The organism is Micromonospora sp. WMMD1082, from assembly GCF_029626175.1.
Lineage (GTDB): Bacteria > Actinomycetota > Actinomycetes > Mycobacteriales > Micromonosporaceae > Micromonospora.
The window spans coordinates 4,103,289-4,330,095 of the sequence record NZ_JARUBM010000002.1 but is presented as its reverse complement, the minus strand read 5'-3'; the positions used below and the strand labels follow the sequence as shown (position 1 = coordinate 4,330,095).

General features: G+C 71.1%; 219 protein-coding genes, 3 tRNA genes, 3 rRNA genes and 3 pseudogenes (2 of these 228 only partly in view). 84 read left to right on the top strand and 144 right to left on the bottom strand.

Annotated features, from left to right (window positions below):
• On the bottom strand, positions 1-587 hold the beginning of the coding sequence (gene lepA / locus O7615_RS19935) for a translation elongation factor 4 (protein ID WP_278179239.1). 1,291 nt of this gene lie to the left of the window's left edge; the window shows 587 of its 1,878 coding nt (coding positions 1-587); its start codon is at positions 585-587; its stop codon lies beyond the left edge, outside the window.
• Positions 588-694: 107 nt separating this feature from the next.
• A complete protein-coding gene (locus O7615_RS19930) occupies positions 695-1,228 on the bottom strand; it encodes a DUF4240 domain-containing protein (RefSeq protein ID WP_278179238.1) in 534 nt (177 codons plus the stop codon).
• An 87-nt stretch (positions 1,229-1,315) separates the two neighbouring features.
• On the opposite strand from O7615_RS19930, the gene O7615_RS19925 reads away from it, so the two are divergent.
• Together O7615_RS19925 and rpsT are read left to right on the top strand one after the other, a co-directional pair.
• Positions 1,316-2,302, top strand: a complete 987-nt coding sequence (locus O7615_RS19925; RefSeq protein WP_278179236.1) for a phosphotransferase — start codon at positions 1,316-1,318, stop codon at positions 2,300-2,302.
• Positions 2,303-2,427: 125 nt separating this feature from the next.
• A complete protein-coding gene (gene rpsT / locus O7615_RS19920; protein WP_278179234.1) occupies positions 2,428-2,694 on the top strand; it encodes a 30S ribosomal protein S20 in 267 nt (88 codons plus the stop codon).
• A gap of 143 nt (positions 2,695-2,837) precedes the next feature.
• Here the strand turns inward: rpsT and O7615_RS19915 are convergent, their stop codons facing one another.
• The 10 genes from O7615_RS19915 to pepN (O7615_RS19870) form a co-directional block, all read right to left on the bottom strand.
• Complete coding sequence (locus tag O7615_RS19915) at positions 2,838-3,362, bottom strand: hypothetical protein (RefSeq protein ID WP_278179233.1); 525 nt, start codon at positions 3,360-3,362, stop codon at positions 2,838-2,840.
• Positions 3,359-4,339, bottom strand: a complete 981-nt coding sequence (gene holA, locus O7615_RS19910; RefSeq protein WP_278179232.1) for a DNA polymerase III subunit delta — start codon at positions 4,337-4,339, stop codon at positions 3,359-3,361. The genes O7615_RS19915 and holA overlap by 4 nt, the downstream gene beginning before the upstream one ends.
• Positions 4,340-4,460: 121 nt before the next feature.
• The gene (locus O7615_RS19905; protein WP_278182156.1) at positions 4,461-6,869 is read right to left on the bottom strand and encodes a ComEC/Rec2 family competence protein; all 2,409 of its coding nucleotides are present in this window, start codon (positions 6,867-6,869) and stop codon (positions 4,461-4,463) included.
• Positions 6,870-6,958: 89 nt separating this feature from the next.
• On the bottom strand, positions 6,959-8,074 hold the full coding sequence (locus O7615_RS19900; RefSeq protein ID WP_278179231.1) for a helix-hairpin-helix domain-containing protein: 1,116 nt from the start codon (positions 8,072-8,074) through the stop codon (positions 6,959-6,961).
• A 320-nt stretch (positions 8,075-8,394) separates the two neighbouring features.
• On the bottom strand, positions 8,395-9,156 hold the full coding sequence (locus tag O7615_RS19895) for an SDR family oxidoreductase (protein ID WP_278179229.1): 762 nt from the start codon (positions 9,154-9,156) through the stop codon (positions 8,395-8,397).
• Between the two features lie 157 nt (positions 9,157-9,313).
• The gene (locus tag O7615_RS19890) at positions 9,314-10,159 is read right to left on the bottom strand and encodes a DegV family protein (RefSeq protein WP_278179227.1); all 846 of its coding nucleotides are present in this window, start codon (positions 10,157-10,159) and stop codon (positions 9,314-9,316) included.
• Positions 10,160-10,219: 60 nt separating this feature from the next.
• Positions 10,220-10,921 carry a histidine phosphatase family protein gene (locus tag O7615_RS19885; RefSeq protein ID WP_278179226.1) on the bottom strand — a complete coding sequence of 234 codons (702 nt, stop codon included), beginning with the start codon at positions 10,919-10,921 and terminating at the stop codon, positions 10,220-10,222.
• Positions 10,918-11,322: a ribosome silencing factor gene (gene rsfS, locus O7615_RS19880; protein WP_278179225.1), complete on the bottom strand. Its 405-nt coding sequence runs from the start codon at positions 11,320-11,322 to the stop codon at positions 10,918-10,920. Before rsfS ends, O7615_RS19885 begins: the two co-directional genes overlap by 4 nt.
• 109 nt (positions 11,323-11,431) lie before the next feature.
• Entirely contained in the window at positions 11,432-12,028 is a 597-nt protein-coding gene (nadD, locus tag O7615_RS19875; RefSeq protein ID WP_278179224.1) for a nicotinate-nucleotide adenylyltransferase, read from the bottom strand.
• A 74-nt stretch (positions 12,029-12,102) separates the two neighbouring features.
• Positions 12,103-14,616 (bottom strand): aminopeptidase N, encoded by a 2,514-nt coding sequence (gene pepN / locus O7615_RS19870; protein WP_278179222.1) that lies wholly within the window; start codon positions 14,614-14,616, stop codon positions 12,103-12,105.
• A gap of 67 nt (positions 14,617-14,683) precedes the next feature.
• Between pepN (O7615_RS19870) and O7615_RS19865 the strand changes: the two genes are divergently transcribed.
• From O7615_RS19865 to O7615_RS19855, 3 genes are all read left to right on the top strand, one after another.
• On the top strand, positions 14,684-14,902 hold the full coding sequence (locus tag O7615_RS19865; RefSeq protein WP_093407559.1) for a DUF397 domain-containing protein: 219 nt from the start codon (positions 14,684-14,686) through the stop codon (positions 14,900-14,902).
• Positions 14,903-15,095: 193 nt separating this feature from the next.
• Positions 15,096-16,340: a cytochrome P450 gene (locus O7615_RS19860; protein ID WP_278179221.1), complete on the top strand. Its 1,245-nt coding sequence runs from the start codon at positions 15,096-15,098 to the stop codon at positions 16,338-16,340.
• A 160-nt stretch (positions 16,341-16,500) separates the two neighbouring features.
• Positions 16,501-16,974 carry a DUF4383 domain-containing protein gene (locus O7615_RS19855; RefSeq protein ID WP_278179220.1) on the top strand — a complete coding sequence of 158 codons (474 nt, stop codon included), beginning with the start codon at positions 16,501-16,503 and terminating at the stop codon, positions 16,972-16,974.
• Positions 16,975-17,049: 75 nt separating this feature from the next.
• Here the strand turns inward: O7615_RS19855 and O7615_RS19850 are convergent, their stop codons facing one another.
• From O7615_RS19850 to O7615_RS19805, 10 genes are all read right to left on the bottom strand, one after another.
• Positions 17,050-17,490 carry a GNAT family N-acetyltransferase gene (locus tag O7615_RS19850; protein WP_278179219.1) on the bottom strand — a complete coding sequence of 147 codons (441 nt, stop codon included), beginning with the start codon at positions 17,488-17,490 and terminating at the stop codon, positions 17,050-17,052.
• A gap of 70 nt (positions 17,491-17,560) precedes the next feature.
• Positions 17,561-19,009 (bottom strand): GTPase ObgE, encoded by a 1,449-nt coding sequence (gene obgE / locus O7615_RS19845; protein ID WP_278179218.1) that lies wholly within the window; start codon positions 19,007-19,009, stop codon positions 17,561-17,563.
• A 95-nt stretch (positions 19,010-19,104) separates the two neighbouring features.
• Positions 19,105-19,359 (bottom strand): 50S ribosomal protein L27, encoded by a 255-nt coding sequence (gene rpmA / locus O7615_RS19840; RefSeq protein ID WP_119578971.1) that lies wholly within the window; start codon positions 19,357-19,359, stop codon positions 19,105-19,107.
• Positions 19,360-19,369: 10 nt separating this feature from the next.
• A complete protein-coding gene (rplU, locus tag O7615_RS19835; protein WP_131304423.1) occupies positions 19,370-19,684 on the bottom strand; it encodes a 50S ribosomal protein L21 in 315 nt (104 codons plus the stop codon).
• A 165-nt stretch (positions 19,685-19,849) separates the two neighbouring features.
• Positions 19,850-20,365, bottom strand: a complete 516-nt coding sequence (locus O7615_RS19830; RefSeq protein WP_278179217.1) for a hypothetical protein — start codon at positions 20,363-20,365, stop codon at positions 19,850-19,852.
• Positions 20,366-20,567: 202 nt separating this feature from the next.
• The gene (locus tag O7615_RS19825; protein WP_278179216.1) at positions 20,568-23,588 is read right to left on the bottom strand and encodes an Rne/Rng family ribonuclease; all 3,021 of its coding nucleotides are present in this window, start codon (positions 23,586-23,588) and stop codon (positions 20,568-20,570) included.
• 131 nt (positions 23,589-23,719) lie between these two features.
• On the bottom strand, positions 23,720-24,502 hold the full coding sequence (locus O7615_RS19820) for a TIGR03936 family radical SAM-associated protein (protein WP_278179214.1): 783 nt from the start codon (positions 24,500-24,502) through the stop codon (positions 23,720-23,722).
• Positions 24,503-24,538: 36 nt separating this feature from the next.
• Entirely contained in the window at positions 24,539-26,524 is a 1,986-nt protein-coding gene (locus O7615_RS19815) for a TIGR03960 family B12-binding radical SAM protein (protein ID WP_278179213.1), read from the bottom strand.
• A 45-nt stretch (positions 26,525-26,569) separates the two neighbouring features.
• Positions 26,570-27,865, bottom strand: a complete 1,296-nt coding sequence (locus O7615_RS19810; RefSeq protein ID WP_278179212.1) for an FAD-binding oxidoreductase — start codon at positions 27,863-27,865, stop codon at positions 26,570-26,572.
• A complete protein-coding gene (locus O7615_RS19805; RefSeq protein WP_278179211.1) occupies positions 27,862-28,761 on the bottom strand; it encodes an LLM class flavin-dependent oxidoreductase in 900 nt (299 codons plus the stop codon). Before O7615_RS19805 ends, O7615_RS19810 begins: the two co-directional genes overlap by 4 nt.
• Before the next feature lie 65 nt (positions 28,762-28,826).
• Between O7615_RS19805 and O7615_RS19800 the strand changes: the two genes are divergently transcribed.
• Positions 28,827-29,186: a helix-turn-helix domain-containing protein gene (locus tag O7615_RS19800; protein ID WP_278179210.1), complete on the top strand. Its 360-nt coding sequence runs from the start codon at positions 28,827-28,829 to the stop codon at positions 29,184-29,186.
• A 151-nt stretch (positions 29,187-29,337) separates the two neighbouring features.
• On the top strand, positions 29,338-30,435 hold the full coding sequence (locus O7615_RS19795) for a hypothetical protein (protein ID WP_278179209.1): 1,098 nt from the start codon (positions 29,338-29,340) through the stop codon (positions 30,433-30,435).
• 56 nt (positions 30,436-30,491) lie between these two features.
• Here the strand turns inward: O7615_RS19795 and O7615_RS19790 are convergent, their stop codons facing one another.
• The 3 genes from O7615_RS19790 to O7615_RS19780 form a co-directional block, all read right to left on the bottom strand.
• Positions 30,492-31,190: a lysophospholipid acyltransferase family protein gene (locus O7615_RS19790; RefSeq protein ID WP_278179208.1), complete on the bottom strand. Its 699-nt coding sequence runs from the start codon at positions 31,188-31,190 to the stop codon at positions 30,492-30,494.
• A 94-nt stretch (positions 31,191-31,284) separates the two neighbouring features.
• On the bottom strand, positions 31,285-34,461 hold the full coding sequence (gene ileS / locus O7615_RS19785) for an isoleucine--tRNA ligase (RefSeq protein ID WP_278179207.1): 3,177 nt from the start codon (positions 34,459-34,461) through the stop codon (positions 31,285-31,287).
• Positions 34,462-34,784: 323 nt separating this feature from the next.
• Complete coding sequence (locus O7615_RS19780) at positions 34,785-36,335, bottom strand: alkaline phosphatase D family protein (RefSeq protein WP_278179206.1); 1,551 nt, start codon at positions 36,333-36,335, stop codon at positions 34,785-34,787.
• A gap of 178 nt (positions 36,336-36,513) precedes the next feature.
• On the opposite strand from O7615_RS19780, the gene O7615_RS19775 reads away from it, so the two are divergent.
• Both O7615_RS19775 and sigJ read left to right on the top strand, forming a co-directional pair.
• Positions 36,514-36,954 (top strand): carboxymuconolactone decarboxylase family protein, encoded by a 441-nt coding sequence (locus O7615_RS19775; protein ID WP_278179205.1) that lies wholly within the window; start codon positions 36,514-36,516, stop codon positions 36,952-36,954.
• The gene (gene sigJ / locus O7615_RS19770) at positions 36,903-37,829 is read left to right on the top strand and encodes an RNA polymerase sigma factor SigJ (protein ID WP_278179204.1); all 927 of its coding nucleotides are present in this window, start codon (positions 36,903-36,905) and stop codon (positions 37,827-37,829) included. The genes O7615_RS19775 and sigJ overlap by 52 nt, the downstream gene beginning before the upstream one ends.
• Before the next feature lie 14 nt (positions 37,830-37,843).
• On the opposite strand, the gene ndk is transcribed toward sigJ, so the two are convergent.
• Complete coding sequence (gene ndk, locus O7615_RS19765) at positions 37,844-38,269, bottom strand: nucleoside-diphosphate kinase (protein WP_278179203.1); 426 nt, start codon at positions 38,267-38,269, stop codon at positions 37,844-37,846.
• Between the two features lie 143 nt (positions 38,270-38,412).
• Between ndk and O7615_RS19760 the strand changes: the two genes are divergently transcribed.
• Positions 38,413-39,984 carry a VOC family protein gene (locus O7615_RS19760; protein WP_278179202.1) on the top strand — a complete coding sequence of 524 codons (1,572 nt, stop codon included), beginning with the start codon at positions 38,413-38,415 and terminating at the stop codon, positions 39,982-39,984.
• Positions 39,985-40,478: 494 nt separating this feature from the next.
• On the opposite strand, the gene O7615_RS19755 is transcribed toward O7615_RS19760, so the two are convergent.
• From O7615_RS19755 to O7615_RS19745, 3 genes are all read right to left on the bottom strand, one after another.
• Positions 40,479-40,871: a DUF4233 domain-containing protein gene (locus O7615_RS19755; protein WP_278179201.1), complete on the bottom strand. Its 393-nt coding sequence runs from the start codon at positions 40,869-40,871 to the stop codon at positions 40,479-40,481.
• On the bottom strand, positions 40,868-42,139 hold the full coding sequence (locus O7615_RS19750; RefSeq protein WP_278182155.1) for a folylpolyglutamate synthase/dihydrofolate synthase family protein: 1,272 nt from the start codon (positions 42,137-42,139) through the stop codon (positions 40,868-40,870). The genes O7615_RS19755 and O7615_RS19750 overlap by 4 nt, the downstream gene beginning before the upstream one ends.
• An 86-nt stretch (positions 42,140-42,225) precedes the next feature.
• Positions 42,226-44,844, bottom strand: coding sequence for a valine--tRNA ligase (locus O7615_RS19745; RefSeq protein ID WP_278179200.1), 2,619 nt, complete (start codon positions 44,842-44,844; stop codon positions 42,226-42,228).
• A gap of 69 nt (positions 44,845-44,913) precedes the next feature.
• On the opposite strand from O7615_RS19745, the gene O7615_RS19740 reads away from it, so the two are divergent.
• Positions 44,914-45,597 (top strand): hypothetical protein, encoded by a 684-nt coding sequence (locus tag O7615_RS19740; RefSeq protein ID WP_278179199.1) that lies wholly within the window; start codon positions 44,914-44,916, stop codon positions 45,595-45,597.
• Between the two features lie 66 nt (positions 45,598-45,663).
• On the opposite strand, the gene rrf is transcribed toward O7615_RS19740, so the two are convergent.
• The 3 genes from rrf to O7615_RS19725 all read right to left on the bottom strand — a co-directional run bounded on the left by rrf (position 45,664) and on the right by O7615_RS19725 (position 50,960).
• Positions 45,664-45,781 (bottom strand): 5S ribosomal RNA (gene rrf / locus O7615_RS19735).
• Positions 45,782-45,893: 112 nt separating this feature from the next.
• Positions 45,894-49,009 (bottom strand): 23S ribosomal RNA (locus O7615_RS19730).
• A gap of 430 nt (positions 49,010-49,439) precedes the next feature.
• Positions 49,440-50,960 (bottom strand): 16S ribosomal RNA (locus O7615_RS19725).
• Together the 16S, 23S and 5S rRNA genes form the textbook arrangement of a ribosomal RNA operon.
• A 627-nt stretch (positions 50,961-51,587) precedes the next feature.
• On the opposite strand from O7615_RS19725, the gene O7615_RS19720 reads away from it, so the two are divergent.
• On the top strand, positions 51,588-51,815 hold the full coding sequence (locus O7615_RS19720; RefSeq protein WP_278179198.1) for a hypothetical protein: 228 nt from the start codon (positions 51,588-51,590) through the stop codon (positions 51,813-51,815).
• A gap of 2 nt (positions 51,816-51,817) precedes the next feature.
• Here O7615_RS19720 and O7615_RS19715 read toward each other — a convergent pair whose 3' ends face one another.
• The 6 genes from O7615_RS19715 to O7615_RS19690 all read right to left on the bottom strand — a co-directional run bounded on the left by O7615_RS19715 (position 51,818) and on the right by O7615_RS19690 (position 57,244).
• Entirely contained in the window at positions 51,818-52,615 is a 798-nt protein-coding gene (locus O7615_RS19715) for a carbon-nitrogen hydrolase family protein (protein WP_278179197.1), read from the bottom strand.
• A gap of 61 nt (positions 52,616-52,676) precedes the next feature.
• On the bottom strand, positions 52,677-53,972 hold the full coding sequence (clpX, locus tag O7615_RS19710; RefSeq protein WP_278179195.1) for an ATP-dependent Clp protease ATP-binding subunit ClpX: 1,296 nt from the start codon (positions 53,970-53,972) through the stop codon (positions 52,677-52,679).
• A 207-nt stretch (positions 53,973-54,179) separates the two neighbouring features.
• On the bottom strand, positions 54,180-54,842 hold the full coding sequence (locus tag O7615_RS19705) for an ATP-dependent Clp protease proteolytic subunit (RefSeq protein ID WP_278179194.1): 663 nt from the start codon (positions 54,840-54,842) through the stop codon (positions 54,180-54,182).
• Positions 54,843-54,856: 14 nt separating this feature from the next.
• On the bottom strand, positions 54,857-55,498 hold the full coding sequence (locus O7615_RS19700) for an ATP-dependent Clp protease proteolytic subunit (RefSeq protein WP_278179193.1): 642 nt from the start codon (positions 55,496-55,498) through the stop codon (positions 54,857-54,859).
• Between the two features lie 168 nt (positions 55,499-55,666).
• Positions 55,667-57,013 carry a trigger factor gene (gene tig / locus O7615_RS19695; RefSeq protein WP_278179192.1) on the bottom strand — a complete coding sequence of 449 codons (1,347 nt, stop codon included), beginning with the start codon at positions 57,011-57,013 and terminating at the stop codon, positions 55,667-55,669.
• A 157-nt stretch (positions 57,014-57,170) separates the two neighbouring features.
• A tRNA-Pro gene (locus O7615_RS19690) sits at positions 57,171-57,244 on the bottom strand.
• Between the two features lie 239 nt (positions 57,245-57,483).
• On the opposite strand from O7615_RS19690, the gene O7615_RS19685 reads away from it, so the two are divergent.
• Positions 57,484-57,557 (top strand) — tRNA-Gly (locus O7615_RS19685).
• Between the two features lie 384 nt (positions 57,558-57,941).
• Here the strand turns inward: O7615_RS19685 and O7615_RS19680 are convergent.
• Both O7615_RS19680 and O7615_RS19675 read right to left on the bottom strand, forming a co-directional pair.
• Positions 57,942-58,886: a CPBP family intramembrane glutamic endopeptidase gene (locus O7615_RS19680; protein ID WP_278179191.1), complete on the bottom strand. Its 945-nt coding sequence runs from the start codon at positions 58,884-58,886 to the stop codon at positions 57,942-57,944.
• Between the two features lie 122 nt (positions 58,887-59,008).
• Positions 59,009-59,209 (bottom strand): hypothetical protein, encoded by a 201-nt coding sequence (locus O7615_RS19675; RefSeq protein ID WP_278179190.1) that lies wholly within the window; start codon positions 59,207-59,209, stop codon positions 59,009-59,011.
• Positions 59,210-59,456: 247 nt separating this feature from the next.
• On the opposite strand from O7615_RS19675, the gene O7615_RS19670 reads away from it, so the two are divergent.
• Positions 59,457-59,837: a PPOX class F420-dependent oxidoreductase gene (locus O7615_RS19670; RefSeq protein ID WP_278179189.1), complete on the top strand. Its 381-nt coding sequence runs from the start codon at positions 59,457-59,459 to the stop codon at positions 59,835-59,837.
• 153 nt (positions 59,838-59,990) lie between these two features.
• On the opposite strand, the gene O7615_RS19665 is transcribed toward O7615_RS19670, so the two are convergent.
• The 7 genes from O7615_RS19665 to O7615_RS19635 form a co-directional block, all read right to left on the bottom strand.
• Positions 59,991-62,630 carry an IPT/TIG domain-containing protein gene (locus O7615_RS19665; protein ID WP_278179188.1) on the bottom strand — a complete coding sequence of 880 codons (2,640 nt, stop codon included), beginning with the start codon at positions 62,628-62,630 and terminating at the stop codon, positions 59,991-59,993.
• Between the two features lie 459 nt (positions 62,631-63,089).
• Positions 63,090-63,455: a hypothetical protein gene (locus O7615_RS19660; protein ID WP_278179187.1), complete on the bottom strand. Its 366-nt coding sequence runs from the start codon at positions 63,453-63,455 to the stop codon at positions 63,090-63,092.
• Positions 63,456-63,464: 9 nt separating this feature from the next.
• Positions 63,465-64,094 (bottom strand): maleylpyruvate isomerase family mycothiol-dependent enzyme, encoded by a 630-nt coding sequence (locus O7615_RS19655; protein ID WP_278179186.1) that lies wholly within the window; start codon positions 64,092-64,094, stop codon positions 63,465-63,467.
• Positions 64,095-64,096: 2 nt separating this feature from the next.
• On the bottom strand, positions 64,097-64,531 hold the full coding sequence (locus tag O7615_RS19650) for an SRPBCC domain-containing protein (RefSeq protein ID WP_278179185.1): 435 nt from the start codon (positions 64,529-64,531) through the stop codon (positions 64,097-64,099).
• Positions 64,528-64,875 carry a metalloregulator ArsR/SmtB family transcription factor gene (locus O7615_RS19645; RefSeq protein ID WP_278179184.1) on the bottom strand — a complete coding sequence of 116 codons (348 nt, stop codon included), beginning with the start codon at positions 64,873-64,875 and terminating at the stop codon, positions 64,528-64,530. Before O7615_RS19645 ends, O7615_RS19650 begins: the two co-directional genes overlap by 4 nt.
• Positions 64,876-64,930: 55 nt before the next feature.
• Entirely contained in the window at positions 64,931-65,542 is a 612-nt protein-coding gene (locus O7615_RS19640; RefSeq protein ID WP_278179183.1) for a disulfide bond formation protein DsbA, read from the bottom strand.
• A gap of 52 nt (positions 65,543-65,594) precedes the next feature.
• Positions 65,595-66,287, bottom strand: coding sequence for a fibronectin type III domain-containing protein (locus O7615_RS19635; protein ID WP_278179182.1), 693 nt, complete (start codon positions 66,285-66,287; stop codon positions 65,595-65,597).
• A 124-nt stretch (positions 66,288-66,411) separates the two neighbouring features.
• On the opposite strand from O7615_RS19635, the gene O7615_RS19630 reads away from it, so the two are divergent.
• Entirely contained in the window at positions 66,412-69,267 is a 2,856-nt protein-coding gene (locus O7615_RS19630; protein WP_347405091.1) for a tetratricopeptide repeat protein, read from the top strand.
• Positions 69,268-69,298: 31 nt separating this feature from the next.
• Here O7615_RS19630 and O7615_RS19625 read toward each other — a convergent pair whose 3' ends face one another.
• A complete protein-coding gene (locus tag O7615_RS19625) occupies positions 69,299-70,330 on the bottom strand; it encodes an acyl-CoA desaturase (protein WP_278179181.1) in 1,032 nt (343 codons plus the stop codon).
• Positions 70,331-70,445: 115 nt separating this feature from the next.
• Between O7615_RS19625 and O7615_RS19620 the strand changes: the two genes are divergently transcribed.
• Both O7615_RS19620 and O7615_RS19615 read left to right on the top strand, forming a co-directional pair.
• Entirely contained in the window at positions 70,446-71,747 is a 1,302-nt protein-coding gene (locus O7615_RS19620; RefSeq protein WP_278182153.1) for a sensor histidine kinase, read from the top strand.
• Positions 71,699-72,334, top strand: coding sequence for a response regulator transcription factor (locus O7615_RS19615; RefSeq protein ID WP_278179180.1), 636 nt, complete (start codon positions 71,699-71,701; stop codon positions 72,332-72,334). The genes O7615_RS19620 and O7615_RS19615 overlap by 49 nt, the downstream gene beginning before the upstream one ends.
• 18 nt (positions 72,335-72,352) lie before the next feature.
• On the opposite strand, the gene O7615_RS19610 is transcribed toward O7615_RS19615, so the two are convergent.
• Positions 72,353-72,994, bottom strand: coding sequence for a TetR/AcrR family transcriptional regulator (locus O7615_RS19610; protein ID WP_278179179.1), 642 nt, complete (start codon positions 72,992-72,994; stop codon positions 72,353-72,355).
• A 54-nt stretch (positions 72,995-73,048) separates the two neighbouring features.
• Here O7615_RS19610 and O7615_RS19605 point away from each other — a divergent pair, with 54 nt between their 5' ends.
• The 3 genes from O7615_RS19605 to O7615_RS19595 all read left to right on the top strand — a co-directional run bounded on the left by O7615_RS19605 (position 73,049) and on the right by O7615_RS19595 (position 75,661).
• A complete protein-coding gene (locus tag O7615_RS19605; protein WP_278179178.1) occupies positions 73,049-73,783 on the top strand; it encodes an SGNH/GDSL hydrolase family protein in 735 nt (244 codons plus the stop codon).
• A 196-nt stretch (positions 73,784-73,979) separates the two neighbouring features.
• Positions 73,980-75,233, top strand: coding sequence for a S8 family peptidase (locus O7615_RS19600; protein WP_278179177.1), 1,254 nt, complete (start codon positions 73,980-73,982; stop codon positions 75,231-75,233).
• 200 nt (positions 75,234-75,433) lie between these two features.
• Entirely contained in the window at positions 75,434-75,661 is a 228-nt protein-coding gene (locus O7615_RS19595) for a hypothetical protein (RefSeq protein WP_278179176.1), read from the top strand.
• A 37-nt stretch (positions 75,662-75,698) separates the two neighbouring features.
• Here O7615_RS19595 and O7615_RS19590 read toward each other — a convergent pair whose 3' ends face one another.
• The 6 genes from O7615_RS19590 to O7615_RS19565 form a co-directional block, all read right to left on the bottom strand.
• Positions 75,699-77,516, bottom strand: a complete 1,818-nt coding sequence (locus tag O7615_RS19590) for an ABC transporter ATP-binding protein (protein ID WP_278179175.1) — start codon at positions 77,514-77,516, stop codon at positions 75,699-75,701.
• Positions 77,513-78,535: a MauE/DoxX family redox-associated membrane protein gene (locus O7615_RS19585; RefSeq protein ID WP_278179174.1), complete on the bottom strand. Its 1,023-nt coding sequence runs from the start codon at positions 78,533-78,535 to the stop codon at positions 77,513-77,515. Before O7615_RS19585 ends, O7615_RS19590 begins: the two co-directional genes overlap by 4 nt.
• 1 nt (position 78,536) lies before the next feature.
• Complete coding sequence (locus O7615_RS19580; RefSeq protein ID WP_278179173.1) at positions 78,537-79,553, bottom strand: MvdC/MvdD family ATP grasp protein; 1,017 nt, start codon at positions 79,551-79,553, stop codon at positions 78,537-78,539.
• Positions 79,554-79,562: 9 nt separating this feature from the next.
• Complete coding sequence (locus O7615_RS19575) at positions 79,563-79,853, bottom strand: hypothetical protein (protein WP_278179171.1); 291 nt, start codon at positions 79,851-79,853, stop codon at positions 79,563-79,565.
• Positions 79,850-80,155 (bottom strand): hypothetical protein, encoded by a 306-nt coding sequence (locus tag O7615_RS19570; RefSeq protein WP_278179169.1) that lies wholly within the window; start codon positions 80,153-80,155, stop codon positions 79,850-79,852. Before O7615_RS19570 ends, O7615_RS19575 begins: the two co-directional genes overlap by 4 nt.
• Before the next feature lie 417 nt (positions 80,156-80,572).
• Complete coding sequence (locus O7615_RS19565) at positions 80,573-81,112, bottom strand: hypothetical protein (RefSeq protein ID WP_278179168.1); 540 nt, start codon at positions 81,110-81,112, stop codon at positions 80,573-80,575.
• Between the two features lie 113 nt (positions 81,113-81,225).
• Here O7615_RS19565 and O7615_RS19560 point away from each other — a divergent pair, with 113 nt between their 5' ends.
• Both O7615_RS19560 and O7615_RS19555 read left to right on the top strand, forming a co-directional pair.
• A complete protein-coding gene (locus O7615_RS19560) occupies positions 81,226-82,473 on the top strand; it encodes a GNAT family N-acetyltransferase (RefSeq protein ID WP_278179167.1) in 1,248 nt (415 codons plus the stop codon).
• Positions 82,474-82,597: 124 nt separating this feature from the next.
• Complete coding sequence (locus tag O7615_RS19555) at positions 82,598-82,918, top strand: hypothetical protein (protein WP_278179166.1); 321 nt, start codon at positions 82,598-82,600, stop codon at positions 82,916-82,918.
• A gap of 8 nt (positions 82,919-82,926) precedes the next feature.
• On the opposite strand, the gene O7615_RS19550 is transcribed toward O7615_RS19555, so the two are convergent.
• From O7615_RS19550 to O7615_RS19535, 4 genes are all read right to left on the bottom strand, one after another.
• On the bottom strand, positions 82,927-83,394 hold the full coding sequence (locus O7615_RS19550; protein ID WP_278179165.1) for a ribose-5-phosphate isomerase: 468 nt from the start codon (positions 83,392-83,394) through the stop codon (positions 82,927-82,929).
• A gap of 101 nt (positions 83,395-83,495) precedes the next feature.
• A complete protein-coding gene (locus O7615_RS19545) occupies positions 83,496-84,692 on the bottom strand; it encodes a DUF1015 family protein (protein ID WP_278179164.1) in 1,197 nt (398 codons plus the stop codon).
• An 83-nt stretch (positions 84,693-84,775) separates the two neighbouring features.
• Positions 84,776-85,084, bottom strand: coding sequence for a hypothetical protein (locus O7615_RS19540; RefSeq protein WP_278179163.1), 309 nt, complete (start codon positions 85,082-85,084; stop codon positions 84,776-84,778).
• A gap of 178 nt (positions 85,085-85,262) precedes the next feature.
• Positions 85,263-85,886 (bottom strand): disulfide bond formation protein DsbA, encoded by a 624-nt coding sequence (locus O7615_RS19535; protein WP_278179162.1) that lies wholly within the window; start codon positions 85,884-85,886, stop codon positions 85,263-85,265.
• A 216-nt stretch (positions 85,887-86,102) separates the two neighbouring features.
• Here O7615_RS19535 and pepN (O7615_RS19530) point away from each other — a divergent pair, with 216 nt between their 5' ends.
• Together pepN (O7615_RS19530) and O7615_RS19525 are read left to right on the top strand one after the other, a co-directional pair.
• Positions 86,103-88,652: an aminopeptidase N gene (pepN, locus tag O7615_RS19530; RefSeq protein ID WP_278179161.1), complete on the top strand. Its 2,550-nt coding sequence runs from the start codon at positions 86,103-86,105 to the stop codon at positions 88,650-88,652.
• 81 nt (positions 88,653-88,733) lie between these two features.
• Positions 88,734-89,297 (top strand): Uma2 family endonuclease, encoded by a 564-nt coding sequence (locus tag O7615_RS19525; RefSeq protein ID WP_278179160.1) that lies wholly within the window; start codon positions 88,734-88,736, stop codon positions 89,295-89,297.
• 64 nt (positions 89,298-89,361) lie between these two features.
• Here O7615_RS19525 and O7615_RS19520 read toward each other — a convergent pair whose 3' ends face one another.
• The 16 genes from O7615_RS19520 to O7615_RS19445 all read right to left on the bottom strand — a co-directional run bounded on the left by O7615_RS19520 (position 89,362) and on the right by O7615_RS19445 (position 102,914).
• Positions 89,362-89,769 (bottom strand): DUF5130 family protein, encoded by a 408-nt coding sequence (locus O7615_RS19520; RefSeq protein WP_278179159.1) that lies wholly within the window; start codon positions 89,767-89,769, stop codon positions 89,362-89,364.
• On the bottom strand, positions 89,756-90,040 hold the full coding sequence (locus O7615_RS19515) for a hypothetical protein (RefSeq protein WP_278182152.1): 285 nt from the start codon (positions 90,038-90,040) through the stop codon (positions 89,756-89,758). The genes O7615_RS19520 and O7615_RS19515 overlap by 14 nt, the downstream gene beginning before the upstream one ends.
• Positions 90,041-90,110: 70 nt before the next feature.
• Positions 90,111-91,574 carry an amidase gene (locus tag O7615_RS19510; RefSeq protein ID WP_278179158.1) on the bottom strand — a complete coding sequence of 488 codons (1,464 nt, stop codon included), beginning with the start codon at positions 91,572-91,574 and terminating at the stop codon, positions 90,111-90,113.
• Between the two features lie 55 nt (positions 91,575-91,629).
• Entirely contained in the window at positions 91,630-92,058 is a 429-nt protein-coding gene (locus O7615_RS19505) for a hypothetical protein (RefSeq protein WP_278179157.1), read from the bottom strand.
• Positions 92,055-92,273 (bottom strand): type II toxin-antitoxin system VapB family antitoxin, encoded by a 219-nt coding sequence (locus O7615_RS19500; protein WP_278179156.1) that lies wholly within the window; start codon positions 92,271-92,273, stop codon positions 92,055-92,057. Before O7615_RS19500 ends, O7615_RS19505 begins: the two co-directional genes overlap by 4 nt.
• A 28-nt stretch (positions 92,274-92,301) precedes the next feature.
• Entirely contained in the window at positions 92,302-93,333 is a 1,032-nt protein-coding gene (locus O7615_RS19495) for an amidohydrolase family protein (RefSeq protein WP_278179154.1), read from the bottom strand.
• The gene (locus O7615_RS19490; RefSeq protein ID WP_278179153.1) at positions 93,333-93,857 is read right to left on the bottom strand and encodes a 3-hydroxyanthranilate 3,4-dioxygenase; all 525 of its coding nucleotides are present in this window, start codon (positions 93,855-93,857) and stop codon (positions 93,333-93,335) included. Before O7615_RS19490 ends, O7615_RS19495 begins: the two co-directional genes overlap by 1 nt.
• A complete protein-coding gene (locus O7615_RS19485; RefSeq protein ID WP_278179152.1) occupies positions 93,854-94,285 on the bottom strand; it encodes a RidA family protein in 432 nt (143 codons plus the stop codon). Before O7615_RS19485 ends, O7615_RS19490 begins: the two co-directional genes overlap by 4 nt.
• Entirely contained in the window at positions 94,282-95,055 is a 774-nt protein-coding gene (locus tag O7615_RS19480; protein ID WP_278179151.1) for a fumarylacetoacetate hydrolase family protein, read from the bottom strand. The genes O7615_RS19485 and O7615_RS19480 overlap by 4 nt, the downstream gene beginning before the upstream one ends.
• Entirely contained in the window at positions 95,052-96,107 is a 1,056-nt protein-coding gene (gene dmpG, locus O7615_RS19475; RefSeq protein ID WP_278179150.1) for a 4-hydroxy-2-oxovalerate aldolase, read from the bottom strand. The genes O7615_RS19480 and dmpG overlap by 4 nt, the downstream gene beginning before the upstream one ends.
• Positions 96,104-97,090 carry an acetaldehyde dehydrogenase (acetylating) gene (locus tag O7615_RS19470; protein ID WP_278179149.1) on the bottom strand — a complete coding sequence of 329 codons (987 nt, stop codon included), beginning with the start codon at positions 97,088-97,090 and terminating at the stop codon, positions 96,104-96,106. The genes dmpG and O7615_RS19470 overlap by 4 nt, the downstream gene beginning before the upstream one ends.
• The gene (locus O7615_RS19465; RefSeq protein ID WP_278179148.1) at positions 97,087-97,881 is read right to left on the bottom strand and encodes a fumarylacetoacetate hydrolase family protein; all 795 of its coding nucleotides are present in this window, start codon (positions 97,879-97,881) and stop codon (positions 97,087-97,089) included. Before O7615_RS19465 ends, O7615_RS19470 begins: the two co-directional genes overlap by 4 nt.
• The gene (locus O7615_RS19460) at positions 97,878-99,359 is read right to left on the bottom strand and encodes a 2-hydroxymuconic semialdehyde dehydrogenase (RefSeq protein ID WP_278182151.1); all 1,482 of its coding nucleotides are present in this window, start codon (positions 99,357-99,359) and stop codon (positions 97,878-97,880) included. The genes O7615_RS19465 and O7615_RS19460 overlap by 4 nt, the downstream gene beginning before the upstream one ends.
• A gap of 20 nt (positions 99,360-99,379) precedes the next feature.
• Positions 99,380-100,714 (bottom strand): NAD(P)/FAD-dependent oxidoreductase, encoded by a 1,335-nt coding sequence (locus tag O7615_RS19455; protein ID WP_278179147.1) that lies wholly within the window; start codon positions 100,712-100,714, stop codon positions 99,380-99,382.
• Positions 100,711-102,003 carry a kynureninase gene (gene kynU, locus O7615_RS19450; protein WP_278179146.1) on the bottom strand — a complete coding sequence of 431 codons (1,293 nt, stop codon included), beginning with the start codon at positions 102,001-102,003 and terminating at the stop codon, positions 100,711-100,713. The genes O7615_RS19455 and kynU overlap by 4 nt, the downstream gene beginning before the upstream one ends.
• An 11-nt stretch (positions 102,004-102,014) precedes the next feature.
• Entirely contained in the window at positions 102,015-102,914 is a 900-nt protein-coding gene (locus tag O7615_RS19445) for a tryptophan 2,3-dioxygenase family protein (RefSeq protein WP_278179145.1), read from the bottom strand.
• 151 nt (positions 102,915-103,065) lie between these two features.
• Between O7615_RS19445 and O7615_RS19440 the strand changes: the two genes are divergently transcribed.
• From O7615_RS19440 to O7615_RS19430, 3 genes are all read left to right on the top strand, one after another.
• The gene (locus tag O7615_RS19440; RefSeq protein WP_278179144.1) at positions 103,066-103,506 is read left to right on the top strand and encodes an Lrp/AsnC family transcriptional regulator; all 441 of its coding nucleotides are present in this window, start codon (positions 103,066-103,068) and stop codon (positions 103,504-103,506) included.
• A gap of 72 nt (positions 103,507-103,578) precedes the next feature.
• A complete protein-coding gene (locus tag O7615_RS19435; protein WP_278179143.1) occupies positions 103,579-104,109 on the top strand; it encodes a hypothetical protein in 531 nt (176 codons plus the stop codon).
• Positions 104,110-104,121: 12 nt separating this feature from the next.
• The gene (locus tag O7615_RS19430) at positions 104,122-104,952 is read left to right on the top strand and encodes a class F sortase (protein ID WP_278179142.1); all 831 of its coding nucleotides are present in this window, start codon (positions 104,122-104,124) and stop codon (positions 104,950-104,952) included.
• A gap of 28 nt (positions 104,953-104,980) precedes the next feature.
• Here the strand turns inward: O7615_RS19430 and O7615_RS19425 are convergent, their stop codons facing one another.
• Positions 104,981-105,514, bottom strand: coding sequence for an HNH endonuclease (locus tag O7615_RS19425; RefSeq protein WP_278179141.1), 534 nt, complete (start codon positions 105,512-105,514; stop codon positions 104,981-104,983).
• A 251-nt stretch (positions 105,515-105,765) separates the two neighbouring features.
• Here O7615_RS19425 and O7615_RS19420 point away from each other — a divergent pair, with 251 nt between their 5' ends.
• From O7615_RS19420 to O7615_RS19410, 3 genes are all read left to right on the top strand, one after another.
• On the top strand, positions 105,766-106,821 hold the full coding sequence (locus tag O7615_RS19420; RefSeq protein ID WP_278182150.1) for a mechanosensitive ion channel domain-containing protein: 1,056 nt from the start codon (positions 105,766-105,768) through the stop codon (positions 106,819-106,821).
• A gap of 219 nt (positions 106,822-107,040) precedes the next feature.
• Entirely contained in the window at positions 107,041-108,387 is a 1,347-nt protein-coding gene (locus O7615_RS19415) for an MFS transporter (RefSeq protein WP_278179140.1), read from the top strand.
• An 80-nt stretch (positions 108,388-108,467) separates the two neighbouring features.
• Positions 108,468-108,896 (top strand): globin, encoded by a 429-nt coding sequence (locus O7615_RS19410; protein ID WP_278179139.1) that lies wholly within the window; start codon positions 108,468-108,470, stop codon positions 108,894-108,896.
• Positions 108,897-108,930: 34 nt separating this feature from the next.
• On the opposite strand, the gene O7615_RS19405 is transcribed toward O7615_RS19410, so the two are convergent.
• From O7615_RS19405 to ettA, 4 genes are all read right to left on the bottom strand, one after another.
• Positions 108,931-109,515: a YbjN domain-containing protein gene (locus tag O7615_RS19405; protein ID WP_278179138.1), complete on the bottom strand. Its 585-nt coding sequence runs from the start codon at positions 109,513-109,515 to the stop codon at positions 108,931-108,933.
• A 167-nt stretch (positions 109,516-109,682) separates the two neighbouring features.
• Positions 109,683-110,363 carry a hypothetical protein gene (locus O7615_RS19400; protein ID WP_278179137.1) on the bottom strand — a complete coding sequence of 227 codons (681 nt, stop codon included), beginning with the start codon at positions 110,361-110,363 and terminating at the stop codon, positions 109,683-109,685.
• Positions 110,360-110,806 carry a thioesterase family protein gene (locus tag O7615_RS19395; RefSeq protein ID WP_278179136.1) on the bottom strand — a complete coding sequence of 149 codons (447 nt, stop codon included), beginning with the start codon at positions 110,804-110,806 and terminating at the stop codon, positions 110,360-110,362. Before O7615_RS19395 ends, O7615_RS19400 begins: the two co-directional genes overlap by 4 nt.
• A 15-nt stretch (positions 110,807-110,821) precedes the next feature.
• The gene (gene ettA / locus O7615_RS19390; RefSeq protein WP_278179135.1) at positions 110,822-112,498 is read right to left on the bottom strand and encodes an energy-dependent translational throttle protein EttA; all 1,677 of its coding nucleotides are present in this window, start codon (positions 112,496-112,498) and stop codon (positions 110,822-110,824) included.
• Between the two features lie 358 nt (positions 112,499-112,856).
• Here ettA and O7615_RS19385 point away from each other — a divergent pair, with 358 nt between their 5' ends.
• The 3 genes from O7615_RS19385 (at position 112,857) to O7615_RS19375 (ending at position 117,855) form a co-directional block, all read left to right on the top strand.
• Complete coding sequence (locus tag O7615_RS19385; protein WP_278179134.1) at positions 112,857-114,257, top strand: trehalose-6-phosphate synthase; 1,401 nt, start codon at positions 112,857-112,859, stop codon at positions 114,255-114,257.
• 41 nt (positions 114,258-114,298) lie between these two features.
• Complete coding sequence (gene otsB / locus O7615_RS19380; RefSeq protein WP_278182149.1) at positions 114,299-116,860, top strand: trehalose-phosphatase; 2,562 nt, start codon at positions 114,299-114,301, stop codon at positions 116,858-116,860.
• Between the two features lie 410 nt (positions 116,861-117,270).
• Positions 117,271-117,855, top strand: a complete 585-nt coding sequence (locus O7615_RS19375; protein ID WP_278179133.1) for a hypothetical protein — start codon at positions 117,271-117,273, stop codon at positions 117,853-117,855.
• 55 nt (positions 117,856-117,910) lie between these two features.
• Here the strand turns inward: O7615_RS19375 and cobA are convergent, their stop codons facing one another.
• Genes cobA through cobC form a run of 3 tightly spaced genes read right to left on the bottom strand, consistent with a single transcriptional unit; the run spans position 117,911 to position 121,370 of the window.
• Positions 117,911-119,149, bottom strand: a complete 1,239-nt coding sequence (gene cobA / locus O7615_RS19370; protein WP_278179131.1) for a uroporphyrinogen-III C-methyltransferase — start codon at positions 119,147-119,149, stop codon at positions 117,911-117,913.
• The gene (locus O7615_RS19365) at positions 119,146-120,285 is read right to left on the bottom strand and encodes a nicotinate-nucleotide--dimethylbenzimidazole phosphoribosyltransferase (RefSeq protein WP_278182148.1); all 1,140 of its coding nucleotides are present in this window, start codon (positions 120,283-120,285) and stop codon (positions 119,146-119,148) included. Before O7615_RS19365 ends, cobA begins: the two co-directional genes overlap by 4 nt.
• Positions 120,285-121,370 carry an Rv2231c family pyridoxal phosphate-dependent protein CobC gene (cobC, locus tag O7615_RS19360; protein ID WP_278179130.1) on the bottom strand — a complete coding sequence of 362 codons (1,086 nt, stop codon included), beginning with the start codon at positions 121,368-121,370 and terminating at the stop codon, positions 120,285-120,287. The genes O7615_RS19365 and cobC overlap by 1 nt, the downstream gene beginning before the upstream one ends.
• A 121-nt stretch (positions 121,371-121,491) precedes the next feature.
• On the opposite strand from cobC, the gene O7615_RS19355 reads away from it, so the two are divergent.
• Positions 121,492-123,624, top strand: a complete 2,133-nt coding sequence (locus O7615_RS19355) for a transglycosylase domain-containing protein (protein WP_278179129.1) — start codon at positions 121,492-121,494, stop codon at positions 123,622-123,624.
• Between the two features lie 3 nt (positions 123,625-123,627).
• On the opposite strand, the gene O7615_RS19350 is transcribed toward O7615_RS19355, so the two are convergent.
• Positions 123,628-125,100, bottom strand: coding sequence for a cobyrinate a,c-diamide synthase (locus O7615_RS19350; RefSeq protein WP_278179128.1), 1,473 nt, complete (start codon positions 125,098-125,100; stop codon positions 123,628-123,630).
• A 279-nt stretch (positions 125,101-125,379) separates the two neighbouring features.
• On the opposite strand from O7615_RS19350, the gene O7615_RS19345 reads away from it, so the two are divergent.
• The gene (locus tag O7615_RS19345; RefSeq protein ID WP_278179127.1) at positions 125,380-126,204 is read left to right on the top strand and encodes an SURF1 family protein; all 825 of its coding nucleotides are present in this window, start codon (positions 125,380-125,382) and stop codon (positions 126,202-126,204) included.
• A gap of 50 nt (positions 126,205-126,254) precedes the next feature.
• Here the strand turns inward: O7615_RS19345 and O7615_RS19340 are convergent, their stop codons facing one another.
• The 4 genes from O7615_RS19340 to O7615_RS19325 all read right to left on the bottom strand — a co-directional run bounded on the left by O7615_RS19340 (position 126,255) and on the right by O7615_RS19325 (position 130,448).
• Positions 126,255-127,838: an ATP-dependent DNA ligase gene (locus O7615_RS19340; protein WP_278179126.1), complete on the bottom strand. Its 1,584-nt coding sequence runs from the start codon at positions 127,836-127,838 to the stop codon at positions 126,255-126,257.
• A gap of 64 nt (positions 127,839-127,902) precedes the next feature.
• Positions 127,903-128,109, bottom strand: coding sequence for a hypothetical protein (locus O7615_RS19335; protein ID WP_093410448.1), 207 nt, complete (start codon positions 128,107-128,109; stop codon positions 127,903-127,905).
• 62 nt (positions 128,110-128,171) lie between these two features.
• Entirely contained in the window at positions 128,172-129,527 is a 1,356-nt protein-coding gene (locus O7615_RS19330; RefSeq protein WP_278182147.1) for a dipeptidase, read from the bottom strand.
• 36 nt (positions 129,528-129,563) lie between these two features.
• Positions 129,564-130,448 carry a hypothetical protein gene (locus tag O7615_RS19325; protein ID WP_347405128.1) on the bottom strand — a complete coding sequence of 295 codons (885 nt, stop codon included), beginning with the start codon at positions 130,446-130,448 and terminating at the stop codon, positions 129,564-129,566.
• Between O7615_RS19325 and O7615_RS19320 the strand changes: the two genes are divergently transcribed.
• Entirely contained in the window at positions 130,383-130,784 is a 402-nt protein-coding gene (locus O7615_RS19320; RefSeq protein WP_278182146.1) for a rhodanese-like domain-containing protein, read from the top strand. The genes O7615_RS19325 and O7615_RS19320 overlap by 66 nt on opposite strands.
• A gap of 49 nt (positions 130,785-130,833) precedes the next feature.
• Here the strand turns inward: O7615_RS19320 and O7615_RS19315 are convergent, their stop codons facing one another.
• The 3 genes and pseudogenes from O7615_RS19315 to O7615_RS19305 form a co-directional block, all read right to left on the bottom strand.
• On the bottom strand, positions 130,834-132,375 hold the full coding sequence (locus O7615_RS19315; protein ID WP_278179124.1) for a cobyric acid synthase: 1,542 nt from the start codon (positions 132,373-132,375) through the stop codon (positions 130,834-130,836).
• Between the two features lie 116 nt (positions 132,376-132,491).
• Positions 132,492-133,463, bottom strand: a pseudogene (locus O7615_RS19310) (cobalamin biosynthesis protein); the annotation flags it as partial.
• 269 nt (positions 133,464-133,732) lie between these two features.
• Positions 133,733-134,536, bottom strand: coding sequence for a single-stranded DNA-binding protein (locus O7615_RS19305; protein ID WP_278179123.1), 804 nt, complete (start codon positions 134,534-134,536; stop codon positions 133,733-133,735).
• Positions 134,537-134,881: 345 nt separating this feature from the next.
• Here O7615_RS19305 and O7615_RS19300 point away from each other — a divergent pair, with 345 nt between their 5' ends.
• From O7615_RS19300 to O7615_RS19280, 5 genes are all read left to right on the top strand, one after another.
• Positions 134,882-135,331 (top strand): HPF/RaiA family ribosome-associated protein, encoded by a 450-nt coding sequence (locus O7615_RS19300; protein WP_278179122.1) that lies wholly within the window; start codon positions 134,882-134,884, stop codon positions 135,329-135,331.
• Between the two features lie 172 nt (positions 135,332-135,503).
• On the top strand, positions 135,504-136,547 hold the full coding sequence (locus O7615_RS19295) for an alpha/beta hydrolase (RefSeq protein ID WP_278179121.1): 1,044 nt from the start codon (positions 135,504-135,506) through the stop codon (positions 136,545-136,547).
• A gap of 123 nt (positions 136,548-136,670) precedes the next feature.
• Positions 136,671-136,746 (top strand) — tRNA-Arg (locus O7615_RS19290).
• Between the two features lie 133 nt (positions 136,747-136,879).
• Positions 136,880-137,569: a hypothetical protein gene (locus O7615_RS19285; protein WP_278179120.1), complete on the top strand. Its 690-nt coding sequence runs from the start codon at positions 136,880-136,882 to the stop codon at positions 137,567-137,569.
• A 348-nt stretch (positions 137,570-137,917) separates the two neighbouring features.
• Positions 137,918-138,256, top strand: a complete 339-nt coding sequence (locus O7615_RS19280; RefSeq protein ID WP_278179119.1) for a hypothetical protein — start codon at positions 137,918-137,920, stop codon at positions 138,254-138,256.
• Positions 138,257-138,911: 655 nt separating this feature from the next.
• Here O7615_RS19280 and O7615_RS19275 read toward each other — a convergent pair.
• The 10 genes from O7615_RS19275 to O7615_RS19230 form a co-directional block, all read right to left on the bottom strand.
• Positions 138,912-139,238 (bottom strand): hypothetical protein, encoded by a 327-nt coding sequence (locus O7615_RS19275; RefSeq protein WP_278179118.1) that lies wholly within the window; start codon positions 139,236-139,238, stop codon positions 138,912-138,914.
• A gap of 101 nt (positions 139,239-139,339) precedes the next feature.
• The gene (locus tag O7615_RS19270) at positions 139,340-140,365 is read right to left on the bottom strand and encodes a site-specific DNA-methyltransferase (RefSeq protein WP_278179117.1); all 1,026 of its coding nucleotides are present in this window, start codon (positions 140,363-140,365) and stop codon (positions 139,340-139,342) included.
• Positions 140,362-141,297, bottom strand: a complete 936-nt coding sequence (locus tag O7615_RS19265) for a replication-relaxation family protein (protein WP_278179116.1) — start codon at positions 141,295-141,297, stop codon at positions 140,362-140,364. Before O7615_RS19265 ends, O7615_RS19270 begins: the two co-directional genes overlap by 4 nt.
• Entirely contained in the window at positions 141,294-143,495 is a 2,202-nt protein-coding gene (locus O7615_RS19260) for a hypothetical protein (RefSeq protein WP_278179115.1), read from the bottom strand. The genes O7615_RS19265 and O7615_RS19260 overlap by 4 nt, the downstream gene beginning before the upstream one ends.
• Positions 143,492-143,665, bottom strand: coding sequence for a hypothetical protein (locus O7615_RS19255; RefSeq protein ID WP_278179114.1), 174 nt, complete (start codon positions 143,663-143,665; stop codon positions 143,492-143,494). Before O7615_RS19255 ends, O7615_RS19260 begins: the two co-directional genes overlap by 4 nt.
• Before the next feature lie 372 nt (positions 143,666-144,037).
• A complete protein-coding gene (locus O7615_RS19250; protein ID WP_278179113.1) occupies positions 144,038-144,181 on the bottom strand; it encodes a hypothetical protein in 144 nt (47 codons plus the stop codon).
• Positions 144,182-144,257: 76 nt separating this feature from the next.
• Positions 144,258-144,389: a hypothetical protein gene (locus O7615_RS19245; protein WP_278179112.1), complete on the bottom strand. Its 132-nt coding sequence runs from the start codon at positions 144,387-144,389 to the stop codon at positions 144,258-144,260.
• A gap of 44 nt (positions 144,390-144,433) precedes the next feature.
• Entirely contained in the window at positions 144,434-144,733 is a 300-nt protein-coding gene (locus O7615_RS19240) for a hypothetical protein (RefSeq protein WP_278179111.1), read from the bottom strand.
• Positions 144,730-145,032, bottom strand: a complete 303-nt coding sequence (locus tag O7615_RS19235; protein WP_278179110.1) for a hypothetical protein — start codon at positions 145,030-145,032, stop codon at positions 144,730-144,732. Before O7615_RS19235 ends, O7615_RS19240 begins: the two co-directional genes overlap by 4 nt.
• A gap of 278 nt (positions 145,033-145,310) precedes the next feature.
• The gene (locus tag O7615_RS19230) at positions 145,311-145,793 is read right to left on the bottom strand and encodes a hypothetical protein (RefSeq protein WP_278179109.1); all 483 of its coding nucleotides are present in this window, start codon (positions 145,791-145,793) and stop codon (positions 145,311-145,313) included.
• 92 nt (positions 145,794-145,885) lie between these two features.
• Here O7615_RS19230 and O7615_RS19225 point away from each other — a divergent pair, with 92 nt between their 5' ends.
• Complete coding sequence (locus tag O7615_RS19225; protein ID WP_278179108.1) at positions 145,886-147,130, top strand: hypothetical protein; 1,245 nt, start codon at positions 145,886-145,888, stop codon at positions 147,128-147,130.
• A gap of 89 nt (positions 147,131-147,219) precedes the next feature.
• Here the strand turns inward: O7615_RS19225 and O7615_RS19220 are convergent, their stop codons facing one another.
• From O7615_RS19220 to O7615_RS19205, 4 genes are all read right to left on the bottom strand, one after another.
• Positions 147,220-147,510: a hypothetical protein gene (locus O7615_RS19220; RefSeq protein ID WP_278179107.1), complete on the bottom strand. Its 291-nt coding sequence runs from the start codon at positions 147,508-147,510 to the stop codon at positions 147,220-147,222.
• 457 nt (positions 147,511-147,967) lie between these two features.
• Positions 147,968-148,822, bottom strand: coding sequence for a helix-turn-helix transcriptional regulator (locus tag O7615_RS19215; RefSeq protein ID WP_278179106.1), 855 nt, complete (start codon positions 148,820-148,822; stop codon positions 147,968-147,970).
• Positions 148,803-149,321, bottom strand: coding sequence for a DUF6879 family protein (locus O7615_RS19210; RefSeq protein WP_278179105.1), 519 nt, complete (start codon positions 149,319-149,321; stop codon positions 148,803-148,805). The genes O7615_RS19215 and O7615_RS19210 overlap by 20 nt, the downstream gene beginning before the upstream one ends.
• Positions 149,305-149,523: a hypothetical protein gene (locus tag O7615_RS19205; RefSeq protein WP_278179104.1), complete on the bottom strand. Its 219-nt coding sequence runs from the start codon at positions 149,521-149,523 to the stop codon at positions 149,305-149,307. Before O7615_RS19205 ends, O7615_RS19210 begins: the two co-directional genes overlap by 17 nt.
• A 404-nt stretch (positions 149,524-149,927) precedes the next feature.
• On the opposite strand from O7615_RS19205, the gene O7615_RS19200 reads away from it, so the two are divergent.
• Positions 149,928-154,385, top strand: a complete 4,458-nt coding sequence (locus O7615_RS19200) for a hypothetical protein (protein ID WP_278179103.1) — start codon at positions 149,928-149,930, stop codon at positions 154,383-154,385.
• A 174-nt stretch (positions 154,386-154,559) separates the two neighbouring features.
• Here the strand turns inward: O7615_RS19200 and O7615_RS19195 are convergent, their stop codons facing one another.
• Entirely contained in the window at positions 154,560-154,685 is a 126-nt protein-coding gene (locus O7615_RS19195) for a hypothetical protein (RefSeq protein WP_278179102.1), read from the bottom strand.
• Between the two features lie 293 nt (positions 154,686-154,978).
• Between O7615_RS19195 and O7615_RS19190 the strand changes: the two genes are divergently transcribed.
• From O7615_RS19190 to O7615_RS19180, 3 genes are all read left to right on the top strand, one after another.
• A complete protein-coding gene (locus O7615_RS19190) occupies positions 154,979-155,863 on the top strand; it encodes a helix-turn-helix transcriptional regulator (RefSeq protein WP_278179101.1) in 885 nt (294 codons plus the stop codon).
• Between the two features lie 9 nt (positions 155,864-155,872).
• Entirely contained in the window at positions 155,873-156,112 is a 240-nt protein-coding gene (locus tag O7615_RS19185; RefSeq protein WP_278179100.1) for a DUF397 domain-containing protein, read from the top strand.
• A 547-nt stretch (positions 156,113-156,659) separates the two neighbouring features.
• Positions 156,660-156,905 (top strand): hypothetical protein, encoded by a 246-nt coding sequence (locus O7615_RS19180; RefSeq protein ID WP_278179098.1) that lies wholly within the window; start codon positions 156,660-156,662, stop codon positions 156,903-156,905.
• A 115-nt stretch (positions 156,906-157,020) separates the two neighbouring features.
• Here the strand turns inward: O7615_RS19180 and O7615_RS19175 are convergent, their stop codons facing one another.
• A complete protein-coding gene (locus O7615_RS19175; RefSeq protein WP_278179097.1) occupies positions 157,021-158,136 on the bottom strand; it encodes a MerR family transcriptional regulator in 1,116 nt (371 codons plus the stop codon).
• Positions 158,137-158,299: 163 nt separating this feature from the next.
• On the opposite strand from O7615_RS19175, the gene O7615_RS19170 reads away from it, so the two are divergent.
• Positions 158,300-158,491, top strand: coding sequence for a hypothetical protein (locus tag O7615_RS19170; protein ID WP_278179096.1), 192 nt, complete (start codon positions 158,300-158,302; stop codon positions 158,489-158,491).
• A 75-nt stretch (positions 158,492-158,566) separates the two neighbouring features.
• On the opposite strand, the gene O7615_RS19165 is transcribed toward O7615_RS19170, so the two are convergent.
• Positions 158,567-158,950: a helix-turn-helix domain-containing protein gene (locus O7615_RS19165; protein ID WP_278179095.1), complete on the bottom strand. Its 384-nt coding sequence runs from the start codon at positions 158,948-158,950 to the stop codon at positions 158,567-158,569.
• Positions 158,951-159,052: 102 nt separating this feature from the next.
• Here O7615_RS19165 and O7615_RS19160 point away from each other — a divergent pair, with 102 nt between their 5' ends.
• A complete protein-coding gene (locus O7615_RS19160) occupies positions 159,053-160,030 on the top strand; it encodes a zinc-dependent alcohol dehydrogenase family protein (RefSeq protein ID WP_278179094.1) in 978 nt (325 codons plus the stop codon).
• On the opposite strand, the gene O7615_RS19155 is transcribed toward O7615_RS19160, so the two are convergent.
• On the bottom strand, positions 160,011-161,009 hold the full coding sequence (locus tag O7615_RS19155) for an alpha/beta hydrolase (RefSeq protein WP_278179093.1): 999 nt from the start codon (positions 161,007-161,009) through the stop codon (positions 160,011-160,013). The two genes, O7615_RS19160 and O7615_RS19155, sit on opposite strands and share 20 nt — an antisense overlap.
• Before the next feature lie 54 nt (positions 161,010-161,063).
• Here O7615_RS19155 and O7615_RS19150 point away from each other — a divergent pair, with 54 nt between their 5' ends.
• Positions 161,064-161,657 carry a TetR/AcrR family transcriptional regulator gene (locus O7615_RS19150; protein WP_278179092.1) on the top strand — a complete coding sequence of 198 codons (594 nt, stop codon included), beginning with the start codon at positions 161,064-161,066 and terminating at the stop codon, positions 161,655-161,657.
• Positions 161,658-161,709: 52 nt separating this feature from the next.
• Here the strand turns inward: O7615_RS19150 and O7615_RS19145 are convergent, their stop codons facing one another.
• Positions 161,710-162,294 carry a TetR/AcrR family transcriptional regulator gene (locus O7615_RS19145; protein WP_278179091.1) on the bottom strand — a complete coding sequence of 195 codons (585 nt, stop codon included), beginning with the start codon at positions 162,292-162,294 and terminating at the stop codon, positions 161,710-161,712.
• A 136-nt stretch (positions 162,295-162,430) separates the two neighbouring features.
• Between O7615_RS19145 and O7615_RS19140 the strand changes: the two genes are divergently transcribed.
• The 3 genes from O7615_RS19140 (at position 162,431) to O7615_RS19130 (ending at position 164,348) form a co-directional block, all read left to right on the top strand.
• Complete coding sequence (locus O7615_RS19140; RefSeq protein ID WP_278179089.1) at positions 162,431-162,886, top strand: GNAT family N-acetyltransferase; 456 nt, start codon at positions 162,431-162,433, stop codon at positions 162,884-162,886.
• A 46-nt stretch (positions 162,887-162,932) separates the two neighbouring features.
• Entirely contained in the window at positions 162,933-163,325 is a 393-nt protein-coding gene (locus O7615_RS19135) for a nuclear transport factor 2 family protein (RefSeq protein ID WP_278179088.1), read from the top strand.
• Positions 163,326-163,514: 189 nt separating this feature from the next.
• The gene (locus tag O7615_RS19130) at positions 163,515-164,348 is read left to right on the top strand and encodes an SAM-dependent methyltransferase (protein ID WP_278179087.1); all 834 of its coding nucleotides are present in this window, start codon (positions 163,515-163,517) and stop codon (positions 164,346-164,348) included.
• A gap of 124 nt (positions 164,349-164,472) precedes the next feature.
• Here O7615_RS19130 and O7615_RS19125 read toward each other — a convergent pair whose 3' ends face one another.
• Positions 164,473-166,011 (bottom strand): PQQ-dependent sugar dehydrogenase, encoded by a 1,539-nt coding sequence (locus tag O7615_RS19125; protein WP_278179085.1) that lies wholly within the window; start codon positions 166,009-166,011, stop codon positions 164,473-164,475.
• A gap of 148 nt (positions 166,012-166,159) precedes the next feature.
• Here O7615_RS19125 and O7615_RS19120 point away from each other — a divergent pair, with 148 nt between their 5' ends.
• The 6 genes from O7615_RS19120 (at position 166,160) to O7615_RS19095 (ending at position 171,186) form a co-directional block, all read left to right on the top strand.
• Positions 166,160-166,567 (top strand): hypothetical protein, encoded by a 408-nt coding sequence (locus O7615_RS19120; RefSeq protein ID WP_278179084.1) that lies wholly within the window; start codon positions 166,160-166,162, stop codon positions 166,565-166,567.
• A gap of 115 nt (positions 166,568-166,682) precedes the next feature.
• On the top strand, positions 166,683-167,228 hold the full coding sequence (locus O7615_RS19115; RefSeq protein ID WP_278179082.1) for an N-acetyltransferase: 546 nt from the start codon (positions 166,683-166,685) through the stop codon (positions 167,226-167,228).
• Positions 167,229-167,349: 121 nt separating this feature from the next.
• Complete coding sequence (locus tag O7615_RS19110) at positions 167,350-168,528, top strand: ATP-binding protein (protein WP_278179081.1); 1,179 nt, start codon at positions 167,350-167,352, stop codon at positions 168,526-168,528.
• The gene (locus O7615_RS19105; protein WP_278179079.1) at positions 168,518-169,723 is read left to right on the top strand and encodes a hypothetical protein; all 1,206 of its coding nucleotides are present in this window, start codon (positions 168,518-168,520) and stop codon (positions 169,721-169,723) included. Before O7615_RS19110 ends, O7615_RS19105 begins: the two co-directional genes overlap by 11 nt.
• Positions 169,696-170,409 (top strand): response regulator transcription factor, encoded by a 714-nt coding sequence (locus O7615_RS19100; protein WP_278179078.1) that lies wholly within the window; start codon positions 169,696-169,698, stop codon positions 170,407-170,409. The genes O7615_RS19105 and O7615_RS19100 overlap by 28 nt, the downstream gene beginning before the upstream one ends.
• 75 nt (positions 170,410-170,484) lie before the next feature.
• On the top strand, positions 170,485-171,186 hold the full coding sequence (locus O7615_RS19095) for a hypothetical protein (protein ID WP_278179077.1): 702 nt from the start codon (positions 170,485-170,487) through the stop codon (positions 171,184-171,186).
• A 19-nt stretch (positions 171,187-171,205) separates the two neighbouring features.
• On the opposite strand, the gene O7615_RS19090 is transcribed toward O7615_RS19095, so the two are convergent.
• Positions 171,206-171,394, bottom strand: coding sequence for a DUF397 domain-containing protein (locus O7615_RS19090; RefSeq protein WP_278179076.1), 189 nt, complete (start codon positions 171,392-171,394; stop codon positions 171,206-171,208).
• Positions 171,387-171,646 (bottom strand): annotated as a pseudogene (locus O7615_RS19085) (Scr1 family TA system antitoxin-like transcriptional regulator); the annotation flags it as partial. The gene O7615_RS19090 and the pseudogene O7615_RS19085, both read right to left, overlap by 8 nt.
• Positions 171,647-172,003: 357 nt before the next feature.
• Between O7615_RS19085 and O7615_RS34340 the strand changes: the two are divergent.
• Positions 172,004-172,084, top strand: a pseudogene (locus O7615_RS34340) (exodeoxyribonuclease III); the annotation flags it as partial.
• Between the two features lie 117 nt (positions 172,085-172,201).
• Here O7615_RS34340 and O7615_RS19080 read toward each other — a convergent pair.
• The 5 genes from O7615_RS19080 to O7615_RS19060 all read right to left on the bottom strand — a co-directional run bounded on the left by O7615_RS19080 (position 172,202) and on the right by O7615_RS19060 (position 177,127).
• Complete coding sequence (locus O7615_RS19080) at positions 172,202-172,951, bottom strand: lysophospholipid acyltransferase family protein (protein WP_278179075.1); 750 nt, start codon at positions 172,949-172,951, stop codon at positions 172,202-172,204.
• 56 nt (positions 172,952-173,007) lie between these two features.
• Positions 173,008-175,068, bottom strand: a complete 2,061-nt coding sequence (locus tag O7615_RS19075; protein WP_278179074.1) for a glycogen debranching N-terminal domain-containing protein — start codon at positions 175,066-175,068, stop codon at positions 173,008-173,010.
• Positions 175,068-175,436 carry an SCP2 sterol-binding domain-containing protein gene (locus O7615_RS19070; RefSeq protein WP_278179073.1) on the bottom strand — a complete coding sequence of 123 codons (369 nt, stop codon included), beginning with the start codon at positions 175,434-175,436 and terminating at the stop codon, positions 175,068-175,070. The genes O7615_RS19075 and O7615_RS19070 overlap by 1 nt, the downstream gene beginning before the upstream one ends.
• 157 nt (positions 175,437-175,593) lie before the next feature.
• On the bottom strand, positions 175,594-176,010 hold the full coding sequence (locus O7615_RS19065) for a CBS domain-containing protein (protein WP_278179072.1): 417 nt from the start codon (positions 176,008-176,010) through the stop codon (positions 175,594-175,596).
• Between the two features lie 79 nt (positions 176,011-176,089).
• Positions 176,090-177,127, bottom strand: a complete 1,038-nt coding sequence (locus O7615_RS19060) for an aspartate-semialdehyde dehydrogenase (RefSeq protein ID WP_278179071.1) — start codon at positions 177,125-177,127, stop codon at positions 176,090-176,092.
• Between the two features lie 321 nt (positions 177,128-177,448).
• Between O7615_RS19060 and O7615_RS19055 the strand changes: the two genes are divergently transcribed.
• On the top strand, positions 177,449-177,907 hold the full coding sequence (locus O7615_RS19055; RefSeq protein ID WP_278179070.1) for a hypothetical protein: 459 nt from the start codon (positions 177,449-177,451) through the stop codon (positions 177,905-177,907).
• 110 nt (positions 177,908-178,017) lie between these two features.
• Here the strand turns inward: O7615_RS19055 and O7615_RS19050 are convergent, their stop codons facing one another.
• The 4 genes from O7615_RS19050 to O7615_RS19035 form a co-directional block, all read right to left on the bottom strand.
• Complete coding sequence (locus tag O7615_RS19050; RefSeq protein ID WP_278179069.1) at positions 178,018-179,370, bottom strand: pitrilysin family protein; 1,353 nt, start codon at positions 179,368-179,370, stop codon at positions 178,018-178,020.
• Positions 179,367-180,659 (bottom strand): pitrilysin family protein, encoded by a 1,293-nt coding sequence (locus O7615_RS19045; RefSeq protein ID WP_278179067.1) that lies wholly within the window; start codon positions 180,657-180,659, stop codon positions 179,367-179,369. The genes O7615_RS19050 and O7615_RS19045 overlap by 4 nt, the downstream gene beginning before the upstream one ends.
• 51 nt (positions 180,660-180,710) lie before the next feature.
• Positions 180,711-180,926, bottom strand: coding sequence for a hypothetical protein (locus tag O7615_RS19040; RefSeq protein WP_278179066.1), 216 nt, complete (start codon positions 180,924-180,926; stop codon positions 180,711-180,713).
• A gap of 87 nt (positions 180,927-181,013) precedes the next feature.
• Positions 181,014-182,168: an alkaline phosphatase PhoX gene (locus O7615_RS19035; RefSeq protein WP_278179065.1), complete on the bottom strand. Its 1,155-nt coding sequence runs from the start codon at positions 182,166-182,168 to the stop codon at positions 181,014-181,016.
• Positions 182,169-182,469: 301 nt separating this feature from the next.
• Between O7615_RS19035 and O7615_RS19030 the strand changes: the two genes are divergently transcribed.
• The 3 genes from O7615_RS19030 to O7615_RS19020 all read left to right on the top strand — a co-directional run bounded on the left by O7615_RS19030 (position 182,470) and on the right by O7615_RS19020 (position 184,332).
• Complete coding sequence (locus O7615_RS19030; RefSeq protein ID WP_278179064.1) at positions 182,470-183,576, top strand: 3-deoxy-7-phosphoheptulonate synthase; 1,107 nt, start codon at positions 182,470-182,472, stop codon at positions 183,574-183,576.
• 295 nt (positions 183,577-183,871) lie between these two features.
• The gene (locus tag O7615_RS19025) at positions 183,872-184,093 is read left to right on the top strand and encodes a hypothetical protein (RefSeq protein WP_278182145.1); all 222 of its coding nucleotides are present in this window, start codon (positions 183,872-183,874) and stop codon (positions 184,091-184,093) included.
• Between the two features lie 41 nt (positions 184,094-184,134).
• The gene (locus tag O7615_RS19020; RefSeq protein ID WP_278179062.1) at positions 184,135-184,332 is read left to right on the top strand and encodes a hypothetical protein; all 198 of its coding nucleotides are present in this window, start codon (positions 184,135-184,137) and stop codon (positions 184,330-184,332) included.
• Positions 184,333-184,407: 75 nt separating this feature from the next.
• On the opposite strand, the gene O7615_RS19015 is transcribed toward O7615_RS19020, so the two are convergent.
• The 3 genes from O7615_RS19015 to O7615_RS19005 form a co-directional block, all read right to left on the bottom strand.
• On the bottom strand, positions 184,408-184,944 hold the full coding sequence (locus tag O7615_RS19015; RefSeq protein ID WP_278179061.1) for a DUF1360 domain-containing protein: 537 nt from the start codon (positions 184,942-184,944) through the stop codon (positions 184,408-184,410).
• A gap of 62 nt (positions 184,945-185,006) precedes the next feature.
• A complete protein-coding gene (locus O7615_RS19010; RefSeq protein ID WP_278179060.1) occupies positions 185,007-185,330 on the bottom strand; it encodes a hypothetical protein in 324 nt (107 codons plus the stop codon).
• Positions 185,330-185,653: a DUF6158 family protein gene (locus O7615_RS19005; RefSeq protein ID WP_278179059.1), complete on the bottom strand. Its 324-nt coding sequence runs from the start codon at positions 185,651-185,653 to the stop codon at positions 185,330-185,332. Before O7615_RS19005 ends, O7615_RS19010 begins: the two co-directional genes overlap by 1 nt.
• Positions 185,654-185,773: 120 nt before the next feature.
• On the opposite strand from O7615_RS19005, the gene O7615_RS19000 reads away from it, so the two are divergent.
• Together O7615_RS19000 and O7615_RS18995 are read left to right on the top strand one after the other, a co-directional pair.
• Positions 185,774-186,319, top strand: a complete 546-nt coding sequence (locus O7615_RS19000; protein WP_278179057.1) for a hypothetical protein — start codon at positions 185,774-185,776, stop codon at positions 186,317-186,319.
• A 26-nt stretch (positions 186,320-186,345) separates the two neighbouring features.
• Complete coding sequence (locus tag O7615_RS18995; RefSeq protein WP_278179056.1) at positions 186,346-186,681, top strand: DUF3817 domain-containing protein; 336 nt, start codon at positions 186,346-186,348, stop codon at positions 186,679-186,681.
• Between the two features lie 144 nt (positions 186,682-186,825).
• Here O7615_RS18995 and O7615_RS18990 read toward each other — a convergent pair whose 3' ends face one another.
• Positions 186,826-187,353, bottom strand: coding sequence for a DUF6232 family protein (locus O7615_RS18990; RefSeq protein WP_278179055.1), 528 nt, complete (start codon positions 187,351-187,353; stop codon positions 186,826-186,828).
• 455 nt (positions 187,354-187,808) lie between these two features.
• Between O7615_RS18990 and O7615_RS18985 the strand changes: the two genes are divergently transcribed.
• Positions 187,809-188,780: a C40 family peptidase gene (locus tag O7615_RS18985; protein ID WP_278179054.1), complete on the top strand. Its 972-nt coding sequence runs from the start codon at positions 187,809-187,811 to the stop codon at positions 188,778-188,780.
• Between the two features lie 103 nt (positions 188,781-188,883).
• Here the strand turns inward: O7615_RS18985 and O7615_RS18980 are convergent, their stop codons facing one another.
• The 3 genes from O7615_RS18980 to O7615_RS18970 form a co-directional block, all read right to left on the bottom strand.
• Entirely contained in the window at positions 188,884-189,873 is a 990-nt protein-coding gene (locus O7615_RS18980) for a sigma-70 family RNA polymerase sigma factor (protein ID WP_278182144.1), read from the bottom strand.
• A 408-nt stretch (positions 189,874-190,281) separates the two neighbouring features.
• Positions 190,282-191,235: an N-acetylmuramic acid 6-phosphate etherase gene (locus O7615_RS18975; RefSeq protein WP_278179053.1), complete on the bottom strand. Its 954-nt coding sequence runs from the start codon at positions 191,233-191,235 to the stop codon at positions 190,282-190,284.
• Complete coding sequence (locus O7615_RS18970) at positions 191,232-192,146, bottom strand: MurR/RpiR family transcriptional regulator (protein WP_278179052.1); 915 nt, start codon at positions 192,144-192,146, stop codon at positions 191,232-191,234. Before O7615_RS18970 ends, O7615_RS18975 begins: the two co-directional genes overlap by 4 nt.
• Before the next feature lie 187 nt (positions 192,147-192,333).
• On the opposite strand from O7615_RS18970, the gene O7615_RS18965 reads away from it, so the two are divergent.
• Positions 192,334-193,029: an SDR family NAD(P)-dependent oxidoreductase gene (locus O7615_RS18965; protein ID WP_278179050.1), complete on the top strand. Its 696-nt coding sequence runs from the start codon at positions 192,334-192,336 to the stop codon at positions 193,027-193,029.
• Here the strand turns inward: O7615_RS18965 and O7615_RS18960 are convergent.
• Complete coding sequence (locus O7615_RS18960) at positions 193,014-193,757, bottom strand: thymidylate kinase (RefSeq protein WP_278182143.1); 744 nt, start codon at positions 193,755-193,757, stop codon at positions 193,014-193,016. The two genes, O7615_RS18965 and O7615_RS18960, sit on opposite strands and share 16 nt — an antisense overlap.
• 165 nt (positions 193,758-193,922) lie before the next feature.
• Between O7615_RS18960 and O7615_RS18955 the strand changes: the two genes are divergently transcribed.
• The 5 genes from O7615_RS18955 (at position 193,923) to O7615_RS18935 (ending at position 196,423) form a co-directional block, all read left to right on the top strand.
• On the top strand, positions 193,923-194,540 hold the full coding sequence (locus O7615_RS18955; RefSeq protein ID WP_278179048.1) for a nucleotidyltransferase: 618 nt from the start codon (positions 193,923-193,925) through the stop codon (positions 194,538-194,540).
• A 2-nt stretch (positions 194,541-194,542) separates the two neighbouring features.
• Positions 194,543-194,812 carry a hypothetical protein gene (locus O7615_RS18950; RefSeq protein WP_278182142.1) on the top strand — a complete coding sequence of 90 codons (270 nt, stop codon included), beginning with the start codon at positions 194,543-194,545 and terminating at the stop codon, positions 194,810-194,812.
• Positions 194,813-194,822: 10 nt separating this feature from the next.
• Positions 194,823-195,599 (top strand): metallophosphoesterase, encoded by a 777-nt coding sequence (locus O7615_RS18945; RefSeq protein ID WP_278179046.1) that lies wholly within the window; start codon positions 194,823-194,825, stop codon positions 195,597-195,599.
• The gene (locus tag O7615_RS18940) at positions 195,590-195,733 is read left to right on the top strand and encodes a GPGG-motif small membrane protein (protein WP_007464364.1); all 144 of its coding nucleotides are present in this window, start codon (positions 195,590-195,592) and stop codon (positions 195,731-195,733) included. Before O7615_RS18945 ends, O7615_RS18940 begins: the two co-directional genes overlap by 10 nt.
• Positions 195,734-195,928: 195 nt before the next feature.
• Positions 195,929-196,423: a TspO/MBR family protein gene (locus O7615_RS18935; protein ID WP_278179045.1), complete on the top strand. Its 495-nt coding sequence runs from the start codon at positions 195,929-195,931 to the stop codon at positions 196,421-196,423.
• A gap of 40 nt (positions 196,424-196,463) precedes the next feature.
• Here the strand turns inward: O7615_RS18935 and O7615_RS18930 are convergent, their stop codons facing one another.
• Positions 196,464-197,237: a peptidoglycan DD-metalloendopeptidase family protein gene (locus tag O7615_RS18930; protein WP_278179043.1), complete on the bottom strand. Its 774-nt coding sequence runs from the start codon at positions 197,235-197,237 to the stop codon at positions 196,464-196,466.
• A 255-nt stretch (positions 197,238-197,492) separates the two neighbouring features.
• On the opposite strand from O7615_RS18930, the gene O7615_RS18925 reads away from it, so the two are divergent.
• The 5 genes from O7615_RS18925 to O7615_RS18905 all read left to right on the top strand — a co-directional run bounded on the left by O7615_RS18925 (position 197,493) and on the right by O7615_RS18905 (position 203,736).
• Positions 197,493-198,842 (top strand): ABC transporter substrate-binding protein, encoded by a 1,350-nt coding sequence (locus O7615_RS18925; RefSeq protein ID WP_278179042.1) that lies wholly within the window; start codon positions 197,493-197,495, stop codon positions 198,840-198,842.
• A 70-nt stretch (positions 198,843-198,912) separates the two neighbouring features.
• Entirely contained in the window at positions 198,913-199,965 is a 1,053-nt protein-coding gene (locus O7615_RS18920) for a sugar ABC transporter permease (RefSeq protein ID WP_278179041.1), read from the top strand.
• Between the two features lies 1 nt (position 199,966).
• The gene (locus O7615_RS18915; protein WP_278179040.1) at positions 199,967-200,932 is read left to right on the top strand and encodes a carbohydrate ABC transporter permease; all 966 of its coding nucleotides are present in this window, start codon (positions 199,967-199,969) and stop codon (positions 200,930-200,932) included.
• A 65-nt stretch (positions 200,933-200,997) separates the two neighbouring features.
• Positions 200,998-202,032: a LacI family DNA-binding transcriptional regulator gene (locus tag O7615_RS18910; protein WP_278179038.1), complete on the top strand. Its 1,035-nt coding sequence runs from the start codon at positions 200,998-201,000 to the stop codon at positions 202,030-202,032.
• A 63-nt stretch (positions 202,033-202,095) separates the two neighbouring features.
• On the top strand, positions 202,096-203,736 hold the full coding sequence (locus O7615_RS18905) for an alpha-amylase family glycosyl hydrolase (RefSeq protein WP_278182141.1): 1,641 nt from the start codon (positions 202,096-202,098) through the stop codon (positions 203,734-203,736).
• 54 nt (positions 203,737-203,790) lie between these two features.
• Here the strand turns inward: O7615_RS18905 and O7615_RS18900 are convergent, their stop codons facing one another.
• The 3 genes from O7615_RS18900 to xylA form a co-directional block, all read right to left on the bottom strand.
• A complete protein-coding gene (locus tag O7615_RS18900; RefSeq protein ID WP_278179037.1) occupies positions 203,791-205,215 on the bottom strand; it encodes an MFS transporter in 1,425 nt (474 codons plus the stop codon).
• 96 nt (positions 205,216-205,311) lie between these two features.
• Positions 205,312-206,757 carry a xylulokinase gene (gene xylB / locus O7615_RS18895; protein ID WP_278179036.1) on the bottom strand — a complete coding sequence of 482 codons (1,446 nt, stop codon included), beginning with the start codon at positions 206,755-206,757 and terminating at the stop codon, positions 205,312-205,314.
• A 10-nt stretch (positions 206,758-206,767) separates the two neighbouring features.
• Positions 206,768-207,955 carry a xylose isomerase gene (gene xylA / locus O7615_RS18890; RefSeq protein WP_278179034.1) on the bottom strand — a complete coding sequence of 396 codons (1,188 nt, stop codon included), beginning with the start codon at positions 207,953-207,955 and terminating at the stop codon, positions 206,768-206,770.
• 49 nt (positions 207,956-208,004) lie between these two features.
• On the opposite strand from xylA, the gene O7615_RS18885 reads away from it, so the two are divergent.
• The gene (locus O7615_RS18885; RefSeq protein ID WP_278179033.1) at positions 208,005-209,264 is read left to right on the top strand and encodes an ROK family transcriptional regulator; all 1,260 of its coding nucleotides are present in this window, start codon (positions 208,005-208,007) and stop codon (positions 209,262-209,264) included.
• A gap of 48 nt (positions 209,265-209,312) precedes the next feature.
• Here the strand turns inward: O7615_RS18885 and O7615_RS18880 are convergent, their stop codons facing one another.
• Complete coding sequence (locus O7615_RS18880; RefSeq protein ID WP_278179031.1) at positions 209,313-209,867, bottom strand: MarR family transcriptional regulator; 555 nt, start codon at positions 209,865-209,867, stop codon at positions 209,313-209,315.
• 93 nt (positions 209,868-209,960) lie between these two features.
• Between O7615_RS18880 and O7615_RS18875 the strand changes: the two genes are divergently transcribed.
• Positions 209,961-211,088 (top strand): PP2C family protein-serine/threonine phosphatase, encoded by a 1,128-nt coding sequence (locus tag O7615_RS18875; protein ID WP_278179030.1) that lies wholly within the window; start codon positions 209,961-209,963, stop codon positions 211,086-211,088.
• A gap of 10 nt (positions 211,089-211,098) precedes the next feature.
• Here O7615_RS18875 and O7615_RS18870 read toward each other — a convergent pair whose 3' ends face one another.
• From O7615_RS18870 to O7615_RS18840, 7 genes are all read right to left on the bottom strand, one after another.
• Positions 211,099-212,583 carry a sugar transferase gene (locus O7615_RS18870; protein WP_278179029.1) on the bottom strand — a complete coding sequence of 495 codons (1,485 nt, stop codon included), beginning with the start codon at positions 212,581-212,583 and terminating at the stop codon, positions 211,099-211,101.
• Positions 212,584-212,788: 205 nt separating this feature from the next.
• Entirely contained in the window at positions 212,789-214,552 is a 1,764-nt protein-coding gene (locus O7615_RS18865) for a substrate-binding domain-containing protein (protein ID WP_278179027.1), read from the bottom strand.
• 145 nt (positions 214,553-214,697) lie between these two features.
• On the bottom strand, positions 214,698-215,735 hold the full coding sequence (locus O7615_RS18860) for a lactonase family protein (RefSeq protein ID WP_278182140.1): 1,038 nt from the start codon (positions 215,733-215,735) through the stop codon (positions 214,698-214,700).
• A 92-nt stretch (positions 215,736-215,827) separates the two neighbouring features.
• Entirely contained in the window at positions 215,828-216,430 is a 603-nt protein-coding gene (locus tag O7615_RS18855; protein ID WP_278179026.1) for an ATP/GTP-binding protein, read from the bottom strand.
• Complete coding sequence (locus O7615_RS18850; RefSeq protein ID WP_278179025.1) at positions 216,411-216,800, bottom strand: DUF742 domain-containing protein; 390 nt, start codon at positions 216,798-216,800, stop codon at positions 216,411-216,413. The genes O7615_RS18855 and O7615_RS18850 overlap by 20 nt, the downstream gene beginning before the upstream one ends.
• Complete coding sequence (locus O7615_RS18845) at positions 216,790-217,209, bottom strand: roadblock/LC7 domain-containing protein (RefSeq protein WP_278179024.1); 420 nt, start codon at positions 217,207-217,209, stop codon at positions 216,790-216,792. The genes O7615_RS18850 and O7615_RS18845 overlap by 11 nt, the downstream gene beginning before the upstream one ends.
• Complete coding sequence (locus O7615_RS18840; protein WP_278179023.1) at positions 217,209-219,881, bottom strand: nitrate- and nitrite sensing domain-containing protein; 2,673 nt, start codon at positions 219,879-219,881, stop codon at positions 217,209-217,211. Before O7615_RS18840 ends, O7615_RS18845 begins: the two co-directional genes overlap by 1 nt.
• Positions 219,882-220,190: 309 nt before the next feature.
• Between O7615_RS18840 and O7615_RS18835 the strand changes: the two genes are divergently transcribed.
• From O7615_RS18835 to O7615_RS18825, 3 genes are all read left to right on the top strand, one after another.
• On the top strand, positions 220,191-220,784 hold the full coding sequence (locus O7615_RS18835) for a hypothetical protein (RefSeq protein WP_278179022.1): 594 nt from the start codon (positions 220,191-220,193) through the stop codon (positions 220,782-220,784).
• Positions 220,785-220,794: 10 nt separating this feature from the next.
• Positions 220,795-221,730 (top strand): hypothetical protein, encoded by a 936-nt coding sequence (locus O7615_RS18830; RefSeq protein WP_278179021.1) that lies wholly within the window; start codon positions 220,795-220,797, stop codon positions 221,728-221,730.
• A gap of 132 nt (positions 221,731-221,862) precedes the next feature.
• Positions 221,863-222,246 (top strand): hypothetical protein, encoded by a 384-nt coding sequence (locus O7615_RS18825; protein ID WP_278179020.1) that lies wholly within the window; start codon positions 221,863-221,865, stop codon positions 222,244-222,246.
• 139 nt (positions 222,247-222,385) lie between these two features.
• Here the strand turns inward: O7615_RS18825 and O7615_RS18820 are convergent, their stop codons facing one another.
• Positions 222,386-224,200, bottom strand: coding sequence for a glycoside hydrolase family 6 protein (locus tag O7615_RS18820; RefSeq protein WP_278179019.1), 1,815 nt, complete (start codon positions 224,198-224,200; stop codon positions 222,386-222,388).
• Between the two features lie 481 nt (positions 224,201-224,681).
• Here O7615_RS18820 and O7615_RS18815 point away from each other — a divergent pair, with 481 nt between their 5' ends.
• A complete protein-coding gene (locus tag O7615_RS18815; protein ID WP_278179018.1) occupies positions 224,682-225,623 on the top strand; it encodes a hypothetical protein in 942 nt (313 codons plus the stop codon).
• Positions 225,607-226,314, top strand: a complete 708-nt coding sequence (locus O7615_RS18810; RefSeq protein WP_278179017.1) for a class F sortase — start codon at positions 225,607-225,609, stop codon at positions 226,312-226,314. Before O7615_RS18815 ends, O7615_RS18810 begins: the two co-directional genes overlap by 17 nt.
• Before the next feature lie 49 nt (positions 226,315-226,363).
• Here the strand turns inward: O7615_RS18810 and O7615_RS18805 are convergent, their stop codons facing one another.
• On the bottom strand, positions 226,364-226,807 hold the end of the coding sequence (locus O7615_RS18805; RefSeq protein WP_278179016.1) for an NAD-glutamate dehydrogenase. Its footprint extends 4,611 nt past the window's final position; only the last 444 of its 5,055 coding nucleotides appear in the window; its start codon lies off the right edge, out of view; the stop codon is at positions 226,364-226,366.

Sequence of the window (226,807 nt, the reverse complement as noted above, 5' to 3'; positions counted from 1 at the left end):
ATCTCGTCGAGCAGGTACGGCACCCCCTCGCCGGTCTTGCCGGAGACCCGGATGCAGTCCGCCGGGTCGCCGCCGATCAGGTGGGCCAGCTCCTCGGCGTACTTCTCCGGCTGCGCGGCCGGCAGATCGATCTTGTTGAGCACCGGGATCACGTGCAGGTCGTTCTCCAGCGCCAGATACAGGTTGGCCAGCGTCTGCGCCTCGATGCCCTGGGCCGCGTCGACCAGCAGGATCGCGCCCTCGCAGGCGGCCAACGACCGGGACACCTCGTAGGTGAAGTCGACGTGGCCGGGAGTGTCGATCATGTTGAGCACGGCCTGTTCGCCGGCCCGATCGCCCTCCCGGATGGTCCACGGCATCCGGACCGCCTGGCTCTTGATGGTGATGCCACGCTCGCGCTCGATGTCCATCCGGTCGAGATACTGCGCGCGCATCTGTCGCGGATCGACCACCCCGGTGAGCTGCAACATCCGGTCGGCCAGGGTCGACTTCCCGTGGTCGATGTGGGCGATGATGCAGAAGTTCCTGATCCGTGCCGGGTCGGTGGCACCAGGAGCGTTCGCGCCGGAATCGAGCGTCGGTGGCACAGCGGTCCGTTCTGGTCGGCTGACGTGAGCGGGCCGACGCACGCCGGCCCCCTCTATGCTCCCACGTCCCCGGCGGGCAGCCACCGCGCGGGCGAACCCCGCTCTCCTTACTCCTGCGGCGGCTCCACGAAGAGGGCGGCGAGCCGGGGCAGCCGGCGCCGGGCCTCGTCGGGGTCGTCGAAGTCCCAGAACTCGTTCAGGTCCGGTGCCGGTGCCGCCTCGCGGTCCGCCGGCAGGTCGGTCGCGGTCGCCCTGCGGTACGCGTCCCACGGCACGGCCAGCATGGACTCGCACTCGAACTCCTCGCCGCTGAGCGAGGCGGCCCGCACCTGGGGCAGTTCGGCCAGCGAGTCCGGGTCGGCCACCGCGCGGGCGAAGACCGCCCGCCCCTGGGTCATCAACCAGCCACGGAAGTACTCGAAGCCGTCGTCGGAGGCACCCCCGTTGATCAGGTACGCGGCGCCCCAGAGGTCCACCCGGTAGGACGCGGCGAGGACCCGTTGCTGGTGGTGGGCGTACCCGACGATCTCCTCGGTGTCGTGGGCGGCGAGCAGCACGACGGCCCGGGCCGCGACGGCGTCCGGCGCTCCCCCGCCGCTGCGGGCGCGGTCGATCAACTGCCAGAAGTCGTCGGTCCTCATGGCCTGGCAGTCTGGCAGACACCGCCCCGGGTGCCCGGATCCGCGCCGGGTATCGCCGTGCCCCCGGTGACCGGGCAGCATGGTCGGGTGAGCATCCCGTCCCCGCCACCCGTGCCGTACCAGGCGACCGCCCAGCGGCCGCCGTGGCACACGCTGCCGGGGACGGTACGGTCCGCGCTGTCGGCCCGGCTCGGCGCACCGGTGGTCGCCGCCGCCACCGCCGGCGCCGGCTTCACCCGGGGCTTCGCCGCGGTGCTGCGCACCGCCGACGGGGGCAGCGCGTTCGTCAAGGCCGCGCCCCGCGCCGAGCAACCGCATCTGGTCGACTGGTACGCCCGCGAGGCGGCGATCCTCGCCCGGCTGCCGGCCGGCCTGCCGGTGCCCCGGCTGCGCTGGACCCTCTGGGAGGCGGGCTGGTACGCGCTCTGCCTGGACCCGGTCGACGGCCACCCGCCCCGGCTGCCCTGGGATCCGGGCGAGCTGACCGCCACCCTCACCGGCTACGCCGACCTCGCCGCCGCGCTCGCCGATCCGCCGGCCGAACTGGTCGCCCTCGGGCTGCCCCGGCTGGCCGATCTCGCCCGCGCCGACATCCTCTGGTGGGACGAGGTGGCCGCCGGCCGGGAACCGCTGCCGCCGCTGCCCGCCCCGGCACGGGGCCGGCTGGCCGAGCTGGTCGCCCTGGAGTCGCGCCTGCCCGGCTACGCCACCGAGGCGACCGGGCTGACCCACGGCGACCTGCGGGTGGACAACGTGCTGATCGACCGGGCCGGCACGGCCTGGTTCTGTGACTGGCCGTGGCTCTGCCACGGGCCGGCCTGGTTCGACCTGGCCAACCTGCTGATCACCGGGTACGCCAGCGGGCTGGACGTCGACCCCCTCTTCGCCACGCACCCGGCCACCGTGCACGCGCCCCCGGACGCCCTCGACGTGACGCTGGCCGCGCTGGCCGGCTACCACCTCACCGCCGCGACGTCCGCGCCGCCGACCGCGTCGATCCACCTACCGGCGCACCAGCGATGGACCGGCGAGCAGGCACTCGGCTGGCTGGCGCGACGACGAGGCTGGACCTGATCGCTGTCCCGGTGCCGTTTTGGCCCGTCCGGACCGACCTGGTAACCTGGCTCTTCGCGCAGCGATGACGCATGCTTCGTCGCGCGCAAGCTGACCAACCCGAGCTATCAAGACGAGGCTGTCGCGTGGCGAACATCAAGTCCCAGATCAAGCGCAACCGGCAGAACGAGAAGCGCCGGCTGCGTAACAAGTCGGTCAAGTCGTCGCTGAAGACCGCCATCCGCAAGTTCCACGAGGCCGCTGAGGCCGGTGACGTCGAGAAGGCCACCGCCCTCATGCAGGACGCCTCGCGCAAGCTGGACAAGGCGGCCAGCAAGGGCGTCATCCACGGCAACCAGGCCGCGAACCGCAAGTCCGCGATCGCCAAGCGCGTCGCGTCGCTCGCCTCCTGAGCCGGCGCCTCAGGCCTGACGGAAGCCCCGGGGCGATGCCTCGGGGCTTCAGCACGTCCCGCCCGGGGTCGCGGCTCCGATGGCGGCCCGACGCGCGGGGATCCCAAGGTCCCGGCACCCGGGCGCTCCCTGCGGGAGTGTGATCAGGACCCCGGCTCGGTGGTGCCCGGTCGGCGCGGCGCTTGCCCGCCCCGATCCGGTGCTTCCTGATCGGGCTCGCCCGCGGCGGGCAACATCGGCCGCGGTGCCGGTGGCGCCGCGTCGGGAGGCTCGTCCTCCACCGGCTCGGCACGCACCACCACACCGGGCACGCTGTGCCACAGCCAGTCCACCCGGGCCTTCCCGACCACCGGCTCCATCTGCCGCCGGAACCGGTCACGTTCCTGCTCGGGTACGGCGGCGGCGGCGCGGACCACCACGGCGGCCACCAGATCGTTGAGCTTGACCATGACGGCCACCGCCGCGGGCAGGACCAGCACCGCCCACCACGTCACCAGTTCGGCGAGCGCGAGCAGGGCCGCCAGCGCGATCGTTCCCTCGAAGAAGATGAAGCAGAGCACCCCGCCCGGGTTGACGAAACGCAGCCCGAGCACCCGGGCGTAGAGCGGACGGAACCGCTCCTCGTCGGCCGGGATCGTGGCCCACGTGCCACGGAGGGCTCCGCTCACCTGGCGCCGCCCTGCCGCGCGGCGGCCACCGAGAAGACGGCCTTCTCCAGCGCGTACGCCCGGTCGTCCGAGCCGCCCTTGACCGCCGCGTTGCACTCCGCCGCCGCGCGCATGGCGCGGACCAGCCCGTCGGGCGTCCAGCCACGGGCCTGCCGTTGGGCCCGTTCGACCTTCCACGGTGGCATGCCCAGGCTGCTGGCGAGCTGGTAGGAACTGCCCCGGCCGGCCGAGGCGACCCGGGCGACCGTACGGATCCCGTCGGCGAGGGCGTCGGCGATCGGCACCGGATCCACGCCCACGTGCAGCGCCCAGCGCAACGCCTCCAGGGCACCCGGCAGGTCACCGACCATCGTGGCGTCGGCCACCGTGAAGCCGCTCACCTCCACCCGACCCCGGTAGTAGCGGGCCACGGTGTCGGCGCCGACCCGGCCGTCGGTGTCGGCCATCAGCTGCGAACAGGCCGCGGCGAGTTCCCGCAGGTCGTTGCCGACCGCCGCGATCAGCGCCTCGGCGGCGTCGTCCGTGCACCGCCCGCCGGCCCGGCGGATCTCGTCGCGGACGAAGGCCACCCGGTCCCGATGCCCCTTGAGTTTGGCGACCGGCACGACCCGGGCGCCGGCCGACTTGAGCCCGTCGGCGAATGCCCTGCCCTTCGCCGCCCCGAGGTGCGCCACGACGAGCTGCACGTCCGGGTCGGGGTTCTTGGCGTACGCCAGCAGGGCGGTGACCAGGTCCTTGCGGGCGTCCTGGCCGGACCGGAGCACCAGGACCCGGCGCCCGCCGAACAGCGACGGGCTGAGCATCTCATCGATCTCGCCGACGGTGAGCTGCCCGGCCTGATACTCGCGCACGTCGGCGTCGGGGTCGGCGACCCGGGCGGCGGCGACGGTTTCGGTCACCGCACGCGTGGCGAGCAGCTCCTCGTCACCGAGGACAAGCACAATAGGAGCGGCACTGGCGGCGGTCACGCCGCCCATATTCGCACGCTCGGCTGCCTGGTCCAGCCTGCTCGTCCGGACTGTGCCGGCAGACCCCGCACTCAGCGCAAATCCAGACATATAGCTTATTTTCCTCTTTTCCCCGTAAGTCAACGTCGATTCACCGCTTCAGTCGGCCCTGGTCGACTCCCCCGCTCACCACGGCAAGCCCGGAGGGCCCCCGCACCGCCGCCACGTCCCCCTCGATGTCGGTACGCAGCACCCTGGCGCCGCCCCGGGCCAGCCGGGCCAGCACCGCCTCGTTGGGGTGGCCGTAGGTGTTGCCCGCGCCCACCGGCACCAGCGCGACCGTGGGCCGGACCGCATCCAGGAAGGCCGGATCCTGGTACGCGCTGCCATGGTGCGGAATCTTGAGCACGTCGGCCCGCAACGCCGGCAGCGGCAGGTGCTCCCGCAACGCCTGCTGCTCCTCGGTCTCGGCATCGCCGGTCAGCAGGATCCGCACCCCGGCGACCGTGGCGAGCAGCACCAGGGAGTTGTTGTTCGGATCCGACCGGGTTCCCCGCATCGGGTACGGCGGACCGATGACCACGAGGTCGACCGCGCCGGCCCGGTAGCGCCATCCGGCCGGGGCGTCCGTCACCGGGGTGCCGTGCGCCGCGGCGGTGGTGTGCACCAGACCCCGGCCGACCGCCGGCTCCGGCCACTGCGGAGTCAGCACCGCGTCCACCCGCCGCCCCCGGAAGACCCCGGCCACGCCTCCGGTGTGGTCGACGTGGAAGTGGCTGACCACCAGCAGCGGCACCCGACGTACGCCGAGGCGGCGCAGGCAGGCGTCCGCCGCCGCCGGATCCGGGCCGGCATCGACCACGACCGCCCGGCCGGCCGCCACCGGCAGCAGCACCGTGTCGCCCTGACCGACCGCGCAGGCCGTGACGACCCACCCGGTCGGCGGCCATCCCGGAGCGATCACCCGGACCGGCACGGTGCCGAGCACGACCGCGACGGTGCAGACCGCCACCAGGCGACGTACCACGGGGCGCCGGACGGCGACCAGCAGCGCCACGGTCAACGCGGCCAGCAGCAGTGCCCCGGACACGCCGCCCGGCCAGGGCAGGTTCCCCGCCGGCAGGCGGGCACCGTACCGGGCGACCAGCACCAGCCACCAGGCCGGCCAGTGCGCCAGCCAGGCGACGACCTCGGCACCCGCCGGCCAGACCGGCGACACGGTCGCCGCCACCACGCCGAGCACCGTGGCCGGGGCGATCGCCGGCACCGCGAGCAGGTTGGCCGGCACCGCGACGAGACTGACCGTGCCGGTCAGGCCGGCGATCACCGGCGAACAGGCGAGTTGTGCGGCGGCCGGCACCGCCAGCGCCTCGGCCGCCCCCGGCGGTACGCCCCGTCGACGCAGCCCGTCCCGCCAGCCCGGGGCGAGCAGCAGCAGGCCACCGGTGGCCAGCACGGACAGCGCGAAGCCGGCGTCGCCGGCCAGGTCCGGGTCGACCAGCACCAGCGCCGCCACGGCGGCCGCCAGCGCGGGCACCGCCGCCCGGGGCCGGCCGGCGGCCAGCGCGGCGAGCCCGATCGCGCCCATGGTGGCCGCGCGCACCACGCTCGGCGATGGGCGGACCAGGATGACGAAGCCCACCAGGGCCACCCCGCAGAGGCCGGCGGCCACGGCCGGACCGGCGCGGGCCCAGCGGGCCAGCAGCAGCACCGCACCCACCACAATGGCGACATTCGACCCGGATACGGCGTTGAGATGCGTCATCCCGGTGGCCCGGAAGTCCTCCTCCACGGCATCGGGCAGTCGGCTGGTGTCCCCGACGACCAGGCCGGGCAGCAGACCGCCCGGATCGTCGGGCAGCGGCGTACACGCCTGCTGCAGGCCGGCCCGGAGGCGACCGGCGGCCCGTTGCAGCCCCGAGGGAGCGCCGAGTAGGACGGGTGAGCCGACGGCCATCAGCACCGCGCCGGTGAGGTCGCCGCCGCGTGGTGCGGCGAGACGCCCCTCGGCCGTGAGCCGTTGCCCGGGCAGCAAGCCACGCCAGGCCGGGTCGTTGGCGAGCACCAGCACGCGCGCCGGTGCGGTGATCCGCTGCCCCGCCGGGCCGGCCAGGGTCACCAGCCTCGTCCGCACGAGCAGGGTCGGCGGGCGACCCACGATGCCGCCGCGTACCGCCCTGGGGTCGTCCCGGACGACCACCTCGGCGGTGACCCGGGCCCGCTCGTCGACCAGCGCGCGTAGCGGCGCCGCGTCCCGTACGACCAGCCGGGCCGAGGTGGCCACGCCGCCGCAGACCACGCCGATCAGCACCGCCACCGCAATCCAGCCGTAGCGCCGGACGACCGGGCCCGGACCACCGGCGAACCCGAGCATGCACAGCGCCGCCGCCCCGGCGAGGCCGGCGGCGACCGCCGCCACCAGAAGCGCCCGCCGGGCGTCGAGATGTAGGCCGGCCAGCGCGGTGAGCCAGGCGGCCGCGGCGAGCCCGGCCAGCCGGAGATCGGGCACGTCCGCGCCGACCGCGCCGTCGACCGGCCCGGTCGACGGTGGCTCAGCCAGGTGACCCCGGCCCACCGGCACCGCCCTCTCGACCGGCACCACTCCGTCGACCGGCAGCGCCGGCCCGGACGCCGGTACCCTTCCCGCGCTCACACCGTCACCAGGTCCTTGAGCTGCTCGTACCGTGCGTCGCCGATGCCGTTGACCTGCCGCAGGTCGCCGACGGACCGGAAGCCGCCGTGCTGGTCGCGATGCGCGATGATCCGCTGGGCGAGCACCGGCCCCACCCCGGGTAGCGCTTGGAGCTGCGTCGACGTCGCGGTGTTCAGGTTGACCCGCCCGCCCGTGGCCGGGTCGCCGCCCCCGGCCGGACCGGCGCCGGGCGGCACGGCCGCCGCCCCGGTGGGCGCCGGTACGCCGACCAGGATCAGCTCGCCGTCGCTGACCTTGCGGGCCGGGTTCAGCATCGCGACGTCCACTCCCGGCAACGCGCCCCCGGCGGCATCGACGGCGTCGGCGACCCGCGCCCCCGCCGGGAGCCGCACCAGTCCCGGCCGGCGGACCTTGCCGGCGACGGCGACCACCAGTTCAGCGGTCGGCACCTCGGCCTGACCAGCCGGCTCGGCCGGATCGACCGGCCCGTCACCGGCCGTGCTCGACGGATCCGGCAGCGCGGCGCTGCTGGTCACGGCGACGACCGGCTCCACCTGTGGCCGGGAGCGCCAGGTCCAGATGCCGGCGCCGAGCACCACCAGGACGGCGACGGCCGCGAGCGCCCGAACTCCCCGCCGCCCCGGATCGAACGCCCCCGCGCCGGGCAGCCGGGACACCGGCGCCTCGTCGGCCGTCTGATCCGGCTCGACCTCCGCCGGCCCCGCCCCGACATGAACAGGATCGGCAGCCCAAACCGGACCGATATCACGGGCCAAACCGGCAACGCGAGGCGAACCAGCAACGCGGGGCGAACCGGGTGGGACCGATTCGACCGGCTCAGCGGTGACCGGCTCGGGGTTGGCCGCGACGTGCACGGGCAGCAGCGCGGTCGGCCAGTCCATCGCGGACGGCGCAACCCGGGCGGACGGCGGCATCGGATCACGGCCCGACACCGGCGGCACGGATCCACCCAGCGGCACAGGCCCACCCAGCGGCACAGGCTTATCCGGCAGCCGGAAGCCATCCGGCGGCAGGTCGGGGCCGTCCATCGCTGCGCCGGGCATCAGCCGCCACAGGCGCTGCCGGACCACCGTCTCCTCGTCGTTGGACACGGCGCGAGGTTAGGGCGGCAGGGTTCCGTCCCGCGCGACGAGCGGGCCCCACCTGTGGACAGCCGACGCGTTGTGGACAACGCCCTGATCATGCGCAGACCGTGCTACGGCAATATCCATGGACGTTCACCGGATCGGCTGGTGACCGGCCGGCCCGTGGGATGCCCCGACCGGTGCGACAGCACCGCGGCCACCGTTTGCGGCATCCCGGGCCATCAAGACAGCGGGGAAGGCCCCACATGCCGCAACCCGCGCCAGCGAGCCGCGAGTTAGCGGGCCAGCGGCCCGCGCACCCCGCGCACCAGCGAGTCGCGGCGGCCCTATTCCGGGTCCAGGCCGAGGGCGGCGCGCCCACCGTCGACCGGCAGGGTGACCCCGTTGACGAAGCCGGCAGCCGGCGAGAGGAGGTACGCCACCGCCTCCGCCACGTCCTGCGGCCGACCGATCCGGCCCACCGGGTGCAGCCGGATCAGTTCCGCCTCGATCCGGCGCGCCTGGTCCGGCTCCGCAGCGGCCAGGAACGCCTCGTGCCGCTCGGTGGTCACCGACCCGAGGGCGACCGCGTTGGCCCGGATGCCGTGCGGACCGTACTCGACGGCCAGTGCCCGGGTCAGCCCCTCGACGGCGGCCTTGGCCGTGGCGTACGGCAGGCAGCCCGGCACCGGCCGACTGGCCTGGTGGGACGAGATGTTCACGATGGCACCGGGGGTTCCGGCGGCGAGGAAGCGGCGTACGGCGGTGGCGGCACCGACCACGGCAGGGCGCAGGTTGCGGCTGATCAGGTCGACGACCTCGCCGACCGGGGCATCGTGCACGGAGGCGTCCCGGAACACGGCGGCATTGTTGACCCAGCCGGTGAGCGGCGCGACCCGTTCCGCCAGGTCGGCGGCGCGGCCGGCGACGGCCTCGTCGGCGGCGTCACCGACCACCGCCGTCAGCCGGTCGGCCTCGGCGTGCCGCTCCACCCAGGACAGCGCGGCCGGATCGCGCTCGATCACCACCACCGTCTCACCGCCGGCGAGCAGCCGTTGCACGATTCCCCGCCCGACCCCGCGCCCGCCACCGGTCACCACACAGGACACCTGCCACCTCCCCAGCCAGCCCGGCCCGCGCCTCCGATCCTCGCCCACCACCGCCATCCCCGCCGGGCGCCACCACTCGCGCAGCCTCGATCGTCTGCGGATGAGTGACACGTGGCGCGGCGTGTCGAGTCACTACGGCGCAAACGATCAGGCTCCGTCAGCGGCGGTGGATCACCACGCAGGCAAGGCCGGGGCCGACATGGGCGGCGACGGCGGCGCCGGCCTCGGAGACGTACGCGTCGTGCAGGCGGTCGCCGAGCCGGGCGGCCAACTCGCCGAGCAGGTCGTCGGCCCGCTGAGGTACGGCGAGGTGGTGCACGGCCAGGTCCACCGGCGCGTCGCCGGCCGCGGAGACCGCGAGGTCGACCAGGCGCGCCACGCCCCGGCTGGCGGTACGCACCTTGTCCCGCAGCACGATGCCGCCGTCCGACATGTGCAGGATCGGCTTGACCGACAGGGCGGTGCCGAGCAGCGCCTCCGCCGCGTTGATCCGCCCACCCCGACGGAGGAACTCCAGCGTGTCGACGTAGAAGTAGATGCTGGTGCGACCGACGGCGTCGACCGCCGCGGCGCGTACGCCGGCCAGGTCGGCGCCCCGCTCGGCGGCCCGGGCCGCGGCGATCGCCGGGAAGCCGAGGCCCATGCCGCAGGAGCGGCTGTCCACCACGCTGACCCGCGCGCCGAACTGCGCGGCGGCGAGTTCGGCGGCCTGCACGGTGCCGGAGAGCCCGGCCGACAGGTGCACGGAGACGACGCCCTCCGCCCCGGCGTCCAGCAGCTCCTGGTACGTGCGGGCGAACTGCTCCGGCGACGGGCGGGACGTGCTCACCGAGACCCGCCGCGCCCGCAGTGCCCGGGTGGCGTCCGCCGGGAAGATCTCGACCCCCTCCAGCCCTTCGACCCCGGCCAGCACCACGGTCAGCGGTACCACGGTCAGCCGGTGCGCCCGCACCAGTTCGGGTGGCAGGTAGGCGCTGGAGTCGGTCACGACCGCGACTGGCATGCCCGGCACGGTAGCGGATCAGGCTGGACGGCCGCGTCGGCAGACCGGACGGCCGCGCCGTCAGACCGGCTCGGCGGAGACCGACGCGACGGCGGCGGCCACTCCGGCAGGTGCGGCAGCCGCTCCGGCGGCGGCAGGTGCGGCGGCGTCGGCCGGGACGGCGATCGGGCCCACGTTGTGGGCGCGCAGGTGCCACCCGCGCCCGGTGTCGTGGCGCAGCTCCGTCCAGTGGCAGTTGTGCAGCGAACCGATGGTGCGCAGCACGGCATGCTCCCAGCCGAGCAGGCGACCGCAGCCCTGGCGGGCCGCACCGCCGTGGGTGGCGATCACGACCGTGCCGCCGGCCACCTCGTCGGCGGCCTCCTGCAACGCGGCGCCCATGCGCTTGCCCACCTCGTCCAGCGGTTCGACGCCCGCGCCGGGCTCGGGATCCCCGGCCCGCCAGCGGGCGTACTCCTCGGGGAACCGCTCGGCCGCCTGGGTGAGCAGCAGCCCCTGCCAGCTGCCGAAGTGGCGTTCCCGCAGCCGGCGGTCGGAGCGTACCGGCAGGCCGGTCAGCGCGGCCAGCGCGGCGGCGGTCTCCGCCGCGCGGCTCAGGTCGCTGGCGACGAGGGCGTCCGGACGCAGCGCGGCCAGCAGCGGCGCGGCGGTCCGCGCCTGCTCCCGGCCGAGATCGTTCAGTGGTACGTCCGTCTGACCCTGCACCCTGCTGGCGGCATTCCAGTCGGTGTTGCCGTGCCGCCAGATGATCAGCCTGGTCACTCGCCCGATCCGGCGGCGGCCTCGACGCGGGCGAGGTCCCGGTCGACGAACGGGATGGTGGGGCAGTCCTTCCAGAGCCGGTCGAGGGCGTAGAACTCGCGTTCCTCGGTGTGCTGGACGTGCACGACGATGTCGACGTAGTCGAGCAGCACCCAGCGGCCCCCGCGCTCGCCCTCACGCCGCACCGGCTTCGCCTTCTCCGGCAGGTCGAGCAGGGCCTCTTCGATGGCGTCGACGATGGCCAGCACCTGGCGCTCGTTCGGGGCCGCGGCGAGCAGGAACGCGTCGGTGATGGCGAGCTGGTCACCCACGTCGATGATGACGATGTCCTGAGCCTTCTTGTCGGCCGCGGCCTGGGCGGCGACGATCGCCAGCTCGTGAGCGCGTTCGGAAACTGTCACCGTTCTCCTTCGATCAATCGTGCGGTGCCTCCAGCCTCTCACACGCCCCGGAATCCCGACCTGTCAGTTTCAGCGCGAAACAGGGATGAAAGCCTCACAGCGGGTCACATCACTCCTGGTAGAGCCCTCTCTTCCCGATGTACTGCACCACACCGTCGGGCACCAGATACCAGATCGGCTCGCCCCGGGCGACCCGGGCCCGGCAGTCGGTGGACGAGATCGCCATGGCCGGCACCTGCACCAGGCTGACCGTGTCGGCGGGCAGGTGGGCATCGGTCAACTCGAAACCCGGCCGGGTGACCCCGATGAAGTGGGCCAGCCCGAAGATCTCGTCGAGATCCTTCCAGCTCAGGATCCGTTCCAGGGCGTCCGCGCCGGTGATGAAGAACAACTGGGCCTTCGGCCCGTACCGCCCATGCAGGTCACGCAGCGTGTCGACGGTGTAGGTGGGGCCGCCACGGTCGATGTCGACCCGGCTGACCTGGAACCGCGGGTTGGAGGCGGTGGCGATCACCGTCATGAGGTAGCGGTCCTCGGCGGAGCTGACCGGCACGTCCGCCTTCTGCCACGGCTGCCCCGTCGGCACGAAGATCACTTCGTCGAGCCCGAACCGGTCCGCCACCTCGCTCGCCGCCACGAGGTGCCCCTGATGGATCGGATCGAACGTGCCGCCCATGATGCCGATCCGCCGGATGTCTTCCTCCACCACATGATCCTAGTCCCGGCCCGCCGGGCACCGGGTCGGACCGCCACCCTCCGCACCGGTGCGACCACCGGCCCTCAGGCGGTCGTGGCGGCCACCGCCGTCCGGGCCACCAGGGCCCGCCGCAGGTCGTCGTCGGCGTCGGTGACCACCCGGCGCAGCCCCGGCGTGAGGTCGTCGCGGGCCAGCAGCGCCGCGGCCGCCTCCCGGGTCGGCTGGGACACGGCGTGGCGGGGAAAGGCCAGCTTGGCGACGTCGTCCGCCACCCAGGGCGTACGCAGCCGCGCGGCGGCCGGCATGTCGGCGAAGTAACGCGCCACGTAGTCGACGGTCAGCTCCGCCTGCTCGGGCTGCCAGAAGCCCTCCGCCGTCGCCTCGACCAGCCGGTTGGACAGCTCCGTGTTCGACACGATGAGCTCCCACGCGGCCCGTTTGGCGACCGGATCGGCCACCGCGGCCCGGCACCGGGCGGCCCGTTGCGCGCCGGCGGCGCTCGGGTCGGCCGCTGCCTCGGCCGCGATCTCGGCCTCCCCCGCCGCACCCAGCACCACCAACCGGCCGAGGACCGTCCAGCGCAGCTCGGTGTCGACGGCCAGCCCGGCGGGCACGTCGCGGTCGGCGAGCCAGCCGGTGAGCAGCTCGACGTCGGTGGTCGTGGCGATCAGGCCGCGCGCCGCGGCCAACTGCAACGACTCCCCCGGTGCGGCGCCGTCGAGCAGTCGCCGGCAGGACAGGGCGATCCGGGCCAGGGCGGCCTGCCGCGCCAGCGGGTCGAGGTAGCGGTCGACCAGCGAGCGGGTCAGGGCCAGCACGTCCTCGACGATGATCACCTCCGTCTCGGCGGGTAGCGCCGAGACGATCAGGTCGACCACGCCGGTGACCGGTCGCTCGCCGTCGGTCGCCGCGTCCAGCGCCTCACCCCAGAGCAGGGCACGGGCCAGCGGGTCCGCCAGCCGGGGCAGCAGCAGCGGCACGGCGTCGGCCGAGGCGGTGTCGAGGCGGATCTTGGCAAAGGTCAGGTCGCCGTCGTTCGGCAGCAGGACCGCGGCGGCCGGTTCGCCGACCAGCCCGGCGAGCGGCGTACGACCGCCGTCGGTCTTCGGGTCGAGGTCGACCTCGATCCGGTCGGCGGTGCCGTCCACGGCGTACCGGCCCACGCCGATGCGGTGCGGACGCAGCACCGGGTGCGTCGGCGACGCGGTCTGCGCGATCGCCACGTCGGCGTAGCGGCCGTCGGCGTCCACGGCGACCTCGGCCCGCAGCGTGTTGACCTGCGCGGTACGCAGCCAGGACGCCGCCCAGTCGCTCAGTTCCCGCCCGCTGCCGGCGCCCAGGCCGTCCAGGAGGTCGGCGAGGGTGGCGTTGCCGAAGCGGTGCCGGGCGAAGTGGTCGTTGAGACCGGCCAGGAACGCCTCGTCGCCGAGCCATGCCACCAGCTGCCGCAGCACGCTGGCGCCCTTGGCGTACGAGATGCCGTCGAAGTTGAGCAGCGCCTCGGCGGCGTCGGCCACCCGCTCGGGCGCCACCGGATGGGTGGAGGGGCGCTGGTCGGCCGCGTACCCCCACGCCTTGCGACGCAGCGCGAAGGTCGTCCAGGCCCGGTCGAACCGGGTCGCCTCGGCGGTGACCCGGGTGCCGAGGTACTCCGCGAACGACTCGTTCAGCCACAGGTCGTCCCACCAGCGCATGGTGACCAGGTCACCGAACCACATGTGCGCCATCTCGTGGGCGATGGTGGTGGCCCGATGCTCGCGCTGGCTGTCGGTGACCGCCGAACGGAAGACATAGTCGTCGCGGAGGGTGACCAGGCCCGGATTCTCCATCGCACCGGCGTTGAACTCGGGGACGAACGCCTGGTCGTACTTGCCGAACGGGTAGCGCTCGTCGAAGAGCTGGTGGAACCGGTCGAGGCACTGCTTCGTGATGGTGAAGATCTCCGCCGCGTCGGCGTCCAGGTGCGCGGCGAGCGAGCGCCGGCAGTACACGCCGAGCGGGATCCCGTCGTGGCTGTCCCGGCGTACGTGCCAGGGGCCGGCGATCAGCGTGAAGAAGTACGTCGCGATCGGCAGCGTGGGCGCGAACTCCCACCGCCCCGGGCCGGGGTTGGTGGCCAGCTCGGCGTTGGCCGCCACCGTCCAGTGCTCCGGTGCGGTGACCGAGAGGGTGACCGGCGCCTTCAGGTCCGGCTGGTCGAAGGCGGCGAAGACGCGCTGCACGTCGTCCAGGAAGGACATGACGTACAGGTAGGTCTCCCCGTCGGCGGGATCGACGAAGCGGTGCATCCCCGCGCCGGTGTTGGTGTACGCCATCTCGGCGTCGACGGTCAGCGTGTTCTCCTCGGCCAGCCCGGTCAGCGGCAGCCGGTTGTCGTCCAAGGCGGCGGGGTCGAGGTCGCTGTCGTTGAGGCGTACGGCCAGCAGTTTCGCCGGCTTGACCTCGACGAAGGTCTCGGTGCCGGTGGCCCGGAACCGGATCGTGACGTGCGACCGGAACCGCTCACCGCCCCCGGTCAGGTCGAGCTGCACCCGATAGGACTCGACGATGATCGACGCGCCACGCGCGGTCGCCTCTGCACGGCTCAGGCTCGGCATCCGCTTATCCTGCCCGATGAGGGAGCAACCGGCTTTCCCGAATCCCCTGGTACTGGAGGACTGGACCATGACAGCGCACCCCAAGGGTGACTTCGACCTCTCCCGGGCGGTCTGGCAACGGGCCGAGGGCGACACCTCGGAGGCGGCGGTGGAGGTCGCCTTCGTCGACGACCTCATCGGCATGCGCAACTCCGCCGAGCCGGACGGCCCGGTGCTGGTGTTCACCCAGGCCGAGTGGGACGCCTTCGTCGCGGGGGCCCAGGACGGGGAGTTCGACCTGGACTGACGACCGGGCGGCGCCGGGCCGAGGTCGCGAGTTGCGGCATGTCGGGCTGTCACCCCGACGGGAGAGCTCCACCTGCCGCAACTCCCGACCCGACCGTCCAGACGGGTTCCAGTGGCCCTGACCTGGGTAGAAGCAACCGGTAACGGACCAGCAGCCGGCCGGCGACGGCCGCGCCCGGTGGTAGGGGGCCCCGATGGCGACCATCCCGAGGGACCGCAGCCCGGACAGCACGCTGGCCTTCCTGCGGGCCGGCTACCGGTTCATCGGCAAGCGCTGCGACCGGTACGGCAGCGACATCTTCCAGGCCCGCCTGCTGCTGGAGTCGACGATCTGCGTGCGGGGCCGGCCTGCGGCCGAGCTCTTCTACGACACCGACCGGTTCGTCCGGGAGGGCGCCCTGCCCGCCCGTGGCCAGCGGACGCTGACCGGCCGGGGCGGCGTGCAGGGCCTCGACGGCGACGCCCACCGCGACCGCAAGGCGATGTTCATGTCGCTGATGACCCCGGCGGCGATCGGTCACCTCGGGCGCCTCTTCGCCGACGAGTGGCAGTCCCGGATCCCCGCCTGGGAGTTGGCCGGGCCGGTGACCCTGCACACCGAGGCCGCCTCGATGCTGACCCGTGCGGTCTGCGCCTGGGCCGGGGTGCCGCTGACCGACGGCGAAGTGGACCGGCGCACCGCCGACCTGCAAGCCATGATCGACAGCGCGGCGGCGATCGGACCCCGGCACTGGCGGGGCCGGCTGGGTCGGCTGCGCGGCGAGTCCTGGGCCGAGGATCTGATCCAGCGGGTACGCGGTGGCTCGCTGCCCGCGCCCGAGGGCAGCGCCCTGCGGGTGATCGCCGAGCACCGCGACGGCCAGGGGCGAGCGCTGCCCCGCCGGGTCGCCGCGGTCGAACTGCTCAACGTGCTCCGCCCGACCGTCGCGGTGGCCCGGTTCGTGGTCTTCGCCGCGCTGGCCCTGCACGATCACCCCGCCTGGCGGCAGCGGGTACGCGACGACGACACCACCGAACAGTTCGTGCAGGAGGTACGCCGCTGCTACCCGTTCTTCCCGGTGGCCGCGGCCCGGGTCCGGCGCTCCTTCGACTGGCGGGGCTACCACTTCCCGCAGGGCCGCCGGGTGCTGCTGGATCTCTACGGCACCGACCACCACCCGGAGTGGTGGCCGGAACCGGAGCAGTTCCGGCCCGAGCGCTTCGCCGGTTGGCGGGGTGATCCGTTCACATTGATCCCACAGGGCGGCGGTGGTCACCTCACCGGGCACCGCTGTGCCGGCGAGTGGATCACCATCGAGCTGATGAAGCGGGCGGTGAACCTGCTGACCGACGCCATGCGCTACGACGTACCGCCGCAGGACCTCTCGGTCGATCTGAGCCGGATGCCGGCGCTACCGCCCAGCGGCTTCGTGGTCACCGCCGTGCGCCGCGCCGCCTGAGCAACCCGGCGCCGGGGGCCGCGCCCCGGGACGTGACCGATTCGTCGTTTGTCTGCGGAAATGCCAGTGCAGGTCAAGAATGATGGATCGGCGGGCCGCGCGGTGCGTCGCGGATCGTCGCCCGCCCCGGGCAGCCAGCGCATCCACGGAGGTGACAACGATGGCGCGTCAGGCACGCGGCCGGACCGGACGCGCCCGGGTGCAGCTCGCCGCCATGATCATCGCGGGAATCCTCCTCCTGCTCGGGCTGCTCGGGTTCGTTCCCGGCATCACCACCGGCTACGGCGAGATGACCTTCGCCGGGCACCGCTCCGGCGCGGAGCTGTTCGGGCTCTTCCAGGTGTCCATCCTGCGCAACCTGGTGTTCGTCGTCAGCGGCCTGATCGGGCTGGCGCTGGCGCGCCGGCTGACCGGCGCGCGGGTCTTCCTGGCCGTCGGCGGCGCGCTCTACCTCCTGCTGTGGATCTACGGACTGGCGACGGAGGACAAGAGCGGCGCCAACTGGTTGCCGGTGAACGGCCCCAGCGACTGGCTGCACCTGGCCCTCGGCTTCGGCATGCTGGCCCTCGGCCTGCTGTTGTCCAATGCCGCCGGCACGGACGGCCGGCTGGACGACCCGATCGACCGCCCCTGAACCGCCCCTGCGTCCGGCCGCACTGTCCGGGAGCCAGGCCGCACTGTCCGGGCACCGGGCCGCACTGTCCGGGAGTCAGGCCGCGACGAGCAGCCGCTTGGCCAGCCGGACCCGGTCGCCGCCGCCCACCGCACCCGGGCACGCCGGGACCGGTTCGTATCCGCAGGAACGGTAGAGCGAGACCGCGGCGGGTGCGACCGCCCCGGTGTCGACCGCTCCGAGTTCGACGCAGAGCACCGAGTGCCCGTGGCGGAAGGCCAGTTCCTCCAGCGCGGCCAGCAGCTGGCGGGCGATCCCCCGACGCCGGAAGGCCGGGCGGACATACGGGCCCGACAGCTCGCCGACGCCGTCGCCCACCTCCCGCAGCCCGCCGCAGGCCACCGCCCGGCCGCCGACGACCGCCGCCAGGTAGCGCCCGCCGTCCCAGGATGTGGCGGGTTCCCCGAGTTCGCGCTGCTGCGCCATGACCAGCGCGGCGACCTCCGGATCCGCCAGGGGGCGACACTCGATCAACATCACGCCACGCTAGGACGACGACATTTCGCGGAGGTTTCCGGCAGTCGTCCCCATATCGGAGCGCATCGAGCTATTCGGCGTCATCCCCGTCCGGCACCGGCTCCGCCTCGTCCTCCGGCCGCCGCCGGCGGGCCTTGCGCGCCGCCAGCCGCTCGGCCGCGCTGGCCCGGGTCGACTTCTCCTCAAGGCGGGTGTCGCGGCCCCGGGCACCCGGGACGAACTCCGCCCCCGCGTAGAGCGTGGGCTGCCAGTCGAACTCCCGCTCGCCGATGCGGACCAGGTCCCCGGGCTGGGCGCCCGTCTTGGCCAGCTGTTCCTCCACACCGAGGCGGGCCAGCCGGTCGGCGAGGTAGCCGACCGCCTCGTCGTTGTCGAAGTTCGTCTGGCTCACCCACCGCTGCGGGCGGGTACCCCGCACGGTGTACGAGCCGTCCTCCTCGGCCTCGACGGTGAAGCCGGCGTCGTCGACCGCCTTCGGCCGGATCACGATCCGCGTGGGTTCGGCCGGTGGCGCCGCCGACCGCCCCTGCTCCACCAGCTCGGCCATCGCGTACGTGAGTTCCTTGAGCCCTTCGCGGGTGGCCGCCGACACCTCGAAGACCCGCAGGCCGCGCGCCTCCAGATCGGGCCGGACGATCTCGGCGAGGTCCCGACCGTCGGGCACGTCGACCTTGTTCAGCGCGACCAGCCGGGGCCGATCGGCCAGACCGCCGTACGCGGCCAGCTCCGCCTCGATGGTGTCGATGTCGGCGACCGGATCCCGACCGGGCTCCAGGGTGGCGGTGTCGATCACGTGCACCAGCACGGCACAGCGCTCCACGTGGCGGAGGAACTCCAGCCCCAGCCCGCGACCGGTGGCCGCCCCCGGGATCAGCCCCGGCACGTCGGCCACCGTGAAGGTGTGGTTGTCGACCCGGACCACGCCGAGGTTCGGCACCAGCGTGGTGAACGGGTAGTCGGCGATCTTCGGCTTGGCCGCGGAGATCACCGAGATCAGCGACGACTTGCCCGCCGACGGGAAGCCCACCAGGCCGACGTCGGCGACGCTCTTCAGCTCCAGCACCACGTCCAGCTGCTCGCCCGGCTCGCCCAGTTCGGCGAAGCCGGGCGCCTTGCGACGGGCGTTGGCCAGCGAGGCGTTCCCCCGGCCACCGCGCCCGCCCCGAGCCACCTCGAACGTCGTGCCCGCGCCGACCATGTCGGCCAGCACGGTGCCGTCGGCGGTCTGTACGACCGTCCCGTCGGGCACCTTGAGAACCAGATCCGCGCCGTTGGCGCCGTCCCGGTTCGACCCCGCGCCGCCGCGCCCGTTCTGCGCCTTGACGTGCGGCCGGAAGTGGAAGTCGAGCAGCGTGGTCACCTGCGGATCGACCACCAGGGACACGCTGCCGCCGTGTCCACCGTTGCCGCCGTCGGGCCCGCCGAACGGCTTGAACTTCTCCCGGTGGATCGAGACACAACCGTGCCCACCATCGCCGGCCTGCAGGTGCAGGACGACCCGGTCAACGAACGTCGCCACGGGCGTCAATCCTTCCAGCGAGGTCGAGCCCTCGCGCGAAAAAGGCGAAGCGGGCCGGGACACGAGGTCCGCGGGCCCGCTTCGCCGGAAGAGAACTACTGCTGCGGCACGATGCTGACGGTCTTGCGACCGCGCCTGGTGCCGAACTGGACCGCACCGGCGGCCAACGCGAAGAGCGTGTCGTCGCCACCGCGGCCGACCAGGTCACCGGGGTGGAACTTGGTGCCACGCTGCCGGACGATGATCTCGCCAGCACTGACGACCTGACCACCAAAGCGCTTCACGCCGAGCCGCTGGGCCGCGGAGTCACGGCCGTTACGCGAGCTGGACGCACCCTTTTTGTGAGCCACTTCAGACGACCTACTTCCCGCTGGAGATGCCGGTCACCTTGACCTGGGTCAACGGCTGGCGGTGACCCTGGCGCTTGTGGTAGCCGGTCTTGTTCTTGAACTTGTGGATCCGGATCTTCGGGCCCTTGGTGTGCGCGGCGATCTCGCCGGACACCTCGACCTGTGCGAGCTTCGCCGCGTCGGTCACCAGGTCGTCACCGTCGACGAGGAGCACCGCGGCGAGCTTCACCGCGTCGCCGGGGGCACCGGCGAGCTTCTCGACCTCGATCACGTCGCCCTCGGCGACCTTGTACTGCTTGCCGCCGGTCTTGACGATCGCGTACATCGGAGGCGGACTCCCTGTCGTTGAGGCTGCTGACGGTCGTCCCCACGGCGGCTCGCCGGGTAGCAGTGGCACGGCGGCGCGGGCACGCGGGAACTCGGCACACCAAAGTGCGCCGCAGGCTAGCGTACGCCATGGCCGGGCCGGGACCCAAACCGGGCCGGCCGGTCAGCGGGCGCAGAGCTGGTCGAGGCGCTGCTGGAGACGGTCGAGCGAGGTTTCCTCAAGGGCCTCGATGTCGGTGCCGAGCCGGCCGATCTCGGCCGCCAGGTCGGTCAGCAGCGTCTTGAGCTGCGGATCGTCGGCTCTGCCCGCCTGCTTGCGCAGCGCCGTGCCCCAGCCGGCCAGCGCCGCCTCGGCCCGCTTGCCGGCGGCCCTGGCGCCGGCCGTATCGCCCGCACCGGCCGCCGAGACCATCGCGGTGAGCTGCTCCACGTACTTCCGGCCCGAATCGCTGCTGGCCTGCTGCGCGGCGGCGCAGACCGCCGGGCCGTTGCCGCCCGCCGCGCCCGGAGCCGGCGTCGCCACCGGGGCGCCGGGGGTGGCTGTCGCCGGGGCGAGGGTGGCCTCGAAGCGGGTCGAGGTCGTCACGGCCGGCTCCCCGGCCTCCCGCCGCTCGGCGGAACAGCCACCGCCGGCGAACAGCGCGACGGTGACCACGGTGACGGCGAGCAGACGGCGCATCGTTGCCTCCCCTGGCGACCGGCGCCGGCCCACCGCGCCCCGTGGGGTCAGGCGCTGGCCGTCGCCGCTGTCGACCATACGCGAGGACCCCTCCCGGCGGGCACCGCCGCGAAGGGTCCTCCGAGCCACCCGGAGCCGCCGACCCGATGGCGTCGCCCAGGCCCACCGCCGGAGCCGACAGCTCACCGCCCGAGCCGACCGGTCAGGGCCGAGTGCGCCGGCGTGCGCCACCACGACGGGAGCGACGCCGGCCGGTGCCGCTCTCGGCACCGTCCTCCTCGTCGACCTCACCGAGCGCGTCCGGGTCGTCCGGAGCGGCCAGCCGGGCGGATTCGCCCTGCTGGCTGTCGGCGACGTCGGCGGCGGCCGGGGTGTCCGTCTCGTAGCGGGACAGGTCGTAGCCCATCGTGTCGTGGTAGTCGGCGTCGACGGTGCTCGTGGTGTCGGTCTCGGTGACCTCGACCACCGTCCGCTCGGCGGCGGCACCCTTGCGGGCCCGACGCCGGGACGAGCCGCTCGTCTGCTCGGTCGCCGGGGCGCCCGCCGAGGCGACCGCCTTGACCTTGTCGCCACCACCGGAGCGCGGCTTCTCCGGCACCGGCTCGGTGTGGATGATCAGCCCCCGGCCCTTGCAGCAGTCGCAGGTCTCGCTGAACGCCTCCAGCAGCCCGGCGCCGATCCGCTTACGGGTCATCTGCACCAGGCCCAGCGACGTGATCTCGGTGACCTGGTGCTTGGTGCGGTCCCGCCCCAGGCACTCGGTCAGCCGGCGCAGCACCAGTTCCCGGTTCGACTCCAGCACCATGTCGATGAAGTCGATCACCACGATGCCACCGATGTCCCGCAGGCGCAGCTGCCGGACGATCTCCTCGGCCGCCTCCAGGTTGTTGCGGGTGACCGTCTCCTCCAGGTTGCCCCCGGCGCCGGTGTACTTGCCGGTGTTGACGTCGACCACGGTCATCGCCTCGGTCCGGTCGATCACCAGGTGACCGCCGGAGGGCAGGAAGACCTTGCGGTCGAGCCCCTTGAGGATCTGCTCGTCGATCCGGTACTCGGCGAAGACGTCCTTGGTGCCGACGTGCCGGCGCAGCCGCGCGACCAGGTCCGGCGACACGTGCGACAGGTACGACTCGACCACGTCGTACGCCTCGTCGCCCTCCATCACCAGCTCGCGGAAGTCCTCGTTGAACAGGTCGCGGACCACGCGGATCACCAGATCGGGCTCCTGGTAGAGGAGCACCGGTGCGCCGCCCTCGGCGGCCTTGGCCTGGATGTCCTCCCACTGCGCCTGGAGCCGCTTGACGTCCCGGGCCAGCTCGTCCTCGCTGGCCCCCTCGGCGGCGGTCCGGACGATCACACCGGCGCCCTCCGGAACGAGCTTCTTCAGCACGTCGCGCAGCCGCTTACGCTCGGTGTCCGGCAGCTTCCGGCTGATGCCGGAGGCGTTGCCGCCGGGCACGTACACGAGGTGTCGGCCGGAGAGCGCGATGTGACTCGTCAACCGGGCGCCCTTGTGCCCGATCGGGTCCTTGGTGACCTGCACCAGCACCGAGTCGCCGGACCTGAGCGCCTGCTCGATCGAGCGGGCCCGCCCCTCCAGGCCGGTGGTGTCCCAGTTGACCTCGCCGGCGTACAGGACCGCGTTGCGGCCCCGGCCGATGTCGACGAACGCCGCCTCCATGCTGGGCAGCACGTTCTGCACCTTGCCCAGGTAGACGTTACCGGCCATGGTGCTGGCGGAGTTGCGGGTGACGTAGTGCTCGACCAGGACGCCGTCCTCCAGCACGGCGATCTGGGTGCGGTCACCGCGCTGGCGTACCGCCATCACCCGGTCGACCGCCTCCCGGCGAGCCAGGAACTCGGACTCGCTGAGGATCGGCGGCCGGGTCCGGCGCTGCTCGCGGCCGTCCCGGCGGCGCTGCCGCTTGGCCTCCAGCCGCGTCGAGCCGGAGACGCCCTGCACCTCGTCGACGGTCCGGCGCGGCTCCCTGATCTTCACCACGGTCGGTACGCCGTCGTCGGCGGCGCCGTCGGTGTCGCCGGCGCCCCGGCGCCTGCGCCGCCGGCGGCGGCGGGTCATCCCGTCGGCGCCCTCGGCGTCGTCGCCCTCCTCCGCCTCGGCCTCGTCCGCCTCCGCCTGGACGGCCTCCTCGGCCTCACCGTCGGCCTCGTCCTCGATGTCGTCGGCCTCGTCGGTGCCGCCCTTGCCGCGACCGCGGCCGCGGCGACCCCGCCGGCGGCGCCGCCGGCCGGCGGCGGTCTCCTCGTCGTCCTCCTCCTCGGCGGCCTCCTCGGCCTCCGCGGCGGGCTCCTCCTCGACCTCGACCTCGACCGCCGCCACGGGCTCGGCCTCCCGCCGCCCACGGCGGCGACGCCGGGTCGGCTCGGCCGGCTCCTCGGCGGTCTCCTCCTCGGCGGCCTGCGCGGCGGCCGCAGCGGCGCGGGCGGCGGTGACCTCCTCGGGGGCCATGAACAGCACCGTCGGCGCGCTGAGTGCGGCCTTGCGGCGGCGGGACCGGGTCTCGGGTTCGGGCGCGACGTTCTCCGGTTCGGCACCATCCGCCGGCTCGACGGCACCCTCGGTCGGCAGGGCGGCGGAGCCGAAGTCGGTGCCGGCCGACGGCGCTACGGCCGCCGCCTCCCGGCCCGCAGGCTCCTCCGCGACCGCCGGCTCGGCCGGGGCCTCCGCGGATGCCTCGGCCACCGCGGGCGCCGCCTTCTTGCGGCGGGTACGGGTCGCCTTGACCGGCGGTACGACGTCACCCTCGGCGTCCTGCGCCTCGGCCAGCGGCTCCTCGGCGACCTTCGGCGCGGTGGTGGCCTTGCGGCGCCGCCGAGTGGTCTTGGCCGGGGGGTCGAGGTCGCCGGTGACCGGGGCGAACACCTCCGCCTGGGGTGCCTCGCCGCTGCCCACCGCACCGGTACCGGTCCCGTCGACCGGTGCCCCGGTCTGCTCCGGCTGGCTGACCGGGGCGGCCCGGCGGCGGGTCGCCCGGCGCCGGGGCGCCGGCTCGGCAGCCGTCGCACCGTCCAGGTCGGCGGCACCGCTCACGGTGCCGGCGCCCTCCTCCGGTACGTCGGCGACCGGCTCGACGCCGGCGGCGTCCTGCGGCGTGCCGGCCGCGATCGCCTCGCTGACCGCGTCGGCGGTGCTGTTCTCGGCGGCCTCGCCGGGCGGGTTCGCGCCCGTCCGTTCGCCGCCCTCGGGCTCGTTCTCGAGCATGGACGTTCTCCAGTTCTGGCTTCCCCGGGCGCGGGTGAGCGCTGCCACGCAGGGTTGCCGCAAAGGTGTTTCCCCGGGGCGCACGGGGTGCGCGACCGGCGAAGTCTGCCTGCCTGGACGCCGACCGTCGGTCAGCGCCCGCCGATGGTTGCCCCGTCGCGGTCCGCGTCCAGCGGATCCACGATCGCACCCTGCGCGGTCAGCGTGCCCTGAGCCAGCCGGATCACCTTCGGGGCCACCGGCGGCTCCAGGCCGGCCACCACGCGGAGGCCGGAAAGGACGTCATCGGGCCGTACGGAGGGGGTGACCTGCCGTACGACCAGTTCGAGTATCGCACACGGTACGGCCGGGGCCCCGGAAGGCGTCGCCGATGGGGCGACGATATCGATACTGATCACTGCGGCACGCGCGTCGAAGGTCCGCCGTCCCTGCTTGGTCATCCGCTCCACCAGCACCTCCTCGGTGGCGGTGAAGACGGTCACCGCCTTCGCCAGCACGTCGGGATCCACCTGCGGCAGCTCGATCCGCCACCGGGACGCCTCGATCCGGTCGGCCAGGCCGGCGCCGCCGGCCACCACGGCGTCGAGCACGTCGAGGCCGGGTGAGAGCGCCGCGTCCAGGGCCGCGCGCAGTTGCTCCGGATCGACCGGCTCGCGCAGGGCGACCTCCAGGTACTCCGCCTCGCTCGCCACACCGGTCGGCGCGGCGCTGGCGTACGAGATCTTCGGGTGCGGGGTGAACCCCTGGGAGAACGCCACCGGCACGCCGGCCCGGCGCAGCGCCCGTTCGAAGGCCCGGGCGAAGTCCCGGTGCGAGGTGAACCGCAGCGGGCCACGCTTGGCGTACCGGATCCGGACGCGCTGGACCACCGGCGCCTGACCGCCTTCGGGCTGTGGTTTCCTACTGATGGTCATGCTCCTCGGTGTCAGGTCCCACCGGCGGCGCCTGGGTCACTGCTGGGCGCCGGTGGGCAGCTTCAGACCGTTGACCGGGGTCAACGGGAGCAGCTTCCGGCCGGTCGGGCCGATCTGGATCTCGGTGTCCATGGTCGGGCAGACACCGCAGTCGAAGCAGGGCGTCCACCGGCAGTCGTCCTGCTCGTACTCGGAGTGCGCGTCCTGCCAGTCCTGCCAGAGCCAGTCCTTGTCCAGGCCCGAGTCCAGGTGGTCCCAGGGCAGGACCTCCAGCTCGTCGCGCTCCCGGGTGGTGTACCAGTCGAGGTCCACCCCGAAATCGGGCAGCACCTCGGCGGCGGCGTCCACCCAGCGCTGGTACGAGAAGTGCTCGCTCCAGCCGTCGAACCGGCCGCCGTTCTCCCAGACCCGGCGGATCACCGCGCCGACCCGTCGGTCGCCCCGGGACAGCAGGCCCTCGATCAGCGACGGCTCGCCGTCGTGGTAGCGGTAGCCGATCGCCCGACCCAGCGAGCGGTCGGCGTTGATCGCCTGCTTGAGCAGCCGGAGCCGGTGGTCGATGACCTCCGGTCGCTCCATCTTCGCCCACTGGAACGGGGTGTGCGGCTTCGGCACGAAGCCGCCGATCGAGACGGTGCAGCGGATGTCCTTGGAGCCGGTGGCGGCACGGCCGGCCCGGATGACCTCGTGCGCCATGTCGGCGATCTCCAGGACGTCGGCGTCCGTCTCGGTGGGCAGGCCGCACATGAAGTAGAGCTTCACCTGCCGCCAGCCGTTGGTGTACGCGGTGACCACGGTGCGGATCAGGTCTTCCTTCGACACCATCTTGTTGATCACCTTGCGGATCCGCTCCGACCCGCCCTCCGGGGCGAAGGTCAGGCCGGTCCGCCGGCCGTTGCGGGACAACTCCTGGGCCAGCTCGATGTTGAACGCGTCCACCCGGGTCGACGGCAGCGAGAGCGAGACGTTCGTGCCCTGGTACTGCTCGGCCAGGCCGGAACACATGTCGCCGATCTCGGAGTGGTCGGCCGACGACAGCGACAGCAGCCCCACCTCGTGGAAGCCGGAGAACTCCAGCCCCTGCTGGACCATCTGCCCCACCGTGGTGATGGAACGTTCGCGTACCGGCCTGGTGATCATGCCCGCCTGGCAGAACCGGCAGCCCCGGGTGCAGCCCCGGAAGATCTCCACGGCGTACCGCTCGTGCACCGTCTCGGCCAGCGGGACGAGGGGCTTCTTCGGGTACGGCCAGGCGTCCAGATCCATGGTCGTGCGCTTGTGCACCCGGAAGGGCACGTCCGCCCGGTTCGGCACGACCCGCTGGATCCGGCCGTCGGGCAGGTAGTCCACGTCGTAGAAGCGCGGCACGTAGACGCTCTCGGTACGCGCCAGCCGCAGCAGCAACTCGTCCCGGCCGCCCGGGCGGCCCTCGGCCTTCCACTCCCGGACGATCGCGGTGATCTCCAGCACCGCCTCCTCGCCGTCGCCGAGCACGGCGGCGTCGACGAAGTCGGCGATGGGCTCGGGGTTGAACGCGGCGTGCCCACCCGCCACGATCACCGGATCCTCCTCGGTGCGGTCGACCGCGAGCAGCGGGACGCCCGCCAGGTCGATCGCGGTGAGCAGGTTGGTGTAGCCCAGCTCGGTGGCGAACGACACGCCGAAGAGGTCGAAGTCGCGGACCGAGCGGTGGGCGTCGACGGTGAACTGCGGCACGCCGTGGGCGCGCATCAGCCCCTCCAGGTCCGGCCAGACCGCGTACGTCCGCTCGGCGAGGGTGTCCGGCAGCTCGTTGAGCACCTCGTAGAGGATCTGCACGCCCTGGTTGGGCAGGCCGACCTCGTACGCGTCCGGATACATCAGCGCCCACCGGACGGTCGCCGCGTCCCACTCCTTGACCACCGCGCCCAGCTCACCACCGACGTACTGGATGGGCTTGGTCACCTGGGGCAGCAACGGCTCCAGCCGGGGCCACACGGAGTTGGCCGCGATCGTGCGCGGTGTGGTGGACGGGACGCTCATGATGCCCAAGGGTACGCGCCCGCCCACCGGCCGCCGCGTCATACCTCAGGCCCGGAAGATGCCGTCCGGGTCGTAGCGGCGCCAGGCGCGCGCCACCCGCCGGCCGGTCTCGCCGGGATAGACGCGGGCGAGCACGGCCGGCCCGGTCCGGCCCTCGAAGTTGACGTACGCCCCCTCGACCCGCCTGGCCAACCCGCTCCACGCGGCGTCCAGCGCCGCCGGACCCTGCGGCGGAAACACCGAGGCGACCACCAGGGTGTCCTGGTGTCGGTGCGGGTACGCGGTCTCCTCCGGCGGGACGTCGTTGACCGCGCCGCCGACCGAGCGGAGCTGGATGAGCGCCCGGCCCGCGGCCCGCATCACCGCCCGGGCCTGCCCGTCGTCCATGCCGGTGAGCAGGCCGTTGGTGGTCAGGCTCGGCTGCTGCCCGAGGTTGGGGTGCAGGTGGGCCGTGGGCACCAGCGCCGGGTACGGCACCAGGTCGATCCGGTCGTCGAGCAGCCTGCCGATCTCCCGCAGCGGGGCCACCAGCGGCCGCACCCGACGCAGGCTCTCGGCCGCCACCACCGCCGTGATCGACATGACCGTCACCGGCCCGTAGGGCATCAGCGTCACCGCGGTCGACAGCTCGCGGGGCGCCCCGCGCAGCACCTCCGCCCACTGCCGCACGGTGCTGCCGTCCGGCCGTGCCTCCACCGCGATCTGCGCCACGCCGACCTGACGCAGCTCGGTCGCCTCGATCTCGAAGGCCACCACGATGCCGACCCCTGCGCCAGCCCCGCGTACCGCCCAGAACAGCTCCGGCTCCCGGGTCGCGTCCGCGCGTACGACCGTCCCGTCGGCCAGCACCACCTCGACCGCGCGGACGTGGTCGATCGTCAGGCCGTACGAGCGCACCAGCCAGCCCACGCCACCGCCGGTGGCCAGCCCGCCGACCCCCACGTTGCCGTGGTCGCCGGAGCTGATCGCCAGGCCGTACGGCGACAGGGTCTGCGCCACTTCGGCCCAGCGGGCGCCCGCTTCCACCCGGACCAACCGCGAGGCGCGGTCGAGCACCTCGATCCGGTTCAGTCCCGACAGGTCGATCACCACACCGTCGTCGACCGAGGAGGTGCCGGCGAGGCCGTGACCGCCGCTGCGTACGGCGATCGGTCTGCCCTGCTCCCGGGCGTACCGCAGGGCGGCCACCACCCCGGCGGTGTCCTGCGGCAGCAGCACGGCCGCCGGGGTGGCCCGCCGGGTGTAGGTGGACCGCAGCGCCGCATACCGGCGGTCACCGGGTGTCACGATCCGACCGGTCAGCGATTCGGGCACGCGCGCCAACTCGCTGCGCTCGCTCATCGCCGCCCCCGCACCGCGCGCACCCGCTCGCGTACGGCCGGGACGACCTCGTTGGCGAAGAGTTCGACCTGCGCCGCGGCGGAGGAGACCGGCCAGAAGACGAAGGTGTCGAAGCCGAGCTCGACGGCCCACTCGGTGAGCGTGTTGACCCAGAGGTTCACGTCGCCGACCAGCCCGGTGCCGCCCCGGTACGGACCGACGGCACCGATGACGTTGTAGATCCGGCGCACCCGTGCTGGGTCACGGCCGGCCGCCCGGGCCGCCTCGTCGATGATCGCCTGCCGAGAGGGCACCTCGACCGGCGGCACGTAGATGTTCAGTGGTGAGATCCACCCGTCTGCGTGCCGGCCGACGACGCCGAGCATCCGGCGCTTCTGCGCGCCCACCCAGAGCGGCACCGGTGCCGGCGACAGCGGCCCCGCCGCGTAGCCCTCGATCGCGTGCTGATCGCTGACGTGGCGGACCGGCTCACCGGCCAGTGCCCGCCGCATCACCATCAGCGACTCCTCGGTGTACGCGACCATCTGTGGGCCGGTGCGGCGGGTGCCACCCATGGCGGCGATCGCGTCCGTGCTGGCGCCGCCGCCGACGCCCAGGACCACCCGGCCCCGGGTCATCACGCTCAGCGAGGCGGCCGCCTTGGCCAGCATGGTCGGCGGGCGAAGTTGCAGGTCGGCCACGTCGGTGAGGAAGGAGATCCGGTCCGTCTCGGCGGCCAGGTGACTGATCATCGTCCAGGTGTCGAGATATCCGGGCTGGTAGGGATGGTCCTGCACGGCGAGCAGGTGGTATCCGCCGTCGACCGCGGTTCGGGCGACGTGCCTGGTCGCGGCCAGGTTCTCGGCGGACGGATCCAGGCTGACGCCGAAGGTGATCGGGTGTCCGTGATCGTTCATGACGTCAACGATCAGCGGTTCCCGACGACTGGGCAAACGGCAGGTTAGTCGCTAATCTTAGATAAGTGAGCGACATCGAGACGGGCCTCCAGGCGTACCGCCAGATCCCCGAGGCGGCCTGCCGCGGCTTCCAGGACGCCCTGGAACTGGTCGGCCGCCGCTGGACCGGTGCCATCCTGCTGGCCGCCGTGCGCGGCGCCCGCCGGTTCGGCGAATACCGCCTTGCCGTGGCCGGCATCTCCGACCGCCTGCTCGCCGCCCGGCTCAAGGAACTGGAGGCCGACGGGCTCATCGCGCGTTCGGTGATCCCGAGCACCCCGGTGCAGATCCGGTACACCCCGACCGAGCAGGGGCGGCAGCTCATGGCCGCCCTGCAACCACTGATCGCCTGGAGCCACCACCGCAGCACCAGCCGCCTCGCCTGACGCCGGCCGTGCGCGCCACGTGATCCGCCCACCCAGCGGTCCGAGCGCCCGCCGGCCACCGCCGCCCCGGGCCAGCGGGCGGCGGGCGACCGATTCGGCTTGAGTGGCACACCGGTACTAACCTCGGACCGGCCGAGAGGAGATTGCCGCGATGGCGGAGCCGCAGCCGGGAGCAGACCGGCCGGTCGACGGGAGCCGTCCGGAACCACACCGCGACGGCGAGCCGGCGGTCACCCACGAACTGCCCGCCGACCCGCCCGGGGCGGCCGACGCCGCACCGGAGGCGGACGCGCCGCGCTGGAGCGGCTCGGCTCCGGTGCCATCGGCACCGCCGCGCCGCCGAGGCTGGGGCGAGTCGGCCGAGCCCACTCCACCGCCGGTGCCCCCGGCCGCCCAGCCGGAGGAGCAGACCCCGGTCGACCCGTGGGCCGGTGTCGACACCAGCGGGTGGGAGTTGCCGTCGACCGGCTTCCCCGCCCTGCCGCCGACGCTGACCTACCCGGCCCCGCCGCCGACCCAGCCATACGCAGGGCCGGCAGCGCCGGTTCCCCCACCGCCGCCGCACCCGGCCGCCCCGCCGTTCCCGGTCTCCCCGCCGGCGCAGCAGCAGCCACCGGGGCCACCACCGACCCCGGCCCGGCCGGTGGCGCCACCGCCGGGCTGGCAGGCACCGGCCGGGTACGTCCCGGTCACCGCCCGCCGACGTCGCCGCTGGCCCTGGGTGCTGCTGTTCGTCCTGGCCTGCTGCTGCGGCTGCCCCGCCTACTACGGCATGCCGATGGCCAGCCAGTACCCGGCGAACGCCGCGCTGCCGGCGCAGGTGGCCGACCTGCGGCTGCGCGAGGACCCGCGCAGCGCGCGGGACGCGCGGCAACTGGAGACGCAGATGCGCCAGGCGCACCTGCTCGCCGACGACACCTTCGCCGGCATCTACCACACCAGCAACGGCAAGCGGGTGACCGTCTTCGGCGGCACCGGTTTCCGGTTCTCGCCGTCCTCCGACGCCGACGCCGAGATCGCGCGGCTCGCCAAGCAGTACGCCCTCGGCGAGGTCCAGGTGATGGAGACCGGCGTCCGGGGCCGGCACGGTCGTTGCGCCGTGGGCCGCACCGACGGTGTCGGCGCCGTGGTGTGCACCTCGGTCGACCACGGCAGCATCACCACCGGCGTCTTCACCGGGCTCTCGGTGGATGACAGCGCCCGGTTGCTCGGCACCCTCCGGGAGCAGATCGTCACCACGGACGGTTGATGATCGCGCCCGCGCGGGTACTGCCCCGCGCGGGCGGTACCCGCGCGGGTTCCCGTTCAGCCGGCGTCGGGCTCGCCGGCGACGGGCGGGTGGGCGCGCGGCGGGGCGTAGCGGGGGACGTACTCCTGGCCGGTGAGCTTCTGGATCTCGCCCATCATCTCGTCGGTCAGCTGCCGCAGCGAGAGGCGGTCGTCCGGGCGGCCGGTGAAGTCGAGCGGCTTGCCGAACCTGATGGTGATCTTTCCGGTGAAGGGGCGCGGCACCCGGGCGCCGATCGGCTGCACCTTCTCGGTGCCGATCATGCCGACCGGGATGACCGGCACGCCGGCCGCGATGGCGAGCCGGACCGCACCGGTGCGCCCCCGGTAGAGCCGCCCGTCCGGCGAGCGCGTGCCCTCCGGGTAGACGACCACCAGGTCACCCGCCTTGAGGGCGGGGATGGCGGCGTCGAACGCGGCCAGCGCGGCCCGGCCGCCGGCCCGCTCCACCGGGATCGCGCCGAGTCCGGAGAGCACGAACCGGGAGAACCGCCCCTTGAGGGTGGTGCCCGTGAAGTACTCGGACTTCGCCCAGAACGCCAGGTGTCGGGGCACCACCGTGCCGAGGAACAGCTCGTCGGCCACCGACAGATGGTTGCCGGCGAAGATCGCGCCACCGCGCTGCGGGATGTGCTCCAGCCCCTCCACCGTGGGACGGAACGCCAGCCGCATCGCGGGCCCTACGGTGAGCTTGCCGATGGTGTAGAGCAGCGGCACTGGTCCTCCGGCGGATCGAGTGAGGTAAGAGGCGGTGTCACCGTAGCGGACCGCCCCACCACAGCATGCGTGAGGTGGGGCGGATCCGCTGGCTTCACACCCGGCGCACGGCGACGAGGACCTGGTCGCCCTCGCCGACCTCCCCGGCGAAACCGTCGATCCCCTCGGCGAAGTCGACGCTGTCGGCCAGCACCTCGCGGGCCACGAAGTCGCGGTACCCGGACACCGCCGCCCGGACCTCGCCGGAGGCCGACGCCGTCACCACGATCCGGTCGGAGACGTCCAGATCGGCGTCCCGGCGGGCCTGCTGCACCACCCGGACGAAGTCCCGGGCCAGCCCCTCCGCGGCCAGCTCGGCGGTGACCGTGGTGTCCAGCACCACCACCCCCTCGCCGCCCGGCAGCGGAGCCGAGTGCTCGGCGTCGGCCGCGACCAGGCGCAGCTCGTACTCGCCGTCGGCGAGGGCGACCCCGGCGGCGACCGGAGCGCCGTCCACCAGCTCCCACTCCCCCGCCTTGACCGCCTTGATCACCTGCTGCACCTGCTTGCCGACCCGGGGGCCGAGCGCCCGGGGCACCACGGTGAGCACCTGCTCGCAGTACGCCGACACCTCGCCGGTGAACTCCACCTGCTTGACGTTGACCTCGTCGGCGACCAGGTCGGCGAAGGGGCGCAACTGCTCGGCCGCCGGGCTGGCCACGGTCAGCTTCGCCAGCGGCAGCCGTACCCGCAGCCCCTTGGCCTTGCGCAGCGACAGCGCCGCCGAGGCGACACCGCGAACGGCGTCCATCGCGGCCACCAGGTCGTGGTCGGCCGGGAACTCCGCCGCCTGCGGCCAGTCGGTCAGGTGCACCGACCGCTCGCCGGTGAGCCCGCGCCAGATCTCCTCCGCGGTCAGCGGGGCCAGCGGCGCCACCACCCGGCAGAGCGTCTCCAGCACCGTGGCCAGGGTGTCGAACGCCTCGGCGTCCGCACTCCAGAACCGGTCCCGCGAGCGGCGCACGTACCAGTTGGTCAGCGCGTCCAGGTAGGACCGGACGGTGGCGCAGGCACCCGAGATGTCGTACGCGTCCAGCTGCGCGCCGACCGTGGCGACCAGCTCGTTCGTCTTCGCCAGCACGTACCGGTCGAGCAGGTGCGTCGAGTTGGTGCGTCGGCGCGCCTGGTATCCGTCGGCGTTGGCGTAGAGCGAGAAGAAGTACCAGACGTTCCAGAGCGGCAGCAGCACCTGCCGCACGGCGTCCCGGATGGCCGACTCGGTGACGAGGGCGTCGCCACCGCGCACCACCGGCGAGGACATCAGCATCCAGCGCATCGCGTCCGAGCCGTACGAGTCGAAGACGTGGTAGACGTCCGGATAGTTGCGCAGGCTCTTGGACATCTTGCGCCCGTCCGAGCCGAGCAGGATGCCGTGGCTGACGCAGTTGCGGAACGCCGGCCGGTCGAACAGCGCGGTGGCCAGCACGTGCATGGTGTAGAACCAACCGCGGGTCTGCGGCATGTACTCGACGATGAAGTCGCCCGGGTAGTGGTGCTCGAACCAGTCGCGGTTCTCGAACGGGTAGTGCACCTGGGCGAACGGCATCGAGCCGGACTCGAACCAGCAGTCCAGCACCTCCGGCACCCGGCGCATCATCGACCGGCCGGTCGGGTCGTCCGGGTTCGGGCGGACCAGCTCGTCCACCGTCGGCCGGTGAAGATCAGACAGCCGTCCGCCGCCCTGCCCGTCGCTTCGGGTCGCAAGCTCCCCGAAGTCCCGCTCCAACTGCTCCAGCGACCCGTACACGTCGATCCGCGGATAGTTCGGGTCGTCCGAGCGCCACACCGGGATCGGCGAGCCCCAGAACCGGTTCCGGCTGATCGACCAGTCCCGGGCGTTGGCCAGCCACTTGCCGAAGGAGCCGTCCTTGATGTGCCCCGGCGTCCAGTTGATCTGCTGGTTCAGCTCGACCATCCGGTCCTTGAACTTCGTCACCGCCACGAACCACGACGACACCGCCTTGTAGACCAGCGGGGTGTCGCAGCGCCAGCAGTGCGGGTACGAGTGGGTGTAGGTGTCCTGCCGCAGCACCACCCCCCGGTCCTTCAGCGCGCGGATCACCGGCTTGTTGACGTCGAAGACCTGCTCGCCCTCGTACGGCGGGACCAGCGCGGTGAAGCGGGTGTGGTCGTCCACGGTGACGATGGTCGGGATGCCGGCCGCGGTGCAGGCGTTCTGGTCGTCCTCGCCGAAGGCCGGGGCCAGGTGGACGATTCCGGTGCCGTCCTCGGTGGTGACGAACTCCGCGCCGAGCACCTGGTACGCGTTCTCGCCGGCCTGCTCGACGAGGAAGTCGAAGAGCGGGGTGTACCGGCGCCCCACCAGGTCGGCACCGCGCACCGTGCCGAGCAGCTCGTACCCGTCCAGCTCCTTGGCGTACGCCCCGAGCCGCGACGCGCCCACCGCGTACCGGGCGCCGTCGCGCTCCAGCACCGCGTACTCGATCTCCGGGCCGACGGCGAGCGCGAGGTTCGACGGCAGCGTCCACGGCGTGGTGGTCCAGACGCCCAGCCGCACCGGCCCACGGACCAGCTCCGGCGCCGACTCGTCGGCGGTCAGCTCGAACCACACCGTCAGCGTCGGGTCGTGCCGGTCCCGGTAGACGTCGTCCATCCGGGTCTCGGTGTTCGACAGCGGCGTCTCACACCGCCAGCAGTACGCCAGCACCCGGAAGCCCTCGTAGACCAGCCCCTTGTCGTGCAGGGTCTTGAAGGCCCACATGACGGATTCCATGTAGTCCAGGTCGAGGGTCTTGTAGTCGTTGGCGAAGTCCACCCAGCGAGCCTGCCGGGTGACGTACCGCTCCCAGTCCTGGGTGAACTCCAGCACCGAGCTACGGCACACCTCGTTGAACCGGGCCACGCCGAGGTCGAGGATCTCCGCCTTGCTGGTGATGCCGAGCTGCTTCTCGGCCACCACCTCCGCGGGCAGGCCGTGGCAGTCCCAGCCGAAGCGCCGTTCCACCCGCCGGCCGCGCATGGTCTGGTAGCGCGGCACCACGTCCTTGACGTACCCGGTGAACAGGTGGCCGTAGTGCGGCAGGCCGTTGGCGAACGGCGGGCCGTCGTAGAAGACGTACTCGTTACCGCCGTTCTCGCCCGGATCCCGGGCCTCCACGGACGCCTCGAAGGTCTTGTCAGCCGTCCAGTGCTCCAGCACCCGGCGCTCGACCGCGGGCAGGTCCGGGCTCGCCGGAACGCCGGCGGTCGGGTCGTGCAACGGATAGGCCATCGGGGGTCGCTCTCCTCAGCAGCTCACGCATCGTGGGTCTGCGAGGACGAGCCTTTCCGGTACGCCGTCACCGGCGCCCCGGGGCAAGGCCCGCGGTACCACCCCGCTTGGCGGTCAGGATCGACCACCCGCTCGTTGGCCGGCTGTAACGGGCCGAACCCGTCCGGTTCTACTGAGCCGGTCGCCCGGCCGTTCTTCCGGAGGCTCCCCGGTGATAGCCGGATCATCGCCACCCCCACAATACCTCCCACCCCACCCACCCCACCCCCCGATAACCCCACCCCCCCACCCACCTGTTGATCATGAAGTTGTTGTCACCCCGTTTAGGGGGTGGGGAGGGTGGTGGTCCAGAGGGATGTGCCGGTGCGATCGCGCAGGTGCACGGTCAGGGCGGCGGTCTCGGCGTCGATGTGGACCTCGCCGAAGTGCTGGAAGCCCTCGGCGGGTGAGGTGTTGGCGAGCGGCGGAGCGTGCACGAAGACCGCCCTCGGGCCGAAGGTGCCGTCCAGGGCGTTGGGGCCGAACGCACCGGCGTGCGCCGGGCCGGAGACGAACTCCCAGAACGGCGTGAAGTCGGCGACCGCCGCCCGGGCCGGGTCGTAGTGGTGGGCGGCGGTGTAGTGCACGTCGGCGGTGAGGAAGACGATCCCGGTCACCCGCGCCCGGTGGGCCGCCGCGAGCACCTGGGCGAACTCCAGCTCCCGGCCGGCCGGTGCGCCCGGGTCGCCCTGTGCCACGCCCTCCTGCGCGTCCGGCCCGTCGGGCACCACCAGCCCCAGCGGCAGGTCGATGGCGATCACCTTCCAGGTTGCCCGGGACCGGGTCAGCTCCCGGATCAGCCAGGCCCGCTGCTCCGCGCCGAGCAGGCCGCGCCCCGGGTCGGCGTAGGTGTTGCCGTCGTTGGGGTCCTTGTAGGTCCGCATGTCCAGCACGAACAGATCCAGCAGCGGCCCGTACGACAGCCGGCGGTACAGCGGCCCGCGCTGCGGCGTGGGCAGCCACTCGTCGAAGGCCCGCCGCGCCCGCGCGGCCAGCACGTCGACCCGGCGCTCGGTGTAGCGGGCGTCGGTCAGCACCTCGCCCGGGTACCAGTTGTTGGTCACCTCGTGGTCGTCCCACTGGTTGACCTGAGGCACCTCGGCCACGAACGCCCGCAGGTGCGCGTCGAGCAGGTTGTACGCGAACTGCCCGCGGAACTCGGACAGCGACTCGGCGACCTTGAGCTTCTCCGGGACGACCAGGTTGCGCCAGACCCGCCCATCGGGCAGCGTCACCGTCTCGGTCAGCGGGTTGTCGGCGTACACCGTGTCGCCGCTGCAGAGGAAGAAGTCCGGCCGGCGTTGCCGCATCGCCCGGAAGATCGACATCCCGCCGAAGTCGGGAGCGATGCCCCAACCCTGCCCGGCGATGTCGCCGGTCCAGACGAAACGCACGTCGCGGCGGCTGTGCGTGGCCGGGGCGGTGGTCAGCGACCCCGACAGCGGCGCGCTGGCCAGGCCCGGCCGGTCGAGGCTCTCCACCCGCACCCGGTAGTGCAGCCGCTCGGCGCTGGGCAGCCCGCGCAGCCGGACCTTGCCGGTGAAGTCGGTGTCCGGGGTCAGCACCGGCCCGCGTACCTGCCGGATGCCCCGGAAGTCGGGCCGGCGGGACACCTCCACCAGCATCCGACCCGGGCGGTCCGCCCGGGTCCAGACCACCGCGGAGTCCGCCGCGGCGTCCCCGCTCTGCACGCCGTGGGTGAGCACCGGCCGCCCGGCGGGCCGCCAGGCCGGCCCGGCGATGGCACCCGGTCCGCCCAGCAGCGCGCCGCCGGCGACACCGGCGCCGGCGACCAGGCCGGCCCGCAGCAGCGTACGTCGGTCGAGTTCGGTCATCGTTCCTCCTGGATGAGGGGACTGACCGTTCCGGTCTACCGGGCGGACGTAACCATCGACGTCTGTGCGGATGGCCGACGCCGGAACGCTGCATGGCCGGCGTCACAGGCCGGGCTGTCACGTCCCGGGCGGCCCGGTCGGTCGTACCGGTGTCACATCCACCGACAGGGAGGTCGTCATGCAGCGGATCAACGTGGCCGAGGTGGCGCCGGGGGCGTTCCAGAGCGTCATGGGGCTGGAGAAGTACGTCCGGGCCAACGTGGACCACACCGTGCTGGAGCTGGTCAAGCTGCGCGCGTCGATGTTGAACGGCTGCGCGTACTGCGTCGACATGCACAGCCAGGAGGCGGCCGCCGCCGGGGAGTCGAACCGCCGGCTGTTCGCCGTCGCCGCCTGGCGCGAGGCGCCCTTCTTCGACGAGCGGGAACGCACCGCGCTGGCGCTGACCGACGCAGTCACCCGGCTCGGTGAGCACGGGGTGCCCGACGAGGTGTGGGACGCCGCCGCGAAGGTCTGGCCGGAGAAGGCCCTCGCCGACCTGGTTCTGGCGATTGCCACAATCAACGTGTGGAACCGGATCGCGGTGACCTTCCGCAACGAGCTTTCGACGGACGTGTGAGCCCGGTCGACGCGGCGGAGGCGGCCGGTGCGCTCGACGCGCACCGGCCGATGCTGCTCGGGTTGGCCTACCGGTTGCTGGGCAGCCGGTACGACGCCGAGGACGTGCTCCAGGAGGCGTACCTGCGCTGGTTGCGGGTCGACCGCGCCGGGGTGGCCGAGCCCCGCCGCTACCTGTCCCGGGTGGTGACCCACCTGGCGATGGACCGGCTGCGGGCCCGGCAGGCCACCCGGGAGGCGTACGTCGGGCCGTGGCTGCCGGAACCCGTACCGACCGTGCCGTCGCCGTTCGGGCCGCTGGAACGCGCCGAGCTGCGGGATTCGCTCTCCACCGCGTTGCTGCACCTGCTGGAGCGGCTCACCCCACCGGAACGCGCGGTCTACGTGCTGCACACCGCCTTCGAGCTGCCCTACGCCGAGATCGCCGAGCTGCTGGACCGTACGCCCGAGGACTGCCGGCAGTTGCATCACCGGGCGAGCGTCCGGATCGGGCGCGACCGACGCCGGTTCACCGCCGACCGGGCGGAGCAGGAGCGGCTGCTGGACGCGTTCATCGCCGCCGCGACCGAGGGCGACCTGGCCGCGCTGACCGACCTGGTCGCCGGGGACGCGATCGCCTGGAGCGACGGCGGCGGCCGGGTGAGTGCCGCCCGCAACCCGGTGAGCGGCGCGGAGCGGGTCGCCCGGTTCGTGCTGGGGATCCGCGCCAAGGGCTGGCCGCTGACCGTGCACCGCACGGAACTCAACGGCCAGCCGGCCGCCGTCGTGGTGGCCGCGGCCGGCGACGCGTACGCGGTCACCCTCGGCACGGCCGACGGCCGGATCACCGACATCTTCCTGGTGGCCAACCCGGACAAGCTGCCCTGGGTGGCGTGAGCGGCGCGGCGGTGTCAGCCCAGCTCGGGGAACCAGAGCGCGAGTTCGCGCTTGGCGCTGTCGGCCGAGTCGGAGGCGTGCACCAGGTTCTCCCGGTTGGACAGGGACAGGTCACCCCGGATGGTGCCGGCGGCGGCCTTCCGCCCGTCGGTGGACCCGATCAGGCCGCGCACCACGTCGATGACCTGGTCGCCGGAGAGCACCAGGGCGACCAGCGGGCCACCGGTCATGAACGCCTTCAGCGGCGGGTAGAACGGCCGGTCGATGTGCTCGGCGTAGTGCTCGTCGGCCAGCGCGGCGTCCATCGTCCGGGAGACCATCGCGTCGATCCGCAGGCCCTTGCGCTCGAAGCGGGAGATGATCTCGCCGACCAACCCTCGGCGGACCGCGTCGGGCTTGATCAGTACGAGCGTGCGCTCGTCCGGGGTGCTGCTGGACACGCTGGGTTCCTCCTCAGAGCGGAAGCCGGTCGGGCTGGGTACGGTCAGCCTAGCGACCCGGTCCCGGCGCCGGCGTGGCGGTCGGTTCTTCCCCCGGCCTCCGATCCGGCCTAGCCTGGCCCTGACCACCCGGGAGGTCCACTGTGGCGAACGGCGGGAGCCGACCCATCGCACCGGTACGCAAGTTGATCGCCGCGGTGCTGGGCACCGTGGCCACCTTCGTGATCCTCTTCGGCCTCGGCATGACCAGCTGGGCCATCGTGGCGCTCGGGGTCGCCCTGCTGGCGCTGGCGATCGCACTGGCCACCGTGCGCGGCGGCGGTCGTACGTGGGTGGTCGGTGCCGGGCACGTGCACAGCGCCTCCGAGCCGCCGACCCAGTACGCCTTCGGCCGCTGCGAACTCCAACTGGTGATCGACGCTCCCGGGCTGCCACCCCGATCCAAGAAGATCATCGAGCCACGGGTGCCGGTCTCCAAGTGGCCGTCGCTGGGCGAGACCCTGCCGATCCGGGTGGCGTTGGATGACCCGCGACACGTCCGGGTGCTCTGGGACGAGGTCCCCACCCACGCCGAGGCCGGCATGACCGCCGACCTGCCCCCCGAGTTCGCCAGCCAGGTTCCGCCGGACGAGGTGCTGATCGAACAGGAGGCGCCGCCGTGGGCCGGCCGGGCGCCGGAGGACGACTTCCACGACCCGTTGGGTGACCCACTGGGCGGGCCGTTGGGCGGGCCGTTGGGCGGGCCGTTGGGCGGGCCGCTCGACGACGACCCGGCCGAGCACGTCGAGCACCGCGAGACGGTACGGGTACGCCAGCGCCCGGGCGGGCCGGTCGTGCTGGAGGGGACCGTGGTGGAACACTCCGACGACCACCCGCTCCCCCGCCGGGCGACGCCCGCACCCCGTATGCCGGCCGACGAGCGGTTCGCCGAGGACCGACTCTTTGATGACCGACCCGCTGACGACCGGCCCGTTGACGACCGGCCCGCCGCGACCGCGACCTCCGCCGGGGACGAGCCGGCCGGGCGACCCGTCGACCCGCCGTCCTTCCCGACGGACCCACTCGACCCGCTCGATCTGCCGCTGGACGACCCGGAGCCGCCCCCCACTGCCACCGACCGCCCCGCGACCACCGACCGCCCCGCGACCACCGACCGCCCCGCGACCACTGACCGCGTCATGGCCGCCGAGCGCCCCGGGACGACCCACCGTCCGGCGGCCGCCGACCTCCCGCAGGCGGCTGCCGCGCAGCCGGCTGCCGCGCGGGACGAGGCGGTGGGTGCGCGGGAACTGGACGAGGCGATCTTCGGCTTCGACCCGGACGCCGCCGACCCGGCGGCGCCGATCAGCGGGGTGGGCATCACCCTGCTGGTCACCGAACTGTCTCGGTCCCTGGAGTTCTACCGGGACCGGCTCGGCTTCACCGAGGTCGACCGGGGCGCCGGGAACGCCGTGCTCTCCTCCGGGGTCACCCGGCTGGTGTTGCGGGAGGTGACCGGGGCCCAGCCGATCAGCCGCCGCCTGGTGCACGTGAACCTCGACGTGGATGACATCCAGTCGGCGTACGAGCGACTTCGCGGCTCCGGCGTCCGGTTCACCTACGCGCCCCGGGTGGTCAACCGGGGCACCAAACTGGAGGTGTGGGCGGCCGCGTTCCGCGACCCCGACGGTCACGGGATCGCACTGACCCAGTGGCGGGAACTCGCCGAGGCGTGAGGGCCCCCGCGGCGAGGCCCCACGGCCTGGTCGAAGCCCTGGGGCGGCGCGGCAGTCCACCTGTCTGTTGCCGGCCCTGTCGAGCTGAACCGTCTGCGCTATCACCCACCCGCGGTCCAGCTTCCCGGCCGGTGCGCGCGAGGTGCGACGACCTGGTCCTCGACGGCGGGGCAGGGTCACCTGCCGCATCGCCAGCACCGGGGCAGGGAGCAAGCATTGGCGAACGTCACCATCATCCGCCGGGGCAGCCCCCGCCGGCGACGCGGCCACCGTCACGGCTTGCGGCGACTCGGGCCATCATCGCGGCGGGAACGCCCACCTGCCGCATGCCGCGACCGCGAGCGCAGCCGCCCACGCACGGCGGGCCGCGAAAGGTTGATCATGAAGTTGATGGACAATCCCCCGGGCGTGATAGCACAAATGACTCAGCTCGACAGGGCACGTACCACACACCCGAAGACACCCCACACCGCCGCACAACGAGGGCACAGGCCCTAGCCCAGGATCACCCGCCGCACGTGCCAGGCATACGCCCACACCAGAGCGAAGATGACGCCCAGCACGAGCAGCGACCAGTGCAGCAGCCCGGAGAGCAGCAGCAGCCCCTGCAACACGGTGCCGGCGTTCCAGGCCCAGGGCCGGCGCATCAGGCCGGCCAGCACGGCGGCGGCCACGGCCAGCGCCACCACGGCACCGATCGCCGCGCCGCCGAGGTCACCACCGACCACCCGGATCGGCTGGATCGCCAGCAGCAACACCAGCGCCTCCAGGGCGAGGGTGCCCGCGCCGAGGCCACGGACCGCCTTCTGCGGGTCGCGCAGCCCCGACCGGCGCGGCCCGGGGTGCTCGGGTGACTCGGCCGGGCGCTCCGGCTGTCGCTCGGTCATCGCTTCAGCAGCCGGCGTGCGTCGGCCACGGTCACCACGGAACCGGTGATCAGCACCCCGACGCCGGCCAGTTCGCCGGGCACGTCCTCCTCGGCCAGCGCCACCGCCGCCTCGATCGCGTCCGGCATCTCCTCGGCCACCTCGACCCGGTCCGGGCCGAACACCTCGGCGGCGAGCGCCGCCAGCTCCTTCGCCGGCAGCGCCCGGGGTGAGCTGTTCCGGGTCACCACCAGCTGGTCCACCACCGGCTCCAGCAGCTCCAGCATGCTGGCGGCGTCCTTGTCGGCCAACGTGCCCATTACGGCGACCAGCTTGCTGAAGGCGAACTCCTCCTGCAGAGCGGTGACCGTGGCCGCCATGCCCTGCGGATTGTGCGCGCCGTCGAGCAGAATCGTCGGCGCGGTGCGCACCCGCTCCAGCCGGCCGGGCGACGTGGCGGCGGCGAAGCCCTCCCGCACCGCCTCCACGTCGAGCTGCCGCCGGGCACCGGCACCCAGGAACACCTCGACGGCGGCGAGCGCCACCGCCGCGTTCTGTGCCTGGTGTGCGCCGTGCAGCGGGACGAAGACCTCCTCGTACACGCCGCCCAACCCTTGCAGGGTGAGCACCTGCCCGCCGACCGCGACGGCCCGGCGCAGGACGCCGAACTCGGCGCCCTCGCGGGCCACGGTCGCGCCCACCTCGGCGCAGCGTTGCAGGATCGGCCGGGCGGCCTCCTCCTCCTGGGCGGCGCAGATGACGGTCGCCCCGGGGTGGATGATGCCGGCCTTGGCGAGCGCGATGTCCTGGAGCGTGTCGCCGAGCCATTCGGTGTGGTCGAGTCCGATCGGAGTCAGCACGCACACCCCGGCCTGGATCACGTTCGTGGCGTCCTCGGCACCACCGAGGCCCACCTCGACCACGGCCACGTCGACCGGGGCGTCGGCGAAGGTGGCGAACGCCAGCGCGGTGGTCATGTCGAAGTACGTCAGCGGCTCGGCCGAACGGTCGTCGACCAGTTCGGCCAGTGGCTTCACCTCCTGGTAGACGGCCGTGAAGCGGGTCTCGTCCACCGGCTCACCGTCCAGGCTGATCCGCTCCCGGACGGTCTCCAGGTGCGGGCTGGTGTACCGCCCGGTGTGCAACCCGAACGCCCGCAGCAGCGAGTCGATCATCCGGGCGGTGGAGGTCTTGCCGTTGGTGCCGGTCAAATGGATCGACGGGTACGCCCGCTGCGGGCTGCCCAGCAGGTCGAGCAGGGATGAGACGCGGTCCAGCTCGAAGACCATCCGGGTGAAGCCACGCCCGGCCAGCTCGGCCTCCACCTCTGCGAAGGCGGCGTGCTCGGTGCGGTTGGTGCGTTCGGTGTGGTCTGTCACGAGGAAAGCGCCTCCAGGGCGGCGTCGATGCGGGCCAGGTCGGCCTCGGCGACGGCCAGCCGTTCGCGGATCTTGGCGACGACGTGTTCCGGGGCCTTGCCGACGAACGCGGGATTGTCCAGCTTCGCCCGGGCCTGCCCGGCCTCCTTCTCGGCCGCCGCGCGGTCCTTGGTCAGCCGGGCCCGTTCGGCGGCCACGTCGATCGAGCCACGGGTGTCGAGGGCCACGCTGACCTCGCCCGGCATGGCGAGGGTCGCGCTGGCCTGGAAGCCGTCGCCGGCCGGGTCGAGCCGCGCGAGGGACCGGATCAACGGCTCGTGCGCCGCCACACCGGCACCGGCCAGCCCGTCGAGCCGGGCGGCGACCCGCTGGGTGGGGCGCAGTCCCTGGTCGGAACGGAACCGGCGGACCTCGGTGACGACCCGCTGCAGGGTGGCCACCTCCGTCTCGGCGGCGTCGTCGACCAACGCGCGGTCGGCGGCCGGCCAGGCCGCGGTCAGCACCGTCTCGCCGCCGGTGAGCGCGGTCCACAGCTCCTCGGTGACGAATGGGATCACCGGGTGCAGCAGCCGCAGCAGCTGGTCCAGTACGTGGCCGAGCACCCGGCGGCTGACCTCGGCCGGTTCACCGCCGCCGGCGAGGACCGGCTTGCTCAGCTCCACGTACCAGTCGCAGACGTCATCCCAGGCGAAGTGGTACAGCAGGTCGCAGACCTTCGCGAACTCGTACGCCTCGAACTGCTCGTCGACCTCGGCGGTGACGTGGGCCAGCCGGGACAGGATCCACCGGTCCACGGTCGACAGCCGCTCGGCGGCCGGCATCGGGCCGCCGGCGTGCGCGCCGTTGATCAGCGCGAACCGGGTGGCGTTCCAGAGCTTGTTGCAGAAGTTGCGCGACCCCTGGCACCACTCCTCACTGACCGGCACGTCGCCGCCGGGGTTGGCGCCCCGGGCCAGGGTGAAGCGGGTGGCGTCGGCCCCGTAGCGGTCGATCCAGTCCAGCGGGTCGACCACGTTGCCGAAGGACTTGGACATCTTCTTGCCGTGTTCGTCGCGGACCATGCCGTGCAGGGCGATCACGTCGAAGGGCTGCCGGCCGTCCATCGCGTACAGGCCGAACATCATCATCCGGGCGACCCAGAAGAAGAGGATGTCGTACCCGGTGACCAGCACGCTGGTCGGGTAGAACTTCGCCAGATCCGGGGTCTGCTCCGGCCAGCCGAGGGTGGAGAACGGCCACAGCCCGCTGGAGAACCAGGTGTCGAGCACGTCCTCGTCCTGGTGCCAGCCGGCGCCGGTCGGCGGTTCCTCGTCGGGCCCGACGCAGACGACCTCGCCGGCCGGGCCGTACCAGACCGGAATCCGATGGCCCCACCAGAGCTGCCGGGAGATGCACCAGTCGTGCATGTTGTCGACCCAGGCGAAGTAGCGCTTGGCCAGCTCCGCCGGCTCGATGCGCACCCGGCCGTCGCGCACCGCGTCGCCGGCGGCCTTCGCCAGGGGCGAGGTGTTGACGAACCACTGCAGGGACAGGCGCGGCTCCACGGTGGTGCGGCAGCGGGAGCAGTGGCCGACGGCATGCACGTACGGCCGCTTCTCCGCGACGATGCGCCTCTCGGCGCGCAGCGCGGCGACGATCGCCGGGCGGGCCTCGAACCGGTCCAGGCCCTCGAACGGGCCAGGTGCGGTGATGACGCCCCGCTCATCCATGATCGTCAGAGCCGGCAGATCGTGTCGCTGCCCGATCTCGAAGTCGTTCGGGTCGTGCGCGGGGGTCACCTTCACCATGCCGGTGCCGAACGACGGGTCGACGTGCGCGTCACCCACGATCGGGATCCGCCGCCCGGTCAGCGGCAGCTCGACCTCGGTGCCGATCAGGTGCCGGTACCGCTCGTCGTCCGGGTGCACCGCCACGGCGGTGTCGCCGAGCATCGTCTCGGCCCGGGTGGTGGCCACCACCACGTCGTCGCTGTAGCGGATCGACACCAGCTCGCCGTCGTCGTCGGTGTGCTCCACCTCGATGTCGGACAGGGCGGTCAGGCAGCGCGGGCACCAGTTGATGATCCGGTTCGCCCGATAGATCAGGCCGTCGTCGTACAGCTTCTTGAACATGGTCTGGACGGCGCGCGACAGGCCCTCGTCCATGGTGAAGCGCTCGCGGTCCCAGTCGACCGAGTCGCCGAGGCGGCGCATCTGGCCGAGGATCGCGCCGCCGGATTCGGCCTTCCACTGCCACACCCGCTCGACGAACTTCTCCCGGCCCAGGTCGTGGCGGGACAGCCCCTGCCCGGCCAGTTGCCGCTCGACCACGTTCTGAGTGGCGATGCCGGCGTGGTCCATGCCCGGCAGCCACAGTGCCTCGAAGCCCTGCATCCGCCTGCGCCGCACCAGGGCGTCCTGCACCGTGTGGTCGAGCGCGTGGCCCATGTGCAGCGAGCCGGTGACGTTCGGCGGCGGAATGACGATGGTGAAGGGCTGCCGGTCGCTCTCCGCCGACGCCCGGAATCGACCGTCGGCTACCCACTGCTCGTACCGTCGCTGCTCTACCTCGCCGGGCTGATACTGGCCGGCGAGGGTCGGGGCGTCGGGGCGTCGGGCATCCAGTCTCTCGGTCACCCTGGAAGTCTACGGAGCGCTTCGACGGTCCCGACGTGCGCCACCGGTCGTTCGCGTACGGTGTCGGCTATGTCCGACGCACATCTCACCCCCCGCCAGCTCGACGAGGGCTCGCCAACGGTCGAGGTGACCGACGAGCCGATCGAGCTGGGTGACCGCGAGCCGGCGGACGACACCGACCGCCAGCACACCCGGTCGCGTCGGCGTCGCCTGGCGACCGGGCTGCTCGCGATCGTCGCGGTGGCGGGCGTCGGCACGATCGGTGCCTGGGGCTGGCGGGTCGCCGAGCAGAAGGATACGCAGATCACCACCCCGGACCAGGTCGCCGGCCTCCGACTGGACACCGGCGATCGGGCCGTCAGCACCGCCGACTACCTGCGCAGCGGCCTCGCCGCCGACATCCAGTTGGACAGCAGCTTCGGCGTCGTCTACCAGGACCCCACCGACACGCGCCGGTCCGTCCTGATCTTCGGTGGTACGACGCTGCTGTGGCAGCCGGAACGGGATCTGGACAGCCTGTTCGGGCTGATGGCCGACGAAACCGAGACGGTTACCGGCCTGCGCGACGTGTCGCCGGGCCGGCTGGGCGGCGTGATGAAGTGCGGCAGCACCAGTGGCGAGGGAGGGGACTTCGCGGTCTGCGGCTGGGCCGACCATGGCAGCGTGGTGATGGCGATGTTCCCGTTCCGGTCGGTCGACGACTCCGCCGGGCTGCTGCGGCAGATCCGCGACGCGGTGCAGACCCGAGGCTGATATCCGGTCCAGAAATGCGTTCAGGGCCGCCCCCATGTGGTGGGGTGGCCCTGAACGGTGTGTTGTGTCCGGCGGTGTCCTACTCTCCCACACCCTCCCGGGTGCAGTACCATCGGCGCTGGAGGGCTTAGCTTCCGGGTTCGGAATGTTTGCCGGGCGTTTCCCCTCCGCCATGACCGCCGTAACCTTATCAACATGTCAAACAACACCAACAACAGCAGCAATCCTTGCTGCCCCTTTTGTTGGGGGTGTGTTTGTTTGTTGTGAGTTGCACAGTGGACGCGAGCAGGATCTTTGTAGTCAAGTCCTCGGCCTATTAGTACCGGTCAACTGAACCCGTTACCGGGCTTACATTTCCGGCCTATCAACCCAGTCGTCTAGCTGGGGGCCTTACCCCTTGTCACCAAGGGTGGGATACCTCATCTTGAAGCAGGCTTCCCGCTTAGATGCTTTCAGCGGTTATCCCTTCCGAACGTAGCTAACCAGCCGTGCCCCTGGCGGGACAACTGGCACACCAGAGGTTCGTCCGTCCCGGTCCTCTCGTACTAGGGACAGCCCTTCTCAAGTATCCTACGCGCACGGCGGATAGGGACCGAACTGTCTCACGACGTTCTAAACCCAGCTCGCGTACCGCTTTAATGGGCGAACAGCCCAACCCTTGGGACCTGCTACAGCCCCAGGATGCGACGAGCCGACATCGAGGTGCCAAACCATCCCGTCGATATGGACTCTTGGGGAAGATCAGCCTGTTATCCCCGGGGTACCTTTTATCCGTTGAGCGACACCGCTTCCACACGCAAGTGCCGGATCACTAGTCCCGACTTTCGTCCCTGCTCGACCCGTCAGTCTCACAGTCAAGCTCCCTTGTGTACTTGCACTCAACACCTGATTGCCAACCAGGCTGAGGGAACCTTTGGGCGCCTCCGTTACCCTTTAGGAGGCAACCGCCCCAGTTAAACTACCCACCAGACACTGTCCCTGAACCGGATAACGGTCCGAAGTTAGATACCCGAATCAACCAGAGTGGTATTTCAAGATTGCCTCCACACATACTGGCGTATGCGCTTCACCGGCTCCCACCTATCCTACACAAGCCGACTCAAATACCAATGTCAAGCTATAGTAAAGGTCCCGGGGTCTTTCCGTCCTGCCGCGCGTAACGAGCATCTTTACTCGTACTGCAATTTCGCCGGGCCTGTGGTTGAGACAGTGGGGAAGTCGTTACGCCATTCGTGCAGGTCGGAACTTACCCGACAAGGAATTTCGCTACCTTAGGATGGTTATAGTTACCACCGCCGTTTACTGGCGCTTAAGTTCTCCGCTTCGCCCCCGAAAGGACTAACAGGTCCCCTTAACGTTCCAGCACCGGGCAGGCGTCAGTCCATATACATCGAATTACTTCTTCGCATGGACCTGTGTTTTTAGTAAACAGTCGCTTCCCCCTGCTCTCTGCGGCCATACAACGCTCCACCCGCGCGGGGCTTCACGTCTCCGGCCCCCCTTCTCCCTAAGTTACGGGGGCAATTTGCCGAGTTCCTTAACCACAGTTCGCCCGATCGCCTCGGTATTCTCTACCTGACCACCTGTGTCGGTTTGGGGTACGGGCCGCTCAGAACTCGCTAGAGGCTTTTCTCGGCAGCATAGGATCACTGACTTCACCTGAATCGGCTCGGCATCACGTCTCAACCTTCATGCACCACGGATTTGCCTATGGCACGGTCTACACGCTTACCCCGGCACAACCACCGGCCGGGCTCAGCTACCTTCCTGCGTCACCCCATCGCTTGACTACTACCCGCCAGGTTCCCACGCTCACCACCATCAACCCGAAGGCATCAGACAGCTCGGATGGTTAGCACAACGAAGTTCATCACGGGCGCTCCTTCGCGGGTACGGGAATATCAACCCGTTGTCCATCGACTACGCCTCTCGGCCTCGCCTTAGGTCCCGACTCACCCAGGGCGGATTAACCTGGCCCTGGAACCCTTGGTCATCCGGCGGAAGGGTTTCTCACCCTTCTTTCGCTACTCATGCCTGCATTCTCACTCGTGCCGCGTCCACAACTCGATCACTCGGCTGCTTCACCCCCGGCACGACGCTCCCCTACCCACCCACACACCTGGATGCCCACCCCAAAAGGCAGACACCGGGCACCGTGTGAGTGCCACAGCTTCGGCGGTGTACTTGAGCCCCGCTACATTGTCGGCGCGGAACCACTTGACCAGTGAGCTATTACGCACTCTTTAAAGGGTGGCTGCTTCTAAGCCAACCTCCTGGTTGTCTATGCGACCCCACATCCTTTTCCACTTAGCACACGCTTAGGGGCCTTAGCTGGTGATCTGGGCTGTTTCCCTCTCGACTACGAAGCTTATCCCCCGCAGTCTCACTGCCGCGCTCTCACTTACCGGCATTCGGAGTTTGGCTGATTTCGGTAAGCTTGTAGGCCCCCTAGACCATCCAGTGCTCTACCTCCGGCAAGAAACACACGACGCTGCACCTAAATGCATTTCGGGGAGAACCAGCTATCACGGAGTTTGATTGGCCTTTCACCCCTAACCACAGGTCATCCCCCAACTTTTCAACGTTGGTGGGTTCGGCCCTCCACACGGTCTTACCCGCGCTTCAGCCTGCCCATGGCTAGATCACTCCGCTTCGGGTCTAGAACATGCGACTCAAACGCCCTCTTCAGACTCGCTTTCGCTACGGCTCCCCCACACGGGTTAACCTCGCCACATGCCACTAACTCGCAGGCTCATTCTTCAAAAGGCACGCCGTCACCCCAAAAGGCTCCGACGGATTGTAGGCGAACGGTTTCAGGTACTATTTCACTCCCCTCCCGGGGTACTTTTCACCATTCCCTCACGGTACTCGTCCGCTATCGGTCACCAGGAAGTATTCAGGCTTACCAGGTGGTCCTGGCAGATTCACGGCAGATTTCAGGAGTCCGCCGCTACTCGGGAACACCCACAGAAGACCAGCTGCTTTCACCTACCGGACTATCACCGTCTACGGTCGGCCTTTCCAGACCATTCAGCTAACAACTGGCTTTATAACTCCTTCGGTGGTTGTCAGCCCACCACATGAGGTCCCACAACCCCGACCACGCAACCCCTGACAGGTATCACACGCAACCGGTTTAGCCTCAATCCGCTTTCGCTCGCCACTACTCACGGAATCACTATTTGTTTTCTCTTCCTACGGGTACTGAGATGTTTCACTTCCCCGCGTTCCCTCCACACACCCTATGAGTTCAGGTGCAGGTGACATCACATGACTGATGCCGGGTTACCCCATTCGGACACCCTGGGATCACAGCTCGGTTGACAGCTCCCCCAGGCCTATCGCGGCCTCCCACGTCCTTCATCGGCTCCTGGTGCCAAGGCATCCACCGTCCGCCCTTGACAACTTGACCACAAAGATGCTCGCGTCCACTGTGCAATTCTCAACAAACAACCAACCCACAACCCACCACCCCACACCAGCAACACCACCACACAACAGCAGCAGCAGCATCCGGTATGCGAGACCAGGCCATGCCAGACCACCGAAACCGGAACCCCACCCCCACCAAAGAGAGCAAAGCCCCGGAACCTCGGCGCCGAAGAAAACCAACCCCACACGGGTTGTTCCCTCAGGACCCAACAGGGTGCTCCACGCCCAGACCAGCCGCACCACCAGACCGTTCCCCACCACCCCCACCACAAGGAAGGGAATGGCCGTACTAGATCAACAATGGCCGTTGCCGGCACCGAACTAGCCAGTGTCTCCACCCACGAGCACCCCACCACCACACTCGGGCAGCACGGGCTCCATACCAGCCTTCACTGGATGGCGCTCCTTAGAAAGGAGGTGATCCAGCCGCACCTTCCGGTACGGCTACCTTGTTACGACTTCGTCCCAATCGCCAGCCCCACCTTCGACGGCTCCCTCCCACAAGGGGTTGGGCCACCGGCTTCGGGTGTTGCCGACTTTCGTGACGTGACGGGCGGTGTGTACAAGGCCCGGGAACGTATTCACCGCAGCGTTGCTGATCTGCGATTACTAGCGACTCCGACTTCACGGGGTCGAGTTGCAGACCCCGATCCGAACTGAGACCGGCTTTTTGGGATTCGCTCCACCTCACGGTATCGCAGCCCATTGTACCGGCCATTGTAGCATGCGTGAAGCCCTGGACATAAGGGGCATGATGACTTGACGTCATCCCCACCTTCCTCCGAGTTGACCCCGGCAGTCTTCGATGAGTCCCCGCCATAACGCGCTGGCAACATCGAACGAGGGTTGCGCTCGTTGCGGGACTTAACCCAACATCTCACGACACGAGCTGACGACAGCCATGCACCACCTGTCACCGGCCCCGAAGGACCCCACATCTCTGCGAGATTTCCGGCGATGTCAAACCCAGGTAAGGTTCTTCGCGTTGCATCGAATTAATCCGCATGCTCCGCCGCTTGTGCGGGCCCCCGTCAATTCCTTTGAGTTTTAGCCTTGCGGCCGTACTCCCCAGGCGGGGCGCTTAATGCGTTAGCTGCGGCACAGGAAACCGGAGAGGCCCCCCACACCTAGCGCCCAACGTTTACAGCGTGGACTACCAGGGTATCTAATCCTGTTCGCTCCCCACGCTTTCGCTCCTCAGCGTCAGTATCGGCCCAGAGACCCGCCTTCGCCACCGGTGTTCCTCCTGATATCTGCGCATTTCACCGCTACACCAGGAATTCCAGTCTCCCCTACCGAACTCTAGCCTGCCCGTATCGACTGCAGGCCCGCAGTTGAGCCACGGGTTTTCACAGTCGACGCGACAAGCCGCCTACGAGCTCTTTACGCCCAATAAATCCGGACAACGCTCGCGCCCTACGTCTTACCGCGGCTGCTGGCACGTAGTTGGCCGGCGCTTCTTCTGCAGGTACCGTCACTCACGCTTCGTCCCTGCTGAAAGAGGTTTACAACCCGAAGGCCGTCATCCCTCACGCGGCGTCGCTGCATCAGGCTTCCGCCCATTGTGCAATATTCCCCACTGCTGCCTCCCGTAGGAGTCTGGGCCGTGTCTCAGTCCCAGTGTGGCCGGTCGCCCTCTCAGGCCGGCTACCCGTCGTCGCCTTGGTAGGCCATCACCCCACCAACAAGCTGATAGGCCGCGAGCCCATCCCAAGCCAAAAAATCTTTCCACCACCCACCATGCGGCAGACAGTGAATATCCGGTATTAGCCCCCGTTTCCGAGGGTTATCCCAAAGCCTAGGGCAGGTTGCTCACGTGTTACTCACCCGTTCGCCGCTCGAGTACCCCCAAAGAGGCCTTTCCGCTCGACTTGCATGTGTTAAGCACGCCGCCAGCGTTCGTCCTGAGCCAGGATCAAACTCTCCAACAAAAACCAGAGAAAACCCCAGCAACAAAAACAATCTTGCTGCCAAACAAAAAACCAAATTTGGCACTGGCATAACAAGCACCCTGTTGAGTTCTCAAAAAACAACCACACACCACGCTCGGCCTCGATATCTCAAGACCGCGCTTGGGGCAACCGCTCCAAGCTATCCGAATCGCGCTTCGAGGTCAACCTGAGCGAATCAGGTATCTTCGCAACTCGTTCCGGGCCCACGTTGTAACGCACGCCTATCGGCGGTCGCTTCTGTCGTGGAAAACCGCAGACCGGCCGATCACCGCTCGCGGCGACCCGCCCGGCTCCTGCCGGCTTCAGAACCTTACCCGGTCGGCTCCGCGATCGCAACTCCATCTCATGGAGCCTCTCGCACCGCCCGGTCTCAGTCTCGCGTTGACATGGTCCCTACGAGGCTGGCGCCCGTTCTCGGCCGGTTTGACCCGGCCTCCCCCGTGCAGAGAGAAAGTTACGCGGGCGCCCCGGATAAGGCAAATCATCGTGCGTCGATACCTTCGGACCGTAGGAACTGCCGAGCTCCACACGGGCGCCGACCGCCACATCTCCGGGTGTCTTCACAGCGCCGACCGCGAGCGGCGCCGACGTGCCAGAGTGTCTGGCATGGATGACGTGTCCCGGCCCGCCGACCCGGTCCTCGCCGAGGACGCGCTGCTCGGCCTCTTGTTGCCGTTCTGGCAGTTGATCATCGGGGCGTTCGTGCTCTTCGCCGTCCTGGCGTCGATCGGGCGACTCGCCCGCCGCGGCCCGTCGCGGATGAGCACCGCGCTGCTGATCACCGCCGCCGCCATCGCCGGGTTCGCCCTGGTCGGGGTACTGCTCCAGGGATAACGTCAGAGCCGGCGGTTGGCCAGACTCGGCAACTCGGTGCGGATGCGCCCCAGACGCGCCAGGTCGACGTCGGCCACCGCGAACCCCGGCCCGTCGGGCACCTGGGACAGCACGGTCCCCCACGGGTCGATCACCATGCTCCGGCCGTAGCAGGTGCGGGCGGGCTCATGGTCGCCCGTCTGCCCAGCGGCCGCGACGAAGCACTGGTTCTCGATCGCCCGCGCGCGCAACAGCACCTCCCAGTGATCCCGCCCGGTGTGCATCATGAAGGCCGCCGGTACCACCAGCAGCTGGGCGCCGCCGGCGGTGGCCAGGTTCCGGTACAGCTCGGGGAAACGCAGGTCGTAGCAGATGGACAGGCCCACCCGCAGCCCTTCGACGTCGACCACCACCGGTTGGTCACCGGCGGCCACCGTCGCGGACTCCCGGTACGAGACACGGCCGGGGATCTCCACGTCGTACAGATGGATCTTGCGGTAGCTGGCGGCGAGCGTGCCGGACCGGTCGAAGACCAGCGTGGTGTTCCAGGTCCGGTCCGGGTCGGGGCCCGCCTCGTGGAAGGAGCCGGCGATCAACCAGACCCCCCGCCGCCGTGCGGCGGCGGCGAAGAAGCGCCCGACCTCACCGTCGGCCGACTCCGGTGTCGGCATCCCGTCCCCGGGGCCCAGATAGTCGACGTACTCCGGCAGGAGCACCAGGTCCGCGCCGGCCTGGGCCGCGCGGTCGACCAGGGCCTCCGCGGCGGCGAGATTGGCCTTCCGGTCGTCGCGGGAGTTCAGCTGGCAGACGGCGACACGCATGGCTGCCAGCGTACGGGCGGACGGGAGCCACGCACAGCGGGAGGCTGCGGCGCCGGGCCGTTCAGGCGGACTTCTCCTCGCGCTCGCGCCGGGCGCGACGGCCGGTGAACTCACGCGGGACGATCGTCGGGTTCACGTTCTCCAGCACGGCCTCGCGGCTGATGAGGACCCGGGCGGCGTCGGGGTTGCTGGGCACCTCGTACATCACGGAGAGCAACACCTCCTCCATGATGGCGCGCAGGCCACGGGCACCGGTGCCGCGCAGCATCGCCTGGTCGGCGATCGCCTCCAGCGCCGGCCGCTCGAACTCCAGCTCGACGCCGTCCAGCTCGAACAGGCGCTGGTACTGCCGGACCAGGGCGTTGCGCGGCTCGGTGAGGATCCGCACCAACGCGGTGCGGTCGAGGCTCCGGACGTTGGTGATCACCGGGAGGCGGCCGATGAACTCCGGGATCAGCCCGAACTTGAGCATGTCCTCCGGCATGACCTGGCTGAAGATGTCGTCGGTCGAGCGCTCGGAGACCGCCCGCAGCCGGGCACCGAAGCCGGTGCCGCCGTGCCCCGTGCGCGCCTCGATGATCTGATCCAGACCGGCGAAGGCACCACCGCAGATGAACAGCACGTTGGTGGTGTCGATCTGGATGAACTCCTGGTGCGGGTGTTTGCGACCGCCCTGCGGCGGCACGTTGGCGACGGTGCCTTCGAGCATCTTCAGCAGCGCCTGCTGGACACCCTCACCGGAGACGTCCCGGGTGATCGATGGGTTCTCCGACTTGCGGGCGATCTTGTCGACCTCGTCGATGTAGATGATGCCGGTCTCGGCCCGCTTGATGTCGTAGTCCGCGGCCTGGATCAGCTTGAGGAGGATGTTCTCCACGTCCTCCCCGACGTACCCGGCCTCGGTCAGGGCGGTGGCGTCGGCGATCGCGAAGGGCACGTTCAGCATCCGGGCGAGGGTCTGCGCCAGGTGGGTCTTGCCGCACCCGGTCGGGCCGAGGAGCATGATGTTCGACTTGGCCAGCTCGACCCCGTCGTTACCGGATCCCGGCGCGCCGGCCGCCTCGGCCTGGATGCGCTTGTAGTGGTTGTAGACCGCGACGGCGAGCGCCTTCTTGGCCTGCTCCTGCCCCACGACGTAGTTGTCGAGGAACTGGCAGATCTCCATCGGCTTGGGCAGCTCTTCCCACTTCACCTCGCCGGACTCGGCCAGCTCCTCTTCGATGATCTCGTTGCACAGATCGATGCACTCGTCGCAGATGTAGACCCCGGGGCCCGCGATGAGCTTCTTGACCTGCTTCTGCGACTTCCCGCAGAAGGAGCACTTGAGTAGGTCGCCGCCGTCACCGATCCGTGCCACCTACGTTCTCCCTGCACTCATCGGCCGGAGCCCCGGCCACGACCTGCGGATGCTGACGCTCCGCCCGTCTTCTTTCACCCCGTCGGTCGCCCGGCGAAGCGGTACGGACCCGACGTTACCCGCTATCGGAGGTTTCTCCGACCCCCAAAACGGGTGTGTCAGAGGTCGGCCGGCGACGGGCCCGACCGACCTCCGACCCGGTTCCGGTCAGCTGGCGGCGTTCGCGGCCAGCAGGCCCTTCTTGCGGCTGGTGAGGATCGTGTCGACCAGCCCGTACTCGCGGGCCTCCTCGGCGGTCATGATCTTGTCACGGTCGATGTCCTTGCGGACCTTCTCGACCGCCCGGTTGCAGTGCCGGGACAGCATCTCCTCCAGCTGCGTACGCATCCGGAGGATCTCCCGGGCCTGGATCTCGATGTCCGAGCCCTGCCCGTAGCCGCCCTCGGTGGCCGGCTGGTGAATGATGATCCGCGAGTTCGGCAGCGCCATCCGCTTGCCCGGGGTGCCCGCCGAGAGCAGCACCGCGGCGGCGGAGGCAGCCTGGCCGAGGCAGACCGTCGAGATGTCCGGCCGGACGTACTGCATGGTGTCGTAGATGGCCGTCATCGCGGTGAACGAGCCGCCGGGCGAGTTGATGTACATGATGATGTCCCGGTCGGGGTCCGTCCCCTCCAGGGTGAGCAGCTGGGCCATCACGTCGTTGGCCGACGCGTCGTCCACCTGGACGCCGAGGAAGATGATCCGGTCCTCGAAGAGCTTGTTGTACGGGTTGGACTCCTTGACCCCGTACGACGTGCGCTCGACGAACGACGGCAGGACATAGCGGTTGTGCACGGCCGCGAACTGGGGCGGCAGGCTCAGGTCGGTCATCGTCTGCTCCTCGATCAGCTCAGGGTCCCGGCGCCCTCGGGAACCTGGGCGGCCCCGGTGATCACCTTGTCGATGAAGCCGTAGTCCACGGCCTCCTGGGCGGTGAACCAACGGTCCCGGTCCGAATCCGCCTCGATCTGCGCCGGGGGCTGACCGGTGTGGTAGGCGACGCGTTCCTGGAACATCCGCTTGGTGTACAGCATCTGCTCGGCCTGGATCGCGATGTCGGCGGCGGTGCCGCCCATGCCGCCGGAGGGCTGGTGCATCATGATCCGGGCGTGCGGGAGGGCGTAACGCTTGCCCCTGGTGCCCGCGCAGAGCAACAGCTGGCCCATCGAGGCGGCCATGCCCATCGCCACCGTCGACACGTCGTTGTCGATGAACTGCATGGTGTCGTAGATGGCCATGCCGGAGTAGACCGAGCCACCGGGGGAGTTGATCCAGAGGTTGATATCGCGGTCCGGGTCCTCCGCGGCGAGCAGCAGCAACTGCGCGCAGATGCGGTTGGCGACCTGGTCGGTCACCTCGCTGCCCAGGAAGACGATCCGTTCCTTGAGCAACCGGTTGTAGACCGAGTCGTCGAGGTTGCCAATGGTGTCACCGCCACGGGCGTCGATCGCCCGGAGCGGCTTCGCTGGGATGTGCATGTCGGTCATGGCAGCCCTTCGCTCTCCGTACCGTCGTGTCCGACACTAACCGCTGGGCCGGTGGGCAGAGTCCCGGTCCGGGCACTGTTCGCTCTCAGCGCAGTTGCCGAAGGCGTACCCGGAAAGGGATCGGGCCACCACCCACCGCGACCGGCGGACGGTGGCCCCACCCGGCGGTCAGTGCTCGTGCGAGTGCTCCTGCTCGCTCGCCTCGCGCAGCGCGTCCATCGAGACCTCGTTGCCGGCCGAGTCCTTGATCGTGATGCGCTCCATGACCGAGGCCAGCGCCTTGCCCCGCCGGACGTCGCCGTAGACCGCGCCGGCCGTGCCGGAGCGGGCCAGCTGGTCGTAGTACTGCTGGGGGGCCATGCCGGCGCGCTGGGCGCGGTGGACGATCTCGTGACCGAACTCGTCGTCGGAGACCTGCACGTCCTCCGCGTCGGCGAGCGTGTCGAGCAGCAACTGGACCTTGACGCCCTGGGTGGCGGCCTCGGTCAGCTCGGTGTCGATCTGCTCCTCGGTCTTCTCCTCGGCGGCGAGGTAGTCCTCCAGGGAGGCGCCGATGCGCTCCAGCTGGTCGACCATCGCCTGCTTGCGGCTCTCCACCTCGTCGCGGATCACGCCCTCCGGGGCGGGCACCTCGGCAGCCTCGACGAGCTGCTCGAGCGCCTTGTCGCGGGCGGCGTAGATCTGCTCGACGCGCTTGCCGCGGGTGACCCGCTCACGCAGGTCGTCGCGCAGCTCGCCGATGGTGTCGAACTCGCTGGCCAGCTGGGCGAACTCGTCGTCGAGCGCGGGCAGCTCCTTCTCCTTGACCGTACGCACGGTCACCACCACGTCGGCGTCACGGCCGGCGAAGTCACCGCCGACGAGCTGGGTGGTGAAGGTGGTGTCCTCGCCCGCGGAGAGACCCACGACGGCCTCGTCCAGACCCGGCAGGAGCTGCTTGCTGCCCACCTCGTGGGAGATGTTGCTGGCCGACCCGCCCGGCACCTCCTCGCCGTCGACGGTCGCCCGCAGGTCGATCTGGACGTAGTCGCCCTCGGCCGCCGGGCGCTCGACGGTCTTGAGGGTGGCGAAGCGCTCACGCAGACCGTTGACCTGCTCGTCGATCTCGGCGTCGTCGATCTGCAACTCGTCGACGGTCACCTCGACCGAGGCCAGGTCCGGCACGGTGATCTCCGGCCGTACGTCGACCTCGGCGGTGAAGTTGAGCGAGTCACCGTCGTTGAACTCGGTGATCTCGACCTCAGGCCGGCCCAGCGTCTTCAGGTCGTGCTCGCGCACCGCCGTGAGGATGTTCTGCGGGATGGCCTCCTGCACCGCCTCGTTGAGCACGGTGCCCCGGCCCACCCGCTGGTCGATGATCGCGGGCGGCACCTTGCCCTTGCGGAAGCCGGGAATCTGGATCTGCTGACCGATCTCCCGGTACGCCTTCCTGAGGCTCGGCTCGAGCTCGACGAACGGCACCTCGATGGCGAGCCGCACGCGCGTCGGGCTCAGAGTCTCGACGGTGCTCTTCACAGGCGTACTCCTTGAACGGATCTCGGTTGAGTCTTGGGCGCACTTTCGGCCCATCGAGTGTAGGCGAGCCGGCATGGCGGACCGGCAGCGCCCGGACCGGCAGCGGAGCTGACCGCGTGCCAACCGGCCGGATGCCGCGGTCCCATGCTTGCGGCAGTCGGGGTGGCGGGATTTGAACCCACGGCCCCTCGCTCCCAAAGCGAGTGCGCTACCAAGCTGCGCCACACCCCGTGGCGACGAGCAGTCTATGCGGTCGGTCCGACATCGGTATGCCGGGGCGTCACCCAACGCGCCGAACGTGGCGAAAACGGACACTGCGATCCGGGTTACCGCATGTCGTGGCCTCCGACCGGCCTTAAGACCACGAGATCCCGCAAGTCGTGTGGATCATGGTTACGGGGGCACGGGCTCGCGCGGGCGCCGTGGGCATTGGGTAGGCTGTCGGCGCGCCCGGCGGTTTCCGGGCGTACGCGGGCGTAGCTCAATGGCAGAGCTTCAGTCTTCCAAACTGACGGTGCGGGTTCGATTCCCGTCGCCCGCTCCACGAACTCCGGCCCAGGTCAGCGGCATGATCGCCGAGCCTGGATCGTTCTCGTTCTAGTGCCTCGTCTTTGACCGTTGACTGTGCAATTCGGGCACTGCGCGGATGCCTGACAGCTATACGGCGCCGACCCTGGTGGTGTCAGGCGGCAGGACATGCGCAACTGCCCGTTGGACGACCAACAGTTGGGCTCACCCTCGCCAAGCCCTGTCCGACGCGGACCCTGTTCTCGAAGGATGAGATGCGGATGCGAGATGTCCGCACATGCCGCCGGTCGTGCATGCCGGCCAAAGGTGAGCCGTCACGCCCAGCGGCGACGAGGCCGAGTTGCGCGACGCCGCCGGCATTGGCGGGGGCTCTCCGCACCCACGCCGTCGGGGACGCGGTTCACCCGGTCATCAGCATGCCGACATCGACGCCGAGTTCCGGCGCGCAGTGCAGGAGGAAGGCGGGCCAGACACTGCCGGTGCGGGCCCAGATCCAGCCGAGTGCCAGTCCCATGACGGTGGCGAAGACCCCGCCGGCCAGGTTCACGCTCCAGCCGCCTGCTAGATCGATGAGCACACCGTGCCCGACCCCGAAGACGACACTCGTGATCACGATGCCCCAGCCGACCGGCGCACCGAGCACCACGCGGGGCGTACCGAAAGCCCGGTCGAGCACCGCGAGCATCGCGCCACGCCAGATGAGCTCCTCGGTCAGGTTCGGGATCGTGGCGTCGTAGGCGATCCGCTCGGCGCTGACCGGCGCCACGGTCGAGGGGTCCAGCACGACGGCCAGCACCGTGAGCCCGACGAAGAACCCGAAGACGCTGATGATCGTGATCGCCGCCGGACGGGCCGAACCGGCCGCGATCGTCACCCGCAGGCCCACCTCGGTGCGCGCCCACCGTCGCAACAGCCCGAACAGGATGGCCAGCCAGATCAGGTCGAGTACCTTCCCCTGCCAGTGGTGTTCCAGCGGGTCGAAGACCGGGAGTGGCGCCATCCGCCCGGATACGGCGGTGAGCAGGATGAGGTAGCCGACGACGGCGACCGCGAGCCAGGTCCGGAGCGAACCGGGTCGGCGGCGGCCCCCACCCGGGCCACGCCGTACCGCCATGCCGCCCAGGACGACCAGGACGGTCACGACCAGGGCCAGGACCAGCGTCGAACCCCAGGCCACCGCCACCGCGACGCTGCGGGCCGCCTCCGCCGGGCCGTCGGGCACGAGCAGCGCGTACGCGACGAAGACCGCGGCGAGGGGGATCAGCACGGGGATCACCCACCGGGCGGTCTCCGTCGGCCGGACCATCGGCTGAGCGCCGCCGGTTTCTGGATCATGGTCTCCCATGCGAGCCGAGGGTACCTGCCGTTCGCGCCGGGCGGCGGTGCGCGGCCGGCTGGTTGCTTCCAAACTGACGGTGCGGGTTCGATTCCCGTCGCCGATCCTGGGCTGTTCGGCCATGCCCTCGCTCAGTCGAGCAGTCCCGGAACCCGCTCCCGAAGCCTGGCCATCACCCGCGACCGCCCGGCGTCCAGGTCGTCGCCGTCCCACCGCACGAGTTCCTCGCCCAGCGGCTCGCCCGACACCAGCACCGTCCAGCGCCCTCGTTCGCGTTCGCCGTTCGTCGTGACGATGGCGATCAGGCCGTGAATCCCGGACTGGACCAGCAACTTCGGTTCACTCCACCGGTGCACCGAAACGACACATCCGGTTTGACCATCCACAACGGCCACTACGCGCACCGTCGCGGGCGCCCCTGGTGGGGCGCCTCCTACCGGAGCGGCGGCCGGGCCGTTTGTCGTCCTGCGGGGCGACGGAGGGCGGGCCGGCGCACTCAGGTCGATGACGGGCATAGGGCAAGTTATCCGATGGGCAGGTAACCGCTAGCCGTCTGGCACGGCTCGCTACGCTGACGCGATGACCGTGGCCGACGAGATCGTCCGTAGCCGTTACGTCAGTCTGACCACCTACCGCAGAGACGGCACCCCGGTGGGCACGCCGGTCTGGCACGTACCGCAGGGTGATGAACTCTGGATCGTGACCGAAGCGGGCTCGGGCAAGGTCAAGCGGATCCGGAACAACCCGCAGGTGCGTGTGCAGCCGTGCTCCGTGCGCGGGACGGTGGCGCCGGATGCGCCGAGCGTGACGGGAACGGCCCGGGTGCTGGACGGCGACGGGACGGCGCTGGCCCGCAAGCTGCTGGCCCGCCGATACGTCATGTCACGGGCAGGGAACTGGGTGGCTCGCCTGCTGCGACTACGCCGCCCCCCGATGGTCGGCATCATCGTGTCGCTCTGATCGACCCGGCTCTCCGACCGGAAGCCACCCGGATCGCCCTCGCCGACCAGAGCAAGAGGACCGACGCGCCGCCGGCTCGCCCCGCTCGCGCGGTTCGGCGGTGATCCGCGTCCCGGCCAGGGCCCGGTCTGGGCCCTGGCCGGGACTATCCGGTCAGTCGATTCGGCCGGCGCGCTGCCGGCGACGGGTCAGCAGCATCAGGACGGTGCCGAGGAGAGCGAGCATCGCACCGACGGCCAGTGGTGCGGCGACGGTGTCACCGGTCACCGGCAGGATCCGCGGAATGTAGCGGAAGGCGAGCCCGTTGGAGGCTCCACCGTCGGTGCTCACGACGACCGTGGTGTTTCCGGCCGGGCAGGGCGGCGTACGGAAGGTCAACGAGCGACCGTCCGCTGCCACCGTGACCTGGCTGGCCGGGATGGTCCTACCGCAGATGGTGACCACGGTCCCGCCTGGCACGAACCCGGAACCACCGACCGTCACGGTCGTGCCGCCACCGGTCGGCCCCTGTCCCGGGGTGATGGTGTCGATGCGCGGCGGGGCGATCTCGTAGGTGAACCCGTCCGGTTCGGTGACGTCGTCACCGGGCAGCAGCACGGTCACGTCCACCGGGCCGGGCAGGCCGGGTGGGGTGACGACGGTCAGCGAGGTGCCGTTCGGGTTCACGACGAGGTTGGTCCCCGGCGTGTTGCCGAAGTTCACGCCGGTGGCGCCGGTGAGGCCGGTCCCGGTGATCGTCACCGTGGTACCGCCGGTGGCCGGGCCGGTGGCCGGCACGATCGAGGTGATCGTCGGTGCCAGGTACGTGAACGGTGGCGCGGCGGCGGTGCCCGCGGGGAACACCAGTCGCACGTCCGCGGGTCCGGCCGTGTTCGGCGGGGTCACCACCGTGATCGTGGTGCCGGCGGGGTTGACGGTGAACCCGGTGCCGGGCGCCCCGTCGAGGGTCACTCCGGTCGCGCCGGTGAAGCCGGTCCCGGTGATGGTGACCGTGGTGCCACCCGAGGTCGGTCCGGTCGTCGGGGTCAGGCCCGTCACGTCGGCCGCACTGCCGTCGGCGAGGTACGTGTAGTCCAGCGGTGCGGCCGTACCGCCGCCGGTGGTCACCAGGACCACCGCCGGACCGATCGTGCCGGGCGGGGTGACCGCCGTCAGCGACGTACCGCCCGGGTTGACGGTGACGTTGGTGGCTGGCGCACCGTCGAAGGTGACGGTCGTGTCACCGGGGACGAGACTGGTGCCGGTGATCGTCACCGTCTGGCCGCCCGACTGCGGGCCCGCGTTCGGCGTGATCGACGCGGCGGTCGGCGGTGCCGCCACGTACGTGAAGCCATCCGGTGCGGTCGCGTTCGCGCCCGGGATGAGCACGGTCACGTCCACCGGACCGACCTGTCCGGGTGGTGTGACCACGGTTAGCGAGGTGCCGCTCGGGTCCACGACAAGGTTGGTGCCCGGCGTGTCGCCGAAGGTCACGCCGGTCGCGCCGGTGAAGCCGGTTCCGGTGATCGTCACCGTCGTGCCACCGGTGGTCGGCCCGGTGTCCGGCACGACCGAGGTGATCGTCGGCGCGATGTAGGTGAACGTCGGCGCGGTCACCCGGCCGGCCGGGAAGACGAGCTCGACCAGGGCCGGTCCCGCCGGGTTCGGCGGGGTCACCACGGTGATCGTGGTGCCGGCCGGGTTGACCGTGAACTCCGTGCCGGGTAGCCCGTCGAAGTCGACACCTGCCACGCCGGTGAAGCCGGTTCCGGTGATCGTCACCGTCGTGCCACCGGCGGTCGGCCCGGAGGTAGGTGCAAGACCGGTGATGACGGCCGCGCTGCCGTCGGCCAGGTACGTGTAGCCCAGCGGCGGCGATGCGCCGTTCACCGTGCTGACCACGACCGACGCGGGGCCGATCGCGCCGGGCGGGGTGACCGCCGTCAGCGAGGCACCGCCCGGCGCCACCGTGACACCGGTCGCCGGCGCGCCGTCGAAGGTGACCGTGGTGCCGCCCGGGATGAAGCCCGTACCGGTGATCGTCACCGTCTGGCCGCCCGACTGCGGGCCCTCGTTCGGCGTGATCGTCGCGGCGGTGGGTGCCGCCGGCGGACGCTCGCACGCGGCCTCGGCCACGATCACGGTGCCGACCGGAATGGTCGTCGGGACACCGAGGACGGTGCCCGACAGGGTGAGTGTGGCCTGCACCGTGATCGCGGTGGCACCGGTGGCGGTGGTGGTCTCGACGCGGGTCAACGAGGCATTCAGGCTCGCACCCACCAGCCCCGGCACCACCACAGCCGCGCTGCCCACGACGGCGGGCGCGTTCGCCGTCAGCGTCACGGCCGAGCCGAACAGTTCCAGCCCGACGAGCGTGGTGTCCGCACTGGTCGGGCCGACCTGCGGGCAGGTCGCGGTGGCGGTGACCTCGGCAGCGTCCAGCACGTCGACACCGAGCACGGCCAGGTTGAGGCCGTTGACGCTGGCGGACGCCGACGACGAGCCCGCCGCCCGGGTGGCGGTGACCTCCTCGACGGTGCCGCTGGCGGTCACCCCGAGCGCCCCGGGTATCGAGATGGCCAGCAGCGTCTCGCTGTCGGTACCGCCGGCGGCCGGAGCGGTGGCCGTACCGATGACGGCGTCGGCGGTGATCACGGCTACGCCGGCCACCTCCGCGGACAGGTCGACGACGACACCGCGCGCGTTCGCGTCGCCCGGTGCCGCCCGTGCCGGCGTCCCCAACCCCAGGGTTACCAGACCGGCGATCAGCGTCGCCGTGGACGCGCTCGTGATTCTTCGCAGGACAGACCTCACCGATTCCCCCGTTCAGATCGACTGACGGGGTCTGCTCGGCGTGGCCGCACCCGTCAACGGCTGAACGAGGACGAAACAGGATAAGTTATGGCATAACGGAATTACCTCTGTCAGCTGACCGGGTGACAGTTTGGAGGGCTGCTCGGGTCACCCGTACGAGGCCGCGAGTGCCGGGCCGCTACCGTGATGTCCGTGACAACCCTCGGGGCCGGCACAGCGGCCGTGGACATCCTGCTCGCCAGCGCCGCTGTCGCCCTGCTGGGGTGCGCTGCCTGGATGGTCGTCCACAGCCGACGCAGGTCAACCGTTCGGCTGTTCGGGCGGATCGTGCATTACCCCCGGCTGTGGGCCGCAGCGGCAGCGTGCGTGGGCTTCTTCGTCCTCCTGGGGCTAGGCGACCTCGCAGAGGTCACGCCCAGCGCTTGGCGCGCTCCGAGCCGGCGGATCGGCGTCGTGCTGTTACTGATCGCGTTGGCCCTGATGGTTACCCGCTGGGTTCTTGAACATCGCGTCAAGCGTCGGCATGGTCATGAGCAACGAATCGGGCCGTGACCACGTCTGCTGGCCGGCAGCACGGTGTGTTGGTCCCTGCCGGCCCTTTGCATCAGCGCCGTCGAATCTGGGCGCGTTTGGTCGTGCCCCTGTGGGTGGCGTTTCGTTGATCAACCGGCTGAACGAGCCGACCGGTCTCCAGGTGGGCGATGTCACCGTGGGCAGCGCCGGATCGCCGCCGGACACCAGCGGGTCACCGAACAGTTCGCCCAACGGCCGGGTCGGCAGGCTCTCGGTTGCGGGGATCACCTCGTCGACCGGGAAGGTCAACATGGCGCGACTCTAACGCCTCCTCGCCGGGGCGCTGTCCCGCTCTCCTGCGCAGGGCAGGACTCGACGGTCGGGCAGCGTGCGGCCACTCAGAAGTGCCACCAGTGCGCCGCTGTCGGCGCGAACGAGCCGGCCGCTTCCCCTGCGCCAAGCGGTGTCGGTCGCCGCCAGTCGGACATCGGTCAGGTCAACTCCGAACAAGGCGCCGTTGGCGGCGGCGAGCCGGTCGAGGACGGCGGTCACGGCCTCTTGTGGCGCGACCGTGGGCCGGTCGAGCGCGATCGTCACGTCGAGGGAGTGGATGACGGCATGGCTGAGTGCACCGGCCGCGCCGCCGCCCGGCGGCTGCCAGGCGTGCAGTTTCGGCGATCGGAGCTGGTCGAGCAGGTCGGCGAGCGGCAGCGCGGCGTCCCGCGCGGCCACGGTGTCGGAGAGGACGGTGAAGTCGCCGCCAGCCGCCGCCATCTCGGCGCCGAACTGCTCAGGGGTCAGCCGGGCGGGCATCGTCACGTGTGCGATCACATGGCGCACGAGCCACTTCTCGCACAGCGAGGGCGCGTCCCAGGTCTCGACGGTCCCGGCGGCGAGGAGACCGGCGAGCCGTTCGTAGGTGGACGCCACCCAGGACTGCGAATCGGTCACGATCAGTCTCCCTGCGTGAGGTGAACGAGGTGTTGTTCAAGCTTGTCGAGGGAGGTGAGGAAGCCGGTTCGGGCTTCGGGCGCCCGCATCGCCTCGGGTACGTGCCGCTGACGGATGACGACTGACGTGCTGCCGTCGCCGAGGTCGTCGAGCGTGCTGATGGTGTGCATCCCGCTCGACGGCTCGATCCACGCGAGCCGTTCGGGCGCCACGACCTCGGTGAACGTGGCGACCATCCGGTGACTGCCGTGCTCGCCGAGCATCAGGGTCTCGAAACGGCCGCCCGGCCGGAGCTCGACAATGATGCCCTCGACGGGGGTTGTCATTCCTTGCGGGCCCCAGAAGTGCGCGAGTTCGGCGGGCTCGGTGAGGCACCGCCACACCAGCTCACGTGGCGCGCGGAGGATCCGCCGGTAGACGAGTTCGTCGTCGGTCACTGGTCCTCGCCCTGCTGCAGGTGGGCCAGGCGCGTCTCCAGCCGGTCCATCCGCTGCGACCACGTGCGCCGGCTCTGCTCGATCCACGAGACGGCGGCTTCCAGGGCCGCCGGTTCGAGCCGACACGGCCGGGTTTGCCGGTGCCGCCCCCGGCTGATCAGATCGGACCGCTCGAGCACCCCGATGTGCTGCGAGACGGCCTGCATGCTCATGGCGTACCGCTCCGCCAGTTCCTTGACCGTCGCCTCGCCCGCGCTGAGCCGGACGACGATGTCTCGCCTGGTGCGGTCACTGAGCGCCGTGAACACGGCATCGAGCCGCTCATCCTCCACCGTCGTTCCCATGGGCTATTACTCAAGCACCTGGTTTATCAAGCGTCAACTGGAGAAAGCCGCGTGATCATGCGTCGGTGGCGCCACCCCCGAACTGCGGCTCCGCGTGCGGGCGGCCCTTCAGCTCGTGGAAGCCCGGCACCCCGGCGACCAGGACGGCGCCGTCGAAGAGCCGGCCGGCTTCCTCACCCCGCGGGATCCGGGAGATCACCGGGCCGAAGAAGGCGGTCCGGTTGCCGTCCGCGTCAACGGTGGCGATGATCGGGGTGCCGACGTGGGCGCCGACCAGGGCAATGCCGGCCGCGTGCGAGGCACGGACCGCACCGTCGAACTCCTGCGTCCCGGCGGCTTCCGCCAGGTCGGCGGAGAGGCCGGCGTCCGCCAGGACATCACCGAACTCGGCCCACTCCCCTGCCTCGTGGACCCGGTTCCCGTACGCGGTGAAGAACCGGGCGAGTCCGTCCTGGCCATCCCGCTGCTCGACGGCCGCGCAGACGCGTACCGGGCCCCACAGGTATCCCTCGGGATCGATCTCCCGGTGCTCGTTGAGGACCGAGAGGCTCATCACGTGCCAATGGAGGTCGAGCGGGCGTACCGCCGCCGCCTCGACGATCCATCGCGACGTGATCCACGTGTACGGGCAGCTCGGGTCGAACCAGAAGTCCACCGTCCGAGTCATCGTCGGCCATCCTTCTTCACGTCCTTCTACACCGGATCGTTGGCCGCCATGCCTAGAACGGGCAGCAGTGCAGGGTGAGCCGGACGCTCTCGGCCGACAGGTGGCGGAGATCCTTGGCGCGGACCCAGATGATGACGATCTGGTTCGGGCCCAACTCGCACCCGTGGCACACCCACACGTCGTACCCGGTAGCCGACAGCCCTCTGGTCTGCAGCACCGGCCCTGGCGTGAGGAAGCCCGGGCTGTCGACGTAGACCACGTAGTTCAACGTGCCGCGACCACCGGTGGCGGCATCCCAGGCGACCCGCTCGATCTCTCCCGATGGGCCGCGTTCGACGCGCAGGTTGGTCGGGGCGGTCGGCGGCTGGTACCCGTCCGGCGTCGGCGTGGTGACGATGATCTGGGCCTGGTCGCCGGCGACCCAGTCGTTCACGAGGGCCCGTATGGTGATCTGGTAGCGGGCTTCCCACAGGAGGCCGGGGATGGTGACGCCGGCGGTGCTGGTCCTGATGCTGGGTAGATCGTACCCCTGGTCAAGTCCGTAGGTCTGAACGGAGTATCCGACAGCTCCCTCGACCGGATCCCAGGCGAGGGTGACACTGTCGATCTCGAGATCGGTGACCCGCACGTTGGTGGGCGCCGGAAGAGCCGCTGTGGCGGCCGCGGCCGCCACTCCGGATGGCGAAACCACGCCGACGATCAGCGCCAAAGCCGCCGCCGATATCGCAATCGCATGTCGTCTCATCGATCTCCCGGCCCTTCTGGATTCGGCGGGCGCCCGATCACCACCCGCACATCCATGTCATGTTCCCCGAAGGCGGACGGGCGGGGACAGTCAACAGACCGTCAATCCGCCGTCAACGTGGACAATGGCCGGCGGCGCGGCGAGCTGGACCAGAGAGCCCGGCGCGACCATGACCATGCGGAATCGGTCGTCGGGTCGCTGGCGAGATAGGCTGCGGCTGATCGTTGCCGGCTATAGAAGGCGGCAAGCGTCAATTCCCGCGGGGGAGGTAGAGGTGGCGTCCGCCGGTGCGCTACCGGATCTCGTAAGGATGTGGCGGGAGCGGGCGCTACTGACTCAGGAGGCACTCGCGCGTCGATCCGGGCTCAGCGTGGGCACGATCCGGGGGATGGAGTCGGGTCGCATCCGCCGGCCGCGCGGCCACACGGTTCGCCTGCTCGCGGAGGCGCTCGCGTTGAGCGACCAGGACCGCGCGGTGCTGGCGGCGCTGGCCCGTGGCAAGCCCGCCGAGCCCGCCGTCGGACACGGATCGCGTTCGGGTGTCGTGCCGGCACAGCTTCCGCCGGATGTAGCGGGCTTCACCGGCCGCGCCGAGGCGCTACGGGTGCTCGACGACGTGCTGTCGTCCGCTGGCGGGGCACTGGTCCCGGTCCTCGTGCTCGTCGGTGGGGCGGGGGTCGGCAAGACCGCGCTCGCCGTCCGCTGGGCCCACCGGGCCGCCGACCGGTTCCCGGACGGACAGCTCTACCTCAACCTGCATGGCTACGCCGACGACGCGCCGCTGCCACCGTTGGAGGCGCTGTCCAGGCTCATGTCCGCGCTCGGGGTGCCGGCCGACCGGGTACCGGTCGACGTGGACGAGGCCACCGCGACGTACCGGAGCCTGTTGGCCGGCAGGAAGATGCTGCTGGTGCTGGACAATGCGGCCGGCGCCCACCAGGTGCGGGCCCTCCTGCCCGGCGGTGGTGGATCCGCCGTCCTGGTGACCAGCCGCGACCAGCTCCGCGGGCTGACCGCCCGAGACGGAGCACGCCGGCTGACCGTCGGCGCGCTGTCCGACGCCGAGGCGTTGAGCCTGTTGAGCCATATTCTCGGCGCAGAGCGCGTGAACGCCGACCTCGCGGCTGCCGAAGAGCTGGCGCAGCTGTGCGCACGCATACCCCTGGCGCTACGGATCGCCGCGGCGAACCTGGCCAGCAGGTCCCACCACCCGGTCGCCGACTACGTGGCACGGCTACGCGCCAACGACCTGCTGGCCACCCTGGCGGTGGCCGGCGACCCACACAGCGCGGTCCTGGCCTCCTTCGACCTGTCCTACCTTCGCATCCCCGCCCCGGCGCGGCGGATGTTCCGGCTACTCAGCCTCGCACCGGGCCCGGACATCAGCGCGCAGACCGCCGCGGTCGTGGCGGACACCACTGTCGGCGAGGCACAGCGGCTGCTGGATCTGCTGGCCGGCGCGCATCTCGTCGAGGAGCACACCTACGGCCGGTACGTCTTCCACGACCTGCTGCGCCGCTACGCCGCCGACCGGGCAGGCCGCGACGAGACCGCGTCGGACCGCGACACCACACAGCGCCGCCTGTACGACTACTACCTGTCCGCTGTGGACGCGGCCGCCCGGGTGCTGTACCCGGAGAAGGCCCATCTGCCGCGGACGTTCCACGGGCCGCACCCCCCGCCACCCCTGTTCGACGACCACAAGCAGGCGCTCGCCTGGTTGGACACCGAGCTGCCCTGCCTACTCGCCACGATCGAAGCGGCCGGACAGCACGGCCCTCGACCGACCGCCTGGCTGCTCGCAGACGCACTGCGCGGCTACTTCTGGCTCACCCGATCCGTGGTCACCTGGCTCACGACGGGCGAGGCCGCGCTGGCCGCGGCGCAGGCCGACGGCGACCCCGCCGCCCAGGCCGCCGCACGGCTCAGCCTCGCCGACGCCAACCACGTCCGCGGACGCTACCGCCAAGCCGCCGCCCTCTACGAGCTCGCGCAGGGCACCGGCCAACCCCCGATCTGGGCCGCCGCCGTCAACAATCTCGGCTGGCTACGGCTGCGCGCCGGACAGCTGGGCGAGGCCGCCGACTGCTACCAGCAACTGTTGGAGTTCAACCGGCGGATGGGCGCATCCGTCGGCGAAGTGGTCCACCTCGGGAACCTCGCGTCCGTCTACCACCTCACCGGGCGACCGGAGCAGGCGGTCGGTCTGCTCAGCCAGGCCTGGGCCATCAGCCGCAAGGCGGGAATCCCGGCGCTGGAGGCCGGCATGCTGGAAAAACTGGGCCACACCTACCACGCGCTCGGCCGGCTTGACCAGGCCCTTGTCCTGTTCCATGACGCCCTTCCCAGGAATCGCATGGCGGGTGACCGGGCCGGTGAGGCGGCCACCCACCTCGGCCTCGCCGCGGTTCACCGAGACCTGGGTCAGCCCATCGTGGCCCCCGCCCGCACCGCCCTGGCACTGGCCCGCGACCTCGGCGACAGCAACCTCGAAGCCGAGGCCCTCAACACCATCGCCACCATCCACGACAGGCTCGGCCAGCACCGGCAGGCCATCGACCACCATGTGAAGGCACTGGCGATCGCCCGGCAGGCGGAGCTCCGGCATGCCGAGGTCGAAGCACTCATCGGCCTGGCCGCCGCCCACCTCCACCTGCACGACCACGCCCAGACCCGCACCTACGTCGACCAGGCGACGACGATCACCCGTGCCCACGGGTACCAGATCCTGCATGCCCAGACGCTGACCCTGTCCGCCGCCGTCCATCTCGCCGACGGCGACAGCGCGACCGCCGACGAGTTGGGCCGGCAGGCGCTGGCGGCACACCGCGAGACCGGCCACCGGCTCGGCCAGGCACGCACCCATCTGGTGCTCAGCCGCATCCACCGCCAGAGCGGCGACACCGTGGCCGCGCAGGAGCACCGACGCCACGCGCGTGCCCTGCTCACCGAGGCCGGCGCACCCGACCCCGGCGACTAGCCCGGTACGGATGCACGAAAGCTACGCGCCATCAGCGTGCCGCGTGTTCGGCGCGGGCCGGTGCGCCCACCTCGTGCAGGTGTCGCAGGGCCTGGCGGTATGAGGTGACGAGGCTGGTCTGCTCGTAGGCGACGCCGATCTCGGCGCAGTACGCCCGCACGATCGGTTGGGCCTTGCGCAGGTTCGGCGTCGGCATGCCCGGGAACAGGTGGTGCTCGATCTGGTAGTTCAGGCCGCCGAGTGCCACGTCGGTCAGCCAGCTGCCGTGCACGTTGCGGGAGGTCAACACCTGCTTGCGCAGGAAGTCCTCGGCGCCGGTCGGGTGCGGCATGCCCTTGTGGTTGGGTGCGAACGTCAGGCCCAGGTATACGCCGAACAGCCCCTGGTGCAGCAGCAGGAACGCGACGGTCTGCACCGGCGAGAGGACGACCAGCAGGGCGGCGAGGTATCCGGCGGCGTGCAGGATCAGCAGTGCGCTCTCCACACCGCGCCGCTTGACCGTGCCGTTGCGCAACGCGGTGACGCTGGACACCTTCAGGCTGACGGCGAGCAGCGTGAGCAGCGGGAAGAAGAGCACGGCCTGGTGCCGGGTGATGAAGCCCTTCAGCCCACGCCGACCGAGGGCCGACTCCGTGGCCCAGACGAGCACCTCGGGGGCCACGTCCGGGTCGAGGTCGTCGTGGTTCGGGTTGTTGTGGTGACGGGTGTGCTTATCCATCCACCAGCCGTAGCTCATCCCGACGCCGAGATTGCCGGCCAGCAGCCCGGCGACCTCGCTGGGTCGCTTGGTGCGGAAGACCTGCCGGTGCGCCAGGTCGTGCGCGACGAGCGCGACCTGGGCGAACGTGACGGCGAGGAACACGGCGGTGATCATCTGCCACCAGGAGGAGCCGATGACGAAGAAGGCCGCCCACCCGCCGAGGAACATGAGCGTGACGACGCTCAGCCGGAGGGCGTAGTAGGCGGGTCGGCGCCGCATCAACCCCGCGGCGATGATCCGGCGGGACAGGACGGCGAAGTCGCTGCCGGTCGCCGTCTGCGACGGCGTCGTGGTGGTCGTCATGGCTCCAGCAGACCCGCCCGGGTACGGCGTCGTCAGGAGCGCTATCCCCTCCGCCGGAGGGGTGCTGGCACCACCGTCGGACGGCAATCCCACGGGCACAATGTGACGGGTGGAGATGGTCAGGGCTGACGAGCCGACGCACGCGTGGGCCCGGCGAGGCGTGCGCGCCGTGCTGGCCGGCCTGGCCGCCATCGGTCTGGCCGTGACCAATGTCGCGCTGCTCGGCGTGACGCTCGGCGCGTTGGCCCTGGTCCCGGTGCCGTTCCTCGGCATGGCGCTGGTGTCCGGGACGACGGCGCTGGTCCGGATGCGGGCGGATCTTGAACGGAGGCTCGCCGCCCGCAGCGGCGTCCCGGTGGCACGCCCGTACCATCCGCGCCCGCAACGGGCGCTGCCCGGCGGCTGGCGGCGCTTCCGGTGGATCGTCACGGACCCGGCCACCTGGCGTGACCTCGCCTGGCTGCTGCCCGGGGCGATCGTCGGGAGCACCCTCGGCGCGATCTCCCTGGCCGTGCCGCTGTACGGGATCTCGGGCCTGACGCTGACACCGTTGTGGATCTGGCTCGGCACCGACTGGTACGGCTACGGCGTGGTCTGGTCCATCGACACGTTCAGCGAGGGCCTGATCTGCGTGCCACAGGGCGCCGCCATCCTCGCCGGTGGTCTGTGGTTGGCGCCGTGGCTGCGCCGCGTCGACGCCCTCTTCGCCCGACTTCTCCTCGCGCCGACCCGCGCCGCCGAGCTCCGGCTGCGCGTCACGCAGTTGACCGCGACGCGCGCCGACACGGTGGACGCGCAGGCGGCGGAGCTGCGCCGCATCGAACGCGACCTGCACGACGGCATCCAGGCGAGGCTTGTCTCGCTGGGCATGATGATCGGTCTCGCCGACGACCTGATCGACCGGAACCCCACCGCTGCCCACGAGATGCTCGCCGAGGCACGGGAATCCTCGGGCACGGCGCTGGTCGAGCTGCGGCACCTGGTCCGGGGCATCCACCCGCCCGTGCTGGCGGAACGTGGGCTGGGTGGCGCGGTGCGGGCGCTGGCGCTCAGCCTGCCCGTGCCGATCACGGTCGACGCCGATCTTCCCGGGCGGCTCGACACACCCGTCGAGTCGGCCGCGTACTTCGCCGTCGCCGAGACCCTGACCAACGTGGTGCGGCACAGCCGGGCCCACACCGGATCGGTGTCCCTGCGGCACGGGGACGGCACGTTGAGCATGGTGGTCACCGACGACGGGGCAGGGGGTGCCGACCCCGCCGCCGGCACGGGCCTGCGCGGTATCGAACGCCGCCTCGCCGCGTTCGATGGCACGATGGCGCTGTCGAGCCCGCCCGGGGGGCCCACCGTCATCACCATGGAGTTGCCGTGCGCGTTGTCATCGCGGAGGACCACGCACTCCTCCGGGACGGACTGACCCGACTCCTGCAGGCGTTCGACTTCGACGTCGTCGCGGCCGTCGACAACGGTCCGGCCCTGCTGCCCGCCCTGATCACCCACGAGCCCGAGGTGGCGGTCATCGACGTACGCCTGCCGCCGACGTTCACCGACGAGGGCCTGCAGGCCGCGATCGCGGCCCGCACCCGGATTCCCGGTCTGCCGATCCTCGTGCTCTCCCAGCACGTCGAGCCGTTGTACGCCCGGGAACTGCTCAGCACCCCGGAGGGAGGCGTGGGCTACCTGCTCAAGGATCGCGTCTCCCACGTCGGCGAGTTCGTCGACGCCATCCGCCGGGTCGCCGCCGGCGGCACCGCCATGGACCCCGAAGTGATCTCACAACTTCTCGCCCGCCGGGAGCCACTGGCGGTGCTCACCGCCCGGGAGCGGGAGGTGCTCGGCGAGATGGCGGAGGGCCGCTCCAACGCCGCGATCGCCGCCAAGCTCCACATCACCGAAAAGGCCGTGAGCAAGCACATCAACAACATCCTCACCAAGCTGGACATGCCGCCGTCCGAGGATGACAACCGCCGCGTGCTCGCCGTCCTGGCCTACCTCAACGCCTGACCGGAACCGCCGTGACGATCAGGGTCCGGGCGCCGCGCCGAAGGCGGACGTCACCGACGCCTGAGCCCGTTCGACCGTGTCGCCGGCGCCCACCGCGAAGTCCCGGAGGTACTGCCGGAACTCCCCGTCGGCCGGCTGGTCCGCGTTGATGTAGCCGGCGCGTTCGAGGCTGACCAGGCCGTGCAACTGGCACCACATGTGCCGGGCGAGGGACCAGGGTTCGGCGGGGCGGAACCGCCCGGCGGCGATGCACCGGGGAACGGTGTCGCGGGCCACGCGCAGGGTGTAGAGGCCGATCCCCCGGTCCTCCTCGGACAGCTCGAACCCGGCGATGCTCGATCCGCCGAACATCACCGCGTACAGGTGCGGCGACAGCTGCGCGGACCGGCGGTACGCGATGGCCAGCCGGAAGCCGTCGGCGACCGGGTCGTCGCTCGGATCCACCGTTGCCAGCCGGGCCGCCAGTTGGGCGAAGCCCTCCCGGATGACCGCCCGGACCAGGCCCGGCATGCCGCCGAAGTAGGTGTAGACGGCCATCGTGGAGGTGCCCGTCTCGCGGGCCAACGCCCGAGCGGACAGCGCGCGCGGTCCCTGCTCGGCCAGCAGCCGGGCGGCGACCTCGACGAGTTCCCGGCGGGAATCCCTGCTGGTCCTTGACACGCGCCACAGTCTAACGGTGTTATGGATATAACGGCGTTATGAAAGGAGACGGGCATGCTGATGCCACGACGTCTTCGGGCGCGGATGCCTCGACCCGTTGCGGCCGCCGGCGACGACTGGGGAGCGGTGGCCGGCGCCGGGGAGCCGCTGCGGCTCGTCGTGCTCGGCGACTCGGCGGCCGCCGGAGTCGGTGCTCCCGACCACCAGGCGGCCCTGGCCGGTCAGACCGCCCACTCGCTCGCCGCGCTGACCGGTCGCGCCCTGTCGTGGCAGGTCAGCGCGCGATCAGGAGCCACGGCACGGACCATCTCCACGCACCTGGTGGACCGCGTCGCCGCACCACACGCGGGCACGAGCCCGGATCTGGTCCTGGTGGTCGCCGGGGTCAACGACGCGATCCGGCTACGGCGACCCCGCCGGTTCCGGCGCGATGTCGAGTACCTGATCGCGATGATCCGGAGCCGGGTGAGCGGCACCGCGCCCGTGCTCCTCGCCGGCCTACCCCCCGTGCACCGCTTCCCCGCCCTACCGGCACCGGTACGGCTGCTGTTCGGCAGCCACGCGCGCCGCCTCGACCGTCAGCTCGCCGGGATCGCCCGACGGGACACCGGCGTGTTCCACCTGCCCGTCGGGCACCTGCCGATCGCCGGAGAAGACTTCTTCGCCGCCGACCGCTTCCATCCGGGCGTTGCCGGCTACCGGGCCTGGGGGCGGACACTGGCGGCACACACCGCCACGATCATCGAGTCGGTCCCGCCCGCCCCGACCACCACCGCGGCCTCGTCCTGATGGTCCGGTCGACCACGAGGACGCGGCCGCCGCATCGGATCACGACCCGTCCTCGGGCTCGCGGCGCCCCGCCGACACTCGCCGGGTCAACCGACGGACGTATCCACATTGGTAAATGCATCGGTACCATCCGGGGAACTGTCGAGCCCCTGCCGAGGGTCACCGCCCGCCGGCAGGGCAACCCGGAGGAGGAACGATGCCACTCCCCCATCCGTTCCGGCGACACGTGGCCGCCACCCATGGCCCGCTCGCCGTACTGCTGACCGCCGCCGTGCTGACCGCGGCGACCGCCGGCCCGGCCGCCGCGGCGCCCGCCACCGGCGAGATCCGGTACGACGATGCACCGACCGCCCTCGCCGGCAGCTACGTCGTGGTGCTCCGCGACGGCACCGAGTCACGCGCCACCACCGGCCGCCGGGCCATGGCCGCCACCGACGGCCCGGCCGTCGCGGACCGGCTGGCCCGGCGGTACGCCGGCCGCGTCGATCGGGTCTTCACCGATGCCCTGCACGCCTTCGAGGTACGCCTGACCGAGCGCGCCGCCAGACGGCTGGCCGCCGACCCGGCGGTGGCCTGGGTCGAGCAGAACCGGACCGTCACGGTGACCGACCCCGGGGTGCAACTCGACCCGCCCTCCTGGGGGCTGGACCGCATCGACCAGCGACACCTGCCCCTCGACGGGCGGTACGCGTACCCGAACACCGCGCCGGACGTGCACGCGTACGTGATCGACACGGGGGTGCGGCGCAGCCACGGTGACTTCGGCGGTCGGGTCCAGCCCGGCGCCGACCTGGTCGACGGCCTGCCGGCGGACGACTGCAACGGGCACGGCACCCACCTGGCCGGCACTGTCGGCGGCGCCCTGCACGGGGTGGCCAAGCGCGTGCGGCTGCACCCGGTACGGGTGCTCACCTGCGCGGGTAGCGGCAGCATCGCCCAGGTGATCGCCGGGGTGGACTGGGTCACGGCAAACGCGGTCCGGCCGTCGGTGGCGCTGCTGGCGCTCGGTGGCGCCGCGAGCAGCGCGCTGGACGCGGCGGTGACGAACTCGATCAACTCGGGCGTGAGCTACGTGGTGACCGCCGGCAGCTCGAACGCCAACGCCTGCAACTACTCCCCCGCCCGGGTCCCGGCCGCGCTCACCGTCGCCGGCACCACGCCGACCGACGCCCGGGCGGCCTCCGGCAACCACGGCTCCTGCCTGGACCTGTACGCGCCGGGGACGGGCATCACCTCGACCTGGCACACCAGCGACACGGCGACGGCGATCCTCAGTGGCGGCTCGACGGCCGCCGCGCACGTCGCCGGCTGCGTCGCGCTCGTCCGGCAGGCCAACCCGACCTGGACCCCGGCGCAGGTCGCCGCGTACCTGGTCGGGCGAGCCACCGTCGGGGTGGTCGGCGCGGTACCCAGTGCCACCCCCAACCGCCTGCTCTACTGCGGTCCCTGACCGCGCCACTCGCGACTCCCTCGCCGGGATCGACTGCGGCTCCCCACCCGAGATCGACTGCGAAGGACAACGGGCAAGGGCCGACCAGACCGGTCAGGAATCAAGAAGCGCCGGTCACCCGAGGACGGCTAGCGTGACCAAGACCGGCGTTCCGGCAGGTCACTGGGGCCGGGGATCGGTTGTCTTCTCGGGAGGTCGCGATGAACTGGAGCAAGTGGATACGGCAGATCCACCGTTGGCTGGCCATCGGCTTCACGGTCACCGTCCTCGTCACCTTCGTCGCCCTGGCGCAGGACGAGCCGGTCGTCTGGGTGTCCTACGTGCCGTTGCTCCCGCTCGTCCTGCTCCTGATCACCGGTCTCTACCTGTTCGTGCTGCCCCACTTCACCAGATGGCGTGGCGGGCGACGTACCGCCACCACACGGTGACCAGGCGTCCTCGGAGGCAGGTGTCTCCGTAGGCGGGTCAGGCCGCCGGCTGCGGGTCCTGGTAGCCGGCGGCCTGGCGATGGAACAGCCGGGCGTACGCGCCGTCCACGCCGATCAGCTCGTCGTGGCGGCCGTGCTCGACCACCTCGCCGTCGGCGAGCACGACGATCAGGTCGGCGTCGCGGACGGTGTTCATCCGGTGCGAGATCAATAGGCTGGTCCGGCCGGCCCGGTGGGCGGCGAGCCGCCGGCTGACCTCGTACTCCGCCTCCGCGTCGAGGCCGGCGCTGGGCTCGTCGAGGACGAGCAGGTCGGCGTCGCCGCGCATCAGCGCGCGGGCCAGCGCCACCCGCTGCCACTGGCCGCCGGAGAGCACCACCCCGCTGGTGGGGTCGTCGCGGTCCTCGGCGTTCAGATAGACCCGGGTGAGCAACGTGTCGTAGCCACGGGGCAGCACCGACAGGATCTCGTCGACGCCCGCCAGTCGGGCCGCCGCCCGGATCCGCTCCCGCTCGTCGAGGGCGCCCACCTCGCCCACCCCGATGTTGTCGGCGGCGCTGAGGTCGTACGCCATGAAGTCCTGGAACAGCACGCCGATGCGCGCCCGCAGCTCGCTCGGGGACAGGTCGCGCAGGTCCACCCCGTCCCACCGGATGCTGCCGTGGGTCGGGTCGTAGAACCGGCACAGCAGCTTCACCAGGGAACTCTTGCCGGCGCCGTTGCGCCCCACCAGGGCCACCGACGCTCCGGCGGGCACGGTGAAGCTGACCCCGCGCAGCACCCACGGCAGGTCGTCGCCGTAGCGGAACCACACGTCGTCGAACTCGACGCCGTGCTGCAGCGGCGGCACGACCGGCAGCGCCACGGCGCGGGCGGGCAGGTCGGGTGGGGCGTCCACGACGAACCGGTAGTGCCCGAACAACAGCATCGCCTCGTGCAACCGGCCGGCGTTGACGAAGACGGCGCTCAGCCCGCCCTGCACGCCCGCCACCGCGGCCACGAAGACTGAGACGTCACCGATGGTGAGCGCGCCCGAGCGGGCCGCGTCGACCGCCCAGACCAGGCCGATCCCGGCCACCGCCGCCCCGAGCAGTCCGTGCAGGGCCTGCACGAGCAGTTCGCGCCGATCCATCCGGCGCTGGCCGGCCTGGATCCCGCGCAGCTCGGTCAGCATCCGGGCGCCGAACAGCCCGCCCAGGCCGTACAGCCGGACCTCCTTCGCCGCGGTGACGCTGGTCATCAGCTGGGCGTAGAAAAACTCCCGCCGTGCGGCGTGGCCGTGTTCCCACAACAGCGCCGCGCGCTGCCGGCCGAGCCGCAGCTCCCCCCGCAGGGTCGGTACGGCGGCCACCGCCACGACCAGCAGCATCCACGGATTGATCGCCGCCAGCGTGGCGAGGAAGGCGACCATCGTGATCAGCCCCTGCACGGCGCCGAGGAAACCGCTCACCACCTCCGGCGGCCCGGCGGGGCCGGTCTCCGCGGCGAGGGTGAGCCGGTCGTGGAAGGCCGGATCCTCGAACCGGCCCAGCCCGGTCATCCGGCCCACGGCGGCGAAGAGGCGCTGCCGCGCGCTCAGCCCGACCGACCGCTGCAACTCGGCGTCGACGTAGCGACCCAGCTCGGGTAGGAGCACGGCGGCGGCGCCCGCAGCGGCCAGCAGCAGCACCGGCCCGGCGAGGCGGCCGTCGCCGGCGGCCAGCCGGTCCAGCACCACCTTCATCAGCCAGGCGACGGCGACGGGTACCGCGCCGGCCACCGCGGTGAGCAGCACCCGGGCGAGCAGCCAGCGGCCCGCCGCGGCCCAGGCCATCCGGGTCGCGGCGGCCAGCGCGCCGACTGCCTGCCCGATCACGGTGCGGCGGTGGCGGGCACCCGGTCGAGCACGAAGTGGCTGGCCACCACGGTGTCGCCGGCAAGCAGGCCGAACGCCGGGTAACCGTCCACACCGAACGCCCGGGCGACCGGCCCGCGCTCCGGCTCGTTGACCACCCGCGCCACCGGCGTGAGTCGTTCGCACAACTGCCCGGCGTCCGGACCGGCGCCCAGCACCACGGCCAGCGCCTGCTCCCGGCCACCGGGCAGCGCCTCGGCCCGGGCGAGGAAGCCGGGCAGGCTCTCCGCGCAGGCCGGGCAGCTCGGGGAGAGGAAGGCGACCAGAGTCTCGCCGCGCAGCGCGGCCCGGGACACCGGTACGCCGTCGACGGTGGTGGCGGTGAAGTCGCCCACGGTGGCACCGGCGGTCAGCATGATCGGCTCCGGGTTCTGCACCCCCTCGATGCTGACCCGCAGCAGCGCGGACTGCCGCCGCAGCTGCCCCAGCACGACCAGCAGGACGGTGGTGTTCACCAGGCACAGGACGGTGACCACCAGCAGCAGGACGGACGAGGGCGGCAGGTCGCCGCCGGGTGGCGCCGAGGCGAGGACGGGCAGCGACGGCGGGCGGGCACCGCCGAAGGTCAGCGCCATCCCGCCGACGGCGACCGCCGTCAACAGCAGGTTGCGGGCGACGTGGGCCGGGCCGGGTGGGCGTTCGGCAACCCCGAAGCAGCGGCAGGGCTCGCGGACGCCCCGGCGGACCATCCCGGCGACCGCCACCGTGAACGCCGCGAACACCACGGCGGCCAGCGCGAACCCCGCCGGCGCGAGGGCCGGCACAGCGACGGCCGCGAGCAGCGTCGCGGCGGCCAGCGCCTCGGCCGCCAGCACGGCCACGGCGAGCAACCCCGCCCGGACCGCCGGCACGCCGACGGTACGCGGCAACGAGGCGCGGAACTCGGCGAAGGCGGCCCGCCCCCGTAGCTTGCCGACCAGCGCCCAGCCGAGCGTGCCGCCCAGTGCGAGCTGGGCGACGAGCAGCAGCACCCCGGTCATCTCAGTAGCCGACCTGGGTGACCTCGCCCCGGCGGAAGGGGCCGCCGGCCAGCAGCAGGTCCGCGATGGTCTCGCCCATCGGCAGGCCCAGGTCGTGCTGCAGCCACATGAACTGGCCGCCCGGGTTGACCTCCAGGAAGACGTACTCCCCCTCGGGGGTGACGATGAAGTCGAGGGCCGCGTAGACGATGCCGAGGCGGTCGAGCAGGCGCTGTGTCTTCGCCACCACGTCGTCGGGGAGGGGTTTGTACGGGCCGTACGGCAGGTGGTTCTCGCCCCGCCAGTCCACGGAGGTGGTGGGCAGCGTCTGCGAGTCGATCACCACGGGGAACCAGGTGTTCCCGACGACGGTCAGCCGGACCTCGTACGCCTTGTCGACGTATTCCTGGAACATGCAGAGCGTGTGCCGGACCCGATCGGCGTTCGCCAGCACCTCGTCGCCCACCACGGTGGTGTAGAGGCCGCTGGGGAAGGCACCGGGGTAGTGGATCACCCCGCCGGTGAGCGCCTTGTAGACGACCGGTGCGTCGGCCGCGCCGACCATGGCGCGGACCTCGTCGGGGTCGTTGGTGAGCAACGTTCGGGGCACCCGCATGCCGACCTGCTTGGCCAACCCGAGCTGGTACGGCTTGAGTTCGGCGACGGCGTCGGCGTCCGGCCGGTTGACCCAGAGACAGTCGGTGCCGCGCAGGATGCCACCGATGCCGTGCAGCGCCTCGTTGCGCGCGAACTGCTGCTCGGCCTCGCTCATCTGCTCGTGGAAGCGGAAGGCGGTGGGGCGGCGGTACCACACCCCGGAGAGGCGGTCGAGGTCGACCTCCCGCCCGCGGTGCAGCAACCGCCGCCGCTCGCCATCGAAATCCGAGGTGGTGAACGTCAGCGTCTGCGGGAAGTAGCTCAGGTCGACGCGGACGACGTCGGCGCCCCGTGCGGTGAGGGTCCGCACAACGGGGTCGACCGTGGGATCGAAGTCCTGGGTGAGGATGAGGATCCCCCGGTCCGATGGCGAGGTGGACATGCGTCGCCCCTACGCGCAGGCGTCGTCGGTCACGCAGTCCCCGCAGTTGGCGCCGGAGGTGCGGGTCTTGGTGTAGACGCCGGCGGTGATGGCGCCGTCCGGGGTCACCCAGACCTGCTGGTCGGCGTCGTAGTAGCCGAGCTCCGTCTCGGTCTCCTCCGGCATGCCCGGATCCCAGTTGGCGAAGAGGTAGCCGAACGGCTGGCGGTCGTGGTCGGCCGGCAGCGGCTGGCTGAAGTCGTGCCCGCTGGTCATGGACAGCGAGGTGCGCAGTGGGTTACGGGTGAGAGTGGTTGTCACGTCTCGTCTCCTTCTTTTCCGGCTCTTTCGCCCGGCGGATTGCCGGCCGACGACAGCGGCTCGGTGAGCCCGATGATTCCGGGCACCTCTGCGGAAAACGACCAGGTCTGCTCCACCTCGTCGTAGTGCCCGGCGTCGAGGATGAGATCTGATTCCAGCTCGTCGTGGTCGGCGCGGTCGTAGAGGTATCCCAGCGGTGCGAGGTGGTGCCCCCGCCGTCGTTCGCGCAGGTCGACGTCGATGGCGCGCACGACGAGCCGGGTCCCGTCGAGCTCGGGGCGGTCCAGCCGGAGAACGGACACCGGAATGCCCACTCCCTCTACAAATCCAGACCCGTCGACCTTCCCCCCGCCTCCCACAAGCACATCCTATAGACGCTTTTAATTTTGTGAAGCTCTGTGTTGACAGAATTTTCACATCACGAAGTCGGACACAGGCGTGCTATTCACACATTAGGCAGCACACTTTCCCCCTTGCCGGGGAAATTGTGTCCGATCGCGGAAAAGACGGGGACGACCGCAGATTTAACACCAAGACGGATAGGTGCGGTGATGTCCAGACTGGGGGTGTCTGACGCCCGCCTCGGGCGTCGGGGGGATGAACCGCGCCGAGCGGGGTAAGCAGGGCGCCGTCCTGGTGGAGTGACGACCTCGGTCGCGGCTACGCGACCGCTCCCGGGCGGGTCGGCCCTCGGCCGATCCGCCCGGTGACCGGCGGACTCAGGTGGTCAGCCAGTTCCAGGCATCCATGATCCACTGCGTCTGGCGGAGATAGGCGAAGCCCAGGCCGGCCAGGAAGACGGCGGTGACCAGATGCGCGCCCCGGGCGCTGCGCCGCACCCGGCCCAACTGCCGTTCCAGCACCACCCGGCCCAGCAACCGGGCGAGGGCGAACAGCCCGGCCGCCACCAGCAGGCTCACCGCGAAGACCAGAAACGGCCCGACGAGATCACCACCGCCGGAGATCGCCCAGATCCCCCAGCAGACGAAGGCGAACAACGCACCCGCCGCGCTCCACTCGCCGCCGCGCTTCAGCCGCGCCACGTGCCAGCTCAACGGCCGTCGCGGCACCGGCTCGCCCGGCCAACCGGTGCCGGTCGGCTCGTGCGCCACCGCCGGGAACGGCTCGGTACGGTGTGCCCGGGGACCGACCGAGGCCACGCCCCGCCGGTACGGGTCGCGCTGCTGCGGAACCCCGGCATCCGGCTGCGGAGGCACCTCGACGGTCCGCTCCGCCCACGGCTGCGTCTGGTCGGCCATCTCGTCCCCTCCCCTGGACCGGCGGCGACCCACCGGGCGCCGCTGGAGACTTCGAGAGTAGCCAGCCGGCAAATCGGTCGCCCCACCCCGTGCCGATCCGTTAGACACGACCGGTGACCACCTCCACCCTGCCCATCGCCACCCTGCCCATCGCGACCGGTCGTGCCGAGGACTACGACGAGATCGGCCGGTTCCTCGGTGACCTGTTCCATCAACCCGTCGTGCCCGAGGCGCACGAGACCGAACGCGCGATCTTCGAACCGGAGCGCGCCCTGCTGGTCCGCGACGGGCCGGAACTGGTGGCCAGCGCCGCCGCGTACACCCGGGATCTGGGCGTGCCCGGCGGGGCGATTCCCGCCGCCCACGTCACCCTGGTAGGGGTCGCGTCGACCCACCGCCGCCGGGGACTGCTCACCGCGATGATGCACCGGCAGCTGCGTCAGATCCGCGACGACCGCCGGGAACCGATCGCGGTGCTCTGGGCCAGCGAGGGGCGGATCTACCCACGCTTCGGCTACGGTCTGGCCGCGCAGCGACTCACCGTCACCGACGAGACCACCGAGTTGCGGCTGCCGGCGCCGACCCCGGACGAGGGCCGGCTGCGCCTGGACTCGCCGACCGCCCGCCGGGCCGACCTCGCCCGGGTGTACGACCGGGCCCGCGCCGACCGGCCCGGCTGGTCCGCCCGCGACGACCGATGGTGGCGGTACGTGCTGGTCGACCCGGAGGCGCAGCGCGGCGGCGCCACCGAGCGACGGGTGGTGCTGCACGAGGGCGCCGACGGCGTCGACGGCTACGGCCTGTTCCGCACCAAGGCCGAGTGGGAAGACGCCGGCCCGAAGGGCCTCACCACGGTCGACGAGGTGGTGGCGACCGACCCGGCCGCGTACCGGGCCATCTGGCGGATGCTGCTCTCGCTCGACCTGGCCCGACGGCTGTCCTGGGTGCGCGCCGCCGTCGACGAACCGCTGCTGCGAATGGTGAACGAGCCGCGCCAGCTCGGTGCCCAGCTGGTCGACGCGCTGTGGGTACGGGTGGTGGACGTGCCGGCCGCGCTCGCCGCCCGGCGCTACGCCACCGACGTCGACGTGGTCATCGAGGTGACCGACGACCTGCTGCCGGAGAACACCGGCCGGTGGCGGCTGCGCGGCGGGCTGACCGGGGCCACCTGCACTCCGGAGAGCGCACCGGCCGACCTGGCGTGCGACGTACGCTGCCTCGGCGAGGTGTTCCTCGGCGGCGCCGGGCTGACCACGCTGGCGGACGCCGGTCGGGTCCGCGAGCTACGCCCCGGCGCCCTGGCCACCGCCACCCCCGCCTTCACCTGGCCCCGCGCCCCCTCCGCCCTAGAGGTCTTCTGACCACCCCACTCCCCCTTCGGCGATCATGAAGTTGTTACCGCGACACGCCGGGCGGGGCGACAACAACTTCATGATCAACAGGGCGAAGAGGGTGGGCGGGTGGGGGTGGGGGTACGGTCGGGGGGTGGCGGATGGGGAGCGGCGACGGCGGCGGCACCGGCATCACGGTGGTCACGGTGAGGGTGGTGACGGGGGCGCGGCGGCGGCCACCGCGGGGATGCACGACGGGGGCGAGGCGCACCGTGGGCGGCGCGGCGGCGCCGACGAGGGTGAGCGAGGGTTGCGCGGGCTGGTCGGTTCCGGCTCGTCACAGGTGAGCGTCACCGCGGCGATGCGGGCCCGGGACGCCGCCCGGCCCACCGAGGAGGATCTCGCCGAGGCCGCCGCCCGGGTCGTCATCGTCCGCCGGAACTGGACTCCCCGCGACGAGCTACCCCGCCGCTGACCGTCCCGTCAGGGCAGGTCGGGCAGCTTCCGGGTGCGCTCGTACTCAGCGACCTGGTCGATGCGGCGAGCGTGCCGCTCGCTGCCCGAGAACGGGGTGGTCAGGAACGCCTCGACGATGGCGGTGGCCTCGTCGAGGGTGTGCTGACGGGCACCGACGGCGACCACGTTGGCATCGTTGTGCTGCCGGCCCAGCTGGGCGGTCTCGACGTTCCACGCCAGGGCCGCCCGTACTCCCGCCACCTTGTTCGCGGCGATCTGCTCGCCGTTGCCCGAGCCGCCGACGACCACGCCCAGGCTGCCCGGATCGGCCACCACGCGGGTACCGGCGTGCAGGCAGAAGGCCGGGTAGTCGTCCTCCGGGTCGTAGGCGTGCGGGCCGATGTCGACCACCTCGTAGCCCTGCTTGGCGAGGTGGTTGGCCAGGTGCACCTTCAGCTCGAAACCGGCGTGGTCGGATCCCAGGTAGACGCGCATACCGGGCAGTCTGTCAGGCGCGCCCGGGCGGGCAGCGCGGGGGCGGTGCCCGCCGGAACGGACGCCATGTCAGCGGCGGTGCCGGCCCGGACGGGCGCCGGTCAGGGCAGCTCGGCGACCACCAGACCGCCGCGCGCCTTCGGGGTGAACCAGGTGCTCTTGCGCGGCATCTTCTCCCGGGCCAGGTTCACCGCGACGAAGTCGTCGACGGTCACCGGCGCGATGAGGATGGCCAGCTCGGCCCGGCCGGCCTCGACCTCACCGGTCAGCCAGCTCGCCGGGTAGTCGCCGCCGACGTAGGTGATCCGCTTGTCGCCCGGGTCCAGGCCGAGGGCATCACGCAGCAGCAACCGTTCGACCAGGGCATGGTCGAGATTCTCCAGCCGGCCGGCGCCGGTGTGCGGCAGTGTCACCGCGTACGCCTGGCCCGGCAGCTGGAGCACGACGGTGCCGCCGGCCGACGGGACCTCGGCCGGGCCGTCGACCGTGGTGACCCGGGCACCGGCGGCACGCAGCCGGTCGAGCAGCTCGTCCGGGGTGGTGGTCAGCTCGCTGACCAGGCGGTTGTACGGCTGGATGGCCACCGATGCCGGCGTGGTGACGACCGCCAGGAACCGGGACATCCCGCCGGTCTGCGCGGCCAGACTGCGGTGGTTGCCGTCGGCGACGACCAGCTCGCCGCCGCCGGCCAGCGCGGTCAGCTCGTCCTGCTGGGCACCGGGACCGACCAGCCAGATGGCGTGCGTGCGCCCGGACTGGTCGGTGTCGGTGGCGGCGGGCGCGCCGGCTGCGTCGGTGGCCGCCGCGAGCGCGGCGTGCAGCTCGTCCCCCCGCCCGGTCTGCAGCAGCAGTACGGGCGAAAGCAGGTGGCCCAGCGCCTGGGCCAGGGCGACCCGCTCGCGCACCTTCGCGATGAAGACGTCCTCGTTGCGGATCACCAGGCCCGGCTCGTCGGCCCGGGTGGAGATCTGATCGGTGTCGACCATGGCGAACAGCCCGTAGGCCGGTTCCTCGCCCGCCGCGCTGATCCGGTACAGCACCACCACCTGCTCGGCCGGGGTGTAGCTGCCGTCGGCCTTCGCCTCCGCCAGCCGGCTCACCGCCGCCGGCAGGGCGTCGCCGAAGGACGTGCCGAGGCTCTCCGGGGCCTTGTGCGGCATCTCGATGCCGAGGGCGCTGTGCGGATTCGCCTCGATGATCGCCGTGATCTCCGCGTCGTCGGCGAACTCGTCGTAGTTCTGCGCGCCGGTGCCGCCAGTGGTGATCCAGGCCCGGGTGATCGGGTGCACGACCGTCATGACCGATGACGCTACCGGCGCCGGCCCGGCCCCCACCGCCCGACCCGCCCCCCGCCCACCAGGTGACAGGGAAGGGCCCCCGGTCAACGGTCCGACCTGGTGGTCTGCCGGTGCCGACCGGCGGGCGTCGGCACCACGGCCGGGCGTACCCGATCCGGGCGTGGTCGCTGGTCGCGCAGGTCCCGATCGGGTGGGGTCAGGCGGGACGTGACCGGTACCCTCGCCACGCCCACCACGCCCGACCGGCCCAGCACCCGGGCCGTGGTGCTCGTGGTGCTGGGGCGGTCCTGGCGGGGCGCGGGCCAGCGCAGGTCGGGCGCCGGCCGAGAGTCGCCGTTCCCGCGTTCCTCCCACCACTGGAGATCGTCAACGGGCGCACGGTGCTTGGCCATCTGGCTCCCCTCCACGAGCTGCGGAATGCGGCCGGCAGCCGCAGCTACGGCCCGCCGGATCGCCGCTGCGGACACAGGGTCAAACGAGCCCGTGGAGGCAGCGGTGACGCGGCGATCCACTTGTTGAGAGAGGGCCCCTGCTATACCGGAGGCGTTAACCGGGGCCCTTCCCAGCACCTCAGTCGAAGATGGGGTCCAGGTCGCGGCTGCGCTTGAGTTCGAAGAAGCCGGGCGTGCCGGCGACCAGCAGGACGCCGTCCCAGAGGCGACCCGCGGCCTCACCCTTGGGCGCCGGGGTGACCACCGGCCCGAAGAAGGCGACCTGGCGACCGTCGGGGCCGGGAGCGTGGATGACCGGGGTGCCCACGTCGGTGCCGACCGGTCGCATGCCGGCCTCGTGGCTGGCCCGCAGCGGCGTGTCGAGGCCGGCGTCCCCGGCCGCCGCCGCCAGGTCCGGGTCCAGTCCGGCGTCGGTCAGGGCGGCGACGTACAGCTCCGGCCCGAGCTGTTCCCTGCCGAGGTGGATCCGGGTGCCCAGGGCCGTGTAGAGCGCGCGGACGGCGTCCGGGCCGTAGCGCTGCTGCGCGGCGATGCAGACGCGCACCGGTCCCCACCCGGCCCGCATGATCTCCTGGTACTCCTCGGGCAGGTCCCGACCCTCGTTGAGCACCGACAGGCTCATCACGTGGAAGCGGACGTCGACGGCGCGGACCCGCTCCACCTCCAGCAGCCATCGGGACGTGAGCCATGCCCACGGGCAGATCGGATCGAACCACATGTCGACGCTGGCGCGCTCGTTCACGGTGAGATCCCTTCGCAACGGTGATACCGACTCGACGTCGTACCACCGATCCTCGCTCCGCCGCACCCCGCCTGTGTGGGGATCGACCCGTGACCTCGCCCACCACCGCCTCCCCGTACATGGAAGACTCAGGCGGGACCGGCCGTCACGAGCGGTCGACGGACGACGCGACCGTGACGCACGGCGAGAGTGGGATGGAGACGAACAGTGCCGGGAGTGCGCAACCTGACACAGGCCGAGGCGACCGAACGGGCCCGCCTGCTCGACGTGACCGGATACGACATCAGTCTGGACCTGTCCAGCGCCGTTCACGCCGCCGGCGGCCGTACCTTCCAGTCGACCACCGAGGTGCGTTTCGGCTGCACCGAGCCGGGGGCCACCACGTTCATCGAGGTGGCGGCGGAGTCGGTACGCTCGGCGACGCTCAACGGCGCCCCGGTCGACCTGACCGACTTCTCGGCCGAGAAGGGGCTGACGCTGACGGGGCTGGCCAGCGAGAACACGCTGGTCGTCGACGCGGACTTCGCGTACTCCACCTCGGGGCAGGGGCTGCACCGCACCGTCGACCCGGTCGACGGTGAGACCTACCTCTACAGCCAGTTCGAGACGGCCGACGCGCAGCGGGTGTTCGCCTGCTTCGACCAGCCGGACCTGAAGAGCGTCTACACCTGGCACGCCACCGTCCCGGAGCACTGGAAGGTGGTCTCCAACATGCCGGTGGAGCGCGAGGAGGCGGCGGGCGAGGGCCACAAGACCGTCCACTTCGTCTCCTCGGCGCGGATGAGCACCTACATCACCGCGCTCTGCGCCGGGCCGTACCACGAGGTGCGGTACACCCACGACGGGATCGACCTGGGTTACTTCTGCCGGGCGAGCATGGCGCAGTACCTCGACTCCGACGATCTGAACCTGATCACCACGCAGGGCTTCGACTTCTTCCACGAGCAGTTCGGGGTGCGATACCCACTGCCGAAGTACGACCAGCTGTGGGTGCCCGACTTCAACGCCGGCGCGATGGAGAACTTCGGCTGCGTGACGCACGCCGAGTCGCACTACCTGTTCCGCTCCCAGGTCACCGACTTCGAGTACGAGCAGCGGGCCAACACGATCCTGCACGAACTCGCGCACATGTGGTTCGGCGACCTGGTCACCATGCGCTGGTGGAACGACCTGTGGCTGAACGAGTCGTTCGCCGAGTGGGCGAGCCACTGGTGCAACACGCACGCCACCCGGTTCACCGAGGCGTGGACGACCTTCCTGTCCATCCGGAAGAACTGGGGCTACCGGCAGGACCAGCTCTCCTCCACCCACCCGGTCTACTGCGAGATGCCCGACCTGGAGGCGGTCGAGGTCAACTTCGACGGCATCACGTACGCCAAGGGTGCCAGCGTCCTCAAGCAGCTGGTCGCGTACGTCGGCGAGGAGCCCTTCCTGGCCGGCCTGCGGGCCTACTTCGCCCGGCACGCCTGGGGCAACGCCACCTTCGACGACCTGCTCTCCGAACTGGAGAGCGCCTCCGGCCGCAAGCTGGCCACCTTCGCCTCGCAGTGGCTGGAGACCGCGCAGGTCAACACGCTGCGGCCGGAGTTGACCATCGGCGCGGACGGCGCGTACGAGCAGGTGCTGGTCCGCCAGGAGGCGCCGGCGGGCCACCCGACGTTGCGTACCCACCGCATCGGCGTCGGCCTCTACGACCTCACCGACGGCCGGTTGGTGCGCCGCGAGCGGTACGAGGTCGACGTCGACGGTGAGCTGACCGAGCTGACCGGGCTCGTCGGCGTGCCCGCGGCCGACGTGCTGCTGCTCAACGACGACGACCTCACCTACACCAAGCTGCGCCTGGACGAACGCTCCATGGCCACGGTGGTGCAGCACATCGCCGGCTTCGACTCGTCGCTGGCGCGGGCGCTGTGCTGGACCGCCGCCTGGGACATGACCCGCGACGCCGAGCTGGCCACCCGGGACTACGTGGCGCTGGTGCTGGCCGGGCTGCCGGCCGAGCCGGACATCAACCTCGTCACCGCGACGCTGCGCCAGGTCAGCAGCGCGCTCACCTTCTACGCCGACCCGGACTGGGCACCGACCGGCTGGGCCGAGCTGGCCCGCACCGCGAAGACCACCCTCGCCGCCGCCGAGCCGGGCAGCGGCTTCCAGTTGGCCTGGGCCCGGGCGTACATCGCCGCGGCCCGCTCCGGCGAGGACCTGGCCGTCCTGCGGGGCTGGCTGGAGGGCACGCAGGTGACGCCCGGGCTGACCATCGACACCGAACTGCGCTGGAGCGTGCTGCAGGCACTGGTGGCCAACGGGGTGGCCGGGGCGCCGGAGATCGAGGCGGAGCTGGCCACCGACAAGACCTCCAGCGGTGAGCGGGAGGCCGCGTACGCGCACGCGCTGGTGCCGACCGAGCAGAACAAGAGCACGGTCTGGGCCCAGCTGACCGGCCCCGAGCCGTTGCCGAACTGGCGACACCGGGCACTGTTGCAGGGCTTCACCCACCCGGCACAGGTGGAGTTGGTCGCGCCGTACCGGGACCGGTACTTCGCCACGGTCGGGCAGGTCTGGGCCAGCCGGGACAGCGAGCCGGCGCAGGAGTTCGCCATGCTGATGTACCCGGCGCACCTGGTCGAGGACGACACGGTCGAGGCCACCGACGCCTGGCTGGCCCAGGAGGGCCGCCCGGGGCCGTTGCGGCGCCTGGTGGCCGAGGGCCGCGACGGCGTGCTCCGCGCGCTGCACGCCCGCCGCCGGGACGCCCGGACCGCCTGACCGACGCGGACCCTCGGGGCCGGCGCGGGTGCGAACCCGCGCCGGCCCGGACCGTTATGGTTGCAGAAGGAGGTGGACGTGATGGCACAGCCGACGTTCGAATGGCGCCCACCGGAGCGTGACTGGCGGGAGCAGGATCTCTTCGATCTGCCGGAGGACGGGAGTCGCTACGAGATCATCGACGGGAGCCTGCACGTGACTCCACCGCCGGGGTACGGACACCAGTGGCTGGCCGATGAGATCCGGACAGCGATCAGGGCTGCGGCACCAGCGGGCTGGATGATCATTCGCGAGGCTGGGCTTCGCACCCCGGCCGGCAACCTGATTCCGGACATCACAGCCCTCAGGCCGAGCGCGCCACCGGATGGCATGTGGGCGAATCCGACGGACATCGCGCTCGTCGTCGAAATCGAGTCGCCGAGCAGCCGTCGCCACGACCGGTTCACCAAGCCCGCGCTCTACGCCGAGGCGGGCATCCCCTTCTACTGGCGGGTGGAACGGGGCGACTTCGGGCCGGTGGTCTACCGGTATGAGCTGGTCAAGAAGGTCCACTACAACCTTCTCGGCACGGTCGGGCCGGACGATCCGGTCGAGGTGACCGAGCCGTGGCCGATGCGGCTCGACCCGTCCGCCTGGCCGCGCTGACCTGTCGGCACGAGAAAGCCCGGTCTCCGCGAGGTGGGGACCGGGCTTCGTCGTACGGGACCGGTCAGCCCTTGCCGGCGTACCGGGAGAGCTGGTCGAGCCCCTGGATGATCCCTCCGGCGAGGTCGCCGCCGCCGAAGGCGGCCACCATCGACAGCGCGGCGATCTTGGCGTACGTGTCGGGGACGCGCTTACGGGCGTACCGGCCGGTGACGATCTCCAACTGCCGTTGGTTGGGCGAGATCGCGACCAGCACCGACCGGTCGGGGTCGGCGAGCTGCCCGTGCAGGCGCTCGGCATGCTCCCGGATCGGCTCGTCGAGGCCGCCGACGAAGACCGAGAAGACCAGGCCCGTCGTCTTGTCGGCCAGGCGCAGCGCCTCGTCGATGCGCAGCAGCTGGCGGGTCGAGAACGGCCCGTCGAGCACGTCGGGCGGGGTTTCCGTCCCGGGCTGCTTCTCACCAACGGTCACTTGCGCCTCCGGTTCCACCGGCCGGCGCCTCGGCACCGGCCTGTTCCTGCTTGCTGCTGGTCAGCGCGGGCGCCTGTGCCCCCACCGACAGCACCGCGCCGGCGGAGTCGGCCAGCTCCTCCGGCCGGCCGAGGAACCACACCGGCGTGAAGCTGAACGGTCGGCCCGGCCGGTAACGCTTGGCACCACCGCCACCACCCCGGCTGCCCGCGTAGACCAGGCCGGCAATCACCAGCACGACGGCTGCCGGGATGCCGACGAAGACCAGCAACGTGTCGGTTACAGACAATCCCAACGCCCCCAGGCGGAAAGAGAGACCTTCGACCGGGTCGGGTGACGGTTCACCGCGGTGACCTCCCGACTCCGCTGCCATTCACGTTAGCGGAGCCGACGCCCCGCCAGACTGCGGGGTGCCGATCCCACCCGCCACTGGAGGACTCCAGTTGCGCAGCGGTCGCGATCAGCCTCGCGTCGTCGCCGTAGCGGCCGGTGAGCAACACACCCACCGGTAACCCCTCGGCGGTCGTACCGACCGGCAGCGAAACGGACGGTTCACCCGTGACGTTGAAGACGGCACAGTACGGGGAGAACCGGCGTTGCCGGTCGAAGTCCTCCTCCGGGGTGCGCCCCTGCGTGAACCAGCCGACCGGCGCCTGCGGGGCCGCCAGGGTCGGGCAGAGCAGCAGGTCGCAGCCGGCGGTACGGCGGGCACCGAGGCGTACCTGCGCCTGGATCTCACCGAGGGTCGCGGTGAGGGTGCCGGCGGAGATCCCGGCTGCCCGGGAGCGCAGGAAGCGGGTCAGCGGCAGCAGTTCGGCCTCCCGCCCCGGCGGCACCGGCGCGAGCGCGAGGACGTACCAGACGATCTCGAACAGCGGCCAGACCTGGGGCCCGAGCGGCGCCGGCACCTCGACCACCTCGTGGCCGGCGGCGGTGAGCAGCGCGGCGGCCCGGTCCACCGCGGCGAGACAGTCCGGGTGCACCGGTTCGTCGGCGAGCATCGGGGCGGTGAACCGGCCGACCCGCAGCCGCCCGGGCTCGGCGGCGCGGGCCGCCGCCAGGTAGCCGCCGGGCGGCGGTGGGGGCGGCAGGTACGGCTCACCGGGCACCGGCTCGGCCAGCACGTCCAGCAACGCGGCCACGTCGGCGACACTGCGGCCGATCGGGCCGTTGGTCGGCAGGCCGAAGGCACCGAAGCCGAGCGGGCCGCCGGAGACCAGGCCGCGGCTGGGCTTGTAGCCGACCAGGCCGCACAGCGAGGCCGGGATGCGCAGCGAACCACCGCCGTCGGAGCCCTGCGCCACCGGCACCAGGCCCGCCGCCACGGCCGCCGCCGCGCCCCCACTGGACCCACCGGCGGTGTACGCCAGCTCCCACGGGTTGCGGGCCGGTGGGGCCACCAGGGTCTCGGAGTAGAGCGAACAGCCCAGCTCGGAGGTGGTCGTCTTGCCGAGGCTGACCAGGCCAGCGGCCCGGATGAACCGCACCACGTCCGCGTCGACCGGTGGCACGAAGTCGGCGAAGGCGGCCGAGCCGAAGGTGGTGCGGACACCCGCCGTCAACGTCAGATCCTTGATCGCGGTCGGTACGCCGTGCAGCGGCCCGCGCCGGTCCTTCGGCGTCGCGTCCGCCACCCGCGCGGCCTCGCGGGCCAGGTCCGCGGTGACGGTGACGAAGGCGCCGACCGTGTCACCGAGCGCGTCGACCCGCCGCAGGTGATGCTCGACCAGGTCCAGGCTGGACAGCTCGCCCCGGGCGACCGCGGCGGCCTGCTCCAGCGCGGTCAGGTCGTGCGGCTCGGCCATGCCGCCATCCTGCCCGCTCAGATCGTCCGCCGCCGCCTCGACACGAGGGCCGGCGTCAGGACAGGGTGCCGGGCGGCGACACCCACTCCGACCGGGGGCCGCCCGCGTCCGTCAGGAGATCGAAGTCGCGGTCGTAGTGGAGCACGGTCGCCGAGTACTCGGCGGCGGCCGCCGCCACCGTGACGTCCACCGGGCTCGCTGCCCGATGGTGACCCCGAGCCGTCAACGCCAGCTGCAGGTCCCGCGCCCGGGTAGCCACGGCGGAGGTGATCGGAAGGTCGGTCATCAGCTCGGCACGACGGGCGCGCACCGTCATCGCGTCGCGGAAGTCACGGGCGCTGCGCCCGTCCTCCAGATCGAGCGGAAGGCAGGTGGCGGCGAGTCGCTCCTCAAGGATCGCCAGGATGCGCTTGCCGACGATCGGATGGCGGAGGCGGCCCCAGGCAGAGGTGTCTATGAGGTACAGCCCGACCGGAGGTGTCACTCGGCGTCCTGCTCGCCGCGAGGTGTCTTGTCGTCGGCGAGCAGGCCGGTCCAGTCCCGGTCGATCGAGAGCAGTTCCCGGATCGCCTCCATCCGCTCGCCGCGCTCGGCGACCATCCGGAGGGCAGCGTGGATCGTGTCCTTCTTGCTCTTGGTGCCCAGTTCACGACGAGCCCGTTCGAGCAGCTCGTCGTCAAGGTCGATAACGGTCTTCATGTGCCGAGTGTATACGGCTGAGTCATGTTTATATACCAGCGATGCCGAGGAACCGCAGGGCGTTGCGGGAGAGCAGGTCGGCGCGCTGGGCGTCGGTGAGGAAGCCGGCCTCGTGGACCACGCGGCCGGCCGGGCGCTCGCCCAGCGGGTACGGGTAGTCGCTGCCCACCAGCACCCGGTCGGCGCCCATCGTGTCCACCAGCAGCCGCAGCGCCGGGGTGGAGAAGACCACCGAGTCGACGGAGAACCGGTCCACGTAGGAGCTGGGCGGGGCGACGGAGGAGCCGCGTACCAGGTCGCCACGGCGGTGCCAGGCGTTGTCGGCGCGGCCCAGCCAGAACGGGAAGCTGCCACCGCCGTGAGCGAAGCAGATCCGCAACGTCTCCGGCACCCGGTCGAAGACCCCGCCGAGGATCATCGCCAGCACCGACAGGTGGGTCTCGGCGGGCATGCCGGTGAGCCAGCGGGCCATCCACCGGTCGAGCCGGGGGCCGCCGGTCATGTCCCACGGGTGGACGAAGACCGGCGCGCCGACCTCGGCGCAGTGGGTCAGGAAGGTCACGATGCCGGCGTCGTCCAGGTCCCGATCGCCCACGTGGTTGCCGATCTCCACGCCGACGTGGCCGGCCGCCAGGCAGCGGTCCACCTCGGCGCAGGCCGCGTCCGGGTCCTGCAACGGCACCTGGCAGAAGGGCAGCAGCCGGTCGCCACCGGCGGCGGTGACCTCCAGGGTCAGGTCGTTGAAGATCCGGGCCACCTTCACCGCCTGGTCGGCCGGGCGGTCGTAGCAGAAGAAGACCGGCGTGGGCGAGACCACCTGCACGTCGACCCCGTCGGCGGTCATGTCGGCCAGCCGGGTGTCGGCGTCCCAGCACTCCGCGCCGACCGGCCGGAACTCCGTCTCGCCGACCATGATCATGGCCGCGCGCTCCGAGTCGATCCGCAGCCAGGGCCAGCCGGACCCACCGCACGCCGCCGCGAGGTCCGGCCACCCCTTCGGTACGACGTGCGTGTGCACGTCCACCACCGGCGACGGCGCCCCGGCGACCGGATCCGCCATCAGCCCTTGCCCGGGTGCAGCGTGCCGCAGTGGTCACAGGTGCGCGCGGACTCGTCGGCGTAGAACGCGGCGAAGACCGGCGGCAGGTCGGCGGCGATGTCGCGCACCTGCAACTCCACCTCGTGCACCTTGTGGTCGCACCCGGGGCAGTACCACTGGAACCTCTCCAGCGTCCCCTCCTCGCGTACCCGCTCGATCACCACTCCGATCGAGCCGGCCTCCGGCCGCTGCGGCGAGTGCGGGGTGTTGCGCGGCAGCATCCACATCTGGCCCTCGCGCACGTGCACCGTCCGCGGCCCCTCCGGGAGCATCAGGTCGACGTGCATGTTCCCCTTGATCTGGTAGAAGAACTCCTCGTACGGGTCGACGTGGAAGTCGGTGCGCTGGTTCGGCCCGCCGACCACCATCACGATGAAGTCCTCGGAGCCGGGCAGCATCTCCTTGTTGCCCACCGGCGGCTTCAGCAGGTGCTGGTTCTCCGCGATCCACCCCGGAAAGCTGAACGGCTCGGCGATCTCACTCACGACTGGCCTCCTTCTGGGAGCAGGGCGACGGCCTGCATCTCGATCAGCAGGTGCGGATGCGGCAACTGGTGCACGGCGACGGTCGTCCGGGTCGGCCCGGTCGCGTCGAAGAACTCCGCCCACACCTCGTTGTATCCACCGAAGTCATTCATGGTGACCAGATACGACGTCACCTGCACCAGGTCGGACAGCCCGGCGCCCACCGACCGCAGCAGATCACCGATGTTCTCGATCACCGCGCGGGTCTGCACCCGGATGTCCAGGGCGGTCGTGCCGTACTCGTCCACCGACACGCCGGCGAAGCTGTTGTCCGCCCGCCGCGACGACGTGCCGGACACGAACACGAACCCGCCGGCCACCTTCACGTGCGGAAACGCCCCCCGGGGAACGGCCTTCCCCGGCACCACGCGCGCCTGCCCACCACTCACGACGACGCCTTCAACGACGCCGTACCGAGCTTCTCGATCACGGCCCGGACATGGGCACCGGGGCGCAGCGGAACCGCGGCCGTGGCCGCGCCGGCCAGGAACACCCAGCCGTCGCGCAACCGCACGCCGTGCCGCCCCGCCAGCCGGATCCCCTCGTCCAGCGCCCGGCGCGGGTCGCCGAGGATCGCCGCCGTCGAGCCGACCTGCGCCAGGCGCCCGTCGACCTCCAGCAGCACGCCAAGGTTCTCCAGCCCGTCGGGCACCGGCGACCACGGCCCGACGACGAAGGCGCCGGCCGAGGTGTTGTCGGCGATCACGTCCGGCAGCGAGAAGGTGAAGTTCGCGTAGCGGGAGTCGATCAGCTCGATCGCCGGGGCGACCGCCCGGACCGCGTCGGTGAAGGCGCCGACCGGCTCACCGGGCTCGGGGAGCCGGTCCAGCAGGAAGGCCACCTCCGGCTCGACCCGGGGATGGATGAAGCCGGCCACGTCGACCGTGCCGCCGTCGGGCACCCGCATCACGTCGGTGAGCCGTCCCCAGATCACCTCGTCCACCCCGACCTGGGCCATCTTCGCCCTGCTGGTGAGCCCCATCTTCAGCCCGACCAGCCGCTCCCCCCGGCTCAGCCGGCGCTGTACCAGGGCGGCCTGCACGGCGTACGCGGCGTCGACGTCGAGGCCGGTCTCGGTGGCGAGTTGCGGGATCGGACGGGCCGCGTCGGCCGCCGCGCCCAACGTCTCGGCGATCCCCGCGATGTCCGGCCCGATCATGATTTCCCCCTGCCCGCGAGGTCCAGCGCCACATCGACGATCATGTCCTCCTGCCCGCCGACCATCCGCCGCCGGCCCAACTCGACCAGGATCGACCGGACGTCCACGCCGTAGCGCGCCGAGGCCCGTTCGGCGTGCCGCAGGAAGCTGGAGTAGACCCCCGCGTACCCCAGGGAGAGGGTCTCCCGGTCGACCTGGACGGGCCGGTCCTGGAGCGGGCGGACGATGTCGTCGGCGGCGTCCATCAGCGCGAAGACGTCGCAGCCGTGCGTCCAGCCGTGCAGTTCGGCGACCGCGACGAAGACCTCCAGCGGCGCGTTGCCGGCACCGGCGCCCATCCCGGCCAGCGAGGCGTCCACCCGGACCGTCCGCCCGGCGCCGGACCCGGCCGGGCCGGCACCGGCGACCCGGCCGTGCTCCACGGCGATCACGCTGTTGGCCACCCCGAGCGAGAGGTTGTGGTGGGCGTGGATGCCGATCTGCGTGGTCGGCTCCAGCACCTGCCGGTACGCGTCGATCCGCTGCGCCACGTCGGACATCAGCAGCCGACCGCCCGAGTCGGTGACGTAGACGCAGTGCGCGCCGTACGACTCCATGAGCTTGGCCTGCTCGGCCAGCCCGGTCGGGTCGTTCAGGTGGGACATCATCAGGAAGCCGGCCACGTCCATGCCGTTCTCCCGGGCCCACGAGATGTGCTGGGCGGAGATGTCGGCCTCGGTGCAGTGGGTGGCGATGCGGACACTGGTCACCCCGAGCGCCCGGGCCGCCCTCAGGTCGGCGATGGTGCCGATGCCGGGCAGCAGCAGCGTGGTCAGCTTCGCCCTCGTCATCACCTCGGCGGCGGCCGAGATCCAGTCGGCGTCGCTCGCCGCGCCGTGGCCGTAGTTCACGCTGGAACCGGCCAGGCCGTCGCCGTGCGCCACCTCGATCGCGGCCACCCCCGCCGCGTCCAGCGCGGCCGCGATGGTCCGGACCTGGTCGACGGTGTAGCGGTGCGCGATGGCGTGCATGCCGTCGCGCAGCGTCACGTCCTGGATGTACAGCTCGGTCATCGTGCAGCCAGCTCGGCGCGGTGGGCGACCAGTCGCTGCGCGGTGCGCAGCGCGGCCGAGGTCATGATGTCCAGGTTCCCCGCGTACGCGGGCAGGTAGTGCCCGGCGCCGGAGACCTCCAGGAAGACCGAGACCTGCCACCCGGTGACCCGCCGCCCCAGCGACGGCACGTAGGTGTCGACCCGGTCGAACTGCACGTCCTGCTTGAGCCGGTAGCCCGGGACGTACTCCTGCACGCTGGCCACCATGGCGGCCACCGAGTCGGCGATCGCGCCCCGGTCGGCGTCCGGGTCCGGGCAGAGGCAGTAGACCGTGTCCCGCATCAGCAGCGGCGGCTCGGCCGGGTTGAGCACGATGATCGCCTTGCCCCGGTCCGCGCCGCCGACCACCTCGATCGCCCGGGCCGTGGTCTCGGTGAACTCGTCGATGTTGGCCCGGGTGCCCGGACCGGCCGAGCGCGAGGCGATCGAGGCGACGATCTCGCCGTACGCGACCGGGGTGACCCGGCGCACCGCGGCGACGATCGGCACGGTCGCCTGTCCACCGCAGGTGACCATGTTGAGGTTCGTCTCGGCCAGGTGCTCGTCCAGGTTGACCGGCGGCACGACGTACGGGCCGATCGCGGCCGGGGTCAGGTCGACGACCGTCCGCCCGTGCCCGCGCAGCACCGCATCGTTGTGCCGGTGCGCACCGGCCGAGGTGGCGTCGAAGACCAGCTCGATGTCGGCGAACTCGGGCAGCGCGACCAGGCCGTCCACCCCCTGCGCCGTGGTGGCCACGCCGAGCCGGCGAGCCCGGGCCAGCCCGTCGGAGGCCGGGTCGACACCGGCCATCGCCACCATCCGCAGGCTGGCCGGGGAGGAATGCGGCGGGGCGGAGTCCCGCCGGCGCGACCCGTCAGCAGCACCGCCCAGCCGGAGCACCTTGATCATCAGGTCGGTGCCGATGTTGCCCGACCCGAGCACCGCCACACCCGTCGTCATGAGAGGTCCTCCCGGGAGAAGCAGGTCCGCACCGAGCCGAGCCCGGAGATGCGGGCCTCGTACGCCGCGCCCGGCGTCACCGCCACCATCGGGCCGAGCGCGCCGGAGAGCACCACGTCACCGGCGCGCAGCGGGTCGCCGGCGCGGGCCATGGTGCCGGCCAGCCAGGCCAGCGCGTGCAGCGGGTTGCCGAGGCAGGCCGCACCGGCGCCGACCGACACCGGTTCCCCGGCGTGTTCCAGCACCATCCCGCACAGCCGCAGGTCCACCTCGGCGGGCCGGCGCGGCGCGGTGCCGAGCACGAACAGTCCGCTGGAGGCGTTGTCGGCCACCGTGTCCACGATGGAGATGTCCCAGCCGGCGACCCGCGAGTCGACGATCTCGATGGCCGGCAGCAGGTGGTCGACGGCGCGCAGCAGGTCGGCGGCGGTGACCCGGTCATCGGGCAGGTCGGCGCCGAGCACGAAGGCGATCTCCGCCTCCACCCGGGGCTGGAGCAGCCGGTCGAGGGCGACCTCGGCGCCGTCGGGCACCGCCATCGCGTCGGTGAGCACCCCGAAGTCCGGCTCGTAGACCCCGAGGCTCTCCTGCACCGCCCGGGAGGTGAGCCCGATCTTCGCACCCACCCGGCGCCGCCCGGCCGCCAGCCACTCGCGCACCTGGAGCTGCTGCACCCGGTACGCGGACTCGACATCGTCGGCCGGCAGCAGCCGCCCCCGCAGCGGCGGGCAGGGCTTGCCGCTCTCCCGGGCCTCGGCCAGTTCCCGGGCGGCCGCCTCGATATCAATCATGACAGATCCACGCAGACGTTGGTGAGTTCGGAGTAGAAGTCGAGCGAGTGCACGCCGCCCTCGCGGCCGATGCCGGAGGCCTTCACCCCGCCGAACGGGGTGCGCAGGTCACGCAGGAACCAGGTGTTGACCCAGACGATGCCGGCGTCCAGCCGGGCGCCCGCCCGGTGCGCCCGACCGACGTCGCGGGTCCAGACCGTCGCCGCCAGGCCGTACTCGGTGCCGTTGGCCAGGGCGTACGCCTCGTCCTCGTCGTCGAAGGGCGCCACGTGCACCACCGGACCGAAGATCTCCTCGGTGTTGGTCCGGGCGTCCGGGCCGAGCCCGGTCAACACGGTCGGTTGCACGTACGCGCCGCCGTCGCGGGCGTCGCCGAACCGCGGCACCCCGCCGCCGGCGAGCACCTGCGCGCCCTCGACCCGGGCCAGCTCGTAGTGCCCGAGCACCTTGTCCCGGTGACCCTGCGAGATCAGCGGCATGTTCACCGTCGCCTCGTCGGCCGGCCAGCCGTACGCCAGCTCGCCGGCGCGCGCCGCCAGCCGGGCGGTGAACTCCTCGAACACCGGCCGCTGCACGTAGATCCGCTCGGTGCAGAGGCAGACCTGACCCCCGTTGGTGAAGCTGGAGCGCACCGACCCGGTCACCGCCGCGTCCAGGTCGGCGTCGGCGAAGACCAGCCCGGCGTTCTTGCCCCCCAGTTCGAAGCTGACCGCCTTCACCCCGTCGGCGGCGGCCCGCATGATGGCGCCACCGGTGGCCGACTCGCCGGTGAAGGTGATCGCGTCGACACCCGGATGCCGGGTGAGGAACTCACCGGCCGAGTCCGGCCCGAAGCCGTGCACCAGGTTGAACACGCCGTCGGGCACGCCGGCCGCGGCCATCACCTCGGCCAGCAGGGTGGCCGACGCGGGTGTCTCCTCGCTGGGCTTGACCACCACCGCGTTGCCGCAGGCCAGCGCCGGGGCCACCTTCCAGGTGAGCAGGAGCAGCGGCAGGTTCCACGGCACGATCACGGCGACGACGCCGACCGGTTTGCGTACCGCGTAGTTCAGCGCCCGCCCGCCGCCGGCGGTGACCGTCGTGAACGACTCGGTGGGCGCGGTCGCCACGATCTCCGCGAAGGCCCGGAAGTTCGCCGCACCGCGCGGGATGTCCAGGGTACGGGCCTGCGAGATGGCCTTGCCGGTGTCGGCGACCTCGGCGGCGACCAGGTCGTCGAAGCGGCGCTCCAACTCGTCGGCGATCCGGCGCAGCACCTCGGCGCGCTCGCGCTCCCCCATCCGGCCCCACGGCCCGCGCAGCGCCGCCCGGGCGGCGGCGACCGCGTCGTCCACCGTGGCGCGGCCGGCCTCGACCACCTCGAAGACCGGCTCGCCGGTGACCGGGCTGCGCTTGGTGAACCGGGTGCCGGTGTCGACGAAGGCGCCGCCGACGAAGTTGCGCAGCAGGCCCGGACCGCCCGGTGCCTGGCCGGCCATCAGCCGGGGATCCCAGAGCGTCATCGGCGTCCCCGCCGCCCGAGCGCCACCGCCGCGCCGGCCACCGCCACCGTCACACCGGCGGCCACCGCGCCGAGCACCTGGTACTGCCGGCGGACCCGGCGCCGCACCTGCGCGTACGGGACGGTGGAGAAGGAGACCAGCTCGTACTGGGACACGTAGCGGCCGGGCAGCGCCCGTTCCAGGGCGTGCTCGATCCGCTTGCGGGTGCGGAAGACCGGCGAGGCGACCATGTCCCGCATCTCCACGAAGTTGGCCAGCGCCATCCGGGCGATCGCCTCGGCGTTGTCCTGCCGGCGGTGCTGGAACAGCGGCAGCGCCGCCGACCAGTCCCCGGCGCACTCGTCGAGGCAGCGGTCCAGCTCCACCACGTCCTCGAAGGCGCAGTTCGCGCCCTGACCGTAGAACGGCACGATGGCGTGCGCCGCGTCGCCGAGCAGCCCGACCCGCCCGTCGACCTGCCACGGGTCGCAGCGCACGGTGCCGAGCACGCCGACCGGGTTGTGCTGGTAGTCGTCGATCAGGTCCGGGGCGATCGGCAGCAGGTCCGGGTAGTGCTGCGCGAAGTGCCGCTCGATCGCCGCCGGGCTGCCCAGCGAGGCGAAGCTGGCGGTGCCGTGGGTGGGCCAGAACAGCGTGCAGGTGAACGAGCGGTCCGGGTTGGGCAGCGCGATCATCATCGAGGTGCCGCGCGGCCAGATGTGCAGCGCGCCCGGATCGAGCGCGAACTCACCGTCCAGCGGTGGGATGGTGAGTTCCTTGTAGCCGTAGTCCAGGAAGTCGACGCTCTCGGTGAGCAGGCCGTGTCCGAGCAGCTGCCCGCGTACCGCCGAACCGGCGCCGTCGGTGCCGAGCACGACCGTGGCGTTCGCGGTGACCGTGCCCTGCGGGGTCTGGAAGGTCATCTCACCGGTGGCCGGGTCGAGCCCGACCAGCCGGTGGTCGAAGGCGATCCGCACCCCGGGCAGCTTGGCGGCGGCCGCCAGCAGCGCGTTGTTCAACGCGCCCCGGCTGATCGAGTTGATCGCCCGGTCACCGTCGACGCTGTACGGCTGGAAGCCCGGCTCGCCCACCACCGGGTGCACCATCCGCCCGCGCATCGGCAGCGCGTCCGCCATCAGCTGCTCGTCGAGCCCGATGCGGCGCAGCGCGTCCAGGCCACGCTCGGAGAGGGCCAGGTTGATCGAGCGGCCCCGCTCGGGTGTGCCGGTGCGCGGGTCCGGCCGCCGCTCGTAGAGCGCCACCGGATGACCCCGCCGGGCCAGGAAGCAGGCGAGCAGGCAGCCGGCCAACCCGGCGCCCACCACCGCGACCTCGTCGCGTTCCCGGCTCATCCCGTCGTCTCCACGGTCGCGGTCAGCGCGTCGGCGACCCGCCAGCAGTCGTGGTACGTCGAGTACAGCGGCACCGGGGCGAACCGGACCACGTCCGGCTCCCGGGCGTCGGCGATCACCCCGTGCTCGTGCCGCAGCCGCTTGGTCAGCTCGGCGGCGCTGCCCGCGCCGATGCGTACCGAGAGTTGGCAGCCGCGACGGCGCGGCTCGCGCGGGGTGATCACCGACAGCGGCCGACCGGCGGCCACCTCGTCCAGCAACCGGTCCAGGTAGCCGGTGAGCCGCAGGCTGCGCTGGCGCAGCGCCGCCATGCCCACCGAGTCGAACAGTTCCAGCGAGGTACGCACCGGCCCCATCGCGAAGATCGGCGGGTTGGAGACCTGCCACGCCTCGACGGTGGCCGGTGGCCGGCTGACCGCCGCCATCTCGAACCGGGTGGCGGCCGCCGTGCTCCACCAGCCCTCGAAGCGGGGCAGCGCCGCGTCGTCGTGGTGCCGTTCGTGCACGAAGACGCCGGCCAGCGCCCCCGGCCCCGAGTTGAGGTACTTGTACGAGCACCAGGCGGCGAAGTCGACGTCCCAGTCGTGCAGCGACAGCGGCACGTTGCCCGCCGCGTGGGCCAGGTCCCAGCCCACCACCGCGCCGGCGGCCCGCCCGGCGGCGGTGATCGCCGGGATGTCCATCAGCTCACCGGTGAGGTAGTTGACGCCGCCGAGCAGGACCAACGCGACGGTGTGCCCCTCGGCGGCGAGGAACGCGGTGACGTCCTCGGTCCGCAGGATGTCCTCGCCGGGGCGCGGCGCGAGCCGGACCACCGTGGCGTCCGGGTCGAGGCCGTGGAAGTGCGCCTGGCTGCGCACCGCGTAGCTGTCCGACGGGAAGGCGGTGTCCTCGATGACGATCCGGGTCCGCGTGCCGACGGGCCGGTAGAAGCTGACCATGAGCAGGTGCAGGTTGACCGTCAGCGAGTTCATCACCACGGTCTCCGTGGGCAGGGCGCCGACCAGTCGGGCCGCCGGCGCCGTCAGCGACTCGTGGTACGGCAGCCAGGGCCGTTCCGCCTCCAGGTGCCCCTCGACGCCGAGCCGGCGCCAGGCGTCCAGATCGGCCAGGAGTTCGGTACGGGTGGCCCTCGGTTGCAGGCCGAGCGAGTTGCCGGCCAGGTACGCGGCCTCGGGGTAGCGGCCACCGTCGGCCGGTGGCACGTGGAACAGGTGCCGGTGCCCCGGGTCGGCGGCGTCCAGGCGCAGCGCCTCGGCCTCACCGGCGCCGATCTCGTCCGTCGTCATCGCCTCTCGCCTCACATCGCGGTACGGGCCGACCACAGCTCCGGGAAGACCACCCGGGCCATGCTGCGTTGCAGCCACGCCAGCCCGGCCGAGCCACCGCTGCCGACCTTGGCGCCCATGGTGCGCTGGACCGCCTTGATGTGGTGGTGCCGCCAGTCACCGAACTGCTCGGCCACCTCGGTCAGCGCCTCGCCGAGCAGCCGCAGGTGGTTGTCCGGGCCGGTGTCGGCGTAGATGCGCACCCAGGCCGCCTCGATGACGGGGTGCGCCTCGTGCTCGACGGCCACGTCCCGCTCCAGCAGCTCGGCGGGCAGGTCGTGACCGTGGCGGGCGAGCAGCGCGAGCACCTCGTCCCAGACGCTCGGCGTGGCCAGGGCGGCGGTCAGCTCGGCGTGCACCTCGGTCTGCCGGCGGAACGGCCGGATCAGGGCCGGGTCGCGCAGCCCGAGCAGGAACTCCAGGTGGCGGTACATGGCCGACTGGAAGCCCGAGCCCTCGCCGAGCAGGTTGCGGAACCGGTTGAAGTCGGCCGGGGTCATCCAGCGCAGGCCGCGCCAGGCGGCGTTGAGCCCCTCCAGGTGCAGCGCGGCCCGGCGCAGCGGGGCCAACGCCTCCCACACCCGGTCGGCGCGCAGCAGCCGGGACGCATCCCGCAGCTCGTGGCAGGTTAGCCCGAAGTACAGCTCCATGATCTGGCTGACCATCAGGAAGGACATCTCGCCCGGGTCGCTGCTCAGCGGCTGCTGGAGCCGGTGCAGCGTGCTGGCCTGCACGTACGCGTCGTACGGCACCCGCTCGGTGAACTCCAGGGTCGGCTCACCGCCGTTGCGCGCGGCGCGGGCCGCCCGCTGCCGTGGCGTGACCGGACGCACCGCCGTCCTGGTCCCCGGGCTCAGCTCGGTCTGCTCCATGCGTCCGCTCCCTCCTTCATGCCTGCCTTCCAGTCATGATCCCCTGCCGGGTTCCCCGGACGGAATGCCTCTTCAACGGCGCTTTGGCGGGATGGCCTAAGGAACACAAACCGCTGGCCGGGATCGACCTTCCGGACGTAAGGTCGTCAGCGTGGACGAGATGGACTGGGCGCTGCTGCGCGAGTTGCAGGCCGACGCACGGTTGTCGTTCAGCGAACTGTCCCGGCGGGTGCATCTCTCCCCGCCGGCGGTGGCCGAGCGGGTGCGCCGGCTGGAGGAGACCGGTGTGATCACCGGATACCACGCCGATGTCGACCTCACCCGGGCCGGCCGCACGGTGGTCGCGCTGATCCGGATGTCCTGCTATGGCGCCCGGTGCATCCTGCACGACCCGGAGGTCGCGGGATGGCCGGAGATCCTGGAGATCCACCGGATCACCGGTGACGCGTGCAGCGTGCTGAAGGTCGCGGTCGGCTCGATCGGGACGTTCGAGGCGGTCATCGACCGGCTCGCACCGTACGGCCAGCCGTCCAGCACGATGGTCCTCTCCACCCCGCTCACCCGGCAACCGATCACCCCGCTCCCCGGTTAGCACCGCGAGCAGGGGGAAAGCCCCGCAGGTCGCCCCAGCAGGACCGGTGCACCGGTGCCGGGAGGGAGGATCATGCGGGGTCTGCGACCGTACGGGGGCATCCGCCACGCCCCGTCGACCATCGTCCGACTGCTCGGGGCGTTCGCACTGATCGGGGCGTTCGTCCTGGTCGGCGCGGCACCCGCCAGGGCGGGTCAGGACACCTTCGTCGAGGTGACGCCGAACAGCGTCCAGGCCGGCTCCCGGGTGAACATCCGGGCCAGCTGCGACAACGCCAACGACCGGCAGGCCGAGGTGACCTCGGACGCGTTCAACCGGGTCTTCCTCCGGCCGGACAACGGCCTGCTCACCGGGTCGGTCACCGTGCCGGGCAACAAGGCGGCCGGCGACTATCCGGTGCACCTGCGCTGTGACAACGACCGGACAGCCACCACCACCCTGACCGTGCTGAACATGGACCAGCCCACGAAGGGCCCGGCGACCGGTGGCGGTGGCACCGCCGGCCGCAGCACGGGCTCGATGCTGCTGCTCGGCGGCGCCGCCACGGTGGCCGCGGTGGTGGTCTTCGGGCTGATCAGCAGCCGACGCCGGGCCGGCTCCTGACCGACTGTCGCCATGACCGGCTGCCGCGTACCCGCGCCGGAACCGGGTCCGGGCGCCCCCCGGACCACCGCCCGCCGCGCCTGGCGGCGGGTGGTGGCCCTGGCCGCGGGCCGGCTGGGCCGGGTGACCGCGCAGATGGGATCGGCCAGCGTCGCCACGCCCGACCCGTCGACCCCGCCACTGCCACCGAGACCGCGCCGCGCCTGGTCGGTGGGGGCCCGACGGCGCGCCCACTCCGGCCCGGGGCTGCCGGTGCTGGTGATCGGCTCGCTCATGCTGCTGATCATCACGATGCTCGGCGTCGAGCGGCTGACCGGGCTGAACCTGCTGCCGGACCGCTTCATCGCCGGGCTGGCGCAGCCACCGAAGGAGTTCCCGGTGCTGGCGGCGAGCGAGCCGGTCGGAATCGAGATCAACAAGATCGACCTGGCGGCGCCGGTGCACAACGTGGGCATCGCACCGGACGGCAGCATCGCCGCGCCACCCGCCGAGCGGGCGCAGGAGGCCGGCTGGTACGACCAGGGCCCGACCCCCGGCCAGTACGGCCCGGCCGTCATCGTGGGGCACGTCGACACCACCACCGGCCCGGCGGTCTTCCATGAGTTGCCGGACCTGCGGGCCGGTGACCGGGTCGAGGTCGCCCGGTCGGACGGCTCGGTGGCGGTCTTCGAGGTCGACCGGGTCGGCAGGTACGACAAGGAGCAGCTCCCGGCGGACGACGTCTTCGGTGACTTCAGCCGTCCCCAGCTACGGCTGATCACCTGCGGCGGGCGCTGGGTGGGTGGGCAGACCGGCTACGCGGACAACGTGGTGGTGTTCGCCTCGCTGGTCGACTCTCGCTAGGTCTGTCGTGGTCGCGGTGGGGGTGGGGTTACGCGGCTTCGGGTTCGCGGAGGTCCAGCCAGTCGGCCCAGCGCGGGTCGGGTGCGCGGTGGCCGAGCACCCGCCAGGCGATCCCCTTCGGGGCGGTGGGCGGCGAGTGCAGTCGCCAGCCCAGCTCGGCCGGGGTCTTGTCGCCCTTGGTGTGGTTGCACCTGGCGCAGGCGGCCACCACGTTCTCCCAGGCGTGCCGCCCACCCCGGCTGCGCGGGAAGACGTGGTCGATGGTCTCCGCCGGGCCACGGCAGTAGGCGCAGCGCCGGCCGTCCCGAGCGAAGATCGCCCGGCGGGACAGGCCCACGTGGGTGCGGTACGGCACCCGGACAAATCGGGTGAGCCGGACGACCGAGGGCACCGGCAGCGCGTTGCGGGCGCTGTGCAGGATGCCCTCGCCGTCGGCGACGCAGATCGCCTTGGCGGAGAGCACGAGGATCGCGGCCCGACGTACCGACACGACACACAGCGGCTCGTAGGTGGCGTTGAGAACCAGCGCGCCGGAGCCCACCGTGGGTCGTATGTCAGGCATCGCGTCACCCTCCCGGTCAAGCGGCTTCCCACTCGCCGCCGCCGACCGGCACCGGGCGCAGCCGGGCACCACGTCGACGCCGGCCGGATCACCGACGTCCGCTGCGCCAATAGTCCCTGATCGGACCCGCGAATGCACGTACTAATCCGGGCTACCCGCACCGGCTTTCCGCCCGGCAGCGCCCGGTCGGGAGGTCCGGCGTCACCCACCGGAGGGTCGGCGACGCGCCCGCCGGGCGGGTGCGGTACGAAATCAGGGTGACCGTCAGCAGCCCCACCCCCGCGCCGTCGCCCAGCCCCGAGGTGGTCGACACACCCAGCCCGGAGTGCCTGGACGAGTTCCTGTGCGACTTCGTCTGGAACCACACCGACTCGGTGTGGTTCGCCGAGGGCAGCTTCTGGATCCTGGTCAAGCCGCTGCGGATCGTCATGATCCTGCTGCTGGCGATGGCCGTCCGGTGGCTGGTGCAGCGCACGATCCGCCGGCTGGTGCGGACCACCACGGACGCCGGCGTGCCGCCCATGCTCCGCCCGCTGCGCGAACGCATCCCGAGTGCCGCCACCGCTCCCGACGAGTTCGTCCCGGAGCGCCGCCGGCAGCGTGCCGAGGCGATCGGTTCGGTGCTGCGCAGCATGAGCACGGCCTTCATCCTCGGCATCGCCGTGCTGATGGTGCTCAAGGAACTCAGCTTCGATCTGGCACCGCTGCTGGCCAGTGCGGGAATCGCCGGCGTGGCCCTCGGCTTCGGCGCGCAGAGCCTGGTGAAGGACCTGATCGCGGGACTGTTCATGCTGATCGAGGACCAGTACGGGGTCGGCGACAACGTCGACCTCGGCGAGGCGACCGGCGTCGTCGAGGCGGTCGGGCTGCGGGTCACCACCGTCCGCGACGGGCGGGGTGTGCTCTGGTACATCCGCAACGGCGAGATCGTCCGGGTGGGCAACCGGAGCCAGGGCTGGGCGTTGGTGGTGGTCGACCTGCCGATCGGCTTCGCCGGCACCGAGGAGGCCACGGCGGTCCTGCGTACCGCCGCCGCGTCACTCGCCGTGGACCCGCAACTGGCGACGTCGATCGTCGAGCCACCCGAGGTGCTCGGCGTCGAGCAGGTCACCGTGGAGGGCACCGTGATCCGGACGGTGGTCAAGACCACCGCCGAGGGGCAGTTCACCGTGGGCCGGGAGCTGCGCCGCCGGCTCGCCGAGGCGCTGGAGAACTCCGGTATCACGGCGAGGATCGCGGCGGGCCGTCCCCAGCCCGGCGCACCTACTCGTTCCGAGACCGAGACCGGTCAGGGCGGGGCCGCCTGAGCCGTCCGCCGGGGGTCGCGGCCGAGAAGCCCCTCGGGTATCGTCCGTTCGTTCAGTCGGAGATGCGACCGACCAACCGTTCGCCCTAGCCAGTTCTCAGACTATCGGGCAGAATCCGGTGCACGCGCTCCCGAGCGCGTCATGTTCTCGCTGATCCGCAGACCTGACGATGTTCCGGGCGGCCACCACGAGTGGCCTGCCACCGGAACGGTGGAGGCGATGGTGTCCGACGAGCGACCTTCTGCGGAAGGGCCGGCCACTTTCCGTGAGATTTTCGCCCAGAGTGAGTACCGCGCCGTCCTCTCGGCCAACACGCTGACCTGGGTCGGTGACTATGCCGCCAAGGCGGCGGTCACCCTCCTGGTCTATCGGGAGACCGAGTCCGTCGCGCTGTCGGCGGCCGCCTTCGCGATCAGCTACCTGCCCTGGTTGATCGGCGGGCCGCTGCTGGCCACGATCGCCGAGCGGCACCCGTACCGGCGGGTCATGATCATCTGCGATCTCGTCCGGATGGCGCTGATGCTGATCGTCGCCATCCCGGGGATGCCGGCGCCGATGATCCTGGCGCTGCTGTTCTTCGTCACCTTGGCGAACCCACCGAGCCAGGCCGCGCGGTCCGCCCTGATGCCGCTGATCCTGCCCGGGGACCGGCTCGTCGTCGGGATCTCGGTCAACGCCAGCGTGGGGCAGGCCGCCCAGATCGTCGGCTATCTGCTCGGTGCCGCCGTGGCGACGGTCAACCCCACCGCCGCGCTGCTGATGAACGCGGCCACCTTCGCGATATCGGCCGGGATCGTCCGGCTCGGCGTCCGCCACCGACCGCCGGCGATGACCAGCGAGCACCGCAGCAACCTGCTCCGGGAGACCGCCGCCGGGTTCGGGATGGTCTTTCACACGCCGGTGCTGCGGGCGATCGCCGTGCTGGTCTTCAGCGCCATGCTCTTCTCCATCGTGCCCGAAGGGCTGGCCGCCGCCTGGGCGAACGAACGCGCCGGGGCGAGCATGGACCCGGGCCTCGCGCAGGGCGTGATCATGGCGGCCACGCCGCTCGGGTTCATCGTCGGCGGGTTGGTGATCGGGCGCGCCGTCGCACCGGCCCGCCGGCTGCTCCTGCTGCGGCCGTTGGCCGTCCTCGCCCCCCTGAGCCTGGTGCCCGCACTGCTCGATCCGCCGCCGGTGGTGGTGGCACTGCTCGCCGCCACCTGCGGGTTCGCGGTCGCCGGGCTGCTGCCGGTGGCCAACGGCCTCTTCGTCCAGGCCCTCCCGGACGGCTTCCGGGCCCGGGCATTCGGTGTCATGGCCACCGGCCTCCAGGTCACCCAGGGAGCCGCGGTGATGGCGACCGGCTTGCTCGCCGACCGCTTCCCGATCCCGATCGTCGTGGGGCTGTGGAGCGCAGCCGGGGTGGTGCTGATGTCGCTCGTCGCCCTGCGCTGGCCCGATCAGCAGACCGTGAACGCCGCCGTCACCGCCGCCCGGGCCGCCTCCGGCGCGCCGCCGGCGGCAGCGTCCTCCGACGATCCCGGTCACGTGGAGCCGGGCCGGCCCCGACACGCGGTGACCTGACCCACGCGGTGACCTGACCCACCGTCGTTCCGCCCGGTCCGGCCGGGCAGCCGCCCGCCGACGCCTGGCAGGATGGAACGGTGAATCCCGTAGGTGAGTCCGAGGGTCGCGGCGAGGCGGTCACGCTCTTCGACGCCGTCGGCGGCGAGCCCACATTCCGCAAACTGGTCGACGAGTTCTACGCCGGCATCGCCGACGACCCGCTGCTGCGCCCGATGTATCCGGAGGAGGATCTGGGGCCGGCCGCCGACCGGATGCGACTCTTCCTCATGCAGTACTGGGGCGGCCCGAACACCTACTCCGCCCAGCGGGGGCATCCCCGGCTGCGGATGCGGCACGCCCCGTTCCGGATCGGTGCCGCCGAGCGCGACGCCTGGCTGCGTCACATGCGGCGCACGGTCGACAGCCTCGACCTGCCCCCGGCGCTCGCCACCGAACTCTGGAACTATCTCGAACGGGCGGCGTACTTCATGGTGAACGTGATGGAGGACCCGTCGGCCCGCGAGTGAACGGTCTCCGCACCGCGCGGGCGGTCGTCGCCCGTCAGAGCAGGGCACCCTCGTCGTGCAGCCAGTCGACGAAGCTGGTGGCCACGGCGGCGCCGCAGTCGAGCAGTTCCACCAGGAGCGCGTCGTGGGCGCCCGCCGCGAGCGGGACCTGCAACTCGGCGTAGATCGGCAACTGGCCGCGCTCGGTGGCGTCCCCCACGTACGCCTTGCAGAAGCGGCGGGTGTGGTTCCACTCGTTGACCACCCGGTAGGCCCGGTCCGCCCAGTCCGGCGGCACGGTCGCGTGCGGCCGGGCCCGCAGCACGAGGATCTCGTCTTCGGGGCCCTCCAGGGTGACCAGCACGGCGTGCCGCTCCCACATGGCCAGCAGGTTGCCGTCCCCGTCGGCGAGGTAGCGCACGTCGAGGAGGTCGAGCGCGTCGCAGATGCGACGCAGGGTGACCTGTTCGACGGTGGCGGGCATGTCGGCGATCAACGGATGCTCCCCACCCGGGCAGTCGTCCCCCGGTTGGCGGGGCGCCGGCGGTCCGACCCGGACAGCACCCTCCACCGTGATCCTGCTTCGAGTTTCCGAGTCACCGCCACCGGCGGGACCTGGGCGCCATGACCACCACGGCATCGCTCGCGCACCTCACTCCCCAGCGGATCCGGACTTGCCGGCGGATCCAGACTCCCCAGCGGATCCAGTCGCCTACGGTGGGTTGGATCCGAGGATGGACGGTACCCGGACAGCCGGAGCGAAGCATCCCCCCAACGCCAGCACCAAGCCGGAAGGATGACTGGTGCTCATCCTTTCGCCTGAGCCTCGGCCGGCCGTACGGCAAGATCCGTGGCCTTCTGCGACCAGATGGCTCCATACGGTCCCACCAGGCCAATCCATCGGCCCGTCGTACGGACCTGCACCCGGTCCTCGCCCGGCGGAGCCTCGGACGGCCCGAGGAACCCCATCCGCACGAGACCCTGCACCATCCGCTGGGTCACCTCCACCGGACGGTCAGGCTCGTCGTCGGGGGTGACCACCACCGCGACGTGGTCCAGCAGGGCGTCCCGCAGCGCGCGCTGCCCGACCGCCCGACCCGCGACCCCCTGCTCGGCCGCCTCCCGCAGGGTGCCCGCCGCCGCGTCGGCGAGGCGACGCAGTTCCCCGCCGGGCAGCGTCTCCACCCGGCGGCCGGCGGCGGGCGGTAGCGCCCACCGCCACTGCGCGTCGAGGCGGGCGGGCAGCGCGGCGCGGCCGGCCGCCAGCTCGGCGAGCAGCTGCCCGGCGGCGACGGTGACGTCACCGGCACCCGGCCCGGCCACCGTACGCACCGCCAGCACCCCCCACGGCAGCCTGGCCCAGAGGGCGGTACGCGCGGCCGGAGCCGCCGGACGGAGCCGGACCAGGGCGGCGCGCTCCAGCCGGACGAGCCGGGCCAGGAACGCCCCCGCGTCGGCGACGCCCACGATGCCGTGCCCGTCGCTCACGGCACCGGACCAACCGGTGCGTACCCGAGCAGGAACGCCCGCTCCGGTTCGGTCAGTCGCCGGGGCACCTGCCGGGCCAGGTCGAACGGCACCAGCACCGAGCGGGCCCGGCTGACGAGGCGGTCGCCGTCGTACATCTCGTAGCCGAGGGTGAAGGACGCGGCCCGCACCTGCTCCACCCACAGCTCGATCCGCACGGTGGGTGCCGCCTCGGCGGTGGCCCGATCGAGGGCGTAGTCGACCGGGCGCAGGTAGTCGACCTCGTGCCGGCGGATCACCACGCCGTCGGCGAACGAGTCGACCCCGTGCGCCCGGGCACCGACGAACATCAGCGCCACCCGGGCCTCCTCGTAGAGGGTGAGGAAACGGGCGTTGTTGACGTGGCCGTACGCGTCCAGGTCGGACCACCGCAGGCCACAGTGGTAGACGAACCGGTCAGCCAAGGGGATCAGCCCCGGTCAGTCGCGGGTCAGCTTGCGGTACGTCACCCGGTGCGGGCGGGCCGCCTCGGCACCGAGCCGGTCGATCTTGTTCTTCTCGTACGCCTCGAAGTTGCCCTCGAACCAGAACCACTTCGCCGGGTCCTCGTCGTCGCCCTCCCAGGCCAGGATGTGCGTGGCGACCCGGTCCAGGAACATCCGGTCGTGGGAGATCACCACGGCGCACCCGGGGAACTCCAGCAGGGCGTTCTCCAGGCTGGAGAGGGTCTCCACGTCCAGGTCGTTGGTCGGCTCGTCGAGCAGGATGACATTGCCGCCGATCTTCAGCGTCAGCGCCAGGTTGAGCCGGTTGCGCTCGCCGCCGGAGAGCACCTTGGTCGGCTTCTGCTGGTCCGGCCCCTTGAAGCCGAACGCGGCGATGTACGCGCGCGACGGCATCTCGACCTTGCCCACCATGAGGTGGTCCAGCCCGTCGGAGACGACCTCCCAGACGGTCTTGTCGCCGTCGAGGCCCTGCCGGTTCTGGTCGACGTACGACAGGGAGACCGTCTCGCCGATCCGGACCGCGCCGGCGGTCGGCTCCTCCAGCCCCACGATGGTCTTGAACAGGGTGGTCTTGCCGACGCCGTTCGGGCCGATGATGCCGACGATGCCGTTGCGCGGCAGGGAGAACGACAGGTTGTCGATCAGCACCCGGTCGCCGAAGCCCTTGGTCAGCCCGTTCGCCTCGATGACGGTGTTGCCCAGGCGCGGACCCGGCGGGATCTGGATCTCCTCGAAGTCCAGTTTGCGGGTCTTCTCCGCCTCGGCGGCCATCTCGTCGTACCGGTCGAGACGGGCCTTGGACTTGGTCTGCCGGGCCTTGGCGTTGGAGCGCACCCACTCCAGTTCCTCGGAGAGCCGCTTCTTCATCTTGGCGTCCCGGCGGCCCTCCACGGCCAGCCGGGCGGCCTTCTTCTCCAGGTAGGTGGAGTAGTTGCCCTCGTACGGGTACGTCCGGCCACGGTCCAGTTCGAGGATCCAGTTGGCCACGTTGTCGAGGAAGTACCGGTCGTGGGTGATGGCGACGACGGTGCCGGCGTACTTGGCCAGGTGCTGCTCCAGCCACTGCACGCTCTCCGCGTCCAGGTGGTTGGTGGGCTCGTCGAGCAGCAGCAGGTCGGGCGCCTCCAGCAGCAGCTTGCACAGCGCGACGCGGCGACGCTCACCGCCGGAGAGCTGGGTGACGTCGGCCTCCGGCGGCGGGCAGCGCAGCGCGTCCATCGCCAGTTCGAGCTTGGAGTCGACGTCCCAGGCGTCGGCGTGGTCCAGCTCCTCCTGGAGCCGGCCCATCTCCTCCATCAGCTCGTCGGAGTAGTCGGTCGCCATCTGCTCGGCGATCTTGTTGAACCGCTCCAGCTTGGCCTTGGTCTCGGCGACCGCCTCCTCGACGTTGCCGAGCACGGTCTTGGCGTCGTTGAGCGGGGGCTCCTGGGCGAGCATCCCCACGGTGAAGCCGGGCATCAGGCGGGCCTCGCCGTTGCTCGGCTGATCCCAACCAGCCATGATCTTGAGAAGGCTGGACTTTCCGGCGCCGTTCGGACCGACCACACCGATCTTGGCACCCGGCAGGAAGTTCAGCGTCACGTTGTCGAGCACGACCTTGTCGCCGTGCGCCTTGCGTGCCTTGTCCAGGACGTAGATGAACTGGGCCACGGTGCGGGCTCCTCCGTCGATTCCGATCGCCGATTCGCGTGGTGCGGGCGCGGGTCAGGGCCGCCGCCCGCCGCCGCCGGCCGGGTCGGCCGGGCGCACGCCGTCGTCAATCCTGACAGGTACGCCGGGCCTTGCCCACATCGCCCCGCCCGGCCGGGCGGGGCGACCGGTACCGCCCCGGGCGTCGATCGTGACCGACCCGGGCGTCGACACGGGCGGTCAACCTGTCAACATGATCACGTCCAGGCTTCGGCGAGTTCGGGACGGGTAGGTGAGTCCGGCACTGGGCACCAGACGCCGCAGCTACGCTCAGTACGCTCATCGCGGTGGAACCGTCAGCACCCGGAGGTGGCCGATCGTGACCGTCCGTAGCTCCTTTGTCGTAGTGGCGAATCGACTGCCGGTCGACGAGGTGAGCACACCCGAGGGACGGCAGTGGCGACGCAGCCCGGGCGGGCTGGTCACCGCGCTACATCCCGTCCTCGCCGAGCACCAGGGCACCTGGGTCGGCTGGGCCGGCGGCACCGGCGCGGCCCCCGAGCCGTTCGACCTGGAGGGCATCCGGCTGCACCCGGTGCCGCTGAGCGCCGAGGAACTGGAGCGCTACTACGAGGGGCAGTCCAACGCGACGATCTGGCCGCTCTACCACGACGCGGTCGAGACCCCCGCCTACAAGCGCCGCTGGCGCGAGGCGTACCGCCTGGTCAACGCGCGATTCGCGGAGGCCGCGGCGGAGGTCGCGGCCGACGGCGCCACCGTCTGGGTCCAGGACTACCAGCTCCAGCTGGTGCCGGCGATGCTCCGGGAGCTGCGCCCCGACCTGCGGATCGGCTTCTTCCTGCACATCCCGTTCCCACCGATCGAGCTGTTCATGCAGATGCCGTTCCGCACCGAGATCCTGCGCGGTCTGCTCGGCGCCGACCTGGTCGGGTTCCAGCAGCGGCTGGCCGCGCAGAACTTCGTCCGGCTGGCCCGGCACCTGCTCGGTCTGCGCTACGAGGGGCAGATGATCCAGGTGGACGGGCGCCAGGTGAAGGCCGGCGCCTTCCCCATCTCGATCGACACCAGGGAGATGGAGCGGCTCGCCGCCGACCCGGCGATCCAGGCCCGGGCCAAGGAGATCCGCGAGGAACTGGGCAACCCGCGGACGATCATCCTCGGCGTCGACCGGCTCGACTACACCAAGGGCATCGAGTTGCGCCTCAAGGCGTTCCGCGAACTGCTTGCTGACGGAAAGTTGACAGTTCCCGACGCCGTTATGGTGCAGGTCGCCACGCCCAGCCGCGAGCGGGTGGAGCACTACCAGGCACTCCGCGTCAAGGTCGAGCGCGAGGTGGGTCGGATTAATGGCGAATTCGGCCGGGTTGGCGTACCGGCGGTGCACTATCTCCATCAGTCGTACAGTCGGACAGAACTGGCTGCGATGTACGCCGCCGCCGACGTGATGATGGTTACTCCGCTGCGCGACGGAATGAACCTGGTGGCCAAGGAGTACGTCGCGTCCAGGGCGGACCACGGTGGCGCTCTCGTACTCAGTGAGTTCGCCGGCGCGGCCACCGAGCTGCGTCAGGCGTTCCTGTGCAACCCGCACGACCCGGACGCGGTCAAGGACGCTCTGCTACGGGCCGTGCACGTGGAGAAGCCGGAGGCTCGTCGCCGTATGCGGACCATGCAACGCCATCTGCGCACCCATGACGTGGGGCACTGGGCGAAGTCGTTCCTCACCGAGCTCGGGGTGCCCGACATGGAGGCGGCGTGAACGCCGCGCCCAACGAGATCATCACGCCCGTCGCGGGCACCATGGACCCGGAGCTGCGCGCCGCCATCGGTCGGATCGCCCGGGTACCGCAACTCCTGGTCGCCTGCGACTACGACGGCACCCTCGCGCCGATCGTCGAGGATCCGAGCAAGGCCGTACCGCTGCGGGAGTCGGTGGCGGCGGTGCGCGCCCTGGCCGCGCTGCCGCAGACCACGGTGGCGGTCGTCTCCGGTCGCGCGCTGCGCGACCTGGCCGCGCTCTCCCGGCTGCCCAGCGAGGTCCATCTGGTCGGCAGTCACGGCTCCGAGTTCGACATCGGCTTCGTCGAGCGGCTCTCCCCCGAGCTGATCGCCGTCCGCACCCGGCTCCGGGACGCGCTGCGGGAGATCGCCACGGCCCATCCCGGGGTACGCCTCGAACGCAAGCCGGCCAGCGTCGCCGTCCACACCCGTGGGGTGGATCCCCAGGTGGCCGCCGCGACCATCGAGGCCGTCCGCAGCGGTCCCGCGACCTGGCCGGACGTCACCGTCACCCAGGGCAAGGAGGTCATCGAGCTGTCCGTGGTGGCCACCCACAAGGGCACCGCGGTCGACCAGTTGCGCACCCAGCTGTCGGCCAGCGCGGTGCTCTTCATCGGCGACGACGTGACCGACGAGAACGCCTTCGGCAACCTGCACGGCCCCGACGTCGGCATCAAGATCGGCCCGGGTGAGACCAAGGCCGGTTACCGGGTCGCCGAGCCGATCGAGGCCGCCCGCGCGCTCGGGCTGCTCCTGGAGACCCGCCGGCACTGGCTGTTCGGCGAGCGGGCGGTGCCGATCGAGCGGCACTCGATGCTGGCCAACGGCCGGACAGTCGCCCTGCTCACGCCCGATGCCAAGGTGAGCTGGCTCTGCAACCCCAAGCCCGACTCGGCGGCGATCTTCGCCGACCTGGTCGGCGGCAGCCCGGCCGGGCACTTCAGCGTCGCACCGGAGCGCGACGGCATCCCGCTGGGCCAGCGCTACCGGTCGGGCACGATGACCGTGGAGACCCGCTGGTCGGGCCTGACCGTCACCGACTGGCTCGACAGGCCCGACCCCCGGGCCACGCCCGACGGTCCGGCGATCATCTCCGGCGACTCGACCCTGATCCGGGTGCTGACCGGCACCGGCCGGGTCCGGCTGGAGTTCGCGCCCCGACCGGAGTTCGCGCAGGTCGCGGTGCAGCTCCAGCCGCTCGGCGACGGCCTGCTGGTGCTCGGCTCCAACGAACCGGTCGCGCTCTACTCCCCCGGGGTGCAGTGGCAGGTCGGCAACGACGGCGGGTACGAGACCGCGAAGGCCGTGGTGGACCTCGCCGCCCTCGGCGGGCAGGTGGTGCTGGAACTGCGCTTCGGCACGCACAGCCTGGAACACCACCGGCTGCCGATCCACGAGCGGCAGGCTGCGGCGGAGCGGCCCTGGAAGGAATGGGTGGGCTCGCTGCGGCTGCCGACCACCGCCCGCGACCTCGTCGCCCGCAGCGCGCTGACGCTGCGCGGCCTCTGCCACGAGGCGACCGGTTCGATCCTGGCCGCGGCGACCACCTCGCTGCCGGAGGAACTGGGCGGAGTCCGCAACTGGGACTACCGCTACTGCTGGCTCCGCGACGCCGCGATGACCGCCCGGGCCCTGGTCGACCTGGGCTCGATCACCGAGGCCGAGGCCTTCCTGCGCTGGGTGGACGGCTGCGTGGAGCGCACCGGCGGTCACCCCGAGCGGCTGCACCCCCTCTACACGGTGGACGGCTACGAGCTGGGCGCCGAGGCGGTCATCGACACCCTGCCCGGCTACGCCGGCTCCCGCCCGGTACGCGTCGGCAACCTCGCCAACCACCAGCTCCAGCTGGACGTCTTCGGCCCGATCGCCGACCTGATCGCGGCCACCGCCGACGCCCGTGGCTCGGTACGCGCCGAGGAGTGGCGGGTGCTGGAGAACATGGTCGAGGCGGTCCGTCGCCGCTGGCACGAGCCGGATCACGGCATCTGGGAGGCCCGCCTGCCACCCCGGCACCACATCTTCTCGAAGGTGATGTGCTGGATGACCGTCGACCGGGCACTGCACGTGATGCGGCAGCACGGCGGCGAGGACCGCCCGGAATGGGCGGAGTTGCGCGACCGGATCGGCGCGAACGTGCTCGAGTACGGCTGGCACGAGCACGCCGAGGCGTACAGCGTCGCGTACGGGGACGAGGACATGGACGCCTCGTCGCTCTGGATCGGGATCTCCGGCCTGTTGCCCGGTGACGATCCGCGCTTCCTCTCCACCGTGTTGAAGATCGAGGCGGACCTGCGCAGCGGCCCGGTTGTCTACCGCTACCACTGGGACGACGGCCTGCCCGGCCGGGAGGGTGGCTTCCACATCTGCACGTCCTGGTTGATCGAGGCGTACCTGCGCACCGGGCGGCGTACCGACGCCGAGGAACTCTTCCTCCAGATGATCGACACGGCCGGTCCCACCGGGCTGCTCCCGGAGCAGTACGACCCGCTCGCCGAGCGCGGCCTGGGCAACCACCCGCAGGCGTACAGCCACCTCGGCGTGATCCGCTGCGCCCTACTCCTGGACAACATGCTCAAGCACTGAGCCCGGCTCCCACCCCACCCTCCTCGTTGATCATGAAGTTGTTGTCACCCCGCCCGGCGTGTCGTGGCAACAACTTCATGATCAACCGTGCCGTTCTGGGGCGGGGTGTCCGGTTGTGGGGTGTGTGGGTGGATCGGGTGGGCGGTCGGCGGAATCCCTGGCGGGGTGGGGGCGTTGTAATCGGTGGCTGACCGAGCAGGGCCCCCGGCCCTGACCGCCGCGCGACCGGCCGGCGCACCCCGGGAATGACCTGGCCCGGTCGGTCGTTACACATGGTCCGGCGCCGCGAAGAACCCCCTATCCCGCGCGCCACCACGACCTCCCCCCTTCCCTTGAGCGCCTGACGGTGCCCGCGCACCGCCGAACCCCCTGTCGGCACCCGTGCGCCAACCCCCGAACGGAGCTTCCCCATGAACACCACGCTGCGTAAGAGCATCCTCGGCCTCGCCGGACTCACCATCGCCGGTGGCCTCGCCGCCGGCCCCCTCAACACCACCGACAACCCCACCCCCACCAACCCCATCGCCGCCGCCGTCCAGACCGACAAGCCCGACACCAGCACCCTGATCCCGCACGGCGTGCAGGGCGCCCAGTCCCACATCGACCTCACCGACGAGCAGGTCGACAACGTCAAGGCCATCATCGCCGCCACCAAGAAGGCCGACATGGACGAACGCGCCGCCGTGGTCGCCATCGGCACCGCCCTACAGGAATCGAAGCTGGAAAACCTCGGCCACCTCGGCGACCGCAACGACCACGACTCGCAGGGCCTGTTCCAGCAGCGCCCGTCCAGCGGCTGGGGCACCGTCGAGCAGATCACCGACCCCGAGTACTCGACCCTGGCCTTCCTCAAGGGCCTGAAGCAGGTCGACGGCTGGCAGGACATGCCCCTCACCGTCGCCGCCCAGACCGTCCAGGTCTCCGCCTACCCGGACCACTACGCCCAGTGGGAACAGCAGGCCGCCGACCTCGTCGCCGAACACTGGAACAGCTGACACCAACCACACCGCTGGCCGGCACCCCCCACCCGGGGTGCCGGCCAGCGGCATGTCAACCCCGGTAACCGGCCAGATCGAGGGCGGTGACGACATCGCCCACCACCACGACGGCCGGTGGGCGCAGCCCGGCGGCGGTCGTGTCGGCGGCCACCGCGCCGAGCGTCGAGCGGACGATCCGTTGCCCGCCGGTGGTGGCCTCCTGGACCACGGCCGCCGGGGTGTCCGCCGGGCGGCCGTGGTCGAGCAGCGTGGCCGTGATCACGGGGAGGTTCTTCAGGCCCATCAGGATGACCAGCGTGCCGCGCAGCCCGGCCAGCGCGTCCCAGCGCACCAGCGACTCCGGTGAGTCCGGCGCGACATGGCCGGACACCACGGTGAACTCGTGCGCCACCGACCGGTGGGTGACCGGGATGCCCGCCGCCCCGGGAGCGGCGATCGAGCTGGTCACGCCCGGTACCACGGTGACCGGCACCCCGGCCGCCGCACAGGCCAGGAGTTCCTCGCCGCCGCGCCCGAAGACGTACGGGTCGCCGCCCTTGAGCCGTACCACGAAGGCGCCGCCCAGTGCCCGGTCGACCAGGATCCGGTTGATCTCCTCCTGGGCCCGGGACGGGCCGTACGGGATCTTGGAGGCGTCCACCAATTCCACCCCGGTACGCAGCTCGTCGAGGAGCAGGCCGGGGACCAGCCGGTCGGCCACCACCACGTCGGCCTCGGTGAGCAGCCGCCAGCCCTTGACGGTGATCAGCTCCGGGTCTCCGGGACCGGCGCCGACCAGGGCGACCCGGCCCGGCCCGCCGGTCGGGAGGTCGACGGGATCCGCCAGCAGGGGGGCCGCCCTCGCCCGCAGCAGGGTGCGCAGGGCATCCCGGACGGTCATCGCGCGTCGGGGATCGCCGCCACCGTGCACCGCCACGGTCACCGGGCCGTACCGGGTCACCGCCGGTGTCCAGGCCGTCGCCGCGTGCCGGTCGTCGGCGCGTACGCAGAAGATCCGACGCGCGACGGCGGCGGCGCTGACCTCGGCCGCGGCGGTCGGGTCGTCGACGGCGACGTGCACCAGCCAGGCGCCGTCCAGGTCGTCGGCGACGAAGCGACGCGGTACCCAGTGCAGCCGCGCGGCGTCCGCGTGGGCGCGCAGGGCCGGGGTGAGTTCCGGCGCCACCAGCAGCACGTCCGCGCCCGCGTCGAGCAGCGCCGGCACCCGCCGGGTGGCGACGGCTCCCCCACCGACCACGACCACCCGCAGGCCGGCCAGCCGGAGCCCGAGGGGGTACGGATTGACACTCACTTCTCGGCCACCCCGGCGGAGTCGAAGGTGGCCACCTCGTGCAGCACCCGGACCGCGCCGGTGACGATGGGCAGGGCCAGCAGCGCGCCGGTGCCCTCGCCGAGCCGCAGGCCGAGGTCGATCAGCGGGGTGAGGCCGAGCCGGCGCAGCGCGACCGTGGCGCCGGGCTCGGCGGAGCGGTGACCGGCGACCACGGCACCGACCGCGGCCGGGGCGAAGGCCACTGCGGCGAGCGCGGCGGAGACCGCGATCACCCCGTCCAGCAGCACCGGTACGCGGCGCGCGGCGGCACCGAGCACGAGCCCGGCCAGCGCGGCGTGCTCCAACCCGCCGACGGCGGCCAGCACGCCCAGCGGATCCGCCGGATCAGGGGTGTGGCGGCGCAACGCGGCGCGTACCACCTCGATCTTGTGCTGGTAGGTCGGGTCGTCGACGCCGGTGCCCCGGCCGGTCGCCTCGGCGGCGTCGACCCCCGTGAACGCCGCGATCAACGCGGCGGCCGGGGTGGTGTTGGCGATCCCCATGTCGCCGGTGAGCAGGATCGCCGCTCCGGCGTCGACCAGTTCCCCGGCGATCCGGATGCCGACCTCGACCGCCGCTCGCGCTTCCTCGCGGGTCAGCGCGGCGGTGACGGTCATGTCCCGGGTGCCCCGCCGGACGGTCGCGGTGACCAGCCGGGGCACCTCGGTGTCGGCCGGCCCGCCCACGCTGCCGGGCCCGCCAGCCGCGCCAGCGTCGGTACCGGACGACGCGGCCGGGTCGTTTGGCTCGGGGACGGCGAGCGGGCTGGCCACCCCGACGTCGACCACGGTCACGGACGCGCCGGCCTGCCGGGCGAAGGCGTTGACCACCGCGCCGCCGGCCAGGAAGTTGCCGACCATCTGCGCGGTCACCTCCTGCGGCCAGGGGCTGACCCGCTGGGCGTGCACGCCATGGTCGCCCGCGAAGATCGCCACGGCGGCCGGGGTGGGCAGCGGCGGCGGGCAGGTGCCGGCCAGGCCGGCGAGGCGTACGGACAGCTCCTCCAGGGCCCCGAGCGAGCCGGCCGGCTTGGTCAACCGGGCCTGCAACTGCCGCGCCGCGGTCATCGCCGGCTCGTCGAGTGGACCGATCGCCGCGATGGTGGTCTCCAGCATCATGCCTCCATGATCTCTGCCAGCACCTCGGCGAACGCGTCGGTGGTCGCCCGGTCCCGCACGGCGATCCGCAGCCAGTCGGCACCGAGACCCGGGAACGTGTCGCCCCGGCGCACCGCCCAGCCGCTGTCCCGCAACGCCATCCGGATCCGGTCGGCGCCGGAGATCCGTACCAGCACGAAGGCGCTGGCCGGGTCGCCTGCCACGCGTACGCCCGGCAGGGCCGAGAGTCGGGTGACCAGGTGGTCGCGGTCGGCCGCGAGCTGGGCGGCGATGGCGCGCTCGGCCCGGACCGCCTCGGGGCCGGCGCAGGCGGACGCGGCAGCCAGCGCCGGCGTGGAGACCGCCCAGAGCGGCTGTACGGCGGCGAGCCGCGCCAGCAGCGCGGCCTCGCCGAGCAGGTAGCCGATCCGCAGCCCGGCCAGTCCCCAGGTCTTGGTGAGGCTGCGCACGACCAGCAGCCCGGGCAGGTCCCGGCGGGTGGCCAGCGATTCGGGCTCGCCGGGCGCGCCGGGCGTGGCGGTGGTGTCGGCGAACGCCTCGTCGACCACCAGCACCCGACCGGGACGGGCCAGGGCGGCGAGGGCCGCGGCCGGGTGCAGCACGGAGGTGGGGTTCGTCGGGTTACCGATCATGACCAGGTCGGCGTCGGCGGGGATCCGGTCGGGATGGAGCCGGAAGCCGTCCGCCGCGTCGAGCAGTACCCGCTGCACGGTGTGTCCGGCGGCCCGCAGCGCGGCCTCCGGCTCGGTGAACTGCGGATGCACCACCACCGGTCGGCGGACCCCGCGCAGCGCCTGGGCGAGCAGCACGAAGCCCTCGGCGGCGCCGGCGGTGAGCAGCACCTCGGCCTGCGGCCGGCCGTGCCGGGCGGCGACGGCGGCGCGGGCCGGGCGCGGGTCCGGGTAGGCCGCGAGGTCGCTCAGCGAGGCCGTGACCGGCCCGGCGAGCCAGGGCGGCATCGGGGCCCGCCGCACGTTGACGGCGAGGTCGACCAGGCCCTCGCCGACCTCCGCGTCACCGTGATGGGCGAGATCCGGCTCGGCCGGCGACGCGCGGAGGGTTCCGGTCAGCTGGCCATGCATGACCGCGATCCTGCCGGGAAGGCGGCGCCGGGGACAGGAGCCCATGGGGTGGGCCGCATCACCACTCATCACTTCATGAGTATTTCTCATGGATGAATCGGAAATGTCATAACTTAGCGGTGTGAGTAACCGACCCCTTGCTGCCGCTGGTCGTCTCGTTCCTCTCCTCCGTGCCGGCCTGATCGCCGGCATCGTCGTCGCCGCCGCCGCGTACCCCGCCGTCGCGCTGACCGGCCTCGGCGCCAAGGCCACCGCGCACGCCGTGGAGAGCAAGACCCGCCTGCTGGCCACCGCCCTGCCCGCCGAAACCTCCTACCTGTACGCGCCCGACGGCAAGACCGTGCTGACCATGTTCTACGAGGAGTACCGGCAGTACACCAAGCTGTCCGACATCTCGCCGAACATGCAGCAGGCCATCGTGGCCGCCGAGGACAACCGCTTCTACCAGCACCACGGCGTCGACCCGAAGGGCGTCGCCCGCGCCTTCGTGGCCAACGCCCGCTCCAGCGGCGTCTCCCAGGGCGCCTCCACGCTGACCATGCAGTACGTCCGGATGGCGCTGCGGGACAGCGCCACCACGCCGAGGGAGGTGCAGGACGCCACCGCGCAGACGCCGATGCGCAAGGTCAAGGAGATGCGCATGGCGGTCGACCTGGAGAAGGAGCTGAGCAAGGAGGAGGTGATGGAGCGCTACCTCAACTCGGCGTACTTCGGGCACCGGGCGTACGGCATCTACGCCGCCAGCGAGATCTTCTTCTCCAAGACCCCGAAGGACCTCACCGCCGTCGAGGCGGCCACCCTCGCCGGTCTGGTGAAGTCCCCCTCCCAGTACGACCCGGCCAGCTCCGACCAGAAGGACGCCACCGCCCGACGCAACTACGTGCTGGACCGGATGGCGCAGCTCGGCTACCTGTCGCCCGACTCGGCCGAGGCGGCAAAGGGCGAGCCGATCCGGTTGCGCCTGACCTACCCGCCCAACGACTGTGCCTCGGTGCCCGAGGAGTGGAACAGCTGGGGCTTCCTCTGCGACTACCTGAAGAACTGGTGGAGCGCCCAGCCGGCGTTCGGCGAGAACCGGTTGCAGCGGATGGACAAGCTGCGCCGGGGCGGTTACCGGATCGTGCTCAGCATGGATCCGAAGATCCAGGCAGTGGCGGAGGAGAACGTCGGCACCAAGGGCAACACCGGCAGCCCGTTCGCCAACGGCATCGTGGTCTCCGAGCCGGGCACCGGGCGGGTCAAGGCGATGGCGGTGAACCGCACCTACTCGCTCAACCTGGACGAGAACCCGCTCAGCTCCAACCCGGAGGCCGGGCCCACGGTGAAGGCCAACTACCCGAACACGGTGGCCCCGCTGATGGGCGGTGGCGACCTGCCGGGCTACCAGGCCGGTTCGACGTTCAAGATGTTCCCCATGCTGGCCGCGCTGGACGCCGGCCTGACACTCAACACCACCTTCAACGCGCCGCACACCTACCGCTCCGAGATCTACGACGGCTGGCAGCCTTCCAACGCCAGCGGCGCGATGAGCGGCATGCAGACCATGTGGTCCGGCTTCGGCAAGTCGGTGAACACCTACTTCGTGTGGTTGGAGGAGCAGGTCGGCGCGGAACGGGCGGTCCGGCTGGCCGAGCAACTGGGGCTGCGCTGGCGTACCGACGTGGACCGGGAGCATGCCGCGCCGTCGCGAGCGAACAAGTGGGGCGCGTTCACCCTCGGCGTCTCCGACGCCACCCCACTGGAGATGGCCAACGCCTACGCCGCGGTCGCCGCCGACGGGCGCTACTGCGAGGCGATCCCGGTGAACGCCATCTACACCCGCGACGGCACTCCCGCCACCTTCACCACGGTCGGTGGCATCGAGCGGGAGGTCGCCAAGCCGCGCTGCCGCCAGGTGGTCAGCGCCGACGCGGCCCGGGCCGCGACCGACGCCGCCCGGTGCCCCACCGGCGACACCCCGGCCACGGGCGGCTGCGGCGGCTGGTCGACGGCGGACAGCGTGCGCGGCACGGTGGGTCGGCCGGTGGCCGGCAAGACCGGTACCACGGACAGCACCCGGTCGGCCTGGTTCGTCGGCTACACCCCGGAGTTGGCGGCGGCCAGCTTCATCTCCGACCCTGACAACCCCTTCAACGCGGTCGGTGACGGCCAGTCGGAGATCCCCATCGCGGCGGTGTCGAACACGCTGCGCGACGCGCTGAAGGGCAAACCCGTCCGGGACTTCGTCCCGCCGTCGGATCGGATAGTCGGTTGACGATCAGGCCGACGGCCCACCGGCCGGCCCGGACGCCGCGACACCGGCCGGGCCGGCCGGATCGACACCCGCCGGCCCGGCCGGGGCACCGCCGCCGGGCCCGGCCGGGACCGTGGCCGGCTCGGCCGAAGCGGCGGCCACCAGCCGCGTCGCGATTCTCGGGTACGCGGCCCAGTGCGGAACGAGTTGGGAGGCGTGCACGCCGCGCCAGATGAACCCCTCCGGCGCCCCACCCGGCCAGCTCCACGCCGGCCGCTGCCCGCCCCGGGGGTTGAGTACCGCGCGGTGCTCCTTGTGCCCGGTCACCACCTCGCCCCGGGCGGCGACCACGCTGTCGCTCTGCGCCGTCGCCTCCCGGTAGCCGACCACCAACCCGTCCCGGAGGCTGCCGATCGCGTCGATCACGCCGCACATCGGCAGCCCGTCGAGTTCCCGGGCCAGCCAGAGCAGGCCGGCGCCCTCCGCGACCACCGGCCTACCGGTCCGGGCCAGTTCGGCGACCGCGATGCAAAGCCGCCGGTTGGCGGAGAGCTGTTCCGCGTACGACTCGGGCAGTGCCCCGCCCACGACCAACGCCCGGGTGCCGACCGGCAGCACCTCGTCGGCGAGCGGGTCCAGCGTCACCACCTCCGCCCCGGCGGCCCGCAGCAGTTCCACCGTCTCGGCGTGGCTGAAGGTGCCACCCGGCCCACCGGCCACCGCGACGATCGGACGCGCCGCGCCGGCGGGGGCGCCGTCGTCGGTGACCACCGGCGACCACGGCTGGACCCCCAGCTCCGGAGCGGAGCGGGCCAGCCCCAGCAGCCGCTCCAGGTCCACGGTCGCGGTCACCGCTTCGCCCAGCCGGCGAACCGCCCGGGCGGCCTCGCCGGCGCCGTCGAGCACCGGCACCACACCGTGCCGGCGGGACGGCAGCACCGAGGGCAGGTCCTGGCGGCGCAGCGCGCCATAGACCGGTATGCCGATGTCGTCCAGCGCCTCGCGCAGCAGCGCCTCGTGCCGGGCGGAGGCGACCCGGTTGAGGATCACCCCACCGATCCAGAGCTGTTCGTCGTACGCCCGGAAGCCGTGCACGAGGGCGGCCACCGACTGACCCATCGCGGCGACGTCGACCACCAGCACGACCGGGCTGCGCAGCGCGGTGGCGATGGCGGCGGTCGACTCGGTCTCGCTGCGGCCGGTGAGGCTGTCGTAGAGGCCCATGCTGCCCTGCACGACCGCGAGTTCCGTGCCGGCCGCGCCGTGCAGCAGCAGCGGGGCGAGCCGCTCGGTGCCCACCAGCCGCGGGTCCAGGGTGCGTCCGGGCCGGCCGGCGGCGAGGCCGAGGTACGCCGCGTCCACCTGGTCCGGCCCGATCTTGAATCCGGCAACCCCGAGACCCCGGTCGGCGAGCGCGGCGAGCAGACCGATCGCCAACGCGTTCTTGCCGTGCCCGGAGGAGGGAGCACTGAGCACCAGACGCGGCACGACGGTCATCATCGACTCCTCGCGAGCGGTCGGCGTGCCGACCGTCGGCGCGCTCCGCCCGCGTGACGATAGCCGAAGCCGGCGGCCGGTACGTGCCGCCCGCCCCCCGCGTCCACTCCCGCGCGGCGCGCCTACGCGGACCGCCCCGAAACGGACACTCTCCGCAATCCCCGGCCCCTTCTCCGGCATCCTCCGGCCGGGCGCCCGGCGACGGCATGGTGGACGGGCGGGCCGGCCTGGTGGACGGTCCGGCGCGGCCCGGGGTGGCCGTAGGGGTAGCCTCGTGGCGTGTACCGGTTCCTGCTGACGCCACGCTGGCTGGGCCTTCTCGCGTTGGCTCTGGTCGCCGCCACGGTGATGGTGCTGCTCGGCAACTGGCAACTGGACCGCTACCACGGTCGGACCGCGGTCAACGAGCGGATCGACGCCGGGCTGCGGATGGCCGCGGTGCCGCTGCGTGACACGCTCCCCGCCCCGACCGGCGGCCCCGGCACGGCCGGCCCGCCACCGGCGCAGGAGCGGACCTTCACCCGGGTCACCGTCACCGGCCGGTACGACACCGACAACATCGTGCTGGTCCGGGGCCGTACGGTCGAGAGCAGGGTCGGTTTCGAGGTGGTCACCCCGCTGGTGCTGGCCGACGGCACGGCCGTCCTGGTGAACCGGGGTTGGATCCCGCCGGCACCGGGCGGGGCGATGGCGCAGCCGCAGGTGCCGCCCTCGCCCGCGGGCGAGGTGACCGTCGAGGGTCGGGTGCACGCGAGCGAGAGCGGCAACGCCCGGGTGGCCAGGCGCGACGGCCGGCTGGAGAGCCGCCGGGTCTCCGTGCCCCAGCTCGCCGGGGAGCTGCCGTACCCGATTCACGGCGCGTACGTGCTGCTCGACGAGCAGACCCCGGCCGCCGATCCGGTGTTCAAGGCGGTGCCGGTGGGTCACGCCAACAACTGGCAGAACCTCGGCTACGTCGTGCAGTGGTGGATCTTCGCGGCAATGACCCTGGTCGGCTACGGCTGGATCGCCCGCCGCGAGGCCCGCCAGTCGTCCGGCACCCCCGACCCCCTCCCCCGCGACCTCGCCGCCGACCCCTCCCCCTCCCCCCAAGAGTCGCGTTGATCATGAGGTTAGCGGGCGTTTCGATCACCAAACCCCCGCTAACCTCATGATCAACCCGGGCTCTGGTGGGGTGGGAGCTGGAGGGCGCGTACGGCGGTGATGGTGTCGGCCTCGGCGGCGGTCTTGTCGTCGCGGTAGCGGAGCACGCGGGCGAATCGCAGGGCTACGCCGCCGGGATAGCGTGTGCTGGTCTGCACGCCGTCGAAGGCGATCTCCACCACCTGCTCGGGCCGGACCCGGACGACCCAGTCCCCACGCTCCACGGCAAGGTCGAGGAAGCGCTCGGTCTGCCAGCGCAGCAGCTCGTCGGTGAGCCCCTTGAAGGTCTTGCCGAGCATCACGAACCCGCCCGTGTCCGGGTCGCGCGCCCCGAGGTGCAGGTTCGACAGCCAACCGGTACGCCGGCCGCTGCCCCACTCCACGGCGAGCACGACCAGGTCGAGGGTGTGCCGGGGCTTCACCTTGACCCAGGCCGCGCCGCGCCGGCCGGCGTCGTAGGGCGCATCGGGCGCCTTGACCACCACGCCCTCCTGCCCGGCGGCCAGCGCGGCGGCGAACGCCTCGCCGGCCCGTTCCGGGCCGTCCACCTCCATCCGGCCCACCAGCAGCGACGCGTCGGCCGTGCCGCGCAGCGCCGCCCACCGCTCGCGGCCGGGCAGGTCGATCAGATCCACCCCGTCGAGGTGCAGCAGATCGAAGAAGTACGGCGTGAGCACGGTCTCGCCGGCCCGCTCGGCGGCGGCCCGCACCGCCGGGGCGACCGGCGCCCCCGAGGCGGCACCGGCCCGGCGGGCGGCGGCACTCGACGTCTGCTGGAACGGCAACGGCCGGCCGGTGGCATCCAGCCCGATCGCCTCGCCGTCGAGGACGAGCTCCCGCGCGGGCAGTGCGCGCACGGCGGCCACCACCTCGGGAACCCGGCTGGTGATCTCGTCGAGGCTGCGGGAGAAGACGGCGATGTCGGCACCGCTGCGGTGCACCTGGATGCGGATGCCGTCGAGCTTGACGTCGACCACGGCGGGCGTGCCCGTGGCGGCGAGCGCCTCGTCGACCGACGACGCGCTCTGGGCCAGCATCGGTGCGAGGGGCCGCCCGACCCGCAGCCCGAACCCGGCCAGCGCCGGGGCCCCGCCACCGAGCGCGGCCACCGCCACCGCCCGCAGGTCGCCGGCGAGCAGCAGCGCCCGGCGCACCGCGGCGACCGGCACCCCGGCGGCCCGGGCGATCGCGTCGGCGAGCAGACCTGCCTGCGCGCCGTGACGCAGCTCGCCGAGGAACAGCCCGGTCAACAGGCGCTGCTCATCGGCGGTCGCGGCGGCGTAGAGCGCCCGCACCAGCGCGCGGCGGCGGGCCTGCGAGCCCGGCCCGCCCACCGCCGCGATCTCGTCGATGGCGGCATCGACCGCCGCCACGGTCAGGGTCGGCTCGGCGGCCGGCGGCGGAAGCTCCCGCAGGCCGGCCCAGCCGACGCCGGTCTGCCGCTGGCGCAGCTCACCGGCGAGCCAGCCGGAGCCCGCCGCGACCTCGGTCGGGTCGAGCCGCCGTAGGGCGTCGGCGAGCAACTCCACCTTGGCCCGCCGGCCGCTGATGGCACCGACGGCCGCGGAGGTGGCAGCCAGGTCCAGGAACCGCACGACCTCATCCTGCCAGCCGCCCCCGACAGCGCACGCCACCTGCGCGCGTAGCCCGCTCGCGGCGTCAGGCCGGGACCGGTTCCTCGATCCGCAGCCCACGGGCGCGGACCCCGTCGGCGATCCGGGACAGCGACGCGTCCAGTGCCACCAGGGCGGCGGACAGCTCGCCGAGCTGTTCCTTGAGCGTGTCCTCGGGCCACGCGGAGACGTCGACGTCCCCCAGAGCGATGACGGCGGCCTCCAGGCGGGCCAGAACCTCGTTCGTACGCATGTTCGAGAGGCTACAACAGCCCGACGCCCGACACACCGGAAACGGCCACCATCGGCGGGAGGTTACGGGTTCGCCGCGTGCCGCACCTCGGCCACGTTGGCCAGCAACAACGCCTCGGCCAGGCAAACGCGGGCGAACTCGCCCAGGTGCAGGCTCTCGTTCGGCCCGTGCGCCCGGGCCTGCGGGTCCTCCACTCCGGTCACCAGGATCGCCGCCCGCGGGAACATCTCCTGGAAGGTGGCGATGAACGGGATGGACCCGCCGATCCCGATCTCCACCGCGTCGGTGCCGTCCCAGGCGGTACGGAACGCCGAGCGGGCCGCGTCGAACATCGGGCCGCTGGCGTCGATGACGCACGGCGCGCCGTCGTGTTCGAAGGTGACCTCCACCCGGGCGCCCCACGGCGCGTACCGCTGCAGGTGGTCGCGGAGCGCCGCGTACGCCCGCTTCGGCTCGTCGCCCGGCGCCAGTCGTACGCTCAGCTTGGCCTTGGCCGCCGGGACCAGGGCGTTCGGTGCCTCCCCGGTGGCCGGGGCGTCGATCCCGAGCACGGCGAGCGCCGGCTTGGTCCACAACCGGTCGGTGATCCGGCCGGTGCCGAACAGCCGCACGCCCTCGGCCAGCCCGACCTCGACGCGGAACCGGTCCTCGGGATAGTCGACGCGGGCCTCCTCCCGGCTGACCAGCCCGTCGACCGCCACGTCCCCCGCGTCGTCGTGCAGCGTGGCGAGCAGCCGGACCAGAGCGGTGAGCGCGTCCGGCACCGCGCCGCCGAACACCCCGCTGTGCACGGCGTGCTCCAGCGTGCGTACCTCGACGAAGCAGTTGACGATGCCGCGCAGCGACGTGGTCAGCGCCGGCACGCCGATGTCCCAGTTGGCGGAGTCGGCGATCACGATGACGTCGGAGGCGAGCTTGTCCCGGTGCTCGGCGAGCAGCTGCTCGAGGGAGTCCGAGCCGTACTCCTCCTCGCCCTCGACGAACACGACCACGCCGACCGGGAGCTGGTCGCCGAAGGCACGCAGCGCCGCGACGTGCGCCATGATGCCGGCCTTGTCGTCGGCGGCGCCCCGCCCGTAGAGCCGGCCGTCCCGCTCGACCGGCTCGAACGGGTCGGACTCCCACAGCGCCCGGTCGCCGACCGGCTGCACGTCGTGGTGCGCGTAGAGCATGACGGTCGGGGCACCGGGCGGTGCCGCCCGCCGGCCGATCACCGCCGGCTGACCACCGGCGCGCACCACCTCGACGTCGAGGCCGCAGCCGCGCAGCAACTCGGCCACCGCCTCGGCGGAACGCGCCACGTGCGCGTGGTCGAATCCCTCGAAGGCGATGCCGGGAATGCGGACGAGACGTTCCAGGTCGGCCCGGACGCCGGGCAGTTCCCGCGCGACAGCCTCCCGTAGGTCGGACTCGGTCATGATCGGTGTGGTCATGACCGGCATCGTATGCCCGCCTTACCGGGCCGCGTAGCCGGCATCGCCCGCCCGCCGCTGCCCCTGACGGCGCAGGGCCCGCAGGTAGTAGCGGTCGACGTCGTACGGCAACGTCGGCGCGCCGTCGACGACGAGATCGGCCCGGGCCTCGGTATCGTCGGCGGCGAAGTGGGCTCGCTCGGTATCGTGCCAGCGCCGCAACTCCGGCAGGATCGACGGGCCGTCGCGCACCACCGCCCGGGTCAGCCGCACCGGCTGCGGGGCGGTGACGAAGACCGACAGGGTCAGCTCCGCGGCGGCGGCGGCCCGCGCCGCGCTCACCCCCTCCACGATCAGCACCGACGCGACCGACACCGGCACCGGCGTGGGCAGGAAACGCCGACGTGCCCAGCTGTAGCGGCGGTAGGTGCCGGCCTGTCCGGCCCGCATCGGGGCCAGCACCCCCTCCTCCAGCCGGTTCCAGAAGGTGAGCTGGTCGTCCCACCCGTCGAGCAGATCGTCGGTGTGCACCACCACCGGCCCGCCGGCGATGGCGTCGTGCGTCCCAGTGGCGACGGCGTCGTGCGTCGCGGTGGCGACGGCGTCCTGCGTCGCGGTAGCGACGGCGTCGGCCAGGCGCGCGGCGAAGGCGGTCTTGCCCGCGCCGCTGGGCCCGTCGACGGCCACCAACCGGGTACGCCCCAGCCGGGCCGGCCCGGCCAGCACCCGCCGGGCCAGTTCCGCGTACGCCTCGAAGACCGCCACCACGGGCACCGACGTTACCGATCGGGTTGTCCCAGGCCGCTTCCGGCCGTGCGCCGGGGAGGCAGGCGGCATGCTCGTGCCGTGTCCCATTCCGTGATGAGTCCCGGCGTCGAGGCGTTGCTGGAACAGGCCCGTGCGGGCATGACCCGGCTGACCCCGCAGGAGACGGTGCAGGCCGCCACCCGTGGTGCGCTCGTGGTCGACACCCGTACCGACGCTCAGCGGCGGGAGCAGGGCGACCTGCCCGGCGTCATCGTGATCGACCGGACCGTGCTGGAATGGCGGCTCGACCCGGCCAGCGACTGGCGCATCCCCGAGGCCACCGGGTACGACCTCGACATCGTCGTGGTGTGCCGCCAGGGCTACAGCTCCAGCCTGGCCGCGGCCAGCCTGCGCGCCCTCGGCCTGCACCGGGCGACCGACATGATCGGCGGGGTGGAGGCGTGGCGCTCGGCGGGGCTGCCCTTCTCCGACCAGCCCGCCGACATCCGGCACTGACCCGAGATGACGGCACTGACCACCGCTCGTCGACCGCGACGGCGCGACCTCAACGTCGCGGGGCGCCGGGTGGGACGAACGGCAGGTCGGCGGGTGGGCCGCTCTCGATGAGCCGCCACAGCGCCGCCGTGTCCAGGTGTTCCTCGACCAGATCGCCGAGCAGGTCGAGGCCGCGCTCCCGGGCGGCGGCGAAGGAGGTGTCCGGCGCGACCCGGAAGCCGGTACGCCCGGCGAGGCGGGCCACCCGGGTCAGGAACCACCGCCGGAACCCGTCGGACTCGAACGTGCCGTGCCAGTGGGTGCCGTGCACGACACCGTGCAGCGCGCCCTCCCCGGCGCCGTCGGCGTCGCGCAGCAGCGGGGTCAGTTCCGGGTCGGCCGCCGAGACGTACCCGTGGTGGATCTCGTAGCCATGGACCGGGAGGTGACCCTCGGCGGTGCCCACCGCCGGCCGGACCGTCTTGTGTGGATCGAAGGTGACCTCGACGGGGAGCAGGCCGAGGCCGGGGACGCTACCCCGGCGGCTCTCCACCGGGTCGTGGATGGCGCGGGCCAGCATCTGGTAGCCGCCGCAGATGCCCAGCACCGGACGGCCCGCCGCCGCGTGCGCGGTGACCGCGTCGGCGAGGCCGGTCTCGCGCAGCCAGGCCAGGTCGGCCACGGTCGACTTGGAGCCGGGCAGCACGACGAGGTCGGCGGCGGCGAGTTCCGCCGGCTCGACGGTCAGCCGCACGCGCACTCCGGGCTCGGTCGCCAGCGCCTCGACGTCGGTGGCGTTGCTGATCCGGGGCAGCCGCAGCACCGCCACGTCGAGCCACTCGGTGCCGTGCGGGGCGGCCGGGCGGCCGAGCACCCGGCCGTAGGCGAGCGAGTCCTCCGCGTCGAGCCAGAGGTCCAGCGCCCAGGGCAGCACCCCGTACGTCGGGCGGCCGGTGAGGTGACGCAGCATCTCCAGCCCCGGCGCGAGCAGGCCGAGGTCGCCCCGGAACTTGTTGACCACGAAGCCGGCGATCAGGGCCTGGTCGGCGGGTTCGAGCAGGGCGAGGGTGCCGAACATGGCGGCGAACACGCCGCCCCGGTCGATGTCACCGACCACGATGGTCGGCAGCCGGGCATGCCGGGCCAGGCCCATGTTCACGTAGTCGCCGTCGCGCAGGTTGATCTCCGCGGGGCTGCCGGCACCCTCACAGATCACCACGTCGTACGCCGACCGCAACTCCGCCAGCGCCGCGTACGCGGTCTCGGCCAGCCGGGGACGCAACGCGCGAAAGGTGCCGGCGGTGATCGTGTCGACGGCCTGGCCGAGCAGCACCACCTGGCTGGCCAGGTCGCTGCCCGGCTTGAGCAGCACCGGGTTGAACCTCAGGTCCGGGGCGATCCCGCAGGCCGCGGCCTGCATCGCCTGCGCCCGGCCGATCTCGCCGCCCCGACCGTCCGCTCCGAGCACCACCGCGGAGTTGTTCGACATGTTCTGCGCCTTGAAGGGCGCCACCTTCACGCCCTGGCGGTACAGCCACCGGCAGATGCCGGCGGTGAGCACGCTCTTGCCCGCATCCGAGGTGGTCCCGGCGACCAGCAGTCCACCCGTCACCGCCGGCTCCGCAGCGCCGGCTCGCCGCTGCGTGGAGCCGACTTGCCATTGCGTGATACTGGGCCGCCGCTGCGTGGCGCCGTTGCCCGCGCGGCTGGCCGCCGGGCGGCCAGCCGGGCCCGCCGGGCGGTGGCGCCGAGCAGCCGGCCGGCGGTCAGCGGGTACGCCGCCGCGAGCCCGAGCGCGGCCAGCCCGACCGCGCGGGAGATCCGGGCGGCCCGCGCGAGGTGCCGCCCCTCGGGACGTGGACCGTCGCCGAGGAACGGACGCACCTCCGTACGGCCGAAGTACATGTTGCGCCCACCCAGCCGTACGCCGAGCGCCCCGGCCATCGCCGCCTCGCACTGCCCGGCGTTGGGGCTCGGGTGGTCGTCGCGGTCCCGCCGCCAGATTCGCCAGGCCCGTTCCCGGTCGCCCTTCCCGGCCGACGCCAGCGCGACGGTCAGCAGGCCGGTCAGCCGCGCGGGCGCCAGGTTGAGCAGGTCGTCCAGGCGGGCGGCCGGCGTGCCGAAGCGGGCGTAGCGGGCGTTGTGGTGGCCGACCATCGCGTCGAGGGTGTTCGCCGCGCGGTAGCCGAGCAGGCCGGGCAGCCCGGCGACCGCGCCCCAGACCAGCGGGGCGACCACGGCGTCGGAGGTGTTCTCCGCCACCGACTCGACCGTGGCTCGGGCCAGTTCGGGCTCGTCGAGCGCGGACGGATCCCGCCCGCAGAGGTGCCCGAGCCGCTGCCGGGCGGCCGGCAGGTCACCGCCGCGCAGCGCCCGACCCATCGTCTTCGCCTCGTGGCGCAGGCTGCGCCCGCCCAGCACGGCCCACGTGGCGGCGGCGACCAGCGTCGCGCGGGCCACCGGCCGGTGCCGGGTGCCGACCGTGGCGGCGGCCCCCACCAGCACCGGCACCCCTACGCAGAGCGCTGTGTAGACGCCACCGGCCAGCCGGTCGGGTCGGTAGACGCGCCGTTCCAGAGCGGCGGCGGCCCGGCCGAACCCGGCGACCGGGTGACCGCGACGCGGGTCGCCGAGCAGTGCGTCCAACGCATAACCCGCGACGAGTCCCGTCGCGTTCGCCACCGCTGCCGCGTGTCGCACCCGCACCACCCCCGGGCGGCCAGCCTAGCCGAGCCCGGCAGCTGGCCGGCCCGCCGACCTCAGCCACCCGGCCGGGGTCGATCGGCTGCGGATGAGTGACGGACAGACGGCATCCGGTCACCCACCCGCAGACGATCATGAGGCTCGGTCGGACCACCCGGCACGGACTCCCGGCCGGCCCGGTGGCGAGTTCGGCAAGGCCGGCAGGGCCGGCAAGGTCACCGAGCCGCCGACGCCACCGGAGCCACCGGAGCCACCGAGGCTCGGCGTCAGGCCGGCTGTGGCAGCCGCCCGCGCCCCCGCCGGCCACGCCCGGTCGTCGCGTCGTCCGCCCCCGATTCCTCCGGACGCCCCGGCGACCCCGCCTCGGACCCGGTGCCCCGGCTGGACACCGGGGTCAGCTCGCCGGAGGTTGTCTCCTCGGCGTCGGTGACGTCGTCGAACGGGTCGGGCGACAGCGGGTCCTCGTCGCCGATGGCGTCGGGCGGATCGATGTCGCCGGTCGGATCGATGTCGCCGGTCGGCTCCTGGCCGTAGCCGCCGGACAATCCGGCTCGTGGCAGGGCGAAGTCGGGCAACTCGAAGTCGTCGTCGACCGGGCGGTGGTCGGGTAGGGCGGGCGCCTGCCCGTCCGGAACCGGCTCGGTCGGCTCACCGTGCACCCGGCTCTCGGCCTCGGGGTCGGAGACCGCGCTGGTGGCCAGGCTGGGCCGGTTACGCAGGAAGCGCCCCCGCCCTCGGGACAGGTCGTGGCCGACCACGACCGCCTCCAACTCGTACAGCGTGCGATGGTTGCCGGCGTCGTCGGTCCAGTCGCGGGTGTAGAGCCGGCCGCAAACCACCACGGGGTCGCCGACCATCACCGAGGCGGCCACCCCCTCGGCGAGCTTCCGCCAGCAGTTGACCCGTACGCGCAGGCTGTTGCCGTCGACCCAGCGCCCGCTGTCGCGGTCGAGGCGCCGGGCGGTCGAGGCGACCTTGAAGTTGGCCACCAGCGTGTTGCTCTGCGTCGTGCGGCGCCACTCCGGCGCGGTCAGCACGTTCCCGACAATCGTCATGTAGGTATCGAACATCGCCCCTCCTGCGGGGATCGGGTCCTGTCTTCGCGAGTCGACTCGCCCCCGAGCCTGCCGTTCGGAACCTCGTCGGGCAGTCCCGCAGGCGGTACCTGTGGATGACCGGGCCGCCTGTGGACGAACGCCTGATCAAGGTCCCGGTGTGGTAGGCCGGTCGGCCCTGACCCGCCGACCGGCCGGACCGCGATGATCAAGAGGTAGCGGAATTGTCACGTTCCGGACGGAGCCGACCGGGGTAGGGATCTCTGCAACCGCACCTGTGAACACGACGTCGAACGAAAGGTCAGCGATCATGAAGATGACCACCACCCGTTCCAGCCGCGTCCCGGGCCAGGTGCGGCGATGAGCGCGGACCCGGCCACCACCGCGGCGACGGGCCCGGCCACCGTGGCGAAGTGCCTCCGGCTCGGCGCCGGTTTCTCGCAGGCCGACCGGGACTGGATCGTCACGCAGTTCGCCACGCTCGACGCCCGCCTGGCCACCTTCCACGCCGACGCCACCGAACTCGAGGTGTCGGTGAAGAACCGGGAGGCCAGAGGCCAACGGATCACGCTGGAGTGCTGGATCGCCGGCCGCCAGAAGATCGTCACCACCTCGACCGAGGAGGATCTGCGCGCCGCGCTCCACGACGCCCGCGACGACCTGCGCCGCAAGCTCAACGACGCGAAGACCCGGCAGGAGCCGCGCAACAACAAGCACCTGCGGGTCACCGCCCCGCCCGGCCAGGCCACGCCGGACGGTAAGCCGGCCGACGAACTGGCCGGCGCGGGGAAGACGACCGACGAGAGGTGATCGCGCGCGCCGGCCGGGGATCGCCCGGCCGGCGGCCGATCGTGGCGCTGAACGGCACGAGCCGACCGGCCGCGAGGCCGAGGGCGACTGACATCGGGCCGCCCCGCCCGCCGGGTGCGGGTGGGGCGGGCAGGGCTACCGCCCGGTAGCTTGCCGGCGTACCGTCGACGAGGTGGAACCCGACCTGCTTGGCCCGCCGTACGAACGGCGCACCATCGACCTGGGCCGCGACGACGAGGGCCCGGTGGTGGCCACCCTGGTCCGCCGCCGGGCCGAGCGCCCCACCGGGCGCGCCGTACTCTACGTGCACGGCTTCGTCGACTACTTCTTCCAGACCCACGTGGCCGACTTTTTCGCCGCCCGGGGCTGGGACTTCTACGCGCTCGACCTGCGCAAGTACGGCCGCAGTCTGCTACCGCACCAGACCGCCAACTTCTGCCGGGGCCTCGATGACTACTTCCCGGAGCTGGACTCCGCCGCGCGGATCGTCCGCACCGAGGACGGGCACGACACCCTGCTGGCCATGGGCCACTCGACCGGCGGTCTGATCGTCTCGCTCTGGGCGCACGCCCGCCGCGACGCCGGCCTGGTCGACGGCCTCTTCCTCAACAGCCCCTTCTTCGACCTCAACGCCCCCTGGTTCGTGCGTCGACCCCTCGCGGCCGCCGCCGCACGCCTGGGCCGCAGGGCGCCGCACCGCATCCTCCCGTTCGGGCTCGGCACGGTGTACGGCGAGAGCATCCACGCCGACCATCGCGGCGAGTGGACGTACGACCTGGCCTGGAAGCCGCTGGCCGGCTTCCCCGTCCGGGCCGGCTGGCTGGACGCCGTCCGCACCGGTCAGCGGCGGCTGCGCGCCGGGCTGCGCATCCCGGTACCGGTGCTGCTCGCCTGCTCCACCCGATCGTTTCGGGGCACGAAGTGGCAGGACGCGGCGAGCCTCGCCGACGCCGTCCTCGACGTGGAGCACATGGTCCGCTGGGCGCCACGCCTCGGCCGGCACGTCACCGTCGCCCGCTTCGACGGCGGCATGCACGACCTGACGCTCTCCGGCCCCGCCGTACGCGAGAAGGTCTTCGCCGAGGTCGGCCGGTGGGCCGAGGCGTTCCTCGGTGCCGGACCGACGACCACCCACCCGGCCCCGCCGCAGCCCCGGCGACCGCCGACGGAGCAACCTGCGACGGCAACGGAGGCCGGCGCCCGTGCGGACGCCTGAGTCTCGCCGACCGGCACGGGAATCCGGATGCCCGGCGCCGACGGCGCCTGCGATGCTGACCCGGCCACCCGTTCCGTCGCGCGGGGCCAGGGCGGCGGTACCCTTCTCGCGCGACAGCGCGTTGCGCCCGTAGCTCAGCGGATAGAGCAGGGGACTTCTAATCCCAAGGCCGCAGGTTCGAATCCTGCCGGGCGCACCAGATAGATCTTGTGCAAACCAAGCCGGACGGCCCCGCCGTCCGGCTTGTCCGTTTTGGGTAGACAGGTGAAACTCCTTGCCATCACAGCCGAGGGCCGACAGCGGTCCTCGGCTTTTTGGTGCCCACGCTCCGCTTGCTCGGCCACGCCAAGAATCGCCTGCTTGCGGTTGGCCTGTTCCGTCGCCAGATCTTCGAGCAGGTCACGGTCCAACAGCGTGGCGAAGGGTTCTGTCATCTCGAACCGCTCCACCGAGCAGTCCTCTCCTATGTACAGCGCCTTGAACAACCCCTGGTTGATCAGCCTGCGCAGCCTGGGTATGGCAACCAGATACTCCCGCTCGCACCCCTCTGCGATCTCAAGCGCCGCCGTCAGCGTGCCTTCCACGTCAGCAACTTCACGGGTAGCCGCAGCCGCTTGTGCTTCAGCATCAGTCATCTCGGCGGTCAGCCGGTCCATCTCGCTCTTGAGCATGTCCAACGGCACCGCTCCGGCGTAGTGCGCGGTAAGCAGCTTCTGCCGTTCGTCGCTGAGGCGAGCGATCCGCAGCTTGGCTCGCTGACTGCTGCGGTCGGCTTCCTCACGGCTGGCGGCCAGTTCGTCCAGTACGCCATCGCGGATAAGCTCAGCTCGCTCGGCCGACAGCCGGAACGTGCCGTAGAACTCTGCGATGCCATCCTCAATCCGCTCCAGCCGCATCGGCTTGCGCGTGCAGGGCCGTCGGCCCGTGCGCCGGGAAAGGCAGGTGAAGTACTCGTACTCGCCGCCGTTGCCCCGGTTGCGGCTGTAGATCAGGCGGGCACCGCACTCACCGCAGAAGATTGAGCCCTTCAGGTAGTGCGGATGCTTCCGTTCTTTCTCTCCGGCCAGGTGGTGTGCGGTCAGTACGTCTTGGACCCGCAACCACAGCTTCGGACTGACCAGCGGCTCATGCTTGCCCTCGTGATACACACCCCGGTAGGGCACCACGCCCATGTAGTACGGGTTGCGCAGCATGTGGTGCACCCCCGAGATCGTCAGCGGCTTGGCCGCCAGCTTGCGGGTTGTCCGTGTCTGTAGCCCCTGGGCGTTGAGAGCATCCACCAGTTGCCGGATTGCCCAGTCGCCAAGGGCATACTGCTCGAACGCCCAGCGGATCAGTGGCGCACGCTCCTCGTCCGTCACTACGTAGCTGTGCCGGGCGTTCCGGATGAACTCCTTGCGGTTCAGGTAACCCAGCGGTGCGCGATATGGCGTGCCGCCACGCTGTGCCTTGGTGTCCATGCCCTTGAGCACTTCGGCCGCCAAGTTGTCGGAGTGATACTGAGCAACGTCGGCCATCATGTTGTAGAGCAGCTTGCCTGCAGGCGTCTCGTCCACCGGCTCAGCCACAGAGATCAGCTTGGCTCCGGCGCGGGCTATGGCGGCGTTGATCTCGACATCATCGGCTCGGTTGCGGGCCAGCCTGTCGATTTTGTGGACGATCACGAAGTCAACGCGCTTGGCTTTCAACTCGCGCAGCATCTTCTGTAGCTGCGGCCGATGCGCCGACTTCGCACTCTCGCCAGCGTCCACGTATTCCTCAACCAAAATCCCGCCAAGCGCCCGCACCTTGCCCAGACAGGCTTCCCGCTGGTACGGAATCGAGTAGCCTTCGGCTTCGCCGCCCATCTTGGCTTGTTCTTCGGTACTCACTCGCAGGTAGATCGCGATGCGCGGGATGTTTCCCGCAGTCTGCGGCTTGGGACTGCTACGGCTGCCGCGCAGGTTGCCGACCATCTCGCTTACCGAACTGCTGCCGTCGTTTAGGCGGCTGATGAGCGCCTTGCGGTCGGTCTGGTTCAGGGAACGTCGCGCTGAACGCTCGACAGTCCCTGCCGCCCTTCCATCCCGATCTTGATCTGTCCCCTGATCTTCGTCCGTGTACACCGGCAATTCGGCAGGCATGTCTTCCTCCCGATCCGTCATTCCATCGCGCCCCCGCGCGTCCTGGGGCCAGGCAGGATACGTTCTCGCCGATTCCGATGCAATTCTTTGTGATCTTGATTCTTCATTCATGTTCCCTTCTATTTTCTCAGGCCGATTTCATATCGCGAGCTGTAGTTTTTGCAGCTTTGTTGTGGATAAGCGGGGTGGAGGGCTTGGCGCGTAGCGCGAATACCCTCCACCCCTTCTCACGGCAACGTCCTCATGCCTGCGCGGGAGCCTCGCCGCTCCGCCGCTTGCTTGTAGTCTTCGCCTCGGCTGGCGACGTGCCGGTGTTCCCGAACAGCGCCTGGATCGCGCCGCGTCGGGCGGCTGCCTCCCGCTCGATTTCTTCAAGCACGGCAGCGGCTCGCGCGGCGAAGTCCGGCTGTGCCTGCTTGTGCTCGACGTACAGCTCCACCGCCCGCCGCATGGCGTCGGTCAGGTTCAGTCCGTCGAGCTGTGCCACCAGGGCGAACTGGGCGTGCAGTTTGTCTGGCAGCTTCAGGCCGAGCGTCTTGACGCCGGTCTTGCCGTTTCCGGGTTCCATGTTGGGAACTCCCTCCTCGGTGTTGGTGCGGCTGGCCATCTGCTGTGGTGCAGGTGGCGACAGCAGCCGCACGGCACCGGGGAGTGCCGGGAGGTGCGGGTTCATCGGCCCTGCCGCTTCCGCCACGCGGCGAGCCGGTCACGCGCCAGCGTCGCGTACGTCGAGTTCAGCTCGATGCCGATCCAGTGGCGGCCGTGCTTCTCGGCTGCCATGGCGACGGTGCCGGATCCCAAGAACGGGTCGAGCGCCACGCCCGGTTGGGTTCTGGCGTTGCACTGGCAGCCTGCCCAGAGTGCGCCGAGCGTTGGTGTCGGTTGCTGGCGGTCGACGGGCTGCCGCGCCCACGGCGTGCCGCAGGCCGCGCAGACCCTTTCGGGGCAGGTGGCCAGCAGCGGCCGTTCGACAAGCGCCAGCGGGAAGGTGGCGAAGTGCGCGCCCCGGTAGCCAGCGGTGGGTAGGGCGAAGACATCTCCGGGATTCTTGCCAAGTGGGTGCCCGGCGCGGCCTTCGGCCTTGAGCCGGTTGAGGCCCTGGTCGTCGTTGAACCCGATGTCCGGCGGAATCGCGTCGTCCGGCAGGTAGCGGTAGGCCGCCGCGTTCGGGCGCTTCTTCGCCTTGGTGATGAGCGGCTGGCGGATCGCGTCAAGGTCAAAGTAGTAGCGCGGTGAGCGCACCAGCAGGAACATCACCTCGTAGGTGCAGCTCAGCCGGTCGCCCACACTGGACGGCATCGGGTTGGTCTTGGCCCACACGACTTGGTTCCGGATGAGCCAGCCGTCATCGAGCAGGGCCAGGGCGAGGCGCTGCGGGCCGAGCAGCAGACTCTTCTTGGGTGCGCCCTGGCGGTGGTGGATCGAGTACGAGTCTGCGACGTTCAGCCAGAGTGATCCGCTGGGCTTGAGAACCCGGGCGACCAGGCGGCAGACGCTGACCAGGTTGCGTACCCAGCCGTTGACGTCCGGCTCAAGGCCGAGTTGCCCGTGGTGGCCGTAGTCGCGCAGGTTCCAGTAGGGCGGGCTGGTGATGCAGGTGTCGATACTCGCATCCGGCAGTTCGGCCAGCCGCTGGCGCGCGTCCCCGATGACGATCTGCCCCAGGGGAAGCCGGGCCTGTTGTGGCCCGCTCATGCACTGCGGCCTCCCAGGGCCGTAGCGGTCAGCACTGTCACGACGTCTTCCAGGAACGACGTGTGGAACAGGTGCTGGGTGTCAGCGGGTAGCTGGGTGAGTGCCCTGGTGATGCGCTCCGCGCTGCGTGCGCCACTGGCCAGCCACAGCACCCGAGGGAACACCGCGTGCGCGGCTTGCTCGATACCGCTTTGCCAGTAGGCGGCGTAGGTGCGGCACTTGCGCACGAGTGTCGGCACGCTTTCGGTGCCGCGGTCGACCTCCAGGAAGGCGCTGGACTCGACGTCACCGATGCCGAGGCGCACGAAGCCATCGGGCTTCAGGGTGGCTGTCGGTCCACCAGGGCCGGGGAAATGCCGCCAGGCTGCGGGTTCGGCCTGGAAGTTAAGAATCTCCAGCTTGCCGGTGCGTTCCGCTTCGACCAGGCGGATGTACACCTCGCTGCCGTCGAGGACATGCCCCATGAAGCTGGGGCTGGTTTCCCACACCCGCCGGCGGCGTCCGCCCGTGGGCCCGTCAACGGCAAGCACCGCCTGGCCGTGACCGCTCAGTCCGTAGACGTAACCGGCGCTGCCCGCACGTACGCCGCCGACCCTACGGGCGAGCCGCACGACCAGTTTGAGTTCGGCCAGGCGTTGCAGCAGGGCCCGTGCCCGTCTCGCTCTTGTCTCAGCCGATCCTTCCGCGACGTGGAGCCGCTGTACCTGATCACCCCTCAGTAGGCGCAGCATGGCCAGCGATTGCAGTACGGCCAGGTCGCGGTCGCTGAGCCGCTTCCTGAGCAGGTGGGCTCGTGGGCTCCGGGGTCGAGCCGGTATCGGCTCGACAGTCGTTGGCGCGGCAACGCCGTTTGCGCATGTCAGCGGCATGACCGGCTCGACGCGGCAGGCAGGGCGACCGGCAGGGGTAGGGGAATCGATGTGCGGGCTCACGGGGCCTCCCTCCGTTTGAAGCCGACCGGGGCGTCGGTCGTGGCCGGGTTGCTTTGCCACCGCTGGATCAGGGCGTTATCGAGTTCTCCGCCGTCCACGCCGTAGCGCTCGGCGCTGGCCTGGCGAAGCTTGGCTGGGTCGCCGGTCCAGGGCGGCAACGGCCGGGTGCGGATCGAGAAGGGCCGAGTCGGCTGCCCGTCAAAGTGCAACTGGACGCACGCCTGGTAGGCCCGCAGGCTGAGCAAGTCGTCGGCGGTGACGCCGCCGCCGAGGGCCGCCGCGAGCGGCTTGGCGTCGCCGGGCGAGGGACGGAACACGATCCGGGAGCGAGCATTGGCTAGCACTCCGGCTTGCTGGGCGGAACTGAGCTGGTCAAGGTGTTGGTGGGCAAGTGTCCAGGCCACCCCGAGGCCTCGGGATTGAGCCAGGGCGTCTCCGAAGTCAACCCCGCCCGGAAGGCGCAGGAAATCCTGGAACTCGTCGACGACGATCGAGGCGGCCTGCCGCTTCTCTGGCGGTAGTGCGGCCCGCCGCTGGATGGCGGCCCATGCCTGGCTGAGCACCAGTGCGCCGAGCATGTTTGCGGCCGGTGTGCCGAGCAGTCCGCGATTGAGATTCACCAGCACGACCGTGCCGGGCGTGGTGAACAGCTCGTCCATGCCGAACTTCGGCGCGGGCTGGCCGAGCATCCGCCGCAGATGCGACCGGCTGAGGATCGGGCGCAGCTTGTTCATGAGCGGGGCGACGTACCGGCCGCGCTCCGGCTCGGACAAGGCGTCGAAGCCTGCCCACCACGGTGACAGCACCAGCGGATCACCGACCTTGGCGAGCGCCTGGCGGCGGAACGCTACATTAGCCAGCAGGGCAGGCACGTCGCACAAGGTGCCGTCCGGCAGCCGCGCGGCCGTGATGAGCGCGTGCAGCAGCACATCCGTACTGCGTGGGCCAAGATTGCCGCCGTGCAGCTCGGCCAGCAGGTGTACCACTTCGTCGGCACGGCGCTCGGCGTCTTCTCGTTTGCCAGTCAGGACGTTGACGCCGACGGCACGGCCATGGCCGCCGCTGGCTGGGTCAATCACCACTACCCGGTCGCGCCGGTCTTTCGGTATTCGCGCAAGCACGTCGTTGATCAGATCGCCGCGTGGCTCGACTACCAGCGTCGAGCGGCCCGCTGCGATGTCGGCCAGGATCATCGAGGCCAGCAGAGTCGACTTACCCGATCCGGTCGGGCCCACGACCTGGACGTGGTGCAGGGCAGAGCCAACCGGCATGGCCACCAGCTGACCGCGTTGGGCGGCGTGCAGGCTCTCTCCGAGAATCCGGCCGCCGCCGCCTACTTCCTCGTCCTCGTCAACGAGAAGTTTGTGCGGGGCCTCGTTGATGTGACCGCCGACCAGCGGCAGATTCTCGCCCGGCGTCTCCTTAAGTGGCCAGCCGATCACGGCCGCCAGCTCGGCAGCCGAGAGAAGGCAGCTCCAGGTCAGCGGTGCACGGCCAGCGGCACCGACCCGGCGGGCGCATCGGGCGCTGATCCGGCCCCTGCGGAGTCCGGCGTGTGCGGTGTCGGCCAAGGCAAGCGCATCGACCAAGCTCCGCACGATGGCCGCCGCCCGGGTCGGCGTCGGACTATCCGCCGCGATTCTGCCCCGACACCCGAACAGGGGTTCCGTAACCTTGTCTCGCCACAGCCCGAGTGCGGTGGCATCCGGCGTGTGGGGCGCGTGCAGTCCAAGGACTTCACCGACATCGAGCCGGGCTGGCGGGCACGGCCGGGTGCGGCAGGGCCCGACAACCCACTGCACGACCGCTGTCTCCGACGTGGCCAGCCCGCCAAGAACGGCAAGTAGCCCCGAGGCCACCGCCCCGGCAGTCTCCAGTCGCAGCGGCATTGCCAAGCCGTACATCCGTACCTCGGCGGCTGTGGATAGCTCCGGGTGTTCGACCTCTTGTTCCTGCTGTATGCCCAGCCGGGGCAGGTGCGCGGCCATCTGTTGCGACAGGCTGCGCGCAACCCGGAAGTCCAGTCCCAGGCGCCACGACACCTGGCCGCCGATGCTCCAGACTTCGAGTACCGCCAAGGGCACCGCACCGGTGACGCCGAAGCGCGGCCGGGCGGCCAGCGGGCGCAGCACTGCCGTCACGTCGGCCATCTCCATGCCACGCGGCAAGCTCAACGAGTACCAGCTCAGGCGACTCATGCTGCACCCTCCGTGCTGGACTCCGGCTTGCCGTGCTTCTCGCCCGGCGACTGCTTGGCAAGGCGCAACCGCGCCAGCTCGATACAGGCCCGCGCAAGCTTCCTGATCTCCGGGCGTCTCCTCTCCTCGTAGCCGGTCACCGCGACCGGCTTGTTGTTGATCTGACTCACTTCTCGTCCTCCTTCCGAATTAGGAGGCGGACCGAAGTAGCAACGGCCATGTGGGCATCTCGAACAAGACCTACGCATTGATTCGCGCAGCCCAAGTTTGCTTAAATGTCCAATGACCGGTTACTCCGGCTCACTTGCTGCGGGGCAGTCATCATGTCGTCCGATTGACCCGATACTGCCCGGCAGCCCAGTTCCCGCCCGCCCTCACTTATGAGGGAATGACTAGATTTGGTCAATAGAGTTAAGTAATTTCCGCATCACCGACCGGCACCCTCCGACCACAAGAGCGGTGCCAACATTTGTAGCGGGATGACGGCTGCATCCAAGCCGGGGCCACGCGGGCCCGGTGGCTTGGACACGGCCGTCACCTACCTACTTCTCCTGTTGCGGCTTACGGCGCTTCTTGCGCCACTCCCGCCGCAACTCGCGCTTCAGTTCGTGAAGCTCTTCCTCCCGCAGCCGCCGCGCAATATCCTCACGCTTGCCGATGATTTCCTTCCGACCCTGTCTGGGCATGGAGGCACTGTGACTCCCTTCTTTGAACGAGATTTCTAACTGCGAACCTGCTGAACCAGGTCGCTTTGCCTGCCGCCTACCGTCGCCGCGAAAACGCCAGCCAGTAAATGAGCGACAGGACGAGAATGACTACCAAAAACCCGACGAGCGGGCGAAGCAGTTCCCAGACCACCCGCGCCGCCAGGGCCGTGCCCAGCAGAATGAACACCGACCCGAGTACCTTCGACCGCCAGGTGCCGCCCGGCTCCCGACTCAACGCCAGTCGCCGTCGATAACGCCATGGTGCGGAACGCTGGCCCGGCCGACAGACGCGCGGCCTACCGGCCCTCTCCGTGCGCTGGCGGCCCGGGTCATCTCCTCGCGCATCTGCGCCTGGGCGTCGAAGTACGCCGCACCCATCCGGTTCGCGCGCTTGAGCGTCTCGATCTGACGCTCAAGCGCCCGCTCCCGATCGGTCGGCTCGTCGTCCAAAGCCCAGTACAGCAGCGCGCCCAACCCGACCAGCCCAGCGACGGCGACGATCACCGCAAGGAACTCCAGCACGTTCCTCATTCGTAGCTCATCTCCTGCAGCTCGTTGACGACTAGGGCCGTGAACGAATCCGCGATGGCCTTGAACCTGTACGCCCGCTCCGGGTACATCTCGGCCGCCTGCAACTCCTGCTGCGTCAAGGACTCGGCGTACCGCATACCGACGTGGGCCACGTAGGCCCCGGCCCCAATCTCTGCGGCGTGCACAACCGCGTTACCCTCAACCTGCTCGACAGCCCTACCGACTGCCCGTGTCGTAGCCGACGACGTACGCCGCCTGGCAACAGCCGAGGACACGTCTCGGCGGATGTGGTTGGACATGTAGACCTCTTTCTTACTCGGGCCAAGGGGAACTCGTGTTCCTTTTGCTTGGCGCTTCGGCCTGCGCGCTCGGGCGCTGAAGAGAAAGTAGCGAGCGGCCTGCATCCGAGTCACGGGTGCGTAGCATCCCAATTGCATCCTCGCTGCATCCTGTTGCTGTCTGCGCTGGGCGGATGGCGTGAGGATGCAGTCGGGATGTCGCTGTGGACGGCAAAGGAAAAGCCCGCCCTCTCCGCATTCGCGAATTGGGCGGGCACACTTGGGGCCAGGCGGCGGAATCAGGGAGTTTGAGCAAGTGTTTGATGCTGGAGCCATCTGAACTTGCATGCCTCGTACACTCGCTCATCAAAACAGTGCGGGCGGTCGAGATTGGGATCGAATATCCCCAGGATCCTCCGGGGCTTTCCCGGAGAACTGCCCGAGATTGGACCTTTAGGTCCGATCCCCAAATCCACGTACTCAGGCCCGCAGTTGAGGAACGTCGGATCCTGCAGGAGGATGTGGATTACGCCTTGCGTCACCTCAAGAAAGGTGTGGAAGTTTCCATTCGTAAGCTCGAAGCAGCTGCTTTCAGGGTGGGTGTCGCAGAGCCAATTATAGAAGTACGACTCCAAATAGCCTTCCGGCGCGTACGGGCCACCCCAGAAGGCTTCTTCGAACTCTGCTGACACAAGGAACTCTCTCATAGCAAGGTCTGCAACCGGAGAGATCTTTGGCCACACAACTTCGAGGCCGCTAGCGTTAATGATAGAATCAGCCATGCCAGGTCTCCAAAGTGGAAGTAACCTAGCCCCGCAGTATTTAAATATAGGTTAACCAATCTGTCAAGATCGCAAGGCTCGAAAGGGTAATTGTGGCGGACGTTATCCCTCGCAAGGATGAGCTGCAGGCTAAGATTGAGCTGGAAAAAATTGCCCGACGCGGGATTAGCCAGTCCCAGCTTCTAGAATGCGTGGCCTTGCTCGATCTGACTGCCCACCTGGCTGACCGCTGGCAAGTGCCGCCGACTGACGCCCTTTCTCGCGTGCTACACGCTTTGGTCGCCTACCGTAGGGAAAATCCGGCTCCAGAGCGTGGCGGGTTCGATTATGTAGATGTGTTCGGGGAATTTGCTGGGATCCGGGATGAGCGCTATCCGGAAGACCCAAAGCCAGCCAAAGGACGTTATGGCGAGACCGAGGTCAGGCAAGCGCGCGCAGGGCGCAAGATTACGAGTCGAGGCAGTGGCCGTGGAGGAATATCCAGCCCCCGGAATGCAAGAGAGCACATCGACAAGTCGATTCCTCCGGCTTACAAGGTTTTTGCGTGGATAACCGTACAACCGGAACTCATTGAGAGCATGATGGACATTGCTCCAGCAGTGCAACTGCCGCCGACGGAGAAGGTTGACAGCCAAGATTCCGAGTTCGTCGACGGGGATAGGGGCACGCCGGAGGTTGTTTCTGAAGAGCCGGACATTCCTCGGCAGCCGTTGAATCGCCCAGCCATTTCAGAGGAAGTCGTTGACAAGTCGGAGCCAGGTGCGCTTGGGAATTTCAGACTAAAGAGAATGGCCTTGATGCAAAGGCTCACTAGGAGGCGGTTGGTTGCCGGAGTCTCGCTGGTAGTGCTAGCCATTGCCGCCCTAGTCTATGTCGTTGCTGTGCGAGACGGGCGGCCATCGCAGGAGCGACTGTACCTGACCGTCGAGAAGTCAACCCATCCAGACCTGAAGCTAACGCACACCGAACGGGGAACGACAGTTGAGGCTGACATTTCGCAGCAAGAAATTAGCCCATCACGATACTTTGACGTTACGCTTAGGTCGACGCAAGGACCGATTAATATCATCGAGGCAGAGGTGATCTTCCTTCCCGAAGCCGGATGCGACCACTACCTGCACTGGCGGATCTTCCTAGGTGACCTAATTCTCACGGAGGGCGTACTGCATGGTAGTAACCTGCGAGCAGGAATTAGCGAAAAACTCCTCCCTCCTTTGGAGAGTTTCCAATTTGTTGCATGGCTGCAAGCCGACCTAAAGCATGATTTTCTTTCACCCGTCTGCACGAAAGGGCGTGCGGCAATAGAGATCGCGCCCATGTACACGTCCACCAGATAAGCAAGAGGACTGAATTTTGGCGTGAGTAGTACGATTGACAGCCACCTCAAACCCGCTGTCTGGCCCCTGTTCACGCTGCTTGAATCCACTTACTGCAAGCCTTCTCGTTGCACGAATATCTCCCGCCGCTCCTTGGCCTGCCCCTTGTTATCGAGCACATACCCTGTCAGCCACAGCCATCCCCAGTAGCTCGGCCTTGGACAGACCTTGATGACTCTGAACCGGAAACCTCGGTCACCTGCGAACTGGACGCTGGCGGCCCCGCCGATCTCCAGCACATCGCCCGGCTTGGGCGTCGGCAGCACCGGCGAGGCAGGTAGGTGCTCGTGTCGTCTGCTCGGCCTACCGTTCGCGGTCATCGTGGCGACGAGCTGGCGCACCTGCCGTGCTGGTGGCGGGATGCTGCTCCCTGCGGGTGCCTGCCGGGGCTTTGCGGAGGGTGGACGCGCCGCACTCCGGGCACCACCGCTCTTTGACCTTGAAGCTGAACAGTCCTGCCAGGAATCCCAGTAGTACGGCGCTGATTAGAGCACCAAGCGTCATCACGGCTCACCCTTCGCCTGCCTCTGAGGGTGACTGCCGGACGGACACCGTTGCGACGGGCCGTCCGGCAGCCTCAAGGGAACCTCGTCACCGAACGGACAGACGTTGATTCGTCATGGCCAGGCGAGTGGTCGGCCGTTCGTCCGTTAGCCAGTGGGCTTCCGGCTCGGGTGCCGTCACCGGATCCACTGCAACGACCGCCTTTCGTACCCGGCGTCCGTCTTACCGAAGTTCCGCAATGACGGTATGAGCGGGCCATAAGCACCGTCCATGATGTTGCGAAGTGTTGCGACACTACTGGCCGAGTTGATCGATCGTGTGGCCGATCAACGCCCGCGCCTCGGGTCCGTACACAGCCGACACCTGGAGGCGGTCGAACATCCGCGCGTACAGCTCGATCTCGTGTGGCCGGGTGACCTCGATGCTCGCCGTGGGCGTTTCCAGGGCGACCAGCAGGTTGTCGAAGATCCAAAATCCAGTGGAAGCGACCGCTGGGCGTTCGGTCATCAGGGGGATGATGCCGACTGAGACGTTGGGCAGGGACATTACCGCGAGCAGCCGGTCCATCTGCCCGGCCTGGGTGGCGGCGTCCCCGAACCAGGTGCGCAACGCCTGTTCCTCCAGCACCACCACGAACCGCTTGCCCCGCTGGTAGAGCACCCGCTGACGCTCCATCCGCACCGCCACGGCCTCGTCCAGGTCGTTGGGCGTGTCCAGGAAGTCGATCCAGAACGACAGCATCGCCGCCGTGTAGTCGGCGGTCTGGAACAGCCCGGGGATGGCGTTGTGCTCGTAGATCCGGAACACCGACGTCTGCTCGTACAAGCCAACGGTGTGCGCGCCGAGCACCCGCTTCATGCCCGCCCGGCTCTGCCGCCGGAACTCCAGGTACGCCGACTCCACCGCCCGCAACGTGGCGGTCAGATCCGGAATCTGGTCCTCGGCGCTGCACACCCGGCACCAGGCCCGGATGTCGTGGTCGGTCGGCGGCTGGACGCCATGCTCAATCTTGCTGACCCGCGTGAAGTGCTGGCCGGTCAAGGCCGCCAGCGCCCGCCCCGTGAGCCCTGCTTCCTTACGCAGCTCACGGAGACGGACGCCGAGCGCCTCCTGGCCCTGGCGGGCAGCGCTAGACGGGTTGGTAGTCATGGTGCGGGATGGCCAACTGCCAGACGGCCTCGAACGCAGACCGGCACAACCGCAGGTCAGCTGGGTCGGTGGACACCACCCGATCCACGGCCAGGCCGTTGCCTGCGTAGATCAGGAAGACCGCCAACCGATCGTCGAACAGGTAGTAGTCGTTGCCCGGCAACGCCAGCGACGACACCAGCCGACGCGGCACCCAGCGGATGTCCTCGCCCGCGTCCACCATGGGCGCAGCGATGCTGTACGACCAACGCTGGTAGTCGCTCAATGGCTCAGAGACGATACGCGCCCGGCGCACCGACCGACCCGCCTTGACGTGCTCGCGCAGGCTCTCACACCAGCCGTCCAGCCACGCCAGGTCGTCCGGCTCACTGGCGGCCCACTTGGCCATGTACGGCAACTCGACCGCCGTGCCGTAGGCGTCGCGCGTCTCCAGGTGGATGGCATCGCGCTCGAAGCTCACCAACAGCCGCTCGAACTCAGCCTCACTGATCGAGGTCACGATCCCCCTGCCTGAAGAACTGAAGCATCCGGTCCGGGATCTCCACGCAGGACTCACCCTCCGGGATGCTCATCTGGGCCAACACCGCCGGATCCGACACCACCCAACCCTGCACCACCCAGCTCTCCCGGTCGGTGCGGTACACCGTGGGCGAGCCGGTCGGGTTCGACTCCGGATCCTTACCGATCAACGTTAGGCGCATGGTCCACTCCCTGTCCTACTGGTTGCGGGATGTTGCGACGTAGTCATCCTGAGTGCCGGGGCGGGTGACGTCAAGGAGTAGACATTGAGTTACAGATAGCGATGACTGGCCAGCCCCACACGCTCCTTCGCCTGTAGGCCCTGGCCATCTGGTCGAACAGGCAGACGCGGCGGTCCTGGAAGACTGTCGCCGAGTGAGCGTACGGTGACGCGGTGACCCTCCTTTGGAGCGATCAGGACGCAGCTCACCAACCTGATGCGAGCAGCAGGTCGCCAAGCGGTGAGTTGCTGCTCGTGTTTGACAAATTCACCAGAGTGTCCAAAATGATATGCAATGAGCTTCATTACCAATAGCCCAAAAATTTGGAATCTCCACTTCGCCTGGACTGGATCGGAGACCGGTGAATGAGTCCGCGACCTGGCGGTGAAGCCGATAAGTTCGGCAATCGTTACGAAGGCGCTTGGACTATCCAGCATGCCCTACGAGTGCTCACTGGTGCCGCCGAATCGATCACTGTCGAGGATATCGACGACTTGGCAAAGGGGGTAGAGTTTACCTTTTACCAAGGCAGTTCAGTGCAGGTGCACCAACTGAAGCGGCAAAACGGAAATGCGAACAGTTGGACGCCTAAGTCGCTTCACGATAAAGGAATTTGGGAGAATGCCCGAAAGCATGTTGAGGATGGGCGCCGATTCCACTTCGTGTCTACAATCCCCGCCCGTCCATTACAAGAGCTTAGCGATAGAGTCCGACGCTCGTCCGACCTGACGTCTTTTTGGGATCACTGGCTGACTCAGGAGCTAAAGGACCCTTTCGACGAGCTTGCTTCTACTGCGATCTTCGGGTCAGCGCAAGTTGCTTGGACCGTTCTACGGGGCTTTTGGATTGAGTGGCCAGATGAGCGAAACATCAACGACATGAATGCTGCGCTCGCTGGCTTGCTACTTGAAGGTGCGGAGGGCAAGCTTGCCGCAGTTGGTCTCGGCGATCTTATCCAACATAACCTCGGCGTCCGGCTCGATGCCCAAACCATCGAATCCAACTTGTCCGAGTACGGGCTTCGCCGTGCGCAACGAATGCGCACAGCATCAATAGTTGAAAAGGTCGCTGCCGCTACAGCGGGATGGATAGCAGGGGTCGAACGCGAGCTTATTGATCCGGTGATTGGACGTAGCGAGGCGGTCAATCTGGTTGACATGTTGGAGAGCGAGGATCGCTTACTCCTCCTCACTGGTGACGCGGGTTATGGTAAGAGTGCGGTACTTCACGAAGTGGCGGCACGACTAAACGACAAGCAGGTAGCGGTCCTTGGGTTTCGACTTGACCGACTTGAACCTTTCTCATCCACTACTGAGCTTGGTGAACGGCTCGGTCTCGGAGTTTCTCCGGTAACGGCGCTCTCGGTCCTCGCGGGTGAACGCGCGGCGGTCCTTGTAATAGATCAGCTTGATGCGGTTAGCCTGGCGTCTGGTCGTATGCCCCGCAGCTTTGATGCCATCGCAAACACGGTCAGGGAGGCCTCCGCTTTTCCGAACATGCGGGTTGTGCTCGCTTGCCGCAAGTTCGACGTTGAGAACGATCATCGCATACGTGAATTGGTTGCGGGTGAGCGATCTGCGCGCGTGGAGCTAGGGAAGCTGTCCGAATCTCAGGTGGCAGAAGCTGTACACCGGATGGGGCTCGATCCTGCCGCGCTAGATCAACGACAACTAGATTTGCTTCAGTCGCCCTTACATCTCGTCCTATTGCAAAGTATTGCTGATCAGGCAGGAGCGCTGTCCTTTCAGACTCCAAACAACCTGTTCGATGCTTTTTGGGACCGTAAGGTAATCGACTGCTCACGTAGGCGTGAAGGCACCCGATTCGCGTTGGTTGCTCAAACTGTCGCTAACGCGATGAGTTCGCGGCAGCGCCTTTCAGTGAGCGCGTCGGTTCTCGACCAGAATGATCTGGCAGTCGATGCCAGCGTGCTGGTATCGGAACATGTTCTTACCCGGGATGGCCAGCAGATCGCGTTCTTTCACGAGGCTTTTTTTGGCTACGTCTTTACTCGTGGATGGATTAGTCGGCAGCAAAGCATCGTCGAATTTCTCCTTGCGAGTGAGCAGGAGTTATTCCGGCGGTCTCAGGTTCGCCAGATTCTTAGCCATCTCAGAGCGTCGGAGCCGGAGCGGTTCGTAGAGGAAGTGGAGGGCTTACTCTCGCACGACAAGGTGAGATTCCATATTAAGGATGTCGTGCTCGGAATCCTTAGCTCTCTGCCTGATCCGTCAAGCGCGGATTGGGATATGGTGAGTCGGGTTGTTGATTCACACCCACCATTCGAAGACCGAGTCTGGTTCTCATTGCGTACCCTGCCCTGGTTCGATCGTCTCGACGCCGAGGGTATGTTTGATGAGTGGCTCGCAAGTGGCGATGAACAAGTCCAGAACTGCGCTTTGCACGTGGCGCTCGGCGGGATCAGGAAAAGGCCCGACCGGATGGCCGAACTTCTCAAGCCGCACGCAGGTCGTGCCCATAGGTATGGCGATTGGCTTCTCTGGACTGTGCGATTTGCAAGGGTCCATGAGAGTCGTTCACTTTTTGACTTACTCCTTGATGCTATCTCCACGGGCAAAATACGTACGTACGATCAGAATCTGTGGATGTTTACGTATGACCTAGCGGAACATCAGCCGACGTGGGCAGTGGAATTGCTTGCCGCGCATCTTGTCCTACGGCCAGATTCTTTGGCTGTGGACGAATCCGGAAAGGTTGCGCCCCTTCTTGACCGCGACGATGCCATAATCAGGCTAGCGACACAGGCAGCAGAGGGCGCTCCACGAACCTTCTGTGAGCTGCTCATACCATACCTGCTGACCGTGATGCGCCTGACGGAGCGACAGTGGGAGGACCACCTTTTCGCAGACGGGCATTTTGGCCTACGAGTCCCACACGAAAGCTTCCATGAGCTAGAGGATGCCCTGCTTTTTGGCGCGGCTAACGCTCTTCGCAACTTCGCCGGCCAAGATCCGGAGGCGGCTTGGCCGTTGCTAGAGAGCCTAGCGGCAGATCAACACGAGGCGGCTCAATGGCTACTGTATGAAGGGATCAGAGGTCCGGCGGCAGAATGCTTCGCCCATTGGGCAGGAAGCCTCCTTTTGCAGAGGCCCGAGCGATTCTTAAGCGGGTATATGTCGAACGGTGTCTGGACGACTCGCCAGCTCATCGAAGCTATAGGCCCTCATTTGTCAGCGGATCTATTCGGTCGTTTGGAGCAGGAAATTCTTGGCCTTCGATTCCCATGGGAAATAGGGAGTTCCGGCTGGTACATGTTCTGTCTGCTATCCGCCATGGATGACACTAGATTGTCCCCTGCGGGTCGTCGACGGCTGGGTGAGCTCAGGCGTCTCATTGGTACAGAAAACCCCGAGGCGCCGGAACCAATCGTGGCGCGTTCAGTGCCGTCGCCTATTGCACCAGAAGCGGCGCAGTACATGTCTGATGATGACTGGCTGCGCGCAATGGCTAAGCATCACTCAGACCGTGAGGGATTTAGAGCGCTACGAGGGGGGCCTCACGAATTCTCACAGGTTCTAAAGAGTGAGGTATCGAAGGATCCGGAACGGTTCGCGAAGCTCTCCCTGCGGTTCACTAGCGAAATTAACCCTGCCTATACTGAGGCAATCTTGCTTGGCCTGGGAGAATCTGGGGCTCTTCCTGATCCAGAGCCGATCTTTGCAGCCATGCGGCACATTGCGTCACTTCAACTCGTCGGAAACGATCGATGGCTCGGCTGGCCTATCCGTCGCAATTACCTTAAGACTGATATTCCGGCCGACATCATTTCGATGATAGTGGAGTTGACGTTGAAGTCGGAGAATCCCGCCGAAGACAGATGGTCCACCCGTGAATTGGGCGAACGAGAGTCTCTTGGCGATGCGATTTTCTCGGAGGGCATGAACACGGCGAGGGGTAGTCTTGCTCTCAGCTTAGGAGATCTTCTCTTCTACGACTCGAATGGAAGTCGGACAGCGCTAGTTGTGCCTGCTCTGCGCCGAATGGCACAGGATTCATCTATCGCCGTTCGATCGTGCATAGCCCACGTGATCGCGGCCTGCTTACGGCACGCACGACCTGAAGCAGTTGAGGCCTTCAATCTGCTGGTACAGGCAGACGATAGGTTGCTTGCGGTTGAGACTGTTACGCGACTCATTAGGTATATCGGAAACGGAGATTCCACCCTCGTTAGGCCGATTGTGCCACGGATGCTCCACGCGGACGCTGCCGAGGTGCGGCAGTGTGGTGGTGCTTTAGCGGGCTACGCAGGAGTTGAGTGGGGGTGGGAGGAGTTACTCACGTCTGTTGTTGGGAGTCCGGATTCATCAAGTCGAAAAGGTGCCGCAGAAGCATGTGCGCATCTAACGCCGTCTTCAAGCAATCCTGCTGTGGCGGAAGACGCTCTAGTAGGGCTGATGAACGATAGTGACGAAGGTGTTCGCAGGGCTGTGGCCGAGGTTGCTGGCGCTCTTCGCGACGAGCGACTGCGTCCGTTTTCCCGTGCCTTGTCGGCGCTAATCTCCTCCGAGACTTATCCACAAGCAGTGCCGCAGTTGCTCATAACGCTCGAACATGCGCCAGATCGTGTCGATTCGCTTGTAATTTCGTGCGCTCGTCGTTTTATTGAAGTTCACGGGTCAGATATTGGCGACATCTCGACGAGTGCTGCTGGAGATGCGAGGGAGATCGGGCAGCTTGTATCCAGGGCATACGCTCAAGCTAGTTCTCAAGCCCAGCGACGAGAATGCCTAGACCTAATCGATCAGCTGCTGGCACTTAACGCCTATGGTATGGCTGAGTTGGTCAGCGCCGCAGAACGTTAGGAGTGTTTTGCTGGCCTCTGATCTTGGCTGCCAGTAGCTGTGTTGAGTAGACGCCGCGCCTCCCAGTCCGGGTTCGTAAGACCCTGGATCAGGTGCACCTCTGTTTAGCAGCAGAAACGGCCCCCGGGGCGATCTCCGAAGAGCCGTTGCCCAGAGTGTGGGGACAGCGTCAGCTCAGCGGGCCCACGCGACCGGCCGATCGGACAGCGCCGCAGCGAGCCGGTCGACGGTCTCCCGCACACCGTCGACGTAGCCTCGAGCGCGGGTGAGTCCGCCGTCGAGCAGGCGCTGGATAATCATCGTTCGGTGGTGCATGGGCGACTCCTCGTGCAGCGTGCGCGAGAGCACGTCGAGGGGCCCACAGGCCGTCCGATGGCCATGCGGCGGTCGGGTCGCCTCCCCCACGGCGGCGAACTCCACAGTCCCAGTGGCGGCTGACGCGGCCCGGCCCCCGGGTGGTTGCCGCGCCCGATCCGCGCCGAGGGGCCAGGGTAGCGGTGCGACGCAGGCGCGATCAGCGAGCACATCGGCGCCGGTTGAGTACGCTCAGAACCGGTGCCAGCCGGCATCATTCTGCTGGGCAAGGAGGCCGGGTGACCCCCAACCCACTCGCCAGGCGGCGGCAGCTCGCCAGCTCCCTGCACGCGCTGCGCACCGAGCGCGGCTACAACCACGCCGAACTCAGCCGCCGCAGCGGCGTCAGCGCGAGCGTCATCTCCCGTACGGAGTCTCCCCTCGGCGACGTGCACCGAAAGCCGAATCTGCTGTCCGTGCGCCGCCTGCTCGACGCCCTGGAGGTGCCTCGCGGCAGCACCCTGTGGACTCAGGTCGAGGGGTACGCCGAGGACGCCGCTGGCGCCGGGTGGTGGGAGGCGCCGACGTACGCGCACATGGGTGACGGACAGCGCACCTACGCCCTGGTCGAGGCCGGCGCCTCCAGGGTCTGGGAGTACGCCGGGCTACTCCTGCCAGGCATCGTGCAGACCGCCGAGTACGCACGGCACCGGGTCTTGGCGGTGACCAGCGATGGCCCGGCGAGCAACCCAGAGGCGATCGTCGCTGGCCGACTGGAGCGGCACCGGCAGCTCATCGAGGCCGGAAAGGCCGAGTACCAGCTCGTGCTCGAAGAGCAGGCAGTACGGCGGCATCCCGTGCCGCCCGCGGTGATGCTGGAGCAGCTGCGGCGCCTCCTGGCCCTGATGGACGACGCGATCAGCGTGCGGATCGTGCCGGTCGACGCCCGCCTCGGCGACGGGTACGCGCCGAGGGCTCCATTCGCGCACACCAGCTACCCCGACCTGGACGATCCGCCGATCGTCGTCGTCGACAACGTGACCCGTGCACTGCTCGTCACGGATCCGGACGAGGTGTCGGGGTACGCGCGGCTGCACCAGCGGCTGCGCGACGCCGCACTGCCTGACGCGGACAGTGCGGCGTACATCCGCGATGTGGCGGCCGAGCTGGCCGCCGCGACCTAAGGAGACCCCATGTCCGACCCGCAGCAGTTCACCAACACGACGAACCCCCGCTTCACCAACTGGGTGAAGGCTCCCCAGTCAGGGGGGAACGAAGGTTGCGTCTACGTCGCAGGCGCCGGCGACGGATCCGGCGACGTGGCCGTGGCCGATAGCAAGGCCGGCCCGGAGGCGCCGGTCCAGGTGTTCAACCGGACGGAGTGGACGGCGTTCCTGGCCGGGGCCAAGAGCGGTGCGTTCGACCACATCTGACCATCGAGAGGAGGGCCGGCACCCGAGCGGGTGCCGGCCCTTCGTCTATCCACAGTCTGTGCCCTTGTGACCTTGAGCGCAAGATGCCAGAGTGACAGATGCCGTAGCGAATCATTCCGATAGGACGGATGCGGCAGCACAAATCCCACAGCACACATCTCGGCCGCGGTCGCATCCTCCAGCCGGGCACGGCGTGAGCGACGGTCCCCCGTCCGTCCGCGAGCACCGCGCCCGGGGCCGCGGCGGCGCATGCCCGCCGCCGCGCGTCCCACCCAGGAAGGGCAGGGGCGGCCGAGCCAGGCAGGCCGGCCGCCCCCGCTCCTGAGGCGAGAGGCACGCAATGTGGAATCCGTTCCGCCGGCGCCGCCCGACACCGCAGGTCGACGCGACTGGGCCAGCGACGGCGTACCACCACCGCGCCGGGGCGCACCCGCCATCCGGCGACGGCCCCCGCCCGCCATGGGACGCACCGACCGAGATCCTTCCCCCTGCCGCCGCTCGCCACCCGCGCCCAGCGGTACCGGGGCCACGGCGGCCGGGTCCACCAATGAGCGAGGTCGTGCTCCAGGTCCCTTACCGGGGTGAGCACGCCTACGTACGGGTCGACCACGCCGCGCTCTACGGCACCACCAGCGTCGAGATCGCGGGCTGGCAACTATCTCGGGTCACCGGCATGCCGATCTCCGCGTGGTGGGGCCTGATCGACATCCTCGACCTACCGCAGATGGCTGTCGGAACCACGGACACCTGGACACCACCGCCGGTCGATCCGAAGCAGGCGGCGGCCCAATGACGCCCGTGCCGCGTCGCCAACTCGTCGTCGGGTGGATCGCCGCCGGCATCGTCCTGGTCGTGATGGTGGCCGGGATCGCTGGCTGCCTGCCGTGACGGTCTTCGCCGATCAGGTTTCAGGCTATGAGGAGACGGAGGCCGAGTTCTGCCGCGTCGAGGGCAGCGAGTTCGCGGTTGCGTTCGGCCCACCGGCCGGAGGAAAGGTCTTCGCGGAGTTTGTCTACTGCCCGTTGCTCGGCCTGCGGCCCGACTCTGGTCCAGACCGATACCGCGCGGCGCACATGATCGTCCAGGTACGCCTCGGGTCGGCGCCAGTACGCCTCGAAGAAGCCGTCAGCGCAGTCCGACGGGATGAGCACCGGCTCCATGCGGGCTCCGATCGCGTGGGCCAGCCGGTCCACCGAGGGGCGGTCGGTTACCAGACCGGAGACCTCGGGCAGGTAGTCGCGGGTTAGCCAGAACCGGTGACGCCAGCCAGTGACACTGGCATCGTGGGTGAACACCACCACGCGGCGGGCCACACGCCGCATCTCGCGCAGCCCGGCGATCGGATCGTGCCAGTGATGGACGGTGCTGAAGGCCATCGCGGCGTCGAAGGACTGGTCCTCGAACGGCAGGTTCTCCGCGGCGGCGGCCACGCACGGCGCCGCGCCTGCGGGACGCTGTGCCCGCATGACCGCCGACGGTTCTACCGCCGTGACATCACGGTCGGGTGGTTCGTAGGAGCCGGTGCCGGCCCCGACGTTCAGTACGGTCCGTGCGTCGCCGAGGGCATCCCAGACGCGCGCGGCGATCCGCAGCTCGGTGCGCCGCGTCGCCGGGTACGCGGATCCGATGGATTCGTACAACTGCGCGCCGAACATTGTCAGTTGTTCCTCCGGTGTCATCCTGATCCCCATCGCCCGCGCCTGAAGTTCCCTGTCTATCGCCGTCACCATGGCTGCAGTTCGGTCGCGCTGTTCCGACAGCAGACCGCGCAGCCGGTGCAGATGTGCGACCGCGTCGATGGTCGGGTCGTCAACGAGAGCCGTGATCTCGCGCAGTCCGAAACCCAGCCGCCGGTAGGCGAGCACCTCCCGCAGGCGCTCCAGATCGCCCGCGGAGTAGGCCCGGTGCCCAGCTGCGGTCCGCGTGGACGGCCGCAGGAGGCCGATCTCGTCATAGTGGTGCAGCGTGCGAACGGTTACCCCGGCCAACTCGGCCACCCGTCCCACGGTCAGGTGCTCCGCCATCCACCGACTATCTGGCATCACGCCACGTCAGGAACAAGCCAGTCACTCCTGGCCTGCCTCCAGGCGCGCTCGGCCCGGAGGCCCGCGATACGGTTCTTCATTGGTACCTGATCCAACCGGCGATGACAGCGATCAGGTAGGTGACTCCCAGGAGCGCGGGAACATGGCCAGCTACAAGGTGCAGAACCAGTACATCAAGCACGGCTTCATCGACAATGCCGAGGACAAGATCGAGGAGACGATTCAGCCCATCCTGGACGGTGGGACGGCGAACGGTTGGGTTCTTCACTCATTCCAAGCCACGACCACGGCGAAGGGCGCCAACCTCGTGTTCATCTGGCAACTGCCTGACTGACGCCGGCTCTGACCGGCGTCGGCGCTCGGCTATCCGGGCGGGCCTGGCCTTGATGCGGGCGATGGCGTCGGCAGATCAACCCGCGGTGCGATCCGGGGCAGAAGCAGCGGCTTCCGCCGCCTCCTGGAAGTCGGCGATGGCCCCGCCGTAGTCCCTCGCCCAGCTCGTTAGGACCTCGATGGGTTCGACGAGGGTCCGGCCGAGGTCGGTGAGGTCGTACTCGACCCGCCGTGGCGCTTCGGCATGACGTTCGACCAGACCGTACTGCTGGAGCCGGCGCAGCGTCTGGGTGAGGACCTTGCGCGAGATGCCGCCGATGAGGTCCACGAGTTCACCGTGCCTGCGAGGCCGCTGGCTGAGCCCGAAGAGCACGAGCACGGCCCATTTGTCGGAGATGATCTCGACCGCCAGGCGCGTGGGGCAGTCGGCGAGGAAGGCTGGTCCAGCCGCGTTCTGCATGAAAGTCGAAGGTACCAGGAGGTAACCCACGGCTCCGTAGCGTTCTCCGCGAGCAACGAGGCCAGCACCAGATGCGGAGGAGTCACCATGCCACGAGTCGTCGTGTTCGACGAGTTCGGCGGGCCGGATGTCATGCACGTCGTCGAGGAGCCGGTCGTCCAGCCCGCAGCCGGCGAGGTACGGATCAGGATCGAAGCGTTTGCCGTCAACCCGCTCGACCAGATGATGCGTTCCGGCGCCTTTCCGGCAATCGTTCCCCTGCCACACGCTCGCATCGGCGTCGAGGGAACCGGTGTCGTCGACGCGCTGGGCCCCGAGACCACCGGGCTGGAGATCGGCGATCCGGTCATCCTCACGGCCGTTCCGGACGCGAGCGTCAGGGGCAGCTACGCCGAATACACCACGGTCCCCGCGAGCCGGGTCATCGCCCGGCCAGCCGGGCTCGCGATTGCGGAGGCGGCGGCGATCTGGGTCGCGTACTCCACTGCTTACGGCGCGCTCGTCGAGAAGGCGAGGATGCGGCCCGGCGACCACGTCCTCATCACCGCCGCGTCCGGCGGCGTCGGCCGGGCGGCGATGCAGATCGCCAATCAGATCGGCGCCGTGCCCATCGCCATCACTCGACAGGCGGCGAAGCAGGACGACCTGCTCGCCGCCGGGGCCACCGCGGTCATCGCCACCGACCATGAGGACGTCGCCGACGCCGTCCGCCACCACACCGGCGGCATCGGCGCCGACGTCGTCCTCGACCTCGTCATGGGCCCCGGCCAGCAGGATCTCGTGAAGGCAGCCCGCCCCGGCGGAACACTGGTCGCCGCAGGTTTCCTGGACCCTCAGCCCACACCCTTCCCGGGAAACACGCCGCTCACGATCTTCAGCTACCGGAGCTTCGAGCACACCCTCGACACCATCGTGGTGAAGCGCATGGCGGCCTTCCTGAACGCCGGTGTACGCCTCGGTGCACTGCGGCCCGCCATCGACCGGACGTTCGCCCTCGACGATGTCGTCGAGGCACACCGCCACCTGGAGAAAGGGCTCCATGCCGGAAAGAAGATCGTCGTCACGGGTTCTCGGCGATGAACGTGGCAATGTCGTCGGCGATCCGCTCGGGCTGCTCACCGTTGACCGCGTGGGAGGCACCCGGGTAGAGCCGGACGGTGCCGCGTGGCAGGGCCCGTCCGGCGGTCTCGGTGGCCGACTGCGAATCGTGCATGACCGACTCTCCGGCGATGATGGCCAGGACCGGCAGGTGCAGCCCGCCGAGTCGTTCCTCGCTGATCCTGGTGGGCTGCGGCAGCCGGAGCCGGTAGTGCTGCATACCGGCTTCGATCATGTCGGCGACCGGCTCCTCCTCGACCGGGGCGCCGCCGGCGGTGTAGGAGTTGAAGCTGTCCCGCCAGGATCGTGGCAGCCACGGCAGCGCGGCGGGGATCGAGCGTACGACGGTGCCGAGCGGCATGCCGGCGAAGACGTGTACCGGGTCGATGACGGTCAACGACGCGACGCGATCCGGCCGATGCAGGACGAGGTTGACCGCGGTCCACCCACCGATCGACAGGCCGACGAGGTGGAACCTCTCTGCCGGTAGCGTCCGTAGCGCCTGGTGCAGCCACTCGGCCTGGTCCCCGTCGCTCTCGATCGGGCGCTCCTGCACGCTCATGCCCGGCTCGCCGAGCAGGTCGATCGTGTAGACGTCACCGATTCTCAACAGCAAAGGCAGATTGTCGGCCCACACCGGCGAGGCCGAGGCGGTTCCCGGGAGCAGCACCAGCGGCGCGCCGGCGTCGCCGCTGCCGGCAAAGCGGTAGACGCGCACGATGCCGAAGTCGGTGCGTACGTCGATGCTCTCCGCCGGGGCGGGCAGGTCGGCGAAGGCGGCGGCGTAGGCGCGCCGGTATCGGTCCTGGCCCTCGGCGCTGTCCCAATGCCCGACCGGAGCCGGGGTACGCAGCGCGAAGGCGACGACGAGCGCGACGAGGACCACTCCGGCCAGGGCGAACCGTACCCAGCGCGAGCGAGGGCGCAGCCGCTTCAGAATCTTCATCAGCAAGGCACGCACGGGAACCTCCTAACCGATCGGTAGATTTTTTTACCGTACGGTAGAATCTGCGGTGTGACAAGGAGACGAGAAGGCGCGACAGCCGAGCTGACCCTGATCGAACGCGCCCGTCGCGCCCAACTGATCGAGGTCACCATCGAACTGGTCGCCGACCGGGGCTACGCCGGAGCCTCGCTGGCCGCCATCGCCGAAAGCGCCGGAATCACCAAGGCCGCCGTGCTCTACCACTTCCCCACCAAGGCCGCCGTCGTGCGCGCGGCGCACGAGCACGCCCTGTCCGCCCTGGTCACCGATGTCGCCAGCGCGGTCGAGGCCGCCGACGCCGCGGACGGACCTGCCGCGTACGTCAGGTCGATGGTGGGGCACCTCCGGGAGCACCCCCGGCACACCCGCATGATCATCCAGGCGATGGTGCACGACGACGGCGAGCACGATCCGGCCGAACGGTGGCGCCCGCTGGCGAGGCTCATCGCCACGGCCCGGCAGGCGCGAGGTCTGGCCGGCGACAGCGACGTGCGTACGACGGCGATCATCGTCGGCGGCGCCATCGACGCGATCGTCGCCGAGCAGCTCCATGATCCCGACTACGACACCGTGGCCGCGGCCGGACACCTCGTCGAGATGCTCGACCGGGCGCTCTCCGCCTGAGCGTGACCGAGGCGGCCACCACTGCCCGACCGGGCGGTAGGCGACACGGGGCCTAGTGCCGCAGCAGAGCGAGCTGGTGTTGGACGGCGGCGGTGACGCGGTTCTCGTCTCCGGTGGCGAGGAGGTCGAGCAGAGCACCTCGAAGCACCGCCAGTGCCAGGGTGCGGCGGGCGGCATCCTCCTGACCGTCCTCTTCGGGTTGCGGCTGGCACGCCGCCAGGACGGCCAGCCAGTCGTGCACGGTCGCGCGAGCGAACCCTGCCCACGCGCCGTCCGGCTCGACGAGGGAGCGGGCGTACGCCTCGACCCACAGCCGCAGCAGCGGCCGATGCTCGTCGGCAGCCAGCCATCCCCAGACCTGCCCGACCACTGCGACCAGGTCGGTGGACGCGTCGTCGCGTGCCTGTCGGAGGCGGTCCAGCATGGCGAGTTCGTCCACGCGGGCCCGCGCCAGCAGGGCCCGCACCAGGCCGTCCTTGTTCCCGAACAGGAACATCAGCACTCGGGGGCTGGAACCGATGGCCGCCGCGAGCGGGCGCAGTGACAGGTCCACCAGGCCGTGCTCGAGCGCGTACCGGTAGGCGGCCTCCAGCAGCTCTGTCTGCCGCGCGGACGGAGTTGTCGAAACATCGACCACCGGGCTAGCCTACCCCTGCTGAAACAGTTGTGTCAGTCGCGTCGAGTTCGGGGGCCACCCCATGTCGCAGCAAGAGCAGGAACCGCGAGTCGTCATACGCTCAGCCGACCGCCCCGGCGACCTCGGGTGGGTGGTGATGACACACGGTGAGGTCTACGACCAGCAGTTCGGCTGGAACACCGACTTCGAGGCGCTGGTGGCCAGGATCGTCGCCGACTACGCCACCGAACGCGAGCCAGCTCGGGAGGCAGCCTGGATCGCCGAGGTCGACGGGGAACGCGCGGGATGCGTCTTCCTGGTCGCCGGCGCCGAACCCGGCGTGGCGAAGCTGCGGATCCTGTTGGTCACCCCGGCCGCCCGTGGCCTCGGAGTCGGCACCCGACTGGTCGCGCGATGCCTTGCGTTCGCTCGCGACGCCGGCTACCAGCAGGTCACGCTCTGGACCAACGACATCCTCGTGTCGGCGCGCAGGATCTACGAGACCTTCGGGTTCACCCTCACCGCGCAGGAACCACACCACAGCTTCGGCCACGACCTCATCGGCCAGAACTGGATCCTCGAACTGGACCAGAGCCCATCGGGCGGGCACTGATGGTAAGACCGCCGTTGAACGGCCGATCGGATGGCAAGCTGCACCCATGGACCGGAAGCAGGTGACTGGCTGGATCGCGGCCTACGAGCATGCGTGGCGGACGCCGGAAACGGAGGTCCTCGGCACAATCTTCACCGCACAGGCAAGCTATCTGCAGGGGCCCTACCGGGAACCGGTCGTCGGCCTGCCGGCCATAGCCCGGATGTGGGAGGACGAACGGGACGGCCCTGGCGAGGTGTTCCAGATGACCAGTGAGGTCGTCGCGGTCGAGGGCGACACTGCGGTGGCGCGGGTAGAGGTCCGGTACGGCGACCCGGTCGACCAGGAGTACCGCGACCTATGGATCATGCGGTTCGCCGAGGACGGGCGCTGCCGCTCGTTCGAGGAGTGGCCCTTCTGGCCGACGGAGCCGAGCACCGCCCGCCCCGCTGGAAGCTGACCGGACCCGCCACTCAACCGCATGAAGCACCCGAGGCGACGACCACGATCCGTGATCAACCAGATTCTGGTGGTAGCCACGGAGGATCTTTCGGACTACCCTCCAAGCCTTGACGGGCCACCGTTGACAGACAGTCCGAACGGCGATCGGCCCGGGGACAGTTAGGTCCGCGACGACGGGGAGACAGCGGTGACCGACAAGCAGACGACGGTGCAGAACCTCGACGGCGGCAGAGCCACCGTCGCCCGCATCTACGACTACCTTCTCGGGGGCCAACAGAACTTCGAACCCGACCGCAAGGCCGCCGAACAGCTCCTGCAGATCGTGCCGGAGTCGGCGAACATGGCCCGCTCAAATCGGCTGTTCATGCAACGCGCGGTCCGCACGTTGGCCGAAACCGGCATCCGGCAGTTCCTGGATCTCGGCTCGGGCATCCCCACGCAGGGCAACGTTCACGAGATCGCCCAGCAGATCGCCCCCGAGTCGCGGGTGCTCTACGTCGACATCGACCCGGTCGCGGTCGTCGCCGCCAATGCACTCCTCGCCGGCAACCCCACCTGCCGCGCGATCGAGGCCGACTTCACCCACCCCGACCTGATCCTCGACGCGCTCGCCGACAGCGATCTCGCCGGGGTGATCGACCTCGACCAGCCCACAGTGCTGCTGTACTGCTCCGTCCTCCAGACGGTCTCCGACGACCGGATCGATGAGACCGTGGCGCCGATCCGTGATCGGCTTGTCGCGGGCAGTGCCATGGTGATCTCTCACATCAGCGCGGCCATCGCCGACAGGTACAGCGCACCGACGGTGTCCCGGGGGAAGGACGTCTTCCGCACCCAGGCCGCCACCGAGATCACCCTGCGCACCGACGATCAACTCGCCACCCTGTTCGACGATTTCACCGTGATCGAACCGGGACTGGTACCGCTCAGCGAATGGCGCCCCGAACTCGGCGAGCCAGACCCCTACGTCGACAAGCCCGTACCCTCGCCGATGCGAGGAGCAGTGGCCATCCGCCACTGACCGCCGACGGCGTCGACGGCAGCCGTGGGAGTGGACCCGGATCCGGAGACGTGAGCGGGGCGGGTGGCCGGGCCCGACGGAAGATCGGGCCCGTGCCACCCGCCGTGGCGCGCATCGGGCTGGGTCAGCCCGCCTGGCAGGAGGTGCCGTTGAGTTGGAAATCGCTCGGGCGGTCGTTGGTGCCGGAGTACGTGGCCTGGAAGCCGAAGCTCGCCGTGCCGTTGGTCGGCAGGTCACCGTTCCAGGAGACGTTGCGCGCGGTGACGGTCCTCCCCGACTGGGTGACCTGCGCGTTCCATGCGTTGGTGATCTGCTGGTTGCCGGTGAACGACCAGGTCAGGGTCCAGCCGGACAGGGCGGGCCCACGGTTGGTGACGCGTACGTCGGCGGTGAACCCGTTGCTCCACTGGTTGGCCGTCCAGCTGACCGTGCAGGCAGCCGGCCCGGTGGTGGGCGGCGGCGTGGTGGGGGGCGGGGTCGTCGGGGGCGGAGTGGTCGGTGGCGGGGTGGTGGGGGGCGGCGTGGTCGGGGGCGGCGTGGTGCCGTCGCGGGGCGGGAAGCGCAGGATGCGGTCGTCGTTGGCCGCCGGGGTGCCTCGGCCGTCGCGGTTGCTGGTGGCGACCCAGAGCCAGCCGTCCGGGCCGTACTCGACGGTGCGCAGCCGCCCGTAGGTGCCCACCAGCTCCGGGGTGGGGTTGCCGACTCCCCCGGACCCGTTGAGCGGCACGTTCCACAGCCGGTTGCCGCGCAGGCTCGCCACGAAGAGCCGGTCGCCGGCGATGGTAGCGCCACTCGGTGACGCCTCGGCCGGAGTCCAGACGATCAGGGGATCGCGGAAGCGGGAGTCGTTCGCCCGCCCCTCGACGGTGGGCCAGCCGTAGTTGCCGCCCGCGACGATGAGGTTCACCTCGTCCCAGGTGTTCTGACCGAACTCGGTGGCATATAGTCGGCCCTGGGCGTCCCAGGCCAATCCCTGCACGTGGCGGTGGCCGAGGCTGTAGACCGGTGACCCGGCGATCGGGTTGTCCGGTGGGATGCTGCCGTCCGGCCGGATGCGCAGGATCTTGCCGTTGCGACTCTGCGGGTTCTGTGCCGAGGCGGTCTCGCCGGCGTCGCCGACTCCGACGTAGAGCAGGCCGTCCGGCCCGAAGGCGATCCTGCCTCCATTGTGGATCGCCGCCCGGCTCAGCCCGGTCAGGATCGGCTCCTGGGTCTGCGGCGCGGTCAGCCGGAACCGGGTGATGCGGTTGTCGGTCGCGGTGGTGAAGTAGACGTAGATCCAACCGTCCTGGGCGTAGCTCGGCGAGACGGCCAGGCCGAGCAGGCCGCCCTCGCTGGTCGGGGTCACGCCGGAGATCGTGACGACGGGCTCGGGTTGCTGGCCGGGGCGGACCCGCACCACCTGCCCGGTGGGCCGCTGGGCGACCAGGGCGCTGCCGTCGGGTAGGAAGTCCATCCCCCACGGCACCTGGAGCCCGGTGGCGACCGTCTCGGGCCGGGAGAAGTCGAAGTCGCCGACGGCGAGCAGTCCGGGCGCTGCGGCACCTGCGGCACCGGGTGGGCGTTCGGTGTTCGGGACCGCGCCGGCCAGGCCTGCGACGCCGACACTGCCGGCGACCAGCCCGGCGGTGAGTACGGCGCCGACCACAAGTCGAATCTTCATGCCACCTCCTCAAATATTGACTCTTATCAATATAACACCGTGTTTGGGTACTGTCGGGTGATGCCGAGGCCCCGGTGTTGGCCAAACGGCGAGCGGACTGCTGAGATCTACGCATGGTGGAGAATGCGGATGCCGGTCGGGACAACGCGTGCCGGGTTACCAGCGGCCGGGATGGTTCATCGTCCACGTGATCAACCCGCTGGTGCGGCGGCTCGGCGCGGCCAGCACGCTGCAGGTGGCGCGGCGGGTCAGTGGCACGCCGCAGCACGTACCGGTGAACATCCTCGACCTGAACGGCGAGCGGTACCTGCTCTCCGTACACGGCCGGACGGAGTGGGTCCGCAATCTCCGGGCCGCCGGACACTGCACGATCGAGCGGCGCGGCCGGAGCGACCGGTACCGGGCGGTGGAGATATCCGGTACGGATCGCGAGACCGTCCTCGCCGCCTACCGGGACCGCTGGGGCAAGGGGCAGGTCGGACGCCTGCTGGACGCGTTGCCCGACCCGGCCGACCACCCGACCTTCCGCCTCGACGCGCCCGACCAGGCAGCATAGGCCGGCACCGACCGCGCCGAGCCGACGCCAAAGGCCAGAGCAAGGTGTACGGCCTTCGGCAGCACGCCGGAAATCGCTGGCCCGGCGGGACGGCACCGCCGTACGTTTCACCATCATGGAGCTTCGCGCCGAACGGACGGCGGACCACGACGCCGTGCACGAGCTGCACCGGCGGGCCTTTGGCGACCACGGGGATGCGGTGGCACGGCTGGTACCGGCGCTACGCGACGCCGACCCGGAGGCGCTCAGCCTGGTCGCGGAGCAGGCGGGCGGGATCGTCGGGCACGTGATGTTCACCCGTAGCCTGCTGGACGCCCCACGGCGGCTGGTGCCGGTCCAGGTCCTCAGCCCGCTGGCGGTCTCCCCCGATCGACAGCGCCAGGGCATCGGCAGCGCGCTGGTGCGGCACGGCCTGCGGCTGCTCGACGCTCGGGGCGTACCGGCGGTCTTCCTGGAGGGCGACCCGGCGTACTATCGCCGGCTCGGCTTCACCGCCGCCGGTGCCCGCGGCTTCCGCCGCCCCTCCCTGCGCATCCCTGAACCGGCCTTTCAGGTGATGACGCTCGCCGGGTACGAGCCGTGGATGACCGGGACGCTGGTCTACTCGGCCACCTTCTGGGAAAAGGACTGCGTCGGGCTACGGGAGGATGCGGTGGCCTGACGCGCCGACGAGGCGTTGACCACCTACAGTCACCACGGGCACCGCTCCGTGTTATTCTCCGGCGTCGATTTCCGCAGCGCGGACCCGGATCGGGTCGATTGTCGCAAAGGACGCCTTCCCGATGCCGGCCCTGCCGAACCCGACCACGCCACCGGCCACGGTGGAACGCCCCGCCGCGGGCGCGTTCGCGTTCATCTTCACCCGGTTGCCGGCGCTGCTGCGACTCTCCTGCGGTCTGTTCTGCCTCGTGGTGGCGCTCGCCGTGCGTACCCCGCCGGTGCGCACGGAGCTGCTGCTGCCGGCCGTGGCGGTGCTGACCGCCTGGTCGATCTGGTACGCGCGATGCGCCTGGCGGTACGGCCTCACCGCGCCGCTGGTCGCCGGTGACGTGGCACTGACCGGTGCCGCCTGCCTGGCGATCCCGGTCCTGGTCGCGCCCGAGGTGCTGCCCGGTGAGGCGAGCTGGATCGCCGTGCTGGCCAGCACCACCGTGATCAACGCCCAGGCGACCGCCCCGGCCCGCTGGTCGATCCCGGCGGGACTGCTGGTCACCACCGCCTACGCGACGGGCGCGCACACGGCCGGGCAGCCGACCGAGGCTAGAGCCCACGCGGCGACCCTGCTGGCACAGATCGCCTGCACGGCGATGATGACGGCGGTGATGCGGCGGCGCATCGGCCGGGCCGACAACGCCTTCCTGGCCAACCAGCGGGCCGCCCGGAACGCGCTGATCGCCCGCACCGCGCGGGAGGCGGAACGGCAGCAGAACCGGGACCTGCACGACACGGTCCTGGCCACGCTCACCATGGTCGGGCAGGGCGCGGTGCCCGGCGGCTCCACGGCGCTGCGCGAGCGGTGCGCGGCGGATCTGCGTACCCTCGCCACCCTGGCCGAGGCCCGGTCGGTGCCGCACGATGCGACGGCCCGGCTGGACGAACGGTTGCGGGAGGTGCGCGCCCGGATGCCCGGCCTGCGGGTCACCGCCGACCTGCCGCCGTGCACGGTGGCGGCGGCGGTCGCGGAGGCCATCGCGGAGAGCACGCACGCCGTACTTTCCAATGTGGCCCGCCACGCACCCGGCGCCCGGGCCACGCTCCGGTTGCGGCAGTTCGCCGGCACCGTCACGGTCGAGGTGGGCGACGACGGTCCCGGCTTCGACCCGGCCACGGTCCCGGCGCATCGGTACGGTCTGCGCGAGTCGGTACGCGGCCGGATGGCCACGGTCGGCGGCCGGGTCGACATCGACTCGGCACCCGGCCACGGTGCCCGGATCCGGCTGGAGTGGTCAGATGTCGGCTGACCCGGGTACGACGCTCCTCCCCCAGCGCGCGCGGCCCGGCCTCGTACCGGGCCCCCGGTCCACGGTGGCGGTCGACGACGTTGGCGCGGGCCGGGCGGCGGCCGCGGTGGCCCGCACCTTCGACCGCGGTGCCCGGATCGTCGCGGTCACCATCGCGCTGGTCTGGCATCTGGCGATCGGGCTGCCCGCGGTGCTCGCCGCCGGATCGGCGCTGGCCGTACCCCAGGTGGTGCTCGGCGGTTGGCTGCTGGTGGCGGCGCTCGGCGTGGTCGCCGGTGTCCGGCTGCTGCGCGACACGCCGCTGCCGGCGGCGCCGCTGGCCGGCCTGCTCCTGGCGGTCGACGTGGCGGTCTTCGCCACGGTGGGCCGGTCGCACCTGTTCAGCCCCGCGAACTGGGTGTGGGGCACCCTCGCCTGGTTCTTCCTGGTGGTGCTCTGGGGGCGGCCGGTGCGGTGGCTGCTCGCGTTGCTGGCCGGCCACGCGGCCACCGCACTGACCGCCGTCGCGCTCCACGGTGCGACCGGCGCCGCCGACCTGGCCCGCTCCGCGATGGCCCTGTACGGCACGTCGTCGCTGCCGGTGGCCGTCTTTGCCGGCGCCGCGGCCCTCGCCACGCTGTCCCGGCAGCGGGCCGCGACGGCGGCGACCACGAACGCGATGGTGGCCGAGCGGGAGGCCGCCGAGCGGGCCCGGCACGAGCGGCGGGAGCGGCTGGCGTTCGTCAGCCGCGCCGCCAGCGAGATACTGACCGGGCTGGCGCAGGGGCGGGCCGATCCGGCCGATCCGGAGGTGCAACGCCGCTGCGTACGCGCCGCCACGCGGCTGCGTCGACTGATCGCCGAGTCGGATGACGTGCCGCATCCCCTGCTGCACGAGTTGCGGGCCGCCGCCGACCTGGCCGAACGCAACGGCCTCCCGATCGACCTGGTCACCATTGGTATACCGCCACCGCTGCCGGTCCGGATCCGCCGCAGCCTGGCCGAGCCGCTCACCGCCACCCTCGCGGACGCGCACGACTGGGCCCGGCTGACCGTCGTCTCCGGCCCGGACGAGGTGGTGGTCGGACTCGTCACACCCGACCGGGCGGGTCCCGACACCATCGGGCAGCCAGCGGAGGACAGTGACGGGCAGGTGGAGCACATCTACGAACGGGACGGGAAGATCAGATGGACCCAGACGCGCTGGCGCCGGTGAGACCGGTGCCGCCCGTCGGCGTGGCGATCGTGGACGACCACCCGGTGGTCATCGACGGGGTGCGCGCCTGGCTGGCCACCGAGCCGCGGCTGACCGTGCTGGCCACCGGCGACGATCCCGACGAGGTGTTGCGGGCGGCGCCGGAGGCCGACGTCGTCCTGCTCGACCTGCGGTTGCACGGCCGACTGGTGCTGGAGAAGCTGGCCGAGCTGAGCGCCGCCGGCCGCCGCGTGGTGGTCTACTCCGAGCACTCCGACCCGCAGACGATGCTGGCCGCGCTGGACGCCGGGGCGGTGGCCTTCCTCGCCAAGCACGAGGGGCGGGACCACTGCGTGGCGACCGTGCTGGACGCGGCGAGCGACCGGCCGTACGTCGCGCCCGCGCTGGCCGGGGCGATGGTCGGCGACCCGCGGCCGGACCGGCCGGTCCTCTCCGACAAGGAACGCGAGGCGCTGCTGCTGTGGTTCCAGTCGATGTCCAAGGCGTCGGTGGCCCGGCGGATGCGAATCAGCGAGCACACCGTCAAGCAGTACGTCGACCGGGCGAGAATCAAGTACACCCGGGCGGGCAGGCCGGCGGCCACGAAGGCGGCGCTACTCGCCCGGGCGATCGAGGACGGCCTCGTCCGGCCGGAGGAGATAGGTATCTACCGGTCCCAGGCGTCGGCCGATTGGCCGACCCCCTAACGGGCGTCATGACAGCGCGGGTCGGGCTGGGCGAGGCTCGTTCCCAGATGCCGTCTGCGCCGGAGGTCCCTGACGATGCACGATGACGCGTCCCCGTTCTTCATCTCCCCGCATCGCTTCGACGCGGCCGACGAGGACGCCGGACCGGTGCTGGACCGCCGGCACGAAGTGGTGCTGGAGGACGGCGAGCGGGTGATCGGCCACCATCGGGTGGACGTGGCGGGCTACCTGCTCGGCCCCACCGACGCCTGTCGCACGTGGGCGCTGCCCGCGCCGGTCACCCTCACCGTCACCGATCGCCGGCTGGCGTACGTGGGCCGGGATTCGCAGCTCGCCCTCGTCGGGGCCGGGCACCTCCGGCGAGCCCGGATGCCAGGGCTGGTCACCGGGCAGATCCGCTGGCAGTGGCCGTCCCGGCTGGAGCTGCTGCCGCCCGTCGAGGGTCGGTCGACCCGGTTGCTGGTGGTCTGCGACGCGCTGCGCACCATCCAACAGCCGGCGCTGGCCCTGATCGGCCCCGGCGACCAGATCGGCGGCATTGCCCAGCAGGTCCGCCACGCGGTCGCCACGTTCCGCCTGATCCGGCCGGAGTTGGTGGACCTGTCCCCGCCGGAGCGCGACGCGCTGTCGCGGCTGACCCAGGTCGCGCCGCTGACCGGCGCGGCACGGGTGCTGCTGCCCGGCTCGCTGCCCGTCGAGTTCCACTCGCGCGACGACTACTACCGGCCGCGACACGCCGACCCACTGCCGTACGGCGCGGCATCCGGCCAGCAGTAGCCAAAGGCTAGCAGGGGGGTCAGCTTGCCTTGATGGAGGTGATGAACGAACGCCACTGCTCGGGAGCGAACATCAGCGCTGGTCCAGCGATGTCCTTGCTGTCGCGGACGCCAACGACGCTCGGAGTGTTGTCGGCCACCTCGACGCAGTTGCCCTCGTTGGCGCTGTAGCTACTCTTGCGCCACTCTGCACCAGTCATGTTACTCACCGTAGCCCTCCTTGATCACGTCGCTTGTCAGATCCTCTGACGCCCGTTCGTCCAGGGCAAGCCCCAGAGCGTTGACCACGCATCTTCGTAAGCAGCGACCTCGCCTGGCTTGTCGAGATACAGACTGCCCGTCAAAGACTCGCTGTACACCGTGGACGGTTCAGCCGGTCGTGTGCCGACCCGTGGGAAGTCCAGCAAGATGAACGCCCCTGCAACGGACGCAATGTGCGGCCCTACGGCCAGCAACACGCGACGGCCGGCAGGACGGTCAACCTCGGGCGCAATCGACCTCAGGTGAGGTTGAACCGCCGGCCACCGACGACCGGAGGCAGCCTGATGGCTCTCGACCGGATCAGACCTGAGGTCCCGTTTCGTGTCCAGCTCGCAAGCTCGGTCATCGATGCCCATCGGTGGCATGTCTGCTCACGCTGCCAGCCGCACGCAGCCTGCCCGAGCCTCGAAGCGTCCACAGCAACCGTCGAGCAGTGGAGAACCGAGGCCGGGAGATCTCCTCTGGCTCACCCGGGAGGCCAGCCCGCAGTTCCACCGCCCAATCCGCCTCAGGATGATCAGAAGATTTGATCTCACCACCTACGACGGCTGGGTGTGTTCGTCCGCGCGGTCCGCTCGGCCTACATGGACGGCGAGGCCCGCAAGGGCAAGGCCCCGTCGGATCACGCTCCCAAGATCCGCACAGTTTCAGGGATGTTGCTGCCTCAACTCCGGCTGAGGCAGCAGTATCAGGGAAGTTGCGGGGATCATGAACACGGGGCCGCGGCCGCGCCGCGGGTGTGGGTGTGGGTGTGGTCAGGGGGCTGCGGGACGGCGGTCGTCGGCGTCTAGCGCGGCGGCCTCCTCCGGGGTCGGTGCGCTGCCGCCGAGGTGCGCCGGTAGCCACCAGCGGTCCTCGGGCGCCGACGGCTGGTCCGGGTACTCCCGCTGGGCCCGGTCCACCAGCGCCTGCAGCCGGGTACGCAGGTCGGCGGTCATCGCGTTGGCGTCGGGATAGGCGGCCGGGTCCATCGCTTCGCCGACCAGGATGGTGATCGGAGTGTGTCGGCGGGTGAGCGTGCGCGGGCGCCCCTTCGTCCACAACCGCTGGGTGCCCCAGAGCGCGACCGGCAGCACCGGCACCTGCGCCTCGCCGGCCATCCGGGTGGCACCGCTCTTGAGTTCCTTGACGGTGAAGGAGCGGCTGATGGTGGCCTCGGGGAAGACGCCGATCACCTCGCCGGAGCGCAGCGCCGCCACCGCCGCGGCGTACGAATCGGCGCCCGCGCGCCGGTCCACCGGGATGTGCCGCATGCCGCGCATCAGCGGCCCCGACACCCGGTGCCGGAACACCGAGTCCTTCGCCATGAACCGGACGAGTCGCCGGGACTCCAGCGCGCCCAGACCGCAGAAGATGAAGTCCAGGTAGCTGACGTGGTTGCTGGCGAGCACCGCCGGGCCGGTGCGGGGCACGTGGTGGTCGCCCTCGACGGTCAGCTTAAGGTCGAGGACCCGGAACATCGTCTTGGCGGCGGCGATCACGGGCGGGTACACGAGTTCCGGCATCCGGCAACTTTACCCCGAGTAGGTTACGCGTCGGTAGGGACGTCCTCCCGGGCCCGTCACTCGGCGAGTGAGTGCAGGTCGAGACGGCCCCGGGCAAAGGCGTCCATCCGGCCCCAGCGACCCGGGATGTCCAACACCTCGATCCGACCCATGCCCACCGGCAACCGAGGCTCGACCGCCAGGTGCCCCTCGTGCGGCTCCAGGCCGAGCATGGTGCGCAGCAGCAGCAACGGCGCACCCGTCGACCACGCCTGCGGGCTGCACGCCGTCGGGTACTCCACCGGGAACTTGGTCTGCTCGCGCGGGTAACCGCCGAACGCCTCCGGCAGTCGCCCGTCGAAGTACCGGGCGGCGTCGAGGATCCCGTTGGCGATGGTGGCGGCCTCCTCGGCGAAGCCGTAGCGGCGCAGACCCCAGGCGCAGAAGGAGGTGTCGAAGGGCCAGACCGTGCCGTTGTGGTACCCGATGGGGTTGTAGCGGACCTCACCCTCGGCCAGCGTCCGCACCCCCCAGCCGGTGAAGAGCCGCGGCCCGACCAGGTGTTCCGCGATCTGCTCGGCCCGGTCGTCGTCGACGATCCCGCTCCACAGCAGGTGGCCGATGTTGGAGCTGAGCACGTCGCACTGCCGCCCGTCCGGGTCGAGCGCGAGCGCGTAGTAGCCGCCGTCGTCGACCCACCAGTCCCGGTTGAACCGGGCCTTCAGGGCCGCCGCCTCCCGCTCCAACTGCTCGGCGTACGCCGGGTCGCCCCAGAACTCGCGGGCCAGCCGTGCCCCGCGCATCTTCGCGTCGTACGCGTACCCCTGCACCTCGCAGGTGGCCCGCGGGAACGGTGGCAGCATGCCGTCGCGGTACGAGATGGAATCCCAGGAGTCCTTCCAGCACTGGTTCTCCAGGCCGGTGTCGGTGTTGCGCCGCTCGTACCAGATGTAGCCGTTGCCGACCAGATCGGCGTAGTCGTCGATCCACCTGAACGCCCGGCGGCACTCCTGCTCCAACTCCTTGACCAGGGCGGCGTCTCCGCTCCACCGCTCGTACTCGTCGAGGAGCACCACGAACAGCGGCGTGGCGTCGACCGATCCGTAGTACGGCGAGTGCGGCTGCTCCTCGAACGCGGCGCTCTCGCCGTAGCGCATCTCGTGCAGGATCCGACCCGGGTCCTCCTCCCGGAAGTCGTCGAACCGGGTGCCCTGCAGGGAGGCCAGCACCCGCAACGTGGTCGCGCTGAGGCTCGGCGTGAACGGCAGCGTCTGCAGGCAGGTCAGGATGCTGTCCCGACCGAACATGGTCATGAACCAGGGCAGGCCGGCCGCCGGGAGGGTCTGGCCACCCAGCGACAGCGGCGAGAAGCGCAGCGCGGCCAGGTCCACGATGCAGCGCCGGTACGTCGCAGCGAGTTCGTCGTGCTCGCTGTTCACCTTCGGCGCGTTGGCGATCCACTCCTCCAGGTCGTGCTGGAGGGCGAGCCGCTCGGCGCCGTGCACCCGCAGCCCCAGCCGCAGATCCCGCCCACCCGGACCGAGCGCCAGGGTCTGCACGTCGATGGCGGTTTCCCACTGCTCGTTGGGCTCCAGATGGATGCTGTACGCGAAGCCGCTGCGGTCGTACCGGGCCGGCATCGAGGAGGAGATGATCGTTTCCCGAGTGAAGTTGCCGCGCCGGTAGCCGAGGCGCAGCCGGTCCGGTTCGACCTCGGAGTAGGTCTCACCCTTCTTGTTCAGGATCTCGTCCTTGACCTCGAACAGGTCGGCGAAGTCGCTGGCGGCGTCCATCCGGATCTCCAGGTCGACCGCCTGCTCGTCGTGGTTGAGGATGGTGATGGTCTCCCGGAAGCTCCTACCGACCACCCGCTCCCGGATGATCGAGAGCTTCGCGTCGACATAGTGCGTGGCCAGGCCGGGCACCAGGAAGAAGCGCGACTCGTAGTACTGGAGGTCGTCGTAGGAGAGCGCGTTCAGCCGCTCGCCGTTGACCGTGAGCACCCACCTGGACAGGAAACGGGTGTCGATGGAGAACAGCCCCGTCGGCTCGGTCGGTGTCGCCTCGATGTCACCGGTGGTCTCCGAGACGACGAAGGTGTTGCCATCCAGGATGCGTACGGCGTGGCTCGGCGCCATCAGCGCACCCCCGTCCGGTAGCGATGCGGTCCCTGGGCGTGCGGCGGCCCGGGGAAGATCCGTTCCACCTGCACCACCAGGCGGGCGTCGCCGGTCACCGTCATGTCCCCCCGCAGCAGCGCCGAGAGCCCGTTCTCTCGGCCGGTGACCAGGTCGTCGAAGAGGGCCGGGCTGGTGCCGACCACCGTGTCCGCCTCCATGTCCTCCTGGCTGACCCGGATGTCCCCCCGGTCGATCCGCATCAGCCAGTGCGTGGTCTGCGGCCCCTCGTGCAGATCGAAGCGCAGGGTTCCGGAGACCTTCACCAGCAGGGGCTCGTACCCCCGGTGGTCGAGGTCCTCGAAGAACCGTGTGGTGGCGTCCGCCATCGGGCCCTCCTCCCCGGTCACTCGTGTCCCGGGGTGGGTCCCCGCCCGCCGGTGGCTTCAACCTCACCCGGTTGGGGTGAGCCGCCGCGCGGGCCGAGGAGGCCGCGAGGCCGGCTCCCCGGTGGTACGGGAGCCGGCCTCGTTCGGGCGGGAGGGGTCAGTTGTTGGGGTCATCCGCGCTGATGTCGGCCAGCACGGACTGTGGCTCCCGCTCGACGGCCAGGTCACCCATTGACACCAGGCCGATCAGCCGGCCGTCCTCGGTCACCGGCAGCCGCCGCACGGCGTACGTCCGCATCAGGTCGGCGGCGGCGACGGCGTCGTCGTACTGACTCACCGTCACCACGTCCTTGGTGGTGATCTGGTTCAGCGCGGTGGTGTCCGGATCGAGGCTCTCCGCCACGCCCCGGACCGCGATGTCCCGGTCCGTGACGATGCCGACCACGTTGTCGCCGTCGGTCACCACCACGTCGCCGATCGCGGAGTCACGCATCTCCTGGGCCGCCGCGGCCAACGTGGCGTTGCCGTCCATGGTCACCAACCGGGTCGTCATGAACTCTCCGACCGTTGTCATGGCGCCTCCCTCTCGGTGTAGGGCAACCATGGGTCTACCCGACCGCGTCGACCAGTAACGTGGGCGCCGCGCGGCGGCCTCAGCCCTCGGCGGCAACCAACTCGGCGGCGACCAGCTCGGCCAGCTGCACGGCGTTGAGCGCCGCCCCCTTACGCAGGTTGTCGTTGGCGCAGAACAGCGCCAGGCCGTGCTCGACGGTCTCGTCGGCGCGGATCCGGCCGACGAACGTCGGGTCCTGACCGGCCGCCTGCAACGGGGTCGGCACGTCGGAGAGCGCCACACCGGGCGCGTCGGCGAGCAGTTCGTGTGCCCGCTGCGGGCTGATCGGCCGGGCGAACCGGGCGTTGATCTGAAGCGAGTGCCCGGTGAAGACCGGCACCCGGACGCAGGTGCCGGAGACCTTCAGACCGGGGATCTCCAGGATCTTGCGGCTCTCGTTGCGGAGCTTCTGCTCCTCGTCGGTCTCCGCCGAACCGTCGTCGACGATCGACCCGGCCAGCGGTAGCACGTTGAACGCGATCGGTCGGGCGAACGAGCGGACGGCCGGGAACTCCACCGCGCCACCGTCGAAGGTCAGCCCGGTCGCGGTCTCGGCGACCTTGCGGACCTGCTCGTCCAACTCGGCGACACCGGAGAGCCCGGCACCGGAGACCGCCTGGTAGGTCGAGACGACCAGGCCGACCAGGCCGGCCTCGGCGTGCAGCGGACGCAGCACCGGCATCGCGGCCATGGTGGTGCAGTTCGGGTTGGCGATGATGCCCCTGGGCCGGGTGGCGGCGGCGTGCGGGTTGACCTCGGCGACGACCAGCGGCACCTGCGGGTCCATCCGGAAGGCCGAGGAGTTGTCGATCACGACCGCACCGGCGGCGGCGACCCGGGGAGCCAGCTCCTTCGCGGTGCCCTTGCCGGCAGAGAAGAGCACGATGTCCAGCCCCGCGTAGTCGGCGGTGGCCGCGTCCTCGACGGTGATCTCCGCGCCGCGCCACGGGAGCGTACGGCCCGCCGACCGCGCCGAGGCGAACAACCGCACCTGCTCCGCCGGGAAGTCCCGCTCCGCCAGCACCTGCCACATGACCCCACCGACCTGGCCGGTGGCTCCCACAATGCCGATCCTCATGCCCGCGAGGCTACCCAGCCCGACGGCCCGGCCGGGAGCGCTTTCCCACCGGGCGACGTCTCCAGCGGCCGGCTCGGGCCGCCCGGCACGGGACGGCCACGCCCCGACCGACCGGATCCCCGGAAGAACGGCGCCTCACCGCCCTTACCGACCGCAACATCTCAGCCAACTCCGCCGCCACCGCGACCGACGTCACACTCGCTCGCCCGTCCCGCGGGGGACAGACGCGCACCGGCGGGTCCAGTACGCTTCCCGGCAACACAGCGTGGGCGCGGCCTGGCCGCCCGCCACACCACGCCGGCCCGGCCCGGAGGACACGCCATGGCACCGAGCATCCGGATCGTCCTGGCTGGTAGCGCTGTCGCCGCAGGTGCCGCCGGCAACCTGCTGGCGATCGTGCTGCTGCCGTGGGCCAACTACGGCGCCCTGGAGATGCGACTCGACCGTTTTCCGGGTTGGCTCTGGCACGTCGCCGCCGTCGCCGTGCTGTACGCCGCAGCGGCCTGGGCGCTGCTGTCGCCACCGGCGCGGCGGCGAGTCCCGATCGTGATCAGCGCGCTGGCCGGGCTCGCCGCCGCCGGCACCGCCGTCGCGCTCGCGACGCGGTACGACGACGCGAGTCTCTTCTTCGATTGGATCGTCCCGGCCATCCGCCCGGTGCTCGGCACCGGCCCGGTGCTCGCCGTGCTGTCGGTGCTGGTCTGCCTTGCCGGGGTCGGTTCCCGCTGGCCCCGTCCCAGCGAGCGCCCGGTGCCGGTCCGGCCCGGTGCGCCAACCTGAATCCACTCGATCCCACCCGGCGCAGCGGCCGGAGGGGCCGGGCCGGGCCGACGTGCGGGCCTGACCCGCTCGGCACGGCGGCCGGCGGGCCGGGCCCGACCGGGACGGCCTCAGCCCGCCGGGGCGGGGTCGACCAGCTCGCCGAGGCCGGTGGCGACCAGTTCGTCCCGGATCAGCGCGGCGTCGCCCTCCACCACCAGGGTCAGCGCCTCCGGGTGCAGGTGCGTCTCGGCGGCCGCCGAGACCTGGGCCACGTCGGCGGCGAGCAGCGACTCGCGCAGCCGGGCGTGGTAGTCGTCCGGCAGATCGTGCACCACCAGCGTGGTCAGCGCCCCGGCGATCGCCCGCGGGCTCTGCAACTCGATCGAGAGCTGCCCCGCCCGCCAGGACCGGGCCACCGCCAGCTCGTCCTCGGTCACCCCACCGGCGTGGGTACGCGCGATCTCGCCGACCGTCTCCACCAGGGCCGGCGCGGTGACGGCGGTCTGCACTCCCGAGCTGACCGCGAACCGGCCGAACCGGCGGGACGAGGCGAAGTCTCCCCGGATGCCGTACGTGTAGCCGCGTACCTCTCGGATGAGGTGGTTCAGCCGGGAGGTGAACGCCCCGCCGAGCACCGTGCCGGCGAGGGCGATCGGCACGTGGTCCGGGTGCGCCCGGTGCGGCGCGGGATGCCCGAGCCGCAGCGTGGACTGCACCGAGCCGGGCCGGTCGACGAGGATGATCCGGCGCCCGGCGCGCGGTGGCACCTCGATCGGCCCCTCCCGGTCCACCGGCCCACCGCCGGTGCCGGCGAACGCCGCCGCGGCGAGCGCGTCCAGGTCGATCCGGTCCAGGTCGCCGGCGACCACGAGCGTGCCGGGGCGGATGAACCACTGCGAGTGGAAGACGGTGACGTCCTCCACGTCCACGCCGGCCACCGACTCCGGGTCGCCGTACATCGGGCGGCCCCAGCGGTTGCCGGCGCCGAACAGGTCGGCGCGCAGCGCCGCGTCGGCCCGTGGGCCCGGGTTGGCCCAGTCCATCCGCAGCGCGGTCGCCTCGTCGTCGCGGACCCGCCGGACGTCGTCCGGATCGAGCTTCGGCGTACGCACGGCCTCGGCGAGCAGTTCCACCGCCGCGCCCAGCCGCCCCACCGGCACCTGCACGCTGGCCTGGAAGGTGTCCCAGTCCAGCCCGGTCACCAGCTCGGTGCCGAGCGCCTCGATGGCCAGCGCGTACGCGGTGGCGTCGCGCTGCGCGGTGCCCTCCTCCAGGGCCTTGGCCAGCACGCCGCCGAGCCCCTCCCGCCCCACGGGTTCGCGGCCCGCCCCCGCGTCCAGCAGCAGCAGCGCCACGGCGAGGTTCTGCCCGGGCAGGTGCGCGGCGACGACCTGGCCGCCGGCGACGGACCGGCGGATCACCTGCGGGAACCGGTACGGCCGGGCGGCACCCGGACCGGGACGGTCGGCGATGAGAGTCATGCGGTCTCCTCGGGGCGGTAGGTCAGGGTCACCCGGTCGTCGGCGGCGAGCACCTCGGCCGCCACCTCGGCGATCTGCTCGGCGGTCACCGCCAGCCAGGCGGGCAGTCGCTGCGCCACCGTGGCCGGGTCGCCGAACTGCGTGGCGTAGCGGCCCAGCGCGTCCGCCCGACCGTCCACGGTGGACATCTGCCGCCACCACGCGGTGGTCAGCAACGCCTTCGCGCGGTCCAGCTCGGCGGCGGTGACCGGCACGGTGACCAACTCGTCGACCACCTCGGCGAGCCCGGCGGCCAACCGCTCACCGCTGACCCCCGGCCGGGCGGTGGCGGTGGCGATCAGCGGTGCCGGTGCGTGCGCGAGGTCCACCCCGTACGCGCCGATCAGGTCCGGCTGGGCGATCCGCTCACCGTCGGCGAGCCGCTGGTAGAGCCGGCTGCCCCGGCCGCTGCCGAGCACGGTGGCCAGCACGGTCACCACGTCGTATCCCGGGCTGCCGAACGGGTGGGTACGGTGCGCGACGTACACCCGGGGCGCCGGCACGTCGGTGACCACGGTCTCCTCGGCGGGCACCCCGCTGGCCGGCACGACCCGGCCGTCCGGCGCCGGTGGGATCTGCGGACGCGGCGGGATGGCGCCGAAGTACTTCTCCGCCAGGGCAGCGACCTCGTCGACGCCGGTGTCGCCGACCACCGTGAGCACCGCGTTGTTCGGCGCGTAGTAGGTCTGGTGGAACGCCTGGAAGGTGGCCAGGTCGGCCGCGTTCAGGTCGGCCATGGAACCGATGGTGGCGTGGTGGTAGGGGTGGCCCGGCGGATAGAGCAGCGGCAGCAGCCGCAGCCAGGCGTCGCCGTACGGCACGTTCTCGTAGCGCTGCCGCCGCTCGTTCTTGACCACGTCCCGCTGGTTGTCCAGGGTCTCCTGGGTCAGCGCCGGCACCAGCCCGCCCATCCGGTCGGCCTCCAGCCAGAGCGCCAACTCCAGATGCTCCGCCGGGACCGTCTCGAAGTAGTTGGTGCGATCCGGGTTGGTGGTGGCGTTGAGCGAACCGCCCGCCCCCTGCACCAGCTTCATGTGCTCGGTCTTCGCGACGTGCATCGAGCCCTCGAACATCAGGTGCTCGAAGAGGTGCGCGAAGCCGGTCTGTCCGGCCGGCTCGTGCCGGGAACCCACGTCGTACCACAGGTTGACCGCGACCGCCGGGGCGGTGCGGTCCTCGCTGACCACCACGCGCAGGCCGTTGTCCAGTCGGGTCGTCGAGATGGGCCAGGGGTAACCGCTGTCGGGCATGGCACCGACGCTATCCGATCTCCGGGTCGCGGCGGGGACCGGACGCGGCGGTCAGTCGGGCGGTTCGACGGGGGTCACCGTCTCCTCCGAGGTACGCCGCTCCAGGACGGTGTCCGGTGCGGCGTTGCGGTCCGCCTCGCGGATGTCCGACTCGGTCAGGATCGCGTCGGCCTGCGCCTCGGGATCATCGCTGCCGGCCGCCGCCTCCTCGGGCAGCAGGTGCGCCCGGGATTCGATCCGCTCCTGGTCGCTCTTCCCATCACTCATGCCGCTTCCATACCCCCACCCCGTCCCCCGCACGCGCGAAAGGAAGGGCCCCTTGGCGAAAGGGCCCTTCCCACATCCCGTGCAGGGTCAGGAGCGGAACGGGCCGCGTACCTCGTAGGTGATGCCGCCGGAGGAGGAGCCGGAGGTGCCCCGCTGCGACGAGAAGAGCAGCCGGGTGCCGTCCGGCGAGAAGGCCGGCCCGCAGATCTCCGAGGAGGACTGGCCGCTGATCCGCAGGAACGGCGCGACCACCCCGGCCGGAGTGATGATGTTGATCTCCATGTTGCCGCCGTCCTCGGCCACGTAGAGGTCGCCCGAGCGGGTGCCGGTGATGTTGTCCACCCCGGTCAGCGGCGCGGTGCCGGAGATCTGTCTGGCGTCGTACGCCAGATCGATGCGCTGGTTGACCGCGTCGTACGCCCACACCCGGTTGTCGCCCTTGGTGGTGAACCAGCAGGTGCCGTCGGCGTACCAGCAGCCCTCACCGCCGTTGAAGCGCTTGACCCCGGAGACCTGGTTGCGGGTCAGCGTGCTCGCCGCCGACGGGTCGGGAACCCGCGCCCAGGTCACCGGCCCGCTGGTGGCGGTGCCCCCGACCAGCACTTCCAGGGTGCCGGCGGAGAGATTGCCCCAGCTCGTCGGCCGGAACCGGTAGAGGCAGCCGTTGGTCTCGTCCTCGGTCAGGTAGATCACCCGGCGGTCCGGGTCGCAGGCCGCGGCCTCGTGCTTGAACCGTCCCATCGCCGCCCGGCTCACCGCCGTGGTGCCGCCCTGCGGGTACGTCTCGTAGACGTAGCCGCGGTTGACCTCCTCGCAGGAGAGCCAGGTCCCCCACGGCGTGGCGCCACCGGCGCAGTTCTGGTTGGTGTTGGAGAGGATCCGGTACGCGGAGGCGATGCTGCCGTCGGAGTTGAAGCGCACCGCCGAGGCTCCACCGCCCGGCGTGATCTCGGAGTTCGAGACGTAGATCCAACCGCTGCCGGCGACGAAACAGGCGCCGCCGTCGGGCGCGTCGTGCCAGGTGTACGAGGTGCCCGGCACGGCCTGGCGGGACCGGGCGATCACCCGGCTGGTGAACCCGGTGGGCAGCAGGATGCCGTTGGCGTCGGCGGACCGCAGCGAACCGTACGGGCTGGGTCCGGGCTGGGCGGGGGCGGCCACGGCGGCGCCCGCCCAGAGGCTGCCGGAGAAGGCGGCGGCGCCACCGGCAACGGTGGCGCGCAGGACGGTACGACGATCCATCAGGACCTCCGGTCAACATCAGTTCGGTGCGCTGAAACTACCGACGCATCCATCGACGGAGGTGAACGTGAGGCGAGGCTTTACCGACAAGGGGGTGAGCACTCGACCACCGTCGGGTACGCTTACCGCCGTGACGCACTCGTATCGATGGTTTAGGCAGCCGGCTCGCAGGCCGGTGACCTCATCATGATCTGACGTCACCGTTGTCGAGCCGGCCGGGCAGGAGCTTTCGTTCCTGCCCTTTCGCGTACGAGCAGCCGGCTCGACCCGGGCACCGGCCCCGGGTGCGGTCGGCGGAAGGATGCCCACCGTGACGACCCCGGAGAACCGCCGGGTCATCGACCAGCGAATCGACCGCGTCGTACCGCTGACGACCCCCGCCCTGCTGCACCACGAGCTGCCCCTGGACGACGGCCTCACCGCGGCCGTGCTCGACGGTCGCCGTGCGGTCGGTGAGGTGCTCGACCGGGCCGACGACCGGCTCCTGGTGGTGGTCGGGCCGTGCTCCGTCCACGACCCCGCCGCGGCCCTCGACTACGCACACCGGCTCCGCGAGGCGGCCGAGCGGGTAGCCGAGGATCTGCTGGTGGTGATGCGGGTCTACTTCGAGAAGCCGCGCTCCACGGTGGGTTGGAAGGGCCTGATCAACGACCCGGGACTGGACGGCTCGGGCGACGTCAACACCGGCCTGCGCCGGGCGCGGGCGCTGCTGCTCGACGTGCTGCGTCTCGGCCTGCCGGTGGGCTGCGAGTTCCTCGACCCGATCACCCCGCAGTACATCGCGGACACCGTGGCGTGGGGGGCGATCGGGGCGCGCACCGTGGAGAGCCAGGTGCACCGCCAGCTCGCCTCCGGCCTGTCCATGCCGATCGGCATGAAGAACCGTCCCGACGGCAGCATCGCCACGGCGGTCGACGCGATCCGGGCGGCGGGCGTGCCGCACGTCTTCCCCGGCATCGACGTGTCCGGCACCCCGGCGATCATGCACACCCGGGGCAACGCGGACGGGCATCTGGTGCTGCGCGGTGGCAACGGCCAGCCGAACTACGACGCAACGTCGGTGGCCGGCGCGCTGGATCTGCTGCGGGCCGCCGGACTGCCCGAGCGACTGGTGGTGGACGCCAGCCACGCCAACAGCGGCAAGGACCACCGCAACCAGCCCACGGTGGCCGCCGACGTGGCCGGGCAGATCGCCGCCGGCCAGCAGGGCATCGTCGGGATCATGCTGGAGAGCTTCCTCGTACCCGGCCGGCAGGACCTCGACCCCACCCGCGAGCTGACGTACGGCCAGTCGGTCACCGACGCCTGTATCGGCTGGGACACCACCGACGAGGTGCTCGCCGGACTGGCCGCCGCCGTCCGCGCCCGCCGAGCCCGCCACCCCCGACCCCTCCCCACCCCGGCCTAACCCCCCCACCCTCGCCCTCCCCGCCCTCGACCCCGTCGATCATGAAGTTATTGCCCTGGAGAGCGCTTCCCGGGGTCGATAACTTCATGATCAACAAGGTGGAGTGAGGGTGGGGTTTTGGGGGGTTGGTCGCGGGTAGGTGACGGGCGTGACCGACGACGTACCCGTGACCGGGGCACCTACGGCACCCACGACCGAGGCGCGGCTGCCCGACGCCATCCTGGCGGACGTGCCGGTGGTCGACACCGCCGCCATCGACCCGCCCACCACCGAGCTGCCGGGAACGGCCGCCGCCGTGGGCGACGAGGTGGAGATCGAGGAGGTGGACACCCGACCGCTCGACGAACTGCTCGACGACCTGTACCACGGTCAGGAGCGGATCAGCCAGGTGGACATCTATCGCCGCGCGGTCGCCGCGGAACTACCGCCGCAGCTGCTGTCGCGACTCAACGCGCTGCCACAGGGCGAGTACGCCGTCGACGAGGTCACCGACCTGCTGGGCGGCTCGGTGGGCTGAACCGGCGCCCGGCCAGTACCGGCGATGAGGAGAGGAGCGCGATGTCGCAGCCAGAGAAGGACCAGCACGACCGGACGCCCGCGCTCGGCCAGCCACCGGAGGGCACGGACACCCTGCCCGACCCGGACTTCGCCAACGAGCACGACCGCACCGCCGTCGACCGCGACATCATTACCGGCGCCGACGAGGACGAGCGGGAGCCGGAGTCACCGCGCGGCTGGTCCGGCATGCAACGCTGAACCGGCTCGGCATCCCATGCCGCACGACGAGGCCGGCCCGCGGTGGACACCACGGACCGGCCGATGCACGTCGCGTCAGTCCTCCTCGTCGCCGCCACCCTCCGCCGCCTGCTGGGCCACCGCGTACCCCATCTGGAGGAAGTCGGAGGCGGCCACCGCGGTCAGTGCGGTGGCGACGAGGCGGGTCAGCCGTGGCGCCAGCACCAGCCCGCCGGTCAGTCCGGTGGCCACCCAGACCGCCAGGCAGAACGGGCAGCTGAGCAGCTCACCGATGGCGTGCCGGGTGGAACTGCCCGAGTCGCGTACCTGCTCCATCACCTCGCCGCTGCCGATCGGCCGGTCGTACCGGGTGAACGGCGCGCGCAACGGGCTGGTGACCGCGTCCTTGGACAACAGCCGGCTGAGCTTGTGGGTGGCGATGGCCAGGAGCACCACGTCGGACGTGGCGGGTCGCTCCGGTACGGCTCGCCCGGTCACCTTGACCAGGCCGGCGATCGCGCCGGCCACCCCGGCGTACGTGCCCATCGCCACCAGGTAACCGCCGAGCGGTCGGTGCTCGTGCGGCGCGTACGCCTGGCGCAGCCGCGCCACCTTCTGCCTGAGTCCGCTCACCCGGCCTCCTTCGGTCATGCCACATTCGGTCGCCGCACCGCGGGGGAGCGGGCTGGGCCGGGTCAGCCGGCCTGCAGGTTGTCGGCCACCTCGCGGGCGAGGTTGGTCAGCGCCTCGTCGGCCAGCCGCTCCGCGCCGTCGCCGCCACCGCCGAGTTCGAGCCGGATCCGGGAGCCACCCGCATCGACCGGATCCACGCACAGTTCAGCCGACCAGCCGGCGCTCCGCGCCTCCCACCGGGCCCGCATCCGCCCGGCGTCGCCGTTGCGGGACGGGTCATCCGACAGCAGCGGCTCGGGCAGCCAGGCGGAGATCCGGTCGGGGTCGGTCGCCGTGTTGAAGACGACCTCGGGCGGTGCGGACACCCCTCGCTCCGCGTACGCCATCACGCGTCCCGAAGGCGGCTCGGGTCCACCTCACGCCCGGGGTGCCGGGCGAGGTACTCGGTCTCCAGTTCGGCGGTGCGTCGCAGATGGTTGGCGAGCGCCGAGTCGGTCGCGTGGCGGAGCGTGTCCAGCCGGGTGCGGTGCAGACTCTGCATCTCGCGGATCAGATCCTCCTCGGCCAACTCGGCCGGGTCGATGCCGACCAGGTCGGCATCGAGTGCCGGGGCTGCCACCCGGTCGTCACCCCACTCGGGGATCCGTTGTTCCGGGCTCACCTCCGTACCGCCGGCGGGAAATCCGTCCTGTCGTCCCGATGCCGTCATCTCGCCCCCTCGTCCGTCGTGGGCTGGCATCTGTACGGTTGCCCAGCCCGCGTGGGGCCAAACCACGCCGCACTACGACGCCGCGTCGGAGAGCGTCGCCGGTCCCGGTACCCTCGTGGCATGAAGCGGCTCTGGACCCCGGCGTGGATCGCCCGCCACGTGGCCCTGGTCGTGCTGGTGACCACCTTCCTCGGGCTGGGTTGGTGGCAGGTCAGCCGGGCCGCTGCGGGCAACGCGATCAGCTGGGGCTATGCCGTGGAGTGGCCGATCTTCGCGGGCTTCGTGGTCTTCGTCTGGTGGCGCGAGGTGCGGCACGCGCTGCGCGACGCTCCGCCGACGACCGCCGAGGGGGCCGCGCCAACCCCCGCCGAGGCTGCCGCCGACCAGGCCGTGTCAGCGTCCCCCGACATCGCTGCAGGCCGCGCCGACGACGCCGACGGCATCGCCGCCCGCACCGCCGCCGCGACCACCGGTGCCACGGTCGGGGCCGGCACGGTCGGCGGCGTGGGGGCGGGCCGGCCGCGGCCGGGGATCCGTCGCCCGGTACGGGCCGTCCGGATCGCCGCCGGCGACGGCGAGGACGACGCCGACCTGGCCGCCTACAACCGCTACCTGTCATGGTTGACCGCCAACCCGGGCGCGGAGCCCGGTGACTATCCCGGCTGAGCCGGGCCGGAAAGGACTGACGAGACGTGCGCGCTGCCCTCACCCGCTACCGCGTGATCGCCTGGGTCGTCGGCGTGGTGCTGATCCTGCTGGCCGTGATCGGCATGCCACTCAAGTACGCCTTCCACAACCCGATCGTGGTGGAGACCGTGGGCCAGGCGCACGGCTTCCTCTACATGGTCTACCTGGTCGCCACCTTCGATCTCTCCCGGCGCGCCGACTGGCCGCTCAAGCGGATGATCCTGGTGATGCTCGCCGGCACCGTGCCGTTCCTCTCCTTCTGGGCCGAGCGGCGGGTGAGCGCGCTGGTCACCGCCGAACAGCGGGAGCGGAAGCAAACCCCCGAACCCATCGCCAACTAACCCCACCCCTTCCCGACCGCCACGCCACGCCACGCCGCGCCGATCTTGCAGTTGTGGTCGCCCTTATGCGAGGGATGCCCCGCTTTACAGCGACCACAACTGCAAGATCGCGGGGGTGGGGACGGGGAGGTGGGGACGGGGGGGTCAGCGGCGGGGGTGCCAGGGGGTCGTGGTGGTGGGCGGGTCTTCCCAGGCGCCGTAGCTGTTCATCTCCCGCGCCCGGCGCACCGCCCGGCTCACCTGGCCGAACTGCTGCTCGTCGTCGCTGCTGAACAGCAGCTCGTCCGTTCCCGCGCGGCGGCCCCACAGCTCGTACGCCGGCGGACGCCACCGGTCGCCGGCCACCGCGAGCAGCACCGGCACCAGGAACACGGCGCCCAGCAGGAGGTACGCCCCGGCGGTGAGCCGCTGCAGCCCGCCGGTGAAGCCGAGCAGCAGACCGACGCCGCCGATCATCAGCGCCGAGACCAGGACGGCCCGGGTCGCCACCCGGTCGTGTGGCCCCCGCGTGCTGTGCAGGTGGGTCAGCTCGGCAACGCGCCAGCTGCTGCGGCCCACCGTGAACCGGTCGACCGTGACGATGATCCCGGGTCGGGCATAGAGCAGCGTCGCCTCCCGGCCGGCGCCGCGCGGTGTTCGCGGCGGTCGCGTCGTCGCCCCTTCGGGATTCACGGCCCCTCCTCCACGGCTGGCAGCGCCGGGTCGGGTTCCCCGCCGGGCTCGTCCAGTGACGCCGGTCGACGGGAATCCCGGCCGCGCGGTTCATTGTGGGCCGCGTCCGCCAGCCCGACCGGACGTTTCCCGTGGTCACGGGTCTCGTGGTCGCGCGATCGCCGCCGGAAAGGGGACGCCAAGTCCGTCTTGTCGGGCATCTCGGGCGGCGCCAAACTCTCATATGCCGAGAGCGACTATTCCTTTATCTACCTAAATAAGCGGTTAGTCGGACCTGGGCACCGTCCGCCCCACCACCATCATCGGTCCCGGCTTTCCCTGCGGACGACTCCCGTCCCGTACTAGGTTGGGCAGGTCGGCTCGGTCGACCGCCGTCCATCCGGATGGCGCCGGGTCGATGCCGTCGCGGAGCGTCAGCAGCCCGCGCCGGCCCCGGGAGAGGAGCATTCGGGCTCTTGTCGTCCCTGACGCACACGCTGCGTGCCCTGACGGTCGCCGCCTTCTCGCTGGCGCTGGTCGTGCCGGCAACGGTGGCCCGGGCCGAACCTTCCCCCGCCGAGTTGACCCGGCGGATCGAGAAGTCCTCCGTCGAGCTGGAACGCGTGGTGGAGGCCCACAACGAACTACGGGAGAAGATCAAGGAGAACCGTGCCGCCGTGGCCCGGCTGCAGGAACGGATCGGTCCGCTGGAGCAGCGGGCCGAGCAGAGCCGGGCAGACGTCGGCGAGTTGGCGGTGACCGCGTACAAGACCGGCAACCTCGGCACCGTCGACGCACTGCTGCACGGCGGCGACTCGGCCTCGGTGCTCGACCGGCTCGGCACGCTGGACCATCTGACCCGGCAGCGGCAGGCCACCATCGCCGGTTACACCGCCGACCAGCGCCGGCTGCTCGACGAGAAGACCCGGCTGGACGTGACGCTCAGCCAGCAGGCGGCGCAGTCCCGGGAACTGACGGCGGCGAAGCAACGGATCGAGCGCGACCTGGCCAAGCTCTACGAACTGCGCCGGCAGGCGTACGGCCGGGCCACCGAGCGGCCGGCCAGCCGGGCGAACAGCGTCGACGACGCGCCCTCGGTCTCCGGCCAGGCCGGTGCCGCCGTCCGGTACGCCTACGGCGCGCTGGGCAAGCCGTACGCCTGGGGGCAGGACGGGCCGGGCAGCTACGACTGCTCCGGGCTGACCTCGGCCGCCTGGCGGGCGGCGGGCAGGTCGCTGCCGCACAACACCCGGATGCAGTGGGGGGTCGTGGCGCACATCAGCCGGAGCGAGTTGCGCCCGGGCGACCTCGTGTTCTACCGCAGCCTCGGGCACGTGGCGATCTACGTAGGCAGCGGGCAGGTGATCCACTCGCCGACCTTCGGCCGCAACGTGGAGAAGCGCTCGGTGGACCTGATGTCACCGTACGGCTACGGCCGGGTGCGCTGAGCCGGTCCGCAGCGCCGAGGCTGAGCCGGTCGGCAGCGGAAACGGCGAACGGCCGGCGTCCCCTGTCGGACGCCGGCCGTTCGCCGTCGTTGTCCTAGTCAGCTCAGGCCGCCTGCAGACCCTCCGCACGGGCCAGCTCGCGGAGCCGGCCGAGCGCCTGGATCTCCAGCTGCCGGATCCGCTCGCGGGACAGGGAGAACCGCGAGGCCACCTCGGTCAGCGAGTGCTCCCGGCCGTCCTCCAGCCCGTAACGGGCCCGCATGATGCCGGCGGAACGGTCGTCCAGGTGGTTGAGCAGCCCCTCGATCCGCTGCCGCTCCAGCCCGGTGAGGACGATCTCCTCCGGCGACGGTGCGTCGCTGTCGGCGACCAGGTCGCCGAGGTTGGTGTCGCCGTCGTCGCCGACCGGAGTGTCCAGCGACACCGTGTCCTGCGACCAGCGGACCAACTCGTTGACCCGCTCGACGGTCACCCCGAGGGACGCGGCGATCTGCTCGGGCTCCGGGTCGCTGCCCAGTTCCCGGGTCAGCTGACGGGCCACGTTGCGCATCCGGTTGACGTCCTCCACCAGGTGCACCGGCAGCCGCACGGTGCGCTCCTGCTGGGCGATCGCCCGGCTGATCGCCTGGCGGATCCACCAGGTCGCGTAGGTCGAGAACTTGTACCCGCGCTCGTAGTCGAACTTCTCGACCGCCCGCACCAGACCGGTGTTGCCCTCCTGGATCAGATCCAGCATCGGCATCCCCGAGCGGACGTAACGTCGGGCGATCGACACGACCAGTCGCAGGTTGGCCCGGATGAACAGGTCCTTGGCCCGCTCACCGTCGGCGACCAACCGCGCCAGTTCCTCCCGGGTCACCCCGTCGGGTACGCGGTCCTCACCGAGCAGGTGTTCGGCGTAGAGCCCGGCCTCGATGGCCTTGGAGAGATCGACCTCCTTGGCGGCGTCCAGCAGTGGCGTCCGGGAGATCTCGTGCAGGTAGACTCCGACCAGGTCGCGCTCCTCGGCAACCTCGTCGGTTCGCATACCGATGTTCTTGTCCACGGTGCCCACGGTCCCCTCGCTCGCGCCGGTTGCCCGGTTCCTTGCCATCCCCACGCCCACCAGCCCCTCCCCCGTAACCTCCGCTGTGCCCACCGGTGCTGACATCTACACAACAGATGAGACGTGTCGGGGATTCCATGTCGTGGGTCGAAAGTGTCACGAATGCCTGATAATCAGCTGAGAGCACGGTCCACGTTTGCTGTCAGCACCCTGCCGGGTTGTCGCCGGCAGGCACCCCGTGCGGTCGACGGATCGACAGATCGCCGTGCGTGGCCCATAGCAACACTGCTCGCCGACCGGCACAGCGACCCGGGTCACCACCGTGCTGCGATCCTGGTCACTGCCTGATACGCGCATGCGGACCGGTCGGTTCATCCACGCCGGTGGTAATACCCCACGCCCTGGTGAACAATCCGCGCCCCGGTCCTATGCCCGTCCCCCGCCGAAGCGTCGGAATCAGGACGCGAGCAGGGCGAGAGCGCCACGGACCTGGTCGGCGGAGCGGGCCAGCGCGGCACGCGCGGTGGTCACGGCCACCCCCGACACGAGGCTGACCAGGGCGGTCTTCAGGTCGCCGTCGGCCTCGTCCAGGGCCCGGGTGGCGACCTCCTCGGTGCAGCCGGTCGACTCGACCAGGATCGAGATCATTCGTCCCCGGAGCTTCGCATTGGTGGCCACCATGTCGACCATCAGGTTCGAGTAGACCCGTCCCAGGCGCACCATGACCGCCGTCGAGAAGCCGTTCAGGACGAGTTTCTGCGCGGTGCCCGCCTTCATCCTTGTCGAACCGGCCACCACCTCGGGCCCGGTGTCCACCCCGATGAAGACGTCAACGGCGCGGGCGGCCGGCGCCTCCGGGTTCGCGCAGAGCAGCACCGTCGAGGCGCCGATGGCCCGGGACGCGGCAAGCGCCCCGAGGACGTACGGGGTGCGCCCACTCGCGGTGAGTCCCACCACCACGTCTCCGGGCCGCACGCAGTCGCCCGCCTCGGCCGCGCCACGGGCGTCGTCGTCCTCGGCGTCCTCCACGGCCCGCCACATCGCGTCGGGACCGCCGGCGAGGTGGGCGCAGAACCAGTCCCGCGGCGAGTTGAAGGTCGGTGCCAGTTCGGCGGCGTCCAGCACCCCCAACCGACCGGAGGTGCCGGCGCCGAAGTAGTGCACCCGGCGCCCGCCGCGCAGCGCGGTCACTGCCAGGTCGACGGTCGCGGCCAGCTCGTCGCCGACGGCGGCCACCGCGGTCGGCACCCGCCGGTCCGCCTCGTTGATCACGGCGAGGACGTCCCGGGTGGACATCAGATCCAGGTCGGCGCTGAGCGGGTTGCGTCGCTCGGTCGGTGCGCCGACGCGGATCGCCGGTCGGTCGGCTGGCGGCGTGGCCTCGTGCGGTTCCACGGCACCGGCCGTCATGCCCGCCTCCGGCCGGAGCCGACCCGGTGGGACCGGACCGCCTCCGCGGTCGCCTCCAGCGCCTTGCGGGCCCGTGGCCGGTTGCGCGCGGCCACCCCGACGAAGAGGCAGTCGACCACGGTGAGCTGGGCCAGCCGGCTGGCCGTCGCACCGGAACGGTAGGTGGTCTCCCGCGCCGCGGTGGTGAGCACGTGGTCGGCGACCTCGGTGACCGGCGAGCGCGGGAAGTTGGTCAGCACCACCGTGGTGGCACCCCGGACCCGGGCCTGCTCCAGCACCTCGACCACGTCGGAGGTGGTGCCGGTGTGCGAGATGCCGATGGCGACGTCGCCGCGACCCAGCAGGGCCGCGGAGGTCAGCGCGGTGTGCACGTCCGGGAAGTAGAACGCGGTACGGCCGATCCGGTGCAGCTTCTGCTGGAAGTCCGAGGCCACGAAGCCGCTCGCGCCGGCGCCGTAGATGTCGATCCGGCCGGCACCGACGATCGCGTCCACCACCCGCTCGCAGACGGCCGGGTCGAGCTGTTCGGCCGTCTCCTCCACCGCCCGCGCGTCGTTGAAGGCGATGGTCGCGATGATCTGAGCCAGGTCGGCACCGGGCGGGATGTCCCCGCCGACCACTCGCGCGTCCGGCGGTTCGACCCGCCGGGCCGCCTCGGCGGCCAGCCGGATCCGCAGCTGCGGGTAGCCGTCCATGCCGACCGACCGGCAGAACCGGATGACGGTCGCCTCGGACGTCTCGGCGGCGGTGGCGAGATCCGTGATGGTCCGGCGGGCCGCGTCGGCGGGGTCGGCGACCACCAGCCGGGCGACCCGCTGCTCGGCCGGCGACAGCGACGGGAGCAGGCCGCTGATGTGGACGATCAGCCCACCCGGCTCGTGATTTGCGGAAATCTTCGGACTCTTCGCCACAGATGAAACTTACTTTCATGAACCGGGGAGCGTCAACCATGACCCGCACGCGCCGGCGCGGCGGCGGTGACCGGCGGGTTCAGCCTGCCATCCGGCCCCGGCCGGTCGCCTCCCCCAGCGGGCCGGGTCCGGCCGGTCGGGTGGGGTCGGGCGCCCACCGTCCGGGCGGCGGCACTAGCCTCAGGTCATGGCGGATCGCAGTGTGCTGGTCACCGGGGCCACGGGTGGGCTCGGCGCGGCGGTCACCGCCGCGTTCGTCGAGGCGGGATGGCGCGTGGTCGCGCCGCAGCGCCGGCCGCCGAGCCCGACGTCCCGACCGGATCCCAACGCGCCGGTCCGGCTCGTCGCGGACCTGACCGACGCGCAGGACGCCGCCCGGGCGGCCGAGGTGGCGGCCGGCGATCCGGCGGCGCCGCTGCGCGCCGTGGTCAACCTCGTCGGCGGGTACGCCAGCACCGGGCTGGTGCACGAGACGCCGGTCGAGGAGTTCGAGCGGATGCTCACCATCAACCTCCGCCCCACCCACCTGGTCACCCGCGCCGCGCTGCCCCACCTGGTCGCCGCCGGCGGTGGCGCGGTCGTCTGCGTCGCGGCCCGCGCGGCGGTCGCGCCGTTCCCGGGGGTCGCCGGCTACGTGACGGCGAAGGCCGCCGTGCTCGGTTTCGCCTCCGCCGTGGCGGTGGACTACAGGGCGGCCGGGGTGCGCTGCAACACGGTGCTGCCGAGCGTCATCGACACGCCGACCAACCGGGACGCCATGCCCGACGCCGACCACGCGCGCTGGGTCGACCCGGCGGAGATCGCCTCGGTGATCCGCTTCCTCGCCTCGGACGATTCGGCGCCGACCAGCGGCGCGGCCGTCCCGGTCTACGGCCGGGCCTGAAGCGGGACCAGGGCCTGTGTCGCCACGGGCACCGGTCTCTCAGTGCGCACCGGGGTAGCCACGACGACCGGCCCGCCACCGACCGGCCCGTCGGCGGCGGCCAGCCAGGGGCTCAGGTGCCCCCGGATTTCCCGGGCGACGTCCTCCGCCCGCCGGCCCGCGTCGACCGACACGAACGTCGGGTGCTCCGGCAGAGCACGGTAGGCGAGGTCGGCGGCGGACAGATAGGCCAGGCTCTCGTGGTCGGTGCCCCGGCGCTCGATCCGCCCGTACGCCTCGCCGGGTGCCACGCTCAGCAGGAACGTCACCTGGGGTCGGGGGAAGAGTCGGTAGGCGGCCCGGACGAGCGGCTCCCAGCGGTGACCGCCGTGCGCGCGGAGGCTGGCGTACTGGCAGGCGGCGTAGCGGTCCATGACGGCCACCCGTCCGGTGAGCAGGCTGCCGAGCAGCGTCATCGCGATGGCCAGCCAGCGCAGCACGGACTCCACCAGCAGCATCCCGTCGCGCCCGAGGAGCCCCTGGGCGTCCGGCCGGCCGAATCGGTGCGCCGCCCGGCCGAGCCAGCGTCGCCCGCCGGCGTTGCGGTGATAGGTGGCGGGGTATCCGGCCGCGGTGAGCGCCTCGGCGAGCCGGTACGCCTGGGTGGTCTTGCCCGATCCGTCGATGCCGATCAGGGCCACGGTGCGGAGCCGGGCTCTGCCGCGCCGGGTTTCCGTCGAACCGAGCACTTCCGTCGATCCAGGCGTTCCCGTCGATCTGGCCACCCTCGACAGGCTATCCGGCCGCCGCATCAGGCTCGCGCATTTCGTACCCATTGAACATCGTTCGCACCTTTCGCGCTTCGAGCAGGTGTGGGCGACCGGAATGCCGGGTACCGATCGGAGATCCCACCGGTGGCACTCCGACAAGTCGACGGGAGAGGCGAGATGGCCGAGCGCGACGACGAGACTCTCCTGCACACCCTCAAGAAGGTCGCCGCCGTGCTCAAGCAGTCGGAGATTCCCTTCGCCCTCGGCGGCAGCTTCGCCGTCTACGCGCACGGCGGGCACTCCAGCGAGCACGACGTCGACTTCCTCATCCGGGAGGCCGACGTCGATGCCGCGCTGGAGGCGCTGGTGCAGGCCGGCTTCACCGCCGAGCGACCACCGGAGGACTGGCTGGTCAAGGTCTACGACGGCGGGCGGATGGTGGATCTGATCCACCGCCCGATCGAGACGCCGGTGACCGAGGAGACCTTCACCGACACGGTCGTGCGGCCGGTCGACGCCATTCGCATGCCGGTGCTGTCGGCCACCCAGCTGATGGTGCACAAGCTGCTGAGCTTCTCCCAGCACTACTGCGACTTCGCGCGCGGGCTGCCGCTGGCACGCTCGCTGCGGGAGCAGATCGACTGGGAACGGGTACGCAAGGACACGCAGCACTCGCCGTACGCCGAGTCGTTCCTGGTGCTGCTGGACAGGCTGGACGTCGTGCCGTACGCCGGCACGGCCGACGGGAAGGGGACACCGTGACCGTGTACCGCGACTCCGGCGCCGGGCCACCCGACGAGTATGTCGAGGCGGAGATCCACCGGCTGCTCACCGAGGATCCGGCCGTCGCCGAACAGGGCATCACCGTGGTCCGCACGGAACGCGGCCTGGTGCTGTACGGCGAGGTGGAGAGCGCGCACCGGCGGGAGGAGATCCTGCGCCGGGTGGCCGAGCGCTTTCCCGACGAGCCGATCAGCAGCGACATCGGGGTGATCCGCGCACAGGCGCCTACGGAGATCGAGCAACTGCCCTGAGGGAGGTTCGATGGTTATCCGGATCGCCGCCGTGGGCGACGTACATCTGGACGAGGACGTGGTCGGCCGCTTCCGGCCGGCCCTGGAGGAACTGCCCGGCAACGCCGACGCACTGCTGCTCGCCGGCGACCTCACCCGGCACGGCACCGAGGCCGAGGCCCGCTGCGTGGCCCGGGAGTTCGGCGGGCTGGGCGTGCCGGTGATCGCCGTGCTGGGCAACCACGACCACCAGTGCGACCAGGTGCCGCAGGTGGTGGGTGCGCTGGAGGAGGCCGGGATCACCGTCCTGGAGGGCGACGGCGTCGTCCTGGACTGCCCGGGTGGCCGGCTCGGCGTCGCCGGGGTGAAGGGCTTCGGTGGCGGCTTCGCCGGCCGGTGCGCCAGCGACTTCGGCGAGCCGGAGATGAAGGCCTTCGTACGCACCACGACCGAGAGCGCCGACCGGCTGACCGCGGCGCTGCGCTCGCTGGAGTGCGACGTGCTGGTGGCGCTGACCCACTACGCGCCCGTACCGGACACCCTGGCCGGCGAGCCGTTGGAGATCTATCCGTTCCTCGGCTGCTACCAGCTGGGGCAGGCGGTGGACTCCGCACCGACCGCGTTGGCCCTGCACGGGCACGCCCACCACGGATCCGAGCGGGGCACCACGCCGGGCGGGGTGCGCGTCCGTAACGTGGCCCACCCGGTGATCAAGCAGGCGTACAGCATCTTCCACCTGGGTGACCACCTTGATCAGGGTGAGGTTTCCGTGGCGGGTGCCGGGGGTACTCAGCGACCATGGAGCTGATTCTCTGGATTCTCGCAGTCGTACTGGTGGTTGCCGGCATTCTCGCGCTGTTCCGCCGGCAGATCCTCTGGGGCATCGTCCTCATCGTGGTCGGGCTGCTCGTCGGCCCGGGTGGTGTGAGCATCTTCAATTGACCTTGCGGCGCAGGGCGTCGCACACCGGACCCGCCGGGGTCGTCGTGACCGGAACTCCGTCCTCCCGACAGGAGTCACCGGACGCGGCGACCCCGGCGTGCTGTCGTTGATCTCCCGGGCCGTCGACGGGCCACCCGAGGAACAGCCGCCCGAGGAACAGGTTTGCCGCCCCGACCGGCGGGAGAACCTCCGGCCATGCGGACGACTGCGGAAGACACCCGACGGCGCGACGGCTCCGGTTGGTGGGCGTTGGCCGGCTTCGCGGCGGCCGTCCTCGCCGCCGCCCTCATCGGCAACCTGGCCGCCTCGGGCGCGGCGGCCGAGTACGCGGACCTCGACCGGCCGGCGTGGTCGCCGCCGTCGTGGCTCTTCGGCCCGGTCTGGATCGCTCTCTACGTGACGATCGCACTCGCCGCCTGGCTCGTCTGGCGTCGGGTGGGCTTCGGCCCGGCCCTCGCCGCGTGGGTGGTCCAGCTGGCGCTCAACGCCGCCTGGACGCCGCTGTTCTTCGGCGGCGGCCGGTACGGGCTGGCGTTCGCCGAGATCGTGCTGCTGTGGCTGGCGATCGGCGTGACCGTCCTGCTGTTCTCCCGGGCCAGCCGCGCGGCAGCGGCGCTGCTGCTGCCCTACTGGGCCTGGGTCACCTTTGCCGCGGCACTGAACTACTCGATCTGGCAGCTGAACAGCTGACCGTCCGGGGCGGGAACCCGACCCGCCCCGGACGGACGGGTCAGCAGCGGGGCACGTTCGGCAGGTAGCCGTCGGTGCCGGTGTAGAGGTACGCGTCGGAGACGAACCGCCCCGTACCGATGCGGTTCCAGATCGAGCTGGTGCCGAACGTCCCGGTGACCGTCGTCCCGCTGGTCTGGCAGTAGATGGTCACCGTCGCCCCGTTGGCCAGTGAGCCGACGGAGGAGTAGTTGGTGCCCGGCCCGGAGCGGACGGTCAGGTTCGCTCCGGCGGTGCGTACCGTGCCGGTTCCGGTCGACGACGAGCAGCCGTTGTCACTGGTGTAGTTCCTCGTGCCCCAGTACAGCGCGAGCGTGCCGTTGAACCGGATCTGGACGGCGGAGCCGTTGAGCCGCTGCTCGTAGTGCAGGTGCGCCCCGGTCGAGTTGCCGGTGCTGCCGACCCAACCGATCACCCGGCCGTAGCCCACCGACTGGCCGACCGAGACGTTGAAGCCGTTGAGGTGGGCGTAGTAGGTCGAGTAGCCGCCGCCGTGGTTGATCCGGACGTACTTGCCATAGCTGGTGTTGCCCAGGTCGGTCACCACGTCGACCGTGCCCGGCGCGCTGGCCACCACCGGGTCACCGAGGTCGTCGGTGCGGTTGAAGTCGATGGCGTTCGCCGGGCTGTGGTTCGTCCGGGTCTGACCGGACCACGACTGGCCGCAGGGGAACGGCACCTTGAAGGTCGGTGCGGCCATCGCCGGCGCCGCCGGCAGCAGGACGCCCACGGCGAGTAGCACCGTCGCGACCAGGCTGAACCACCGCTTGCCCATCCAGCACCTCCGTATGTCGAAATCCTTCTATATCTGCCGCACAGCTTGACAGAAATCTCCATTGATCGACAGGGGTGATTCTCGGGGGTGGGAAACGCGCCCGGACCCTCGGCCAGGTTTCCGGATTGTTACTCGGTCGTGTCCGTCCAAGGGTGGACCTCCATCGCATGCAAGCGCTTACATGTGAAAACGCCCATCGGACCGGCGCCCAGGTCATGCGACCGGTGGCCCGCGCCGGCTAGGAAGGAGGACGGCATGGCGGTCTCTGCCAGGCCACGCCAGGCCCTCGCGATCGCTGGCGCGATCGGACTGGCGCTCAGCGCCACCGCGTGCGGCACCGGAAGCAGCAGCAACAACGGCGGCAACAACGCCGATTCCGCGGAGTGCGCCCCGTACGAGAGCTACCAGGGCCACAGCGGCACGACGGTGAACATCTACTCGTCCATCCGGGACATCGAGGCCGACCGCCTGGCGGAGTCCTGGAAGCAGTTCGAGGACTGCACCGGCATCAAGGTCAACCACGAGGGAAGCGGCGAGTTCGAGGCCCAGCTCCCCGTACGGGTCGACGGTGGCAACGCCCCCGACCTTTCCTTCATCCCCCAGCCCGGCCTGCTGCAACGGTTCGCCGAGCGTGACCAGATCAAACCCGCCAGTGCCGAGACCAAGGCGCTGGCCGAGCAGAACTACCCGGCCGACTGGCTGAAGTACAGCACCGTCAACGGCACCTTCTACGGCGCGCCGCTCGGCTCGAACGTCAAGTCGTTCGTCTGGTACTCGCCGAAGATGTTCCAGGAGAACGGCTGGACCGTCCCGGAGACCTGGGACGACCTGATCAAGCTCAGCGACACGATCGCCGACAGCGGCGTCAAGCCGTGGTGCGCCGGCATCGAGTCCGGTGACGCCACCGGCTGGCCGGCCACCGACTGGATCGAGGACGTGCTGCTGCGGACGCAGACCCCCGAGGTCTACGACCAGTGGACCACGCACGAGATCCCGTTCAACGATCCGCGGATCGCCGAGGCGCTGGACCGCGCCGGCACCATCCTGAAGAACGACAAGTACGTCAACGGCGGCTTCGGCGGCGTCCGCAGCATCGCCACCACCTCCTTCCAGGAGGCCGGCGTGCCGATCACCCAGGGCAAGTGCGCGCTGCACCGCCAGGCGTCGTTCTACGCCAACCAGTGGCCGGCGAACACGAAGGTGGCCGAGGACGGCGACGTCTTCGCGTTCTACTTCCCGGCCATCGACCCGGCCCGGGGCAAGCCGGTGCTCGGCGGCGGCGAGTTCGTGGTCGCGTTCAACGACCGCCCCGAGGTGCAGGTGGTGCAGACGTACCTCGCCTCCGGTGAGTACGCCAACAGCCGGGCGAAGATCGGCGACTGGGTGTCGGCGAACAACAAGGTCGACCTGGCCAACGTCGCCAACCCGATCGACCGGCTCTCGGTGGAGATCCTCCAGGACGAGAGCTCGGTCTTCCGGTTCGACGGTTCCGACCTGATGCCCGCCGCCGTCGGCGCCGGGACCTTCTGGAAGGGCATGGTCGACTGGATCAACGGGCGGGACACCGCCACCGTGCTCCGGGGCATCGAGGGCAGCTGGAACTGAGTCCAGTGGTGGGCCGGCCCGCGCTCTCGCGGGCCGGCCCACCGGCTCTGCCGAGACCCTGGGAGGGTTGATGAACTTCGACTTCGCCGACCAGGCGCCGAAATTCATGATGTTGCTGTGGGGGCTGATCGCCTTCGCGGTGGTGGTCGGCGGCCTGCTCGTCCTGCTCGACGTGGTGCCGGCCTTCTTCGCCCGGCGCCGCGAGGCACAACTCGTCGTCGCCGCGGCCGGCGGGGCACCGCTGCCCCGGCGGACGAAACCCCGCGAGGGGCTGTTCGCGCTCTTCTTCCTGCTGCCGACGGTGCTACTGCTGCTGATCGGCCTCGTCGTACCGGCGATCCGGACCACCCTGCTGTCGTTCATGGACGGCAGCAGCCAGAACTGGGTGGGCCTGGACAACTACCGCTGGATGTTCGCCGAGGACGCGATCGTGCGGGTGCTGCTCAACACGCTGATCTGGGTCACCCTGGTCCCGCTGGTGGCGACCTCCATCGGCCTGCTCTACGCCGTCCTGGTCGACAAGGCCCGGATGGAGGCCGTGGCGAAGTCGCTGATCTTCATGCCGATGGCGATCTCGTTCGTCGGCGCGAGCATCATCTGGCGGTTCGTGTACGCCTACCGGGGCGAGGACCAGGAACAGATCGGCCTGCTCAACCAGATCGTGGTCAGCCTCGGCGGCGAACCACGGCAGTGGTTGCTGGACTCGCCGCTGAACACGCTGCTGCTCATCGTGATCATGGTGTGGATCCAGGCCGGTTTCGCCATGGTGGTGCTCTCCGCGGCGATCAAGTCCATCCCGGCCGACATCGTGGAGGCGGCCCGCCTCGACGGGGTCAACCCCTGGCAGATGTTCTGGCAGGTCACCCTGCCCAGCATCCGGCCCGCGCTGATCGTGGTGGTGGTCACCATCTCGATCGCCACGCTGAAGGTCTTCGACATCGTCCGCACCACGACCAACGGCAACTACGACACCAGCGTGATCGCCAACGAGATGTACAACCAGGCGTTCCGGTACGGCCAGAACGGGCAGGGCTCCGCGCTGGCGGTCTTCCTCTTCATCCTGGTGGTACCGATCGTGATCTTCCAGATCCGCAACCTGCGTCAGCAGCGACGGGAGGGCTGAGATGACCACCACCACTCCCCCGGTCGCCGCCGGCGCCCAGGACACCGGCGGGCCGTCGACCCGGGTCTCCCGGGTCCGCAAGCGGCTGAACAGCCGCACCGCGACCCTGGTCGCGATCGTCATCGCGGTCGTCTGGACCATCCCGACCTTCGGCCTGTTCGTCTCCTCGTTCCGGCCCGAGACACAGCTCAAGACCACCGGCTGGTGGACCTTCTTCCGCGATCCGGAGTTCACCCTCCAGAACTACCAGGACGTGCTGTTCGGGCAGTCCGCCTCATCCGGGCAGCTCGCCAGCTACTTCGTCAACTCACTGGTGATCACCGTGCCGTCGGTGCTGTTCCCGCTGGCGTTCGCGTCCCTGGCCGCGTACGCCCTGGCGTGGATCAACTTCCGGGGCCGGGACTGGATGTACATCGGCATCTTCGCGTTGCAGATCGTGCCGCTGCAGATGGCCCTGGTGCCACTGCTGAGCTTCTTCTCGCGCGGAGTCAGCCTGGGCGGCATCACCCTGCTGCCCGCCTGGAACCTCGACGGCGCGCAGAACTTCGCCCAGGTGTGGTTCGCGCACACCTGCTTCGCGCTGCCGTTCGCGGTGTTCCTGCTGCACAACTTCATCTCACAACTGCCCAAGGATCTGATGGAGGCGGCGCGGGTCGACGGCGCCACCCACCCCAGGATCTTCCGCACCATCGTCCTGCCCCTGGTGGCACCCGCCCTGGCCGCGTTCGGCATCTTCCAGTTCCTCTGGGTCTGGAACGACCTGCTGGTCGCGCTCATCTTCGCCGGGGGCAGCGACGTCACCGCACCACTCACCGTCCGCCTGGCCGAACTGGCCGGCACCCGGGGCAGCGAGTGGCAACGGCTGACCGCCGGAGCGTTCGTCTCGATCGTCGTACCGCTGCTGGTGTTCCTGTCGCTGCAGCGTTACTTCGTTCGCGGGCTGCTCGCCGGCAGCGTCAAGGGTTGATCCGTCCGTGGTGCCGCCGCCGGCCGCGGTGGCGGCACCACGCGGGACGTGAGCGGGGTTTCACCGTGACGAAGATCGACGACGTCGCCCGGCTGGCCGGAGTCTCCACGGCGACCGTCTCCCGGGCACTGCGCGGACTGCCGACGGTGTCGGCGGCGACCCGACGGCGGGTCCTGGCCGCCGCCGAGCAGTTGCAGTACGCCGTCTCACCGAGCGCCTCGCGGCTGGCCGGCGGCCGGACGGGCACCGTGGCGGTGGTGGTCCCCCGGATCACCCGGTGGTTCTTCGGTGTGGTCGTCGAGGCGGTCGAGGACTTCCTCCACCAGGCCGGTTACGACCTGCTGCTGCACAACCTCGGCGGGCGCGAACGCAACCGGCAACGCCTGCTGCGCGCGGCCAACCTGCAGAAGCGGGTGGACGCGATCATGCTGGTCGCCACCCCGCTGCTGCCCGCCGACCTGACCGCGCTGGCCACGCTGGACCTGCCCGGCGTCGCCATCAGCTCCGGCACCATCGTGCCCGGCTGGCCCTGCGTACGCATCGACGACGTGGCCGCGGCGCGGACCGCCACCCGGCACCTGCTGGATCTCGGTCACCGCCGGATCGCGCACATCTCCGGCGATCCCGACGACGAACTCGCCTTCAGCGCACACCTGGACCGGCGCCGGGGATACCAGGAGGCGCTGCGCGGGGCCGGGTTGCGTCCGGATCCGAGCCTCGACGTGGAGTCCAGCTTCGACATCGCCGGCGGCACCCGGGCCACCGAGGAACTGCTGCGCCGGGGCGACCCGCCGACGGCCATCTTCGCCGCCTGCGACGAGATGGCGATGGGCGCGCTCACCGCGCTGCGCGACGCCGGGTTGCAGGTCCCCCGGGATGTCAGCGTGATCGGCATCGACGACCACGCCCTCTCCGGCGTGCTCGGGCTGAGCACCATCGCGCAGCCCGCGGCCGAGCAGGGGCGGCTGGCCGCGCAGCTGCTGCTCGATCCGCTCAGCGGGCGGGCCGGCGAGGTTGGCATGATCAGACCGGGTTCGCCGGTGATCCTGCCCACTCGGCTGGTCGTGCGCGAATCGACCGCGCCCGCGCGGGCACACTGAACGACAGCCAGCACCGTCGCCCTGGGCCCGCCGGCCCGCACGGCCCGACCATGGGAGTACGCCCTGAACGACAACGCGACGCACCCGGCCCCGCCCACCGGCTGGTGGACGGAGGCGGTGATCTACCAGATCTACCCGCGCTCGTTCGCCGACTCGGGCGGCGACGGCATCGGCGACCTGCCCGGGATCACCGCCCGCCTCGACCACCTGACGGAGCTGGGCGTCGACGCGGTCTGGCTCTCCCCCTTCTACCCGTCGCCGCAGGCCGACGCCGGGTACGACGTGGCCGACTACCGCGACGTCGAGCCGCTGTTCGGCACGCTCGCCGACGCCGACGACCTCCTCGCCCAGGCCCGCACGCGCGGGCTGCGGATCATCGTCGACCTGGTGCCCAACCACACCTCCTCGGCCCACGCCTGGTTCCGGTCCGCCCTGGCCGCCGGGCCCGGCAGTGCCGAGCGGCACCGGTACATCTTCCGGGAGGGCCGGGGGCCCGGCGGTGCCGAGCCACCCAACGACTGGCAGAGCGTCTTCGGCGGCCCGGCCTGGACCCGGGTCGCCGACGGGCAGTGGTACCTCCACCTCTTCGACACCGCGCAGCCGGATCTGAACTGGGACAACCCCGAGGTACGCGCGGAGTTCCTGGACGTGCTGCGGTTCTGGCTGGACCGTGGCGTGGACGGCTTCCGGGTCGACGTGGCGCACGGCCTCATCAAGCAGGCCGACCTGGCCGACTGGCAGGAGCCGCAGGAGATCCTCTCCGGGCAGGAGGCGGACAAGCCCCGCCCGCCGATGTGGGACCAGGACGGCGTACACGAGGTCTACCGGGAGTGGCGGCGGCTGCTGGACGGCTACCCCGGCGAGCGGATCCTGGTCGCTGAGGCGTGGGTGGAGCCGGCCGAGCGGCTGGCCCGGTACGTGCGCCCCGACGAGATGCACCAGGCGTTCAACTTCGAGTACCTGCTCGCCTCCTGGACGGCCCCGGCCCAGTACGCGGTGATCACCCGGTCGCTGGAGGCCACCGACGCGGTCGGCGCGCCCACCACCTGGGTGCTCTCCAACCACGACGTGGTCCGTCACGCCTCCCGGCTCGGCCTGCCGGTCGGCACCGCGCGGCCCAACGGCATCGGCGTCGGTGACGAGCAGCCGGACGCGGCGACCGGCCTGCGGCGGGCCCGGGCGGCCACCCTGCTGATGCTCGCCCTGCCCGGCTCGGCCTACCTCTACCAGGGTGAGGAACTGGGGCTGCCGGAACACACCACCATGCCCGACGAGGCCCGCCAGGACCCGACCTGGGCCCGCAGCGGGCACACCCAGCGTGGCCGCGACGGCTGCCGGGTGCCGATCCCGTGGGAGGCCGACGCGCCCTCGTACGGCTTCGGGCCGACGGACGCGAGTTGGCTACCACAGCCCTCCGTCTGGGCCGAGTACGCCCTGGACCGCCAGCGCGGCGTCCCCGGCTCGACGTACGAGATGTACCGGACGGCGCTGCGCCTGCGGCGTACGCACGGCCTCGGCCGGGGCACCCTGGAGTGGCTCCCCTGCGGCGACGAGGTGCTGTCCTTCCGCAACGGCGACCTGGTCGTGCTGACCAACTTCGGCGCCCCCGTCGAGGCGCCTGCCGGCGAACTGCTGCACAGCAGCGCCCCGCTGGACGCCGACGGCACGGTCCCCACCGACGTCACCGTCTGGATCAAGGTGTAGGTGTGGTTGATAGGGGCCCCTGCTGTCCACCAGGCGTTCAGCGGGGGCCCTTCCTTACAGCTTCTCGGCGCGGGTGTGCAGGAGGTGCTGGACGTCGGCGATGTCCTTGGGTGAGGTGCGGGCGGCGAGCAGGTACATGACGCCGGTGGGGATGAAGAAGAGCTGGAACGCGGCCAGCCCGACGGCGTAGTTCAGCGGTGGCGGGAAGGCCACCCGCAGCGCGTGGAAGGCCACCCCGACCAGGCCGTTGCCGGCCGCCCGGCCCACGCCGTTGACCAGGTTGCCGAGGCTGTAGACCGTGCCCCGGTGCTCGGGCGGGTTCGCGTCGGCGATCAGCGCGAACCAGTTTGGCGAGTTCGCCGAGGTCAGCGCCAGCGCGAGCAGCGCGGCGAGCAGGCTCAGCCCGACCGTCGGCTCGCTGACCACGCTGCCCAGCACCGCCCGGACGATCGCGCCGGTGCCGGCGCCGTCGGGCACGTCGATGCGGATCGGCACGAAGAACAACACCAGGTAGAACGGGAGCGCGGCGAGGATGCCGACCGCCGCGACCAGGGCCCGCCCGGAGGGCGTACGCCGTTGCAGGGCGTCGCCGATCAGCCCACCCACGATGGAGAGCACCCCGCCGAGCTGGAACAGCGTGGCGAAGACGCTGCCCACCACGATCGCGGTCGCCAGCGAGTATCCCTGGGCCTGCGCCCGCTCGGTGAACAGCCACGGCAGCCAGACCAGCGAACCGAAGGCGGCCTGCGCGGTGAGGCCCTGCAGGACGAGCCAGCGGTTGGTCCGCCGGCCCAGGATGACGGGCAGGTCCGTCCGACTGATCCGGTAGTCGTACTCGGCGCCGCCGGCGAGCGCGCCGGCCAGTTCCGGCTCGCTCTGGCCCCGCCGGATGTCGTACGTGAACAGGTAGGCCGCCGTGGCGGCCACTCCGACGACGGTGAGCACCAGGAACGGCCGGCGCCAGTCGGCCGCGCCGAGCAACCCGCCGACCAGGGTGCCGGCCAGCGTGCCGGCGCCCTGGGAGAGCCCCCAGAAGCTCATCACCAGCCCCCGGCGGCGGGGCGAGATCAGGTCGGTGACGACCGAGAAGCCGACCGACCCGACCGCGCCGAGTCCCACCGCGGCGAGCAGCTGCGCGGCCAGGAACGTGGGGTAGTCCCCGGCCAGCCCGCTGCCGCCCGTGCCGGCCGCCCAGAGCAGCGTGCCGATCATGAGCAGCGGCTTGCGGTTGGTACGGTCGCCGAAGTACGCCCAGCCGACCGCGGCCACCGCGCTGACCAGGAAGCTGACCGCGGTGACCAGGCCGAGCAGCCGCTGCGGCACCTCGAAGGACTCGGCGATCGCGCCGTACAGCGGCGGCACCAGACCGATCGCCACGTTGTCCAGCGAGGCGAGCAGGACGAAGACCACGACGCTGTAGAACCGGTGCGTCGCGCCCCCGCCCCACGCACGCGCGGGCCTACTGCTGGTCAAGGTCATGCCGGCAGCCAACCAGGGTCAGATAACGAGCCGATCACCGGGGCCGGCCGACCCGCCCCCGCGTCCGACGAGCACGCGCGGACGCGGGGGCGACGGTCACTCCTGCGTGGTGAGCCGGTCGAGGTGGCGTTCCCGGGCCTCGGCGTAGCGCTCCCGGATGGCGGGGACCGGCTCGGCAGCGTACTCCTCGGTGCCGGAGGGCGTCCACGACGGCGGCTCCGCCCCGCCGAGGGCCAACCAGGCGGCCTGGCGGGCGGCGCCGTCGGCGACGTACTCGCCGGGCGGCGGGACGACCACCGGGCTGCCGAAGACCTGCGCGGCGATCCGGCGTACGGCGGCGGAGCGGGCCCCGCCACCGACCAGGATCACCCGCCGGACGGTCGCGCCCTGGGCGGCCAGCGCGTCGAGCCCGTCGGCGAGCGCGCAGAGCATGCCCTCCACGGCCGCCCGGGCCAGGTGTGCCGGGGTCGAGGTGCCCAGGGTCAGCCCGTGCACCGCGCCGGTGGCCAGCGGCCGGTTCGGCGTGCGCTCGCCCTCCAGGTACGGCACCAGGACCAGCCCGTCGGCTCCGGGCGGCGCGGAGAGCGCCAGCTCGGCCAGCTCGTCCAGGCTCACCCCCAGCATCGCGGCCGCGGCGTCCAGCACCCGGGCCGCGTTGAGCGTGCAGACCAGCGGCAGGAACCGGCCGGTCACGTCGGCGAAGCCGGCGACGATGCCGCTCGGGTCGGCCGCCGGGGTGTCCGCGACGCTGAAGACGGTGCCGGAGGTGCCGATCGACACCACCACGTCGCCGGGGCGCGCACCGACCCCGAAGCCGGCGGCGGCGTTGTCGCCGGCACCGGGGCCGAGTATCGCGGGGCCGGCGGCGGCCGCGAGAGCCGCCGGGTCGAGGTGGCCGGCCGCCTCGGCGGCGTCGAGCACGGCCGGCACCCGCACCACCCGGCCGAGCGCCCGTTCCAGCAGGTCCGGGCGGTACTTCCCGGTGGCCGGGGACCAGTAGCCGGTGCCACTGGCGTCGCTGCGGTCGGTACGCAGCGCGTCCAGCCCGGGCGCGCCCGCCAACCGCCAGGTCAGCCAGTCGTGCGGCAGGCAGACCGCCGCTACCCGGTCGGCGTTCGCCGGCTCGTGCCGGGCCAGCCAGCGCAGCTTGGTGACGGTGAAGCTGGCCACCGGCACGCTGCCGACCGCGTCGGCCCAGAACTGGCGCCCGGCCTGCCCGTCGCCGGCCTCCTCGATCAGCTCGGCCGCCGCCGGGGCGGACCGGGTGTCGTTCCACAGCAGCGCCGGCCGGACCACCTGCCCGGCCTCGTCGAGGCAGACCATGCCGTGCTGCTGGCCCGCCACGGAGACCGCGGCGACGTCGGCCAGCCCGCCCGCGGCGTCGATCGCCGTCTGGAGGGCGGACCACCAGGCCGAGGGGTCGACCTCGGTGCCGTCCGGGTGCGGTGCCCGGCCCTGCCGGACCAGAGCACCGGTCTCCGCGTCCCGGACGACCACCTTGCAGGACTGAGTGGAGGAGTCCACTCCGGCGACGAGCGGCATGCCGGCCGCCTCAGCGGGCGCCGAGCACGTGCTCGACGGCGAGCTGGTTCAGCCGGACGAAGCCGAAGCCACGGGCACCGGTCGCCTCGACGTCGAACTGCTCGAAGGCGGCGGTGTCGGCGAGCAGTTCGGCGTAGCCCTCGCCGTCGCCGAGGGTCGGCACGGCCAGCTCGGTGACCTTGCTCCCGGCCAGCGCCTCGGCCACCTCCGGGTCGGCCCGGAAGGCCGCGGCCCGCTCCTTGAGCAGGAGGTACGTGCTCATGTTCGCCGCCGCCGAGGCCCAGACCCCGTCGATGTCCTCCGTGCGGGAGGGCTTGTAGTCGAAGTGCCGCGGCCCGTCGTACGCGGGACCACCGGCCGGGCCACCGTGCTCCAGCAGGTCGACCAGGGCGAACGCGTTGAGCAGGTCGCCGTGGCCGAAGACCAGGTCCTGGTCGTACTTGATGCCACGCTGACCGTTGAGGTCGATGTGGAACAGCTTGCCCTGCCAGAGCGCCTGGGCGATGCCGTGAACGAAGTTCAGCCCGGCCATCTGCTCGTGGCCGACCTCCGGGTTGACCCCGACCCGGTCGGGGTGGGCCAGGGTGGAGATGAACGCCAGGGCGTGCCCGACGGTGGGCAGCAGGATGTCGCCGCGCGGCTCGTTGGGCTTCGGCTCCAGCGCGAAGCGCAGGTCGTAGCCACGGTCGACGACGTACTGGCAGAGCAGGTCGACCGCCTCGCGGTAGCGCTCCAGCGCGGCCTGGACGTCCTTGGCCACGTCGTACTCGCCGCCCTCCCGGCCGCCCCACATGACGAAGGTCCGGGCACCCAGCTCGGCGGCGAGGTCGATGTTGCGCAGCACCTTGCGCAGCGCGTACCGCCGCACGTCGCGGTCGTTGCTGGTGAAGCCGCCGTCCTTGAAGACCGGCTGCTGGAACAGGTCGGTGGTGACCATCGGCACCACCAGGCCGGTCTCGTCGAGCGCCTTGCGGAACCGAACGATCTGGGCGTCCCGGGTGGCGGTGTCCGCGCCGAAGGGGACCAGGTCGTCGTCGTGGAAGGTGACGCCGTACGCGCCCAGCTCGGCGAGCCGGTGCACCGCCTCGACCGGGTCCAGCGGGGCCCGGGTGGCGTGGCCGAACGGGTCTCGGCCCGGCCAGCCGACCGTCCAGAGCCCGAAGGAGAACTTGTCGGCAGGGGTGGGACGGGGTGCCATGGCAGACCTCCGGTGGTGTCGTCCGCTATTTGTTCAGTGGTTGAATTAAATGACCACAGTGTGGCATTGTCAAGGGGTGAACGCACCCGCAGCCCCCGCCGGTGCGGTGCGGCAGGGCAGCCTGCGCGAGCTGAATCTCGCCCTCGTGCTCGGCCGGATCGCCGCCGCCCCCAGCCCGCCGTCCCGGGCCGCGCTGGCCGCCGAGACCGGCCTGACCCGGGCCACCGTCTCGGCCGTGGTGGAGGATCTCGTCGCCGGCCGGCTGGTCACCGAGGCGGACCCGACGCCCCGCGCCGGCGCCGGCCGCCCGGCGCGCGGCCTGATGCTGGCCCACGACGGCCCCGCCGGGCTGGGGCTGGAGGTCAACGTCGACTACCTTGCCGCGTGCGTCGTCGACCTCGCCGGTGAGGTCCGTCACCACACGGTGCGCCGCGCAGACCTGCGCCCGGTCTCCCCGGTCGACGCGCTCGGCCGGCTCGCCGAACTCGCCGCCCACGCCCGCGCCGACGTCGAGGCACAGGGCCTCACCCTGGCCGGCGCCGCCCTGGGGGTGCCCGGGCTGGTCGACGGCGCCGGCCGGGTCCGCCTCGCACCCAACCTCGGCTGGCGGGACGTGCCCGTGCCGGAGCTGCTGGCCGCTCATCCGCCGCTGACCGAGACGGTGGGCGACGTGCCGGCCCTGGTGGTGGAGAACGAGGCGAACCTCGCCGCGCTCGGCGAGTTGCACGCCGGCGGCGGGCCGGGCAGTTTCCTGCACATCTCCGGCGAGGTCGGCATCGGCGCCGGGATCGTCCTCGACGGTGCGCTGTTCCGGGGCGCCCGCGGCTGGAGCGGCGAGATCGGGCACATCCCGGTCCGCCCGGACGGGCCGGCCTGCCGCTGTGGCGGCCGCGGCTGCCTGGAACTCTACGCCGGCCAGGAGGCGATCCTGTCCGCCGCCGGCCTGGTGGGAGCCGACCTGCCGGCCGACACGGGGCCGACCCGGCTGGCCCAGCTCGCCGAGGCCGGGCAACCCACCGTGCTGCGCGCCCTGGCGCAGGCGGGCACGGCGATCGGGGTCACCGTGGCCAGCGTGGTCAACCTGTTGGATCTCGACACGGTGGTGCTCGGCGGTGGCTACGCCCCGCTCACCGGCTGGCTCCGGCCGCCGGTGCTCGCCGAGATCGAGCGCCGGGTGCTCACCGCGGCCTGGTCGCCGGTCACCGTCCGACCGGCCACCCTTGGCGGCACCGCCGCCGCGGTCGGCGCGGCCGGTTCGGTGGTACGCCGGATCATCGCGCGCCCCGGCGGCTGGCTGGCCCGGCTATAGGGCCTTGCCGGCCCGTCCGGTCAGGCACCGCCGGGCAGGCACCGCCGGTCAGGCCGTCCGGAAGACGGAGGCATCCCCCGCCGACCAGCCACGCGGCGACGGTTCGGTGGCGCCCCGGGCCTCCGGCAACTGCTCCGCGCGCGGCTGCTCCGGCTGGGGAACCAGCGACGACACCGGCCGGACCACCCGCGCCCGGGCCGCCTCGTCGAACTCCCGCAGCCCGCGCAGCAGCGCCTGGCGGGCCTCGGGGGTCATGTCGGCCAGGATCGCCGCCAGGTGCCGGCGGCGATCCTCGCGCAGCTCGGCCAGCAGTCGACGGGCCTCGGCGGTCAGATGCAGCGAGATCTCCCGACGGTCGGCGCGACCCGGCTCCCGCTCCAGCATCCCGGCGGCGACCAGCCGGTCGCAGAGCCGGCTGGCCGAGGAGAGCAGCATGTCCAGGCCGCCGGCGAGGCGGCGAAGGTTGATCCCGTCCTGCCGCTCGACGAGCATGACGGCGCGAAGCTGGGCCGTGGAGATACGGTTGGCCGTCCGCTCCCGCGCACCGTCCCAGACGGTCAGCAGGGCGGCTGCTGCGACATCCAGCTCGGCAGCCATACTCATCTCAGGTCCCGGTGGACCATGCAGTTCCGCCATGGTGGGCCTGAGCGTACTCCGATTCTGTCGGTGGATGGGCTTGTGATCAAGGAGAGACCCATGAGCGAGCCGGTCGACCGGGCGCGTGCCGCCGTCACCGCGGCCCCCGTGGATCTCCTCACCACGCGGGTCGGTGCGTTGCTGGAGCGGGAGTACGGCATCACCGACACCGAGCTCCTCCAGGTCGACTACCGGCTGGCGGCGCTGATCCCGCTCACCGGCGGGGAGGAGGTGACGGCACCGGGGCACCCTGCCTGGCGCTGCTTCGACCACCAGAGCCCGGTGTACGCCAACGGCACCGGATACCTGCCGGTGAGCATGCGCGGGGAACAGCGGGGCGTGCTGCGGGTGGCGCCGGTCACCGGCGAGGAGCAGCTGGCCGGGCTGGCCGAGATCGCCACCGCACTGGCCCACGAGCTGGCCGCCGTTGACGCCGGCACCGACGTGTACCGCACCGCCCGGCGCAGCCGCCGGCTCACCCTCGCCGCCGAGGTGCAGTGGGAGCTGCTGCCGGGGCGCAGCCGGCTGCGTCCCTCCTTCAGCCTTGCCGGCCAGCTGGAGCCGGCGTACGCGGTGCGCGGCGACAGCTTCGACTGGTCCGACGACGGCGAGCGGGTCTGGCTGGCGACGATCAACGGGATGGGCGAGGGGGTCACCGCGTCGATGCTCACCACCCTCGCCACCTGCGCGCTGCGCAACGCCCGCCGGGCCGGCATCCCGCTGGCCGACCAGGCCGCCCTGGCCGACCAGGCGATCTACGACCTGCACCGGGGCGACCAGTACCTCTCCACGCTGCTGCTCGAACTCGACCTGCGCAGCGGGCTGCTCACCGCCGTCGACGCCGGCTCGCCCCGACTCGTCCTGCTGCGCGGCGGCGAGGTCAGCGTGCAGCCGCTGGAGGCACAGTTCCCGCTCGGTATGTTCGAGGGGACGGACTACCGCGAGCAGCACCTCCAGCTCCAGCGCGGCGACCGGCTGTTCATGATCAGCGACGGGGTGGTCGAGGCGACCGGGCGCAGCGCACGGTACGGCGAGACGGCGCTCGACCGGATGTTGCGGCGGACGTCGCCGCTGACGCCGCTGGATGCGGTCCGTTCCCTCCTCGGCGACCTACGGGCCTTCGTCGCCGGCGACCTCACCGACGACGCCGTGGTGGTCTGCCTGGACTGGCTCGGCCCGCAGCCGTGAGGCGGGGCTCTCAGTACGCGCCCCGGCTGTTGACCACCGCGCCAACGGTCTTCCACAGGATCGTCAGGTCGGCCGCCAGCGACCAGTTCTCCACGTAGTAGAGGTCGAGCCGGATGCCGTCCTCCCAGCTCAGGTCCGACCGGCCACTGACCTGCCAGAGCCCGGTCATCCCCGGCTTGACCAGCAGCCGGCGGGCGACGTCGCCGTCGTAGCGGGCCACCTCGGAGGGCAGCGGTGGCCGGGGGCCGACCAGGCTCATCTGCCCCAGCAGGACGTTGACCAGCTGCGGCAGTTCGTCCAGCGACCACTTGCGCAGCAGCCGGCCGACGCGGGTCACCCGCGGGTCGTCCCGCATCTTGAACATCAGGCCGTCGGTCTCGTTGCGGGCGGCCAGCTCCGCCAGCAGCGCGTCCGCGTTGGTGACCATGGTGCGGAATTTGAAGACCCCGAACTCCCGGCCGCCCTGCCCGACCCGGGTCTGCCGGAACAGCACGGGGCCACGGCTGTCCAGCCTGACGGCCAGTGAGATGACCACCAGCAGCGGCAGCAGCAGGGCCAGTGCCAGCAGCGACACGGACCGGTCGACGAGGCCCTTGACCAGTTTGCGCGCCCCGCGGAACTCGGGCGCCTCCACGTGGATCAGCGGCAGGCCGGCGACCGGGCGGGTGTGGATGCGGGGCCCCGCGACGTCGGTCAGCGCCGGCGCCAGGACCAGGTCGATGCCGGTGCCCTCCAGCTGCCAGCCGAGCCGGCGCAGCCGGGTGGCGGTGAGTTCCCCGCAGGCGGTGACGGCGACCGTGTCCGCGCCGATCGCGGCGGCGGCCTCCGGGATGGCCCGGAACGAGCCGACCACCGGCACGTCGCCGAGCCGCTGGGCGACCGGGGCCAGCAGCGCGTCCGGGATGCAGGCACCCACGACCTGGTAGCCGGCGTACGGTTCACGGCGCAGGGTGTGCACCAGTTCCAGCACGTGGGCGGTGTCGCCGACCACCAGCACCCGCCGCGACCAGCCCGTCCCTCGGGACCGGGCGTGGTGCAGGCGCTTGCGGGCGGCGAACCGGGCCACCTCGAGACCGACGGTGCCGACGGCGAAGGAGATCGCCAGGAAGCCCCGGGAGACACCGACGTCGAGGACGTAGCCGGCGATGGCTGTGGCGCCGGCCAGCCGCAGACTGGCCATGCTCACCCGCCGGTACTCGTCCGCGCCGTAGCCGATCACCCGGTCGTCGTAGCAGCGAAGGACCTTCAGCGAGACCAGCCAGGCCAGTACGAGCGCCGGGGCGACCAGGACGTACGGCACCGTGTCGCGTGGCGCGGAGTCACCGAACCGGGCACCGTACCCGACGAGGACCGCCACGGCCAGGACGGCGGCGTCCAGCACGACCAGGATCCGGACGTAGGCCCGCTGGTCGGTACGCATGGACCGCCCCGATGACGAGGGGTCGTTCGGTCGCGATGACGATCTGGCCGGGGTCAACAGCGTCGCCGAGGTCACCAGCCCTCCCACTTCGCTCGCCGACGGCACGGTCCCGGCGCGGTCGGAGGCCGGATCTGCCGATGCACGACGACATCCTGCCCTGATAACCATGTCGGCCGATTGCTTCGGACGTATTGCCGTCAGTTTCCAAGCCGGCGCACGACGCAAAGGGGGCTGTGATACCGGTTTCGCCGGCACCACAGCCCCGCTGCTGTGTCTCAGGTCAGGCGGGCGCCTTGCGCAGCGCGATCGCCCGGAGGAAGATGTCGCCGATCTTGGTGGGGTCGGCGGCGACGAACGCGCCGCCGCCGGCACTCTCCGCGATGGTGTCCAGCTCCGACTTGCTGACCTCGGTACCGATACCGATGATGATCACCTGGATCGGCTGGTCCGGGTCCTTGATCCGGTCCAGCTCGGCGAGCAGCTGCTTCTGCGAGATGCCGTTGGCGTCCTCGTTCTTGCCATCGGTGAAGAGCACGATCGAGTTGACCTTGCCCGGCTCCCAGTTCTGCTGGACGTCCTTGTAGGCGGCCAGCAGGGTGTCGTACAGGCCGGTGTCACCGCTCGACGAGACGACCGTGTCCAGGCTCCGCTCCAGCTCGCTGCGCTGACGCGAGAGCGGCGCGACCGGAAGGACCTCGCGGTAGTCGCGCGAGCCCACCAGATTGGTCGAGAAGACCCACAGACCGATCGACCAGGAGTCGTCGAACAGGTTCAGGCCGCGCCGGGCCGCTTCCGCGGTGACCTGCTGCCGGGTGGCCCCGTTGGCGGTGGGTACGGGCTTCTTCATCGAGCCGGAGACGTCGATGATGCAGAGCATCCGGCCGGAGAGGGTGGCGATGGACCAGCTCGACACGGCCCGTTCCACCGCGTCCGGCGCCAGTCCACCGGCGGCGATGCCGCCCTGCGGCGGGGGCACGGCCGAGGCGTCACCGCTGGCCGGGCTCGGCGCACCCTGCGGCGCGTTGAAGCCGGTCCCCCAGTTGCCGTCCGGCCCGCGCAGCGACTGCGCGGCCAGCTTGTCCTTGAACGACGGCGTGGTGAGCGCCTCGAACAGCACCCGTGCGGCGGACGCCTTGGCCGGCTCCACGCCAGGCAGCACCGCGTACGGGTAGTCCAGCTGTAGCGGCGCCGGCTTCAGGTAGAGCGCCGCCAGCGGCACCGGAGGCTTCCGGGCGTTGTACTGGATGACGTCTTCCTCGGAGAGCGCCGCCGCACCGAGCGCGCTGGCCAGGGTGGTGGCGTCCGCGGCCGTCGGGAACTTGGCGAGCAGATCCTGGCGCAGTGCCGACGCGCTCGATGCCAGCGCGCGCAGCGCACCGACGCGCTCCTGTTCGGCGGTCTCGCCGCCGGCGGATGCCGCGGCGGCCATCATCGACAGCAGACCGGAGAGGCCGGCGGCGTCCCGGGTCGGCTCGACGATGCCCGTCTTCAGCGGCCGGTCGCTGTTGAGCCGGGACAGCAGCTGGGTCCAGTCGAGTTCCTTCTGCGGCCAGCCGAGCCGGGTGGCGGTCGGCTCGGGCATGGCGACCACCACCGGGCTGCTCGCGATGGACGCGCCGTTGCCGGGCTCGAAGGCCGCCGCGCCACCGGTCTTGAGCCGCAGCAGCCACATCGAGGAGTCCGGGATCCAGACGTCCGGGCTCACGGCGGTGCCGCTGGCCTGCCCCACCCCGGCCAGGATGGCACCGTGCTTGGCCGCCACCACCGCGGCCACCTCGACCGGGTCGGAGGCGGCGACGGTCACATCGATGCACGTACCGTCGACGGCGGCACCCTTGGCCTCCCATTCGGAGGCAGCCTCGTCGACCGCGGGGGCGAGCTCGCTCGCCACCGCTACGGACAGCTCGATCTTCCCTGAGCAGTCCTGACCGGCGAGTTGGCGATAGCCCACCCACCCGCCGGCGGTGACGACGAGGACGCCGACCGCGGCTGCGGCGGCGGCACCGTGAATACTTGAACGCATGCGATGGCGGCCTGCTGACACGCTGACCATCTTGCGTACCCGACCGATGGACTGCCATGGCCGTTCGGACGAAAGTTACAGAGGAGAAACAGATTGCCGTGATTTGTGACGCTGAGTGATGAGTCAGCGGCGCAATGTGGATGTATCTATCCCCCGGCTCCCATGATCAGGGAAGCACGCAGGTAGGGCTCGCGACGGGCAGCGGCTCCCCGACAGCCACCGGCACACCGGTACCGCGGTCGATGCGGAAGGTGCGCACCATGTCCGCCCGTTCGTCGGCCACGTAGAGGTGATCCCCGGTCAGCGCGAAGTGGCGGGGCCACTCGCCACCGGTCTCGACCTCCGCCACCAGCTCCGGCCGGCCCGCACCGAGGGCGAAGACCGTCACCGTGCCCACGCCCCGGTTGGCGACGTAGAGGAAGCGGCCGTCCGGCCCGACGGCGATCTCGGACGGCTGGACGTGTCCGGCCCGGTCGCTGGCGTCGACGCGGCCCTGCTGCTGCAGCGCACCGTCGTCGGTCAGCCCGTACGCCAGGACCGAACCGTCCAGTTCGCCCGAGACGTAACACCGTCGACCGTCCGGGTGCCGGGCCAGGTGCCGCGGTCCCACCCCCGCAGCGGTACGCACCCGGGGCGCCCGGGGCACCAGCCGCCCGGAGGCGGCGTCCAGGTCGTACCGGTAGATCGAGTCGGTGCCGAGATCGACCGCGAGCAACGGCGCCCCGCCGGCCCCCGGCGAGACCATGTGCGCGTGCGCCCGCTCCTGGCGCTCCGGATCGGCCCCGTGCCCCTGGTGTTCCACCAGGTCGGTGCGCTCGCCGGGCACCCCCTGCGGGTCGAGCGGAAACACGGTCACGCTGCCGCCGCCGTAGTTGGCCACGAAGAGGTGCCCGCCGTCCGCCGCGACCGCCAGGTGGCACGGCTCCGCGCCACCGGTCGACCGCGAACCGATCGACGTCAGGTCGCCGTCGTCGCCGACCCGCCACGCGCTGATCTGGCCGTCCGGCAGTTCGTTGACCGCGTACAGCGTGGGCAGCGTCGGATGGCGGGCGAGGAAGGACGGCGAGGCGGTGACCGCGACCGTGCCCAGCCCGGTCAGCTCGCCGGTGCCCGGATCCCGCCGGGCGGCGACGATGCCGGTGCCCCGCCCCCCGCTCTGCGGGGTGTACCCGCCGATGTGAACGATCTCGCCTCGACCCGCCACCGGGTACCGCCCTTCGCTGGTTCTCCACCCGTCCACCAGAGCCCTTCCCCCGACACCGGCGGGTTAGACCTCCGACACACCGCCGGGCCGGCTCAGGCCGCCGGCACCGGCTCGCCCCGCTGCCGGGCGACGTGCTCGACCAGGGAGATCAGCACCGTCTTCCCGGACTGCCGGTCGCGGGCGTCGCAGAGCACCATCGGCACGCCCGGGTCCAGGTCCAGGGCCCGGCGTACGGCCTCGAGACTGAACCGCCGGGAGTCGTCGAAGCAGTTCACCCCCACCACGAACGGGATGCCCCGCTGCTCGAAGTAGTCGATCGACGGGAAGCAGTCGGCCAGCCGGCGGGTGTCGGCGAGCACCACCGCGCCGAGCGCACCGAAGGCCAACTCGTCCCAGAGGAACCAGAACCGGTCCTGTCCCGGCGTGCCGAAGAGGTACAGCTGCAGGTCGTCGTTGATGGTGATCCGCCCGAAGTCCATCGCCACCGTGGTCGTCGACTTGGTCTCCACCCCGGAGATGTCGTCCGTGCCGATGCCGGCCCCGGTCAAAATCTCCTCGGTCTGCAACGGCCGGACCTCGCTCAACGCACTCACCAGCGTCGTCTTGCCCGCACCGAAGCCGCCGGCGATGAGGATCTTCAGCGCGATCGGGACCCGATGCCCCCGCCGCTCGCCGTCATAACGCACGGAGTCCATCGACCACCGCCTTGAGGATGTCTTTGTCGGGCAGGTACGTGGCGCGCGGCGGCTGGTGCACAGCGACCAGTCCCCGGGACAGCAGATCACCAAGTAGCACCCGGACCACGCCCACCGCAAGATCCAGATCGGCGGCGAGTTCCACGACCGGGGTGCCACTGCCGGCCAGTTCCACCAGCAGCCGGTGCTCCGGGTGCAGTTCCGGGTAGGCGGCAAGATCCGGGTCCGGCTTCGCCAGCACGTACGCGACCAGGTCGAATCCGTCGGCGCTGGGCCGGACCCGTCCCCCGGTCAGCGTGTACGGGCGCACCACCGGCCCGGCGTCGTCGTCGAGCCACTCGTGTCGGTGCCCCGGCGCGTCAGCCTGCATCGGGGGCACCCACCGATGCCCGGGGCGGCGCCTCGAGATTCTCGCCCACCCGGGTCACCAGCATCGCCATCTCGTACGCCACCAGGCCGATGTCCGCGTCGGCGTCGCTGGCGACCGCCAGGCACGCGCCGTGCCCCGCTGCCGTGACGAAGAGGTACGCGGACTCCATCTCCACCACGGTCTGCCGGACCGGCCCGCCGGTGAGGTGCCGGCTGGCGCCCCGCGCGAGGCTGGACAGGCCGGACGCCAGGGCGCAGAGGTGTTCGGCATCGGACCGGTCCACGCCGGCGGAGGAGCCCAGCAGGAGTCCGTCCGCCGACAGCACCACCGCCTGCCGCGCGGTCGGCACCCGCTCCAGCAGATCGTCGAGTAGCCAGTCGAGATCTGCGCTCTGCCTCGTCGATTGCATCAGGCGTCCCTCTCAGTCGCGGTCGGGGATTCCACCGTCGCCGGCCCAGCGGCCGGCGGGGGGTCGGTCGGCTCGGTCGTCCGGTCCTGGCGCTCCGGGGCCTCCGCGCGAGCCGCGGCGAGCCGGCCGCGGGCGGTGCCCTCCTGGAGCGCCGACATGACCCGGCGCGCCTCCTCGGGGCTGCGCGGCGCCGGATCGCGACGCGACCGGGCCGATGTCCAGGGCACCACCGGTTGTCGCACGGTGGGGCCGTCGATCGCCACTGTCGGCGCGGGCCGGGCGGTCACCGCCGGCAACTGGACGGTCGGCGCCGCCACCCCGGCGGCGTCATCGGCGGGTGCGGCCGGTACCGGAGCCGGACCGGCGGCCGACTCGGCGCCGGGCGCATCCGCGGCGGACGGCTCCGCACCGGCCACGGCACCAGCCGGAGAGGGGGCACCAGCCGGAGAGGCGGCCGGGCCCGGCCGGCGGATCCGGCGGGGTAGCCCGTCGGCCTCGGCCGGCCCGACCGTCGAGCCGCCGGCCCGTGGGCCCGGGCCGGGAGCCGAGCCGTCGCGTTGCTGGGCGGCGGTCACGGCCAGCCCGCCGGGCGAGACCGCCGGGTGCGGGCCACCGGCCGAGGCCGAGGCCGGTGCCCGGCGCGGCACGGTGCGGCCGCGGGGCCGGGGAACCGTGGTCAGCCGCGTCGCCCGGGCCAGCCGCCGCTGCTCCGGGGTGGCGGCCTCGTCGGCCGCCGGCAGGTCCGGACCGGGCAGTGGCGACGGTTCCTCGGTGATCAGCTCCGTCGGAATCAGGACCACCGCCGTGAGGCCGGAGCCCTCCGAGGGGCGCAACCGGACCCGCACGTCGTGCCGCGCGGCCAGTCGCGCCACCACGAACAGCCCGAGCCGGGCGGTCTCGGCGGGGTCGAACTCCGGCGACCGCGCCAGCCTGCGGTTCGCCTCCTCGATGGTCGCCTCGTTCATGCCGAGGCCCTGATCGGAGATGGACAGGGCGTAGCCGTGCGCCACATGCTCGCCGGAGATCTCGACCCGCGATCCCGGCGGCGAGAACGCCGTGGCGTTCTCGATCAGCTCGGCGAGCAGGTGGATGATGTCACCCACCACCCGACCGACGGTGCCGGCGGGCTGCACGGTGGTGACGTCGACCCGGTCGTACGACTCGACCTCCGAGATCGCGCCGCGGATCAGGTCCACCATCGCGACCGGGTTGCGCCAGCCGCGACCCGGTGCGGCGCCCGCCAGGATGACCAGATCCTCCGCGTGCCGGCGCAGCCGGGTGGCGAGGTGGTCGACGCGGAAGAGTTCGGCCAGGTGATCCGGGTCCTCCGCGTCGCGCTCCATCCGGTCCAGCAGGGCGAGCTGCCGGTGCACCAGGCCCTGGCTGCGCCGGGCGATGTTCAGGAAGACGTCGTTGAGCCCGCGGCGCAGGCTCACCTCGACCATGGCCGAGCGGATCGCGACCTTCTGCACCTCCGTGAACGCCTGCGCAACCTGGCCGATCTCGTCGGCACCCCGGTCGGCCACCGATGCCTCCTGCGCCAGGTCCACCTGCTCGCCCCGGCGCAGCCGGTCCACCACCTCCGGCAGCCGCTGCTCGGCCTGCCTGAGCGTGCCGCGTACCAGAGTCAACCGCTGCGCGAGGGACCGGCCGACCCGGACCGCCACCACCAGCGAGAGCACGACGGCGACCAGCCCGAGCAGACCGGCCGCGGCCAGCCGGCCCAGGATGCCCACCGCCATCGGCACCGACCGGTCGGCCAATCCGTCGGCCTGGGTCAGCTCGAAGTCCCGTAGCGACCGCTGCACCGCGTCGTAGCTGGTCTGCCAGGCCTGCGGGTCGACGGTGGGTCGGGCCGAGGGGCCGGCGGCGACGATGTCGTCCTGCATCGCCCGTAGCCGCCGGAACGCCTCCTGCTCGGTCAGCCGCTGGTATCCGGTCCGGCCCGCCTCGGGCAGGTCGGCCACCGCGGCCTCCGCCAGGAACCGCTGGTTGCCGATGCCCTGTACGAGCTGCGTGTGCTCCCCCTTGGCGAATCCACCGGCGGTCAGTGCACCGGCCAGCAGCGCGTCGGCCTGCCCCAGCAACTCCCGCGAGCGGCCGAGGTTCGTCAGGGCCAGCGCCTCGCGGTTCAGATCGTGATCCGGGAGGCTCGCCAGGGCGGTGAACGCCTGGAACGCGGAGGAGATCATTCCACTGTAGAGACCGACGGCACCGGCGCGGTCGAGGTCTCCACGATCGATGAACCCGCGCCCCGCGGGCAACGCGTCCAACTCGCCGATCAGCCGATTCAGCCGGAATTCGAGCAGTTCCCCGGCGGCGTCCCGCAGCTGCTCGCCGCCGGCCCGGCGACGCAGTTCGGCGATCGCCTCATCGGTGCGGATCCGTTGCTCCGCCAGCGCCGGCAGGACGCACTCGGCCGGCGGCCGAGCACAGTCCGTGCGCGGCGAGGCGAGCTGCACCACCGACAGGCGCCGCTCCCGTTGCAACTCGGCCACCACCGTCTCCCCCGGTCTGCCCAGGTCGTAGAGGAGGGTGCGGGCGGCCAGCAGATCGAGCGCCGGTCCGAAGGTGAGCGTGGTCGCGAAGATCCACAGGGCCAGCAGCGCGGTCACCGGCACGACGACCAATGCGGTCAGCTTCGAGCGGATCGGCCAGTCGCGGGTGTTCAATCGGACCTCGCCCGGAAGGATGGCTAGCAGGGCTCCGGCACGGCCGGGCAGCGCCGTCGCCGGGACGCACCCCGGTTGCCCTGCCGGGACGCCGGCTCGGGCGCCTTGGGCAGGATACGTAATCCGCGCCGGCCGCACTACCGTCCGTCGAGACTACCGGTACGTTGCCGAACGTCCGGCTGACGACCCCGTGTCGGGTTCCGGGGTGACCGACCGCCGCCGCCACGACCGGGTCGGACGAGGAAAGTGCTCCGGAACGGGATTGGCGATCAGTGTGCGGAGGGAATAGCTGCAGGCGAAGGAGGAGCCATGTCGCCCACGCAGATAGTCGTCACCGTCCTCGTCATCCTGGTGGTCGCCGCCGTCGCCGCAGCACTCGTCGTGGCCGGTCGCCGCCGCGCACTCCGGCAGCGCTTCGGCCCGGAGTATGACCACGTCGTCGCCGAGCAGGACAGCCGCAGCGCCGCCGAGCAGGAACTGCGGGAGCGGGAGCGCCGGCACGCCGAGCTGGAGCTGGTCCCGCTCGCCCCCGATTCCCGTGCCCGGTACGTCGAGGCATGGGAGGAACTCCAGGTGCGTTTCGTCGACTCGCCCGCCGAAACCGTCGGTCAGGCCGACGAACTGGTCACCCGACTCATCGCCGAACGCGGCTACCCCACCGGCGAGTTCTCCGACCAGATCGCCCATCTCTCCGTCGAGCACGCCCGCACGCTCGGTCACTACCGGGACGCCCACGAGATCCACCTGCGCAACTCCCGAGGCGAGGCCAGCACCGAGGACCTCCGCCAGGCCGTCGTCCACTACCGCGCCCTCTTCGCCGACCTGCTCGGCGACGAGCCGGTCGCCACCCGGACGCCGGACCAGCGCCACCCCGACGCCGCCCACGACGCCACGAACCGCTGAGGAGACCGCCATGCGGCAGGAAGAGCAACAGCTCAACAACGACCACTCGGAGGCCGTACGCACGGACGACCGGGACCTGGCCGACGACGTCGACACCCTGGACGAGCCGACGGACCGCGACCGGTCGGAGACCGATGCCGACCGCGCCCGCCCCTGGGACGGCCGTCCGGGCGAGGACGGTGACCGCGCCGACTTCAACGAGCCGGGTCCGGTGCCGACCGCCTTCGGCGCAACCACCGTCGGTGGCGCCGTGGCCGCGTCCGCACTGGCCAACCCGCGCCCCGAGTACGAGCCCGACCCTCGTGAGGAGAGCACCGCGCAGCCCGGCGACGGCGCGGTCGACGGCGAGCGCGAGGGGGTACGCGCCGACCCGACGGCCGAGTTCGACCGGACGGACAACCGGGTCGACGACGACCTCGACGATGACGACCTTGTCGACGACGTCGACGGCGAGTCCCGGCGCGACATCGACGACTCCCGTGACGTCGACGTCGACATCGACGGGCCTTCCGACGTGACCGGTGACGAGACCCGGCGCACCGAGACGGCGGTCGCGGCCGACGACACGGCGGCGGCCGGCGGGGCCGGCTACGGCAGCCCCACGCCGACGATGGTCGACCCGGACGCGCAGTCCCCGGACGGCGGTACGTCCACCGGTGAGACGGCCGTGCCGGCCGGCGCGGCGACGCTGTTCGACGACACCACGGCGCAGGGCTTCCGGGACCGCTGGCGCGAGGTCCAGCTGCGTTTCGTGGACGACCCCCAGGCGGCGGTCGGTGAGGCGCAGTCCCTGGTCGACGAGGCCATGCAGGCGCTGTCCGCCGCGCTGACGGAGCACAAGAACAAGCTCGGCGGCTGGCAGGAGGCCGGCTCGACCGACACCGAGCAGCTGCGCGTGGCCGTGCGCGAGTACCGGGACTTCCTCGACCGGGTGCTCGGCCGCTGACACCGGCGCGGAGGCGGGTGTCCCGGTACCGGGACACCCGCCTCCGGCGTGCCCGCCGCCAGGCATGGCGCCGAGCTAGGTGGGTACGTGGCAGGGGGACCAGGGATCGCGGCGGACAGGAGGGCGGCGACGATGACGGATCGTGACCGGGAACGACCGCTGGAGGAGCGCCCCGAGGCGGCCGCGGCGGTGGACGACGACAGCACCGTTCCGCAGCTGATGACCGGAGGCGGAACCGACCGGGACACCCCGGTGTTCGCCGAGCCGGGTGATCGGGCCGACCGTGGTGAGCCGACCGACGACATCATCGCCGACCCGTACGCCGCGGGCACCGGGGCGACGGGGACCGGCACCGGTGCCGGCGGGGACAACATCCGGACCGGCGCCGAGCAGCCCTGGGAACCGGAGGACCTGGTGATGGCCCGGGGTCAGGACCTCACCGCCGAGAACATCGAGCGGGCCCGGCGCGAACTGGACGAGATCGGTCGGGCGGCGATCGAGAAGACCGTGCCCTGACCGGGCCCCACCCCGACCCGGCCCGGTGCCAGGGCGGTGAGAGGGGGCCCCTGGCCCGACCGGTGCGGTCGGACCAGGGGCCCGGGTGACCTGCCGCCGCAGCGCCTCACCTACTGCTGGCGGCCGGTGTGCCTGACCGTCAGGACAGCGGCGGGTAGGCGTTGCGCATCAGCTCCGCGAACTGGGCCGGGAACCAGGCACCCGAGATCGGGGCGTCCGGCAGGGCACCACTGCGGTTGTTGCCGTTGCGGTCGTTACCGGTGTAGGCCGGGTCGCACATCCGGTCGAAGCCCTTGCCGTCGTTGTTCGGGATCTCGCGGCTGGAACCGTCCGACTCACCCGGGGGCTTGATCCAGACGTACGCGTCGATGCCCGACGCCGGCGCGGCCGTCGGCCGCTCACCCAGGCCGGCACCGGCCTGGTTGCACCAGTTGCCCTTGTGGATGCGGCGGTCGACCCGGCCACCGTCCACGTAGGCGTCCACGCTGGTCGTCGGGCCCGCGCCGGTGGGCCGGGCGCTGCCGCCCCAACCGTTGCGGGAGGTGTCGATCAGCATGCCGATGCCGCTGGCGAAGCCCTGCCGGACGAGTTCCTGACGGAACGCCTGGGCGAAGGACAGCTCGTCGTTGTACTGGTTCCAGTCGATCCAGCTCGACTGCCGCACCGACTGCCCGTTCACCGAGTCGCCGACCCGCGCGTACGGCTCGGTCAGCGCCGAGTAGTTGGCGGTGTTGACGATGAAGCCGTGCACGTTGTTGACGGTGCTGCCGGCGGCGCCGGCGGCCTCGCGCAGGATCTGGGCGGTCGAGGTGAAGTTGTCGTCCCAGCCGATCCAGCCGTGGTGCGCGGCGTCGACGTAGTTGTAGACGTTCGGGATCGCACCGAGCTTCGCCAGGGCGTAGCCGACACCGTTGACGTAGGCGCCGTTGGCCTTGACCGTGTCACACATCGCGGTGCCGCCCGGGTTGCCGGAGGTGTTGGTCACCAGGTTCGGCAGCGAGTCGATCTCGATGATGTTGATGATCCGCAGGCTGCGGTACTTCGCGTCACCCTGGATCGCCGCGATCGGGTCGATGTACTGCGCCTGGTACTTCGGCAGCTCGTTCGGGCCCAACTCGCCGTTGGAGGCGAGCGCCGCGCAGTCGCGGCCGGGCAGGTTGTAGATGACGACCTGGATGTACCCGGCGTTCTGGCGCAGCGCCTCGTCCAGGTGGTCACGCAGGCCCATCGGGCCGTTGGACTGGCTGTCCTCGGTGCCCTCGATCGCCGCGATCCGGTCCAGCCAGACGCCGGTCGGGGTGTTCGACACCCGGCTTCCACCGCTGACCGACTCGGCCTTGGCCTTCCACTCCGGGTTCACGTAACCCCGAGCGTTCACGTACGGGTTGTCCACCCGCGGGCCGGCCGTCGGCGGAGGCGTGGTGGGGGGCGGGGTGGTCGGCGGAGGCGTCGTGGGCGGAGGCGTGGTGGGGGGCGGGGTGGTCGGCGGAGGCGTGGTGGGCGGAGGCGTGGTCGGCGGAGGCGTGCCGCCGTTGCAGACCGTCCCGTTGATGGTGAACGAGGTCGGCGCCGGGTTGCTGCCGCTCCAGGAGCCGTTGAACCCGATGCTCGTGCTGGCGCCGCTGGCCAGGTTGCCGTTGTACGACTCGTTCTGCGCGGTCACGTTGCGCCCCGACTGCGTCCACCGGGCCGACCAGCCCTGCTGGACGCGCTGGTTGGCGTCGGGGAAGGTGAAGCCGAGCGTCCAGCCGTTCAGCGGGTCGCCGATGTTCCTGATGGTGATGTTGGCGGTGAAGCCGCCCTGCCACTGGTTGGTCGAGTATGCGACGTCGCACTGCGTCGCCGCGTGCGCCGCGGTGACCGGTAGCGCCACCAAACCGCCCGCAACCAGCGCGCTCGCGCCGGCTAGCGCGACGGCCCGGCGTCCACCGGACAGCCTTCTCCACACATTCATGCCACTGATCTCCTTGGGCGAGACCGGATCCGCGTACGGCCCGGCACGTGGCCCGAGGGGCGCCCTGCGCGGACGACCGCCGGTGCCAACGGGATATTCGGGAGCGCCCGACCCGGACGGGCGTTGGTGGTGGTGCGACGACCGGCGTCGCCGGTCGGCGGCCAGGTGATCGTCCGGCGAACCGGCTGCCCTCGACACCCTGCCTGTGCGGTGTGGCTCCGCTCACCGCGTGCAGCCGATTCTTACATGGGAGCGCTTCCATGGCAATGGTTCGATATTCCCAGCACCCTATCGGACAAAGACCCCCATCCCGTCCACGGACAGGCCGGCACGTCCCGGTCAACCGGCCCAGCAGCCCCCGCAACTCGGACTAATGCCAGAACACGAATTTTTCCCTGCATAAGTCATGAAACGGTCTAACGTCAGTTCTGGCTCGGTTGTTGCCGGCCGCAGGACAACCAGGGATGGAGTGACACAGGTCATGGCTAACAAGATGCTGGGGAAGGTCGTTGCGGGTGCTGCCCTCGGCGGTGCCTCCCTGCTGGTGTTCGCGCCGGGAGTCGCGTTCGCCGACGGCCAACCGCACAAGGACGAGGGCAAGGTCTTCGCCAAGCCGCACGCCGTCAAGGCCGGCGAAGAGGTCAAGCTCGTGCAGATCTGCACCGAACCGCAGGAGCAGCCCTTCGTCTGGTCGAAGGTCACCGGCAAGGTCAAGCTCAAGCCGGCCGACAAGGACGGAGACTGGGGCGGAGACTGGCGCGGGGACCGCGGCAGCTGGGGCGAGGACGAGGACTGGAAAGACGGCAAGGACGGCAAGGACTGGAAGGGCGGCGACCGCCCGGCCGAAGCCGAGGCCGAGTCCAGCAAGGGCTACGGGGGCGGCGCCGCCGCTGACGCCCGCGACGACTGGAAGGGCGAGGAGCACGGCCAGGACGCCGAGGGCCGCGACTGGAAGGGCCGCGACGACAAGGACAACAAGAAGGACAAGAAGGACGACTGGAAGGGCCACGACGACAAGAAGCGCGACTGGGCCGACGAGGAGTCCACGGGCGGCTGGTCGGAGCGGGACGAGTACGACTCGAAGTCCGGTGAGCGCGAGTGGACCGGCGAGCGCGGCTGGTCGGGCGAGAAGTCCGACGAGTACGGCAAGGGTGACCGCTGGGAGCACAAGAAGGACTTCGTCTACTACGGCGAGGCCCGCGTGGCCCGGGACGCCGAGCCCGGCACGTACAAGCTGGAGGGCTCCTGCGGTACCGGCGAACTGGTCGTCCTGCCCCGCGGCGGGGTCGACGGCGGTGACGGCGGCATGACCACCGGCGCCGACCGCGGCCTGGCCACCGCGGGGGCGAGCCTGGTCGGCGCGGCCGCCCTCGGCGGCCTGGTGCTGATGCGCAGGCGCCGGGCTGATGAGTTCGCGGCCTGACGCGACGGCGAGACGGGCCGGCGGCCGCCACGGTGGACCGTGGCGCGCCGTCGGCGCCGCCGTCGTCGTCCTGCTCGCCATGGTGGGCTCGGGGCTCGTCGGCGCCTCGCTGAAGACCGCCGAACCGGCCCGCCCGCCCCAACCCGTGGCGCGCGCCGGAGGGCAGGTGTCCCCGCCGGACAGTCCGTTCGAGGAGACCGACCTCGGTGGCGTCGACCGACCGCCGGCCGGGCTGGCCCGCTCCACCCCCACCACGATCAGTATCCCCCGCATCGGTGTCCACGCGGAGATCATGCGACTCGGGACCAACCCCGACGGCACCGTACAGGTTCCCCCACTGGACCAGGCCCTGCTCGCCGGCTGGTACGCACCGGGGCCGAGCCCGGGCGAGGTCGGCAACGCGGTCATCGTCGGGCACGTCGACTCGGCGGCGATCGGTCCCGCCGTCTTCTTCTCCCTCGGTGCCCTGCAACCCGGCGACACCATCACCGTCGGCCGCGAGGACGGCAGACCGGTCAGCTTCCAGGTGGACTCGGTGGCCTCCCACCCGAAGGACGCCTTCCCCAGCGAGCAGGTGTACGGCCCCAGCGAACGCCCAGGGCTGCGGGTCATCACCTGCGGCGGCCAGTTCGACGAGGCCATCGGCGACTACCCCGACAACGTGATCGTCTTCGCCTCCCTGGTGACCTGACCCCCACGATCCGTGGCCCCGGCGCAACGGCCGCCGGGGCCACGGCGGGTCAGGTGGCCGCGGAGGTGCGGACCAGGGTGCGGATCTGGCGGAGCAGGACCGACAGGGCGGCCAGGTCGGCCCGGGACTCGTCGAACTCTCCCATCGCCCGTTGGGCGCGGTGGATGGAGGTGGCGTTGGACTGCTCCCACTGCTGCACCCGTTCCTGCGCGGGAAGCTCCCCCGAGGTGGAGTCGAGCACCTCCGCGGTGAGCGCGGCGAGCGCGGCGTACAGGTCGTAGCGCAGCGCCATCCGCGCGAGGGTCTGCCACCGGTCCTCACGGGGCAGCAGGGAGATCTTCGACAGCAGCGAGTCCACCCGGAACCGGTCGGAGAGCACGAAGTAGACCGAGGCCACCTCGCCCACCTCCCGGCCGGTGCCCGCGGCGGTCTCCACCACGTCGAGCAGGCCGAAGCTGTACATCAGCCGGGTGCTCCGCTCGGCCAGCTCACG

What these genes read in the sequence shown, in the direction of transcription:
- O7615_RS19140 (WP_278179089.1), top strand. Translation starts at nt 162,431, where the DNA reads ATGACACACGGTGAGGTCTACGACCAGCAGTTCGGCTGGAACACCGAC.
- O7615_RS19645 (WP_278179184.1), bottom strand. Translation starts at nt 64,875, where the DNA reads ATGGGAACGACGGTGGAGGATGAGCGGCTCGATGCCGTGTTCACGGCG.
- O7615_RS18855 (WP_278179026.1), bottom strand. Translation starts at nt 216,430, where the DNA reads ATGGACTCCGTGCGTTATGACGGCGAGCGGCGGGGGCATCGGGTCCCG.
- O7615_RS19855 (WP_278179220.1), top strand. Translation starts at nt 16,501, where the DNA reads ATGGCGCGTCAGGCACGCGGCCGGACCGGACGCGCCCGGGTGCAGCTC.
- O7615_RS19810 (WP_278179212.1), bottom strand. Translation starts at nt 27,865, where the DNA reads ATGAGCGAGCGCAGCGAGTTGGCGCGCGTGCCCGAATCGCTGACCGGT.
- O7615_RS19500 (WP_278179156.1), bottom strand. Translation starts at nt 92,273, where the DNA reads ATGAAGACCGTTATCGACCTTGACGACGAGCTGCTCGAACGGGCTCGT.
- O7615_RS19335 (WP_093410448.1), bottom strand. Translation starts at nt 128,109, where the DNA reads ATGCGTACGAACGAGGTTCTGGCCCGCCTGGAGGCCGCCGTCATCGCT.
- O7615_RS19050 (WP_278179069.1), bottom strand. Translation starts at nt 179,370, where the DNA reads ATGACTCTCATCGCCGACCGTCCCGGTCCGGGTGCCGCCCGGCCGTAC.
- O7615_RS19815 (WP_278179213.1), bottom strand. Translation starts at nt 26,524, where the DNA reads ATGAGCGTCCCGTCCACCACACCGCGCACGATCGCGGCCAACTCCGTG.
- O7615_RS19240 (WP_278179111.1), bottom strand. Translation starts at nt 144,733, where the DNA reads ATGAGGAACGTGCTGGAGTTCCTTGCGGTGATCGTCGCCGTCGCTGGG.
- dmpG (WP_278179150.1), bottom strand. Translation starts at nt 96,107, where the DNA reads ATGACCGAGCTGTACATCCAGGACGTGACGCTGCGCGACGGCATGCAC.
- pepN (WP_278179222.1), bottom strand. Translation starts at nt 14,616, where the DNA reads ATGCCGAGCCTGAGCCGTGCAGAGGCGACCGCGCGTGGCGCGTCGATC.
- O7615_RS19525 (WP_278179160.1), top strand. Translation starts at nt 88,734, where the DNA reads ATGGCACAGCCGACGTTCGAATGGCGCCCACCGGAGCGTGACTGGCGG.
- O7615_RS19165 (WP_278179095.1), bottom strand. Translation starts at nt 158,950, where the DNA reads ATGCAGAACGCGGCTGGACCAGCCTTCCTCGCCGACTGCCCCACGCGC.
- O7615_RS19135 (WP_278179088.1), top strand. Translation starts at nt 162,933, where the DNA reads ATGGACCGGAAGCAGGTGACTGGCTGGATCGCGGCCTACGAGCATGCG.
- O7615_RS19890 (WP_278179227.1), bottom strand. Translation starts at nt 10,159, where the DNA reads ATGCCAGTCGCGGTCGTGACCGACTCCAGCGCCTACCTGCCACCCGAA.
- holA (WP_278179232.1), bottom strand. Translation starts at nt 4,339, where the DNA reads ATGGGCGGCGTGACCGCCGCCAGTGCCGCTCCTATTGTGCTTGTCCTC.
- O7615_RS19235 (WP_278179110.1), bottom strand. Translation starts at nt 145,032, where the DNA reads ATGTCCAACCACATCCGCCGAGACGTGTCCTCGGCTGTTGCCAGGCGG.
- O7615_RS19115 (WP_278179082.1), top strand. Translation starts at nt 166,683, where the DNA reads ATGGAGCTTCGCGCCGAACGGACGGCGGACCACGACGCCGTGCACGAG.
- O7615_RS19640 (WP_278179183.1), bottom strand. Translation starts at nt 65,542, where the DNA reads ATGACTCGGACGGTGGACTTCTGGTTCGACCCGAGCTGCCCGTACACG.
- O7615_RS19720 (WP_278179198.1), top strand. Translation starts at nt 51,588, where the DNA reads ATGGATGACGTGTCCCGGCCCGCCGACCCGGTCCTCGCCGAGGACGCG.
- O7615_RS19430 (WP_278179142.1), top strand. Translation starts at nt 104,122, where the DNA reads ATGACCGGCTGCCGCGTACCCGCGCCGGAACCGGGTCCGGGCGCCCCC.
- O7615_RS19000 (WP_278179057.1), top strand. Translation starts at nt 185,774, where the DNA reads ATGAAGCGGCTCTGGACCCCGGCGTGGATCGCCCGCCACGTGGCCCTG.
- cobC (WP_278179130.1), bottom strand. Translation starts at nt 121,370, where the DNA reads ATGCATGGCCAGCTGACCGGAACCCTCCGCGCGTCGCCGGCCGAGCCG.
- O7615_RS19780 (WP_278179206.1), bottom strand. Translation starts at nt 36,335, where the DNA reads ATGACCGAACTCGACCGACGTACGCTGCTGCGGGCCGGCCTGGTCGCC.
- O7615_RS19275 (WP_278179118.1), bottom strand. Translation starts at nt 139,238, where the DNA reads ATGGAACCCGGAAACGGCAAGACCGGCGTCAAGACGCTCGGCCTGAAG.
- O7615_RS19865 (WP_093407559.1), top strand. Translation starts at nt 14,684, where the DNA reads ATGACAGCGCACCCCAAGGGTGACTTCGACCTCTCCCGGGCGGTCTGG.
- O7615_RS19080 (WP_278179075.1), bottom strand. Translation starts at nt 172,951, where the DNA reads ATGCCGGAACTCGTGTACCCGCCCGTGATCGCCGCCGCCAAGACGATG.
- O7615_RS19850 (WP_278179219.1), bottom strand. Translation starts at nt 17,490, where the DNA reads ATGTTGATCGAGTGTCGCCCCCTGGCGGATCCGGAGGTCGCCGCGCTG.
- O7615_RS19540 (WP_278179163.1), bottom strand. Translation starts at nt 85,084, where the DNA reads ATGGCCAAGCACCGTGCGCCCGTTGACGATCTCCAGTGGTGGGAGGAA.
- O7615_RS19670 (WP_278179189.1), top strand. Translation starts at nt 59,457, where the DNA reads ATGACCGTGGCCGACGAGATCGTCCGTAGCCGTTACGTCAGTCTGACC.
- O7615_RS19030 (WP_278179064.1), top strand. Translation starts at nt 182,470, where the DNA reads ATGCCCACCGTGACGACCCCGGAGAACCGCCGGGTCATCGACCAGCGA.
- O7615_RS19095 (WP_278179077.1), top strand. Translation starts at nt 170,485, where the DNA reads ATGCACGATGACGCGTCCCCGTTCTTCATCTCCCCGCATCGCTTCGAC.
- O7615_RS19125 (WP_278179085.1), bottom strand. Translation starts at nt 166,011, where the DNA reads ATGAAGATTCGACTTGTGGTCGGCGCCGTACTCACCGCCGGGCTGGTC.
- otsB (WP_278182149.1), top strand. Translation starts at nt 114,299, where the DNA reads ATGGACCCGGAGCTGCGCGCCGCCATCGGTCGGATCGCCCGGGTACCG.
- O7615_RS19635 (WP_278179182.1), bottom strand. Translation starts at nt 66,287, where the DNA reads ATGAGACGACATGCGATTGCGATATCGGCGGCGGCTTTGGCGCTGATC.
- O7615_RS19470 (WP_278179149.1), bottom strand. Translation starts at nt 97,090, where the DNA reads ATGACGACGGGTGTGGCGGTGCTCGGGTCGGGCAACATCGGCACCGAC.
- O7615_RS19350 (WP_278179128.1), bottom strand. Translation starts at nt 125,100, where the DNA reads ATGACCGTCGTGCCGCGTCTGGTGCTCAGTGCTCCCTCCTCCGGGCAC.
- O7615_RS18945 (WP_278179046.1), top strand. Translation starts at nt 194,823, where the DNA reads ATGGTTATCCGGATCGCCGCCGTGGGCGACGTACATCTGGACGAGGAC.
- kynU (WP_278179146.1), bottom strand. Translation starts at nt 102,003, where the DNA reads ATGACGACGGACGAGATCGGCGCCGGTGAGGCCGAGGCGCTGCGCCTG.
- O7615_RS19700 (WP_278179193.1), bottom strand. Translation starts at nt 55,498, where the DNA reads ATGACCGACATGCACATCCCAGCGAAGCCGCTCCGGGCGATCGACGCC.
- O7615_RS18830 (WP_278179021.1), top strand. Translation starts at nt 220,795, where the DNA reads ATGCGGCAGGAAGAGCAACAGCTCAACAACGACCACTCGGAGGCCGTA.
- O7615_RS19495 (WP_278179154.1), bottom strand. Translation starts at nt 93,333, where the DNA reads ATGGCGGATCCGGTCGCCGGGGCGCCGTCGCCGGTGGTGGACGTGCAC.
- O7615_RS19465 (WP_278179148.1), bottom strand. Translation starts at nt 97,881, where the DNA reads ATGATTGATATCGAGGCGGCCGCCCGGGAACTGGCCGAGGCCCGGGAG.
- O7615_RS19510 (WP_278179158.1), bottom strand. Translation starts at nt 91,574, where the DNA reads ATGGCCGAGCCGCACGACCTGACCGCGCTGGAGCAGGCCGCCGCGGTC.
- O7615_RS18885 (WP_278179033.1), top strand. Translation starts at nt 208,005, where the DNA reads ATGACCACAGTGTGGCATTGTCAAGGGGTGAACGCACCCGCAGCCCCC.
- O7615_RS19180 (WP_278179098.1), top strand. Translation starts at nt 156,660, where the DNA reads ATGAGCGAGGTCGTGCTCCAGGTCCCTTACCGGGGTGAGCACGCCTAC.
- O7615_RS19565 (WP_278179168.1), bottom strand. Translation starts at nt 81,112, where the DNA reads ATGGCCGACCAGACGCAGCCGTGGGCGGAGCGGACCGTCGAGGTGCCT.
- O7615_RS19375 (WP_278179133.1), top strand. Translation starts at nt 117,271, where the DNA reads ATGAACACCACGCTGCGTAAGAGCATCCTCGGCCTCGCCGGACTCACC.
- O7615_RS18835 (WP_278179022.1), top strand. Translation starts at nt 220,191, where the DNA reads ATGTCGCCCACGCAGATAGTCGTCACCGTCCTCGTCATCCTGGTGGTC.
- O7615_RS19820 (WP_278179214.1), bottom strand. Translation starts at nt 24,502, where the DNA reads ATGACCATCAGTAGGAAACCACAGCCCGAAGGCGGTCAGGCGCCGGTG.
- O7615_RS19010 (WP_278179060.1), bottom strand. Translation starts at nt 185,330, where the DNA reads ATGGCGTACGCGGAGCGAGGGGTGTCCGCACCGCCCGAGGTCGTCTTC.
- O7615_RS19110 (WP_278179081.1), top strand. Translation starts at nt 167,350, where the DNA reads ATGCCGGCCCTGCCGAACCCGACCACGCCACCGGCCACGGTGGAACGC.
- O7615_RS19480 (WP_278179151.1), bottom strand. Translation starts at nt 95,055, where the DNA reads ATGATCGGGCCGGACATCGCGGGGATCGCCGAGACGTTGGGCGCGGCG.
- O7615_RS19195 (WP_278179102.1), bottom strand. Translation starts at nt 154,685, where the DNA reads ATGATTATCCAGCGCCTGCTCGACGGCGGACTCACCCGCGCTCGAGGC.
- O7615_RS19680 (WP_278179191.1), bottom strand. Translation starts at nt 58,886, where the DNA reads ATGGGAGACCATGATCCAGAAACCGGCGGCGCTCAGCCGATGGTCCGG.
- O7615_RS19605 (WP_278179178.1), top strand. Translation starts at nt 73,049, where the DNA reads ATGCTGATGCCACGACGTCTTCGGGCGCGGATGCCTCGACCCGTTGCG.
- O7615_RS19595 (WP_278179176.1), top strand. Translation starts at nt 75,434, where the DNA reads ATGAACTGGAGCAAGTGGATACGGCAGATCCACCGTTGGCTGGCCATC.
- O7615_RS19040 (WP_278179066.1), bottom strand. Translation starts at nt 180,926, where the DNA reads ATGAGTGATGGGAAGAGCGACCAGGAGCGGATCGAATCCCGGGCGCAC.
- O7615_RS19620 (WP_278182153.1), top strand. Translation starts at nt 70,446, where the DNA reads ATGGTCAGGGCTGACGAGCCGACGCACGCGTGGGCCCGGCGAGGCGTG.
- O7615_RS18875 (WP_278179030.1), top strand. Translation starts at nt 209,961, where the DNA reads ATGAGCGAGCCGGTCGACCGGGCGCGTGCCGCCGTCACCGCGGCCCCC.
- O7615_RS18900 (WP_278179037.1), bottom strand. Translation starts at nt 205,215, where the DNA reads ATGACCTTGACCAGCAGTAGGCCCGCGCGTGCGTGGGGCGGGGGCGCG.
- O7615_RS19205 (WP_278179104.1), bottom strand. Translation starts at nt 149,523, where the DNA reads ATGCGCCTAACGTTGATCGGTAAGGATCCGGAGTCGAACCCGACCGGC.
- O7615_RS19170 (WP_278179096.1), top strand. Translation starts at nt 158,300, where the DNA reads ATGGCCAGCTACAAGGTGCAGAACCAGTACATCAAGCACGGCTTCATC.
- O7615_RS19705 (WP_278179194.1), bottom strand. Translation starts at nt 54,842, where the DNA reads ATGACCGACCTGAGCCTGCCGCCCCAGTTCGCGGCCGTGCACAACCGC.
- O7615_RS19260 (WP_278179115.1), bottom strand. Translation starts at nt 143,495, where the DNA reads ATGAGTCGCCTGAGCTGGTACTCGTTGAGCTTGCCGCGTGGCATGGAG.
- O7615_RS19175 (WP_278179097.1), bottom strand. Translation starts at nt 158,136, where the DNA reads ATGGCGGAGCACCTGACCGTGGGACGGGTGGCCGAGTTGGCCGGGGTA.
- O7615_RS19320 (WP_278182146.1), top strand. Translation starts at nt 130,383, where the DNA reads ATGAGTCCCGGCGTCGAGGCGTTGCTGGAACAGGCCCGTGCGGGCATG.
- O7615_RS19020 (WP_278179062.1), top strand. Translation starts at nt 184,135, where the DNA reads ATGTCGCAGCCAGAGAAGGACCAGCACGACCGGACGCCCGCGCTCGGC.
- O7615_RS18980 (WP_278182144.1), bottom strand. Translation starts at nt 189,873, where the DNA reads ATGGCAAGGAACCGGGCAACCGGCGCGAGCGAGGGGACCGTGGGCACC.
- O7615_RS19065 (WP_278179072.1), bottom strand. Translation starts at nt 176,010, where the DNA reads ATGACAACGGTCGGAGAGTTCATGACGACCCGGTTGGTGACCATGGAC.
- O7615_RS19930 (WP_278179238.1), bottom strand. Translation starts at nt 1,228, where the DNA reads ATGAGGACCGACGACTTCTGGCAGTTGATCGACCGCGCCCGCAGCGGC.
- O7615_RS19750 (WP_278182155.1), bottom strand. Translation starts at nt 42,139, where the DNA reads ATGGTCTTCGAGCTGGACCGCGTCTCATCCCTGCTCGACCTGCTGGGC.
- O7615_RS19740 (WP_278179199.1), top strand. Translation starts at nt 44,914, where the DNA reads ATGTCCGACGCACATCTCACCCCCCGCCAGCTCGACGAGGGCTCGCCA.
- O7615_RS19060 (WP_278179071.1), bottom strand. Translation starts at nt 177,127, where the DNA reads ATGAGGATCGGCATTGTGGGAGCCACCGGCCAGGTCGGTGGGGTCATG.
- O7615_RS19830 (WP_278179217.1), bottom strand. Translation starts at nt 20,365, where the DNA reads ATGCGCCGTCTGCTCGCCGTCACCGTGGTCACCGTCGCGCTGTTCGCC.
- O7615_RS18975 (WP_278179053.1), bottom strand. Translation starts at nt 191,235, where the DNA reads ATGACGGCCGGTGCCGTGGAACCGCACGAGGCCACGCCGCCAGCCGAC.
- O7615_RS19230 (WP_278179109.1), bottom strand. Translation starts at nt 145,793, where the DNA reads ATGGCTGATTCTATCATTAACGCTAGCGGCCTCGAAGTTGTGTGGCCA.
- O7615_RS18810 (WP_278179017.1), top strand. Translation starts at nt 225,607, where the DNA reads ATGAGTTCGCGGCCTGACGCGACGGCGAGACGGGCCGGCGGCCGCCAC.
- O7615_RS19580 (WP_278179173.1), bottom strand. Translation starts at nt 79,553, where the DNA reads ATGTCCACCTCGCCATCGGACCGGGGGATCCTCATCCTCACCCAGGAC.
- O7615_RS19045 (WP_278179067.1), bottom strand. Translation starts at nt 180,659, where the DNA reads ATGCCCGACAGCGGTTACCCCTGGCCCATCTCGACGACCCGACTGGAC.
- O7615_RS19825 (WP_278179216.1), bottom strand. Translation starts at nt 23,588, where the DNA reads ATGCTCGAGAACGAGCCCGAGGGCGGCGAACGGACGGGCGCGAACCCG.
- O7615_RS19185 (WP_278179100.1), top strand. Translation starts at nt 155,873, where the DNA reads ATGTCCGACCCGCAGCAGTTCACCAACACGACGAACCCCCGCTTCACC.
- O7615_RS19795 (WP_278179209.1), top strand. Translation starts at nt 29,338, where the DNA reads ATGGCGGAGCCGCAGCCGGGAGCAGACCGGCCGGTCGACGGGAGCCGT.
- O7615_RS19035 (WP_278179065.1), bottom strand. Translation starts at nt 182,168, where the DNA reads ATGGATCGTCGTACCGTCCTGCGCGCCACCGTTGCCGGTGGCGCCGCC.
- O7615_RS19330 (WP_278182147.1), bottom strand. Translation starts at nt 129,527, where the DNA reads ATGACCGAGTCCGACCTACGGGAGGCTGTCGCGCGGGAACTGCCCGGC.
- O7615_RS19660 (WP_278179187.1), bottom strand. Translation starts at nt 63,455, where the DNA reads ATGTTGACCTTCCCGGTCGACGAGGTGATCCCCGCAACCGAGAGCCTG.
- O7615_RS18820 (WP_278179019.1), bottom strand. Translation starts at nt 224,200, where the DNA reads ATGAATGTGTGGAGAAGGCTGTCCGGTGGACGCCGGGCCGTCGCGCTA.
- O7615_RS19270 (WP_278179117.1), bottom strand. Translation starts at nt 140,365, where the DNA reads ATGAGCGGGCCACAACAGGCCCGGCTTCCCCTGGGGCAGATCGTCATC.
- O7615_RS19860 (WP_278179221.1), top strand. Translation starts at nt 15,096, where the DNA reads ATGGCGACCATCCCGAGGGACCGCAGCCCGGACAGCACGCTGGCCTTC.
- O7615_RS18930 (WP_278179043.1), bottom strand. Translation starts at nt 197,237, where the DNA reads ATGGGCAAGCGGTGGTTCAGCCTGGTCGCGACGGTGCTACTCGCCGTG.
- O7615_RS19070 (WP_278179073.1), bottom strand. Translation starts at nt 175,436, where the DNA reads ATGGCGGACGCCACCACACGGTTCTTCGAGGACCTCGACCACCGGGGG.
- O7615_RS19455 (WP_278179147.1), bottom strand. Translation starts at nt 100,714, where the DNA reads ATGAGCCGGGAACGCGACGAGGTCGCGGTGGTGGGCGCCGGGTTGGCC.
- O7615_RS19200 (WP_278179103.1), top strand. Translation starts at nt 149,928, where the DNA reads ATGAGTCCGCGACCTGGCGGTGAAGCCGATAAGTTCGGCAATCGTTAC.
- xylB (WP_278179036.1), bottom strand. Translation starts at nt 206,757, where the DNA reads ATGCCGCTCGTCGCCGGAGTGGACTCCTCCACTCAGTCCTGCAAGGTG.
- O7615_RS18925 (WP_278179042.1), top strand. Translation starts at nt 197,493, where the DNA reads ATGGCGGTCTCTGCCAGGCCACGCCAGGCCCTCGCGATCGCTGGCGCG.
- O7615_RS19005 (WP_278179059.1), bottom strand. Translation starts at nt 185,653, where the DNA reads ATGACGGCATCGGGACGACAGGACGGATTTCCCGCCGGCGGTACGGAG.
- O7615_RS19300 (WP_278179122.1), top strand. Translation starts at nt 134,882, where the DNA reads ATGAGCGCGGACCCGGCCACCACCGCGGCGACGGGCCCGGCCACCGTG.
- O7615_RS18825 (WP_278179020.1), top strand. Translation starts at nt 221,863, where the DNA reads ATGACGGATCGTGACCGGGAACGACCGCTGGAGGAGCGCCCCGAGGCG.
- O7615_RS19550 (WP_278179165.1), bottom strand. Translation starts at nt 83,394, where the DNA reads ATGCGCGTCTACCTGGGATCCGACCACGCCGGTTTCGAGCTGAAGGTG.
- O7615_RS19715 (WP_278179197.1), bottom strand. Translation starts at nt 52,615, where the DNA reads ATGCGTGTCGCCGTCTGCCAGCTGAACTCCCGCGACGACCGGAAGGCC.
- O7615_RS18815 (WP_278179018.1), top strand. Translation starts at nt 224,682, where the DNA reads ATGGCTAACAAGATGCTGGGGAAGGTCGTTGCGGGTGCTGCCCTCGGC.
- O7615_RS18940 (WP_007464364.1), top strand. Translation starts at nt 195,590, where the DNA reads ATGGAGCTGATTCTCTGGATTCTCGCAGTCGTACTGGTGGTTGCCGGC.
- O7615_RS19415 (WP_278179140.1), top strand. Translation starts at nt 107,041, where the DNA reads ATGGTGTCCGACGAGCGACCTTCTGCGGAAGGGCCGGCCACTTTCCGT.
- O7615_RS19105 (WP_278179079.1), top strand. Translation starts at nt 168,518, where the DNA reads ATGTCGGCTGACCCGGGTACGACGCTCCTCCCCCAGCGCGCGCGGCCC.
- O7615_RS19055 (WP_278179070.1), top strand. Translation starts at nt 177,449, where the DNA reads ATGGCACCGAGCATCCGGATCGTCCTGGCTGGTAGCGCTGTCGCCGCA.
- ileS (WP_278179207.1), bottom strand. Translation starts at nt 34,461, where the DNA reads ATGGCCTATCCGTTGCACGACCCGACCGCCGGCGTTCCGGCGAGCCCG.
- O7615_RS18850 (WP_278179025.1), bottom strand. Translation starts at nt 216,800, where the DNA reads ATGCAGGCTGACGCGCCGGGGCACCGACACGAGTGGCTCGACGACGAC.
- O7615_RS19250 (WP_278179113.1), bottom strand. Translation starts at nt 144,181, where the DNA reads ATGCCCAGACAGGGTCGGAAGGAAATCATCGGCAAGCGTGAGGATATT.
- O7615_RS18935 (WP_278179045.1), top strand. Translation starts at nt 195,929, where the DNA reads ATGCGGACGACTGCGGAAGACACCCGACGGCGCGACGGCTCCGGTTGG.
- O7615_RS18880 (WP_278179031.1), bottom strand. Translation starts at nt 209,867, where the DNA reads ATGAGTATGGCTGCCGAGCTGGATGTCGCAGCAGCCGCCCTGCTGACC.
- O7615_RS19305 (WP_278179123.1), bottom strand. Translation starts at nt 134,536, where the DNA reads ATGTTCGATACCTACATGACGATTGTCGGGAACGTGCTGACCGCGCCG.
- O7615_RS19585 (WP_278179174.1), bottom strand. Translation starts at nt 78,535, where the DNA reads ATGACCGGGGTGCTGCTGCTCGTCGCCCAGCTCGCACTGGGCGGCACG.
- O7615_RS19215 (WP_278179106.1), bottom strand. Translation starts at nt 148,822, where the DNA reads ATGACTACCAACCCGTCTAGCGCTGCCCGCCAGGGCCAGGAGGCGCTC.
- rplU (WP_131304423.1), bottom strand. Translation starts at nt 19,684, where the DNA reads ATGTACGCGATCGTCAAGACCGGCGGCAAGCAGTACAAGGTCGCCGAG.
- O7615_RS19075 (WP_278179074.1), bottom strand. Translation starts at nt 175,068, where the DNA reads ATGGCGCCGAGCCACGCCGTACGCATCCTGGATGGCAACACCTTCGTC.
- O7615_RS19435 (WP_278179143.1), top strand. Translation starts at nt 103,579, where the DNA reads ATGCGGGGTCTGCGACCGTACGGGGGCATCCGCCACGCCCCGTCGACC.
- O7615_RS19405 (WP_278179138.1), bottom strand. Translation starts at nt 109,515, where the DNA reads ATGCCGTGGTGGTCATGGCGCCCAGGTCCCGCCGGTGGCGGTGACTCG.
- O7615_RS19630 (WP_347405091.1), top strand. Translation starts at nt 66,412, where the DNA reads ATGGCCGGCGGCGCGGCGAGCTGGACCAGAGAGCCCGGCGCGACCATG.
- O7615_RS19425 (WP_278179141.1), bottom strand. Translation starts at nt 105,514, where the DNA reads ATGCCTGACATACGACCCACGGTGGGCTCCGGCGCGCTGGTTCTCAAC.
- O7615_RS19100 (WP_278179078.1), top strand. Translation starts at nt 169,696, where the DNA reads ATGGACCCAGACGCGCTGGCGCCGGTGAGACCGGTGCCGCCCGTCGGC.
- O7615_RS19460 (WP_278182151.1), bottom strand. Translation starts at nt 99,359, where the DNA reads ATGGCCGGCCAGGCACCGGGCGGTCCGGGCCTGCTGCGCAACTTCGTC.
- O7615_RS18965 (WP_278179050.1), top strand. Translation starts at nt 192,334, where the DNA reads ATGGCGGATCGCAGTGTGCTGGTCACCGGGGCCACGGGTGGGCTCGGC.
- O7615_RS18915 (WP_278179040.1), top strand. Translation starts at nt 199,967, where the DNA reads ATGACCACCACCACTCCCCCGGTCGCCGCCGGCGCCCAGGACACCGGC.
- O7615_RS19445 (WP_278179145.1), bottom strand. Translation starts at nt 102,914, where the DNA reads ATGGAGCAGACCGAGCTGAGCCCGGGGACCAGGACGGCGGTGCGTCCG.
- O7615_RS18920 (WP_278179041.1), top strand. Translation starts at nt 198,913, where the DNA reads ATGAACTTCGACTTCGCCGACCAGGCGCCGAAATTCATGATGTTGCTG.
- xylA (WP_278179034.1), bottom strand. Translation starts at nt 207,955, where the DNA reads ATGGCACCCCGTCCCACCCCTGCCGACAAGTTCTCCTTCGGGCTCTGG.
- O7615_RS19545 (WP_278179164.1), bottom strand. Translation starts at nt 84,692, where the DNA reads ATGACGGTCGTGCACCCGATCACCCGGGCCTGGATCACCACTGGCGGC.
- O7615_RS19625 (WP_278179181.1), bottom strand. Translation starts at nt 70,330, where the DNA reads ATGACGACCACCACGACGCCGTCGCAGACGGCGACCGGCAGCGACTTC.
- O7615_RS19805 (WP_278179211.1), bottom strand. Translation starts at nt 28,761, where the DNA reads ATGAACGATCACGGACACCCGATCACCTTCGGCGTCAGCCTGGATCCG.
- O7615_RS19755 (WP_278179201.1), bottom strand. Translation starts at nt 40,871, where the DNA reads ATGACCGAGCGACAGCCGGAGCGCCCGGCCGAGTCACCCGAGCACCCC.
- O7615_RS19600 (WP_278179177.1), top strand. Translation starts at nt 73,980, where the DNA reads ATGCCACTCCCCCATCCGTTCCGGCGACACGTGGCCGCCACCCATGGC.
- O7615_RS19775 (WP_278179205.1), top strand. Translation starts at nt 36,514, where the DNA reads ATGCAGCGGATCAACGTGGCCGAGGTGGCGCCGGGGGCGTTCCAGAGC.
- O7615_RS18845 (WP_278179024.1), bottom strand. Translation starts at nt 217,209, where the DNA reads ATGCAATCGACGAGGCAGAGCGCAGATCTCGACTGGCTACTCGACGAT.
- O7615_RS19365 (WP_278182148.1), bottom strand. Translation starts at nt 120,285, where the DNA reads ATGCTGGAGACCACCATCGCGGCGATCGGTCCACTCGACGAGCCGGCG.